At 42.0% G+C, this 230,686-nt stretch carries 146 protein-coding genes and 2 tRNA genes (2 of these 148 only partly in view); 65 read left to right on the top strand and 83 right to left on the bottom strand.

Annotated features, from left to right (window positions below):
- The 13 genes from Bovatus_RS18780 to prmC all read right to left on the bottom strand — a co-directional run.
- Positions 1 to 838 carry the 5' portion of a DUF1735 and LamG domain-containing protein gene (locus Bovatus_RS18780; protein ID WP_004299795.1) on the bottom strand. 305 nt of this gene lie to the left of the window's left edge, so only the first 838 of its 1,143 coding nucleotides appear in the window; it begins with the start codon at positions 836 to 838; the stop codon falls past the left edge of the window.
- Between the two features lie 32 nt (positions 839 to 870).
- Entirely contained in the window at positions 871 to 1,992 is a 1,122-nt protein-coding gene (locus Bovatus_RS18775) for a glycoside hydrolase family 18 (RefSeq protein ID WP_052587970.1), read from the bottom strand.
- A gap of 33 nt (positions 1,993 to 2,025) precedes the next feature.
- Positions 2,026 to 3,666, bottom strand: a complete 1,641-nt coding sequence (locus Bovatus_RS18770) for a SusD/RagB family nutrient-binding outer membrane lipoprotein (protein ID WP_004299793.1) — start codon at positions 3,664 to 3,666, stop codon at positions 2,026 to 2,028.
- A 15-nt stretch (positions 3,667 to 3,681) separates the two neighbouring features.
- Entirely contained in the window at positions 3,682 to 7,005 is a 3,324-nt protein-coding gene (locus Bovatus_RS18765) for a TonB-dependent receptor (protein ID WP_004299792.1), read from the bottom strand.
- A 161-nt stretch (positions 7,006 to 7,166) separates the two neighbouring features.
- On the bottom strand, positions 7,167 to 8,153 hold the full coding sequence (locus tag Bovatus_RS18760) for a FecR family protein (protein WP_052587969.1): 987 nt from the start codon (positions 8,151 to 8,153) through the stop codon (positions 7,167 to 7,169).
- A 56-nt stretch (positions 8,154 to 8,209) separates the two neighbouring features.
- A complete protein-coding gene (locus Bovatus_RS18755) occupies positions 8,210 to 8,764 on the bottom strand; it encodes an RNA polymerase sigma-70 factor (RefSeq protein WP_004299790.1) in 555 nt (184 codons plus the stop codon).
- A 275-nt stretch (positions 8,765 to 9,039) separates the two neighbouring features.
- Positions 9,040 to 9,123 (bottom strand) — tRNA-Leu (locus tag Bovatus_RS18750).
- A gap of 16 nt (positions 9,124 to 9,139) precedes the next feature.
- Positions 9,140 to 9,212, bottom strand: a tRNA-Gly gene (locus Bovatus_RS18745).
- A 93-nt stretch (positions 9,213 to 9,305) separates the two neighbouring features.
- On the bottom strand, positions 9,306 to 10,646 hold the full coding sequence (argH, locus tag Bovatus_RS18740) for an argininosuccinate lyase (protein ID WP_004305025.1): 1,341 nt from the start codon (positions 10,644 to 10,646) through the stop codon (positions 9,306 to 9,308).
- Positions 10,647 to 10,656: 10 nt separating this feature from the next.
- Positions 10,657 to 11,067 (bottom strand): SRPBCC family protein, encoded by a 411-nt coding sequence (locus Bovatus_RS18735; RefSeq protein ID WP_004299788.1) that lies wholly within the window; start codon positions 11,065 to 11,067, stop codon positions 10,657 to 10,659.
- A 95-nt stretch (positions 11,068 to 11,162) separates the two neighbouring features.
- Positions 11,163 to 11,801, bottom strand: a complete 639-nt coding sequence (gene pyrE / locus Bovatus_RS18730) for an orotate phosphoribosyltransferase (protein WP_004299787.1) — start codon at positions 11,799 to 11,801, stop codon at positions 11,163 to 11,165.
- Between the two features lie 78 nt (positions 11,802 to 11,879).
- A complete protein-coding gene (locus Bovatus_RS18725) occupies positions 11,880 to 12,362 on the bottom strand; it encodes a regulatory protein RecX (protein ID WP_004299786.1) in 483 nt (160 codons plus the stop codon).
- Positions 12,359 to 13,195 (bottom strand): peptide chain release factor N(5)-glutamine methyltransferase, encoded by an 837-nt coding sequence (gene prmC, locus Bovatus_RS18720; protein ID WP_004299785.1) that lies wholly within the window; start codon positions 13,193 to 13,195, stop codon positions 12,359 to 12,361. The genes Bovatus_RS18725 and prmC overlap by 4 nt, the downstream gene beginning before the upstream one ends.
- A gap of 36 nt (positions 13,196 to 13,231) precedes the next feature.
- On the opposite strand from prmC, the gene ribD reads away from it, so the two are divergent.
- The 8 genes from ribD (at position 13,232) to Bovatus_RS18680 (ending at position 21,754) form a co-directional block, all read left to right on the top strand.
- Positions 13,232 to 14,287 (top strand): bifunctional diaminohydroxyphosphoribosylaminopyrimidine deaminase/5-amino-6-(5-phosphoribosylamino)uracil reductase RibD, encoded by a 1,056-nt coding sequence (gene ribD, locus Bovatus_RS18715; RefSeq protein WP_004299784.1) that lies wholly within the window; start codon positions 13,232 to 13,234, stop codon positions 14,285 to 14,287.
- A 142-nt stretch (positions 14,288 to 14,429) separates the two neighbouring features.
- Complete coding sequence (locus Bovatus_RS18710) at positions 14,430 to 15,935, top strand: DUF6242 domain-containing protein (protein ID WP_004299783.1); 1,506 nt, start codon at positions 14,430 to 14,432, stop codon at positions 15,933 to 15,935.
- A gap of 27 nt (positions 15,936 to 15,962) precedes the next feature.
- The gene (locus Bovatus_RS18705) at positions 15,963 to 16,697 is read left to right on the top strand and encodes an isoprenyl transferase (RefSeq protein ID WP_004299782.1); all 735 of its coding nucleotides are present in this window, start codon (positions 15,963 to 15,965) and stop codon (positions 16,695 to 16,697) included.
- Positions 16,698 to 16,727: 30 nt separating this feature from the next.
- Entirely contained in the window at positions 16,728 to 19,382 is a 2,655-nt protein-coding gene (bamA, locus tag Bovatus_RS18700; RefSeq protein WP_004299781.1) for an outer membrane protein assembly factor BamA, read from the top strand.
- A 23-nt stretch (positions 19,383 to 19,405) separates the two neighbouring features.
- Entirely contained in the window at positions 19,406 to 19,921 is a 516-nt protein-coding gene (locus Bovatus_RS18695) for an OmpH/Skp family outer membrane protein (protein ID WP_004305030.1), read from the top strand.
- A 56-nt stretch (positions 19,922 to 19,977) separates the two neighbouring features.
- Positions 19,978 to 20,493 carry an OmpH/Skp family outer membrane protein gene (locus tag Bovatus_RS18690; RefSeq protein ID WP_004299779.1) on the top strand — a complete coding sequence of 172 codons (516 nt, stop codon included), beginning with the start codon at positions 19,978 to 19,980 and terminating at the stop codon, positions 20,491 to 20,493.
- Positions 20,494 to 20,601: 108 nt separating this feature from the next.
- Positions 20,602 to 21,444: a glutamate racemase gene (gene murI / locus Bovatus_RS18685; RefSeq protein ID WP_004299778.1), complete on the top strand. Its 843-nt coding sequence runs from the start codon at positions 20,602 to 20,604 to the stop codon at positions 21,442 to 21,444.
- A gap of 76 nt (positions 21,445 to 21,520) precedes the next feature.
- Positions 21,521 to 21,754 carry a DUF2007-related protein gene (locus Bovatus_RS18680; protein ID WP_004299777.1) on the top strand — a complete coding sequence of 78 codons (234 nt, stop codon included), beginning with the start codon at positions 21,521 to 21,523 and terminating at the stop codon, positions 21,752 to 21,754.
- Here Bovatus_RS18680 and Bovatus_RS18675 read toward each other — a convergent pair.
- Positions 21,723 to 22,871 (bottom strand): pyridoxal phosphate-dependent aminotransferase, encoded by a 1,149-nt coding sequence (locus tag Bovatus_RS18675; protein WP_004299776.1) that lies wholly within the window; start codon positions 22,869 to 22,871, stop codon positions 21,723 to 21,725. The genes Bovatus_RS18680 and Bovatus_RS18675 overlap by 32 nt on opposite strands.
- Positions 22,872 to 22,976: 105 nt before the next feature.
- Here Bovatus_RS18675 and proB point away from each other — a divergent pair, with 105 nt between their 5' ends.
- From proB to Bovatus_RS18650, 5 genes are all read left to right on the top strand, one after another.
- A complete protein-coding gene (gene proB / locus Bovatus_RS18670; RefSeq protein ID WP_004299775.1) occupies positions 22,977 to 24,059 on the top strand; it encodes a glutamate 5-kinase in 1,083 nt (360 codons plus the stop codon).
- 470 nt (positions 24,060 to 24,529) lie between these two features.
- A complete protein-coding gene (locus tag Bovatus_RS18665; protein WP_004299774.1) occupies positions 24,530 to 25,555 on the top strand; it encodes a hypothetical protein in 1,026 nt (341 codons plus the stop codon).
- A gap of 34 nt (positions 25,556 to 25,589) precedes the next feature.
- A complete protein-coding gene (locus tag Bovatus_RS18660; protein WP_004299773.1) occupies positions 25,590 to 26,636 on the top strand; it encodes a hypothetical protein in 1,047 nt (348 codons plus the stop codon).
- Positions 26,637 to 26,862: 226 nt separating this feature from the next.
- Positions 26,863 to 28,119, top strand: coding sequence for a glutamate-5-semialdehyde dehydrogenase (locus Bovatus_RS18655; RefSeq protein WP_004299772.1), 1,257 nt, complete (start codon positions 26,863 to 26,865; stop codon positions 28,117 to 28,119).
- Positions 28,120 to 28,190: 71 nt separating this feature from the next.
- A complete protein-coding gene (locus Bovatus_RS18650; protein ID WP_004299771.1) occupies positions 28,191 to 29,147 on the top strand; it encodes a Rossmann-fold NAD(P)-binding domain-containing protein in 957 nt (318 codons plus the stop codon).
- Positions 29,148 to 29,180: 33 nt separating this feature from the next.
- Here Bovatus_RS18650 and Bovatus_RS18645 read toward each other — a convergent pair whose 3' ends face one another.
- The 7 genes from Bovatus_RS18645 to rpmH all read right to left on the bottom strand — a co-directional run bounded on the left by Bovatus_RS18645 (position 29,181) and on the right by rpmH (position 34,788).
- Positions 29,181 to 29,573, bottom strand: a complete 393-nt coding sequence (locus tag Bovatus_RS18645) for a rhodanese-like domain-containing protein (protein ID WP_004299770.1) — start codon at positions 29,571 to 29,573, stop codon at positions 29,181 to 29,183.
- A gap of 14 nt (positions 29,574 to 29,587) precedes the next feature.
- Positions 29,588 to 30,289, bottom strand: a complete 702-nt coding sequence (locus Bovatus_RS18640; RefSeq protein WP_004299769.1) for a NigD1/NigD2 family lipoprotein — start codon at positions 30,287 to 30,289, stop codon at positions 29,588 to 29,590.
- A complete protein-coding gene (locus Bovatus_RS18635; protein WP_004299768.1) occupies positions 30,286 to 31,434 on the bottom strand; it encodes a 1-acyl-sn-glycerol-3-phosphate acyltransferase in 1,149 nt (382 codons plus the stop codon). The genes Bovatus_RS18640 and Bovatus_RS18635 overlap by 4 nt, the downstream gene beginning before the upstream one ends.
- A gap of 100 nt (positions 31,435 to 31,534) precedes the next feature.
- Positions 31,535 to 32,509, bottom strand: a complete 975-nt coding sequence (locus Bovatus_RS18630) for a D-alanine--D-alanine ligase (protein WP_004299767.1) — start codon at positions 32,507 to 32,509, stop codon at positions 31,535 to 31,537.
- Complete coding sequence (locus Bovatus_RS18625; protein WP_004299766.1) at positions 32,506 to 33,579, bottom strand: RluA family pseudouridine synthase; 1,074 nt, start codon at positions 33,577 to 33,579, stop codon at positions 32,506 to 32,508. Before Bovatus_RS18625 ends, Bovatus_RS18630 begins: the two co-directional genes overlap by 4 nt.
- A gap of 26 nt (positions 33,580 to 33,605) precedes the next feature.
- Positions 33,606 to 34,259 carry a PASTA domain-containing protein gene (locus Bovatus_RS18620; protein WP_008776429.1) on the bottom strand — a complete coding sequence of 218 codons (654 nt, stop codon included), beginning with the start codon at positions 34,257 to 34,259 and terminating at the stop codon, positions 33,606 to 33,608.
- Positions 34,260 to 34,629: 370 nt separating this feature from the next.
- Positions 34,630 to 34,788: a 50S ribosomal protein L34 gene (gene rpmH / locus Bovatus_RS18610; RefSeq protein ID WP_004299762.1), complete on the bottom strand. Its 159-nt coding sequence runs from the start codon at positions 34,786 to 34,788 to the stop codon at positions 34,630 to 34,632.
- A gap of 192 nt (positions 34,789 to 34,980) precedes the next feature.
- Here rpmH and efp point away from each other — a divergent pair, with 192 nt between their 5' ends.
- Entirely contained in the window at positions 34,981 to 35,547 is a 567-nt protein-coding gene (efp, locus tag Bovatus_RS18605) for an elongation factor P (protein WP_004299761.1), read from the top strand.
- Positions 35,548 to 35,617: 70 nt separating this feature from the next.
- Here efp and Bovatus_RS18600 read toward each other — a convergent pair whose 3' ends face one another.
- Positions 35,618 to 37,018 carry an alkaline phosphatase gene (locus Bovatus_RS18600; protein WP_004299760.1) on the bottom strand — a complete coding sequence of 467 codons (1,401 nt, stop codon included), beginning with the start codon at positions 37,016 to 37,018 and terminating at the stop codon, positions 35,618 to 35,620.
- 161 nt (positions 37,019 to 37,179) lie between these two features.
- Positions 37,180 to 38,775: a DUF6377 domain-containing protein gene (locus Bovatus_RS18595; protein ID WP_004305037.1), complete on the bottom strand. Its 1,596-nt coding sequence runs from the start codon at positions 38,773 to 38,775 to the stop codon at positions 37,180 to 37,182.
- A 244-nt stretch (positions 38,776 to 39,019) separates the two neighbouring features.
- Between Bovatus_RS18595 and Bovatus_RS18590 the strand changes: the two genes are divergently transcribed.
- From Bovatus_RS18590 to Bovatus_RS18560, 7 genes are all read left to right on the top strand, one after another.
- Positions 39,020 to 40,873, top strand: a complete 1,854-nt coding sequence (locus Bovatus_RS18590; RefSeq protein WP_004299758.1) for a glycoside hydrolase family 13 protein — start codon at positions 39,020 to 39,022, stop codon at positions 40,871 to 40,873.
- Between the two features lie 197 nt (positions 40,874 to 41,070).
- Positions 41,071 to 43,287, top strand: coding sequence for a glycoside hydrolase family 97 protein (locus Bovatus_RS18585; RefSeq protein ID WP_004299757.1), 2,217 nt, complete (start codon positions 41,071 to 41,073; stop codon positions 43,285 to 43,287).
- Between the two features lie 105 nt (positions 43,288 to 43,392).
- Positions 43,393 to 46,440, top strand: a complete 3,048-nt coding sequence (locus Bovatus_RS18580; RefSeq protein WP_004299756.1) for a SusC/RagA family TonB-linked outer membrane protein — start codon at positions 43,393 to 43,395, stop codon at positions 46,438 to 46,440.
- A 29-nt stretch (positions 46,441 to 46,469) separates the two neighbouring features.
- Positions 46,470 to 48,080 carry a starch-binding outer membrane lipoprotein SusD gene (susD, locus tag Bovatus_RS18575; protein ID WP_004299755.1) on the top strand — a complete coding sequence of 537 codons (1,611 nt, stop codon included), beginning with the start codon at positions 46,470 to 46,472 and terminating at the stop codon, positions 48,078 to 48,080.
- A 35-nt stretch (positions 48,081 to 48,115) separates the two neighbouring features.
- The gene (locus Bovatus_RS18570; protein WP_004299754.1) at positions 48,116 to 49,288 is read left to right on the top strand and encodes a SusF/SusE family outer membrane protein; all 1,173 of its coding nucleotides are present in this window, start codon (positions 48,116 to 48,118) and stop codon (positions 49,286 to 49,288) included.
- Positions 49,289 to 49,313: 25 nt separating this feature from the next.
- Positions 49,314 to 50,795 carry an Outer membrane protein SusF domain-containing protein gene (locus Bovatus_RS18565; RefSeq protein WP_004305043.1) on the top strand — a complete coding sequence of 494 codons (1,482 nt, stop codon included), beginning with the start codon at positions 49,314 to 49,316 and terminating at the stop codon, positions 50,793 to 50,795.
- Positions 50,796 to 50,958: 163 nt separating this feature from the next.
- Positions 50,959 to 53,235, top strand: a complete 2,277-nt coding sequence (locus tag Bovatus_RS18560; RefSeq protein ID WP_004299752.1) for an alpha-amylase family glycosyl hydrolase — start codon at positions 50,959 to 50,961, stop codon at positions 53,233 to 53,235.
- A gap of 165 nt (positions 53,236 to 53,400) precedes the next feature.
- Here Bovatus_RS18560 and Bovatus_RS18555 read toward each other — a convergent pair whose 3' ends face one another.
- The 8 genes from Bovatus_RS18555 to Bovatus_RS18520 form a co-directional block, all read right to left on the bottom strand.
- Complete coding sequence (locus tag Bovatus_RS18555) at positions 53,401 to 54,165, bottom strand: UDP-2,3-diacylglucosamine diphosphatase (protein WP_004299751.1); 765 nt, start codon at positions 54,163 to 54,165, stop codon at positions 53,401 to 53,403.
- Between the two features lie 72 nt (positions 54,166 to 54,237).
- Positions 54,238 to 54,549 carry an iron-sulfur cluster assembly protein gene (locus Bovatus_RS18550; protein WP_004299750.1) on the bottom strand — a complete coding sequence of 104 codons (312 nt, stop codon included), beginning with the start codon at positions 54,547 to 54,549 and terminating at the stop codon, positions 54,238 to 54,240.
- 161 nt (positions 54,550 to 54,710) lie between these two features.
- Positions 54,711 to 57,350, bottom strand: coding sequence for a glycoside hydrolase family 2 protein (locus Bovatus_RS18545; protein ID WP_052587968.1), 2,640 nt, complete (start codon positions 57,348 to 57,350; stop codon positions 54,711 to 54,713).
- A 165-nt stretch (positions 57,351 to 57,515) separates the two neighbouring features.
- Positions 57,516 to 59,555, bottom strand: coding sequence for a GLUG motif-containing protein (locus Bovatus_RS18540; protein WP_004299748.1), 2,040 nt, complete (start codon positions 59,553 to 59,555; stop codon positions 57,516 to 57,518).
- Between the two features lie 27 nt (positions 59,556 to 59,582).
- On the bottom strand, positions 59,583 to 61,778 hold the full coding sequence (locus tag Bovatus_RS18535; RefSeq protein ID WP_004322195.1) for a hypothetical protein: 2,196 nt from the start codon (positions 61,776 to 61,778) through the stop codon (positions 59,583 to 59,585).
- A gap of 47 nt (positions 61,779 to 61,825) precedes the next feature.
- On the bottom strand, positions 61,826 to 63,778 hold the full coding sequence (locus Bovatus_RS18530; RefSeq protein WP_004299746.1) for a DUF5006 domain-containing protein: 1,953 nt from the start codon (positions 63,776 to 63,778) through the stop codon (positions 61,826 to 61,828).
- Between the two features lie 29 nt (positions 63,779 to 63,807).
- Complete coding sequence (locus tag Bovatus_RS18525; RefSeq protein WP_004299745.1) at positions 63,808 to 65,595, bottom strand: RagB/SusD family nutrient uptake outer membrane protein; 1,788 nt, start codon at positions 65,593 to 65,595, stop codon at positions 63,808 to 63,810.
- A gap of 10 nt (positions 65,596 to 65,605) precedes the next feature.
- On the bottom strand, positions 65,606 to 68,932 hold the full coding sequence (locus tag Bovatus_RS18520; RefSeq protein WP_004299744.1) for a SusC/RagA family TonB-linked outer membrane protein: 3,327 nt from the start codon (positions 68,930 to 68,932) through the stop codon (positions 65,606 to 65,608).
- 257 nt (positions 68,933 to 69,189) lie between these two features.
- Here Bovatus_RS18520 and Bovatus_RS18510 point away from each other — a divergent pair, with 257 nt between their 5' ends.
- A complete protein-coding gene (locus Bovatus_RS18510) occupies positions 69,190 to 73,125 on the top strand; it encodes a hybrid sensor histidine kinase/response regulator transcription factor (protein WP_004299742.1) in 3,936 nt (1,311 codons plus the stop codon).
- Between the two features lie 33 nt (positions 73,126 to 73,158).
- On the opposite strand, the gene radC is transcribed toward Bovatus_RS18510, so the two are convergent.
- Positions 73,159 to 73,854, bottom strand: a complete 696-nt coding sequence (gene radC, locus Bovatus_RS18505; RefSeq protein ID WP_004299741.1) for a RadC family protein — start codon at positions 73,852 to 73,854, stop codon at positions 73,159 to 73,161.
- Positions 73,855 to 73,998: 144 nt separating this feature from the next.
- Here radC and Bovatus_RS18500 point away from each other — a divergent pair, with 144 nt between their 5' ends.
- Positions 73,999 to 76,014, top strand: coding sequence for a family 20 glycosylhydrolase (locus tag Bovatus_RS18500; RefSeq protein WP_004299740.1), 2,016 nt, complete (start codon positions 73,999 to 74,001; stop codon positions 76,012 to 76,014).
- Between the two features lie 146 nt (positions 76,015 to 76,160).
- Here Bovatus_RS18500 and Bovatus_RS18495 read toward each other — a convergent pair whose 3' ends face one another.
- The 3 genes from Bovatus_RS18495 to pta all read right to left on the bottom strand — a co-directional run bounded on the left by Bovatus_RS18495 (position 76,161) and on the right by pta (position 79,510).
- Entirely contained in the window at positions 76,161 to 77,150 is a 990-nt protein-coding gene (locus Bovatus_RS18495) for a glycosyltransferase family 2 protein (RefSeq protein WP_004299739.1), read from the bottom strand.
- Between the two features lie 101 nt (positions 77,151 to 77,251).
- A complete protein-coding gene (locus tag Bovatus_RS18490; RefSeq protein ID WP_004299738.1) occupies positions 77,252 to 78,451 on the bottom strand; it encodes an acetate kinase in 1,200 nt (399 codons plus the stop codon).
- A 39-nt stretch (positions 78,452 to 78,490) separates the two neighbouring features.
- Positions 78,491 to 79,510 carry a phosphate acetyltransferase gene (gene pta, locus Bovatus_RS18485; RefSeq protein ID WP_004299737.1) on the bottom strand — a complete coding sequence of 340 codons (1,020 nt, stop codon included), beginning with the start codon at positions 79,508 to 79,510 and terminating at the stop codon, positions 78,491 to 78,493.
- 196 nt (positions 79,511 to 79,706) lie between these two features.
- On the opposite strand from pta, the gene Bovatus_RS18480 reads away from it, so the two are divergent.
- From Bovatus_RS18480 to Bovatus_RS18465, 4 genes are read left to right on the top strand one after another with little or no spacing between them, the layout of a single operon-like run.
- A complete protein-coding gene (locus tag Bovatus_RS18480) occupies positions 79,707 to 80,150 on the top strand; it encodes a CidA/LrgA family protein (RefSeq protein WP_004299736.1) in 444 nt (147 codons plus the stop codon).
- Positions 80,147 to 80,842, top strand: coding sequence for an LrgB family protein (locus Bovatus_RS18475; protein WP_004299735.1), 696 nt, complete (start codon positions 80,147 to 80,149; stop codon positions 80,840 to 80,842). The genes Bovatus_RS18480 and Bovatus_RS18475 overlap by 4 nt, the downstream gene beginning before the upstream one ends.
- A gap of 56 nt (positions 80,843 to 80,898) precedes the next feature.
- Entirely contained in the window at positions 80,899 to 81,816 is a 918-nt protein-coding gene (locus tag Bovatus_RS18470) for a DUF2156 domain-containing protein (protein ID WP_004299734.1), read from the top strand.
- A 13-nt stretch (positions 81,817 to 81,829) separates the two neighbouring features.
- Positions 81,830 to 82,846 (top strand): GNAT family N-acetyltransferase, encoded by a 1,017-nt coding sequence (locus tag Bovatus_RS18465; RefSeq protein ID WP_004299733.1) that lies wholly within the window; start codon positions 81,830 to 81,832, stop codon positions 82,844 to 82,846.
- A gap of 91 nt (positions 82,847 to 82,937) precedes the next feature.
- Here the strand turns inward: Bovatus_RS18465 and Bovatus_RS18460 are convergent, their stop codons facing one another.
- The 5 genes from Bovatus_RS18460 to Bovatus_RS18440 all read right to left on the bottom strand — a co-directional run bounded on the left by Bovatus_RS18460 (position 82,938) and on the right by Bovatus_RS18440 (position 90,427).
- Positions 82,938 to 84,071, bottom strand: a complete 1,134-nt coding sequence (locus Bovatus_RS18460; protein ID WP_052587983.1) for a glycoside hydrolase family 88/105 protein — start codon at positions 84,069 to 84,071, stop codon at positions 82,938 to 82,940.
- A 4-nt stretch (positions 84,072 to 84,075) separates the two neighbouring features.
- Positions 84,076 to 85,371 carry an alpha-l-rhamnosidase gene (locus Bovatus_RS18455; RefSeq protein ID WP_004299731.1) on the bottom strand — a complete coding sequence of 432 codons (1,296 nt, stop codon included), beginning with the start codon at positions 85,369 to 85,371 and terminating at the stop codon, positions 84,076 to 84,078.
- 9 nt (positions 85,372 to 85,380) lie between these two features.
- Positions 85,381 to 86,421, bottom strand: a complete 1,041-nt coding sequence (locus tag Bovatus_RS18450) for a glycoside hydrolase family 43 protein (RefSeq protein WP_052587982.1) — start codon at positions 86,419 to 86,421, stop codon at positions 85,381 to 85,383.
- Positions 86,422 to 86,643: 222 nt separating this feature from the next.
- Positions 86,644 to 88,377 carry a BNR repeat-containing protein gene (locus Bovatus_RS18445; protein ID WP_004299729.1) on the bottom strand — a complete coding sequence of 578 codons (1,734 nt, stop codon included), beginning with the start codon at positions 88,375 to 88,377 and terminating at the stop codon, positions 86,644 to 86,646.
- A gap of 49 nt (positions 88,378 to 88,426) precedes the next feature.
- Positions 88,427 to 90,427: an exo-beta-galactosidase/exo-beta-(1,6)-glucuronidase gene (locus tag Bovatus_RS18440; RefSeq protein WP_004299728.1), complete on the bottom strand. Its 2,001-nt coding sequence runs from the start codon at positions 90,425 to 90,427 to the stop codon at positions 88,427 to 88,429.
- A gap of 206 nt (positions 90,428 to 90,633) precedes the next feature.
- On the opposite strand from Bovatus_RS18440, the gene Bovatus_RS18435 reads away from it, so the two are divergent.
- Both Bovatus_RS18435 and Bovatus_RS18430 read left to right on the top strand, forming a co-directional pair.
- Complete coding sequence (locus Bovatus_RS18435; protein WP_052587967.1) at positions 90,634 to 93,225, top strand: helix-turn-helix domain-containing protein; 2,592 nt, start codon at positions 90,634 to 90,636, stop codon at positions 93,223 to 93,225.
- 82 nt (positions 93,226 to 93,307) lie between these two features.
- Entirely contained in the window at positions 93,308 to 95,788 is a 2,481-nt protein-coding gene (locus Bovatus_RS18430) for a glycoside hydrolase family 31 protein (RefSeq protein ID WP_004299725.1), read from the top strand.
- A gap of 804 nt (positions 95,789 to 96,592) precedes the next feature.
- Here the strand turns inward: Bovatus_RS18430 and Bovatus_RS18425 are convergent.
- The 7 genes from Bovatus_RS18425 to folP form a co-directional block, all read right to left on the bottom strand.
- A complete protein-coding gene (locus Bovatus_RS18425) occupies positions 96,593 to 97,453 on the bottom strand; it encodes a TonB family protein (protein ID WP_004299723.1) in 861 nt (286 codons plus the stop codon).
- A gap of 208 nt (positions 97,454 to 97,661) precedes the next feature.
- Complete coding sequence (locus Bovatus_RS18420; RefSeq protein WP_004299722.1) at positions 97,662 to 99,608, bottom strand: glycoside hydrolase family 97 protein; 1,947 nt, start codon at positions 99,606 to 99,608, stop codon at positions 97,662 to 97,664.
- A 35-nt stretch (positions 99,609 to 99,643) separates the two neighbouring features.
- Positions 99,644 to 102,109, bottom strand: a complete 2,466-nt coding sequence (locus Bovatus_RS18415) for an alpha-L-arabinofuranosidase C-terminal domain-containing protein (RefSeq protein ID WP_004299721.1) — start codon at positions 102,107 to 102,109, stop codon at positions 99,644 to 99,646.
- Positions 102,110 to 102,429: 320 nt separating this feature from the next.
- Positions 102,430 to 103,407: a glycoside hydrolase family 43 protein gene (locus Bovatus_RS18410; protein WP_004299720.1), complete on the bottom strand. Its 978-nt coding sequence runs from the start codon at positions 103,405 to 103,407 to the stop codon at positions 102,430 to 102,432.
- A 45-nt stretch (positions 103,408 to 103,452) separates the two neighbouring features.
- Entirely contained in the window at positions 103,453 to 105,789 is a 2,337-nt protein-coding gene (locus tag Bovatus_RS18405) for a beta-galactosidase (protein ID WP_004299719.1), read from the bottom strand.
- Positions 105,790 to 105,994: 205 nt separating this feature from the next.
- Positions 105,995 to 106,759: a diadenylate cyclase CdaA gene (cdaA, locus tag Bovatus_RS18400; protein ID WP_004299718.1), complete on the bottom strand. Its 765-nt coding sequence runs from the start codon at positions 106,757 to 106,759 to the stop codon at positions 105,995 to 105,997.
- 11 nt (positions 106,760 to 106,770) lie between these two features.
- Positions 106,771 to 107,637, bottom strand: a complete 867-nt coding sequence (gene folP / locus Bovatus_RS18395) for a dihydropteroate synthase (protein WP_004299717.1) — start codon at positions 107,635 to 107,637, stop codon at positions 106,771 to 106,773.
- Between the two features lie 117 nt (positions 107,638 to 107,754).
- On the opposite strand from folP, the gene Bovatus_RS18390 reads away from it, so the two are divergent.
- The gene (locus Bovatus_RS18390) at positions 107,755 to 109,770 is read left to right on the top strand and encodes a tetratricopeptide repeat-containing sensor histidine kinase (RefSeq protein ID WP_004299716.1); all 2,016 of its coding nucleotides are present in this window, start codon (positions 107,755 to 107,757) and stop codon (positions 109,768 to 109,770) included.
- Between the two features lie 77 nt (positions 109,771 to 109,847).
- Positions 109,848 to 111,143, top strand: a complete 1,296-nt coding sequence (locus tag Bovatus_RS18385; RefSeq protein WP_004299715.1) for a UDP-N-acetylmuramoyl-tripeptide--D-alanyl-D-alanine ligase — start codon at positions 109,848 to 109,850, stop codon at positions 111,141 to 111,143.
- Between the two features lie 81 nt (positions 111,144 to 111,224).
- On the opposite strand, the gene Bovatus_RS18380 is transcribed toward Bovatus_RS18385, so the two are convergent.
- Positions 111,225 to 111,617, bottom strand: a complete 393-nt coding sequence (locus Bovatus_RS18380) for a VanZ family protein (RefSeq protein ID WP_004299714.1) — start codon at positions 111,615 to 111,617, stop codon at positions 111,225 to 111,227.
- A 103-nt stretch (positions 111,618 to 111,720) separates the two neighbouring features.
- Between Bovatus_RS18380 and Bovatus_RS18375 the strand changes: the two genes are divergently transcribed.
- Positions 111,721 to 113,091 carry a sodium-dependent transporter gene (locus Bovatus_RS18375; protein WP_004299713.1) on the top strand — a complete coding sequence of 457 codons (1,371 nt, stop codon included), beginning with the start codon at positions 111,721 to 111,723 and terminating at the stop codon, positions 113,089 to 113,091.
- A complete protein-coding gene (locus tag Bovatus_RS18370) occupies positions 113,091 to 114,008 on the top strand; it encodes a helix-hairpin-helix domain-containing protein (RefSeq protein ID WP_004299712.1) in 918 nt (305 codons plus the stop codon). Before Bovatus_RS18375 ends, Bovatus_RS18370 begins: the two co-directional genes overlap by 1 nt.
- A gap of 182 nt (positions 114,009 to 114,190) precedes the next feature.
- Here Bovatus_RS18370 and Bovatus_RS18365 read toward each other — a convergent pair whose 3' ends face one another.
- Genes Bovatus_RS18365 through Bovatus_RS18355 form a run of 3 tightly spaced genes read right to left on the bottom strand, consistent with a single transcriptional unit; the run spans position 114,191 to position 117,706 of the window.
- A complete protein-coding gene (locus Bovatus_RS18365) occupies positions 114,191 to 114,847 on the bottom strand; it encodes an ABC transporter ATP-binding protein (RefSeq protein ID WP_004322218.1) in 657 nt (218 codons plus the stop codon).
- 7 nt (positions 114,848 to 114,854) lie between these two features.
- Positions 114,855 to 115,589 (bottom strand): tRNA threonylcarbamoyladenosine dehydratase, encoded by a 735-nt coding sequence (locus Bovatus_RS18360; protein ID WP_032842925.1) that lies wholly within the window; start codon positions 115,587 to 115,589, stop codon positions 114,855 to 114,857.
- Positions 115,571 to 117,706 carry a cation:proton antiporter domain-containing protein gene (locus Bovatus_RS18355; protein ID WP_004299709.1) on the bottom strand — a complete coding sequence of 712 codons (2,136 nt, stop codon included), beginning with the start codon at positions 117,704 to 117,706 and terminating at the stop codon, positions 115,571 to 115,573. Before Bovatus_RS18355 ends, Bovatus_RS18360 begins: the two co-directional genes overlap by 19 nt.
- Before the next feature lie 252 nt (positions 117,707 to 117,958).
- Between Bovatus_RS18355 and Bovatus_RS18350 the strand changes: the two genes are divergently transcribed.
- From Bovatus_RS18350 to Bovatus_RS18255, 20 genes are all read left to right on the top strand, one after another.
- Complete coding sequence (locus tag Bovatus_RS18350) at positions 117,959 to 118,966, top strand: aspartate-semialdehyde dehydrogenase (RefSeq protein WP_004299708.1); 1,008 nt, start codon at positions 117,959 to 117,961, stop codon at positions 118,964 to 118,966.
- Positions 118,967 to 119,206: 240 nt separating this feature from the next.
- Complete coding sequence (locus Bovatus_RS18345) at positions 119,207 to 122,044, top strand: TonB-dependent receptor (RefSeq protein ID WP_004299707.1); 2,838 nt, start codon at positions 119,207 to 119,209, stop codon at positions 122,042 to 122,044.
- A gap of 4 nt (positions 122,045 to 122,048) precedes the next feature.
- Positions 122,049 to 123,281: a DUF4876 domain-containing protein gene (locus Bovatus_RS18340; RefSeq protein ID WP_004322223.1), complete on the top strand. Its 1,233-nt coding sequence runs from the start codon at positions 122,049 to 122,051 to the stop codon at positions 123,279 to 123,281.
- The gene (locus tag Bovatus_RS18335) at positions 123,274 to 124,785 is read left to right on the top strand and encodes a DUF6850 family outer membrane beta-barrel protein (protein ID WP_004299705.1); all 1,512 of its coding nucleotides are present in this window, start codon (positions 123,274 to 123,276) and stop codon (positions 124,783 to 124,785) included. The genes Bovatus_RS18340 and Bovatus_RS18335 overlap by 8 nt, the downstream gene beginning before the upstream one ends.
- A 35-nt stretch (positions 124,786 to 124,820) precedes the next feature.
- Positions 124,821 to 126,446 carry a fimbrillin family protein gene (locus Bovatus_RS18330; protein WP_004299704.1) on the top strand — a complete coding sequence of 542 codons (1,626 nt, stop codon included), beginning with the start codon at positions 124,821 to 124,823 and terminating at the stop codon, positions 126,444 to 126,446.
- Positions 126,447 to 126,648: 202 nt separating this feature from the next.
- Positions 126,649 to 127,236 carry a hypothetical protein gene (locus Bovatus_RS18325; protein WP_004299703.1) on the top strand — a complete coding sequence of 196 codons (588 nt, stop codon included), beginning with the start codon at positions 126,649 to 126,651 and terminating at the stop codon, positions 127,234 to 127,236.
- Positions 127,223 to 127,789 carry a PepSY-associated TM helix domain-containing protein gene (locus Bovatus_RS18320; RefSeq protein WP_004299702.1) on the top strand — a complete coding sequence of 189 codons (567 nt, stop codon included), beginning with the start codon at positions 127,223 to 127,225 and terminating at the stop codon, positions 127,787 to 127,789. The genes Bovatus_RS18325 and Bovatus_RS18320 overlap by 14 nt, the downstream gene beginning before the upstream one ends.
- Positions 127,790 to 127,811: 22 nt before the next feature.
- Positions 127,812 to 128,699, top strand: a complete 888-nt coding sequence (locus Bovatus_RS18315) for an ABC transporter ATP-binding protein (protein ID WP_004299701.1) — start codon at positions 127,812 to 127,814, stop codon at positions 128,697 to 128,699.
- Between the two features lie 70 nt (positions 128,700 to 128,769).
- Entirely contained in the window at positions 128,770 to 129,438 is a 669-nt protein-coding gene (locus Bovatus_RS18310; RefSeq protein ID WP_004299700.1) for a hypothetical protein, read from the top strand.
- Positions 129,439 to 129,478: 40 nt separating this feature from the next.
- Positions 129,479 to 130,513 (top strand): DUF4857 domain-containing protein, encoded by a 1,035-nt coding sequence (locus Bovatus_RS18305; RefSeq protein WP_004299699.1) that lies wholly within the window; start codon positions 129,479 to 129,481, stop codon positions 130,511 to 130,513.
- A 261-nt stretch (positions 130,514 to 130,774) separates the two neighbouring features.
- Entirely contained in the window at positions 130,775 to 132,049 is a 1,275-nt protein-coding gene (locus Bovatus_RS18300) for a hypothetical protein (RefSeq protein ID WP_004299697.1), read from the top strand.
- Between the two features lie 91 nt (positions 132,050 to 132,140).
- Positions 132,141 to 133,613, top strand: a complete 1,473-nt coding sequence (locus tag Bovatus_RS18295) for a sodium:solute symporter (protein WP_004299696.1) — start codon at positions 132,141 to 132,143, stop codon at positions 133,611 to 133,613.
- Positions 133,614 to 133,626: 13 nt separating this feature from the next.
- A complete protein-coding gene (locus Bovatus_RS18290; RefSeq protein ID WP_052587979.1) occupies positions 133,627 to 136,077 on the top strand; it encodes a DUF4922 domain-containing protein in 2,451 nt (816 codons plus the stop codon).
- Positions 136,078 to 136,089: 12 nt separating this feature from the next.
- On the top strand, positions 136,090 to 137,460 hold the full coding sequence (locus Bovatus_RS18285) for a SpoIID/LytB domain-containing protein (RefSeq protein WP_004299694.1): 1,371 nt from the start codon (positions 136,090 to 136,092) through the stop codon (positions 137,458 to 137,460).
- A 16-nt stretch (positions 137,461 to 137,476) separates the two neighbouring features.
- Positions 137,477 to 138,760, top strand: coding sequence for an MFS transporter (locus tag Bovatus_RS18280; RefSeq protein ID WP_004299693.1), 1,284 nt, complete (start codon positions 137,477 to 137,479; stop codon positions 138,758 to 138,760).
- Between the two features lie 38 nt (positions 138,761 to 138,798).
- Entirely contained in the window at positions 138,799 to 139,914 is a 1,116-nt protein-coding gene (locus Bovatus_RS18275) for an acyltransferase family protein (RefSeq protein ID WP_004299692.1), read from the top strand.
- Positions 139,911 to 140,762 (top strand): ATPase, encoded by an 852-nt coding sequence (locus Bovatus_RS18270; RefSeq protein ID WP_004299691.1) that lies wholly within the window; start codon positions 139,911 to 139,913, stop codon positions 140,760 to 140,762. The genes Bovatus_RS18275 and Bovatus_RS18270 overlap by 4 nt, the downstream gene beginning before the upstream one ends.
- A 31-nt stretch (positions 140,763 to 140,793) precedes the next feature.
- On the top strand, positions 140,794 to 141,609 hold the full coding sequence (murQ, locus tag Bovatus_RS18265; RefSeq protein WP_004299690.1) for an N-acetylmuramic acid 6-phosphate etherase: 816 nt from the start codon (positions 140,794 to 140,796) through the stop codon (positions 141,607 to 141,609).
- Positions 141,610 to 141,983: 374 nt separating this feature from the next.
- Entirely contained in the window at positions 141,984 to 143,915 is a 1,932-nt protein-coding gene (locus Bovatus_RS18260) for a sialate O-acetylesterase (RefSeq protein WP_004299688.1), read from the top strand.
- A 63-nt stretch (positions 143,916 to 143,978) separates the two neighbouring features.
- On the top strand, positions 143,979 to 146,516 hold the full coding sequence (locus tag Bovatus_RS18255; RefSeq protein WP_004322234.1) for a glycosyl hydrolase 115 family protein: 2,538 nt from the start codon (positions 143,979 to 143,981) through the stop codon (positions 146,514 to 146,516).
- A gap of 671 nt (positions 146,517 to 147,187) precedes the next feature.
- Here the strand turns inward: Bovatus_RS18255 and Bovatus_RS18250 are convergent.
- The 7 genes from Bovatus_RS18250 to Bovatus_RS18220 form a co-directional block, all read right to left on the bottom strand.
- Positions 147,188 to 147,607 (bottom strand): hypothetical protein, encoded by a 420-nt coding sequence (locus tag Bovatus_RS18250; protein ID WP_004299685.1) that lies wholly within the window; start codon positions 147,605 to 147,607, stop codon positions 147,188 to 147,190.
- 21 nt (positions 147,608 to 147,628) lie between these two features.
- Complete coding sequence (locus tag Bovatus_RS18245) at positions 147,629 to 149,632, bottom strand: glycan-binding surface protein (RefSeq protein ID WP_004299684.1); 2,004 nt, start codon at positions 149,630 to 149,632, stop codon at positions 147,629 to 147,631.
- A gap of 25 nt (positions 149,633 to 149,657) precedes the next feature.
- The gene (locus Bovatus_RS18240) at positions 149,658 to 151,013 is read right to left on the bottom strand and encodes a glycan-binding surface protein (RefSeq protein ID WP_004322236.1); all 1,356 of its coding nucleotides are present in this window, start codon (positions 151,011 to 151,013) and stop codon (positions 149,658 to 149,660) included.
- 10 nt (positions 151,014 to 151,023) lie between these two features.
- The gene (locus Bovatus_RS18235; protein WP_004299682.1) at positions 151,024 to 152,880 is read right to left on the bottom strand and encodes a RagB/SusD family nutrient uptake outer membrane protein; all 1,857 of its coding nucleotides are present in this window, start codon (positions 152,878 to 152,880) and stop codon (positions 151,024 to 151,026) included.
- A gap of 13 nt (positions 152,881 to 152,893) precedes the next feature.
- Complete coding sequence (locus Bovatus_RS18230) at positions 152,894 to 156,172, bottom strand: SusC/RagA family TonB-linked outer membrane protein (protein ID WP_004322237.1); 3,279 nt, start codon at positions 156,170 to 156,172, stop codon at positions 152,894 to 152,896.
- Between the two features lie 147 nt (positions 156,173 to 156,319).
- Positions 156,320 to 157,831 (bottom strand): glycoside hydrolase, encoded by a 1,512-nt coding sequence (locus tag Bovatus_RS18225; protein WP_004299680.1) that lies wholly within the window; start codon positions 157,829 to 157,831, stop codon positions 156,320 to 156,322.
- 179 nt (positions 157,832 to 158,010) lie between these two features.
- The gene (locus Bovatus_RS18220) at positions 158,011 to 161,976 is read right to left on the bottom strand and encodes a two-component regulator propeller domain-containing protein (RefSeq protein WP_004299679.1); all 3,966 of its coding nucleotides are present in this window, start codon (positions 161,974 to 161,976) and stop codon (positions 158,011 to 158,013) included.
- A gap of 218 nt (positions 161,977 to 162,194) precedes the next feature.
- Between Bovatus_RS18220 and Bovatus_RS18215 the strand changes: the two genes are divergently transcribed.
- The 3 genes from Bovatus_RS18215 (at position 162,195) to Bovatus_RS18205 (ending at position 169,486) form a co-directional block, all read left to right on the top strand.
- Positions 162,195 to 162,662 (top strand): hypothetical protein, encoded by a 468-nt coding sequence (locus Bovatus_RS18215; protein WP_004299678.1) that lies wholly within the window; start codon positions 162,195 to 162,197, stop codon positions 162,660 to 162,662.
- 210 nt (positions 162,663 to 162,872) lie between these two features.
- Positions 162,873 to 165,308 (top strand): glycoside hydrolase family 95 protein, encoded by a 2,436-nt coding sequence (locus Bovatus_RS18210; protein ID WP_004299676.1) that lies wholly within the window; start codon positions 162,873 to 162,875, stop codon positions 165,306 to 165,308.
- 158 nt (positions 165,309 to 165,466) lie between these two features.
- Positions 165,467 to 169,486, top strand: coding sequence for a hybrid sensor histidine kinase/response regulator transcription factor (locus tag Bovatus_RS18205; RefSeq protein WP_004299675.1), 4,020 nt, complete (start codon positions 165,467 to 165,469; stop codon positions 169,484 to 169,486).
- 21 nt (positions 169,487 to 169,507) lie between these two features.
- Here the strand turns inward: Bovatus_RS18205 and Bovatus_RS18200 are convergent, their stop codons facing one another.
- From Bovatus_RS18200 to Bovatus_RS18095, 22 genes are all read right to left on the bottom strand, one after another.
- Positions 169,508 to 170,896, bottom strand: a complete 1,389-nt coding sequence (locus tag Bovatus_RS18200) for a glycoside hydrolase family 43 protein (RefSeq protein ID WP_004299674.1) — start codon at positions 170,894 to 170,896, stop codon at positions 169,508 to 169,510.
- Between the two features lie 7 nt (positions 170,897 to 170,903).
- Positions 170,904 to 172,820: a sialate O-acetylesterase gene (locus tag Bovatus_RS18195; protein WP_004299673.1), complete on the bottom strand. Its 1,917-nt coding sequence runs from the start codon at positions 172,818 to 172,820 to the stop codon at positions 170,904 to 170,906.
- 26 nt (positions 172,821 to 172,846) lie between these two features.
- A complete protein-coding gene (locus tag Bovatus_RS18190) occupies positions 172,847 to 175,390 on the bottom strand; it encodes a glycosyl hydrolase 115 family protein (protein WP_004299672.1) in 2,544 nt (847 codons plus the stop codon).
- Positions 175,391 to 175,475: 85 nt separating this feature from the next.
- Positions 175,476 to 178,295, bottom strand: coding sequence for a glycoside hydrolase family 98 domain-containing protein (locus tag Bovatus_RS18185; RefSeq protein WP_052587966.1), 2,820 nt, complete (start codon positions 178,293 to 178,295; stop codon positions 175,476 to 175,478).
- A gap of 23 nt (positions 178,296 to 178,318) precedes the next feature.
- On the bottom strand, positions 178,319 to 179,962 hold the full coding sequence (locus tag Bovatus_RS18180; RefSeq protein ID WP_004299670.1) for a glycosyl hydrolase: 1,644 nt from the start codon (positions 179,960 to 179,962) through the stop codon (positions 178,319 to 178,321).
- A 33-nt stretch (positions 179,963 to 179,995) separates the two neighbouring features.
- Entirely contained in the window at positions 179,996 to 182,248 is a 2,253-nt protein-coding gene (locus tag Bovatus_RS18175) for an endo-1,4-beta-xylanase (protein ID WP_004299669.1), read from the bottom strand.
- Positions 182,249 to 182,280: 32 nt separating this feature from the next.
- The gene (locus Bovatus_RS18170; protein WP_004299668.1) at positions 182,281 to 183,315 is read right to left on the bottom strand and encodes a DUF5627 domain-containing protein; all 1,035 of its coding nucleotides are present in this window, start codon (positions 183,313 to 183,315) and stop codon (positions 182,281 to 182,283) included.
- Positions 183,316 to 183,346: 31 nt separating this feature from the next.
- A complete protein-coding gene (locus Bovatus_RS18165; protein WP_004299667.1) occupies positions 183,347 to 185,122 on the bottom strand; it encodes a RagB/SusD family nutrient uptake outer membrane protein in 1,776 nt (591 codons plus the stop codon).
- A 27-nt stretch (positions 185,123 to 185,149) separates the two neighbouring features.
- Positions 185,150 to 187,969 carry a SusC/RagA family TonB-linked outer membrane protein gene (locus tag Bovatus_RS18160; protein WP_004299666.1) on the bottom strand — a complete coding sequence of 940 codons (2,820 nt, stop codon included), beginning with the start codon at positions 187,967 to 187,969 and terminating at the stop codon, positions 185,150 to 185,152.
- Positions 187,970 to 188,001: 32 nt separating this feature from the next.
- Entirely contained in the window at positions 188,002 to 189,873 is a 1,872-nt protein-coding gene (locus Bovatus_RS18155; RefSeq protein ID WP_004299665.1) for a RagB/SusD family nutrient uptake outer membrane protein, read from the bottom strand.
- 16 nt (positions 189,874 to 189,889) lie between these two features.
- Entirely contained in the window at positions 189,890 to 193,042 is a 3,153-nt protein-coding gene (locus Bovatus_RS18150; protein WP_004299664.1) for a SusC/RagA family TonB-linked outer membrane protein, read from the bottom strand.
- 121 nt (positions 193,043 to 193,163) lie between these two features.
- Complete coding sequence (locus Bovatus_RS18145; RefSeq protein ID WP_052587978.1) at positions 193,164 to 194,897, bottom strand: glycoside hydrolase family 43 protein; 1,734 nt, start codon at positions 194,895 to 194,897, stop codon at positions 193,164 to 193,166.
- 216 nt (positions 194,898 to 195,113) lie between these two features.
- Positions 195,114 to 196,445 (bottom strand): glycoside hydrolase family 43 protein, encoded by a 1,332-nt coding sequence (locus Bovatus_RS18140; RefSeq protein ID WP_004299662.1) that lies wholly within the window; start codon positions 196,443 to 196,445, stop codon positions 195,114 to 195,116.
- Between the two features lie 19 nt (positions 196,446 to 196,464).
- A complete protein-coding gene (locus Bovatus_RS18135) occupies positions 196,465 to 198,441 on the bottom strand; it encodes a glycoside hydrolase family 97 protein (protein WP_052587976.1) in 1,977 nt (658 codons plus the stop codon).
- 20 nt (positions 198,442 to 198,461) lie between these two features.
- A complete protein-coding gene (locus Bovatus_RS18130) occupies positions 198,462 to 200,906 on the bottom strand; it encodes a glycoside hydrolase family 31 protein (protein WP_004299658.1) in 2,445 nt (814 codons plus the stop codon).
- A gap of 25 nt (positions 200,907 to 200,931) precedes the next feature.
- Entirely contained in the window at positions 200,932 to 202,659 is a 1,728-nt protein-coding gene (locus Bovatus_RS18125; RefSeq protein ID WP_004299656.1) for a glycoside hydrolase family 43 protein, read from the bottom strand.
- 432 nt (positions 202,660 to 203,091) lie between these two features.
- Complete coding sequence (gene xyl3A / locus Bovatus_RS18120) at positions 203,092 to 205,677, bottom strand: xylan 1,4-beta-xylosidase (protein ID WP_004299652.1); 2,586 nt, start codon at positions 205,675 to 205,677, stop codon at positions 203,092 to 203,094.
- Positions 205,678 to 205,773: 96 nt separating this feature from the next.
- A complete protein-coding gene (locus tag Bovatus_RS18115) occupies positions 205,774 to 207,372 on the bottom strand; it encodes a glycoside hydrolase family 43 protein (RefSeq protein WP_009039778.1) in 1,599 nt (532 codons plus the stop codon).
- A gap of 295 nt (positions 207,373 to 207,667) precedes the next feature.
- The gene (locus Bovatus_RS18110) at positions 207,668 to 208,684 is read right to left on the bottom strand and encodes a zinc-binding alcohol dehydrogenase family protein (protein ID WP_004299646.1); all 1,017 of its coding nucleotides are present in this window, start codon (positions 208,682 to 208,684) and stop codon (positions 207,668 to 207,670) included.
- A gap of 25 nt (positions 208,685 to 208,709) precedes the next feature.
- Positions 208,710 to 210,002 carry an L-fucose:H+ symporter permease gene (fucP, locus tag Bovatus_RS18105; RefSeq protein ID WP_004305136.1) on the bottom strand — a complete coding sequence of 431 codons (1,293 nt, stop codon included), beginning with the start codon at positions 210,000 to 210,002 and terminating at the stop codon, positions 208,710 to 208,712.
- Between the two features lie 38 nt (positions 210,003 to 210,040).
- Positions 210,041 to 210,964, bottom strand: coding sequence for an amidohydrolase family protein (locus tag Bovatus_RS18100; protein WP_004299638.1), 924 nt, complete (start codon positions 210,962 to 210,964; stop codon positions 210,041 to 210,043).
- Positions 210,965 to 210,979: 15 nt separating this feature from the next.
- On the bottom strand, positions 210,980 to 211,912 hold the full coding sequence (locus tag Bovatus_RS18095) for an aldo/keto reductase (protein WP_004299636.1): 933 nt from the start codon (positions 211,910 to 211,912) through the stop codon (positions 210,980 to 210,982).
- Positions 211,913 to 212,091: 179 nt separating this feature from the next.
- On the opposite strand from Bovatus_RS18095, the gene Bovatus_RS18090 reads away from it, so the two are divergent.
- Positions 212,092 to 213,126 (top strand): LacI family DNA-binding transcriptional regulator, encoded by a 1,035-nt coding sequence (locus Bovatus_RS18090; RefSeq protein WP_004299634.1) that lies wholly within the window; start codon positions 212,092 to 212,094, stop codon positions 213,124 to 213,126.
- Positions 213,127 to 213,477: 351 nt separating this feature from the next.
- Here the strand turns inward: Bovatus_RS18090 and Bovatus_RS18085 are convergent, their stop codons facing one another.
- The 3 genes from Bovatus_RS18085 to Bovatus_RS18075 all read right to left on the bottom strand — a co-directional run bounded on the left by Bovatus_RS18085 (position 213,478) and on the right by Bovatus_RS18075 (position 216,255).
- Complete coding sequence (locus tag Bovatus_RS18085; protein WP_004299631.1) at positions 213,478 to 214,092, bottom strand: FKBP-type peptidyl-prolyl cis-trans isomerase; 615 nt, start codon at positions 214,090 to 214,092, stop codon at positions 213,478 to 213,480.
- An 11-nt stretch (positions 214,093 to 214,103) separates the two neighbouring features.
- Positions 214,104 to 215,645 (bottom strand): glycine--tRNA ligase, encoded by a 1,542-nt coding sequence (locus Bovatus_RS18080; RefSeq protein WP_004299629.1) that lies wholly within the window; start codon positions 215,643 to 215,645, stop codon positions 214,104 to 214,106.
- A 103-nt stretch (positions 215,646 to 215,748) separates the two neighbouring features.
- A complete protein-coding gene (locus Bovatus_RS18075; protein ID WP_004299627.1) occupies positions 215,749 to 216,255 on the bottom strand; it encodes an HU family DNA-binding protein in 507 nt (168 codons plus the stop codon).
- Between the two features lie 232 nt (positions 216,256 to 216,487).
- On the opposite strand from Bovatus_RS18075, the gene Bovatus_RS18070 reads away from it, so the two are divergent.
- From Bovatus_RS18070 to Bovatus_RS18035, 8 genes are all read left to right on the top strand, one after another.
- Complete coding sequence (locus Bovatus_RS18070) at positions 216,488 to 217,633, top strand: AraC family transcriptional regulator (protein ID WP_004299626.1); 1,146 nt, start codon at positions 216,488 to 216,490, stop codon at positions 217,631 to 217,633.
- Between the two features lie 108 nt (positions 217,634 to 217,741).
- Positions 217,742 to 218,929, top strand: coding sequence for an alpha/beta hydrolase family protein (locus tag Bovatus_RS18065; RefSeq protein WP_004299624.1), 1,188 nt, complete (start codon positions 217,742 to 217,744; stop codon positions 218,927 to 218,929).
- A gap of 168 nt (positions 218,930 to 219,097) precedes the next feature.
- Positions 219,098 to 222,247, top strand: coding sequence for a SusC/RagA family TonB-linked outer membrane protein (locus Bovatus_RS18060; RefSeq protein ID WP_004299620.1), 3,150 nt, complete (start codon positions 219,098 to 219,100; stop codon positions 222,245 to 222,247).
- A gap of 12 nt (positions 222,248 to 222,259) precedes the next feature.
- Positions 222,260 to 223,894 (top strand): RagB/SusD family nutrient uptake outer membrane protein, encoded by a 1,635-nt coding sequence (locus tag Bovatus_RS18055; protein WP_004299618.1) that lies wholly within the window; start codon positions 222,260 to 222,262, stop codon positions 223,892 to 223,894.
- Between the two features lie 19 nt (positions 223,895 to 223,913).
- On the top strand, positions 223,914 to 225,611 hold the full coding sequence (locus tag Bovatus_RS18050) for a DUF5018 domain-containing protein (protein WP_008998011.1): 1,698 nt from the start codon (positions 223,914 to 223,916) through the stop codon (positions 225,609 to 225,611).
- A 41-nt stretch (positions 225,612 to 225,652) separates the two neighbouring features.
- Positions 225,653 to 227,221, top strand: a complete 1,569-nt coding sequence (locus tag Bovatus_RS18045) for a glycosyl hydrolase (protein WP_004299609.1) — start codon at positions 225,653 to 225,655, stop codon at positions 227,219 to 227,221.
- A gap of 23 nt (positions 227,222 to 227,244) precedes the next feature.
- Complete coding sequence (locus Bovatus_RS18040; protein WP_004299607.1) at positions 227,245 to 229,449, top strand: beta-glucosidase family protein; 2,205 nt, start codon at positions 227,245 to 227,247, stop codon at positions 229,447 to 229,449.
- Positions 229,450 to 229,455: 6 nt separating this feature from the next.
- Positions 229,456 to 230,686, top strand: partial view of a sugar MFS transporter gene (locus Bovatus_RS18035; protein WP_004299605.1) — the 5' portion only. The gene runs 86 nt beyond the window's last position; 1,231 of the gene's 1,317 nt are visible here — the first part of the coding sequence; its start codon is at positions 229,456 to 229,458; its stop codon lies beyond the right edge, outside the window.

Below are 230,686 nucleotides of genomic sequence, written 5' to 3'. Positions count from 1 at the left end.
CGTCAATACCCCAATCTGAACCAGCCCATTTCTCACCATTTACATAAATACCTGTTTTTCCTGTCGGTTGATCATAAGTCAACGCTACATGATACCAACGATTTGTTAACAACGGTTTCGTTACACGGTAGTTCTGTCCTCCGGCCACTTCCAAATAATCTTTAGGAGTAATTCCTCCTCCTGCATCACCGATACGGAGAATCATCACACCTTCGGTTCCCATAATCGTATTATTATCGAGGAAATAATCCACATTAATCAATGCTTCGTAAGTGAATGACGAGAAGAAAGTACCGACAGGGAACTTCACAGAAATATAGTGGTTACTGAAATTACCAGCTTTGGTAATTTTCAACGGTTTGGAGAAAAAGAAATATGCAATGTTTGTTCCGGAAAGAGTCGACACCGAAGACGAATGCACCCGCATAGGCAAAACATATGAGTTCCCGGCTTTCAAGGCTTCTAACCCGGAAAGTTCGACTTCTATATTATCCGCATACAATTTTCCACTCGAAATAGAAGATGTCGTACTGCTTAGCTTTACCTGCGAAACATCAAGCATCTCATAATTTGTGCCATACTTTGCATTGTATTCGTCTACTACACTTGGTTCGGCTACACTATATGATACGTCTACCTGAGAGGAAGTTGCTGACGAGAGTCTTGAAACCAGATCAAATGTCATTACATCCATTTCATCTTCCACCGAGAAATTATATTCCTTGCTTTCGAAATAAACCTTAGGCTCCAGCAGGTCATTCATGCTGTCGTTGCAAGCGCCCAACAATAACGCCATACTACCTACCATCAAATAATAGAATATATGTTTATTCATCATCTTTTTACTGTTTTAGAATTTTATAAGTCCACTTATTTCTGCGGTTTATTTTCCGCTTCGTTTTGTTTCGCTTTCCATTCATTGAAAACCCGCTGATTGATTTGAATAGCCTGACGCATCCATTTATAATTTGGCGTATTGTCATAATCATTATCGAAGCGATAAGCTCCTACTCCACCTTTATAACCTTCTTGCGGCATAGCAGCAGCCTGCTTCAGCAATTGACCTCCATTAGTGGCATACTTTTCAAAGTTCTCTGTGCAGATTATTTTTTTAGGATCAACGCCATAATCATCAAAACCGGGATTGGAACTACCATAACTTTGTATAATCCAATAATCGACATACTCATCCAATTCACGGGTAAGCCCATAAATATTTCCATCAATACAGATCATTTTATGTCCTTTACCTTCCGGATCGCTTTTCGGACCAATGTAATTGTTCATCTCTTTAACCAAATGAATCAAATGCTTATTCTGACTCAATGTGCCATCCATATCAAACACACCACTACCGATTTCCCAGTCTACATCATAACCGTCCCATTCGTTTGCATACAAAGAATCGCACAGAGCTTTGGCAAACTTCGCCAGACATGCATAATGGTTTTCACTTTCAAACTGACCTTCAAATCCCCAATATTTCCAACGGGCTTGTTTCTTCGCTGTTTCCAATTGAGCCGCCGACCAGCCTTCTTCCTCCGCTTGTTTTTCCACTTCGAGGTATACCGAATTTGGTGTCGCGCCCTTACCAAGATAAGAAAGCAGACTTACCTGCAACAGTTTCGTTCCTTTCACCTTTTGCACAAACTCTTTATCTGCCTTCTGCTCCGGAGTGATTTCATAACGTCCTGGAGCGCCACTCCACATAGAAACAAAATCCATACTATCGGGCATAGCAGAGAGATATCCTCTTCGATAAGCTCCAGCAGGCGCCCAATTGGAATACCATCCGAAAGCTACGGGACGATTGTAATTCCAAGCAGTCGCCTTATAGGCGCGCAGATTGGCATAATATGCCTCACTCTCCGCATTGTTCATTGTGGCATACCCGCCTATATGGTCTATCTCAATATTCTCCACATCCATGCAAGAAGTTACCATCATGCCTGTCAATGGAATAATATATAACAATTTTCTTAATGATTTCATATTCTTCATCTGTATTAAAATGATACATGTAGGTTATCTCTTACAATCCCACCACAAACGGGTAGAAGACTTATCTTCGCCACCTGCACCGTTATTGAACAACTTCAAGGCTGCTTCATAAATAGCCTTTCCCTCGTTAGTCTGAGAAAAACTGGTGGGATAAATCATACGGCGAATACCGCCCTCAAGAGTTGCGCCTTGCACTGCTCCTTTCAAAGTCTTAATGACATTCAACTTCGGATAACCGGTTCTTCTCCATTCCGTCCACGCTTCCTGTCCGTTAGGAAACAAAGCAATCCACTTCTGAATCATAATTTTTTCCAACTTCTGCTCAGTTGTCCCTTCAAACTTGACAGTAGTCTCACACGGAGCAGAAAGTGTTTGCCCATACTGATAATGGGAAAGAACATATGCCCGAGGTGACAAATTGGAATTCATATAATCGTCTACAGGATCAGTCACACCATTCTCCTGAAAAGACATATCAATGCCCTGTTTATACCATGAATCCGCACTGCCGAAACCTTCCCACACTAAAGCTGCTTCCGCACGCAAAAAATAAACTTCCGATGCACGCAGCCAATATGTAGGAGTTCCACTTTGAATATTGGGCTTTGAGCAAGATTTATAGATATCATTCTGCGCATTGGCATGCCCTGCCGGCACCGCTTGATATGTTTTTCCATCGAAAGCCTCAACACCATAAGAGGCATTACCATCCATCGGCAAAAAATAAACGCTTAAACGCGGGTCTTCATATCCCATCAGATAAGAAAAGATGGAAGAACCCATACGAGCTTCATTATAGTTGCCTGCCAGCCATTCAATGTTGTTGCGAAAAGTCATACCTGCCCCTTGACTCATTTGAGCCGCATCATCCTTAGCCGTCATCACGCCGATAGAATGATTTACTGCTTGAGTAGCATACTTTTTCGCCAGTTCCGCATCAGCGAAGCGGACACGCATAGCCAAACGAAGCATCAGCGAATTGCCATATTTCACCCATTTGGTAGCATCTCCGGCATATACCGCATCATAAGCGCCCATTACATTCACCCCATTTTCCGCCTTTTCTGTTAATTCTTCAATGGCTGCAGTCAATTCTTCAAACATCGCCGTATACACCTCTTTCTCCGAATCGAACGGAATGTTCATTGTAGCGTCCGCCGCATGAGAATAAGGCATCGGGCCGAAACTTTCAAGTGTCTTGTGCCAAGCGGAAATCTTCAGAATTTGAGCCAAAGCAAAGACTTCGGGCGTACCATTTTTCTCGGACGCTATTTTCAATTTCTTCCAAGGATCAAGAGCATTGGTATAAGACTGCGTATAGGTCGCTTTTATCCAATTGTCCAACAAATAATAAGTAGTATTGTTACTACCTGCGTTCCAACCGTTACTGTTGTTCTCGCCAAAAAATCCACTCCAATTATCGGCCGATAGATGATAAGCTATTTGATATTCATTGATAACATCTGTATCATCAGCCTGTGTGCCTACGGGAATCACTGTCCGTTGCATAGCTGTAATCAGCCCTCCGACTTCAAAACCATCCATCGCACCTTCTCCGTCGCTCATTTCAAATTGGTTGGTATTGATTTCTTCAAAATTGCATGAGGCAAATAGCGCCATTGCGCATATCACCGCTAATAGTTTAAAATGATTCATTTTTCTCATAATAAAGAAGGTGTATTATAATTTAAATTTAATACCGAAGCCAAAGCTACGAACACTCGGTTGCATAAAATAATCATTACCTTGTCCGTAAGTACTAGTGGAAGGAGTCAGTTCCGGATCGAACGGAGCTTCGCAATACAACATCCAAGGATTGTTGGCTATAAACGAAACCGTAACATCTTTCAACACGTTACCAAACCACTTATTAGGCATAGTATAGCTAAAGGTAAGTTCTTGCAAACGAATATTAGTGGCACTGTATACATAGTAACCGGAAGTTTCATAATTTCCCGTACCTGTCATCTGATAATAAGACTTCGCATCTACCAGACCTTGTCCCTTCAACAATACGCCTCCCGCTTCACGAGCCTCAGCCGAACGTTTGGATACACCGAAACGATCAAGCAATGCCTCTGTAGAAGAGGTCACCACGCCTCCAAAACGTCCGTTGATCTGGAATCCGAGCCCAAAGCCTTTGTATGTCAACATATTACTCCATCCCATATTGAAATCAGGAGAAGTTTTTCCCAAATAAACGGGTTCCCCCTTTTCCATTCCAAAGGTTCCGTCGCTCTTTACCTCAACATATCCCAAGTGGTCTTTCTTCAAGAAGGTGTTGGCATAAATATCGTGGATACTTCCGCCTTCTTTCAAGATGACACGACCACCATCCTTCAAAACCTCCGGAATATTAATCGGTTCATCCATCAAATCCGTATGATAGTTTTCAACCATCTCCTTAATCTCGTTTATATTACGAGAGAATGTCAATGTTGAAGAGATTCCTAATCCGAACTTAAACTGATCGGAATAGCTTAATGAAGCCTCCCAACCACGATTTTCCACATTACCGGCCTGCAAATAAATCTGCTTGTATCCGGTAAATTCCGGAAGATCACCCAAGAAAGTCTGATTGTATGTATTAGAATGATAGTAGGTTACCTCCGCACTTAATTTATTCCACAACTTCAGACTTAATCCAAATTCGTATGACTTTGTACGCTCTGCCTTGAAATCAGTAAACGGATAGATACCGGTAGGATCTAATGCACCACCCACAATAGGGGTAGTTACCGTACCCGGAGTCAGTCCCGAACGGGATACAGGCGCACCGACTTCCGTATACGAACCGCGAACTTTCAGGTAAGAGATAAATTCGGGCAATTTGACCATCTCGGAAATAATCCCGGATAGACCGATTGAGGGATAGAAGAAAGATTCTTCATCGGTATTCACCAAACGTGAATTCCAGTCATTACGTCCGGTCAGTGTCAAATAAAGCATACTCTTCCAACCAAGTTCCAAATTGGCAAAAACAGCATGATTACGTACACGACTATCACCACCCTTTTCTGAGATACGACCATTAGCCGGATCGATATTAGAAGCCGCAAATTTATTGGGCACTCCCAATAATGTCCCTTTGTATCCTCTCTCCAATGCCCAATAGTTAGAATAGTTCCAACCCGCATTGGCAGAAATACTGAAATCAGCTATATGTTTATTTACGTTCAACATAAAGTCGGCATATTCCTGACGGTCTTCATAGTTATTGTATCCATACAGTCCTTTCTTTCCTTCCGCAAATTTATCGTCGGATGAAGCGTAAATCTTGCGTTCAAACAATACATGTGTGTCATCCATTCTGAAACGGGCTGTCGCATTCAACCAATCGGTAATATTATAAGTCAACCCTACGTTAAACATATAACGACTCTTTTCATTCGTAGCTACATTGCGATAAGCAGTCCAGTAAGGGTTCTGTGAAGCATATACCGGATCTGCCACCGGCCAATACTGAACCGGAAGTTGGCGACTTTCATCGAAATGTTCGAATGACTTAATTCCATCAAAGTCTTCACCACGAGGGAACAAATAGGCGGCCATCACCGGATTCCAATATTGTCCTTGCGATACCATATTCTTGTCTTTCTGTTTCACATACGACGCACCTAAATCGAGTTGTAATTTATCATTAAGGAAAGTTGCCGTATTACGGATTGTGAAATTCAAACGTTCATATTCATTATTAGGCACAATACCTTTGGAATTGGTAGAAGAAACAGAAGCAAAAGTCTGATTCGATTTCGTACCGGTGGTCAACGTAACCGAATTAATAAAGTTTGTTCCGGTATTAAAGAAATCCTTCTTAGGATCATAACTTGTAGGAGTCAACAGTTTCTCACCCCAGCTTTCATACATATCTTTTTTGTTACCATACGTATTTTGAAACTCAGGAGTCATATAAGCTTTGCTGAACTCTGAAGAAGAAGAGAACTGCACTGAAAGTTTTCCTTCTTTTCCTTTTTTAGTGGTAATCAAAATTACACCGTTAGCGGCACTACTACCATACAACGCAGCAGCCGAAGGACCACTCAAAACAGAAAGACTTTCAATATCTTCGGGATTGAAGTCGGCGATTCCTTCTGTTCCGGCCTTACCTTCACCCATAATACCACTGTCGGTATTTCCCATATTGGTATTGAACAAAGGAATACCGTCCACCACATACAAAGCATTGTTATCACCTTCGATAGATTTTGCACCACGCATTACAACACGTGTCGCACCACCAACTCCACTAGCACTTTTGTTAATACTCACTCCGGCTATCTTACCGTTCAGCGAGTTTACGAAGTTAGCATCTTTTACCGTAGTCAGTGCATCTCCCTTGACTTGTTGTACATTGTAAGACAACGCCTTTTCTGCACGTTTGATACCCAATGCCGTTACAACAACTTCATCGAGCACTTCTGTATCCTGCTTCATTACAACCGGATAGAAATCTTTCTTGGAAACAGGAATTATCTGTGCAGCATATCCGATATAAGATACTTTGAGAATAGATTTCTCTGCTGCCTTGATCGTAAAGTTACCATCGAAATCGGTAATCGTACCTGTAGAACTACCATCCACAGATATATTTACTCCAATCAACGGTTCACCGCTCTCATCAGTAACCTTTCCTTTGATATTTTTAAGGATTTGTGCAACTACAGGCTTCTTTTCAGCTATTATAATGTAGTTACCTTGTATTTGGAATGAAAAGCCCGTCCCTTTTAAGATGGTATCAAGTGCGGTTTCGAGGGATGCGTTCTGCAAATTTAACTGGGCTATTACTTTTCCTGTCAATTCGGAATCACTATAATTTATAGACATTTTAGACTGTTTTTCCACAGTCTTTAAGGCATCAATGACAGTAATATTCTTTTGTTGGATAGTTATTTTACTATCATTTTGAGCCAAAGCGAAAGTCTGTATAAGAATAAGACTTAAAAAAGTGAGAAAGACCCGCTTATGAGCTATTTTTTCTGCTATTTTTTCGTAGATTTGTAGCATCTTTAGTATTAGTTAATTGGTTATTATTCTAGGATCATTCAGAATAGCGTCAATATTACGCTAATATTAAAAGAGATTGATTTCATATCCGGGAGGAACGGCCATTCCTTCCGGGTATTTTTTTGCATTACGTATTAAATTTAAAAGGTTCTACAATATATTTATTCTTTACTAGTTACATAACACTTATTTCCCTTGATAACATAGTTTACATTTCCAACAACTTGCGATATAATCTTCATAACTTCTTCCAAATTCGCCTGTTTGGAGAAGCGGAAACTATATGTATTCTTTTTCAAGCTATGAAGGCTATATACAAAAGCATAAGGAAATTTGCGTTCAAGACTTGTAAAAATATCCTCCAGATGCATATTACTAAAAACCAGTTCCCCACGTTGCCATGCCGTCACATCATCTATCTCAGGCATCCGCAGATTGTGCGCTTTCGTATGTTTGTCATACACCAACTGTTCATTAGGCTTTAAAATAATATTGGACAGCAAGTTATTGAATTCAACTTTCACACTACCTTCCAGCAAAGTAGCCATCAGTTCGCTATTTTCCGGATAAGCATTTACATTAAATTCAGTACCTAAAGCAGTAACTTGATAATCATTGGCCTTTACAATGAAAGGATGCTTCTTATCCGGTTTCACTTTAAAGTTGGCCTCACCAATCAAATATACACTTCTAGTCTCTCCTGTAAATTTTTCCGGATATAGTAGTATACTCTTCGAATTCAACATGACATATGTACCATCCGGTAATGTAAGTTCACGAATTTCCGCTGTCGGTATATAGCATTCAACTAAATCTTTTTCCGGCCGTTCCTTTTCCAACATCAAATAAATAGAAACAGATGAGACTGCTAACAATAAAATAGCTGCAGCTCTCCATATAAGCAACTGGTAATTTCTACGTGAAGTGATAGACTGCATTCCCAGATTCTGCCGCATTCGTTGTATTGATTGTTGCATGCCATCAGGCACTTTCTGTTCTCCTGCTTGTTTCCAAAGCTCACGAAGAGCCTCACTCTTTTCATCAACATGCTCCTCATCAGCCAACCACTGTTGCACTTTCTTATGCGTATCGGCTGAATAGTTATTATGGCCGAACAATTCTATGAGTTGTTGAATATAATCTTTCATGAATCTTTTTCTTTCTTTTTGGGCTTTATACACTAAATACAACTACTACATACATACTACTTAAAAATATCAGAGAAAAAAATAAAAAAGAGGAGTACCTTCTTTAATTCGATCAATGCCAAATAAACCTGATGCTCTATTGTTCGGATAGAAACATCGAGTTTATCAGCTATTTCTTTATGACTTAATCCCCTGAAACGACTTAGTTCGAATATCAACCGACGACGCTTCGGCATCTTCTCCAGTGTCAACTGAATAATTAAGAGCATCTCCTTATAATACACACTATTCAATATCTCTTCCTTTTCTGTCAATTCATAAAGAAAAGTTTTTTCTATAACCTCCGTCTGATATTCTTGCTCTACCTGTTGATGTTTAAAGATGTTCAGAACTATATTTCTAGTCATTATGAAAATGTAATTATCTAGTTCTTTATCATTATCCAGCCATAACTCCGGCTGCATCCAAAGCTTACAGAAAACATCTTGAGCCACATCTTCTGCATCACTTTCAGATTTAAGCAGCATTTGAGCAAAGTTCTTTACTTTCGGAAAATTCACAGTAAAAAACCTCTGAAACTTTAATTCAATCTGCTTGTCGTTATTTTCCATCTCTCTAGTATTTTTCAGCGTTAACGGTTAAATTAAATGTACCATGTATAAGGTTAAAGAAGCGGTAATATAATAATTCATTATAAACTTATAATCTGAAAGCAAAATAAAAGATTAATAACACAATAAAAAAATATTATTACTGTTTTTTGATTTTTTTTCAAGTAGCCATTACTACAAAGCTCCCTCAAACAAAACAAATGTATATTACACACCCATAAAAATAAAAAAGGCTTCATGAATCAATGATTCATAAAGCCTATAAAGAATACTCGTACTCGAAGCGGGACTTGAACCCGCACAGCCGCAATGGCCAAAGGATTTTAAGTCCTTCGTGTCTACCATTCCACCATTCGAGCATCCTTTCAAAGAAAGAGCGGAAAACGAGACTCGAACTCGCGACCCTAACCTTGGCAAGGTTATGCTCTACCAACTGAGCTATTTCCGCGTTTTTTCAACGGGTGCAAAGATAAGTAGTTTACTTGTTTCTGCCAAATCTTTTCGGAGGAAAGTTTAAAAAACTATCCTCCGAAAGTCTATTTTATCTTCCAAGCAGTGCTTTCTCCGCTTTCTCCATTCCACAAAAGTTGAATCCATCAATCACTTGCTGCATCAATGCGGAGATTTCTGCATTACAGAGGTTGCCGATACTACCTTCATGAGTATGGTGTACTTCTTTAGTATGCGAGAATTTACCTGCTTCAATATCCAAACCAACCTTCTTATATGCATCACGGAAAGGCATACCTTCACGTGCCAAACGATTTACCTCTTCCACGCTAAAAATAAGGAGGTATTTGTCATCATCAAGAATATGTTCATTTACCTTTATTTCATTCATGATATAGGTTGTCATCTGCAAACAGTCTTTCAGTTCCTGAAAAGCAGGAAGGAAAACTTCTTTGATAATCTGCAAATCACGGAAATAGCCAGAAGGCAAATTATTCGCAATCATCATGATCTGTTGGGGAAGCGATTGCAGTTTATTACATTTAGCACGTGTCAGTTCAAAGACATCGGGATTCTTCTTATGAGGCATAATGCTGGACCCCGTGGTACAGTCATCAGGCAACTTAACGAAACCGAAGTTTTGACTGTTAAACATACAGGCGTCAAAAGCTAATTTGGAAATCGTCCCGGCAATCGTAGCCAATGCAAAAGCAACATTGCGTTCCATCTTTCCACGCCCCATTTGAGCATATACAACATTGTAATTCATTGAATCAAAACCTAATAAGTCAGTCGTCATGGTACGGTTCAAAGGAAAAGACGAACCATATCCGGCTGCTGAACCTAATGGATTACGATTGCACATTTTAAATGCTGCCTGCAAAAACAGCATATCGTCCATAAGACTCTCGGCGTAGGCACCAAACCACAAGCCAAAAGAAGAAGGCATTGCAATCTGCAGGTGTGTATATCCCGGCATCAAAACGTTTTTATACCGTTCGCTCTGACGGATCAAGACATGAAATAGTTGTTCTACCGCTTCGGCAACCTCTTTTATTTGCGTACGGGTAAAAAGTTTCAAGTCCAACAGAACCTGATCATTTCTGGAACGACCACTATGTATTTTCTTTCCGATATCTCCCAAACGACGGGTCAACATCAATTCTACCTGTGAATGTACATCTTCCACCCCGTCTTCTATCACAAATTCGCCTTTTTCGGCCGAGGCATAAATACTCTTCAATTCCACCAGCAACTGGTCCAGTTCTTCTTTTGTCAACAACCCAATGCTTTCAAGCATCGTAATATGAGCCATAGAACCAAGCACATCATGCTTGGCCAAATAAAGATCCATCTCACGATCACGACCTACCGTGAAACGTTCGATATCCTTATTTACCTGTACGGACTTCTCCCAAAGTTTCTGTGCCATAAAAAAAAGTTTAATATCCAATAACTGCCAGCATATCAACCATCTTCTCCAAACCTTCCTGGAGAGGTTTCTGTACCATTGCTTTCATAAATGGATTAAGATCCATTCCGATAGTTACCTTCACTTTGCACTCTTCTTCTGCAGTTTCAACCAATTGAATCCACATATTAAAAGGAAGAGGAGAGTTAGTTGTTGCCAACTTTATACATTTACAAGGATCACGCTCTACAATTTGCAAAGTCAACTTTCCGATAGGAGAGACACTAAAACTCAACGTGTCCGAATCAAAACTCAAATCCTGCACCTTATCTTTTGGCAAACGGTCTTTGACTGCTTCCAGATTACTTAAATCTGAAAGTTTATTATATACGCGCTCCTGGCTGTAAGGTATTACCTTGACACTACTCTCAAAATTACTCATAATTTTCTATTAGTATAAAACAAAAAAAGAACAATCCGGCCAAATATTGCCCGAACAGTTCTTTTTACCAAATATGTTTGATCAAAAAATGAATCTTATTTTCCAGCATCCCAATGAGCAGGGTCTTTACGCCATTCGTTCAATGTCTGTATGTCTTCTTCTTCGATATAACCTGTACGAAGAGCAACATCAAGCACGGCTTCATAATTGGTCAACGTTACCAAAGTCACCTTCGCATTTTTGAACGCCTCTTCAGCTACCGGGAATCCGTATGTATACGCTGCAACCATACCGATCACTTCACAACCATCGCGACGAATTGCTTCAACAGCCTTCAAACTACTACCACCAGTAGAAATCAAGTCCTCTACGACTACGACTTTCATACCCGGACGAAGTTCACCTTCAATCAGGTTTTCTAATCCATGATCTTTGGGGGTAGAACGAACATACACGAACGGCAAATTCAATGCATCAGCCACCAAAGCTCCCTGCGGAATAGCGCCTGTAGCCACACCAGCAATCGCATCCACCTGTCCGAATCGTTCTAATATCAGACGTGTAATTTCAATCTTCACAAAATTACGAAGAGAAGGATAGGACAGAGTTTTACGGTTGTCACAGTAAAAGGGGGATTTCCATCCAGAAGCCCATGTAAAAGGGTTAGCGGGTTGAAGTTTAATAGCTTTAATCTTCAACAGTTTCTCCGCAAATAGTCTCTCTAAGTTTTTCATAACTAAACTAACTATTAATTATTTGCCGCAAAAGTACAGAAATTGAACGAGAATAAAAAGAAGAATCCGTTTATTTTTTCAGTCAATTTGTTCCTCTTCATCGGGAATGTCGATACAACGCTTAATATCTTTCAGTTCAAATCCACGACTCATGGCAAATCGCATCAGCTTTCCATTCAATTCATAATCGTCTGCCGCATGAATACTTTTCCGTTTGGAAGCCAGCAGGTCACGCAGAATAGAAAGGTATTCTTCTTCATCAATTTCATTCAGATAACGCCATGCCACATCAGAAGGGATCTTCTTCATGTAAAGCCCCTGGGCTATTTTCATTTTCCCCCACTTGGCAAAGCGGAACTTGTCATTCACAAAAGCCCTGCAGAAACGTTCATCATCAATGAACTTCTCTGATTCCAGTCGGTCAAGAATACGCGCAATGGTATCATAGGCAATTCCCCAACGTTGTAACTTCTCATTTATTTCTGCCCGGCAATGCTCGGCAGTGGAGCAGTAAGAGGCTACGCGATTTAAAGCCTCTTCATCAGTTAATTGTGCACTCATCGGTTAGCTGTAACTATTCTATCTTTTCCAAATATGTCTTTTATAACACGAACATCACGATATTGGTTCATTTCAAGTATGTGTGCTGTTTCCCGGCCATAAGCCTGGTTGATTTCAAAATAAAGTTTTCCGCCCGGCAATAGCAATTCACTTCCCAGACAGGCTATACGATTATAAAACCGTAAAGGATCCTCGTCAGGAACGAACAATGCCAACCCTGGTTCCCAATCAAGGACATTAGCGTCCATTTCATTCTTTTCCGTTTCAGTCACATAAGGCGGATTACTGACGATCACATCAAAAGACGGCACCTTTTCCCAGTCATCAGACAATACATCTCTTTGCAGAAATCTCACCCCGGCTTCCAAATCTTCATTGTTTTTACGGGCAATAGCCAACGCTTCTTCCGAAATATCCCATGCCTCTACGTCTACATCCGGAAGTTTTTTATCCAGAGAGATCGCAATGCATCCACTTCCTGTACCTATATCTAACAGATGACGGGCATTCGGATTCTCCTTTACTATTAGCTCTACGAGTTCTGCGGTCTCCGGTCGAGGGATTAACACGCCGGAAGCAACCTTAAAATTCCTTCCACTAAACTCTGCAAAACCGCGAATGTACTGTATCGGTTCATTTTTCTGTAAACGGAATATAATGTTTTCTAATTCACGCTGTTTGCATTCGGATAAAATTATATCTTTGCCCATGTAAATATCAAGCGCATCTAAGCCTAACATGTCGCAACAAATCAGCATTGAAAGAGCTTTTATCTCTTCCTGCGGATAGCTTTCCTGCAAAGACTGGCGAATGTAAGCGGTGATACGATTCATATTTTCACAATTTCGGAGTGCAAAAGTAAGAATAATATGGCGAAGAGCACCAAAATGGAAGAAGAAAAATACATGAGGCGTTGCATTGAGCTTGCAAAGAACGGGTTATGCAATGTGCCTCCAAACCCGACGGTAGGGGCTGTTATCGTATGTAACGGACGTATTATCGGCGAAGGTTATCACATTCGCTGCGGAGAGGCACATGCGGAAGTCAATGCAATCCGTTCTGTCAAAGATGAGTCTTTATTGAAACATTCTACGATTTATGTCAGTCTGGAACCTTGCTCCCACTACGGGAAAACACCTCCTTGTGCGGATCTGATTATAGAGAAACAGATTCCACGCATTGTTATCGGATGCCAGGACCCCTTTTCTGAAGTAGCCGGACGGGGGATTCAAAAACTACGGGATGCCGGACGAGAAGTTACAGTCGGCATATTAGAGGAAGAATGTCAATCACTGATTCGTCGTTTTATTACTTTCAATACACTTCATCGGCCTTATATTACATTAAAATGGGCAGAGTCAGCCGATCGGTTTATTGATATAGAACGTACAAGTGGAATGCCTTTGATACTCTCCTCTCCTCTCACTTCAATGCTAGTACATAAAAAAAGAGCGGAGGCGGATGCGATTATGGTAGGCAGGCGAACAGCTTTATTGGATAATCCGTCGCTAACGGTACGCAACTGGTATGGACATAATCCAATACGTGTCGTATTAGACCGCACATTATCTCTTCCGAATGATTTACAAATATTCGATGGGAATGTGCCAACATTAGTCTTTACTGAAAAGAAACAGCCAGCAAGAACCAACATCACATATATCTCCATCGACTTCAATCATAACCCACTGGAGCAGATTATGGAAGTACTGTATCAACGGAAAATACAATCCTTACTGGTAGAAGGAGGCAGTCAATTGCTGCAATCGTTCATTAATGACGAGCTATGGGATGAGGCGTATATCGAGAAGTGCCCCAGCAGACTACATTCCGGTGTTCAAGCACCCCAAATGAACGATAATTTTAGTTACTCGATAGAAGAACACTTCGAAAGACAATTTTGGCATTATGTTCATCGGATATAGCTAAGATAGTTCTATTCAGGGGGTTTTACGTCGATAAAAACAGTGTTATTATCTATAATTTTATATAAAACTTACCTGTAATGTTCATTATCGGAAAAAATGTTTCTATTTTTGCAACTTGTAAATAAACACAATCTTTCAAATGAAAATAAAGTTTTTATCATTCATTGCGAGTTTTTTCATGGTGTCATTTGTTATAACGTCATGTCTTGATGACGATAATAACATCGAATATAGCCCGGATGCAACTATCCATGCGTTTGCACTTGACACAGCAGGCCTTGGGAGTTATAAATTCACTATTGATCAATTATCACGTGAAATTTATAACGAGGACTCTCTTCCTGTTCATGCCGATACCATCATTGACAAGATTTTAATCAAAACATTAACTACGGCATCAGGCGTCGTAACAATGAAAGACAAAAGCGGTAACGATTCTGTCATAAACATCAATGATTCTATCGATCTTCGGGAGCCACTTACTATAAAGGTATGGTCGACAGAAGCCTTAGCGGGAATATCTCCTAATCAAACTAAGGAATATACTATTAAGGTAAATGTGCATCAGCATGATCCCGATTCGTTGAGATGGAATCACGTTGGTAAAATGCAGGATGAGATCATTGGAGAACAAAAAACGATTGAATTCAACAATAAAATCCTTACCTATTCCGTAGTAGAAGGAAAAAATTTGAAAGTATACCAAAACAGCAACTATTCAAATTGGACAGCGGCAGGGACCAATACTACGGGTGATCTTACCAGTACACTACCTAATTCTATACTTCCTTTGAATGGAATCATATTAGCGACCGCTAATAATAAGGTATATGAATCAACAGATGGTGTTGCTTGGACAATTTCTGATAAATTCTCCGGCAATGTAAAAACATTTATCTCAAAAATACCTGTAGATACTGATACTAAAATAACCTATATCAAAACTGAAGACGGAAAACAATATATCTATTCAATATTAGAATCAGAGCTAGGTGCAGCGGATTCAGAAAAAAAGATCGAAGAAGCGGACAAGGAATTCCCTGTGGACAATATTTCTTACACAACCTTTAGTAAAGGAAGTAGTTACTATCGTAATATCATCGTAGGAAAGCATGAACCTGCAATAGAGATCGATATTAATAATAAGAAAGTTCCTATTACTATTGCATGGGGATATGACGGTAATGTTTGGGCTAAGTTGGGAACAAAATCTACAACAGCTTACTGTCCGGCATTTGATAATCCAACCGTTATTTATTATAACGAACTTTTTTATGTGTTTGGAAACGAGTTCGAATCAATCTATGTTTCTCAAAACGAAGGAATAGCCTGGCAAAAAGCAAATAAAAAATTCTCCTTCCCCCATCAGGACTGGAATGAATCTGGTTTTACTCCGAGTATAGAAAAACCAGAATTCAGAGGAAGAAAGAACTATTCTATAGTGCAAGATACAGAGAATAAGTTTATTTATGTTTTATTCGGTAAAGAACAAAACATTACTTTCACTGAAGAAGTAGAAAAAGCTGAAGAAACTCGAGCTACCGAATCTAAAGTCAGGGGGCCTTACAGTCATGATTCAGAAGTTTGGCGTGCTCGTCTTAATCAGCTATGGTTTGATCTGAATCCGGAATATGCCGGTCAATAAAAAAACGTATACGTTTAAAATAAAAAGATGTCCTATATAGAACAAATAGACAAAACTCGGATACCACAACACGTGGCCATCATTATGGATGGGAACGGACGATGGGCAAAACAACGAGGGGAAGAACGTACTTACGGTCACCGTGCTGGCGCAGAAACGGTACAGAATATTACCGAAGATGCCGCCCGTTTGGGAATCAAGTACCTGACACTGTACACCTTTTCAACCGAGAACTGGAATCGGCCGCAAGATGAGATTGCGGCTCTGATGAATCTATTGCTAGAATCTATTGAAGAAGAGACATTGATGAAAAACAATATTCGCTTCAATGTAATCGGTGATTTCAAAAAGTTACCTGTTGAAGTCCAGAAAAGTTTGGCATCATGCATAGAACGTACATCCAAAAATAGTGGTATGTATATGGTATTAGCTCTTAGTTACTCATCCCGTTGGGAAATAACCGAAGCTGTACGGCAAATAGCAACACTGATAAAAGCAGGAGAAATGTCTCCCGAACAGATAACGGATGAATGTATCTCATCTCATCTGGATACTAAATTTATGCCCGATCCGGATCTACTGATCCGCACGGGAGGAGAAATCCGGCTAAGCAATTACCTCCTATGGCAATGCGCTTATTCGGAGCTTTATTTTTGTGACACCTTTTGGCCCGACTTCGATAAAGAAGAACTCTACAAGGCCATTTGGGAATATCAACAAAGGGAACGCCGATTCGGCAAAACCAGTGAACAGATCAGCTAATATAACTCGAAACATCAAATTATAACATAAATGCATTATCGTATTTCCTTTATATTCATAACGTTTGTCTGCCTGTGCTGCTTTGCGACAACAGGCATTGCGCAAAATGCTAACACTGATGAAGACTCGAAACCTGTCATCTTATACTCCGGAACACCCAAAAAGTATGAGATAGCAGATATTAAAGTCGAAGGCGTAAAGAATTATGAAGACTATGTATTGATTGGACTATCCGGACTATCGGTAGGACAGACAATTACTGTGCCGGGTGACGAAATTACTGGAGCAATCAAACGTTATTGGCGTCATGGCTTGTTCTCAAATGTACAAATCACAGCCGAGAAAATTGAAGGTGACAAAATCTGGTTAAAAATCAGTCTGACACAACGCCCACGTATCGCAGATGTACGCTATCATGGTGTGAAGAAGTCGGAACGTACCGATCTTGAAAGCAAGCTGGGAATGGTAAAAGGTATGCAGATTACTCCGAATACCGTAGACCGTGCCAAGACATTAATCAAACGTTACTTCGACGATAAGGGATTCAAAAATGCAGAAGTAATCATCTCGCAGAAAGACGATCCATCCAGCGAAAATCAGGTGATCGTCGACATTGATATCGACAAGAAAGAAAAAATCAAAGTACACGAAATCCAAATCGTTGGTAATCATGCGATCAAGACTTCCAAGCTGAAGAAAGTTATGAAGAAAACCAATGAGAAAGGTAAACTTCGTAACCTGTTCCGCACCAAGAAATTCGTGCCAGAGAACTTCGAGGCAGACAAGCAACTGATTATCGACAAATATAATGAGTTGGGATACCGTGATGCAATGATTGTAAAAGACAGCGTTTCACAGTATGACGAAAAGACTGTAAACGTTTATTTGAATATAGACGAGGGACAAAAATATTATCTGCGTAACGTTACATGGGTAGGTAACACTCTCTATCCGTCAGAACAGTTGAACTTCCTGCTCCGCATGAAGAAAGGTGACGTATACAACCAGAAGTTATTGAACGAACGTGTTTCTACAGATGATGACGCTATCGGTAACTTATACTACAACAACGGTTACCTGTTCTATAACCTTGACCCGGTAGAAGTAAATATCGTTGGCGACTCTATCGACCTCGAAATGAGAATCTATGAAGGCCGTCAGGCTACTATCAATAAGATCAAGATCAGTGGTAATGACCGTTTGTATGAAAACGTCGTTCGCCGTGAACTTCGTATTCGTCCGGGACAATTGTTCAGCAAAGAAGACTTGATGCGTTCTTTGCGTGAAATTCAGCAGATGGGACACTTTGACCCGGAAAAACTGCAACCAGATATTCAACCGGATCCGATGAACGGAACTGTTGACATAGGTTTGCCTTTGACTTCCAAAGCTAACGACCAGGTGGAATTCTCTGCAGGTTGGGGACAGACGGGTATTATCGGTAAGTTGAGCTTGAAGTTTACCAACTTCTCTGTAGCCAACTTGTTGCACCCGGGTGAAAACTACCGTGGTATACTTCCTCAAGGTGATGGTCAGACATTGACTATCAGCGGACAGACGAACGCTAAATACTACCAATCATACAGTATTTCATTCTTCGATCCATGGTTTGGCGGCAAACGTCCGAATTCATTCTCTGTATCGGCATTCTTTTCTGTACAGACAGATATCAGTAGCCGTTACTACAACTCCAGCTACTTCAACAACTACTACAACAGTATGTATAGTGGCTACGGTGGTTATGGTATGTACAACTATGGTAACTATAACAACTACGAAAACTATTATGACCCTGATAAGTCTATCAAGATGTGGGGACTTTCCGTAGGTTGGGGTAAACGTCTGAAATGGCCGGATGACTATTTCACTCTTTCTGCAGAATTAGCTTACCAACGTTATAACTTGAGCGACTGGCAATACTTCCCGGTCACCAACGGTAAATGTAATGACCTTAGCATTTCATTGACTTTGGCTCGTAACTCTATTGACAACCCAATCTTCCCTCGTTCGGGTTCAGATTTCTCACTGTCAGTTCAGTTCACACCGCCTTACTCGTTGATGGACGGTAAAGACTATAAGGGATATTACAGCAACCCTGAAACAGGTAGCATTACCCAGGACAACATGAATAAACTTCATAAATGGATAGAATACCACAAATGGAAATTCAAAGGCAAAACATATACTCCGCTGATGGATCCGGTTGCTCATCCTAAATGTCTGGTATTAATGACACGTACGGAATTCGGTCTGTTAGGTCACTATAACCAATACAAGAAATCTCCGTTCGGTACATTCGACGTAGGTGGTGACGGTATGACCGGTTATTCAACTTATGCAACTGAAAGTATCGCTTTGCGTGGTTACGAAAACAGCTCATTAACACCATACGGTTCTGAAGGTTATGCCTATGCACGTCTCGGTATCGAATTGAGATATCCGTTGATGCTGGAAACAAGTACTAACATTTATGTGTTAGGTTTCCTTGAAGCAGGTAACGCATGGCATGATATCAAGAAATTCAATCCATTCGAGTTGAAACGTTCTGCCGGTGTCGGTGTTCGTATCTTCCTTCCGATGATTGGTATGATGGGTATTGACTGGGGTTACGGTTTCGACAAAGTATTTGGTTCTAAACAATATGGAGGAAGCCAGTTCCACTTTATCTTAGGACAAGAATTCTAATGTATCATCAAAAACTAAACGTTATGAGAAAGTCTGTTCTATTAATCATGATGCTATTTGCTGTCAGCATGGCAGCAAATGCACAGAAATTTGCACTGATCGATACGGAATATATTATGAAGAATATTCCGGCAGCTCAAAGCGCTAACGAGCAAATGCAAGAAGCTACGAAGAAATACCAGAGTGAAGTAGAAGCTCTGGCTAAAGAAGCACAGAAGATGTTCCAGGATTACCAGGCAAAATCTTCCACTTTTTCTGCCGCACAAAAAACAAAGACAGAAGATGCAATCGTAGCGAAGGAAAAAGAAGCAGCCGAGCTGAAGCGTAACTACTTCGGTCCGGAAGGCGAATTAGCCAAGATGAGAGACAAGTTGATTACTCCGATTCAGGATGATATTTATGAAGCAGTGAAAGCTATATCACAGCAACATGGATATGATATGGTAATTGACAGAGCCTCTGCTACAGGTATAATATTTGCAAATCCACGCATAGATATTAGTGATGAAATCCTAAGAAAATTAGGATATTCAAATTAATTTCATACATTTGCAGCTGGAAATAACTAAAAATCATTCAAATAAATTATAGAACTATGCTAAAAAAAATTGCACTTGTAATGTTGCTTGCACTCCCAATGGGTGTATTTGCACAGAACCTGAAATTCGGCCACATTAATGCACAGGAAATCATCACTGTGATGCCGGAATTCACCAAAGCTCAAAATGATATTCAGACTTTAGAAAAACAACTTACTGCCGAACTACAGAGAACGCAGGAAGAATTCAACAAGAAATATCAGGAATTCCAACAAGCTATCGCTAAGGATTCTCTTCCTCCTAACATCGCTGAAAGAAGACAGAAAGAGTTGCAAGATATGATGCAGAGACAAGAGCAATTCCAACAGGATGCTCAACAACAAATGCAGAAAGCTCAAAATGATGCAATGGCTCCTATCTACCAGAAGTTGGACAATGCTATCAAAGCAGTAGGTGCTGCTGAAGGGGTGATCTATATCTTCGACCTGGCAAGAACTTCGATTCCTTATGTAAACGAATCACAGAGCATCAACTTGACTAGCAAGGTAAAAGCAAATCTTGGTATCAAATAAGAGCTGACCAAGAATAAAGAAATACCAAAAGGGAAAGAGAAAGAAGGATCATCTTCTTTCTCTTTCCCTTTTTTTGGTGTACATTTGCGTATATAAATCAAGTGTGTCATGAAGCAACATCTATCCCATACGCCCGGACCTATCGGAGTATTCGACTCCGGATACGGAGGTCTGACCATCTTAGACAAGATTAGAGAAGTATTACCGGAATATGATTATATCTATTTGGGAGATAATGCACGTGCCCCCTATGGGACACGTTCTTTCGAAGTCGTATACGAATTTACCCGGCAAGCCGTCAACAAACTGTTTGATATGGGATGTCATCTGGTTATATTAGCTTGCAATACTGCTTCCGCCAAAGCTTTGCGCAGCATTCAGATGAATGATTTACCCCAAATCGATCCTGCCCGCCGTGTGCTCGGAGTCATCCGCCCCACTGTAGAATGCATCGGAGAGATTAGCAAGAATCAGCATATCGGTGTACTGGCAACAGCAGGCACCATCAAATCCGAATCGTATCCATTAGAAATACATAAACTGTTTCCTGAAATTCAGGTTAGCGGGACAGCATGTCCGATGTGGGTATCCTTAGTTGAGAATAACGAATCACAAGACGAAGGAGCAGACTATTTTATCCGGAAGTACATCGACCAATTACTGTCAAAGGATCCTCAAATAGATACTGTCATCCTCGGATGTACCCATTTCCCCATACTCCTACCTAAAATCCGGCAATACATCCCGGATCATATCAGTGTAATTGCACAAGGAGAGTATGTTGCAGAAAGCCTGAAAGACTATCTGAAAAGACATCCCGAAATGGATGCCAAATGTACCAAGAATGGCAACTGCCAGTTTTACACGACCGAAGCGGAAGAAAAGTTTTCAGAATCGGCCTCTACTTTCCTGAAACAGCAGATTAGCGTAAAACATATCACACTCGAATAATTTTTAAGAAAATAAATAACCATTTCTCTCTCTTTTTTGTTATATTTGTAGATAACAACCCCTAATAAGTAAGATCATGAAAGAAGAAGATTATAGCAAGGCAATAGAAGTATTCTCCGGATCCCCCTGGGAAGCCGAGATCATTAAAGGGTTATTAGAAAGCAATAATATCCGTTGTGTAATCAAAGATGGAATTATGGGGACATTAGCACCCTATATCGCTCCTTCCGTATCCGTCCTCGTGACAGAGGAAGAATACGAAGCAGCCACCGAGCTAATCAGAAGCCGAGACGAGAAAGGTAGCGATTGATACGGTCCAGTCCTTCTTTGATATTCTCCAATGAGTTTGCATAGGAGAAGCGTACATATCCTTCACCTCCCGTACCAAAGTCCACCCCGGGAGTAATGCCGACATGCGCATGTTCGAGTACATCGAATGCAAAGCGATAAGAGTCGGTAGTAAATTTGCGTGCGTTGGCAAAAATGTAAAATGCTCCTTGAGGTTCTACTTTAATCTCAAACCCCATTTCCCGAAGACGAGTAATCATGTACCGGCGACGCTCATCATAAATCTGTTTCATCCGTTCCACATCCGAATCAGCCTGCCACAATGCAGCAATCCCAGCCTGTTGGGCAACGCTGGACGCACAAATAAATAGATTTTGCTGCAACTTCTGCAAAGAACGCATACAAGATTTAGGTGCAATCAAATAACCCAGCCGAAGACCTGTCATCGCAAAACGTTTAGAAAATCCGTTCAAGACAAAAGCCTGATCGGTATATTCAAGAATGCTGTGCGCACGTCCTTCATAGACAAGTCCATGATAAATCTCATCCGAAATAACAGGAACTCCCAGTGCCGCCACTTCCCTCAAGAATTTTTCATCCAGCAACATTCCGGTCGGATTCATCGGAGAATTGATAAAGATAGCCGCTGTATGTGGATTCACACATTTACGAATAGCTTCTATGTCGTATTGCAAATACTCCTTAGACAAAGGAACCAAAACGGGTTTAGCCTGGGTAGCCAATACAAAATTACGGTAACAAGCATATCCCGGATTGGAAAGAATCACTTCGCTATCCGTGTTGCAAAGCAACATCAACGCAAGAAGAATGGATGGAGAAGAGCCGGAAGTCACCACAATGCAATCCGGATCTACCGTCACTCCATATTCCCGTAGATAAAAAGCAGCAATTTCCCGCCGGAGTTCCGGGTCCCCCAAAGAATGTGTATAGTGAGTAAGATGACGATCATAAGCCGCTTTTGCTGCTTCCGACACACAAGACGGTACATCAAAATCGGGTTCACCAACCTCCAAATGAATAATATCAACACCTTGTTTCTGTAATTCGTTTGCCCTCTCCAACACATCCATTACGATGAAGGAGGTCATCTGTTCTACTTGTGGATTTGTATGTTTCATTGTTTATCTTTTCTCTATCTAGCTGCAAAGATAATTCTTTTTAGCCTGTTTAGGTAGCATATCGGCAAAAAGCTCTATATTTGTGCTTTCAAATCGTTAGTAAGGATGAAACAGGAATTTACACGAATCGCAGTAAAAGTAGGAAGCAATGTATTGACACGCCGCGACGGAACGCTGGACGTTACCCGTATGTCGGCACTTGTTGACCAGATAGCGGAATTACATAAGTCCGGGGTAGAAATCATTTTGATTTCTTCGGGAGCTGTTGCTTCCGGACGCAGTGAAGTGCATCCGCAGAAAAAACTCGATAGTGTAGATCAGCGCCAATTATTTTCTGCTGTGGGTCAGGCCAAACTAATCAACCGTTACTACGAACTTTTCCGTGAGCACAATATACCTGTCGGCCAGGTACTGACAACGAAGGAAAGTTTTGGAACTCGCCGCCATTATCTGAATCAGAAAAATTGCATGACGGTAATGCTTGAAAACAATGTCATTCCTATTGTCAACGAAAACGATACGATTTCCGTCAGTGAGCTGATGTTCACCGATAATGATGAATTGTCCGGACTCATCGCTTCGATGATGGATACGCAGGCACTCATTATCCTAAGTAATATTGATGGGATTTACAATGGTTCTCCTTCCGATCCAAACTCTTCTGTTATCCGGGAGATCGGTCACGGCAAAGACTTATCCAACTATATTCAGACAACTAAGTCCAGTTTCGGACGGGGGGGGATGTTGACGAAAACCAATATTGCCCGCAAAGTTGCTGATGAAGGAATTACAGTGATTATTGCCAACGGGAAGCGGGATAATATTCTGGTAGATTTATTACAGCATCCTGAAGAAACTCTTTGTACACGTTTTATACCATCAGACGAACCGGTATCCAGCGTCAAAAAGTGGATTGCCCATAGCGAAGGTTTTGCCAAAGGGGAAATTCACATAAATAAATGCGCTACAGAAGTTCTAAACTCTGAAAAAGCTGTCAGCATCCTCCCGATTGGAATCACTCATATTGAAGGTGAATTTGAGAAAGATGACATTGTACGTATCATGGACTTTCAAGGAAACCAGGTTGGCGTTGGAAAAGTGAACTGTGACTCCAAACAGGCACAAGAAGCGATTGGCAAGCATGGAAAGAAACCAGTAGTACATTATGACTATCTATACATTGAATAATTAATAATAAGAATTTCTGTTTTATCCGATTTTAGACTAAAATTAGCTTGTTTCTGTACGGTTTTCACCACAGAGTACACAGAGGTGAATCTTGTTCATGACTGCACGGTAATAAACTGTTTCATCCTATTCTAGCAAGGGGATATTCTCACTGCAATGAGAAAAAGTTCTCATTGTAATGAGTATTTCTTCTCATCCCTATGAGTATTTTTTCTCATAGGGATAAGTATAGTTGAGAATGTTTACGGAAGTTTTTTTGAATTATAATTGTATGAGTTTACCTCATTTCTGCACCCAAATGAAGCTCTTATTCAGGTAGAATATTAGCTTCTTTAGTGAAGATAAGCGCTTTTATTTTCAGTTATATAATGTATTATAGATAGACATCTGCAACATAAATACAGGGACTTTATTTGCAAAAAACTATTAATAGCAGTATATTTGCCCTCTAAACAAACAATATAATCCCCATGCTACTAAAACATTGGAACCTTATACTCATATTTTTAACATTCTCAATTATATCTTGTGAGAGCAGTAAGAATGAACCTGAAGTAAACAGTACACCGTCATTTCCTGTCGGCAGAGAGTTTAATGTCAGTTTAAATATAGCTCCTTTTCTTGAAGTAGCCGAACAACCTTTAAGCCGTTCCACCTCCACGGTGGCTGACGGAATATATGCAGTTAATGTTTTTTGGAAAGGAAAAGGCCTGACTTCTTTCCAGCCCTATGCTTCAGGCCTTTTCGATAATCCATATCGAGTAGAAATCGGGTTAATCGAAGGATATGTGTATCGCTTTGACTGCAGCTTCCTGGGATATAAAGACCGCCCATATTATACAATACAAAGTGACAGCATACTTTATGGACTTCCTTTTTCATCTACTCTGCAGAAAGAGGTGAACGGGTTAGTCAACAACGATTTAAAGATTTCAATCAATCCCCTGAATATCAATGGGGCATTTCACCAACATATTTACAAAGGAGAAATGCATATAAAATGCGATAGTACTAGTACTCACCCTACCGTCAAACGCTTTTTCGGCAGTGAGCAATTGGACTTTTCAAATCCCAATATGAATACCTCCGTTTCAATGACATTGAAACGTGCTTATTATTCTATACAATTCGTTACAGACGAACTTGCACCGGGTGACTCCATCAAAATTAAAGCAGCGGACGTTGCTCCATTTTATCTACTATATTCCAAAGATGGAACATCCCGGACGGAGGAACGAATTATCTCTATGTACGATATATCCGACTATTATACGGCCAAACTTAAGGAAGAAGAAACAATCGCTTTCACTATTTCCTACCGCCCGGCCAATGAAGAGAAATGGTATTCTCTATATACCAATCAAAGTATTAAAATGAAAAGAAACAAAAAGAACATAGTCAAAATAGTCAAGATAGATGAGCATATAGGGGATGCTACTATCTCTTTTGGTGAAGAAGCAGAAATGGAAGAATCAGAACAAGAAATAGGGAAATAATAATCATACTCAACAACTACTAAAAAAGATTCATATGAAAATCAAACATCTTATGATCGCAGGCTGTCTATTCACAGCTTTTACTCTACAATCATGTATTAAGGAGAAAGATCTGTATCAGGCACCTCCTACTACGTATTCCGAACTTAACTTACAACTGGACGGAGACTACCTCTCAACCGAACTGCCCATGGCACGCGCTACAACTCCAACCAAAATTAATGAAAGTGAAACATTAGTGGGAATCGCCATTACCATGACACCCAAAGAGGGACAGAATCCATCTTCAAAACCATACGCTTATGGTATTTTCCAGTTAGACAAGGCGAAAGATCCCAATAACCTAAAAATAAAAGTTATTGATGGATACACTTACCGCATCTCTTGCTCTATGATTGCAAATGCAAAGGACTCAATCATAAAAGACGAAAAAGGCTTCTTCGGAGCCCCTTTCGATTTGGAACGTAGCGGAAAAATCAAAGGGGAATGCCTGAACAAATTCCTGACTGCCGAACAAGCAGATGGAATCAAATTCTTATACAATATTGAAAACCCGAGAATACAAACGAGAAACGGATCACAAGACGCCTGCAACCGCCCGTTCATCGAACGTTATCATGGATTAAACGATAAAGTGGAAGTGACAGATGGCATGCAAAATCACATCATGCTCTATCGCCGTTTTTTCGGAGTAAAATTCAAACAAACAGGTTTAGAGAAAGGACGTCTTAGAATAAAACTTGAAGACGCACCAAGCATCTATTTGAATGCTAATGCAGATATTCATAAGACTGTTGAATCTGAATTAAAAATGGTCAGCATGAGAAATCTCACTGCCAATATACCTACTGGTGATAATCAACATTTAACAGAGAATGTAAAAGTGGAAGTATTTTGGGAAGAGACTCCAGGAGCAGAAGAAAAGACAATCATCAGTAGCAGTATCACATTCAAGAGAAACTATACCCATTCTATCGCACTAACCAATATCGAACATATAGGAACACCTAGTGACATAGGAATTGAAGTCGAATCAGGAGAAATGGGAGAAGATATTGAACAAGACATTCCATGGCAATGAGATAATGCCAAATAGGAGTTCGAATAACAAGCACTATACCAATATAGTGCATAAATGAAAAATACGAGATTCAGAATTGAGTCTCGTATTTTTTTAGTATTAATCTTGTAAAAAAACCAGTGAATAAGTAAAGAGCAACATTTATTTCTATTTTCAACAAGTTTTATTCACATCATTCACTATATTTGCATAGTTTATCTTTCCATTTAATGCAAAAAAGGAGCAAATGACTACAAATTTAAACGAGACCTTTGCCGCTGTACAAGTAGCAAGTCGGGAATTAGCCCTGCTGAATGATAATGTCATCAATCAGATTTTAAATGCAGTAGCTGACGCAGCAATTGCAGAAACACCTTTCATTCTTTCAGAGAACGAAAAAGACCTCGCACGGATGGACAAAAATGATCCGAAGTACGATCGGTTGAAACTAACGGAAGAACGTTTGAAAGGTATTGCCGCAGATACACGCAATGTAGCAACACTCCCCTCTCCTTTGGGTAAAGTGCTGAAAGAGAGTGTTCGTCCCAATGGAATGAAGTTGACGAAAGTCAGCGTTCCTTTCGGAGTCATAGGAATCATTTATGAAGCGCGCCCTAATGTTAGCTTTGATGTTTTCTCCCTTTGTCTGAAGAGCGGAAATGCCTGCATATTGAAAGGAGGAAGTGACGCCGATTGTTCCAACCGGGCCATCATCAGTGTGATTCACAAAGTATTGAAGAAGTTCAAAATCAATCCGCACATTGTAGAATTACTTCCGGCTGATAGAGAGGCTACGGCAGCGTTACTGAATGCTGTGGGCTACGTAGACTTGATTATCCCCAGAGGCAGCAGCAGTCTTATTCATTTCGTACGCGAGAATGCAAGGATTCCTGTCATTGAAACAGGAGCAGGTATCTGTCACACTTACTTCGATGAATTTGGGGATACAAACAAGGGAGCAGACATTATTCATAATGCAAAGACACGTAGAGTTAGCGTATGTAATGCATTGGACTGCACCATTATACATGAGAAGAGACTGGCCGACCTCCCTCTGATTTGCGAGAAACTAAAAGACAGCCATGTCATTATTTATGCTGATCCGCAAGCTTACCAGGCATTGGAAGGCCGCTATCCTGCCGAGCTCCTGGAACATGCAAAAGCAGAAAGCTTCGGCACGGAGTTTCTGGATTATAAAATGGCTGTCAAGACTGTAAAGAGCTTCGAAGATGCCTTAGGACATATTCAGGAAAACAGTTCTAAACATAGCGAGTGTATTGTTACCGAGAACGGGGAACGTGCAGCTTTATTCACCAGAATCGTGGACGCAGCTTGCGTATACACCAATGTGTCTACCGCTTTCACTGACGGGGCACAATTCGGATTAGGAGCCGAAATCGGAATCAGCACGCAAAAGCTACACGCACGCGGTCCGATGGGACTTGAGGAAATCACTTCTTACAAATGGGTCATTGAAGGAGATGGACAAACGAGAAGAAATTGAGACTATACCTATATGTTAAAAATCAAACAAGGTTTTGAGCGAAGCTAATTAAAAATTAAAAAATAAATGATATGAAGAAATTTACTTGTGTACAGGACATTGGCGATTTAAAATCAGCCCTTGCAGAAGCATTCGAAATTAAAAAAGAGCGCTTCAAATATGCAGAACTAGGACGAAACAAGACTTTAATGATGATCTTCTTCAACTCTAGTTTACGTACCCGCCTCAGCACACAGAAAGCTGCCATCAATTTGGGAATGAATGTAATGGTACTGGATATCAATCAAGGTGCATGGAAATTGGAAACTGAACGTGGCGTAATTATGGATGGTGATAAACCGGAACATATATTAGAAGCCATTCCGGTTATGGGATGCTATTGTGATATCATTGGAGTACGCTCTTTTGCCCGTTTTGAAGACCGTGACTTTGACTATCAGGAAACTATTATCAATCAATTCATCCAATACTCCGGACGTCCTGTCTTTTCGATGGAAGCGGCAACACGCCACCCATTGCAGAGCTTTGCCGACCTGATTACCATCGAGGAATACAAGAAAACAGTACGTCCCAAAGTAGTTATGACCTGGGCTCCTCATCCACGTCCATTGCCACAGGCTGTCCCTAATTCCTTTGCTGAATGGATGAATGCAACGGATTACGAATTTGTCATCACTCATCCCGAAGGTTATGAGCTTGATCCGCAATTTGTAGGTAATGCAAAAGTAGAATATGACCAGATGAAGGCCTTCGAAGGAGCCGACTTCATATATGCCAAGAACTGGGCTGCTTATTCTGGCGACAACTATGGACAGATATTAAGCAAAGATCGTGATTGGACTGTCAGCGACCGCCAAATGGCAGTTACCAACAATGCTTATTTCATGCATTGTCTTCCGGTTCGTAGAAATATGATTGTGACAGACGATGTCATTGAAAGTCCGCAATCTATTGTGATTCCGGAAGCTGCCAACCGTGAAATCTCGGCAACTGTCGTTCTGAAAAGGTTATTGGAAGGACTGAAATAACCCCCAAAAATAAAGTGCTGATAAATCAGCACTTTATTTCTCTATTTCTTTACCTGCTTCCTGCCAGGAATTAAATCCCTTATCAAGCTCAAAAACTTTATATCCCTTCTCGCTCAAAATTGCCGCAGCCTTCTTGCTTCGTTTTCCACTGCGACAATATACAGCCACCGGTTTGTCTTTTTGCAACAAAGAATCAGCCATTGAAGCAAAAGAGTCATCCATCACATTGATGTTGATCGTCTTCGTGATATGCCCCTCCGAATATTCCGCAAGTGTACGAACATCCAGACGTTGTATATCCTCATTCTGAATAAGAGAATCAAACTCCTCTACATTCATTGATTGAAAATCCCCTTTCTGCTGACAAGAGAAAAGGGAAGAGAGAAATAAAAATATTCCCACGATTAATTGATTCAATTTAAACATATACACTCCATTATTCAATTCTGTCCCGGAGTATAGTCAAACCCAGGATCACAGTACTTATCAGATTCTATCGGAGAACCATCCTTATCGTACGTATAATATTTAAACTTTACCTTTATCGTCCGACCCGGATTCTCTTCATCTATATATTGCGCCAAAGGAACAGAAATGTAAGCACGCCGATTATAGTATTCTCCATCACTGTTCGCATCATGGTATAACAACATATTCACAATGCCATTTGTTTTAAGTTCGGACACATCTTCCACTATACCGAAAACATGTCCCTTGCCCGTACTGACCTTGAGATTCAAAATCATATTCAGATAATCCCTTCCAAGCCAGATACTGACCATCTCTACCGGATCTAGCTTTATACCGTCCTTGTAAATCGGATCATCTTCCGGTTTAGGTACCGGCGTTATGAGCGATTGCAAAGAATATATAGTAGCAGTGTTCTCACCGGAAAGCACCTCATAGTTACTCATTACACGTCTGGAAGTGTTTGGAGAGATAGTAGAACCCGTACGGTCTTCCGAAACAGTCAAGACTTCTCCCTTATCAGGAATAAGCGTTTGTATGCGACCGTCTTCTCCGGCCTCTACAGTCACAAATTCCAGTTTCACCGAAGGATAATAATAGTCATCATCTCCACAGGCAGTCATCAGGAAAAGCAATCCCCACAACCAAACAACATGTAATTTTCTTCTTTTCATCGGCAAGCTGCTAAATAATTAACTAACGGATTGGAATACATTAATAACAACTTCTCACGCAAAAAGTCTTCATCCTTATTCGGAATCTTGATCTTTGCCAATTGTTGTTCAATATAGTTCATAAACTGCTGTTTCTCTTCTTCCGTGTAATTGGACACGAATTCCGTTGTGCCATTCAGCCAATCATACGCCACATAATTTCCCGGATATATCCGGTAATTACGATGGATGCGGCGATCAAGACAGGCAGAAATACGGGCAAACAAATCCGGTTTCGGCAACGAACGGTCCAAGCCTTGCAAGTCATCATTCAAACAAGGAGCAACCTGAAAATGTACCCTGCCTTTATATCCGAAAAGCCCTGTCTGCATATTAATCAAATCGTCTTGTGTCGTCTTTTTATATCCTTCGATGTCTCTCTTCAACTGAAACTCTTGCGCTTTCAGAAAATCACACGGATCATATTCGTATGAAATAGCAAGCGGAGCAATATTCATTTCCATCAGGCGGTCTATCAAATCGCCTTCACCTCCCATTGCCAACATTTTCAATACACTGTCTTGTGTACGGTCATTCGAATCTTTTGCACGTCCTTCACGCTGCGCAATCCAAATAGACTGATTCTTCTCTGAAATGGTGTAATGCATATAACGGGACATACGCGCTGAAGATTCCAACATTTGCCGCATGGTCAACGCCCGCTGTACAATAAATGATTTATTGACACGCACCAGTTTCTTAATCCAGGGATAAATAAGCAAATTGTCGCCAATCGCAATTTCTACCGTATCCATTCCCTGGTCAATCAACAAAATAGAGAGAAAGCCCGAATCAAGAATAATATCTCTATGATTCGATATATACGTATAAGCTTTACTTTTATCCGGTATGGCGGTATGATCCAGTGTCAGTCCGGCAGTATGATCTGCCGCTATCTTCCACAAAATGCCATAACAAAATGCCTCCTGAAAATCAAGCTTAGTCTTACAGGCACGCATTTTTTGCGCCAGAAGTTCAAATGGAACGTTCGGTATAGCACCGGTAGCAGCTTTCTGAAAAGCCGGATCGGCAATCAGTTCCTCAAAGATTTGAGGAAGTTCCTCATCATTGTAAGGACGAATTTCATTAAACTCTGTCAGATCCATAAGTCTCAAGTATTATGTGCTCAAGTATTAAGTAATAAGTATAAAGTATTAGACTGCGTACAAACCGCATGGTTAATACTTTATACTTGATACTTAATACTTAAAACTTGTTTTCAATAATATCAGTCATCACATCCTTTATATCCAGTCCGGCTGCACGCACTTGCTGGGGAATAAAACTGGTAGTAGTCATTCCCGGAGTAGTATTTACTTCGAGAAGATTCAGTTTTTCACCGGCAGTTATAATGTAATCTACACGGATAATGCCGGAACAACCTAATATATCATAGATAGCTGAAGTCAGCATCTGTACGCGTTTGGTCAATTCATCCGAGATACGCGCAGGAGTGATTTCATCTACCTGTCCATTATATTTAGCATCATAATCAAAGAACTCATTGTGCGTCACTACTTCCGTAGGTGGAAAGATGACCGACTTCTCTTTTGTCTTATAACAGCCGCAAGTCAGTTCCGTTCCGTCCATAAACGCTTCAACAATCACCTCTTCCGCTTCTCCGAAAGCTTTAACAATGGCCGGTTGTATTTGTTCTTTTGTCTTCACTTTCGTAACTCCGAAACTCGAACCTCCCAGACTAGGCTTGATAAAACAAGGCAGGCCAATCTTTTCCACTACTTCCTCGTCAGAAACCGATTGTCCTTGGCGCAACAACAATGATTCGGCAATGCGCACTCCAAAAGCCTTCAGATATTGATTGCAGGTAAACTTGTCATAAGTAATGGCAGCCGCCAACACTCCACAACAGGAATACGGAATACGCATCATATCAAAATAGCCTTGCAGCCTGCCATCCTCACCCGGCGTACCGTGGATGGTGATATAAGCAAAGTCGAACACAACCTTCTCCGTTCCGTTCGTAAAACTAAAGTCGTTTCTATCCACCGGCACTTTGTTTCCGTCCGGTAATTGTACTTCCCAGCGACGGCCTTCCATCTCCACGATATACAAATTATACTTTTCCTTATCAATAAAGGAATAAATACCCTGTGCGCTACGCAGGGAAACTACGATTTCAGAGGTATCTCCTCCTGCTACGATAGCGATGTTGCGTTTCATTCTAATTCTCTATTACTTATATAGCCTCTCCACTTCTCGATAAGCCGGGTCATGTCATCCGGAAGTTCGGAAGTAAAATACATCTCTTCACCTGTGACGGGATGCACAAACCCCAATGTCATAGCATGCAAAGCCTGTCGGGGACAAGTGTCAAAGCAATTATTTACAAACTGTTTGTATTTACTAAAATGGGTTCCTTTCAATATCTCATGACCGCCATAGCGTTCGTCATTGAACAGCACATGACCGATATGTTTCATGTGGACACGAATCTGATGAGTACGTCCTGTTTCAAGTATACATTCCACAAGGGTTACGTATCCCAGTCTTTCCAGTACGCGGTAGTGTGTAACGGCATGTTTGCCCACTGTCGGATCGGACATCACCGCCATTTGCATCCGGTCTCTCGGATTACGGGCAATATTACCGACAATCGTTCCTTCATCCTGTTCCATAACACCCCACACCAAAGCACGATATTTGCGTTTGGTAGTCTTATTAAAAAATTGAATTCCCAGATTTGTTTTGGCATCCGGTGTCTTGGCAATCACCAGTAAGCCTGAAGTATCTTTATCGATGCGATGAACAAGTCCCACGTGCGGGTCATTGGCATCATAATCCGGTATATCCTTCATGTGCCAGGCCAGCGCATTGACCAGCGTGCCGTGATAGTTTCCGTGTCCCGGATGCACGACCAATCCCGCCGGTTTATTCACAACCATCAGATAAGGGTCTTCATAAACGATAGTAAGGGGAATATTTTCAGGAATAATTTCATTTTCATAACGGGGACGGTCCATCATTACCGTAATGACATCCAGCGGTTTCACTTTGTAGCTACTCTTCACCGGTTTGCCATTAGCCATAACGAATCCGTCTTCGGCAGCCTTCTGAATACGGTTGCGCGAAGCATTGACAATACGTTCGAACAGATATTTGTCGACTCTGACCATCGCCTGTCCCTTGTCTACAACCACGCGGAAGTGTTCGTAAAGCTGGGATTCGTCACCGACAGGTTCTATATCATCCAAATCATTCTCCAGTTCATCCGGAAGTTCTTCCTCTATCATGCGAGTCCGTTTCTGTTATTTATCTATTAAAACCAACTATCATCTTGAGCAGGTGATGATTCCGACGTAACCGGTTTCTCCGTATCCACGGAAACATCAACCGAGTCCTCTTCTTCCGACATATCACCGGAGCCGTCTCCCACCATCAATGTCAAAGAAGCTCCCAAAGGAATCTTTTCTCCGGCAGCCAACTGACGTCCCTGATACTTCACGCCGTACACCCAGTCTTTCTCACCATTTACCAATTGAATCTGATTCAGTTTAAAACCGGCATTCAGTAACTTGGCCTGTGCCTGGCGGAGCGAGCTGTTGTCCGCCACATCGGGAATGGCACGTAAAGGGACATCCAGGGTATTGACTGTCAGGTATACTGTACGTCCTTCCTTCACTTTTTCACCGGCTCCCGGTTTCAGTTCAAGAATGATACCCGCTGCTTTATCTTTGACATATTTGGTATCAGAAATCACATATACCAAACCGTGATTCCGGAACATCTTCGTAGCTTCTTCCACTGTCATTCCCTTCACATCGGGAACTACCACGCTTTCACCATGATGTGTATGTATATCAAGCCATTTCAACACACCAAATATCATCACTACCATCACCACAATCATGGCGATAATATTCACCCAGAAATATTTATTGGTTTTAAAAGAAAAGAATTCTTTAATAGTCATACGCATTGCTGTTAATATGCGCCAAAGATACGACAAAATAGTTGAACTTTTAAAAAGTAGGCGATGAAAAATGTCCCTACCTATTATGCAAAGACGCTTATCATCGCCAGAATTGCTGCAACTATAATCCCCACTCCTATAGATTTCAACAACCTTATTATAATGATACGGGGTTTCATGTCCCGGATATACTCTACCATCGCGTATGTTCGTTTATGAGTTTTATTTAATCTCACAAAGAAAAGCAAAAAGTCATAAATAAGAGCAAACAATACCGCTTTTTAACATACTATCCCCTTGAAAAACAGAGAAACAAAAAAGGCGAAGATTAAATTCTCCGCCTTTTTTGTTTCCTGATGACAAGTGATTATCACTTTTGTCCGTTGTACTCATCAGAAACAGTCAGTTTCTTTCTGCCTTTCGCACGACGAGCAGCTAATACTCTACGACCATTAGCCGATGCCATTCTCTCACGGAAACCGTGTTTGTTCTTTCTCTTTCTGTTAGAGGGTTGAAATGTTCTTTTCATTACTGTATCTTGTTTTTATGTTATTATTCTACGTAATCGGGCTGCAAAAATAGGCACTTTTTTTAAATTAACCAAGAGATAACTCATTTTTGCTCAAAAGTTTTTGTGTTTTTTACCGATTTAGATTACTTTTGCAGTCGAATTCCTGCGAAAACAATTAAATAACAATAATATAATAAGAAAAATAGCAGTATGATTAATGCTCAAGACATCAAAAACGGAACTTGTATCCGTATGGACGGAAAGCTCTATTTCTGTGTAGAATTCCTGCATGTAAAACCAGGTAAAGGTAACACTTTTATGCGTACTAAACTGAAAGATGTAGTTAGCGGATACGTTCTCGAACGCCGTTTCAACATCGGTGAAAAGTTGGAAGATGTACGTGTAGAACGTCGTCCATACCAATTTTTGTATAAAGAAGGAGAAGATTATATCTTTATGAACCAGGAAACATTCGACCAACATCCTATCGCTCACGATCTGATTAATGGTGTTGACTTCCTGCTCGAAGGTTCAGTATTGGAAGTTGTTTCTGATGCTTCTACTGAAACTGTACTTTATGCAGACATGCCGATCAAGGTTCAGATGAAGGTGACTTATACAGAACCGGGCATGAAAGGTGATACAGCTACTAACACACTGAAACCTGCAACTGTGGAATCAGGTGCAACAGTACGTGTTCCTTTGTTCATCAGCGAGGGTGAAACAATCGAAATCGATACTCGTGACGGTTCTTACGTAGGACGTGTGAAAGCATAATTTGCAAAAACATATAAAAATAGCCGGGATTCCAAGGACTTCCGGCTATTTTTATATTCATACAGTTCTATTATTTATATCCTGCAGCTTTCGCAATTCTTTTAGGAATTTCTGTATTGTCAATCTTCTCACCAAACAGTTGAGAACCTGCACCAATAGCAAATACAGGAACATAACCGGCAGAGTGCCCGCCACTTACCCAACCTATCATAGCGATTTCATCCATCACTTCCTTTGCACGTGCAGCCATCGGTTCGCTCTTAGAGTACATACTTTCAGCAAATACGACTTTATTCTTCACGAATGATTTCTCAAATTCATCACGCAACGTCTTTTCCTGTTCCCAAGAAAGAGGGAATTGTTTCCAGAAGCCCATTTCTTCGCCGAGGAATGTTTTCATGTCCTCCCAAGTGACTTTATTGCCTTTTGATTTTCTCAATTCACTGATACGTTGTGAAAGTCCGTCAGCAGAATGTTTCTGATATTGCAATGCTTTCAGGTTCAACGCATATTTTCCCGTACCGAGCACGATACCACCTGTTTCATGGTCTGCGGTAATCACAATCAGCGTTTCTTTCGGATGTTTCTTATAGAATTCATAAGCTACTTTGATGGCATTATCCATGTCTTTCACTTCGTTGAACACAGTAGCGGCGTCATTAGCGTGGCATGCCCAGTCTATTTTACCTCCTTCTACCATCAGGAAAAAGCCTTTATTATTGCCTTTAGTAAGAAAGTCAATAGCACTTTCCGTAATTTGTGCTAATGTCAAATCATTCTCTTTGCGGTCAATAGCATAAGGCAGACAAGAAGGATTGGCTCCCTCTTCCTGAATCAAGATCATCTTTTCTGCTTTTGCAGCTTTTGCCTTATAGTCATTGTAACCACGTGCTACTGTATATCCTGCCTCTTCAAAAATAGGGAAAATGCTCGGAGCTTCTTTCTTGTCATAAGTGGTGGTAGGTTTCAAGAAACCACCGCCTGCATAAAAATCGAAATTGGCTTTCGGCAAATCAAGAGCAATTTCATAATTCATATTACGATCGGGTTGATGTGCATAAAATGCGGCAGGAGTAGCATGATCCACACTGACAGAAGTCGTTACGCCCACCTTTTTTCCTGCTTTCTTTGCTTTTTCTGCGACAGTCTGAATAGCATTTTTATCTTCTCCTACAGAAATAGCGCCATTATAAGTTTTCTTTCCTGTTGCCAATGCAGTACCTGCAGCTGCAGAGTCTGTTACTGAATTTTTAGCAGAGAAAGTGGTTGCTACGGTAGCAACCGGAAATTGAGTAAATAACAAAGGCTCGACTCCAATACGACCATTTTGAATTTCCGCCTGATACATCTCCGTACCATTTACTTGATTGACTCCCATTCCATCTCCGATGAAATAGAATACGTACTTTGCCTGCCCGTTGGCTACAACGGAGATAAGGACAAAGAACAGTGTGTAGACTAACTTTTTCATTTTCTAGTATATTTATTTTAGATTAGTTGTCTACAAAGGTAGAAAAAAAAGAGAGATGCACAGTGGATTATTGAACACTAAAAGTAGATATTTGCTTTATACACAAGCATTATTGGCTCGTATATTACGAAGTAATAACATATTGCTATCTGTGAATAACATTATAGGTTCATTACATTCTGCTCGAACATATCTTTATCTCCGGCAGCTTTATTACGCATCCGGCTACGATAATTATAGATAGTTGCCAAAGAATAACCGAGAAAATGAGCAATCTTGTTACTGTCTACTACTCCCAGACGGATAAGGGCAAAGATACGAAGTTCTGTTGTCAGAAGTTCATCGGATTTAGGATACACTCTTCCTTCTTCTACCAGCAAATTATTGAAAGCTGAAATAAAGTTCGGGAAAAGTTTCAGAAAAGACCTGTCGAACTCATTATAGAATTCATCCCGCTCATCCCGGATAAACTGTTCGGACTTGATAGCTTTAAACAAATCTTCGATACGCGATGCCATTGCCAATTTTGCCAATGAACGACGATAAGTTTCCAGTTTGTCGAGATAGTTGACACATCTGTCCAGATAGCGGGCGATATAGACTTCTTTTATTTTTCCGGTTTGCTCCAGTTCCGCGTTGACCGCAGACATTTGTTTGTTAGCCAGACTAAGATTCCGCCGCATAACAGACAACTTCTTCATCCAACGATATAGATAGAAAATAGCAATCAGAAGAAACAAAGACAACAAACTGACACTAATCAACATAGCGCGGGAAACGGCACGTTCTTTTTCTTCTTTTAATTTATACGCCTTGTCGATAATCGGAAAAAACTCCGTCACCTCAATAAACCGCAAACGGGCATTACACGCCACAGCATCTTCCATCGAGCAACTCAAGTATTTGTAGGCACGGTCAATATCTCCTGATTCATACATCAGATGCGCGAGTTTCTGCAATGAAGCATACTCCCTCACCGGAGTTTCCAGATCCGCAATGGCAGTCAGAATCAGATAGTAAACTTCTTTTTCGATATCTTTCTTCATACTATAAGCTTCGGAAAGAGTATAATAAATATATACTTTCTGACGTTCATCCTGAATTTCTTTCAAAGCATTGTTCAGCATATCCACAGCGACATCGGCTTTCCCGTTCATTATGCATTTTTCGGCTAAAACAATCGTTTTGTTTGCCTCTGGAGGCATCGCAGCAATAATGGAATCTCTATATAAATCGGTTTTCTTCAAATACTTTTCTTTTTCATTCTTATTGGTCGTATAATCTGCTAACCACCCGTAGCAGGCACGATACGTCTGATAATAAGATAACCGAGTCCACTCATTCAATTTTTTAGGATCAATCCTCTCCAACTGTTCAATGGCTTCTATATACATTCCCATTACTCCCATTACCGTAGCACGATTAATGATGATCTCATACTCCAATTCCGGGCGGTTCAACAATGGAAGGATTTCCATCTCACGGTTAATATAATATAAGGACGAGTCTGCCTGATAATGCAAATATGCACCAAAAAGAGAGGCATATAATTCATATTTTCGAACAGGATCAGTAGAATGGGCAAGTTCTAATTTCAAGTTATTAATCTCTTTCTCTTTCCGAATCTGGAAAGTCTCTTTCTTGCTTATAACTTCATCCAGCTTTTTAAGAGCAGCCGCATTATCCGTATGCATTGCACACAACGAAAAAGGAAAGAGCAAAAGAAGAAATAGCATATAAAGGGTTAGATTTTTCATAAGGTTCCTTTTTAAAGATGTTACAAATATAAGAAATATAGTAATGAAAACGAAAAATATGGGTATAACTATTTTCATTTTCACTTGTATTTTTCGGCATAAGGTATTAGAATATCCAACTAATTATCAGCAACATAGTCAGATAACAGGTTTATATTTCCATTCTAATCTCACAAAGGTGCACAGCATCCCCCTACATTTGCATCATCGGTTCTCCGAGCAAACAGTTAAAAATCTAGCTACCATGAAACGAAATTTGTTATTTGCTATTTTACTATTACTTCTATCGGGTTATCATCAAGCATTCGCCGCAACCAATATAAAGAAAGTGGCTCCTACCTTTTGGTGGGCAGGAATGAAGAATCCCGAACTACAAATACTTCTATACGGCGATGGCATATCATCCGCAGAGGTAAGTATTTCTTCTAATGACATCACCCTGCAGGACGTGGTGAAACAGGAAAATCCTAATTATCTGATCTTATATTTAGATCTTTCAAAAGCTATCCCTCAGCACTTCGACATTCTCCTGAAACAAGGTAAAAAACAGACTAAAATACCATACGAACTTAAACAGCGCAAAGAGAATGCTTCAGCAGTAGAAGGCTTCAACTCCAGTGATGTACTTTATCTCATTATGCCGGACCGCTTTGCCAACGGCAACCCCTCCAATGATATAATTCCCGGAATGTTGGAAGCAAACATAGACCGCAACGAACCTTTCGCCCGTCATGGCGGTGATTTAAAAGGAATAGAGAAACATTTGGATTATATTGCAGACCTCGGAGTTACGAGTATATGGCTTAACCCGATTCAGGAAAATGACATGAAGGAAGGCTCTTATCATGGATATGCCATCACCGATTACTATCAAGTAGACCGTCGCCTCGGAAGCAATGAAGAGTTTCGCAATCTCGTAAAAGAAGCCAATGCTAAAGGGCTAAAGGTAGTCATGGACATGATCTTCAACCATTGCGGTTCGAACAATTATCTATTCAAAGACATGCCTGCCAAAGATTGGTTCAACTTTGAGGGAAACTACATGCAGACCAGTTTCAAAACTGCCACCCAAATGGACCCTTATACTTCCGATTATGATAAAAAGCTGGCCATTGACGGTTGGTTCACACTGACTATGCCGGACTTCAACCAACGAAACCGTCACGTAGCCACTTACCTGATACAGAGTAGTATCTGGTGGATAGAATATGCGGGTATCAACGGAATCCGCCAGGATACACATCCTTACGCCGACTTTGAAATGATGGCGCATTGGTGCAAAGCGGTCAATGATGAATATCCTTCATTCAACATTGTCGGTGAGACATGGCTGGGCAGCAATGTACTGATCTCCTACTGGCAGAAAGACAGTAAACTTGCTTATCCGAAAAACAGTTATCTTCCTACTGTCATGGATTTCCCACTGATGGAAGAAATAAATAAAGCTTTCGACGAAGAAACCACCGAATGGAACGGAGGACTTTTCAGACTCTACGAATACCTCTCACAGGATATTGTCTACGCCGATCCAATGAGTCTGCTGACCTTCCTCGATAATCACGATACTTCCCGTTTCTACCGTTCGGAGGAAGATACCAAGAACCTGAACCGATATAAACAAGCCTTGACATTCTTACTGACTACCCGTGGAATTCCACAAATATATTATGGAACTGAAATCCTGATGGCAGCCGACAAAGCAAATGGAGACGGATTACTCCGATGTGACTTTCCGGGAGGTTGGCAGAATGACGCCAAAAACTGTTTTGAAGCAACCAACCGTACTCCGCAACAAAATGAAGCCTTCTCTTTTATGCAAAAACTGCTCCAATGGAGAAAAGGAAATGAAGTCATCGCCAAAGGCAAACTAAAACATTTCGCACCCAATAAAGGCATTTATGTTTATGAACGCAAATACGGTAACCAATCAGTCGTTGTCTTTCTGAATGGAAACGACCGGGAACAGACTATTGACTTACATCCTTATCAGGAAATACTCTCCACCTCGTCTGCTCATGATTTGCTCACAGACAAAAAGATTGAATTAAGAAATGAATTAACACTTCCAAGCCGTGGGATATACCTTTTAGCCTTCTAAGCAAGTTCACTACGACTTATATTTATCCAATGAAATCAGATAGATAAACAATTATAAAACAAGATACTAGCATTTATACAAACTTGTATTTTTATTCTAATCAAGCAAAAAAGTGAAGGTGGTTGCTACATTTGCAATATCCGAAACAAACAGGAATAGAAATATCGGTTAGCTTACAATTTAATACCATAAATAGAATGAAAAAGAAAAAGTTTTTTTCGATCATCGCATTCCTTTGCATCTCATTCATTGCGAATGCACAACAGAAACTGACCTCACCGGATGGCAATCTGGTTCTGACCTTTCAGGTTAACAAAGAAGGCGCACCAACCTACGACTTGACTTACAAAGGCAAGGTGGTAATTAAGCCGAGCACTCTCGGACTGGAATTGAAAAAAGAAGATAATACCAGAACCGACTTTGACTGGGTAGACCGCAGAGACCTCACCAAGCTCGATTCTAAATCCAATCTTTATAATGGCTTCAAGCTGAAAGATGCGCAAACGACTACCTTTGACGAAACCTGGCAACCAGTCTGGGGAGAAGAAAAGGAAATCCGCAATCAGTATAACGAACTGGCAGTCATTCTGTTTCAGCCAATGAACGACCGTTCCATCGTTGTTCGCTTCCGCCTGTTCAATGATGGTTTGGGATTCCGTTATGAATTTCCGCAACAGAAATCACTGAACTACTTCGTTATCAAGGAAGAACATTCCCAATTTGCCATGGCAGGCAACCATATCGCATACTGGATACCGGGCGATTACGACACTCAAGAGTACGACTACACCATCTCCCGTCTATCGGAAATCAGAGGTTTGATGCAACAGGCGATCACTCCAAATTCTTCTCAAACCCCATTTTCACCGACAGGTGTACAGACGGCACTGATGATGAAAACAGATGATGGTTTATACATCAATCTGCACGAAGCCGCTTTGATTGATTATTCTTGTATGCACCTCAATCTGGACGACAAAAACATGATATTCGAATCCTGGCTGACACCGGATGCAAAAGGGGATAAAGGTTACATGCAGACTCCGTGCAACTCTCCGTGGCGTACGATCATCGTCAGTGATGATGCACGTAACATTCTCGCCTCCCGCATCACCCTCAACCTGAACGAACCTTGTAAGATTGCAGACGCCGCCTCCTGGATTAAACCGGTGAAATATATAGGCGTATGGTGGGACATGATTACCGGAAAAGGTTCCTGGGCTTATACAGATGAACTGACCAGCGTGAAACTTGGCGTTACAGACTACTCCAAAACCAAACCGAACGGCAAACATTCTGCCAATACAGCTAACGTGAAACGTTACATCGACTTTGCCGCAGCCAACGGATTTGATGCAGTGCTGGTAGAAGGTTGGAATGAAGGATGGGAAGACTGGTTCGGCAACAGCAAAGACTATGTATTTGACTTCCTGACTGCATATCCTGATTTCGACGTACAGGAAATCCATCGTTATGCCGCAAGCAAAGGAATTAAAATGATGATGCACCATGAGACTTCTGCATCTGTTCGCAACTACGAACGTCACCTGGATAAAGCTTACCAATTCATGGTAGACAATGGATATAACTCGGTTAAAAGCGGTTATGTGGGTAATATCATTCCACGCGGAGAACATCATTACGGTCAATGGATGAATAATCATTACCTGTATGCCGTGAAAAAAGCCGCCGATTATAAAATCATGGTCAATGCACACGAAGCAACCCGTCCAACCGGTATCTGCCGTACATATCCCAATCTGATCGGTAATGAATCCGCACGTGGAACAGAATATGAATCATTTGGAGGAAATAAAGTATACCACACGACGATTCTGCCTTTCACACGCCTGGTCGGTGGTCCGATGGATTACACTCCCGGCATCTTCGAGACTCACTGTAACCAGATGAATCCGGCAAACAACTCCCAGGTACGTTCAACCATTGCACGCCAACTGGCATTGTATGTCACCATGTATAGCCCTTTGCAGATGGCTGCCGATATTCCGGAAAACTACGAACGCTTTATGGATGCTTTCCAGTTTATCAAAGACGTCGCTCTCGACTGGGACAAAACAATCTATCTGGAAGCAGAACCGGGAGAATACATCACAATTGCCCGCAAAGCAAAAGGAACGGACGACTGGTACATAGGCTGCACAGCCGGTGAAAACGGCCACGACTCCCAATTAACGTTCGATTTCCTGGAACCGGGAAAACAATACGTCGCTACCGTATACGCAGATGCCAAAGATGCCGACTGGAAAGATAACCCGCAGGCATACACCATCAAAAAAGGTATCTTGAATAATAAAAGCAAACTGAATCTGCACGCTGCCAATGGCGGTGGATACGCAATCAGTATCAAAGAGGTGAAAAACAAATCAGAGGTTAAGGGATTGAAAAGACTATAAATAAAGGATAGTCTTAAAAAAAGTGTTTTCAATAGGTATTTTTAAAGAAACTTTTAAGAGAGAGAAATAATATTACTATATTGTTAACTTTAATTTTTTAAATGCATGAAGCAAGTTAAATTTAGAATCGTTCAAACGATTCTCCCCTTGTTAATAGGGATGTTTTTATCATTGGGCGCTTATGCACAGCAAATCACAGTCAAAGGACATGTGAAAGATGCTATGGGCGAACCCGTGATTGGCGCCAATGTCATTGCCAAGGGTACCACAACGGGTACCATCACTGACTTTGACGGTAACTTCACATTGAATGTTCCTCAAAATTCTATTCTGTCCATTACATTCGTCGGTTACAAAGCAGCAGAAATTAAAGCAGCTCCTTCGGTAATGGTCACACTGGAAGATGACTCTCAAGTATTGGACGCCGTAGTCGTTGTAGGTTACGGAACAGTAAAGAAAAACGACTTGACGGGATCAGTTACTGCCATCAAGCCGGATAAAATCAGCAAAGGAGTAACCACCAGCGCACAGGATATGATAACAGGTAAAATAGCCGGTGTGAATGTAATTTCCAGCGGTACTCCGGGTGGAGGAGCTACGATTCGTATTCGCGGTGGTTCATCATTGAACGCCAAAAACGATCCGTTGATCGTTATCGACGGACTGGCAATGGATAATAGCGGTGTGCAAGGTTTGACTAATCCTTTGGCAATGGTAAATCCGAATGACATCGAAACTTTCACTGTTTTGAAAGATGCTTCGGCCACCGCCATCTATGGTTCACGTGCTTCTAATGGTGTGATTATCATCACTACAAAGAAAGGGAAAGCAGGCAGCAAACCACAGGTGAACTATGAAGGTAACGTTTCCGCCGGTATACTGCAAAAGACAATAGACGTAATGGATGCCAATGAATTCAAAGGATACGTATCCAAACTTTATGGTGAAGGAAATGCTCCAAGCCCCTTCGGTGAAGCAAACACTGACTGGCAGAAAGAAATTTTCCAGACAGCCGTTAGTACAGACCATAACGTGACTGTAAGCGGTGGTTTGAAAAATATGCCTTATCGTGTTTCTTTCGGTTACACCAATCAGAATGGGATCCTGATGACATCTAATTTCGAGCGTTATACCGCCTCCGTCAATCTGACACCCTCTTTCTTTAAAGATCACCTGAAGTTCAATATCAATGCTAAAATGATGTGGGCCAACCAACGTTATGCTGACGACGGGGCTATCGGCGCAGCTTTGACCATGGACCCGACCCAACCTGTATATGACTCTTCGGACATGTACAAAAACTTCGGTGGATTCTACCAACCGACCAGTGACGGTAGTTCATATAACGATCCGGAATGGCCGCTTACACTGGAAAGTAATTCAACCGCCAACCCTGTTTCCCTACTGAAACTAAAGAAACATACTTCCAGAAACACCAGTTTTATCAGCAATGTAGAAGTAGACTATAAATTCCACTTCCTCCCTGACCTGCATATCCATGCTAACGTAGGCGGTGACTACTCGGAAGGTAAGGAAAAGAATGTAAATTCACCTTATGCCCCGGGCTCTTATTACTATGGTTGGAACGGGACTGACTACGGCTACAAATATAACCTGTCGGTGAATGCCTATGCACAATATTCCAAAGAAATCGGGGATCATTATGTCGACGTAATACTGGGTGGTGAAGAGCAACATTTCCACTATACCGGATATAAAGTCGGACAAGGAACAAATCCGTTAACAGGCGAAGCCTACAATCCGAATCTGCGCTCACAAACAGCCTGGGGACATCACAGTACATTAGTTTCTTATTTTGCCCGCGTAAATTATACATTACTTAGCCGTTATTTGCTGACAGCCACTTTCCGCCAGGACGGTTCTTCCCGTTTCTCTAAAGACAACCGTTGGAGTAGCTTCCCTTCTGTTGCTTTGGGATGGAAACTGAAAGAAGAAAATTTCCTGAAAAACGTAGAAGTATTGTCAGATCTGAAACTCCGCCTCGGATGGGGTATCACGGGTCAGCAGAACTTAGGCGACGATTATGATTTCCCTTATATGGCACTGTACCGCGTCAACGCAGCCGGAGGTTATTATCCTTTCGGGGATACCTATTATGGCACTATGCGTCCTAAAGCTTATAACGAAGACCTGAAATGGGAAGAGACAACGACTTATAACGCAGGTTTCGACTTTGCTTTCCTGAACGGACGTATCTCCGGCTCGATGGATTACTATTACCGGAAAACCGACGATTTAATCAATACCGTAAAGATTGCGGCGGGGACTAACTTTAATACCCAACTGATCAGCAACATCGGTTCATTAAAAAATACGGGGCTTGAATTCACCATCAATGCCAAACCTATTGTAACCAAAGATTTTGTCTGGGACTTGGGATATAACATCACTTGGAACAAAAATGAAATCACTAAACTGACCGGAGGAGATGATTCTAATTACTATGTAGAAACCGGAGGTGTATCTACTGGTATTAGCGGTGCAACCTGCCAGGTACAGAAAGTAGGTTATCCGATGAACTCATTCTTCGTTTACCAACAAGTGTATGATAAGGATGGAAAACCGATTGAAAACATGTTCGTAGACCGTAACGGAGATGGTGTCATCAACGCTTCGGACAAATATATCTATAAAAAACCTGCCGCTGACGTATTGATGGGACTGACTTCCAAATTCACTTATAAAAATTGGGATTTAAGCTTTGCCCTCCGTGCCAGCCTGAATAACTATGTGTACAATGACGTACTGGCCAGTAAATCCAGTGTCGGTAAGGGAGGAATCTTTAATCATGGATACTATTCCAACCGCCCGACAGCTGCCGTGAATCTGGGATTTGAAGGAAAGGGAGACTATTATCTGTCCGATCGTTTCGTTGAGAATGCTTCATTCTTGCGTTGTGATAACATAACAGTAGGTTATAGCTTCAAAAATTTACTGAAGTCCCAGGCTTATAAAGGTATCAACGGCCGTATTTACGGTACTGTACAGAATCCCTTCGTTATCACCAAGTATACAGGACTCGATCCTGAATCGGTTATCAGTTCAGGAAATGATGCCGGAGTAGCAGGTATTGACAGGAACATTTATCCTCATCCGATCACTATCCTGTTCGGGCTAAGTCTTCAGTTCTAAGATTGTAATTTATTAAAAAGTAGACTATTATGAAGTTCAAATATATAAAATCAATAGTTTCAGCAGCGTTGTTCCTTAGCCTGACCACCGGAATTACCTCCTGTATCAATGACCTGGATATATCTCCAATCGATCCTCAGATGACTGCCACCTTCGACCAAGATATGTACTTTACCAAACTATACGCTTCACTGGGACTTACCGGACAAAAATTGAGCGAAGATCCGGATATCGCAGTAAAGGACGAAGGTCAATCCTGTTTCTATCGCGCTCTTTTCACTAACAATGAATATGGCACTGATGAGATGATATGGACCTGGCAAGAAAATGCCGGTATCCCCGAACTAACTTATATGCGTTGGAACTCCTCTCATCAGCAGACAGAAATATTATATAATCGTTTAGCATATAATATCACACTCTGCAATTTCTTCCTGGATCAGATCGCCGGAAAAGAGGATGCTACCTCCGTTCAGCAACGTGCCGAAGCCCGTTTTCTCCGTTCCTTATTTTACTATTATCTGATGGACACCTTCGGAAAAGCTCCTTTCACCGAACACTTCTCCAAAGAGAATCCTCCTCAAAAGACGGCCTCCGAACTGTTCGCTTATATTGAAAGCGAACTGGAAAGCATCGAAAATGATATGAGCGAACCGCGTCAAGCTCCTTTCGGACGTGCCGACAAAGCTGCTTGCTGGTTGCTGCGTGCCCGTTTGTATCTCAATGCCGAAGTATACACCGGACAACCGCGTTGGAATGATGCTATCACCTATGCCGGCAAAGTGCTCGATCCCTCCAATGGATACGGATTGTGTGGAAATTACGAACAACTTTTTATGGCAGACAATGATGAAAATCCCGATGCTAAAAAAGAAATCATCCTTTCTATCCGTCAGGATGGTGTACAAGCAAAGAGTTACGGAGGAAGTTACTTCCTGATTGCTGCAACGCAAAAGAGCGACATGCCGAATCGCGGAACAAATGACCCTTGGGAATGTATCCGTACACGCAAAGCACTGGTTGACAAGTTCTTCGCAAACAGTGAGGATATTCCTTTCACCGAATATACCGATAATAAATGGCAGAATGTGAGAGATGTGCAGGCTGCTGCAAAAGATGAACGCGCCTTGTTCTATACAACCGGTCGCAAAGCCGAACTGGAAAGTGTAGGTAAATTCACCGACGGACTTTCATTTATGAAATGGAGTAATCTGCGCTCGGACGGACAACCCGCTCACGATGCTAAAATTCCTGATACGGACATTCCGTTCTTCCGTTTGGCGGAAGCTTATCTGATTCGCGCGGAAGCCTATTTGAGAGCAGGCGGCGCAAATGCACAACAAAATGCCTGGTTGGATATCAAAGCCCTCAGAGACCGTGCCAAAGCAACAGAAATACCCTCTGCCAATAACCTGACATTAGATTATATTCTGGATGAACGTGCCCGCGAATTGTATCTGGAAGGATTCAGACGCACAGATTTGATCCGTTATGGCTATTTCACCTCAAGCACCTACCTCTGGGATTGGAAAGGCGGTTCCTTTGAAGGAAACGGTGTGAGTTCGATCTATAATCTCTATCCGATACCGAAAACAGAAACGCTGACGAATACAAATATGACTCAGAATCCGGGATATTGATAGAACCTTTATTCACGTTTTAAAGACTGAAAACAATGAAAAACCTATATAAACTATTTACATTGACAATGGGGCTACTAGCTCTGTCCGCCTGTGAAGCAGACCGTGACAGCAACCCTGTGTTGAACGAACCGGATACGTTCGTACTGAATGTGCCAGCTTTTGCTTCCAACAACGTGTACGACCTTAAAAACTCCGAATCATTGGAATTAACCTGTACACAACCGGATTACGGGATTCCGATGGCAACCACTTATTCAGTACAAATTTCACTGGAAGAAATTTTCGTTGACGCTCATGCAGAGACAAATACGGAAGCTAATTATACAACTTTGGGTACTACCCATTCTTCTGCCAAAATGGAAGTGAAAGCTTTAGAATTTGCATTGGCACTGGGAGACTTGTGGAGTGCATCCTCCGATGAAGAATTTCCGACCACTCCCATACCCGTTTATGTACGCCTGAAAGCGGAACTGACCAATAGTGGTCGTGGCATCGCTTTTTCGAATGTAATTGAACTTCCCAAAGTATTGGGATATAAAGCTGTACCGCCTCTCGAATTACCTTCCAGTATATTTATCAATGGCTCGATGGCAGGTAGTAATTGGAGCAACTGGGTGCCTTTGGCAGCAGTAAACGGAATGTCCAAGTTCTTCGGTTTATTCTATTTCGGAGGCACTGATATGTTCAAGTTCGGTACTAAAGAAGGAGAATACATCGGATTCAACGATCCACGTCTGACAATAGCCTCGGATGCATTCACCGGATCGGATGATGGATTTGGCGGACAAAATATCAGCGTTAATGTCACAGGCTGGTATACAGTGATCATGTCTGTAAGCATCAAAGGGACTGATTATGCCTTTACGCTGGATATTGCTCCGGGCGAAGTTTGTCTGATAGGCAATGCTATAGGAGATTGGACATTCGGCGATAAAGGCAAATTCCAAGCACCAACAACGGCAGATGCAGACTTTGTTTCACCGGTATGCACCGGAGGCGGAGAATTGCGTATGTCCGTCAAAGTTCCGGGAGAAGACTGGTGGCGTACGGAGTTCGCTATACCTAATGGAAAAATCGTGTTCCGTGAAAACAAAAGTGTGATTGACAGTTGGTCGGAAATAGGTCCTGAATATGCGATAAACGTTAAGGCAGGGCAGAAAATAAATCTGAACTTTGTTCAGAAAACAGGTTCCGTTACTCAATAATCGTTAACTTTAATAACTGAATATCATGAAAAGATTATCATATATGGCGTGTCTGTTGCTTGCTTCGGCAGCTTTCACCGCTTGCGATGAAGATTTTAAGGACTGGGCTGATCCCCAGTCCAATCCCCAGGAAGAAGCTATAACTGCAATGGTAGATATAACTCCGGTTGCCAGTATGAAACTTGAAGAACAGCCGGGCGATTCTGTGGTAATCGCCTCTGTTTCTTCGATTGCAGAAAACTTCTCACTCACAGCTTGTAATATAGAATTAGTTGCCGAAGGGCAGATATTAAATCTACCGTCAAAAGTAAAAGATGGGAATATAAAAGTCAGGTTGACAGAACTTGACCAAAAAGTGGCAAGTTTGTATAAGTCACAAAAATCTTTAGAGCGCGAAGTCACTTTAAAGCTGACACCGGTAGTCATGACAACCAACGGTGAAGCAACTTCACTGACTGAATACCCGGAAATGCAATCTGCCATCACTCCGGTCGCAACTCCGGCTGTGGATACGGAATACTATATAGTAGGTGATCTAAACAGCTGGCAGATGGACAAATCGACAGCCACAAAGCTCGAAGTAGACAAAGACAATCAGTATCTCTTTTCAGTAGTCGTCGAGTCGGAAGAGAAGTTTGATTTCAAGATTGTCCCGGGAAGTGCGATAGAAGCTCCGGATGCCTGGCAAAGAGCCTTGGGTGCTTCCAAAGTAATAGAAGATCCGGATCCGGGATTATTGGCTTTCAGGGATAAAGAAGGAGCCGACCCGGATAATCTCACCTGCGCCGGCGGAAAGAAAATGAAAATTACGATTAATGTAGAAGATTATACATACACAATCAAGGAGGATCTACCCGAGCACATGTACATCAATGGATCTCCGTACAGTCTTGGGTGGGATTGGGCAGTAGCTCCTGAAATGGTTCCTGTCACACAGACTCCCGGAATGTTCTGGAGTATACAATATTATACGGCGGGAGACCAAATCAAGTTTGCTCCGGTTAGAAAATGGGAAGGAGACTTTGGTTATGACGAAGAAATCTTATCTCCGGAAGCAATTGATTTCGCCGAATTAACATCCTCAGGAGGCAATATTGGCATTGGTAAATCCGGATGGTATCTGGTAATTGTCGCAGTGACTACAGAAGGAAAAACAATTTCATTCCGTTTGCCGGAAGTTTACCTGTTGGGAGGTGTGATTAACAATTCGTGGAATTGCGATGAAACGACCTTGTTCAGGATTCCGACCGATAAAACAAGCGACTTCATATCACCGGCAGCAACCGTTACAGGCATGGCACGTATTTCTACTACGGCTGTAGATGCCGGAGGCTGGTGGAAGAGCGAATTTACACTTGATCTGGCTAATGAAGGCGATGGTACTATCGTTTACCGTGAGAATAAGAACGTATCGGATAATCTAAGCGAACTTGGCTACGAATGTAATGTAAAAGCCGGTCAGAAAGTCCATATTAACTTTACGACAGGCAAAGGTAAAGTCGAATAACTATCAGACACTCTTAAACAGCACAACGAGTAGAATCAATTACGATCATATCTCAAGTCTCCCTCTTCGGGAAAGAGGAGATTTGAGATATGATCGAAATCTGACACACTCAAAGCTAAATATAGTACCACTACATTGGAAGAAGAATTCTAAAATAAGGCTTATGAAAGACTTTAAATATATTTGGCTCCTTTTATTGCTGATACTCAACAGCTTTGGAGCTTGTTCAGATGATGATCCGTTGATGCCGGGCGAGCGTCCTTCGTCCGGAACTGATCCTGCCCCGGAAGAACAAGTTCTCCACGACGGATTTAATTTTGATCCGGCTATTCCTAAAGCGGATGAACCACTGACTATCACCTTCAAAGCACCCGAAGGAAGTAACTTCTATGGTTACGCTGACGACTTGTACTTACACTCCGGAACAGGAGCAAACTGGACAGGTGCACCTACATGGGGAGATAATCAGAATAAATACAGACTGAAAAAGACAAAGGACAATGTGTGGAGTATCACCCTTTCCTCATCTATCCGCCATTTCTATTCTGTTGCTCCATCTACTCCCTTACAGACCATTAACCTGATTGTACGTGATGCGGAAGGTAGCCAACAAACCTACGATTACGCAACTTTAGTAGAAGATAGTCAAAACGGATTTATCTGGGAAGAACCGCAAAAAGCCCCTCTCCCCATATCCGGAGAAGAAAAAGAGGGTATTCATATCCATTCGGCCACTTCGATAATGCTTGTATTATATGATAAGGACAGTCAGGGCGGTCATAAAGATTGTGTATTTGTAACAGGTAATTTCAACAACTGGAAACTGGATAGTCGCTACATGATGAAATATGACGAAACAAACCATTGCTGGTGGATCACTCTGGAGGAATTGACTGCCGGTGAAACACAGTTCCAGTACTTTGTGTACAGTGCTTCGGATGGCGGTACTTACTTGTGCGATCCTTATTGTGAGCAAGCATTGGAAAAGGGAGTGGATACCAACTTTCCCACTGGCGCACAAGCACCTTACGTATCAGTCGTAAGCACAAACCCACAACCCTATCAATGGAGTGCCGGAGAATTTGAGATGAAGAATAAAGAAAATCCGGTTATCTATGAGCTCTTGTTGCGGGATTTTACTTCCAGTGGAAATCTGGCAGGAGCAATGGAAAAGCTGCCTTACTTAAAAGAACTGGGAATAGATGCTATCGAACTGATGCCTGTACAAGAATTTGCAGGTAATGACAGTTGGGGATACAACACCGGACTATACTTTGCACTGGATGCCTCGTATGGAACTCAAAATGAATATAAAGCTTTTATTGACGCCTGCCATCAGAATGGAATCGCCGTTATTTTCGATGTAGTCTACAACCATACGAACAATGATAATCCGTTTGCCCGTATGTACTGGGATACGTTTAATAACCGCCCTTCCACTAAGAATCCATGGCTGAACGCTGTAACACCGCATCAGAAGTATGTTTTTTCACCGGATGATTTCAATCACACTTCAGAACAAACAAAAGCTTTTGTCAAACGCAACCTGAAATATCTGTTAGATACTTACCACATCGACGGTTTCCGTTTCGATTTCACCAAAGGTTTCACACAGAAACAGACAACAGGTGATGATGATTTGGCGGCAACCGACCCTGCTCGTGTATCAGTACTGAAAGAATACTACGAAGCCGTAAAAGCTGTCAAAGAAGATGCAATGGTTACCATGGAACATTTCTGTGCAAATGAAGAAACAACTTTAGCCACAGAAGGAATTCATTTTTGGAGGAATATGAACCATTCTTATTGTCAGTCGGCTATGGGCTGGAAAGATAATAGTGATTTCTCCGGATTATATGACACCACCCGTCCGAATCAATTTGTGGGCTATATGGAAAGTCATGACGAAGAGCGGTGTGCCTATAAACAGATTGAATACGGAAATGGAGCCTTAAAAACCAACCTGTCCGAACGGCTCAAACAGTTATCATCCAACGCCGCATTCTTCTTTACGGTTCCAGGTCCGAAAATGCTTTGGCAATTCGGCGAAATGGGGTATGATATTTCAATAGACGAAAATGGACGTACCGGAAAGAAACCAGTCCTTTGGGAATATCAGACAGAGCGTAAAAGCTTGGTAGATATTTATACAAAACTAATCACTCTACGGACAACACACTCCGATTTATTCAACGCTTCTTCTCAATTTACCTGGAAAGTCAGTTATAATGATTGGGATAATGGACGTACACTGACATTGAAAGCTGTGAATGGGAAACAACTTCATGTGTATGCGAATTTCACCAATGCATCTATCGATTATACTATTCCTGAAGGTACATGGTATCTATATCTGGAAAATGGGAATCCCGTGGAGGGAGAAAAAAAGATCAGTGTTCCTGCACACGAGTTCCGCTTATACACCAACTTTGCCGAATAACGAGCGGGTGTTTTGAGCAGAAAGGAAGATTTAACTAATAAGCATTGAAGATTCTCTAACGACAAAGGCACAAAGATGGCAGGTTATTTTTCTGCTACTTCTTTGTGCCCTTGTTTTATATTTTGTTCCGTATTATGCCTGACCTTTTATTTTGTTGAAACATAATTAGACCTGTGTCTCTCCCTCGATATACTCTTCCAAAAAGAGATTCTCTCCGTCAAACACGGCATAAGAGAAGAAGTTAATCCAGTCTCCCAAAATCAACACACGGGAGGTGGCGCTCAACATCAAATCCAGTTCAATGTGACGATGTCCGTAAATAAAGAAGTTGATATTGGGATGGCTTTTCAAGTAGTCTTTGGTATATAGTACCAAGTGTTCCTTGTTTTCTCCCATATAATCCGGTTCCTTTCCGTCCGCCCGTTTTTGTCGGCTGTGCTTAGCCCATGTTAAACCCAATTCAACACTCCAGCGGGGATGAATAGCAGAAAACATCGTTTGCAAAGTTTTGCTGTGGAACATCGAACGAAGTAGCTTGAACTTCTTATCCGGATCACCCAAGCCGTCACCATGAGCAAGATAAAACTCCTTTCCGTAGATTTCAGTAGTCAATGGTTCGCGATGCATGATGACACCACACTCTTTGGTGAGATAGTCTCCACACCAGATGTCATGATTACCTATAAAAAAATGCACCTCTACACCCATATCTGTTAGTTCGGAGAGCTTCCCCAAGAAACGGGTGTACCCCTTAGGAACTACCAGCCGGAATTCATACCAGAAGTCGAACATATCTCCCAGTAGATAAATGGCGGAAGCCTTATGCTTTATACTATCGAGGAAGTTCACCAAACGCCGTTCTTGAGTACGCCCGTGCTCAATAGCACGAGAACCAAGATGTGCATCGGAAAGAAAATAAATGTTCTTCATTTAATTACCAGTTACGAGATCTAATAACGAATTACAACTTATAAAATCAGAGCACTGCCTGACATAGAACGATTAAAGAAAACCTAATTCCAATTTGGCTTCTTCACTCATCATGTCTTTATCCCATTCAGGTTCGAAGACCAGATTGATGGTGGCGGAATTCACTCCTTCTACTGACTCCACTTTTTGGCGAATATCCTCCATAATAAAATCAGCAGCCGGACAATTGGGAGCTGTCAGCGTCATATCGAGTGCCGCTTCTCCACTATCGGAGACGTCAATCTTATAAATCAGTCCAAGATCGTATACATTGACCGGAATCTCCGGATCGTACACTGTCTTTAGCATAGCTACAATCTTCTCTTCTATTTCAATTTTTTCCATACGTCCTTATTTATTATGTATCGCAAAGATAGAGATAAAAAATGAAACATAAAAAATTAGGCACGGAATGCGTATCCCGTGCCTAAAGAATATATCATTTACTCTCTATCTCCGGTTACTAAAAAACACACCGGAACAGTAAATTGTTGTAATGAGTAGTCTTAATCTACTTTCTCACCGAAATCTGTCTGTTGTTGCTCCACTTCTTTCAGTTTTAATTCATTCAGTTCACGACGGCGGCGTTCCAACTCCAGTTCAGCATCACTCTTCTTGTCCATGGAGAACGATTCGGATGGCTTAGGCAACGCTTCTTCTTTCTTATCAAATATCAATGGATACATTGGAGCGGAAGATGTTAGTTCCAGTTCACCGCTTACGGGCATCTGTGATCCCTCAAACAAAACACTGGCTCTTACCTTAATCTTTCCGGGAGTCGTGGTCGACTGGATCAATACGGGAGCACTGCCCCATTTCACCGGAGCAGGATTTGCCAATACATTAGCTCCGCCCAAAATACGTCCCTCTCCTTCTACAAAGAACTTGATATAATAATTATTCAAACGCTTTACATTTCCATTCTTATCTGTGATTTCTGCCACAACAGTAACAAAATCAGATCCATCAGCACGCAGTCCGATTCCTTCGTTGTCTACTCTCAAACGAATCTGTTCTGCACGGCGGGCGGGCATTACTTTATGTGTAGCCACCACCTTGCCATCCATCAGTCCCTCTGCCAGGAAATAGACGTCCGCATCATGCTTTTCACGAGTCATCTTCTTATCAACCATAAAGTCAAATATCCCGGGGAAAGTTATTACCGGAGAAGGCATTCCTTTTCGTGTCTTGTCTTTTTTATAGGTATAAGTTTGCCCATCTTTATTCACAGTCAAACGAACTTCATCGCAGTTGGAATACACCGTTACATCTCTGCTTGAGAACGGTGTCATCTCGTGAGCGATATAAACCATCGGTCCGCTTTCTGCCAAACTCTCGGAAACGACAGCCGGACGTTGCGCCTTAAACATATAATAGGAATACTTAGGCTGACGGAATACATCCATCAATCCACCATAGAACGGGTCCGGATGGTATCCCCGCTGATGATCGAACGAATGCCACAAGCATCCGCCCACATGGCAGGGAGACTCTTTATACAAACCATCATAGCAAATGTAATTATAATAAGGAGAAGCGTAATGAGCAGCCTGTATAAGCATAGGCTGTTCTCCCCAGTTACGGGCTGTGCGACTTGGAGAATTGTGCGAACTCCAATCATCGACATTATCTCCCCACTCGCGTGTAAAATATGTAATTTTAGGATCACGTTTTGAAAGATCCATCGGATGGGCAAACTGTACCGGAAAATATTGCGAGCCCTTGGCTTGCACATCACAACCGGAATAGCAGGACGGATAAGGATATTCCTCATCAACAATCCCTTTCACACGCCCGGCAAAATCTTCCGGATACCATGTTTCATTCAAGATCGGTTCCCACAGCCATACACAAGGATGGTTACGGTCACGACGAACCATATTACGTATATCATTATAAACCCGTTTGGCAAAAATGGGTTCGTTATTCCAGAATTGCCATCCCGGAGTATTCACGATAACAAACAGACCAAGTTCATCACAAGCATCCATAAAAGCAGGATCTTGCGGACAATGTGCATTACGGATTACTTCCAGCCCCAAATCTTTCAGTTTCTTGGCGTCACGCCAGTGAATACTATTGGCAACCGCATTTCCTACAACTGCAAAATCCTGATGCCGATTAGCTCCCATCAAAGGTTTACCATAAGGTTTTCCATTCAGCCAGAAGCCATCTTTTCCCTTAAATTCGATACTACGGATACCGACACGACGACGATAACCATCTACTACATTTCCATTCTTATCATAAATACGCACACACAGATTATACAGATAAGGTGATTCAGGAGTCCATAAATGCGGCTGCTTCACTTTCATCTTTCCATTATGACTTGTCGCAGTCCCTTTACGGATATTCAGTTTCACATCTGACGATGCCACTTCTTTTCCTGCACGGTCTACTAAAGAATAGGAAATTTTTCCTGCAAAGCCCTGTTTGTCTTCATTACGTATATGCGCTTTCAAGAGAATATCTGTCGATTGCTCCGATACACGATCGGTGGCAATAAACAGTCCGCCTCCTGCTATTTCGTTCTCGTAATTCGGATCCGTGATAAACACATAATTATGTGCAATCAGCCAGCAATCCCGATAAATACCTCCCAAGTAGGCATAATCTAACACATCTTGTGGTTTTCCAGGCGCATAGGTCGGATCGTCGCTATTATCAGCCCACACCGCAATCACATTGTCCTCTCCCCACTTCAATGCATCAGTCACATCTACCGATACGGGAAGATAGCCTCCAAAGTGCTCTGCCAATAATTTACCGTTTACATAAATCTTACTTTTACCCATAATGGCTTCAAAGTGGAGAAACAGTTTCTTTCCTTTCAATGCTTCGGATGGAGTAAAGTGTTTACGATACCATACTTCCCCCTGATAATTGATGCAACCACTAGCCTCAGTAGGAAGATACTCAATACCATTAGGTAAAGACACCACCTGCCAGGCTTTGTCGTTAAATTCTTTTGCTTCGGCACCCACCGCACTTCCTTTATAAAAACGCCAGGCAGGATTCATCGAGTACACATCACGCCCGGTATCCGGCAACCGGAAGAAACCGGCTGTTGAAAATTCCGGCTCATGGGCATAGCCCATAAAAAACAGAGATAAAAGCAGTAAGCTAACAAAGATTCGTCTCATATAAAGTTTTATTTTACGATGAATGTCATGTTGTATGTCGCAATCAACCCAAAGATGTCTTCGACACACAAAGATAGTATATTCCAGATACGAATCCCCCTATTTGTCCTCTTCATATACAAAACAAGGATAAATAAGGGGATTCAAACTAATACCTGTCAGTTATTATTCATCCGGTTGAATGAGTAAAGGTACTCTGGCACTGTCGGTTCCTGTATTTTCAACATACTTGTAACCAGAGCCAGCTATCGCTTGATTCATGGATGCAATTTTATCAATCAGGGCAGCAGCATCGCTTACCTTAGTTGAAGTTGGTAAGTTTCCACCCGGATTCGAAACTCCGTCGGACATAAAATAACATTCGTTTGCTGTCACTGATCCCGTTGATATTCCACAAATGGTAACAGAAGCAGTGCCAGAAAGCACAGAAGTTGAATAACATCCTGTCAAAGTTCCACCATTTTTCACCAAACCGCCAATATTTCCGGACGCTTTGGCCACTATTTCACTAGCAGCAAACGAAGCGGTTACAGGTCCTTCGTTTCCTCCCACCAGACCACCGGCATTCACAGCTGTAAATGCAGTAATAGTCATCAAAGAATAACAGCCAGTTATGGTTCCCTGAACATTCCAACCCACAAGTCCTCCGATGGCACCTTCACCATTACCTCTATATACAAAGGATACCTCCTTGTCAATCGAAGAACCTTGTATTTGTGCCTTAGACCACCATCCGTTCACACCTGCCAATCCACCAGCATTTACTTTACCACCGGCAACAGTCAGTACCACATTACCTTTTACCTTACAATCCTTTATCATTGACGCACCAGTCTGATTATGTCCGGTAATAGCCCCCAACTTAGCATCTGTTCCATTGACAGTCAACGCTCCTCCATCAATGACGCAATTCTGAATCGTTCCGGTATTTATTGCTGCAAATGCTCCAGCTGCGCCTGACACTTGTTTCACCGTTACATCTTTAAGGGTTAAATTTTTAATGATACCATTATTAGTTATAAACAAACCGGCATCGTTTCCTGTTGCTTCAATTGTAAGACCGGAAATAGTCTTGCCATTGCCGTCCAATATACCTTTAAACTCCGTAACCGGTACCCATGCCTCTTTAGTCGACATATCAAGATCAGCATCTAATGTAATTACCGTAGCAGCATTCGTCATAACAGTCGGTTCACTTGCCAAATTTATCAACCCGTCTTCTTTCTTGACTAAATACTTACCCGCTTCAGTCTCCTCATATCCCAAGTCTGCCACCAGCATAAATGATATACCATATCGCTTTCCAGCCACATATTTATATTCATCTCCTGCTACCACCGATTCGGCATTATAAAGTTCACTGATCTTTCCTTTTTTCTCTATTGTTTCCGTAGAGGAAGAATCTCCCACTTTTTCTATCGTAGCAGTAAAAGTTAATTCTGTATCCTTTGTCATGTCTGCTATCGGAAAGAAACTCAAATAACCGTATGCAACTTCATTCTTTGCCATTTCCAAACTTGTCATAGACAAAGTCAGACTATTACTTTTATCACCATACGTTTTCTCTTCTCCCGAAACTGTCAACGTTTTTGGGAAAATAGCAGCATCAGCCGAAACAACCACCTTTGTCACTTTATAGGCATCCGGTCTTCGATTGGTGAATTTAAACTGATAAAGAGCTGTCAAATGTTCAAACTTAAGATTGGTGACGGTAGTCCCATTCACCGTGCCTTTAGCAAGCATGTGCATCGTATTCTGCAGCTCTGCTTTTTGGGCACTTTGCGTAGCATCTCCCAACGTAAAAGTGAAAACATTCCCTGAAGTCGGAACATCTTTTTTCGGATAGATTCCCCAAACAGTAGCTCCCTCTTCAAAGTTACCATTCCCTGCAAATTCCACATTTCCAGACGGTTCACTCTCATCATAATTTATGGTTGTGAAATCATAGCCATTTGTTCCATTCCAAAGTGTAACCTTATCATCGGCATTCCACATAAAGGAACTACCGTCATCTTGTACGTTGGCACGTGTAGACGATTCTTTGTCCGTATTTTCATACCCCCGGATAGAAGCAACAGCCACATAAGTCTGTGATTCTCCCCGTTGCAGTTCATCCCCACCTTCAATGAAAACATCTTCTTTACAAGAGCTTAGGGTGGCTGCACTTAGCAGCCCGATCCCTAATAAAGAATAGATTTTATTCATGATTTATTTTTTTCTGTTATCAGTTATTTAAATATCACCACCATCTCCAAAATCTGATCCACCGAAGCCAGGTTCTTTCACAGCCCCCTGTAGAATCAACGGACAGTATATATTAGTTCCGGCATCCTCATTCACTTTAAAGCTAAAACCAAATTCTGGATCCTTGGCTTCTATTGCCAGATTCATCTGACGTTTCTTATCCTTGAGTTGAGTAGCTGTTACCTTACTAATTCCATTTACAGATCCGCTTCCTACAGAATTAGTCACCGTCTCGCCTACGAAATAACACTGGTTGATTCCTGTTGAATTCGAAGCGACGAAAGCTCCCAATTTATTACTTCCAGCATTATTAGTCACATTTATCTGCGTGGTCGAGTAGCAAGCCGTCACAGTAGCATCAGCATTATTAATGGTATTCTGTGCAATGAAACCGCCAGTATTATTATAGATAGTTCCACTAATTGAACCGGCTACATAACAGGCCAGAACCGTACCGTTACTATTAGCCCCTATAAGTCCTCCTACTTGTCCGGAACAAGAAACCTCAAGTTTGGCTAATGAGTAACAACCTTTGACTTTACCGGAGTTGTTCCAGCCAACAAGTCCGCCGACACAGGATGCACCACTAGAGTTACTAGGATGCTTGATTGTTACATCTGCACCGACATACGAATTTATAATAAGAGCCGTTCCATTAAAATGCTCACCAACCAAGCCACCATAATTAGAATTACCAGCACCACTCAAATTAAGGTTAATAGTTCCACTGATAACTTGACAACCTTCTATTCTTCCTTCGGAGTTTCGACCGATCAAACCACCAAAAACTACCGGTTTTATAACGGTTACAGTCACTCCCTTGACTGTACAATTCTGAATGACACTCGTTGAACTTTCGGCAGCCAATGCTCCTGCTCCCTCTGTGATATCAGCAGAGAAACTTACATTTTCCAAAGTCAAATTCCGGATAGTTCCCGTATTGGTAGCTATAAAACCTTTATTAGCTATTTGCAAATTGCGGATGGTAACACCATTACCTTCAAATACACCTCCAAACGCACTAATAGGTTCCCAAAGTTCATTACCCATATCAATCACTTTTATTCCATCCCCTGCCGGTTCATCGATATATTCTTTTTCTAAAGTAACAGTTGCCTTACGGTATTCATCCGCAATTTTATTCCATCCGAATAATCCAGTCTTATTATAGATATGAATATTTCCATCATCATCGATCATATAGCCCTCATCAGGAATTCTGAAACGATAATCTACCTCAAAATCCATTTTATAATGCTTGCCGGCTGCAAACTGATTGGCAGTAGCATCCATATCAAGTCCGATGTTATCCTCCAAATCTTTGACTTTTACTTTTTTCAGCAGGATAATATCCTGTTCCACTTCATTATTCAAAACGCTTACTGTAATATTCAGTTCGGTCGTACTTTTCATCAACCGGGTATCACCATAGGTTGTAGGTAATATATTCAAATACCCGTTTAATGTTTCATTCTGCGCCAATGCTTGTCCACTCATGTCAAGTGTCAGTTTGTTACGCATACCTGAAAGACTCTGTAGCACTCCGTCTTCGTCGATCTTCAACTCTGCGGGAAATACATCATCATCACTCTCCAGCGTAATATAGCGAATCTTCAGTTCCCGGTCCGACGTGTTTTTCAAACCAAACTGTATCAATGCAGTCAATGGTGAAAACGTTAATGCAGGAATCTTATTATCAGTCACATCCCCGGTGGCAACCATATAGGTAGTAGCTGCCAGTTCTGCTGTTTTTCCAGTCTGAGTAAATGTCTCCGGCATAGAAAAGGTAGCCAGGTCATTAAATGTTTTTGCTTCTTTCCGTGGAAATACCGCAATCAGCTTATGGCCATTTTCTACAGCAGCTTTTCCTGTGAATTCAGCAGATTTGTCAGGTTGGTTGTCATTATACCCCGGGGTGATAGAGAAATCATAGCCGGCTCCGAAGTTGCGATTCCATAATGTAACAGCATCTCCTTTATTCCATGTATACACTCCATTCTGCAAATTGCTGCGACCCAAAGGGGCGGACTGTTTAATAGAAGCTATAAATGAATAATCAGTCAGATTCTTGTCGGTTTCGTTCCCTTCACCGTTATTTTCATTCACTATCTTGTCCTCTTCGCAAGAGGTTAGTGCCATTGCGCCCAGCAGTGCAACGCTCAATAAGTGATAAACCTTTTTCATAACTATATAAAAGTTTGTTCGATTAAATATCTTTATTTCAACAACCATTAATACATTGGTTTGTTACGCGTTGGAGTACCACTTCCAAAATAGTCGTAGGTTGGCTTCTTATAGAAACGTATCCAGTCGATTTCCATACGTGGCGTATCATTGCTAGACTTACTTTCCTGATAAGAAATATGCTTAAAGTCGTTTGCCCAACTACCATCTTTAGCAGCCTGTTCTGCCGCAGCGTCACCAAGCGCCCATTCATTACATCCGGCAAATGTCAATAGTAAATGTAACCCTTCCGTATTGTATTTGTCCGTAAACGGCCAATGTGTAGACGAGTTCCATGAAGCCGTTCCATTAGCTATTCCGGTATAGCTGCCGTCAGTCCTCATGCGTACATTCTCTTTACCATTAATACCTAAAGCAATCTCGTTATTATCTCTCCATTCCATCCAATAGATATCGAATTCATCCATATCCGATATTATCAACTGTCCTGAGGACGGTTTATACTTATCACCGGATGAAGTGGATATATCATTCCAGTGGAAAGTCTGCCAAGCGCCATTCGGATTCGCATTGGTAGCCGGATTTTCCAGAAGATCAACCTCACCATAGGTAGACCATTGCACACCTCTGATATTTCCTTGGAACCAGACTGCCGAGTTGAAAGAGTGTTTCTTTCCACGCACACGGATTCTAACTTCCACACGAGTGCCCGGCAAAATGCGTACATTGCTGGATTCCCAAGAATCAGCACCCGTAGGCACACCATCAAACTTACTTGCATAGAGGGAGGAAACTCCAAAATCTCTTGTTCCCGTAATTTCCCCTGTCACACTGATTCCCGGATCATACGCACACCACATTTTCAAATATCCATCTTGAGTCATCGTTGCATATTTCTCATTTACAACCGCTTGTACTTTCTGTGTGTTAGCCACATTCTGTGCCGCCATAAAACGTGGAGGACGATTACCATACTGATTGGGGAGTCCGGTACCTTCTGTCAAAGCATCAATCGGATGGAACTCATAAGAATTCAGGAATGTCCATCCTTCAGCAGCTAACGCTTCATTCGGATGCGGATCACCCTCCTTTATCAATAGTGCTGACGCAGCTCTGACCTCATCCCATTTTTCTACAGCCTTTTTATTGCTGGCTGATACAAATATCTGATCCGGATCTGTATAAACCCATTGCTCATTGGTTAACTCGGTGCCCGGAGTCAAACCTGCATCCGTATCAGTAACCTTAATTTCCAACTCGTCCCCATATACCGGATGAATTTCAGAATCGGTAGCAAAAGACATAGACACAGAAGTGAAAGTATTCGGTCCTTTCTCTCCTTTCACCCATATAAGTTCAGATTCAGCTGTTTTATACCCGGCTTTCACCACCAATTCGCTCGGCAGATTCTCATATTTATCCGCATCTTCACCCGCATCAATATGAACGACTACATCTTCCTTAGCTGACGCTCCTACCGTAGCGACCAGAATAAATGAGCCATACTCTTTCACCGTATTGTCCGAATTGTTCTTCAATGACAAGATGGTGTAGTGTTTATCAGATACCACAATCGGACGTTCAGCCGCATTGATCTTGTATCCTCTGACATAAGCGGTGATAGTACCCGATATAGGATATTTAGCCAGATCGTTCTTTACCTTAAATTCGGTAAATCCCTGTTTCTCACCTTTCTTCATAAAAAGATGACCGGCAAAGCCTTCAAAGACATCAGATACAGGGACATCCTTTCCTTCTACATTCTTACCTGCAAAAGTCAGAACAACGTCTATATCTTCTTCGAGTGCCAACTGATTGTCTTGCTGATCTACCTTCACAGTAAAGGTCACATTATCTCCGATAGCAGCACTTTGAGTACTGATTTCGGCCACCAGATTCCGGGCTTCTCCGATAGAGATAACCGTCTCGGTGTCATTACAGCCTGTCATTACAAGGATAAACAGGCAAATTGGTAATAATCTATAGAAATATTTCTTCATAATCTATCCTATTATATCATTATTAATGATTACCATTTCGGGTTTTGTTTCAACTTTTTGTTCAATTCCAATTCTGAAGGAGGGATCGGTAACAGATAATCCCTATCTGCATGGAATTGATATCCGCTTGGCAGAGTCCCGGCCATCGGATCCGCCCATTTGTTATCATCAAGGGTCAGACGCTCTCTGATTCTTTTCTGATTATCCGGACTGTAAGATTTGAATAAAATAGATTCATCACCTACATAAGCACCTTTACCACGCTTTCCAACAATCAGTTTATCGGCTTTCCAACGCATGAGATCATCCAGCCGGAAACCTTGCAAAGCAAGTTCAGAACGGCGTTCACGACGGATTTCCTGTAAAACAGGAGTCAATGTATAACCGAAATCGGTGAAATTAGCATCCTTTGCCGGTGCCAGATATTTCACTCCTGCACGTTCACGAAGCGCTTTCAATGTCTTATTCGCTATATCATCGCTCCACATTTCCAGTTCAGCAGCAGCTTCTGCATAAGCCAAAAGACCTTCGGCATAACGAATAATAGGTAAAGCAGTCTCACCATTACCACTTACAAAGGTGGTATCTATTCCCAAACGGATGTGATAACCCGTCAAAGAACGTGTGTTTCCATCTCCTGCCAATTTAGGAGGACTAATAGTATTCTTCTTCTCATCCGTATATTCTTCCAGATGCATTGGGGTCGCAGTAGTGGCAGAAGCAAATTTGGCACCTTCATTCATCACCGTTTGAATCAATCTAGGGTCACGGCCTTCAAATGTTTCCTTAAAATCCTTAAATTTCTCATTTGTCGGATCAATAAATGTTCCATCGGCATTCAGATAATTATCCACCAGGCTTTGAGTAATTCCGGCAGCTCCTTCCGAGTCGACAACACCTGCCTTCAGATTACCGTTGACATCATGAAAGACTCCTTCATCACTCGAATATTTCCTCCACAATAGCACTTCGCCCATTCCTGACAAATCTTTGCTATTGAACAATGCCGCAAAAGCATCTCCCGGATTTTGCCCGGTTTTATACAGATCAATGCCACAACCGAACAGTTCATTTCCCCAGTTAATAACTTCACCCAAGAAATAATTTGATTCGTTAGTGGAAGATGCAAAATCATCGCTGCTGTGATACTTTTCCCAAGTTCCTTCATACAACGCCACATTCATTGCCAAAACCATGGCAGCTTCTTTATTGATACGAATTCCGGAATATTTACCGCGCGAATGCAACAGATTCTTCGCCTCAACCAAATCACTCAAAATAAATCGGGCTACCTCATTACGTGTCTTTGCGGGAATCTGTAATCCTGCGATTGTCGCATTCTCATCCCAAAAAGCATCCATTACCGGAATAGAACCGAATTTCTTCAATAAATCGAAATGCCAATAGGCACGTAAAAAGTAAGCCTCCCCTTTCAACGACAGTACATCTTCGTTTTCCTGTGCTTCGGGTACTTTATAATTATGGAAAAAATAGTTCACTTTACGCAGGTTCTGATAACCAGTCTGCCAATCGGAAGCTCCGCTAAACTGGTTATTCTGTCCATGCAAACGGGCATCATACTTTTCTGCAATAATATTGTCACTATTCTTTTCTTCACTGCGAACTCCCAAACCGAACTTACTAAAAGACGGCAACGTCATATATAGTCCGTTAATATAGTTTTCGACCTGTATAGCACCTGTCAGAAAATTACCGGCTTCCGGCTTGGTTATCGGTTCCCTATCCAGAAAATCAGAACAGGATGAAAATGGTAATATTGAAGCGGCTACAAAAGCCATTATATATATTCTTTTCATATCTTATGGTTTAAAAGGTAAATTCAATACCAAATACGTAGTTTTTATTCAACGGATATACCTTTCCGTTACCATTTTGCTTCATTGGGGAAGTCAATCCCGGAGCAGTTTCGTTACTACCCCCAGCCCATGTATTTACCTGATTCAAGGTTTCAGGATCGAATACGTCCGGCAAATTGTCAATCGTGAAGAGATTATCACAAGTGAAATACACTTTCAAGTTCTCCAATCCCATCTTCTTAACCAGTTTAGGCTGGAAGTTATAAGAAATCATCAAGTTTTTGAGTCGCATATAAGCTGCGTTCAATAAATAACGTGAAGTGTTGTAACCTACGTTCGCATTATATTCAGGACTGTCGGGTTTTGTCAGACGCGGCAGGTAAGCCCCCGGGTTGTACACATTATAATAATCCAAATGTTCTTTAAAGAAGTTGGAATCACCGCTAAACAGATAAGTACTTGCAGCCATCGGGAAATCACGTTTCATGACTCCCTGGAACAATGCGGAAACTTCAAAACCTTTATAACCGGCATGTAAGTTCAGACCGAAGGAGTAACGAGGAGTCGTATTACCGATAATTTTCAAATCACCGTGATCTTTCAATGTACCCGAACCCGGATCAATTTTACCATCACCGTTCGAATCGATATATTTCAAATCACCACGTTGCCAATCCTTATTCGGTTTGAAGAAAGACATGTCTACTCCTCTCAGATATTCATCCACTTCCTGGTTGGTGAGAAACAGATCATTTGCTTCATATCCCCAGATTTCACCTAAATCCATTCCCTGGTAATAACCTTTGTTACGAACCAGACCGGTGTGGTTGTTATAAATCAATCCTTCCGGATTATTGTATTTGGTTACCACTGCTTTGTAGTCAAAGATATTGAAACCGATTCCATAACTGAAACCATTCTTCAGCTGGTCAGACCAGTTAACCGACAATTCCCATCCACGGTTACGTAGCGTTGCATTATTTACTTTAGCACGTTGGTCAACAGCAATACCGCCAATATCAGGAATTGCTTCAGCCGGGCCAATCATGTCTTTGGTCGTACGTTGGTAAATATCCGCCGTAATCGTCAAACGATTGTTAAGCAAAGTCAGGTCGAAACCTAAGTTGGCATTATCCACTTTTTCCCATGTAATGTACGGGCTTACCATAGAAGGTGTTAAAGCGACTGTACCACGTACCGGAGTAGCCGAAGTGACACCGGAAAGCAACCATGCATTTGAATAGTCCGGTCTCAATGTCATGAAGTTCAGATAATCATATAGTCCGGCTCCATTCTGATTGCCTAAACGTCCGTAAGACAAACGCACTTTCAACTGTGAAACAGGCAAGCTCCATTGCTTGAAGTAGTCGGTACGGGCAATGTCATAACCGGCAGAGAAAGAAGGGAAAAATCCCCAACGATTGCCGGAAGCGAAACGTGACGAACCATCATAACGTCCGCTAAATTCCAGAAAATAGACATTCTGGTAGTTCCAGTTCAAACGGGTATAGAATCCCATGGTTGCCCAATGGTCACGCGCTTCACTATTATAGGCTTTTCCGTTTGCATTGTCAAAAGAGAATGTATCATCGCTCATCACTCCGTCTTTATACGCATACATGCTTGAGTTTTGCTGCACTTCCATCTGGAAACCGGCCATTGCCTTAAAGAAATGGTCACCCCATTGATTCGTATATGAAGACGACACACTGGGAGACAAATAATAGTTGAATTGATTTCCACGAGTCATTGATCCCCACAAAGAATTCGAATATTCGATACCGGGATAAGAATATCCCTGCCGGGGAGCGGTAACATTCTCTATGGTTCCGTCGGGCCGTGTGGTACGGGGCTGCTTCTGCAAGAATTCATCATTCTGCACATCAAAACGAACTTTCATCTCTCCGATAATGTCCCAGCCTTTCAGAGGCGTAACAGTAGCTGCAAAAGTCATGGCATCAGAAATGCGGTTCTGCGAATAGCCCACATTGTCCAGATACAAAGCTTCATTCCATGAAGGAAGATTATAAAGCCCGGAAATAGGAACTTCAGTCACCATATTAGGCTGCGAACGAGCTATCTGATGATAAAGAATAGACATATCGGGGAGCGGGCGGGAAATCAGATTCAACGTGATATTGTTATTGAAGTTAAACTTCAACCAGTCATTCGGCTTGATCTGAAATTTGGTATTCACGTTGTATTTATCCAGAGAGTCTTCTACACGATCCAGCAAACCACCCTGGTAAGTATAACCCAGACCGACATAATAAGTCACTTTGTCCGATCCACCGGAGATACTTAGATTGTGTGAATGACGCAAAGATTTGTTTTTATAGAAATAATCAAACCAGTCGGTATTGGCATACTGCGATTCACCGCCACGCCAACCGGTATTCTCCTGATTGGCGGTAATACCGAGCAGACCTTCACCATAGGGGTTCTGCAAAAACTGATTCATCAAATCAATAGTCTCCTGTGAGAAGTATGGAGACTCACCAATTGCCGAACGGTACGCATTTTTATAATTGGCAAACTCTACAGAGTTCATCATCTCGGGCATGTTGATAGGTGCACTCATACCCACAGAACCGCGATAAGTCACCCGGGCTTTATCCTGTTTACCGCTCTTGGTCGTTACTAACACCACACCATACGCAGCACGAGCACCATACACGGCTGCTGCAGAAGCATCTTTCAATACACTGATACTTTCTATATCGGCAGGATTTACATTCTGCAAGCTCTGTTCCACACCATCCACCAATACATAAGGCTCTCCACCATTAATAGAACCGATACCGCGAATATTAAATTTGATTTCTCCGCCAACTTCACCACCGGTACCGCTTTCAGAAGCATCCGAAGCAAAGTTCAAACCAGCCACATTACCTTGTAAGGCGCTGGTTACATCCGTCACAGGACGGGTAGCGATTGCATCCGCATTAACTGTTGCTACAGCCGCTGTAATAGTATTACGTTTCTGTGTTCCCATACCGACTACCACCACTTCATCTAAAGTTTTGGAGTCTTCCTTCATCACGAACCGATTTCCTGTTAGCTTAGTGATTTTCACTTCCAAAGGAGCATAGCCCACATAGCTGACAGTTATCGTTGTACCTACTTTACCGTTAATTTTAAAGTTTCCATCCAAATCGGTAATGGTACCATCAGTAGAACCTTTCACCATAACGGTTGCTCCGATTACGGACTCGCCACGTTCGTCTACCACCTTACCAGTGATAGTGCCCTGTTGAGCAAAGAGCTCCACAGGGAAGAACAGTAAAAGCATTGAAAAGAGACACACCAGTTGCATCCTAATCTGCATTTTCTTCATAACATTATATTAAAGTTAATACTAAAAGTTTTTTTGAGTTCCATTTGCCAATAGCCCACACTATCCGGCATTGAAATACACCACAAAAATAGATTGATTGGCAGAATGGCGAGTTCATAAAATCGCCAAAATGTTTCCAAAAACATCCATATTCCGTTTTTGAACGTCTTTGTGGCGGTTTTTGGAAATATTTCTTTTGTTTTAGCGGAATTAATCATACTTTTGTTTCACTAATCTCCCCTTAATAATCTTGACTGATGAAAAAAAGTATTTGGATAAAACACTTTTTCTGCTTACTGGCTTTTCTTATCGTAGGCACATTTCCAGCAATAAGTATAGGTAACCATTACGACTTTAAACTGATTGGTTCCCAAAACGGAATGCCGTCTATCATCAGCTGTATCTATACCGAACAAAAGGGATTCATCTGGATCGGTACTCCGACAGGACTAATCAGATTTGATGGAACGGAACTCAAAAAGTACACCGCACAACCTGATAATGAAAATTCCCTGCCTAACGACAGTATCCTGCAAATTATTGAAGATAATCAGCAGACAACCTGGATACTGACCACCACAGGAATCGCCCGTTATTCTCTTATTCACGACAACTTCTTTATCCCCAAACTAAATAATCAGCCCATCATTGCCAAATCGATCTGCAAAATAGCAGACGGGCTTCTGTTCGGAGGGATCAACAAGATATATAAATATTCTTATGCCACCAACACGATTTCTCTCATACGGGAATTCAAGACCGACGAGCCGTTCATTATACGATCCATACAAATGTGGAAACCCGATACCATATTGTGTCTAAGCTGGCAACAGGGAATACTGCAAATGAACCTCAAGAATTTCGAGATAACCCCATTTCCTTTCCAATACGGGAACGACAACGTAGGAATCATCATAGACTCCCAACAAAGAATATGGCTGTCAACCTACAACAATGGCGTCAAGTGTTTCTCCGCCCAGGGAAAATTGATAGCCAGCTATACCACTCAAAACTCCCGTTTGAGCAGTGACATCGTATTGTGCATGACCGAATTCAAACAAAAAATATGGATGGGAACAGACGGGGGAGGTATCAATATCCTCGATCCCACAACCGGCAATATTACCGTACTCGAACATATCTCCGGAGATAATCATTCCCTTCCCACAAATACAATACTCTGCCTGCATAGCGACTCTGCCGGAAATATATGGGCGGGAAGTAAACGTGAAGGGGTTATCAACATTCGTGAAGTATCCATGAGAACTTACACTAATGTTGTGTTAGGGCACAACAAAGGATTAAGTCAAAGTACGGTATTACAACTATATCAGGAACCGGCTTCCGAAGAACTCTGGATCGCTATGGACGGAGGAGGTATCAATAAATTCATTCCTTCTACAGAAACATTTGTGCACTATCCCGACACTTGGGGAGACAAGATGGTCTCCATCACCGGCTTCACACCCAACGAATTGTTAGTATCTGCCTTTTCCAAAGGTATCTTCATATTCGATAAAAAGACAGGAAAGAAGCGTCCTTTCGCTATTATGAGCCCTTCATTAGAGCATCACATCCGCTATAGCGGACAGCCAATCAACTTATACCGGGATACTCCCAATTCGATCTTAATATTAAGTTTGCCTCCTTACCGCTACCATACTTCCACCCGGCAACTCACTCCTGTCCCTTGTGCCAAAGAAGTGAAAATAAAAGGCTTGTTGAGTTCCATTGGATATGATTCCACTGCCATTTACCTGAACGATCCTTATAATATATATAGACTGGATCGTAAAAAAGACACAGTGGAGATATTTGCAAGTGCTCCACAGGGATTCTTCAATGCTGTATCCAGGGATGACAAGGGCGTATTCTGGATTGCAGGCACCCGTGGCCTGTACACCTATCACCCTGATACCCGCAAATTCGAAAGAATTCCTACCACCTTATTTAATGAAGTAAATACCGTGTTATGCGACAATAAAGGAAAAGTGTGGATAGGAGCTGAACAGAAACTCTTTATATGGCTCACCGATACCAAACGTTTTGTATGGTTCGGAGAAGCGGATGGAATTTCCCCCAATGAATACTTGGCCGAGCCCCGTCTCATTTCCCCCAAAGGCAACATCTATATGGGAGGTGTAAAAGGCTTACTATGTATCAATGCAGACACTCAAATAGAAAAGAGTAGTGACTCTCCGGAAATACGCCTTGCCGAACTGACCATAAACGGAGAGAACAGGATGTATCAGCTCAATCAAGACAAGATATCCATCCCCTGGAACAGTAAAAACATTAAGATCCGTGTCATGACTTATGGTGCGGACATTCTCCGGCTCAAAGTCTATCATTTCCAAATGGGAGACCTTAAAACCGAAGGCTACAACCCTGAATTGATGATCCCATCTCTTGCTCCGGGAAGTTATCCCATCATGGTGAGCTGTAACACACAGGAAGGAAATGAAACAACTCCCCAGTTTCTTTTCACATTAAACGTACTGCCACCCTGGTACAGAAGCTGGTGGTTCGTTTCTCTCTGCATCATTGCTTGCATAGGCATTGTGGTACAAATTGTTTTCGTTCTGCTTCGACGCAAAGAAAACAAGATGAAATGGATGATGAAAGAACACGAGCAGAATGTGTATGAAGAAAAAGTTCGTTTTCTGATTAATATCAGCCATGAACTGCGAACTCCGCTCACACTCATATATGCCCCGCTAAGCCGCATATTAAAGACACTTCCTTCTACAGATGCCATTTATCCACCGTTGAAGAATATACATAAACAGGCTCAACGGATGAAAGATCTTATCAACATGGTGCTGGACGTACGTAAGATGGAAGTAGGAGAAACCAAGTTGAAACTCCAAGCCTATCCATTTAACTCATGGATAAAGGAGATTGGTGCCGATTTTACGGACGAGGGAGCTGCCCAGGAAGTGCAAATAGATTATCAGCTCGACGACAGCATAAAAGAGGTGGTATTTGACAAGGGTATGTGTACAATCGTAGTCACAAACTTATTGACGAACGCACTGAAACACAGTCCTAAAAACACAACCGTCACTATCCGTACCAGCAAAAATGACTCATACGTCCGTGTTTCCGTTTTGGATCAGGGAGAAGGTATGCAAGAGGAAGACATGGAGAAAGTATTCATCCGTTTCTATCAAGGCAAGCAGGAAATTGGCGGTAGCGGAGTCGGACTTTCATACGCCAAGATGCTGGTGGAATTGCATAAAGGTAAAATCGGAGCCATGAACAACGAAGCGGGAGGAGCCACTTTCTTCTTCGACTTACCTTTGGGATTGGAGTCGGGCGAAGTCATCTGCCAGCCGAAACCTTACATCAATGAATTGATTACACCGGACGTAGATCATGAGATCAACGCTCCCGAGACACTCGACTTCTCTACGCAGAATTACACAGTGCTATTGGTAGACGACAATCATAACCTGACAGATTTCCTCTCCAAAGAATTGAAATCCTTATTCAAAGCAATTTATATAGCACATGATGGCCGGGAAGCTTTCGAAATAGCGCAAAAGCAAGTTCCGGATATTATAGTGAGCGATGTGATGATGCCGGTTATGAATGGATACGAACTGTGCAAAGCGGTAAAAGAGAATATCGGCATCAGTCATATTCTTGTGATTCTGCTCACGGCACGCAATGATGAACAGAGCCGACTGTATGGGTATAAAATCGGGGCGGACGCTTATCTGGGAAAACCTTTTGAGATAGACACTCTTGTTAAGATTATACAGAACCGGCTATACAACCGGGAGCAAACGAAAGAGCACTATCAACATATAGGCAACTTCCCTCAACCGCTGGAGAGTACTTTCAGCCAGGCGGATGAAACGTTCTTGTTAAAGTTTAACAAGCTCATTTCCGAGAATATCAGCAATCCGTCTTTAGATATTCCTTTTATCTGCAGAGAGATCGGAATGAGTAAAACATCTCTTTACAACAAGTTGAAGGCTATCACCGATATGGGGGCAAATGACTATATCAACAAATTCAGGTTGGAGCAAGCCATTACTCTGATAAAAACCACCGATCTGACATTTACTGAAATATCAGATCAGATAGGTTTCACTACTTTACGTTATTTCAGTACTGCATTCAAACAGTACACAGGCTTGACGCCCACGCAGTATAAAAATGAATGCAGGAGTGAGAATAAATAAGATATTCTCACTTAAATAAGGTAGTATTACTAATTAGAGTAGGCCCTCATCTGCAAAGCTGAAAAATCCGTCTTCACAAACGATGACGTGATCTATCAGACGGATATTCATCGTTTCCGCCGCTTTATGGATATGCTCTGTCAAACTCCTGTCCGGTTGGCTGGGATGAATATTTCCCGAAGGATGGTTATGCACCACCGCGATTTGTGTAGCTCTTTGCAGCAATGCTTCCCGGAGAATGGTGCGCACATCGGTATAAGTTCCGTCTATGCCACCAGTACTTATACGTACCTTATCAATTAGTTTGGTTGCCTGGTTCAATAGGAGCACCCAGAATTCTTCCTGTTCCAAGTCACACATGATCGGTTGGAAAATATCATAGATATCTTTTGAGCAAGTGATTCGAAGTCTCTCTTTGGTTTCTTGCAGCTTTCTTCGTTTGCCTAATTCCAAGGCTGCCATCACTGTAATGCTCTTTGCGGGTCCCATACCTTTGAAAGAGGAATAGTCACACACTTCCCATTTTGCCAATGAATTCAGATTGTTATCACAAGACAGGAGCAGGCGTCTCATCAATTCGACAGCACTTTCTTCCGTATTTCCGGAGCCAATCAATATAGCGAGTAGTTCGGCATCACTCAATGCGGCTGCTCCCTTCTCCATCATTTTTTCCCGTGGGCGGTCTTCCAGTGCCCACTGGTTGATGGATAGTTTGTGTTTACTTTCCATTATTAATCAAATTAAGTCACAAAGATACTCCTATATAACTGAAAAAATGAATTTTGGAAGCTATAAGTCTATTTTTAGAATCCCTTTACTTCCAAATATCGTAGTTTTGCGCTATCAAGATTAATATATAAACATCTAATAAATATGAAAAAGAGAATAAGCATCTTATCCATCTTACTACTATTAGGAATGACAGTATACGCTCAAACGGATATCCCGCAGGTGATTCCCTCCTTACAACATTGGAATGGGGCAAAAGGCAAACTGACACTACCGGAAACAGGAAAGATTATAATCGCTCCGGAAGCAGAAAGCCTGTTGAAAGAAACTGCGGAAATAATGGCAAAAGACTTAAAAGATATGTTCGGCTGGAATTATCAGGTAACCTCCGGAAAACCGAAAAATCATTCTATCTATCTGTCAGTGAAAAAATCGCCTTCATCATTGGGAGAAGAAAGCTATGAACTGGATATACGCAACCATGTAACCATCGAAGCCTCCACCGTAAAAGGAGTATTCTGGGGAACTCGCACACTGTTGCAAATGATCCATAACCAGCCTTTTGGACTCATGAAAGGAAAAGCATTGGATTATCCGCAGTATGCTCACCGCGGACTGATGATTGACGTAGCCAGGAAATTTTTCACAATGGACTATTTGCAGGATTACGTAAAAATTCTCTCGTTCTATAAAATGAATGAACTGCAAATACATCTGAATGATAATGGTTTCGTTGAGTTTTTCGATAATGACTGGAACAAAACATACGCCGCCTTCAGATTGGAAAGCGAGCGTTTTCCGGGACTCACATCCAAAGATGGTTCCTACACCAAAGAAGAATTCCGCAACTTCCAGCAAATGGCCGCACGATATGGAATCAATATCATCCCAGAAATTGATGTTCCGGCACACTCACTCGCTTTCACTCATTACAATCCGATACTGGCAGCCGACAAAAAAGAATATGGTATGGATCATCTCGACCTCTATAAAAAAGAGGTATATGATTTCCTTGATACTTTGTTTGACGAATATCTCTCGGGAGATCACCCGGTATTTGTCGGACCGGACGTACATATCGGCACTGATGAGTACAACCTCAAAGAAGCGGAACAATTCCGCTATTTCACTGAATACTATCTGAAGTATATCACCAAATATGGAAAAAATCCGCGATTATGGGGAAGTCTGAAACACATGAAAGGAAATACCCCCGTAAATCTGAAAGGAAAAACGGTCAATGCATGGAATTATAGCTGGCTAGACCTAGAAACCGCACTGCAGGAAGGAGCCAAAGCGATTAATACATGCGATGCATTTCTATATATCGTACCAGCCGTGAATTACTACCATAACTTTCTGGATCATCAATGGATATATGAGAGTTGGTCACCACGAATGATGCAAGAGGGAGAAATGATAGAGCAGTCTACTAATTTATTAGGAGCCATGTTTGCTGTATGGAACGACCGTGTCGGAAATGGAATCAGCCAACAGGATGTACATATACGCACCTTTCCTGCCATGCAGGTTATGAGCGAGAAACTTTGGAAAGGAGAAAACACAAGAAACATACCGTTTGAAACCTTCGAAACGTGGTGCAGGACAACACCGGAAGCACCGGGCGTAAATCTACAGGCCAGCATAGATGACAGAAAAGACCTAACGCTTTCCGGCCAGGAAATTATCCTGCAAGGTAACGACTCGGTTCTTACCTCTATACCCGAAATCGGTTATCCATATAGTGTGGAATTTGAAATCTACGCAGATCCAAAGCCCAATATCGATGCGGTCTTATTCAAAGGTCCCCATTCTGTTTTCACCGCGAACTGGCAAAATACGGGTAAATTCGCATTCTCGCGCGACGGCTATGAATTCATCTTCCATTCCTATCGTTTGCCTGTGGAAAAATGGACAAAGGTTCGTGTAGAGGGAGATGCCAAAGGGACCTCACTTTACATAAACGGAGAGCTACAAGAACGTTTGGAAGGACGAATCGGTGTAGTTTACAATCAGAAAAGCCTGCGTAAAGACAGCATTTGGTATCAGGAAACACTTATCTTCCCATTGAAACAGATAGGCGACAAATTGCTGGGGTTTAAGGGAAGAATAAGAAATGTGATTTGCACTCCACTAAATGAAAAAAGATATAGCCTATAAAAATTTCTTCGATTGCATCCATTACTTTTTTTCCATGAAAGTATAACTTGTCTGACACCCGGGTGTCAGACGTATTGAGACCCGGGTGTCAGACAACATTCCTTTTAAACAAAAACAGGAATGGTAATAGGCAAATAAAAAATGGATTACTTATAAAAATTCTTTTGGAAAGCCTCAAACTCATCCTTCCCTCTGATACAACGCTGCCACCATGCGCGCCAAAAGCCTGTACCATAGCCGATAAGCTGTATAAATGCGGCGGCAATGGAATAAACGCCAATAGACAGACTTTTATTCTGAATAGTAGAATCAATGCATACGAGTAATGCATAGAGAATGATAGGCGTGAAACTGAAGAGGCAGAAGGGGGTTCCTAATAATAGAAGCGCCACTCCCAATGTAAATACGGCTGGAAGCAAATGCACCAGTTTCAGAGAATCCGGATATTTCTTATAAAGATTAATACGGGCAATGCCGGAGTTATGCACCTGCTTGAAGAATTTTTTCAAGTCAGTCCGACGTTTATGATATACCCAGGCATCAGGAAAAAGACGACAAGTGTACCCATTCTTAAAGATACGGATACTGAAATCAATATCCTCCCCAAAACGCATCTTTGAAAAACCTCCCAAAGCCTCGTACACTGCCCGGCGAACTCCCATATTAAAACTACGGGGATAGAATTTGTCCATCTTCTTTTTTCCGCCACGGATACCTCCGGTCGTGAAGAAAGAGGTCATGGAATAGTTAATTGCCTTCTGAATATCAGTGAAAGAATCGTGTGCACGGTCGGGGCCACCAAAAGCATCGGCAGGAGAAGTGGTGAGCTCCTTCTCTACCGCATCGAAGTAGCCTTCGGGAAGGATGACATCAGAATCCAATATAATAAGGTATTCGCCTTCGCTACGTTCTGCTCCGTAATTACGGGTTTGTCCCGGACCGGAATTGGGTTTAGAGAAATATTTTATATTCAACCGATCTGCATACCGGTCTACTACTCCTTTACAGGGAATGGAAGAACCATCTTCAACAACAACAACCTCAAAACCCTTAAAGTATTGTACAGTAAGACTTTGCAATAATTCATCCACTTCATCGGGACGATTATAAACGGGAATTATGACGGAGTAACGCATATCAAAAACGGGATATAACTATTTGATATGCAAAGTAAGACAAAAAAAAGATGGACTCGAAATCGAGTCCATCTTTTTTTTGTATATCAGCAATAAAATTATTACTTATTCAGGATATCCATTGTATCCGATGCGATCAACAGTTCTTCATCTGTTGGGATCACTACTACTTTCACTTTAGAAGCAGGAGTAGAAATGATTGCTTCTTCACCGCGAACCTTAGCATTTACTTCGTTATCAAGTTCGATACCCATGAATTCCATATCCTTACAAACTTCACGACGACATTCCATCTGGTTCTCACCTACACCACCGGTAAACAGGATAATATCTACACCGCCCAATGCAGCAGCATAAGCGCCGATATATTTCTTAATACGGTAATAGTACATCTTTTCAGCAAGGATAGCTTTCTCATTGCCAGCTGCACAAGCAGCCAAGAGTTCACGCATATCGCTTGATACACCCGAAACACCCAGTACACCACTCTTCTTATTCAACAGATTGGAAACACCGGTTGTGTTCAAGCCTTCTTTTTCCATGATAAATGTTACTGCACCGGCATCTATATCACCGCTACGAGTACCCATCATCAAGCCTTCCAATGGAGTCAAGCCCATAGTAGTATCCATACATTTACCATCTTTGATAGCAGCGATAGAACCACCGTTACCAATGTGGCAAGTGATAATTTTCTGTCCAACCGGATTTACACCCAGGAATTCACATACACGTTTTGACACATAACGATGAGAAGTTCCGTGGAAGCCATAACGACGCACACCATACTTTTCATACAGTTCGTGAGGAATAGCATACATGTAAGCATAATCCGGCATTGTCTGATGGAAAGCCGTATCGAATACACCTACCTGCGGAATGTTAGGAAGAATAGCAGAAACTGCATTTACCCCTTTCAAGTTAGCAGGATTGTGAAGCGGAGCCAAGTCATTGCAAGCAGCGAAAGCTTCCAACACTTCCTTGTTCAGCAATACAGATTCGCTGAAACGCTCGCCTCCGTGTACCATACGGTGACCTACTGCATTAATCTCATCCAAAGATTTAATAGCGCCGTATTCAGGATTAATCAGCGTGTTCAGGATAAACTCTACTCCTACTGTATGTTCAGGAATATCTTTCTCCAATATTTTCTTTTCACCATTCGGCAAAGTAAGTTTCAAGAATGATCCTTTCAGACCGATTTTTTCGATACCACCTTGTGCAATCACCTCTTTGGTGGTCATATCGAACAATTTATATTTAATAGATGAACTTCCGCAGTTCAATACCAGAATCTTCATGTCGTTGTCGATTTATACTTAATACTTTATATCTAATACTTATTTTTTCGCTTTTGCTGCAATGGCCTGATTAGCTGTGATAGCAATCATGCGATATACATCTTCGATAGAACAACCACGAGACAAGTCGTTTACCGGACAGGCAATACCCTGAAGAATCGGACCAACAGCGTCAGCATGTCCCAGACGTTGAACTAATTTAGAAGAAATATTACCAACTTCCAAACTTGGAACGATCAGCACATTTGCTTCTCCGGCTACTGGAGAACCCGGCGCTTTGCTAGCACCCACTTCCGGTACAAGAGCAGCGTCAGCCTGCATTTCACCATCCAAATCAAGAGTAGGAGCCATCTCTTTTGCAATCTTAGTAGCTTCTACCACTTTATCCACTACTTCGTGTTTAGCGGAACCCTTGGTTGAAAAGCTCAACAGAGCTACTTTCGGATTTTCAATACCGGCAACGGCTTTCGCAGTCTGCGCAGTACAAATTGCTATCTGTGCCAGCTGATTAGCATCCGGAACCGGAGTTACAGCAACATCACCCATTACCAGAATGCCATTCTTTCCGTATTCAGGAGCATGAGTCAAAAGCAACATAGCACCAGACACGCAAGTGATTCCCGGCGCGGTCTTGATAATCTGCAAAGCAGGACGCAATACGTTACCAGTAGTGTTACGGGCACCAGCCAACTGACCGTCAGCATCACCGCTCTTAATCATTAAACAACCATAGAACAAAGGATCGCTCGTCAATTTGCGGGCTTCTTCGATAGTCATCCCCTTCTTTTTACGAAGTTCACACAACAACTGTGCATATTCTTCGTGTTTCGGAGAAGTTTCAGGATCAATGATAGTAGCTTTACCGATGTTTCCCAATCCCCATTTTGTAGCAAGTTCATTAATTTCATCCGGTTTACCCAGTAAAATTAGATCGGCTACTTCATCTGTCAAAATCATATTGGCAGCTTTCAATGTGCGTTCTTCAGTTCCTTCCGGAAGAACAATACGTTGGCGATTTGCTTTCGCACGCGCCACGATTTGGTTGATTAAATTGAGCATAGATATATTGAATGTTATTATAAAACCTCATTACAATTTGTAATTTGCGGTGCAAAAGTACTCAATTTTGCAATATCCACATTACAATTTCGCCTATTTTTCTCTTCCAAGTCTAAAATATTGTAATATTTAACACTGTACTCCTATTTTTCATACCTTTGCAGCGTTTTCAAACAAAATCAATAGGTTATTAGTTATGATACGTCAGTGCGCCATTTTATTTGGCTGTTTGGCTTTGGGTGAATTAATAGTTTATCTTACGGGTATCAAGCTCCCCTCCAGCATCATCGGTATGCTGCTGCTCACCCTCTTTTTAAAATTAGGTTGGATTAAGTTACACTGGGTACAGGGATTGTCCGACTTTCTGGTTGCTAACTTGGGATTCTTTTTCGTTCCACCCGGTGTGGCTCTTATGTTGTACTTTGATGTTATTGCGGCAGAATTCTGGCCAATTGTGATAGCTACCATTGTCAGTACCGCACTTGTACTTGTTGTAACGGGATGGGTACATCAGATCGTCCGCAAGTTCAGGCTGGCGCGTCAGATCAAACTGGCACGCAAACTTCATCTGTCAGATTTCCATCTGCCGGAGAAACTACACCTTAAAGATAAAATCAACTTAACGAATAAAGACAAATGAGCTTCTTAGAAAATAATTTCTTCCTGCTGGCCATTACCTTCGGGATTTTCTTCTTTGCCAAACTGCTTCAGAAGAAAACAGGACTGGTATTATTAAATCCTATATTGCTGACCATCGCACTATTAATCATCTTCCTTAAAATGACCAATATCTCTTATGAGACATATAATAAAGGAGGACATCTGATCGAATTCTGGCTACGCCCGGCCGTTGTGGCTTTAGGCGTACCTTTATATCTTCAACTGGAAATGATAAAAAAGCAGTTATTGCCTATTCTACTGTCTCAACTGGCAGGCTGCATCGTCGGAGTCATTTCAGTAGTACTGATTGCGAAATTCATGGGAGCCTCACAAGAGGTAATCCTGTCACTGGCTCCGAAATCGGTTACGACCCCGATTGCGATGGAAGTAACCAAAGCTATCGGCGGTATTCCGTCACTAACGGCGGCAGTTGTTGTAGCAGTAGGTTTATTAGGGGCTATCTGTGGCTTTAAGACAATGAAAATCATGCGCGTAGGCAGTCCGATCGCCCAAGGGCTTTCAATGGGAACAGCCGCTCATGCCGTCGGAACCTCCACTGCAATGGATATCAGCAGCAAATATGGAGCATACGCCAGCCTGGGACTGACGCTAAATGGAATATTCACTGCACTGCTAACACCTACTATCCTTCGATTATTAGGTATTTTGTAAAAACAAAATCTCTTGATTTTCCGTTATATAAAGAGTTAAACGCAAAAAGCAATCTTATGATTCCATTTAAAGATGTCACGTTAGCAGACAGAGACACAATCACCTCATTCACGATGAAAAGTGATCGCCGCAATTGCGATCTTTCATTCTCCAATCTTTGTAGTTGGAGGTTCTTATATGATACCCAATTTGCAGTGGTCGACAACTTCCTGGTGTTCAAGTTCTGGGCGGGAGATCAACTCGCTTATATGATGCCCGTAGGTACGGGAGATTTGAAAGCAATATTGGGGGAACTGATAGAGGATGCCCGCAAAGAGAACCAGCATTTCTGTATGTTGGGAGTGTGCAGTAATATGCGTGCTGATCTCGAAGCTATCCTTCCGGGACAGTTCACATTTACAGAAGACCGCGACTATGCGGATTATATCTATTTGAGAAGTGATCTTTCAACACTGAAGGGTAAGAAATTCCAAGCGAAAAGAAATCATATCAACCGGTTCCGCAACACTTATCCGGATTATGAATATACACCGATCACTCCGGACCGCATTCAGGAATGTCTGGATCTGGAAGCAGAATGGTGTAAAGTGAATCACTGCGACCAGCAGGAAGGGACGGGCAATGAACGTCGTGCTCTGATTTATGCCCTCCACAACTTCGAAGCACTCGGACTGACGGGTGGAATTCTTCATGTGAACGGTAAAATCGTAGCATTTACATTCGGTATGCCTATCAATCATGAAACGTTCGGCGTGCATGTAGAAAAAGCGGATACCAGCATTGAAGGCGCGTATGCTATGATTAATTATGAATTTGCCAACCGGATTCCCGAACAATATATCTATATCAACCGGGAAGAGGATTTAGGTCTCGAAGGTTTGCGCAAAGCCAAATTGTCTTACCAACCGGTGACGATTCTGGAAAAATACATGGCTTGTCTCAAAGAGCATCCCATGAATATGGTTAAATGGTAAACTCTTTATAAATATGATGATAAAGGAGCAAGTAAAAGCATTGTGGAAAGTCTGTTTTGACGATAGTGAAGAATTCGTCGAGATGTACTTCAGACTACGCTATAAGACAGAGGTGAACGTTGCCATCAAAAGTGGTGATGAGGTAATCTCTGCCCTTCAAATGCTTCCTTATCCGATGACTTTTGGTGGAGAGACTGTACAAACCTCCTATATTTCAGGAGCCTGTACGCATCCCGATTTTCGAAGCAAAGGAGTCATGCGCGAGCTTTTATCACAGTCTTTCGCCCGGATGTTACGGAATGGAGTACACTTCAGCACATTGATACCGGCAGAACCTTGGTTGTTTGATTATTATGCCCGTATGGGATATGCTTCGGTATTCAAGTATTCAACTAAAGAGATCGTTTTGCCCGAGTTTATTCCTTCTAAAGAGATAGCGGTCAGTGTTGTTTCAGAATTTCAGGAGGAGGTCTATTCCTATTTGAATAAGAAGCTTTCCGAACGGGCTTGCTGTATTCAGCACACACCGGAAGACTTTCAGGTTATTATGACCGATCTTGCCATTAGTGGAGGTTATTTATTTGTAGCCAGACAGGAAAACGAAATCAAAGGAATAACCATTATATATAAAGGAGACAAACATATCATTATCAATGAACTTTGCGCTGATGATAAGGATGTGGAATATAGTTTATTGTATGCGATCAGGAAGCACACCGGATGCAAGCGCATGGTTCAACTACTGCCTCCTGAAGATAAACAGCCTCAACATCTGCTAGGTATGGCACGTATCATCAATGCCAAAGAAGTGCTGCAAATCTATGCCGCGGCTTTTCCTGAAGATGAAATGCAGCTGGAATTATCGGACAAACAATTGTCTGTAAACAACGGCTATTATTACCTGTGCAAAGGAAAGTGTATGTATAATACCGAGCGACTGCCCGGTGCACATATACAAATGAATATTAGCGAATTAACCAATAGAATACTTCAGCCGTTAAAGCCATATATGAGCTTGATGATGAATTAAATTTTAGGCACGGATTACACGGATTACGCTGTTGACTTATATTAAGGCATGCCTCTAAGAGCTGTGAAACCCGTGTAATCCGTGCCTGTATTTATTTATTCAAATAACGAACCCGTTCACAGGCTGCCAATAGAAACGCACCTACTCCAAAATTCGAAGTTGAGTTTGCGTCTACCACCTGACCGGGTATCGCTTTCTCACCAATCGGTTGCACATAACCAATCTTGCCATCAGGCTGCAAAGCAACTGTTGAGAGATATTTCCATGCTTTTTCAACCACCGGCTGATATTCTGCAGCATCCAGAAAACCGTTATTGATTCCCCATTGTAAACCATAGGTAAAGAAAGCCGTTCCACTGGTTTCCGGTCCCGGTGCATGCAATGGATCGAGCATACTGCGTGTCCAGTAACCTTCCGGCTGTTGACAAGCAGCAACCGACTTAGCCAGGGTACGGAAACGATCTATATATTCCGGACGATACTTATCTGTTTCAGGAAGTTCTTTCAAGACTTTTGCCAATCCGGCCAATACCCAGCCGTCTCCACGTGCCCAAAAATCCTTTTTGCCGTTCACACTTTTGTGTTTAGGATACACGTATTTTCCATCCCGGTAATAAAGTCCGGCCTCTTCATCATACATAATACTATCAGCATAGGCGAGGTATTCATGCAGTTTCTCCAAATAGAGCGGATTCTTAGTAATGTTATACATCTTTGTCATGACCGGCATGACCATATATAAGCCATCTGCCCACCACCAATAATCATGATTGGGGGTACTCATCTGATATTCCATCACTTCGCGGGCACGGGCTATTTTCTGTGTATCCGGTTCCAGATTATAGAGATCGGCATACGTCTGGAAACAAATCTGATAGTCACCGAAAAGCACATAATCATCACTTTCACCGTAACTGTACTTCCAGTTTTCCTTATGATCTGATTTTGCCCCTTTCCATTCATTATGTTCCGCCCAGGCTTTCGAATATTCCAAATACTCCGGCTGCTTAGTCAAAAAATAAGCTTCCATATTTCCGGTGTGATAGGCGGCATTATCCCAAAAAGAACGTCCGTGTTCCGGATGATTCGTCTGCCAATAATTATTCACTTTATGAATGGTGTTTATCACTTCTTCAGCAGAAGCATCCTTCTTATCCGTACAACTTGCACAGATTGCACCGCCTAGAAAGAGTGCAGAAAAAAGAGTTGCATATAGTTTCTTCATATCTTTATTTATTTGTATCCATATTCGTTTCCAATACATATATCATTTGAGGCTCAATTTCCGCTGTGCGTTCACCGTCTCCCTGACGGGTGTGTTGTACAAAGAGATGCAGTTTCCGCTGCTTTTTCCAAAGTTCCGTATCATGAGAGGGTTCCCAGGCATCCACCGAAAAATCCGTCAGATCCGTTATCGTCCACTTACTGGTACCCACATCAGTCGCATGTGCCATCGACACACGGCTTCCCCGTTCTTCGTCACGGAAAATATAAAAGACTTCTCCACCTTCTACCACAATACGCGGACGGGCAATAGGGATCATTTTCGTACCTCCACCTTTCAAGGTAAAAGGTGTCTGGCGATCGGTTATCTGCCGTTGATGCCACATCTTCCCATCATTCCAGACGATGCGGTATTGAGGAACATCACTATTGGGTTCCCGCCAATAAGTAGCTATATACGGATTTCCTCCCGCATCGGCACTCATACTCGTCTGATTAATCAACTCACAGTTTTGAGGTAAACGACAGGCATACTCCGCATTGGACAATTTGATCGGGAGTTCATATCGTTCTCCACTCGTCTTATACCAAGTTACCCCATTATCAAAAGAACGGGCATAACAAATATCATGGTTTGTTTCCACATGCCAAGTCTCGCGCCATACCCATGAAAGATGAATCGTCCCTTTCTCATCAACATATAACTGCCAATAGGCATTCCGTTTATTTTCCCCGTCGATCAGTATATCCTGCACACGAGTCCATTTATGTTCTTTCAGCGAATAACGGTTCATTACCAGATTTCCACGACCCGAAGAACCGGAGCGGTAAACAAACAATAAATCTCCTCCGGATAAAGGATAGAACTCCGGATAGGTGACATTTCCTTCGTCAACTCCGGTCATGGGCATTTTATCCCCCAGTTCCAGAGAACCGGGAGCAATGCTCCGGCAATAATTCAATGGATGTCCGTGATGGTCAAAAGATACGTGTATATACCCTTCTCCATCTATCATCATACTAATTATATTATGAGCATCCTTCACATTTCCCTGATATTGGGTGCGATGTAATGTCCATTGTTCCGAATCCAGTTTCCGCTTTCCAAGTACCAGATAGCCATCGTTATCGTAATAACTGATATATTGTTCATCACCGTGTGTAACCAGCGAATTATTCCGAAAGACCGTCGTATTGACCGAAGTACAGCTATACCCCTTTCCCACTTCAACCAAATGCTGGGAACAGGCAATAACGGGAACGAGCATTATTCCGCAAAGTAGTAGCAGTATCCGTTTCATATTTATTTTTTATTTGTCAAAGATAGAAAGGTTCCATTTTTCATGCCAAGGGATAGTTATTTTCCCATCTTTTACCAACACAGGCAGCCATACATAACGGGAATCTTCCAAATCCTTCTTCTTCCAACGGTCGAACATGGCAATATATGCATCCTTCTTTCCGACAACAGGCTGGACATAAGTACTCTGGGCATAAAACGTTTTATCCGCATCCGGTCCCGTACAAGGGTTTCCGATTGTCTTCCATGTTCCCATAATAGAATCGGCTACTGCGATCTCGGCTATATTAGGATCCCAGCCAGTACAACCGGAGCTTAACATATAATATTTACCATTATATTTAAATACTGCCGGAGCCTCTCTCGATTCTTTTACGAAATTGCGTGTAAAACGTCCGCTCGGTTTCAGATAATCATCAGTCAGAAGGCTGATATACATCGTTTCATTATTTTCTGAAGAATAAAACTGATAAGCACGTCCGTCATCATCCACAAAAACAGTCTGATCGCGGCTCATCGCATTGTTCGGACGAAAACTTCCCTGATAAACGAACGGACCGACAGGAGAATCGGAAACTGCCACTCCGGCACAAGCCTTACTGTAATCAGCACTTTCCACATGGGCCCACATTACAAATTTGCCCGTTTTCTTATTATAAACCACTTTCGGACGTTCCAATACTTTGGAGGGATGCAGGTCATGATTCGGATCGTCTTTAACTGCCGGAAGTACAATACCCTCAAATTTCCAATTCAGCAAGTCTTTAGAAGAGTAACAACCTACTCCGGTCACATCCGTACGATAACACTCCCACGTAGCCCAGTCAGGCAAAATGGTTTTCCCTTTCTTGTATTCACCATACCAATAGTAAGTGCCGTTATGATATAGAAGTCCACCACCATGGGCATTGATCGGATTCCCATCCGTATCTTTCCAAACTTCACCGGGGATAAACTCCGTATACTTCTGTGCATGCACTGATACAGGCAGTAATGATATACAAACCACCCCTAATAATATAAACTTAATTATTCCACAATGTCTATTCATATTCATGATATTAAATAAGATTTCTTGTCTACAAAGATAGATGATACATAAAATATAAAGGTCTACTTATATGTCAAAAAAGGGCTAAAAACAATCATTCTCTATTAAATGTATGATATTATGGAGAATTTGTACTTCGAACTTAGTCCTCATTTATTATATAATACGATATAAACGAGGATTCCACTTATTAGCCCACTCCATAAAAGAGTTCGCTCGCTTTCAATCAAAGTCAATTCTCTGATCGAGCAAGTCATTTATATATACACATAAAACACCTTTCTTATATTCCATCCTCAAACGAACCTCCCCATATTTCTGCGGAGTATACCACTTGCCACCGGTTCCACGAGCCTGTGTTTTCCAACAATCCGATGTTCCCAATACATTTGTGCTGGTATATACCTTCCCTTTATATCTGATTTCAGGTTTCATCGTTTCTCCGTTTAGATAATATTCCAGATCACCGAGTTGCAACAAGCAACCTTGATAATTATCTGCGCCAAGAGTAATCGTCTGTTCCAGCACAAAAGGCTTTTCAGGATTAAATCGTATTTCTTTGCCGGATGCCGCTATCATCTTCTTCTTTTTTCTATCGGGGAATCCTTTGAAGTCGCAGGCTATTCCTGTAGAATAGCCTTGTGGATGTTGTAAACTGACAATCCAATCATAATAGTTGCCATACATCCAAGTCAGCCGCAATGGGGTACCCTCTGAAGCCGGTATCATATAAGGACGGACATTATTCAGTTGCGAGTCTTTTGTGACTGCCTCCTTAGAAATAACCTCTCCATCTTCACTCATGATAAATCTTACAATCTCATACACCTTACCATATTTTCCCTCTACCGGTAATGAGCAATATACCTCATTAACATTCGACGGATCGATAGCCATACCGGCACTATAACACTTTTCTAAATTCGGCGTCTGATGAAAATGTCCACCGGCATTAATAAGAAAAGTCTTTTTCCACTCGTGTCCGTTCCATTTTGCATAGTAATAATCATGAGATTCTTTATTATCGCTGATACGTACCATTGCTATCACCGGATTTCCGTTCCTGTCCGAAGCTATTTGCCATACCCAGTCACGTTCAGAAGGATTATCCACTACCGTAGACGGGTATTGTTTCGCATAATCACCTGTCTTGTTCACCTTAAATGTGCCGTCGGCAATAGTAGAAAGTACGGTTCCCCTGACATCAGTCAACTGCAATGTTTTGATATCGATATAATTAAAATAAAGGAAGTTGGGAAGTTCATTATCCGGATGTCCCGTGGTGTAAGTCAAATAAATCTTATCTTTCCCGTTAGACATGTATTTCGCATACGGACGGACGCCGGTAGATTGTACGATTTGATACGGTCCCCATACTACATCCACCTCATCTTTGTCGTCCGGTAACGAAAGCTTGGCAATAGTCGGATGCCAACCGATTCCACGCCAGCATAAATAAATATGTTCAGGATCATCCGACAGAATAAACGGAGAAGGATAAGTCGTATTATTTTTTGTTTCAATCCTCTTTTCTTCACCTAAAGTAGTAATATCCCCCGGGATTCGGGAGACTCTGTAATAAAAACAAGGTTCATCCGTATGTCTTGAATAGAAAATCATAATTCTTTCATCGGGCAATACAAGAAAAGTGGGATTGTTATGATCGTCCGGCTGAAAATACGAACGGATCAATACTTCTTCCTGTTCCTTCTTTTGAAAGTCATACTGCATCGCCTTTATATTACCATGAATATCGATGTAACCGATATATGTCTTATTTATAGTTCCCTCCTTGTTTTCATAATGCAAGGCTCTCGGATCGGCAAACCAACACCAAGCTCCTTCAGCTGCAACTTGATACCCACCGCCAGTAGGATTATTTTCTGCAGTTTGGGCATTCAAATGAAAGCTACATAGATATAAAACGACAAAAATCCAAACAATCTTCTCTTTCATGATAGCAATATGTTTCTTAATTAAATATCAGTTACTTGAATGGGATTCATTACTCAAACGAAATAGTTTTTATTTCACCGTTTGATAAACAAACCGTCACCTGTTTCTTATCCTCTGACACATGGACAGATTTCACCGGTGTCAGCTCTTTTGAAGTAAAACCTCTTTTCTCATTCTTCTTCCATAATTGAAGTGTCACATATATTTTTTCACCGGATAACTGATCGGAAACCATATTTAATGCACATTTCTCACTTACAGGATGCACTCCCTCCGGATATACCGTATATGTTTTCTCCCAACCTGTCAATGGTATCATTGCCAATTCATATTTTCCGTTAGAGAGTACCGGAATATTCTGTTTACCCACCTTACAACATGTTTCCTTTATATCGGAATCCAGACGAGGCAGGGAATAATGTCCCAAACAAATCTCCGCCGGTTCTGAAACAGTCACCTTATCTATCCGCAGAATTCCATCCGGTAGAGGAATATCCGCCAACTGATACTTCACAGTGCTATCCGTTTCGAGCACAGCGTCACGACGATAAATTCCATTTTCGAAACTTTTGAACGTATACAACCGCAACACTTCCCATTCCCCTTTTTTATTCCTTGTTCCATAATTCATGGAAATCTCCCCATTCTTCCCATCTGCCATCCAGGGGAACTCTGTATGGTAAGCCAGTTTATTATAATTTTCGGTACTGCGGAATTTCTGCCAATCTTTTGCCACAGTCTCATGACACCATGAACGCATTTCAGATCCGCCACAATTCGGGTAATTGGTTATCAATAGATTAGTTCCCTGCTGGAACTTATTATACACTTCCCCTTTTTTCAGTTCTTTCTCCCAAGGACCGTTATTTTCTGTAGCCGACCAATAGTTAGAGTTTTCCGGCAACAACAAACTAAGAAAAGCTTTTCCGCACCAATAAACACTACCCCGGCAACTATAAATCTGAACAGCAGGAGCAAAAGGTCCGTAGAAACCCATTGTCGGAACACCATCTTCCAGAAATTCCGGACGTTCTAAAAATTGCAACAACGTAGAAGAAGCTATCCTTCTCATCCATCCATAATTCACATTACCACTTTTGTCATATTCATACAAAGACAAAGGAGCAGTAACGGCAAAACGATAACAAATACTCCGTCCCCACATATTCATCCTGCCATCACGGCTGAACAGAAATGGATAATTATCAACCATGTCATGCTGATTTTCCATAAACTGCCTTGCATATTGAGGGTATTGTTTCTTCCCGAACATTTCCGCCCAAATAGGTCCGTAAGTCTGATAAGCCCACGCACTATAATAGTCATAAGCCGGAGCGTCATTGTACCAGCCTTCGCCCCGATAGCGTGCGAGAAGTTTTTGCAGGTTCGACTCCAGGTAGCTTTCATTCACGGCATATCCCTGATCTTTCAGAAAACTCAAGATAAAGACATTGAAAAACATCCAGTTGGAACCAATAGTCGGTCCCTCTCCATAACTCAACATGGTAGCAGCCAGTGAATCTTTCTGTTTCTTAGTGAGAGGATTCCATAACACTTCCTGTGCAGCTTTCATCGAGATTGCCAAAGAGCCCAGTTCCAACAATGTCTGACTGGGACCTCCCGTACGATGCGGAATATAGCTCCTACTTTCAGGGTTAGAGATATTTATCAGTTGATAACGATAATAGTCTGCCACTTTTATCCCGTTCATCTCCAGTTCTGGATTATCTTTCAAAAGAGGAGCAGCTACAAATAGAGTCCGTGCCAGACCTTCCAGCTTTGCTACTGGAATTTCTCCCGTATTTCTCGGATATGTTTTATCCAGCTGTTTCGGAAAATACATTTGATCGTCTAATGTATGTATATAGTTAAATGCACCTTTTAATAAATACTCGCCTGCCTGTATCCAGTGCTGACGAGTCATTCCCGTATAAGGGCTTTTCTGATAATCCGGCTGCCAGACGGTGAATATGTTTTCCTGCGCAAAGACCACAGAGAGTTTTAATGATAAAATAGCAAACAATAAAAATAATGCAAATCTTGCTTTCATGGTAATGATATGTTTATAATGTCAGATTCATCGCAAAAGTAAAGCTTTATATACAAACATTCGTCTGAATATCATTCATAAAAGCCCAAAATTAAGTCAAAATGCCACTTTTTATCAGCTGAATGATAAATAACTGCCTTTAACAGATAGAAAAGTCGTGCTTCATAAGCCGACTTTTTTTATCTTTGTAATCTTGAAACATAGCCATGACTACCAATAGTTTGAGAAACATACGGATTCTGCTCTGCTTATTTTTCTGTTTCAGGATGGCACCGTTCATATATGCCGGTGAATTCCTGTTCACCACCATCAATGCGTCGCAAGGATTGAGTGATAACCAAATACGTTATATCCTCCAGTTGCCCGACGGAAGAATGGTATTCACCACCAGCGGTAATGTAAATCTATACGACGGTGTACATTTCAGCTATCTTCACCGCACCACGGAATACGTATATCCATTAAACCAATATAACGGGCATTACCGCATTTACCAGAGTGGGGATTCTCTGTTATGGATTAAAGATACTCACAAACTGATGTGCATTGACCTGTACAGAGAGGAATACATTCCTGATTTAGATGCTTACTTTAAGAACAGAGAGATACAAGCCCCCGTAGAAGACCTTTTTGTAGACGATTCAGGACACATCTGGCTACTCATAGCTAACGAATTACTGGAATTAAACAACAAGACCCGTATAACCTTGCCCGGCAAGTATTCCGGAAAATTGCAGGACCTGAATGCCGACAGTACCTCCCTATATTTATTCTATGACACAGGCGAAGTGTCCTGTTACCACATAGCCGACCAAAAAACCGTATACAACATAGCCGCTTATCCTGCATCCGAACAGGCTGAATATCAAAATACTTCTCTCGTCGTCAAAAGTGCAGACGGCTTCTATCAACTACGCAACGGGCGTAAAGGCGGTTTATTCTATTTCAATAGCCACGAGCGCACATGGAAAAAACTCTTCGAACAGAACTATACTCTCAACACCCTTATCATTACCCCTAATGGTGAGAAAGCCTATATCAGTTGCGTTCACGGGTTTTGGATGATTGACCTCCACACAGGAACACAAAAATACATCCCCCTATTGGAAACCGGAAACGGACAGATTGTCTCTACCGAAATCAGCACTGTCTTTCAAGACCGACAAGGAGGGTTATGGCTCGGAACTTTCAATCGGGGTTTATTATATCATCACCCGTCCATGCATAAACTGACTCATATAGGTCGCAATGCATTTCCCGTCTCCCCGGAAGAAGAAATCAATATTGAATCTTTCGCCGAAGATAAAGATGGAAATATCTATCTGAAAGCTCATTCCCGAATTTATCGACTGACAGCTAATGAACAAAAATCCTATGTATTAAAGTCAGCAGCTATCCCGTCTGTCTCTCCTGAAATACTGAATCGGTTGAACCCCAACAAGAACCATCATTTCAGAAATAAAGTATACAATACATTATATACCGACACACGCGGCTGGACATGGGCAGGAACTCCTGACGGGCTGGAACTTTTTACCAGCGAAAACGACTCTATCCCACGTATCTTCTATCGTGAAAACGGATTGAGCAATAACTTTATCCAGGGCATTATTGAGGACAAATATCGAGATATCTGGGTAACGACCAGTAACGGTGTCACACGCATCCACATAAATCCGGAGAATAAGAACATCAGTTTCACCCGGTTCAATCAGTTGGACGGTGCTTTGGACGGCGAATACATAAAAGATGCCGTATTCAGTTCTTCCGACGGCACTCTCTATTTGGGTGGTATTGATGGCTTTAGCATATTCCATCCCGACAAGGACTCCATTCATCCGATGCTTCCTGATCCGCCGGTTTTCACAGCCTTACGCTTGTATGGAGAAAAAGTGAATACAGGAAAAGAATATGGCAACCGCATCATCCTGTCCAAGGCTGCTCCTTATACAACCGAAATCGAACTGGACTATAACCAAAACTTCCTGACTTTCGAATTTTCAGCATTGAATTATATCAATCATGAACGCACATACTACCGTTATCAACTGGAAGGTATCGACCCGCAATGGATGAGTACATTTGCAGGAAGACAGGGAAATGCGACTGTAGGGAAAGGTCTTCTTCAAGCTGTTTACACCAATTTACCACCGGGAGATTATACATTCAAAGTCATGGCCTCGGACAATCCTCTTCAGTGGAACGGCAAAGTGACAGCTATAAAATTAACCATCCATGCACCGTGGTGGAAAACAACCACGGCTTATATCCTGTATGCAGTCATTTTATTACTGATTGCTTTCACCGGTATCCGATTGTATATCTATTGGAGCAGAAAGGAAATGGAACGCAAGCATAAAGAAGAGATTCTATTACTCCGTATCCGCAACCTGATCGAACAAAATAATTCTCTAACCTGTGGCATAGAAGAAACGTCTCCCGACCATCAGCAACAGGATACGGAAGAGTCCGCATTTCTGGCACAAGCCATCAAACTGGTGGAACAGAATCTGCACGTCAATGGCTATTCGGTGGAGCAACTAAGCCGCGACCTCTGTATGGAGCGAACGGGATTATACCGCAAACTGGTGACTATGCTCGATCAGTCTCCCAGCCTCTTTATCCGTAACATTCGTCTGCAACGGGCAGCACAACTGATAACAGAGGGCAAGCTAAGTATTACAGAAATTGCGGAACACACAGGTTTTAGCAGTTCCAGTTATTTAAGCAAATGTTTTCAGGAAATGTATGGATGCCGCCCGTCAGAATATGCCGAAAAAGCGAAGAAATCAACGTGATTACTGTTTGTTTCAACCTGATTGTTGTCCGTTTTGCTTGCCTCTGCCCTACTTTTGCTGCATCATAAAGTACTTAAAAACCATGAAAATGAATCTTATTAGAAAAGCCGGTTTCTTGCTTGTATGTGCAACAATGGTTGCAGCAGGCAATGGTACAGCACAAAATGTACAGCGTACCTCACAAGGTATCAAGTGTGCCACACAGGGGATGGATGTCAACGTAGAGTTTTATTCACCCTCCATTGTCAGGGTTTATAAGACGCCCAGTCAGAAATCTTGCAATAAAGAAAGTCTGGTCATTGTCAAAATGCCCGAGTCGACTCCTGTTTCTTTCGGTGAAAAGGGGAAAAATGTGACATTAAGCAGCCGTCTTATCCAAGTGGAAGTGAACCCGGAGACTGGTGGTATCCATTTTTTCGATTCGTCCGGGCAACGTCTGTTGACGGACAAGGATTACGGAACACAATTCACTCCTTTCAATGATGCAGGTGTTCCGTCTTTCAATGTCCGCCAGGCCTTTTTGCTGGATAAAGACGAAGTAATCTACGGTTTGGGACAGCAGCAGACGGGTAAAGTGAACCAACGCAATCAGAAACTGTTTCTCCGCAATCAAAATATGAGTATCTGCATTCCATTCATTCATTCCGTCAAGGGATATGCCCTTTATTGGGATAATTACTCTCCTACTACTTTCCTCGACAATCCGCAAGAGATGTCGTTCGACTCGGAAGTAGGCGATTGCGCTGATTATTATTTCATTTACGGCGGCAATGCGGACGGTGTAATAGCCGGAGTGCGCGAGCTGACCGGTCAGGCCCCGCTCTATCCGCTCTGGACACTGGGATTCTGGCAATGCCGCGAACGCTATAAAAGTCCGGACGAACTCTGCGAAGTAGTAGATAAGTACCGTGAACTGAAAGTACCTTTGGACGGTATCATCCAAGACTGGCAATATTGGGGATGCAACGAAAACTGGAACTCGATGAAATTCCAAAACCCACGCTATATCAACAAAATGGGTGATCCGGAATACATGAAATTCCTCCCGAACGGAGAAGACAGAAATGCTAATTATGGAACGCCACGCATCAAAAGTCCGAAAGAAATGATCGACTATGTACATAAACAGAATGCACATATCATGATTTCAGTATGGGCCTCGTTCGGTCCGTGGACAGAGATGTACCAGAAAATGGATAGCCTGAAAGCATTGCTTCACTTCGAGACATGGCCTCCCAAAGCCGGAGTAAAACCTTACGACCCGTTCAATCCGACAGCACGCGATATGTATTGGGCAGAAATGAAAAAGAACATCTTCGATCTCGGTATGGATGGTTGGTGGCTCGACTCTACCGAGCCGGATCATCTGGAAATCAAGGACAAAGATTTCGACACCCCCACTTATCTAGGTTCATTCCGCAGAGTGCACAACGCTTTCCCTTTGATGTCCAACAAGGGTGTATACGAACATCAACGTGCTACCACTTCCGACAAGCGAGTATTCCTGCTCACACGTTCGTCTTTCCTAGGACAGCAACGTTATGCGTCACATTCATGGAGCGGCGATGTAGTCTCTACCTGGGAAGTGATGAAGAAACAACTGGCGGCAGGACTAAATTACTCACTATGCGGCATACCATACTGGAATACCGACCTAGGCGGCTTCTTCGCATGGAAATATAACAATAATGTACACAATATCGCTTATCATGAATTGCACGTGCGCTGGTATCAGTGGGGAGCATTCCAGCCGATCATGCGTTCGCACAATTCCAGTCCGGTAGCTGTGGAAATATACCAGTTCGGCAAGAAAGGAGACTGGGCTTATGACGCACTCGAAAAATATACTCACCTGCGCTATCGCCTTTTGCCCTATCTCTACAGCACTTCATGGGAAGTTACCAACAAAGCGGGCAGCATCATCCGACCACTCATGATGGATTTTCCTAAAGATAAGAAAGTACTTGAGATGGATACAGAGTATATGTTTGGCCGTAATTTCCTTGTCCGCCCCGTAACTGATTCGCTTTATACATGGCAGGACGACAAACAGAACGGCTATCAGAAGAATATGAATAAGATAGGAAAGACAGATGTTTATCTACCCGCAGGTGCCCAATGGGTTGATTTCTGGACCGGAAAAAGCCTGAAAGGCGGACAAACCATCCAGCGTGAAGTGCCTATCGATATCATGCCAGTCTATGTCCGTGCAGGTTCTATCCTACCCTGGGGACCGGCTGTACAATATTCCACCGAAAAGAAATGGGATAATCTGACACTTCGCATTTATCCGGGCGCCGACGCTGAATTTACTCTTTACGAAGATGAGTTCGACAACTACAATTACGAAAAGGGAGCATACACTACCATTGCCATGAAATGGAATGATAAAGACCGTACCCTGACGATTAACGACCGGCAAGGTAACTACAAAGGAATGCTGAAAAATCGTAAATTCAACATTATCATTGTAGAACCGGGAAAAGGTTGTGGTGACGGTGATGCTACGACATTCGATCAATCTGTTTCTTATAGGGGAAAGAGAGTAGACTTAAAATTATAAAGTTTCAACTTTATTCCCACCATCTCACACTGGGGAAATAAACAGTAACCAATCGGTAAATTTCCCTCTAACACCTGTTTTTCAATTTTACAAGTACAGCCTTCACCCTTCACAATGCCCTATTCATCGGCATTAGCGGGTGAAGACTGCTCTTTCATCCGCCTTTCACCCTCCGTTTTCTTAACCCTGTATAATTCTTCTCCACCTGTTACTTCTAAAAACATATCTAACCTGTTTCCCACTCATTACTAACTAACTTCTTTTTCATTAATAACAAACTTTCTTTTGATTACTGGTAAACTTCTTATTACCAGTATGTAAACTTGTTTTTCATTAAATGCAATCTATAATTGCAAGTTGCGTTTATAAAAACAAAAGCTTTGATTATATAAATGCAAGTTTCATTTATATAATCAAAGCTTGCATTTATAGTTTTCTTATGATGCAAAGAAAGTTTGGTTCCTATACAAAGGAAGTTTATCCCTTATAGAAAAGAAGTTTTCCTATAATAGTCTGGAAGCTATCTGCTAACACTTCTTCTGCCAACTATAGATAAAAGATTTAGCAGACTAGACAATCTGTGAAAACCAGGGTAGAAAGGTGAAAGGAAAGTGAAAGCCTGCCCTTCACCCGCTAATGCCGATGAATAGGGCATTGTGAAAGGTGAAGGGTATTTTCTTGAATTTCCATAAGATCCCGCAACGATTCAAAACGGAACTTTCCGGGAACTATCGTTTCAAATAAGTCTTCTAAAACGAATGTACTCTTCCTTCAACAATGGCAAATCTATACAGAGAGAAATTATCAATCAGCCATTATCTTCACATCAGGCGACGGAACACGGAACCAATACTCCACCCATCGTTTTTCTTTATCGGGCATTGAGAAGGATAACTTAATCAGATTGTCGTGGAGACGTTCAACACTAATTTCATTCTCTGTTCCCGGAACGAAAACAGGATCGGACGATTTTCCCAATATCTCGACATACACGCTGTCTGAAGGCAAACGATACTCTCCCTGGGAAAATATAATGGCATTCGATTTCGCATCCCTGCCACGTGTCATGATGTTTATAAATGTTTTATCGGCAGAAATTACTTTTAAGACCGGTAATAATGCAATCCGAAAATCATGTGCACCGGGCTGCACAAGACAGCTTTGCCATACTCCCTCCAGACTCTTATTAGTGACTTCCTGACCGCTAGGGACAGTAAGTTCAGGAATATTCATATTCGGAGTATTGCCATTTTGCTTTTTCGACAGGCTGAACATTACAGGAATAGTGAAACGCACTTTGACAGCCTTGCCATCCGCCATTCCGGGTGACCATTTAGGCATTGTTTTCACCACGCGCAAAGCCTCTTCATCCAACAGGGGATCAACTCCTCTCACTACCTTTCCCTGTCCCGGTGTTCCATCTTCCATCACTACGAACTGGATAATCACCCGACCGGAAACTCCTTTCTTCTGGGCTTCGACAGGGTATTTTACGTTAGTTGCCAAGTATTTCATCATGGCTTGCATGCCTCCCGGAAACTTCGGCATCTCATCGGGAATTAAATAAACTCCCTCACTATCTATTCTGGGGACTGACTCTTTCTGTGCAAACAATGGCAAACACAGAAACAACGCTATGAAAAGACTTACTAGTTTGGTATGCATGGTTTTCCGTTTTAAGGTTGAACAATAAACGAAGATAACATCTTTACGCTAAAAGACCAACAAAAAAATCGTTTATTTTCCTCATACACAGCAGTTATTTATTGCACAATAAATACTGTTGCCACCAAGCCACAAGTAAATAACAAATAAAAATGTGAATTCGGGATAAGGGTATTTATCCCGAATTCACATCCAAAAGAAATATCATCTAGTTGTTCACCAATACAACACCTCCCTGTGGAAGGATTTCCAGTTGCACTTTTCCGCTTTCTTTTACTTTCAACGTCACAAGTTGAGGTTCTCCTTTTTTATCATCCTTATACAGAGAAACGGTTTTTCCGGCAAACATATCTAAATCCAGTTTCAACTTTACGATTTCTTTCCCGGCATTCACAGCAGCCAGATACCAGGTGTCACCGTGGCGACGTGCCAAGACTACATATTTTCCCGGATATCCGTCAATGAAACGTGTTTCATCCCACGTGGTAGGAACCGTTTTCATATAGTCCACACAAACAGGGGAAACATCTTTTAGGTTGTTGGGAGCAAGCGCAAAATTCTGTACCGGATTCTGGAATAATATGGTAGTGGCTAATTGAAATATATCAGTAGTACGGCGGGTAGTTCCTCCGTCATTGTTGCGATTCAGCCGTTTGTTCAGGAAACAACCACCGAATTCCATGCAACCCACCACGTTGCGGATAAACGGATGCAGACAGGCATTGAAAGCCTCTTCATCACAGAAGTGCTGGCCGAAAACCATATTTTCGGAGGCCAGTACAGCCTCGCTGCCTACATAGTTCGGGTACATACGTTCCCATCCGCGAGGGATGGTGCAACCGTGGAAGATTACCATCAGACCGTGGTCGTCAGCATCACTCAAAATATCTTCATACAGGCGCATCGTTTCCTGCTTGTCGCCACCAAAGAAATCAACTTTGATTCCTTTCACTCCAAGACTTTGCAACCATTTCATTTCACGTTTGCGGATAATAGCATTGTCCATGTGATTCACCGGCCCCTGCTCAATATCATTCCAATAGCCGGAAGAGCTATACCATAAGAAGAGTTCAACTCCTTTGCTTCGTGCGTATTCTATCAAAGATTTCATGCGGTCACGGCCGATGTTCATATCCCACCAGTTATCGATCAAGGCATACTCATACCCCATTGCAGCTGCAAAATCAATATAGCGCACCTGATCGTCATAGTTAATACTACCATCCTGCCAGAGAATCCAGCTCCATGTGCCGCGTCCGAAACGGTAGTCATGCTTCGTTTCATAAAGAGGACGTACGACATCCCAGATAACGGTTGTTTCCACAATCGGTTTCAAGGTTTCGCCAACAGTTATGGTACGCCAGGGAGTAGCACCGGGAAGGGCAAACGCCGGAGCAGAAGTTCCGTTACCGTTATTTTCTGCTGCCATCGGGAAAGCAACCGTATACAGATTACCTTCGCTTACATCGCTCAAACGAGAACCGCAATAACGACTGTCTACACCTGTTTCGCTGACTAATACCCAACCATCGTCACCGATACGGAACAGACAAGGGAACGTGTAGCCATGCCCGTACTGCGAACGGTCACTCATGGGAGCATCTGCCTTGTACTCTTCCTCATAACTGGGTTTGGTACGCTTCCAACCTATCATAGCATCGCTTTGCGGACATAAGAAAGTAGTTGTTTGTTGCGGAAAGCGAAAGCCGGTTTCTTCGGCAGTTACCGTTACACTTCCTTTTCCATCCTGACGCGGAAGAGTATAACGGAAAGCTACATCGTGATTGCTGACACGAAAGACTACATCTATTTTCTGCCCTTTCGGATTCTCAAAATTACAAATCAGTTCGTTTGCCTGATAATGCACCTTGGAGGTTTTAATACGATCCTGATGATAGACAGTGTCAATCGGAGTAACAGCGTGTCCTGTCAGTTTCATTCCTTTTGCAAAGTCACCGATATTCGTATTCATACCCAAAGGAGATTTCTCCAACATTGGCTTTCCATTGTAGGTAATCGAATAACTTGGCTTTTCGGCTGGAGAAGCAGATACAACCAATTGCAGTTTTTCATCCGGCCCTTTCACTACCACTTCCTGTGCTATCAGAGAAGTCAGACAGCAACTAGCCAGCAGGGTACTTATTATCTTCTTCATATTATTTATGTTGTTATTATCTTCACTTTTTTCTGTTATTTCTCATTTGCCTTCTTTATGCGGATCACCGTAAAAGAATAGGCAGGTAATTGATAGTCAAACTTTTCTGCTACTTCCATCGTGTCTTCAACAGGTAGCGGGGTATCGGTCGGTTTGCCGGTCAGTACGGTTCTTTTTGCAGAAGACTGTATAGCACCGATTCCGGAAAGGTCGACATTCGTATTCACCTCTACGGGAAGTAAATTGACCAGCTTCACAATCACGTCGCCACTTGCCGAGTCACGGACAATAGAAGAAGCAATGCGTTTCCGTACTTGATCGTCTCTATTATCAAGAGTGATCTTTGACGGCAAATATTCGTTTCCGGCATTCTGTCCGTAGAGTTTCTGAACATAGTAGCCGGTGGTAGGTTTCACTTCCCGGTTATTGAAGTAAATCAAATCCGGATTCCACTGGGTATGTCCTTCTTTAGCGAGAAGAGGGGCATAGGAAGTCATGTGTACAACATCTCCATTACGTTCCAAGGCTGCAAGATAAAGAGCTTCTGTCAGTGCTGTTTCGATATTCGCCTTTCGTCCCGGTATGTGAGTTGCATATTCGCCCAAGTATACTTTTGTCTTTTTCGAACGATCGTATTTGTCGTAGAAATCCTGGTTGTTCAGGAACCATCCCGGAGTCTGGTAATAATGTTCGTCGACCATCGGAATACCCAGTTTGTCCGCCAGTTTCCATCCTTCCACGTAGTCTGTACCCTCATTGAATGGTCCCACTGTACCGACAACAATCATTTCAGGATATTTTTCTTTGATGGCATTGAAGATCATCGTGAAGCGTTCTTCGAAGATATCAGTGATAAGATCTTCATTTCCGATACCGATGTATTTCAGATTGAATGGTTTCGGATGCCCGGCTTCGGCACGTACCTTTCCCCATTTGGTCTTCTTAGCGTCACCGTTTGCCCATTCTATCAGATCAAGAATATCCTGAATATAAGCTCCCATTTCGCTCATCGGGATACCACCTTGTTGTCCTCCTCTCAAGTCGCCGTGACAGGCAGAGTTCTGGCAAGGAACACCGGCCGCCAGCACTGGAAGCGGTTCCGCGCCAATATCTTCGCAAAACCGGAAATATTCAAAATAACCCAATCCCATGCTTTGATGGTATCCCCAAAGATTACGCTGTGCTTTTCTTGCTTCCAACGGACCTACTGTATTTTTCCATTGATAAATGTTTTTCAAGCCATCACCATGAGCCACACAGCCACCGGGGAAACGGATGAAACGGGGATGAATATCAGCCAACACTTGAGCCAGATCTTTGCGAAGCCCGTTCTTACGTCCTTTAAATGTATTCTGCGGGAATAGGGAAATCATGTCCAGATTCAATTCACCAACAGATTGAGGGATGATTTCGAGATGAGTGTCCGCAGTAGCTTTAGCAGTTATCACCGCTTTATATGTTTTCCATTGACGGGAAGACACTGTTAGAGAAGTTTCTCCACACACATTTCCTTTTCCATCTACCAGACGAACTTGCAATTTATTTGATTTACCCTGCGGAACACGGGCGAAGATGGAAAAATCATATTTCTCTCCGGTGTTCAGTGCGATTCCATCAAAACCTGTATTTTCTAATGCAGCTCCCGGTTGTTCTACATTCAGCACGGCATAATGTGGGTTATTGATATGAATAGGGTCGGTAGTATCAATAGTGAAAGTCGTTTTCTCTCCTTTCAGTGCCCAGGAATGAGTGCTGTTCCAGTTCTTATCTCCTTCCCTGTCCGAAGGGTCGTACTCGAAGTCGCGGTTTTGGATAAGTTCTGCATAGAGTCCTCCGTCTGCCGAATAATTGATGTCTTCAAAAAAAGCGCCCAGCAATACATCACTAATGGCTTTTGCGCCTTCCGGTTGTACAGTGACCGTTGCTTTTACAGGCTTCAAACCGGCAAAACGTTCTCCATCCTGTACCGGACGTTCTCCATGTAATGAGTTCCGATATTGATTCCAGCCATAATTTTTATCCAATCCATCCACCAAGGTCCAAACTACCCGGTTGATATTTCCTTTCTGCTCTTCTCCGGCAACAATAGCTTTCACTCTCACTCCGTCAAAATCCGGCGTAGTACGGGGATATTTCTGACTGGTCCAGTTGATTAAATCCTTGGAAGTAGCTTGGCCGTATCCATCATGGTCATTCAGTTTCCAGGTACAAATCCATTCGCCATCGGACGATTGTTTCAAATAAGGATCGAGCATTTTCTTCTGTGATCCCCAGCGGCTATAATCGCACCGGAGATATCCGTAGTTCCGGCCAATTTCAAACCAGTTTTCTTTATCTGTACTCCAGGCAAAACGGAGTCCGCTGCGTCCGTCGTCTCCGGAAGTTGCAAAAGAAAACAGATAAACCGAATCGGGTGTACTCGTCATTTCTTTGATTGCAGCTAAAGTGAGCTGCTGGAACGACAAAAACAAGACAACTAAAAAGAGGAATAATTTTCTCATGGTATATATTGCATTAAGATTATCAATCGCAAAGTTAAGATTTTCATCATTCTAACAAGCGTGTTTCATATAATAATTGGTAATTATACACTTAAAAATATATAAGAAACAAGTAAACAAGGGTAAAATATACACTTTTCCCCATACCGTATACTGTTTTCCTGGATTACAACTAGTTGAATCCATCTTATCAGAATAACTCAAAAGAAAACAAAAGGATGGGAATACTCACTGGGAAGCGAAGATTACCCGCCTGAAAAACAATTGGTTTAACAAATCAGGGACAGGTGTTTTTCTCCTGTCCCACGAGATATTTTAGTTCAGAAACCTTCGGGTTTGCCATAGGCCTTGAAGAGGCGTTTCAACTCTTTTGGGGTAATCGGTATGACAGTGCCATGGCGCGGATGGAAATCCATACTGATAGCATGGTCAATCACTTTGAAATGTTCCAGATCGGAACTTTCGGTAAACTGGTATTTACCTTTCGTATATACATCATACATCAAAATATACTTATCGGAACCAACCAGCGGGAAAATACCCGAACCTTCTACCGGATCCTTCGTCTGCTGTTTATAGTCATCCGATTCTGTCCATTGGCCGGAGGTTAGAGAGGAGGTAGTGGCCTTTTTAATTCCATTTCCATTCCCTTCCGTTTTGTAGAACAAATGATAGAGTCCATCTTTGTAAATAATGTCGCCGTCAATACATGATTTTTTGTTTTCCGGAAGAAACAGTGGCTTCGGTTCTCCTTCTATATCGGTAAAATCTTTGTTGGCATAAGCATAATAAATGATATCGGGACCATTGCCATGTTGCATGGACCAGTAAACCATGTACTTTCCTGCTTCCCTATCATAAATAGTTTGTGGAGCCCACACACGTTTCAGATCCTCCTGATTGGGATATTTTTTCTGGATATTCACGATATTGGAAGTCCAGTGTACAAGGTCTTTTGATTTCAATAATATCATGGCACGGTTAGAACTCCATCCATTGCCGGACACCATATCTGTCACCACCATATAAAATGTCTTCCCATCTTCACAGCGCAAGATATGGGGATCACGTACTCCACCTGTTGAACTAATCACACGGGAATCAAGTACCGGCTGATCTCCATTCAAGGCTTTATAATTATATCCATCGAGGCTAACAGCCATCCGGACGGCTTCTTCACTCATGCGATTGCCGGTGAAGTAAACAAACAGGTAAGCAGATTGCTGGCAATACCCAGTCAACACTCCCACAAATAGGAATGCGAAAAGAATTATATTTTTCTTCATATTCATCATCATTTCAATGCTTTTTCATCCATTGTTTTATTCTTGTTCATTCACTGTTTAGTAGTTGAAATCAGCAGGTTTCACATATACACGATATTCCTTAATCATACCCGGATACCCTTTTTCGGCACGAGGCAGATAGCGGAAACCGGTCACATTTTCCACTTTGCTCAAGTCAATTACCAATTGATGAGGATAAGGAACATTGTCCACTGTCATCCAGAAAGTGGATTCCTGCAAGTCGAATATCTTGTCGGCTGTACGGTTGCCACTACGCGTTTCTTCACTATCGGCATAACGAATCTTCCAATGTTCGCGGGATACCGGTTTACCATCAGCTCCCAGGACATCAAACTCTGCTATCGCTGCGATGTTATCATTTGCTTGTGGAGAAAGTGCTTCCAGACAGAAATAACGTCCTTTCACCGGAGTGGCAAATCGCACTTCCTGCCAGCCGTTACCCGGAGTGAAAGCTCCTTCATGGCCCACTTTCTCACCCGTCAGTTTCAGTTTTTCTCCATCCTTGCGGTGTGTTTCGGGAGCTTTTTCACGAAGCACATCGAGAATTGGTTTCTTCAAACCTTTGATGGAAGCCCGGGTAGGACCTTTCAAATCCAGAACGAGGATTTCATTCTCTCCTTCTTTCAGCCAGCACCCCGGCATAAAGAGAGTCTGCTGCGGACCGATTTCCCAGAAACGCCCCATTGCATGACCGTTCACCCAGACCATACCTTTTCCCCATGTACTCATATCCAGGAAAGTATCTCCTACTTTATCCAGTGTAAAGGTGCTCTTATAATAGGCAGGCATAGTCGGTAATATCTTTGTATCGCTATATTTCTTATCTTTTATAAAGGAATAATCTACCGGGAAGTTATATACAGTCCAGTTTTTCAATTCCTTAGTCTGGTTACCCGAAATAAGTTCCACTTTTTCAGTGATTCCTTTGCGGTCGTGGATGGATTTGTCAAAGTTAACACGTCCCATTGCTTCCACAAGAATATCCAGTTGTATGCCTTTTTTCAGCGCGGGCAGGGTCGTTGTAAATTCTCCCTTACGACGGTCCAAGCGTGCCAGCAGTTTACCGTCGGCATATATCTGCGCCCAGTCGTGCACTTCCGTAATTTTCAAAGTGGTGCCTGCAAGAGTCGTTTCGGGCAATGTGGTACGATACAGAATCGTTCCCCATCCCTGGTTGAATTGTTCCATCGGTTGAATATCCACCGTTTGTTTTGCCTCCGGCAGATTTGAGAAAAGCGGAGCCACTTTATGGAAGTGAAACTCGGGGATTTCAATAACAGGCAGAGCTGCGGGCACTGCGGGCAACGTCTCACCTGCCGGAAGATAGTTTTTCAACAAATCACGAAGCAAGAAAAACTTTTCGGTGGTCCATCCGGCTTCACTGATCGGAGCGTCATAATCATACGAACTGCACATAGCGGAATAAGCCGGGTTGTTTGCACCTCCCCAATGACCGAAAGTCGTTCCTCCGTGAGTCATATAGAGACTGAAAGAGATATTCCGGTCGAGCATATCCTTGATGCCCTGTACCATGTCTTTCGCAGGACGTGTTTCATGTTTCCGTCCCCAATGGTCAAACCATCCGCTCCAGAACTCACTACACATCAATGGAGTTTCGGGACGAAGCTCTTTCAGTTTCTTAAACTGCTGGTCGATATTAGCCCCAGTTCCGAAATTCACAGTCCAAATCAAATCGTCGAGTGCATTATTGGTAAAGTTACTGCTCCAGTCGCATTGAAACAGAGGCACATCAGTAAAACCCGATTCACGAACCAAATCACGTACGGCAGATACGTATGGTTTATCTGTTCCGTAAGAGCCATACTCGTTCTCCACCTGAACCATGATAATATTTCCTCCTTTATTCACTTGCAACGGAGCCAGTTGCTTACCGACCTCTTTCATAAAAATACCTACCCGTTCCATATAATAAGGATCAAGCGTGCGCAAGGCTACGTCTTTTTTCTTTAACAGCCACCAGGGAAGTCCCCCCATCTCCCACTCCGCACATACATACGGACCAGGACGGACAATGACATACATACCGTGTTTCTGTGCCGCACGGCAGAAAGCTGCAATATCATTCTGACCGGAAAAATCAAACTTTCCTTCTTCCTGTTCATGGATATTCCAGAAAATATAAATACAAATAGTATTCATGCCTAATGCCTTGCACATCTCAATGCGATGTTCCCAATAAGCTTGCGGGATGCGGGTGTAATGCAACTCGGCAGCCTTCACCACAAACGGTTTTCCATCCAGCAAGAATGTGTTCTTGCCTGCCTCAAACTTCCGTGCAGTAGTTTGCGCCTGTGCAGTACTAAAGAAAATAACTGTAAAAAGTACCAGTAAAGCAATCAATCTGTTTTTCATGGTTTATTCAAAAATAGAATTTTAATAGTATACGGCAAAGGTAGGCGATTCACCTAAAAAGGAGGGCATAATTATCATTCAAAAAGGGTTGGAAATAAAGCAAAATAGCGCCAAATAGCAGATAAAACAACAATGGTCGGAAGATGAGAGGCATTTTACCATGCTCATCTTCCGACCATTTGTCCGGTATGTGATTACAATAAAATCAGTTTTCTTTTGTCAATAGACTTTCCAGTTCTTCCGCATTCAGGCGGAGGTAGAATTGTCCGCGATAGGCTACGGAAATACCGCCTGTTTCTTCCGAAACAATAATAGCATGAGCATCCGACTGTTGAGAGATTCCCATTGCTGCGCGATGTCGCAAGCCAAGTTCTTTCGGTATATTCAAATCATGGGATACAGGAAGAATACATCCTGCCGCCTTGATACGTTTTTTACTGATTACCATTGCGCCATCGTGTAACGGACTATTCTTGAAGAATATATTTTCGATTAAACGTTGGTTGATCGCCGCATCAATCAGTTCGCCCGTACGGACAACTTCGTCTAAAGGAACGTTATGCTCAATGACAATCAATGCGCCGACTTTTTGCTTCCCCATATTCAAACAAGCCATTACCACCGGCATGATATCGTCATGCTTCAACGACTCTTTTTTCGAACCGTTAAAAAGACGGGCCAGTGCGCTGACATGTCGGTGAGATCCCAAAGTCAAGAGGAAACGGCGTATCTCATCCTGAAAAAGAACAATCAACGCGATCACACCCACATTCATCAATGTGTCGAAAATAGAGCCCAACAGTTTCATCTCCAGCACTTGCGTCACCACCAGCCAGATCAGGATAAAAACCAGAATTCCGGTGAACACCTTGATAGAACCGGAAGCTTTCATCAGTTTGTAGGTATAGTACAAAACAAAAGCTACCAGCAGAATATCGATAAAATCTTTTATGCCAAACTCAAAAAACATGCGCCCTCCTCTTATTTGTCATATCCACTCTCTATTTTTAATTTCTCTGTGATCCGGACGGCTTCCACCGCTTCACGCACATCATGCACCCGCAGGATATGCGCTCCTTTCATTAACGCAACAGTGTCCAATACGGTTGTCCCGTTCAATGAATCTTGCGGGGTTCCTCCCAACAATTTATAAATCATTGATTTCCGTGAAACTCCCACTAAAACAGGAAGTTCGAAGATATGAAACTCTTCCAGATGTGCCAATAGTTCATAATTATGTTCCAGTGTCTTTCCGAATCCGAATCCCGGATCGAGAATGATATCTTTCACTCCCAAGTCGCGAAGTTGCTGCACTTTACGGGCGAAATACAGGAAAACATCTTTTATCAGATTATCATAAGACGGTTCTTTCTGCATATTTTGGGGAGTTCCCTGCATGTGCATCATTATATAAGGTACTCCCAAGTCGGCTACTGTCTGAAACATCCGGTGATCCATTTCACCGGCAGCTATGTCATTAATAATAGCCACTCCATATTCTTTCACACATTCTTCCGCCACATCAGCCCGGAAAGTATCAACGGAAATAATGGCTTCGGGATGATTACGGTTCAGAATCTCCAAACCGGTGCGCAGTCTTCGCATCTCTTCTTCAGCAGAAATATGTTCGGCATTCAGCCGTGAAGAATAGGCTCCTATATCAATTATTGAAGCACCTTCATCAAGTATCTGCCGGGCCCGGGCAGCAATGTCTTCTTCAGTCTGCATCCGGCTGCCGGAATAAAAAGAATCGGGAGTAACATTTAAAATTCCCATCACCTGCGGAGTAGCAAGATCGAGCAACCGCCCTTTTACATTTATATAAATAGGAGATATAGGTTTCATCATTGACAACATTCCTTTTAGATCGCCTACAAATGTAGATAAAAAAAGCAAGTATTCGTACTAAAAAGAAGAAATAAACGTATATTTGCAAACTATAGAAGAACCCGAAAAATTCATACCATGAGCCGATTAACCCTATTTCGCGTAGGATTTCTTTTCCTCATTTTGTTCTTTACCACTACTGCTAAAGCTCAAAAAGAGGCTGAAACCTTCAATGTTGACTCTACTCTCTATGAATATTATCAACGTTGTCAAGAATGCTTATTAGAGCCTGTTGTACTTAATATGTCCGACACTTTATTCCGAATGGCCGGCGAACGGCAGGACGAACGAATGCAGGCAGTAGCCATAGCCACTCAACTGGATTATTATTATTTCCAGGGAACCAATGAAGACAGCGTAATCCACTATACCAACAAAGTAAAAGAATTCGCCAAGGCCACTCATCAGCCTAAATACTATTACTTCGCATGGGCGAACAGATTAATCACCTATTACCTAAAAACAAGCAGAACAAACATAGCACTTTATGAAGTGCAAAACATGTTAAAAGAAGCTCAAGAAGAGGATGATAAGACCGGCCTCTCCCGTTGCTATAACATCATGTCGCAAATCTACACCATCAAAAGATTCGATTCAATGGCGTTCGAGTGGCGATTGAAAGAAATCGAACTGACTGAAAAATACAAGATCGAAAACTACAACATCTCCCAGACCTATGCCCAGATAGCCAACTATTACATCAACCAGAAAAAGCAAAAAGAAGCATTAGCTGCTGTGGAAAAAGCCATTGCGACTGCCAATTCCTCTACGCAACAAATATCTGCCAAGTTGGAATTTGTAAACTACTACAGCAAGTTCGGCGACTTTCAAGCTGCCGAAAAATTACTGAAGGAGTGTCAGGCGGCATTTGAACAGGACAAAAGACTGGAGTCTATCAAAAAGAGACTGTATAATATAGAATGTTTATACTACCAGCAGACCAAACAATATCAGAAAGCGCTGGAAGCCGCAAAGATGCAGGAAAAAGAAGAACGTCGTTTAAGCGAAAGCATACTTAGCAGCATCCATTACCGCACACAGGGAGAAATCTACCAAAAGATGGGAAATATGAACCTGGCGGTCAAATATCTGCAAATGTACATCAACACGGATGACTCTTTGAAAATAGCCAATGAACAAGTGTCCAGCAGCGAATTCGCCACCTTATTAAATGTAGAAAAGCTCAATGCCGAAAAGAAAGAACTCATGCTTCAAGCACAAGAGAAGGAGTTGCATAATAAAACAACCTTGATTATTTCATTGATTATTTTATTAGGTATCTTATTCATATTCCTTTATAGAGAAAATTTCCTGAAACGCAAACTGAAAGTTTCGGAAGCCGAACTCAAAACAAAGAATGAGGAACTTACGGTGTCGAGGGAAGAATTACGTAAAGCCAAAGACATAGCGGAAGCGAGCAGCCGGATGAAGACAACGTTCATCCAGAGCATGACCCATGAAATCCGTACACCGCTCAACTCTATTGTAGGCTTCTCGCAGGTGTTAAGCGATCACTACAGCAATAGTCCGGAAACACAGGAGTTTGTCAATATTATCAAGAGCAACAGTAACGACTTGCTCCGACTGGTCACTGACGTGCTCGCTCTGTCGGAACTGGATCAATATGAGCAACTGCCCACAGATGATGAAACAGATATGAATACGATCTGTCAACTTGCCTCTGAAGTGGCCAAAGACAACAGGCAAAAGGATGTGGAAGTTCTGTTCGAACCTGCAAAAGAAAACCTGCTCATACGCAGTAATTCGGAACGCATATCACAGGTGTTGAACAACCTGGCACATAATGCCGCCAAATTTACAACTCATGGCAGTATCCGCATAGCTTATTCCGTACTGGAAGCTGAAAAGAAAATTGAAATCAGTGTCACCGATACAGGAACTGGTATTCCGAAAGATCAGCAGGAGGCGGTATTTGAGCGTTTCTACAAAATGAATTCTTTCACACAAGGCACCGGTCTCGGACTGCCGATATGCCGGAGCATTGCCGAGAAGTTAGGAGGCAGCCTCCGGATCGACTCTTCCTATACGGACGGATGCCGGATGATACTGACTCTTCCTTTGGTATATGCCTAAGTAAAAATCTGTCCGAACTCCCATCAAATCCGAAAGAATAGCCTATCTTTGCAGCGTTTTAAATAAAAGATCAGGTTATGAAACTTTCTGCTCTTTACCAGATTTTTCTGGATTGCCAATCAGTAACTACTGATAGCCGGAACTGCCCGGACGGTTCTTTGTTTATCGCCTTGAAAGGTGAGTCATTCAACGGTAATGCATTCGCAAAACTAGCGCTAGACTCTGGATGCGCATTTGCCATTATTGATGAAGCCGAATATGCCGTAGAAGGTGATAAACGATATATACTTGTAGACAACTGCTTGCAGACAATGCAGCAACTTGCCAACTATCATCGCCGCCAACTCGGAACGCGTGTGATCGGTATTACGGGCACTAATGGGAAAACGACCACCAAAGAATTAATTTCCAGTGTTCTCTGCCAAGCCCATAACGTGCTTTATACTTTAGGTAATCTCAACAACCACATCGGTGTACCGACCACCCTATTGCGTTTGAAACCGGAGCATGACCTTGCTGTCATAGAGATGGGTGCCAATCATCCGGGAGAAATCAAGTTTCTTTGTGAAATAGCCGAACCGGATTATGGTATTATCACCAATGTAGGTAAAGCTCACTTGGAAGGATTCGGTTCTTTCGAAGGGGTGATTAAGACTAAAGGAGAGTTATATGATTTCCTCCGTAAGAAAGATGCCATCACCTTTATTCATCACGATAACGCTTATTTGATGAATATCGCGCAGGGATTGAACCTGATTTCTTATGGAACTGAAGATGATCTCTATGTCAACGGACAGATTACTGACAATTCGCCTTATCTCGCTTTCGAATGGAAAGCCGGTAAGGACGGTGAACGCCATCAGGTTCGCACACAGTTGATCGGAGAATATAATTTCCCGAATGCCCTGGCTGCCATCACTATCGGACGTTTCTTCGGAGTGGAAGCGAAGAAGATTGATGAGGCTCTGGCAAGCTATACGCCACAGAACAATCGCTCCCAACTTAAAAAGACAGAAGATAACACGCTTATCATCGACGCATATAATGCAAATCCAACCAGCATGATGGCTGCTTTGCAAAACTTCCGGAACATGACAGTCCCCCACAAGATGCTCATATTAGGAGATATGCGCGAACTGGGTGCTGAAAGCCCGGCCGAACATCAGAAAATCGTTGACTACATAAAAGAAAGTGGTTTTGAGAAAGTATGGCTCGTAGGAGAACTGTTTGCCGCAAGCGAACATTCTTTCAAAACGTACGCCAATGCGCAGGAAGTTATAAAGGACCTGCAAGCTGACAAACCCAAAGGGTATACCATTCTTATCAAAGGCTCTAACGGAATCAAACTTAGCTCAACGGTAGAGTATTTGTAAACGGAAAAATAAACTAGTGAACAGTAAATGATAAACGGTGAATATTGGATGCAACCATTATTCACCGTTTCTATTTTTCATTCACTGCTTATTCATCATTCTGGGGCGTACGACATAATAGGCTATTAAACTAGCCAGAATCGCTCCCGTAGTATTAGCTGCAAAGTCCAACCAGTCTCCACCCCGGTAAGTAGTGCAATATTCCTGCAGTAATTCCACACAACCACTAAAAAGTATAGGGCAAAGGAATGCGCCTACCCATGCATGCCACATCGGAGCATTGTCTCTGCGATGTGCACGCAAAAATTCCAGCCACAGCATTCCCGACATACCAAAATACATACAAACATGAACCAGTTTGTCGAGGTTGGGAATTTCATCTAAATCCGTCTTAGGCGGTTTAAAGAACGACAGATAAATCACTGTCAGAATGATAAAAAGCGAGATCGGATATTTCTTAATATAAGATAGCATATCTAAATAATATTACAATTTTCGTGCAAATATAAGTATCATTTTCTATATTTGCGCTCTAAAACGTATATTTTATAACGATTTGTAAGATAAAACAAGATTTATGGCAAAAAATGATAGAGCAAACTTCGGCAGTAAATTAGGAGTCATACTCGCTTCTGCCGGCTCTGCAGTCGGATTGGGTAATATATGGAGGTTTCCCTATGAAACAGGAAACCATGGAGGCGCTGCTTTTATATTGATCTATTTAGGCTGCATTCTTCTTCTGGGATTGCCTATTATGATTGCCGAGTTCCTGATAGGACGCCGTTCAAGAGCTAACACAGCTAGAGCGTATCAGAAATTAGCACCTGGAACACATTGGCGTTGGGTAGGACGCATGGGGGTATTGGCAGGCTTCCTGATACTTAGTTATTATGCTGTAGTAGCAGGATGGACACTCGAATATATTTTTGAAGCTGCTACTAATGGCTTTGCCGGAAAAACCTCCGGAGAGTTCATATCCTCTTTTCAACAATTCTCCAGCAGCCCATGGAGACCGGTTGTATGGTTGGTGGCATTCTTGTTGATTACTCATTTCATCATTGTGAAAGGGGTAGAAAAAGGAATCGAAAAGTCCTCCAAGATCATGATGCCTACCTTGTTTATCATTATCCTCATACTGGTTGTTTGTTCGGTCACTCTGCCGGGAGCCGGTGCAGGTATCGAATTCCTGCTCAAGCCCGACTTTAGCAAAGTGGACGGAAATGTATTTTTGAGTGCCATGGGACAGGCGTTCTTCTCATTGAGTTTGGGAATGGGATGCCTTTGCACGTACGCCTCCTATTTCAGCAAAGAAACCAACCTGACTAAAACAGCTTTCAGCGTAGGAATCATTGATACCTTTGTGGCGATACTAGCCGGATTTATCATCTTCCCGGCAGCTTTTTCCGTAGGCATACAACCTGATTCTGGTCCGAGTCTGATCTTTATCACCCTGCCTAATGTATTCCAACAGGCATTTAGCGGAGTTCCCATACTGGCATATATATTCTCTGTCATGTTCTACGCGTTGTTGGCAATGGCTGCTTTAACTTCTACTATTTCCTTGCACGAAGTAGTAACCGCTTATTTACATGAGGAGTTCAACCTCTCCCGTGGAAAAGCAGCAAGGTTAGTCACCGGCGGTTGTGTCTTCCTCGGAATATTCTGTTCATTATCACTGGGAGTCATGAAAGGATTTACCGTTTTCGGACTGGGCATGTTCGACCTCTTCGACTTTGTTACAGCTAAAATCATGTTACCACTAGGCGGATTGTGCATCTCCCTCTTTACCGGATGGTATCTGGACAAGAAGATTGTATGGTCGGAGATTACCAATGACGGTTCATTAAAGGTACCGGTATACAAACTCATTATCTTTATATTAAAATATATGGCACCAATCGCCATCTCACTGATATTTATCAATGAACTGGGATTAATCAAGCTATAATGTGGAAAGACTTCCTTTATTATACTAAAACTGAACGACAAGGCATTATCGTCCTTGTCGTTCTTATTTTAGGAGTATATGCCGCCCCTAAACTCTTCTCCTTTTTCACACACGCTGAAGATACCGACTGCAGAGAGAACGAGAAGTTCGATAAGGAATACAACGACTTTATTTCCTCCCTCCGGGAAACCCAACCTCACCAAAAGTCCGGTCATTCTTTTCAATCATCCCCTCAAAGGGAAATCAAACTTGCGGTGTTCGATCCGAACATCGCAGACTCTACTACTTTTCTTTCGCTTGGGTTACCATCCTGGATGATAAAGAATATCCTGCACTATCGCTATAAACAAGGTAAATTCCGCCACCCGGAAGATTTCCGAAAGATATATGGACTCACGGAAGAACAATACCAGACTCTTCGTCCTTATATACAAATTACAGAAGATTTCAGTTCGACAAATAAAGACACGGTACGATTGTTAACCACACCAAGCATACAACGGGACACCCTTGTGAAATATCTCCCGGGAACTATCATCAGCCTCAACTCCGCAGATACCACCGAACTGAAGAAGATTCCGGGAATCGGAAGCAGCATTGCCCGGATGATTGTGAATTACCGCGAACGGCTGGGAGGCTTTTTCCGAATAGAGCAGTTACAGGAGATTCATCTAAAGGCAGAGAAACTCCGTCCGTGGTTTTCCATTGACACCCATCAGACACGCCGCATCAATGTAAATAAAACCGGTATGGAACGAATGATGCATCATCCATACATAAACTACTACCAAGCAAAGGTTATCATAGAATATCGGAAAAAGAAAGGATTCTTAAAAAGTCTGAAGCAATTATCTCTCTATGAGGAGTTCACTCCTATTGATCTTGAACGGCTAGAGCCCTACATTTGTTATAATTAATAAAAAAAAGATGCATTCCTATCACACCAGACAAGAATGCATCACACACAAACAAAACAAACACTCTACTATCATCTTCACAGACTTCCGTAGAGAAGCGACTATAAATATATAGCTAAAAGATAGAACACTTGCAAGGCTCTACCTTTTTGGTATACATTTTTAGAAATTAGGTTCTCTAATTAATCTTTTTTAATCATACCATCCACTATATGAACGGTCCGGTCCGTAATTTTGGCAAGCCCCTCGTCATGCGTCACAATGACAAAAGTCTGCCCCAGCCGGTCTCTCAAATCGAAGAATAGTTGATGTAAATCTTCTTTATTATGTGTATCCAGACTACCGGATGGTTCGTCTGCCAGAATAACTGCCGGATCGTTGATTAAAGCCCTCGCTACCGCTACCCGTTGTTTCTCGCCTCCCGACAATTCATTCGGTTTATGAGAAGCCCTGTCAACCAGTCCCATAAAATCCAGAATCTTCATAGCGCGTTCGTGCGCCTCCTTCGAAGATACCCCGGCGATTAAAGCGGGAATCATCACATTTTCCAATGCCGTGAACTCCGGCAGTAGTTGGTGAAACTGGAAAACAAAACCAATATTCTTATTACGAAATGCAGATAGTTCTTTCTCCTTCATCCGACTCACCACTGTTCCGTCAATCTGTACCACACCTGCGTCCGGTTCATCTAAAGTGCCCATTATCTGCAATAACGTAGTTTTACCCGCACCGCTCGGGCCTACAATACTAATAATTTCTCCTTTGTTGATTTCCAGATCAATGCCTTTCAACACCTGTAATGAGCCGAAACTCTTCGTAATCCCTTCTAGTTTTATCATAATAGCCTTATAATCGTTTAATGACATATTCAGCCAGATAACACCCAAACACGGCCGGCATATAACTAACTGTTCCACATGTCGATTTCTTATTCTGTTCATCCTCCGTCAGCAATACCGCTTTCGGATCGGCTTGCTCCGTACTGAATACCACCGGAAGTTTCCGTTTCATTCCCATCTTCTGCAAACGCTTTCGCACAGCCTTACTCAAACCGCAATGATACGTCTCCCAAAGATCGGCAAAACGAACCTGAGTAATGTCACTCTTCGCCCCTGCTCCCATACTGGAAACTATCTTTATACGACGTTTCATCGCTTCATAAATCAGAAAGCATTTCGGACTGATCGTATCAATAGCATCTACTATAAAATCATATTTATCGGCATCCAGCAGTTCCGGTATATTTTCATCCTTCAGGTAAACAGGAAGGACAGTCAGCTCAATCGCCGGATTTATATCTTTATAACGGGCTGCCAACACTTCCGCTTTCGTCCTCCCCAGCGTGGAATGCATGGCCGGCAACTGACGATTCATATTAGTAGGCTGCACTGTATCGGCATCTACAATCGTCATCCGCCCGACACCTGCACGGCAAATCATCTCGGCGGCATAAGCACCTACTCCACCCAGTCCCACGACCAATACGTGCGCGTTCCGGATGCGTTCCATCTTTTCCTCTCCTAACAGGAGTTCCGTTCTCTGTTGCCAGTCGTATCTTTCCATTAGTTTTTCTTTAACCATTTATAGAACCATTTGCCGACCTTCTCATAATGTTGAGACTCATTATGTCCACGAGGATCGGAGAATGACACAATTTCCTGCGGTTCGCCAAACTGGTCGGGATACAGGATTATCAAACTATTATTAGAGAAATATTTTCCTAATTGTGCCGGGAGACGTTCAAAAGAGGGATCATAAGAGATAGATCCGCGACGGGCAGAGATAACTACCAATAAATGGTCATAATTCACCTGCCCTGTCAACAGCAAGAGATCCTCCCACTCCTCCAATATGGAGAATTCCGTCGGAGTACCTGCATGTCGCTTTTTCACAAGTTGCTGAACACGCATCAATGTACGCTCATTGGCAAAAAAATGCACCCGACAGCCCAGGATACTTCCCATACGGCAGAAGTGTTCCACCCATTTAGAGAATCCCGATTCATATTCAGCCTTTGGCGGAACGGCAATATTGATTCGACGCAGGGTATTAACAGGCATCAGGAATTTGGCAATCATCACTTCACGATGCGTACCTTTCAACAGACTTTCGGCCAGATGTCCGAAGAAAGAGTCGACAATATTTGCTTTCCGGTGCAGACCGATCACAATATCCGTAGCTTCATACTCCTTGATTGTATGGATAATCCCCGAAGCAATATTCAAGTCATAGCGACTCACCATCGTAACAGGCACATCAGCGGCAGCGGCAATCATAGCCGCCTTCTCCAGATTACGTTTACCCTGCTGCTCTTTCTTCTCCGAACTATTATTGTCATTGATAACGTTCAATGCCACCAATGCATTTTTCTGCTTAGCATCCTTTATTACTAAAGCCAGATTAATCAAATCTTCAATCGTCTCCGGGTTAGCCACCGGAATCAAGATTTGTTCCGTATTTACTTTCTTAGCTTCTTCTTCCGCCTGCACATTTTCATCCAGAGCAAAACGACGTGCCGAACGTTCGGTTACCAAAGAACTGATGACACAAGTGAAAAGTATCATCACTACCGTACCGTTCAATACATCATCATTCAGCAACCGTTCTCCATTCTCCATAATGATTTCATGACCGATCAACACTGCTGCCAGTGTAGCTGCGGCCTGCGCATTACTTAAACCGAATATCATGCTCCGTTCATTCGACTGCATCCGATAGATCTTTTGTGTGATCCAGGCAGCCAGCCATTTACTAAAGGTTGCCACCACTGTCATCACAATAGCCACTTTCAATGCTTCACCTCCGGTAAACAGGCTTCTTACATCAATAATCATTCCGACACCAATCAGAAAATAGGGAATAAACAGTGCATTTCCCACAAATTCCAACCGGTTCATCAAAGGAGATACATGAGGAATCAGGCGATTCAATACCAAGCCCGCCAGGAAAGCTCCTAAGATTCCTTCCATTCCTACAAATTCCATCAATCCTCCTCCGAGGAAAACCATCGCCAGCACAAACACAAACTGCATCACGCTGTCATCGTACTTCCGGAAGAACCAGCGTCCGATACGGGGGAAAAAGAATACAATCAGGAATCCGAGGAAAGCCACTTTTGCCACAAGAAATACCCAGAACCAGCCATCGACAGTCCCCTTAAACATGCCTCCTATGACGGCAAGAATAATCAAAGCAAGGGTGACGGTGACAGCAGTACCACCAATGGTGATATTGACACTGCGCAAACGAGACAATCCGTAACGGCTAATAATAGGATAAGCAATTAAGGTATGGGAAGCATACATACTTGCCAACAGCACCGCCGTGAGAAAACCATATCCCAGCATACTCATACTACTCCATATTCCCAACGCCATAGGAATCAGAAAAGTGAGCCAGCCGAACACGAAACTTTTCGTCCGGTTCTTCTTAAAGTCCTCCATATCCATCTCAAGACCGGCAAGGAACATGATGTAATAGAGTCCTACTTTACCAAACAGTTCAAAACTACTGTCGCGGTCGAGCACATGAAAACCGTGTTCGCCAATCAGCACACCCGCCAGAATCATGCCTATAATATGAGGTATATGGAGACGCCCCAAAATCATCGGAGCAAAAAGAATGATAATTAGTACCAAAAAGAACACCCAGGTCGGATCAGAAATCGGCAGCGTTAAATTGAGATCAAACAGGTTCATAGGCTGTGTTTTTTAGGAATTTTCTGCAAAGGAACAAAAAAGTTTGCAGAATCCAATGAATGTCTAATGGTCATTTCACTCCAATAACCACGTCCAACTATACGGAAGCATGAGTAATCCGCCGAAAAACTGAAATATTTCTCTCAAAATCGATGTTTATATGCTAAATTGTTATAATTTTGCAGCCAAATCTTTTCTATTCGACAGGATAAGGAGAGAAATTCAATATTCACAATTTAACAAAAGAAAAAGATGAAAGTAGCTATTGTTGGCGTAAGCGGAGCCGTAGGACAAGAGTTCCTGCGCGTGCTCGATGAGAGAAACTTCCCGATGGACGAGTTAGTTTTGTTCGGTTCTAAACGTAGTGCCGGAACAACATATACTTTCCGCGGTAAACAGATCGAGGTGAAACTCTTACAACACAACGATGACTTTAAAGGGGTAGACATTGCTTTCACTTCTGCCGGTGCAGGAACATCTAAGGAGTTCGAGAAAACAATTACCAAGTATGGTGCTGTGATGATCGACAACTCCAGCGCTTTCCGTATGGATGCCGATGTGCCTTTGGTGGTGCCTGAAGTAAATGCAGAGGATGCATTGGAACGTCCGCGCGGCGTTATCGCCAACCCTAATTGTACGACTATCCAGATGGTAGTTGCACTGAAAGCCATCGAAAAGCTTTCTCATATAAAAACCGTGCACGTGTCTACCTATCAGGCAGCAAGTGGTGCGGGTGCCGCTGCCATGGACGAATTGTACGAACAATATCGTCAGGTATTGGCAAACGAACCTGTGACTGTAGAGAAGTTTGCCTATCAGTTGGCTTTCAACCTGATTCCGCAGATCGACGTGTTTACAGAAAACGGTTATACGAAAGAAGAGATGAAGATGTATAATGAAACACGCAAGATCATGCATTCTGACGTAAAAGTTAGCGCAACTTGCGTACGTGTTCCTGCATTACGTGCTCACTCTGAAAGTATTTGGGTAGAAACTGAACGTCCGATTTCCGTAGAAGAGGCTCGTGAAGCATTCGCTAACGGTGAAGGTCTGGTTCTGCAGGACAATCCTGCCGAAAAAGAATACCCGATGCCGCTGTTCCTGGCAGGTAAAGATCCGGTATACGTAGGCCGTATCCGCAAAGACCTGACAAACGAAAACGGATTGACTTTCTGGATTGTAGGTGACCAGATCAAGAAAGGCGCTGCACTGAATGCTGTGCAGATTGCCGAATATCTGATTAAAGTAAAAAATATCTAATACAATAGACTGGATATAATATCCGGTCAATGATAGATAAGCCAAATAAATCAACCGGTTTGCAATGTGATAGTAATCGCAATGCAAGCCGGTTTTTTATTCTCCAAGCTGCAATTAGAGGGAAAATACCTATTCGTAGGTAACGAGTCACTAGTTATAGGTATCAGGATTTGCCAAAATAACTATTTATAGCGATTGATACAAACTCGTTTTTTATCGAATTTTGCGCAAAACTTATCTATGAAGTATTGTCTTTTTAATATAGCATTCTGGGGGCTACTATTTTTCAATTTATTTGAGGCCGCAGCTAATTCAAACATCTATACAATCTCGGGACGTGTGACCGAGGCAAAAACGAATTCTCCCCTGCCTGGTACTTCTATTCTCATTAAAGGTACCTATTTGTGGGCCGTATCCAATCAGAAAGGAGAATTTACGATACAAGGAGTACAGGAAGGGAAATATAATCTGGAGGTTTCTTTTTTGGGTTATGTACCGGCAACAATTCCCGTAAATGTGCGCAGCAATATCAATAACCTTCCTATCATACTCAAAGAAAATACACTTGCACTGGATGATGTAGTCGTTACTGCACAAGCACCTAAAAATGAATTAAACACGACGCTCACCATCGGAAATCATGCATTGGAGCATCTACAGGTATCCAACGTGAGCGATATCTCCGCTCTCCTTCCGGGAGGAAAGACTAAAGTGCCGGATCTTACCGCCAATAATATCTTCTCATTACGCGACGGAGGGTCAACAGCCGGCAATGCCGCATTTGGAACAGCCGTAGAAGTGGATGGAGTTCGTATTGGAAACAATGGTTCGTTTGGCAATATGAGCGGAGTGGATACCCGGAATATCACTGTTGCAGATATTGAATCGGTGGAAGTCATCACCGGAGTGCCTTCGGCAGAATATGGAGACTTGAATAGTGGTATGGTCAAGATTCACACCCGGAAAGGGAAAACACCCTGGAACATATTGCTGTCTATCAATCCTCGCACCGAACAGGTTTCATTTGCTAAAGGATTGGATTTAGGAAACGATAAAGGAGTCATCAACATAAACGGTGAGTGGACCAAGGCTACTCAAAAGTTGGTATCTCCCTATTCTTCTTATACAAGAAGAGGATTCTCTGCCGGATATAGCAACACGTTCCGCAACGTATTAAGATTCGACATCGGTGTTACAGGCAATATCGGAGGAATGAATACCAAAGATGATCCTGATGCCTATTCGGGAGAATACAACAAAGTGAGAGATAACGTATTCCGGACAAACACTTCACTGGCCTGGCTGCTCAACAAATCGTGGATAACCAACCTTAAGTTCGACGCATCAATATACTACAATGATAACAACTCCCACGCGCATACGTTCTACTCCTATGCATCGGAGCAACCGGCTGTCCATGCCACGGAGGAAGGATATTTTATGGCAAACAAACTGCCATATACTTACTTTGCCGACCAAATCATCGACTCCAAAGAACTGGATTATGCCGCATCGTTAAAATATGAATGGAACAGACGGTTTAAGACTGTAAACAGCAACCTGAAAGCGGGTGTTCAATGGAAAGCAACAGGCAATGTGGGTGAAGGAGAATATTACAAAGACCCGTCATTGGCTCCGAACGGTTATCGTCCCCGTCCTTACACTACTTATCCATATATGCATAATGTTTCGCTTTATGCAGAAGAAAGTCTGTCATTTCCTGTGGGAAATACCATGCTTAGACTGATGGCAGGGGTGCGTTGGGAACATTTGTTTATCAAGGGAACGAAATATAAAAATCTGAATACTCTATCTCCGCGTTTCAATGCCAGATGGCAGTTGAACGAATATATCGCTATCCGTGGCGGCTGGGGAATTACCGAAAAGCTGCCCTCTTTCTACACCTTGTATCCCAAACAGGAATATCGGGACATACAGACCTTCGGCTTTTCCTATAATAAGATTGAATCATCTTATATATATTATAGTCAGCCCTACACGTTATTGCACAATGAAAACCTACGCTGGCAACGGAATCAGAACGCAGAAATCGGTCTGGACGTCAACATTGCCCGTACCAGAATTTCATTAGTCGGTTATTTCAACCGTACCAAGCTGCCGTATAAATACGCAAGTACTTATACTCCGTTCTCCTATGATGTGCTCCAATTGCCGGATGGATTCACTATGCCGACTAACCCGCAAATCAATGTAGATAACCAGACAGGGATGGTTTACATACGCGACAATGCATCCAGTTACTGGACTCCTATGGATGTCAAAGTGACCGACCAGACTTTTGTAAAGTCAACTTCTCCCGACAATGGAATGGACGTGATTCGTCGCGGAGCGGAAATGATTGTTGATTTCCCGGAAATTACTCCGATTCGCACGCAATTCCGGGTAGATGCCGCTTATACTTATACGAAATACATCGACAACTCTTTATCGTATTATTATCAGAATGGATGGTCGCACACCAGTCTTGCCAATCGTTCTTACCAATATGTAGGTATCTACGCCAACGGCGACAACTTATCGACTACTGCCAACGGCAAGCGTACCCACTCGCTGGATGCCAATATCACAGCCATCACCCGTATTCCGAAAGCCAGACTGATTATCTCGTGCCGACTGGAAGCTTCGCTTGTGAAGCGTTCGCAGAACATCTCCGAGTATCAAGGAAAAGAATATGCTTTCAATGTGAGCGAAAGCAGTAATACCCAAACCGGGGGAAGTATCTATGACGGTAACTCTTATACCGCTATCTGGCCGGTAGCATACCTCGACCTGAATAATGAGATGCATCCTTTCACATCAGCGGAAGCCGCGAATCCGGAATTCTCCTACCTGATACGCAAATCGGGCAATGCCTATACATTTGCAGCAGACGGATATGATCCTTATTTTTCTGCCAATATCAATATCACCAAAGAGATTGGAGACTATGTATCTCTTTCTCTCAATGCGATTAATTTCACCAACTCACGGCCTTATGTAAAATCTCATGCAACGGGTGTAAGCGCTCTCTTCACCCCGGATTTCTATTATGGACTTACTTGCCGTATCAAATTCTAACTATATGAAACAATTCATCTACATATTATTACTAACAGTGACTGGCATCTTTGCGGGATGCACAGATATCGATAAAGAGAATCCGTATGACAACCAGTTGCACAGCCTGCAGGTTACTGCCGTATATCCGGACGGATACACGGATCATCTCCGGGAAGGAGTGACCGTAAAGATTGAAGATGTCGACCGTGGAAATTCTTACAAGGCTAAAACCGACAAGAATGGAGTGGCGCAATTCTCTTTGACCAAAGGTATATACCGCGTACAAGTCAGCGACAAAGGCGGAAAGGATATTTTCAACGGATTAGCTGATAATGTCAAACTAACCAGCGGAGACATATCTCTTAATCTCCCACTCATTCATTCCAAGGCCGGGACGATCATTATTAAAGAGATTTACTGCGGAGGATGCACAAAGTTACCGCTGGAAGGAAATTATCAATCCGACAAGTACATTATCCTGCATAATAACGACTCGGAAGTGCAATATCTGGATAGTTTATGCTTCGGAGCACTCGACCCTTACAATTCACAAGCCACTAATGTATGGGTGACACAGGATGAAGCAACCGGAGCAACTATCTTCAAGGACTTTGCTCCCATCGTTCAGTGTATCTGGCAATTTGGCGGTACCGGTAAAACGTTCCCGCTTCAGCCGGGAGAAGATGCAGTGATTGCCATCAACGGAGCGGTTGACCATGCGGCACAATATCCGCAATCTGTCAACCTGAACAAACCCGGATATTTTGTATGCTATAATAATGTTTATTTTCCGAACACACAGTATCATCCGGCTCCGGGCGACCAGATCACACCGGATCATTACCTGAACGTAGTGTTGAAGACTGGTCAGGCGAACGCCTATTCATTCTCGATATTTTCTCCTGCCGCGGTTATTTTTAAAGCCAAGGATACCACGATACAGGACTTCGTTCTAAAAGAGGGAAGCGTCATACAAAAACCGGGAAGCACTACGGATCAGGTGATAGCGATACCACTTGACTGGGTGATTGATGGCACGGAAGTATATTATGGCGGTTCTTCCAACAATAAAAAGCGTATTTCTCCATCCATCGATGCGGGATATGTCACTCAAAGTGCCACATACAACGGACGCAGTTTATACCGTCATGTGGATGAAGAAGCGACACAGGAAGCGGGTTACGAAGTACTGGTAGATACAAACAACTCTTCTACCGATTTTTATGAACGGGAAAAACAATCTTTGCATGAGTGAGATGAAGAAAATATATATAACAGGCCTTTGGATCCTATGTCTGACATCCGGAGTTTCGGCGCAGACTTATGACATCATCGAACGGCGTAACTCCTGGAATGCCGGGACAAATGTCACAGGTATCATGATGGACAGTATTTCTGCTTCCTATGCCGAACTGTACGGAAAGAATAACCACGGTGATTTCCACAACTATTACGAAGCAAAAGAAGCATGGAGTGCCGGAGCGGTAGCAAAGTCCATCACTCATCTGAAAGGCTATTCACTGACGGGTTCATTCTCATTCGATCATACTTCAGGCAAGGATATGAGCGGTTCGATGTTTATCCACCCAGGATTTTATCCCGTAGACCTCCTGGAGTTCACACCCGGACGTAAAGACTTGCAAACTTACACTTTCATGGGTGGTATTGCAACTGATATTTCACCCAACTGGCGATTAGGAGGAAAGATAGACTTTGCCGCTTCCAACTATTCCAAACGAAAGGACTTGCGGCATACCAATTACCGACTGGATTTGAAAATAGCCCCCAGCGTCATGTATCATTCGGGAGATATGGCGATCGGCTTTTCCTATATTCTCGGTAAAAACAGTGAATCAGTGAAAGCAGAAGTCATCGGTACAGCCGAAAACTCTTACAATGCTTTTCTGGATAAAGGACTTATGTATGGAGCTTACGAGGCATGGGACGGGAGTGGAATCCATCTTAGTGAATCGGGTGTCAACGGTTTCCCCATCAAAGAATTGTCGAACGGGGGAGCCTTGCAACTTCAATGGAAAGGATTTTACGGAGATGCTGAATACACGTATTCTTCAGGTTCTGCCGGTGAAAGAGATGCTATCTGGTTTAAATTTCCAACCCACCGAATTACCTCCCATTTGAGTTATCATTTCAAACAGGAAAAGAAAGAGCATTTTCTGCGACTGAACTTGCAATGGTCACATCTGGTCAACAACGAAAATGTGATAACCAAAGAAACTGTGAACGGGATAACGACCACTCACGTACACGGTTCCAATCGTATTTTTGAGCAGGATGTTTTCTCCGTCCATCCCGAATATGAATTGATTAGTCCCCGCACGGAACTTCGCCTGGGAACGAATATATCAACATTCAGACGACTGACCACACAGATGTATCCTTATGTGGTTTCGGAAAAGATGATTTGTAGCCAGACTTATATCTCCAGCGTATTTCATCTGGGGAAACTCGACCTGAAAGCGGCTGCATCCTTTGCCATAGGAAACTTTACCGAGAAAAACAGGACTACGGCAACAGATACGGAACCGGGTGATCCGCCTTATCGGCTGACTGATTATTACAATCTGAAAAATGAATATGCAACCGCCCCACAAGCGACATTTCATCTCGGATTGCGCTATCATTTCAACTATGGAATTTATGCGGAAGTACAGGGTAGTTATACGCACGGTTTCAACCTGCAATATATAGATGGTTCGAACCGTTGGAACGAGACTATCAAATTAGGATATACTTTTTGAGAACAATGAATATAAATAAACTAAATTATTAAGCAATGAAAAAGAGTTTGACATTTATCTTCGCAGCAGCGCTTTTGGTCTCTTGTCAGCAGGAAGAGAACGAAGCTACGACTCCTGCAAACAGTCGCATTACTATCTCTCCCATTATTACACGTGCTACGGAAGTTAACTTTGAAACCGGAGATAAAATCGGTGTTACAATCACCCAAAACGGTGACTTCGTATATGCAGAGAATAAACAGATGACATACAATGACGGAGTATTTGCAGGCGATTTACTCTGGTACCCGGAAGGAAATGACAAATCGCAAATAGTAGCCTATTATCCCTATAAAGAGAGTAATACTCCGGCTTCATTTACTGTTGAAACCGATCAGACTAGTGGATATGGAGCGTCAGATTTTATGGCAGCAAAGAAATCGGATGTACTTCCGACTACCAACGTTATAAGCATGAACTTCAAACACATGTTTACTAAATTAGTGATTAATGTAACAAAGGAAGTAGAAGCTAACATCTCGTCTATCGCATTGAAAGGTTCCATCCCGACTGCAACTCTTGATTTGAGTGCTCTCACAGTGACTGCTGATGCAAACGCCTCCGCAACAAGCATTGTTGCACAAGCCGTTAAAGCGAATGAGACATACCGCGCCATTATCGTTCCCCAAACAGTAGCCTTGACGCTTGAAGTAGCAACATCTGACGGCAAGACCTTGTCACAGAAGCTCACATCTACCACTTTGGCACAAGGAGGACAATACAGTGTGAACATTCGCGTGTTACCTGACGATATAGAAGTCAAACTTAGTGGTGACATTGAAAACTGGACAGATGAGGGTGAAATTGGAGCTGATAATGAGATTCCTTTCGAGGAACATCTCGATCAGAACTATTTCCTGTATGATAATGTAAAATATAAGACTGTAACTCTCTCAAACGGTACGACATGGATGGCTGAACCGCTTATTTATTTACCGAAAGGGTATACTCCTTCAAGTGATCCAACTGCTGATAGCCATGTTTGGTATCCGTATGAAATCACAGCCGACGGTGCAACCGTAGCTACAACAAAAGAAAGTGCCATAAAAGAATTAGGTTATCTATATGATTTCCAGGCTGCACTGGGTGGTAAAGAAATTACTGATAGTAATCTGACCTCCTTTGAAGGAGCACAAGGAATCTGCCCGAAAGGATGGCACATACCGACACGTCTGGAGTACTTTAATCTGGTAGGAAAAACAACGAATGATGCCGACGGCAAGGTACCGGCTGATGGTGATAAAGCTCTTTTTTATGATACAGCTTATGATGGAGCCAAAATATCATCACTGATGGATGCAGGATTCAATTACCAATTCTCCGGTGTTCGTATGGCAACAAGTCTTACAGGCGCCGGCAGCTACCAAAAAACTGCAATAGCAGATGACGCCAAGATTCAAGCTGCGTGGCATGGAAAACCGGCAATGAATTATCTCATGACTTCGACCGCCTACAAGCCCATATACAATAGTACCAGCGGCCTACTAACCAATATACAGTTCTTTGGATTAATGAGTACAATCAATGCAACCAAGTATCCGGAAGGCAGATTATCATTATCTTATGTTAGCATTAAAGCCGGTATGCAAGTTCGTTGCATAAGGGATCAAGCCGGCAACTAAAAGACTAATATTTGTTTCATGCCTTGAAACCTTTAGTTTCTCGGTGAGAAACCAACAGTTTCAAGGTTTGAAACTACCAGTTTCACACTGGGAAACTAAAAGTTTCAAGTAAGGCTACCCCCCTCGCCCGTAAGGCGAACTACGATAAGCTATAAACAAACGAAAAACAGATTACAAACTATATAAAAACGAAGCAATAACAATGAAAACAAAAAAGCTAACAATCGCAATTGCCATCGTGGCAATGACTTTTATCGGAACTTCATGTGGTAACAAACAACAGAAAAGCGCATCAGAAGCGACTACAGAACAGTCTGCATCTTCCGCCTTGGAAATTGATTCTCTTCTTGCCAATGCCGAAAGCCTTGCAGGACAAGAAGTGACCATTGAAGGCGTCTGCACACATACCTGCAAACATGGCGCAAAGAAAATCTTCCTGATGGGTAGCGACGATACCCAAGTGATCCGTGTAGAAGCGGGCACTTTGGGAGCATTCGATCCTAAATGCGTGAACTCCATCGTTCGTGTTACCGGAACACTGAAAGAACAACGCATTGACGAAGCCTACCTCCAGAACTGGGAAGCACAACTCAAAGCACAAGCTGCCGAAAAACACGGAACCGGTGAAGCCGGATGCGATTCTGAAAAGAAAGCACGCGGCGAAACAGCCAACAGTCCCGAAGCCCGCATCGCAGACTTCCGCGCAAAAATAGCCGACCGCAAAGCAGAAACAGGAAAAGAGTATTTATCTTTCTATTTTATGGAAGCCAACTCGTATGGAGTGGAGTAGTACTGTTCGTAAATGGAGCCGGCTCATACACCGTGACCTGTCATTTTTCTTTTCCGGAATGGTATTGATATATGCCATTTCCGGAATTGTAATGAATCACCGTGATACGATTAATCCGAACTTCTCCATCACGCGGAAAGAATATAAAATAGCGGAAAAGCTACCGGACAAAGCAGGAATGAGTAAAGAGAAAGTACTTACTCTACTGGAACCTTTGGGAGAAACCGGCAACTATACCAAATTTTACTTCCCGAAAACGGACGTAATGAAAGTCTTCCTGAAAGGCGGCTCCAATCTCCTGGTAAACGTGAAGACAGGAGAAGCGGTATATGAATCCGTCACCCGCCGCCCGCTTATCGGAGCAATGTCCCGTTTACATTACAACCCGGGACAATGGTGGACTTACTTTGCTGATATTTTCGCCATCGCTCTTATTATCATTACTCTCTCCGGCATCATCATGCTGAAAGGAAATAAGGGTATTATCGGCAGAGGAGGAATTGAAGTCATTGTCGGAATCTTGATTCCCATTCTTTTCCTTTTCTTCTTTTGAATAGAATAACAGATAAAATCAAATGGAACATATTATCGAATGTAACAATCTGACGCACTATTACGGCAAACGGTTGATTTACGAAAATCTTAGTTTCACAGTACCCAAAGGACGCATCCTGGGACTGTTGGGAAAGAACGGTACGGGCAAGACCACCACTATCAATATCTTGAGCGGTTACCTGAAACCCCGTTCGGGAGAATGTCGCATCTTCGGACAGGAGATACAGACAATGGCACCGGCTCTGCGTCGCAATATCGGACTGCTCATCGAAGGTCATGTGCAATATCAATTCATGACCATCACCGAGATAGAGAAATTCTACGCAGCTTTCTACCCCGGTCAATGGAAAAAGGAAGCGTACTATGAACTGATGAATAAGTTGAAAGTCGCTCCCGGACAACGTATCTCACGTATGTCATGCGGACAGCGCTCACAAGTTGCCCTCGGACTTATCCTTGCACAAAACCCGGAACTTCTAGTATTGGACGACTTCTCACTCGGACTCGATCCCGGTTACCGCCGCTTGTTTGTCGACTATCTCCGTGACTATGCCCGCTCGGAAGGGAAAACCGTCTTCCTGACCTCACATATCATTCAGGATATGGAACGACTCGTTGATGACTGTATTATCATGGACTACGGAAAGATACTGATTCAGAAACCAATCGTCGAATTACTGGAAAAAGGACGTCGCTACACTTTCACTATTCCCGAAGGTTATGAACTTCCTGCGTCTGATGATTTCTATCATCCTTCTGTCATGCGAAACCAGTTGGAGACCTTCTCCTTCCTGCAACCGACAGAGACAGAAGCAAAACTGAAATCAATGTCAGTGCCTTACACTAATTTTCATAGTGAACAGGTAAATTTGGAGGATGCATTTATCGGCCTGACAGGCAAATACTGATTAAATTAAGAATAAAAATTGGCTACTCGTAACCCACAAATCATAATTCATAAATCATAAATCCTCAAAAATGTACGCTATATTTTATAAAGAATGGATAAAGACACGGTGGTATTTTCTGCTTGCCGTGCTCGCCACACTCGGTTTTACAGGCTATTGTATGCTTCGCATCAACCGGGTGGTAGAAATGAAAGGGGCTGCTCATGTATGGGAAGTCATGCTGCAACGCGATGTTATCTTCATTGATATGTTGCAATATATCCCCCTGATTGCCGGAATCCTGATGGCAATCGTGCAGTTTGTCCCCGAGATGCAACGCAAATGTTTGAAACTGACTCTCCATCTGCCTTATCCGGAACTAAAAATGACGGGCAATATGTTACTCTCCGGACTCATATTGATTCTTGTCTGTTTTGCTTCTAATTTCCTGTTGATGGAAGTATACCTGAACGGAATACTTGCCCATGAACTGAAGAACCACATATTGCTCACCGCTTTAACGTGGTATCTTGCCGGGATTTCCGGCTACCTGCTCGTCGCATGGATCTGCCTTGAACCGGCATGGAAACGTCGTATTCTGAATCTCATTATCGCTGTATTGTTACTCCGGATCTTCTTTCTGTCGCCCACACCGGAAGCATACAACAAGTTCCTCCCTTATTTAGTGGTTTATACTTTGTTGACAGCTTCTTTCTCGTGGCTTTCTATCGTACGATTTAAGGCCGGAAAGCAGGACTAAACAATTAAAAATTAAAGATTAAAAATTAAAAGATTGAGAAATGAGACGTTTCAGTACCATACTATTATATGTAACCATCGCTTTCCTGCTTCTTTGGCAGTTGCCTTGGTGTTACAATTTCTTTGTCGTAAAGCCGGAGAAGACTCCCTTTACCCTATATAGTTTCGTCATTGGCGATTTCGCACAGATGGGACAGGAAGAGGGAAAGGGAAGCGTGCGTCGCGACTTGGCAGGTAATATTTATTCGGAAGCAGCTTTCGACAGTATCCTGCCTATGTTTTATTTTCGTCAGTTGATGTCCGATGAGCGTTTTCCGGATACCATTAAAGGGATAGCAGTAACTCCTAAAATGGTACAGACGGAGAATTTCAACTTCCGCAGTGTACCTTCGGATATCAATGCGCCTTCCATCGGACTTCATCCTCTGATGGAATCCATGTCAGGACGTGTGGACTTAAAAATGCCGGATGACGTATTTCGTATCACCTCCAAAGGGATCGAATTCATCGACATGGCCTCCAACAGCGTAAAGGAAGACAAGAGTCTTCAGTTTACCGAAGCTATGACTAAAAAGGAGTTTCGTTTCCCGGCAACGGAGATTGTAGGAAATCCGACGGTGAAAAAGGAGTATGACGAAGGTTATCTTCTATTGGATGCCGACCGCCGTCTGTTTCATCTGAAACAGGTGAAAGGGCGTCCGTATGTCCGTGCCATCACCTTGCCTGAAGGACTGACGTTAAAGCATCTGTATCTGACCGAGTTCAGAAACAAAAAGACGCTTGCTTTTATGACCGATGTCAACAACGCCTTCTATGTGTTGCAGAATCGGACGTATGAAATCGTAAAAACAGGAATCCCGGTATTCAATCCCGAAACGGATGCACTAACCATTATCGGTAATATGTTCGATTGGACGGTACGTGTGACTACTCCGACCTCTGATAATTATTACGCATTGAATGCCGACGATTATTCATTGATTAAAAAATTAGAGAACGCATCGTCTACTCATTCCATGCCCGGTATTACTTTCACATCTTATACTGATAAATATGTAATGCCACGTTTCGAATAGTATTCCCATATTGAATGTAACAGTTGTAAGGGACTATCAAAAGTCAATCTATTAAATATGACTTAGGGTAGTCCCTTACTGTTTTCTTCCCATGCGTGTATAGGAAACAAAAAGAATTACAATCTTTTCTTCTGTAAGTATGGGCTTTTTCCGGCAAGAAAGTTTATCTTTGCCGACTCATTCAAATATTCAGACCGCAATTGCTTCTGCATTATACACAAACAAATACGGTAAAACGAAAAAACTCAAATTAAAAACCGTATGAAAGTTTACAAAGCATTTACTTTCCTAAGTATCTTCATCATATTGTTCTATAATTGTTCGCTCCCTACTGATGACGAAGAAAAAGGAGATTCAGAGGGAGAGGATACAGTTATCTCCGAACTTCCCTGGGAAGGAGAGATGGACAAATTCACCATCAATTCTAAAGAAGGAATCCATCTGAATGATCCATACGAAGACGCCGGAACAGCTTATGTCACCATTCCTTCCACCTCTGTAAAAAATACCCGTTGGGAATTTGGAGTTCACCTCACCTTTAATCCTTCCGCTAACAATTATGCACGATTTTATCTGACTTCTTCCTCAAACATTCTTTCCGAGAATTTAAACGGTTATTATATTCAGATAGGAGGAGCCAAAGATAATGTAACTCTTTATCGTCAAAACGGAGACCAATCTAAACTACTGGCTTCGGGAAGAGAGTTGATGAAAGGAGACTCTTCACCGAAACTATATATAAAAGTAGAACGTGACAATAATGGTTACTGGACTTTTTGGACACGACGTGAATCCGAGAATGAATACGTAAAAGAAAAACAAATAAAAGATACCGATATACAAACTTCCCGCTACTGCGGTATATACTGCATTTACACCAAAACCCGCTGTAAAGGATTTACATTTCATCACATACAGCTATCTAATAACGTAGAAACGGACACTACACCTGATGAAACACCCGATCATCCCGGAACAGACATTCCAGATAATCCGAACACCCCCGAATTACCGAAAGATGTGAGAGGTATGCTTCTTTTCAATGAAATCATGTATAATAATGCCACTGATGGTGCAGAATATATAGAAATCTACAATCCGACTGAACAGGCTATCATTTTACCGGTACTTTATCTATATAAGATGTATAAAGACGGGGCAATATACAATACTACCATCCTTCAAAATGAAAGTCCTTCTACTCCCCTAACCATTCCTGCCAAAGCATATCTTTGCTTCACGAAATACTTCAACAGAGTCGTTCAGAAACATAAAGTCGGTGGAGAAAATATAATAATTATACCGAACTTCCCGGCACTGAACAATAATGGCGGGTATCTGGCACTTTCAAGTAGTAAAGAGACTGCACCAGGACATACTTTTGACACTTGTTGTTTTAGAGATGAAATGCACACCATTGATAAAATAACCGGCGTTTCGCTTGAAAAGAAATCTCCGGAGTTGTCCTCGCTCAACAAAAACTGGCGTTCCTCCAAACATGCCACCGGAGGCACACCCGGAATAAAAAATATGTAAGAGTATGTATATCTATGATAAATTCCCTACATTTGTAGGCAAAGTAAACAAGTTCCGGATATTCATCCTCAAACGAATTTAAACAGCAGATATGAGTCCAGCCGTTATATCTATTACTACTGTGGCATACTTTATCATCCTGTTCACTATCTCTTATATAGCAGGACGCAAAGCCGACAATGAAGGATTCTTCGTAGGAAACCGTAAATCAGCCTGGTATATCGTTGCCTTTGCCATGATCGGTTCCACCATTTCCGGAGTCACCTTCGTTTCCGTTCCGGGTATGGTACAGGCAAGTAGCTTTTCTTACCTGCAGATGGTGCTGGGATTCATAGTAGGACAAATTATCATTGCATTTGTACTTGTTCCCCTCTTTTATCGCATGAATCTGGTTTCCATTTATGAATATCTGGAGAACAGGTTCGGAAGCTCTTCCTACAAGACGGGAGCCTGGTTCTTTTTTATTTCAAAGATGCTAGGGGCAGCCGTCCGGCTCTTTCTCGTATGCCTGACATTGCAGTTTCTTATCTTCGATCCTTTCCATCTTCCATTCCTGTTGAACGTAATTCTTACTGTATTTATCGTATGGCTTTACACTTTCCGCGGTGGAGTGAAATCATTGATATGGACGGATGTTCTAAAAACATTCTGCCTGGTAGTGTCGGTTGTACTTTGCATCTATTATATTGCTTCCAGCCTGCATCTGAATTTCAGCGGTCTGGTTAGTACGATTTCAGATAGTGACTTTTCCAAGACATTCTTTTTTGACGATGTCAACGACAAACGATATTTCTTCAAACAATTCCTGGCAGGTGTATTCACCGTTATTGCCATGAACGGGCTCGACCAGGATATGATGCAGCGCAATCTTAGCTGCAAGAACTTCCGGGACTCGCAGAAAAATATGATTACCAGTGGAATCTCACAGTTCTTTGTCATTCTGCTTTTTCTGATGCTGGGAGTACTGCTATATACGTTTACAGCACAGCAAGGCATTGAGAATCCGGGAAAAAGCGACGAGTTGTTTCCGATGATCGCTACCGGAAATTATTTTCCCGGCATAGTCGGAATATTATTCATTATCGGACTGATAGCCTCCGCCTATTCTGCGGCGGGTTCTGCCTTGACGGCACTGACCACCTCTTTTACTGTAGATATTTTACATGCACAAAGAAAAGGAGATGCGGCACTTAGCCAAATACGCAAACATGTACATATCGGTATGGCAGTTGTGATGGGAGCAGTCATTTTTGTATTCAATTTGCTGAACAACACCAGTGTGATTGATGCGATTTACACATTGGCCAGTTATACGTATGGTCCTATCTTAGGGTTGTTCGCTTTCGGCATCTTCACCAAGAAACAAGTTTATGATAAATATATTCCGTTGGTAGCTATCGCTTCTCCTATTCTTTGCTATATCCTGCAACGAAATTCGGAAGCATGGTTCAACGGTTACCAAATTAGTTACGAGCTGCTATTATTTAACGCTGCATTTACTTTCATCGGACTTTGCTTCCTCATTCGAAAGAAATCAACGATGGACAATACGACAGTTCTTTAATATTAAGATGAAGATGAAGAAGAAAATTAATTGCTTCATACCTTTCGGCACCCCGGAAGATACCATGCAGACAGTAAAGGAACTACAAGTGTCAGAGCTAGTAAATAAGATCTATTTATTAGGTTCGGAGCCCGGTAAGAAAGCTCTTCCGGGTTGTGAATATCTCTCTGTTAAAGGGTTCTATTCCACAGACACAATGAAAACAATTGCAGCCAATGCCAATACGGAATATACTCTGTTCTACTTGAAACAAACTCCATTAAAACTGGGACTGTATGCTTTGGAACGCATGGTGCAAATCATGGAGAACGATAAAAAGAATGGAATAGTTTATGCCGACCACTATCAGCTGATTAACGGAGAACTTAAACAAGCACCTGTCATTGACTACCAATTAGGAAGCGTCCGGGATGATTTCGATTTCGGTTCCATGCTTCTATTCAGTTCTTCTGCCTTCACTAAAATAGCAGATGCTTTGCGTGAAGAGTACAAATACGCAGGACTATATGCTATGCGTCTATTCATCTCTTACAAATATTCAATTGTGCACATCAATGAATATCTATACATCGAAATTGAAACAGATACCAGAAAAAGCGGAGAGAAACAATTCGACTATGTAAACCCCAAAAATCGGGAAGTACAAATTGAAATGGAAGCTGCCTGCACCGAATACCTGAAATGTATTGATGCTTATTTCATGCCTACTTCTTCACGGCCTGTAAATCTTCACAGCGAAAACTTTGAATTCGAGGCATCTGTCATCATCCCTGTACGCAATCGTGCTCATACAATCCGCGATGCTGTCAATTCGGCTTTAAACCAACGGACCACTTTCTCTTTTAACATTATTGTTATCGACAATCATTCCACCGATGGAACGACGGAAATTCTCCAAGAACTAAGTAGCGATAAAAGATTGATCCATATCATCCCCCAAGAAAATGATTTAGGTATAGGAGGGTGCTGGAACAAGGGTATATGTCACGAAAAATGCGGAAAGTTCGCTATACAGTTAGATAGCGACGATTTATATAAAGATGAATCCACTTTACAGAAAATCGTAGACACCTTTTATAAGGAAAGCTGCGCAATGGTCATAGGTACCTATCTAATGACCGACTTCCAACTGAACGAAATCCCCCCCGGTATCATTGACCACAAAGAGTGGACACCGGAAAATGGAAAGAACAACGCTCTACGTATCAATGGTTTGGGTGCTCCACGAGCTTTCTACACTCCTATTCTTCGTGATATCAAATTGCCGAATACCAGCTATGGTGAAGATTACGCCATAGGATTACGAATCTCACGGGAGTATAAGATCGGACGTATCTATGATGTAATATACCTCTGTCGCCGTTGGGAAGGTAACTCTGACGCCGCATTAAGCACAGAAAAAGTCAATCGGAACAACTTCTACAAAGACCGAATCCGCACATGGGAAATTAAGGGCAGAATCCAGATGCATACTATCGATGAAGAGTTTCAAGAACTTGTAGAGGAAATGATAGAAAACCAAAAAGAAAACTGGGAACTTGCGAAAAGGAACTATGAAGCGTTGGAAGAAAATCTGGAAAAGAAAAAAGTCTTGAAACTGAAGGAAGAAGATAGAGAGATGAAAGTTAGAATTTTCCCGAATCCTCAACGCATCCTCTCGACCATGGCAAAAACAGATAGTCGTTCTATCCAGGAAAGGCCTTGTTTCTTATGCGGGAAAAACCGCCCCGCAGAGCAAACATATCTACCATTCGGACATTATGAGGTATGCCTCAACCCCTACCCCATTTTTCAGCGTCACTTGACAATAATCGACAAGGAACACACTCCACAAAGCATGAAAGGACGTTTTGAAGATATGCTTCACTTAGCTGAAAACCTGGACGAGTTCTATATACTCTATAACGGACCGGAGTGCGGTGCTTCCGCCCCTGACCACATGCATTTCCAGGCAGCAGGAAAAGAAGAAGAACTGACTAACCCTTTTGCGCTGAATTTCTTGAAGAGTATATTAGAAAATAAAAACGGCGTAACAACTTATGTAGACAATGTATTCACAACTTGCATAGGTATGACATCAGGTCTGAAAGTTGACTTAATGCAACAATTTGAAAAGGTCTACCAAAATCTTTCCGTCATTTATTCGGATAAGGAACCTTTAATCAACATGATAACCTGGTATGGTCTCGATAAAATAAGCCATTTCGGAGGTGACGAAATAGAAGTATGGAATTGCATCATTTTCCTACGCTCAAAACATCGTCCCGATTGCTATTATACCCCAAATGAAAAAGGGCTATTAATAAGTCCGGCTGTTGCAGAAATGGGTGGCATATTCCCGATTGTCAGAGAAGAAGACATGGATAAATTAAACGCCAAAAAACTCACAGAGATTTACAAGGAGATAAGTTTATCTCCCCAACAGTTAAATACTCTATGCGATCAATTATTCAAGAAGAAATAGTAATAAAATAGCATGCAAGTCCCTCTAATAAGTGTTGGTATCCTTTCCGGGAAAGAGATTGAATTCTCTTTCCCTATAAAATTTATCTCTTCCGACGAAACAGAAAGCTCCGGTATGCAAAAGGCTATTTACCGGGATGGGAAGATTCATTGGCAAGGGAAAGAATATAATGAATTATCTTTCACTCCCCAACAAGGTGCACCTGCTTTCTTTGAACTGAAAGATGTGACCATCGGAATCAACTTCCATTGGGAACGCAAAGAAGTCCAGAAATTCAAAGGGGAGTTAAAGATCATCGTCGAAGGGGAACAACTTACTGCTATCAATATTATTTCCATCGAAGAATATCTCATCAGTGTGATTTCATCAGAAATGAGTGCTACTGCTTCTTTAGAACTACTAAAGGCACATGCTGTTATTTCCCGAAGTTGGCTGTTGAATAAGTGGAAGACAGAGAGTAGAAAACAGGAAATGAAGAACGAGAAAACAGGAAAGTCTATACAGAAGGATAGCGCAACCTGTTCTCCATCTTTCGTTTCGGATTCTCAATTTATCAAATGGTATGACCACGAAGCGCACAAAAACTTTGACGTATGCGCAGACGATCACTGCCAACGGTATCAAGGAATCACACGTGCCTCAACACCACAAGCTATCGAAGCAGTCACTGCTACCCGGGGCGAAGTATTGATGTATGCAGGAACGATTTGTGATGCCCGTTTCTCTAAATGTTGCGGCGGGGCTTTTGAAGAGTTCCAGAATTGTTGGGAAAACGTAAAGCACCCCTATCTCATCGGTCAACGGGATTGTAAGATCGAAGACCAACTACCCGATTTGACAATAGAGACGGAGGCTGATAAATGGATTCGTACTTCTCCTGTCGCATTCTGCCACACGCAGGACAAAAAGATCCTAAGCCAGGTTTTAAACAACTATGACCAGGAAACGACAGACTTCTATCGTTGGAAAGTCTGCTACTCCCAACAAGAACTTTCAACCCTGATTCATCAACGTTCGGGGATTGATTTCGGGCAAATTCTGGACTTAATTCCTATAGAACGGGGAACGTCGGGACGCCTTGTCCGATTGAAGATTGTAGGAACCTTGCGGACACTTATTATCGGAAAAGAGCTGGAAATACGTCGTACCCTATCTACTTCCCATCTTTATAGTTCTGCCTTCGTAATAGACAAGGAATATAAAGAAAAGGGACATAAAAAAGATAAAAATCCTTCACGATTCATCCTTACCGGAGCCGGATGGGGACATGGAGTAGGACTTTGTCAGATTGGTGCTGCCGTAATGGGAGAGCAAGGTTATAAGTATGAAGAAATACTGTCTCACTATTACCCCGGCAGTACGCTCGAAAAACAATATCAATGAAAAAAAGAACAATGCCATGACAACACCCACTATAAAAAGAAATCCCTGGAGCTGGATACCAACCCTCTACTTCGCAGAAGGGCTGCCCTATGTAGCGGTAATGACGATTGCTGTTATCATGTACAAGCGTTTGGGATTATCCAATACGGAAATAGCCTTATACACTTCCTGGCTCTATCTTCCCTGGACTATCAAACCTCTATGGAGTCCATTCGTCGATCTGGTGAAAACAAAACGGGCTTGGATTATTGCCATGCAAGGGTTCATCGCCGCCGGATTTGCAGGGATAGCCTTCTTTATCCCAACTGCACATTATGTACAGTTGACTCTTGCTTTTTTCTGGTTGCTAGCCTTCAGCTCCGCTACACATGACATCGCTGCAGATGGTTTCTACATGCTCGGACTCAATAATAAGGAACAATCTTTCTTTGTCGGTATCCGGAATACCTTCTATCGGCTTGCCAACATTTTCGGGCAGGGAATTCTTGTCATGCTGGCAGGATGGTTGGAAACATCACAAAACAATATTCCCTTGGCATGGAGTATTACATTCTACCTTCTTGCAGGATTGTTTCTTGCTCTTACTATCTATCATCGTCTGATTCTCCCCCATCCTGATTCGGACATTAAACGTCCCGGACTCACACCGGGTAAATTGTTGGGAGATTTTCTTCTGACCTTTGTCACCTTCTTCAAGAAAAAGAACCTGGGTCTCATGTTCTTTTTCCTTCTCACTTACCGGTTGGGAGAATCACAGTTAGCCAAAATAGCTTCTCCTTTCCTGCTCGATGCTACCGATAAAGGTGGGCTAGCTTTATCTACCGCAACTGTCGGAATGATCTATGGAACTATAGGCGTCATAGCTTTATTAGTTGGCGGAATCATCAGTGGTTTCCTCGTTTCCCGCGACGGATTCAGAAAATGGATATTACCTATGGCGTTAGCTATCAACCTTCCTGATCTATTATATGTATGGATGGCTGCCGCCACTCCGGATAATCCTATATTTATAGCCATTTGCGTAGCTATCGAACAACTGGGCTATGGTTTCGGCTTTACCGCTTATATGCTATATCTGATTTATATTGCGGAAGGCGAACACAAAACGGCGCACTATGCTATCGGAACCGGGTTTATGGCACTTGGTATGATGCTTCCGGGGATGCCTGCAGGATGGATACAGGAGCATCTTGGATACACCAACTTCTTTATTTGGGTTTGTATTTGTACCCTACCCGGTATCGTCGCCTCATTAATGATCCGCAACCGACTGGAAGATTCTTTCGGAAAGAAACAATAAACTTACTTATTAACTTAACACATTAAAAAGTGACAGTCATGAATACAACAAGTAACAAACGCCTTTTGGCACTCGATGTAATGCGAGGCATTACTATCGCAGGAATGATTCTGGTTAATAATCCGGGCTCTTGGGGACATGCATACGCTCCCCTAAAACATGCCCAATGGAACGGTCTTACCCCCACAGACCTAGTTTTCCCTTTCTTCATGTTTATCATGGGAATCTCCACCTACATCTCACTTAAAAAGTATAACTTTACATTCAGTACTCCGGCTGCCCTGAAAATAATCAAAAGAACCATTGTTATTTTCCTTATCGGAATAGCCCTCAACTGGTTTGCCTTACTGTGTTACACCCACAATCCTCTCCCATTTGAGCAAATTCGCATCTTGGGAGTCATGCAGCGTCTTGCGCTCTGCTATGGTGCTTCAGCACTTATTGCCTTGCTATTGAAACACAAGTATATACCTTATCTGATTGTGGTATTATTAGTAGGTTATTTCATTATTCTCATTACCGGTAATGGTTTTGCCTACAACGAAACGAATATTCTTTCCATCGTCGACCGCAGCATCTTGGGAGACGCTCATATGTATCAAGACAACCACATTGACCCGGAAGGACTTCTTAGCACTATTCCTTCTATCGCACACGTATTGATCGGATTTTGCGTCGGCAAACTACTCATGGAAGTAAAAGATATACATGAAAAATTGGAACGGCTTTTCCTTATCGGTACTATCCTGACTTTTGCAGGTTTCCTATTTAGCTATGGTTGCCCATTCAACAAAAAGATATGGTCGCCCACCTTTGTGCTGGTCACTTGCGGATTAGGCTCCAGCCTATTAGCTTTACTCGTCTGGATTATCGATATCAAAGGATGTAAAAAATGGAGCCGTTTCTTTGAATCTTTCGGAGTGAATCCTCTCTTTATTTATGTAATGGCAGGTGTCATCGCCGTTTTGGTAGGCGCTATCACCGTCACTTATCAGGGAGAAAGTGTCCCCATCCAACAAGTCGTCTACAGATGTGCCCTCCAACCTGTTTTCGGGGATGAAGGAGGTTCTCTTGCCTATGCTATCCTCTTTGTCTTACTTAACTGGTCAATAGGCTATATATTATACAAAAAGAAAATATACATTAAGATATGATACTCATTGCAGATAGTGGTTCTACCAAAACCGACTGGTGCATCGTTTTCAACGACACCCCAATCAAACGAATTGGAACGAAAGGAATCAATCCCTTCTTCCAATCAGAAGAAGAGATTCAACAAGAGCTGACACATTCCCTTTTGCCACAACTACCGGAAGGAACGATCAACTCCGTCTTTTTTTATGGTGCAGGATGCACTCCCGAAAGAGCTCCCGTTCTCCGACGGGCCATTGCCGACAGCCTGCCCGTGATCGGAAATATCAAAACTAACTCGGATATGCTTGCCGCTGCCCGCGGACTATGCGGACATGAAGCTGGGATTGCCTGCATCCTCGGCACAGGTTCCAATTCTTGTTTCTACAACGGCGAAGAGATTGTCAACAACATCTCCCCTTTAGGCTTTATCTTGGGCGACGAGGGAAGTGGAGCTGTCCTTGGCAAATTACTGGTAGGAGACATCCTGAAGAACCAGCTTCCACCCGCCATCAAAGAAGCTTTCTTAAAACAGTTCGACCTGACGGCTCCCGAAATCATCGACCGGGTGTATCGCCAACCCTTCCCGAATCGTTTTCTGGCAAGTCTCTCCCCCTTTATAGCGCAACATCTGGAAGAGCCGGGGATACGACAATTAGTGCTTGATAGTTTTATTGCTTTCTTCCGAAGAAATGTAATGCAATATGATTACACGCAGTACCCTGTACATTTTATCGGATCAGTGGCTCACTGCTACAGGGAGATATTACAAGAAGCTGCACAAGAGACAGGAATCAGAATCGGAAAGATTCTGCAAAGTCCGATGGAGGGGCTAATTTTATATCATACCGCTTCATCTCAATCCTTGTAATTTGTATTTTTAGTCAATTGCCATTATCAATATGCAGATAACCGAACAACCGTCGCTCTACGACAATCTGGAAAAGAAATCCGTACGGGAAATATTAGAAGACATTAACCGGGAAGACCAGAAGGTAGCGTTAGCCGTACAAAAAGCCATTCCACAAATCGAACAGCTCGTCAACCAAATTGTACCCCGCATGAAACAGGGTGGACGTATCTTTTACATGGGTGCAGGTACCAGTGGGCGCTTGGGAGTGCTGGACGCTTCCGAAATCCCTCCTACTTTCGGAATGCCCCCTACCTGGATTATCGGATTGATAGCCGGTGGGGATACGGCCCTGCGCAATCCGGTAGAAGGTGCCGAGGACGATATGAGCCGAGGATGGGAAGAGCTTACGAAATATCATATCAATCAAAAAGATACAGTGATTGGCATTGCCGCTTCGGGCACTACTCCTTATGTAATCGGTGCCTTACGGGAGGCCCGCAAGCATGGCATCCTGACAGGTTGCATCACCAGCAATCCGAATTCTCCGATGGCGGCAGAAGCAGATGTCGCCATCGAAATGATTGTCGGTCCGGAATATGTCACAGGAAGTTCGAGAATGAAATCAGGCACCGGACAGAAAATGATTCTGAACATGATTAGCACGTCGGTGATGATTCAACTCGGACGGGTAAAAGGAAATAAGATGGTAAACATGCAACTTAGTAATCATAAACTGGTAGAAAGAGGAACCAGGATGATTATGGAGGAACTGGGATTAGATCATGATCATGCACAAAAATTGTTGCTGTTACACGGTTCTGTAAAACAAGCGATCGACGCTTACCGATATTCTCAAGATCATTAAAATCTCTACTTACTCTTGTTTAATCAAGAGTTTATTATACGCATCATATACCAATCTTATTAATACGGAATATGACACATTAACCATTATTATTCATCCGACAGTCTCATAGATACAATACAAAAAGATTTTGAAACAAAATCAAAAACATTTATTGAACAAACCGGTTTGTTCACACTTCTTCATTTTATCCCCAAAGAAAAAAACTTCAAGAAATAGTAGATTGGTATCAACAGAATAAATAATTGAAACATACCCAAAGCCCGTTCTTATCAATACCAACTATCTTTGCATCGTGTCACAGTACAGACGAAAAATAAACCATTCCTGGAATTTGAGACACAAAGAAGATAATCTCGCTAAATATAATATTTATGAAGAAGAACATTTGCATCATTTTGAGCCTGCTGTTATATACAATAGGAATGCAGGCAGAAGTAAGACTTCCCGGAATCTTTTCCGACAAGATGGTTTTACAACGTGACACCCCTATCCCATTATGGGGTTTTGCAGATCCTAAAGAAACTGTTGTTATTGAATTCAACGGAAAGCAATACAAAACCCGGGCTTCCCAAACAGGAGAATGGGCGGTCAACCTGCAGAAGCACAAGGCCGGAGGTCCCTACGAATTGAGAGTCAACCAGAAAATAATACAAGATGTATACGTAGGCGACGTGTATCTATGCAGCGGACAATCGAATATGGAACTTACCGTAAAGCGTGTCATGGATAAATACAGGGATGAAATCATGTCGTATGAAAACAATCTGATCCGTTATACCAAAACGTCGTACGCTTACAACTTTATCGAGCCTCAACAAGATAGCAATAATGAATGGAAAATCTGTACCCGGGAGAATACGTTGGACTTCGCAGCCCTCTGTTATTTCTTTGCAAAAGAAATGCAGGCAGAAAAAGGAGTTGCAATTGGCATTATCAATAGTAGCTGGGGAGGGACAAACATAGCATCATGGTCTACCCGCCAGTCACTCGAGAAATATGCCAGATTCCGGGAAAAGCTCCAGTCCCCACAGTACTTCCATCCTGATTATCCGGATTCTGTGAAGAACGCCCAAAAAGAACAAGTGAATCAATGGCATCGACAGCAATCGGCAAATGACCTTGGGAACAAAGAAAAATGGACAAGTGACGGTTTCGACGCTTCAGATTGGAAAAAAGTGGATGTATTCAACTCCAATTGGGGAGGTAGCTGGAACACTCCTCTTAATGGAGTCCATTACTTCCGCCAGCGAATTAACATACCCGAATCATTAGCCGGACAACAAGCTGTTTTACGCGTGGGAACACTAAAAGACTCGGATGCTACCTATATAAACGGTATCTGTGTAGGAAGAACAAGTTATCAATATCCTCCGCGTATTTACCAAGTCCCGACAGACTTACTCCGTGCCGGTGAAAACGAGATTGTCATCCGCCTTGTCAGCAGTGCCGGACGTCCGGAATTTGTAAAAGGGAAGCCTTACCAATTGGAAATAGCCGGTCAGACAATTCCGCTGACCGCTATGTGGCAGCATAAAATAGGCTGTACAATGAAGCGTATTCCTTCCACTATCGGATTCCAAAATGAACCCACCGGACTATATAATAGTATGATTCATCCGCTACGCAACTACGGAATACGAGGCATAATCTGGTATCAGGGAGAGTCGGATACGGGTCCTGAAGGTAGCAAACATTATGAAAGACATCTGATTGATCTTGTAAACGACTGGCGTACCCAATGGAACAATAAAAACCTGCCTTTCGTCATTGTGCAACTTGCGAATTACCAACAAAGAAGCAAAGTGCCTGTAGAAAGTGGCAACGCACAAGTACGTGAAGCACAACGCAAGGCAAGTCTCCAGTTAAAGAATGTCGGACTGGCCACTGCCATTGATCTAGGTGAAAGTAATGATATTCATCCACTTAACAAAAAAGACTTGGCACACCGTTGTGTGCTTCAAATGAATAAACTTTCTTTCGGTGAGAAGAATATCGTAGCGGAAGGGCCTATGGCTGAAGCTGCCGAATTAAAAGAAAACGGTCGGATCGTTATCTCTTTCAGGCAAGGAACAGGCTCTTTAAAGCAAGCTAAATCATTAGAAGGCATTGCCATTGCTGCCAATGATGGAAAATATAAATTTGTAGAGGCCTATACCGAAGGGGATAAAGTAATTGCTTTATGGAACGGAAAAGGAATACCGGCAAGCATCCGCTATGCATGGGAAAACAATCCACCCTCTTCCATCTATAATACAGAAGGACTTCCTGCATCCAGTTTCCAATTAGCAATTATCAACAAATAGAATATCCGGTTACTGTGAAACATAAGATCAATGATTAACAACAAATTACTAAATATTGAAACCATGAAAAAGTTATTTCTATTCTTCTACCTCTCTGTTGTGAGTATAGCGGCATTTGCCGCTGAACAATTTGTAATATTCACACCGGCCGGTAATCATTTTCCGTTGGTTGCCAACGGAGTTCCTTGTCCGATATACATAGATTCTTCCGAAGACAAAGGGGTAATGATTGCTGCCGGCAATCTTCAACAAGACATACTGCAAGTATGCGGAAAAAAGCCCGAACTCTTAACAAGCACAAGTTCGAAACGGTGTATCATTGCAGGTACTTATGGCACTCCTTTTATAAAGAAGCTGATGTCAGCAGGCAAAATAGACAAAAAGGAATTGGATGGAAAAAATGAAAAATACATCCTGCAAGTCATCGCCAATCCTTGCGAGGGAATAGATGAAGCGGTAGTTATCATCGGCAGCGACAGACGCGGCACTATTTATGGTATCTACGAGCTTTCTGAACAGATGGGAGTATCTCCCTGGTATTGGTGGGCAGATGTTCCCGTCATGAAACAAGCAAATGTATATATTAAACCCGGACAATACTCGGACGGAGAGCCGGCCGTAACCTATCGCGGTATCTTTCTGAATGATGAAGCGCCGTGTCTTACCCGATGGGTAAAACACACATACGGCACCAACTACGGCGACCATCGTTTTTATGCACGGGTGTGTGAACTGATACTACGCCTGAAAGGTAATTTCCTTTGGCCGGCCATGTGGAGCTGGGCTTTCTATGCTGACGACCCGCAGAATAGTAAAACAGCAAGTGAAATGGGAGTCATTATCGGCACGTCCCACCACGAACCGATGGCACGCAACCATCAGGAATGGTCACGCAAGCGCAAAGAATATGGTGCATGGGATTATACAACTAACCAAAAAGTGATCGATCAGTTTTTCCGTGAAGGCATCGAACGGATGCAGGGTACAGAAGATATCGTAACCATCGGTATGCGCGGAGACGGTGACGCAGCCATGAGTAAAAGCACCAATGTGAAACTTCTGGAGAATGTAGTCAAGAATCAGCGCAAGATTATTGAAGAAGTCACCAAACGTCCGGCCAAAGAGACTCCGCAAGTATGGGCGTTGTATAAAGAAGTATTGGATTATTACGATAAAGGTATGCGTGTGCCCGATGATGTTATCATGCTATTGTGTGATGATAATTGGGGCAATGTATGCCGCCTGCCAAATGCCAAAGAACGCAAGCATCCGGGCGGTTGGGGCATGTATTACCATGTAGACTACGTAGGTGCTCCGAGAAACTCTAAATGGCTGAACGTAACCCCTATACAAAATATGTGGGAGCAACTTCAACTCACATACGATTATGGAGTAGAAAAGCTGTGGATACTGAATGTAGGCGATTTGAAACCAATGGAATATCCGATCACGCTCTTCATGGATATGGCATGGAATCCCAAGCAATTCAACGTCTCCAACTTGCTGGATCATCCCCGTCGTTTCTGCGCACAGCAGTTTGGCGAAGACCAGGCGGATGAAGCCATGCGAATCTTAAACCTGTACAGCAAATACAACGGCCGCGTGACGGGAGAAATGCTCGACCGGAATACTTATAACCTGGAGACCGGCGAATGGAAACAAGTATCTGATGAATATCTGAAACTGGAAGCGGAAGCTTTGAGACAATACATATCACTGAAACCGGAATATAAAGATGCTTACAAGCAATTAATCCTCTTCCCCGTTCAAGCCATGGCAAACCTGTACGAAATGTATTATGCACAAGCCATGAACCATAAATTGTATAAAGAAAACAATCCGCAAGCTAACGAATGGGCAGATAAAGTGGAACAGGCTTTTGCACGGGATAAAGCGTTGAGTGACGATTATAACAACATTATGTCCGGCGGCAAATGGAAGAATATGATGATTCAGAAACATATCGGTTATACCTCATGGAATGATAACTTCCCCGCTGATACACTGCCTAAAATCTACCGAATCGAAAATCCGGAAAAGGCTGTCGGCGGATACGTATTCACCGGACAAGACGGATATATAGCCATAGAAGCCGAACATTACTACAGCGCTAAAGCAGCGCCTGATACGGAATGGACAGTGATTCCCTATATGGGGCGTACCCTTAGTGGCATGGCTCTGATGCCTTACACACAACCAACTGACGGAGCTTCTATCTCCTACAAGATAAAGTTGCCTAAAGGAATTGACAAGGTGACTGTCCATGTGATAGTAAAATCAACTCTTGCTTTCCACGATCGCAAAGGACATGAGTATAGTATCGGATTTGAAGGAGGAAAGGATCAGACGATCAATTTCAATCATAACTTAAACGAGCTTCCTGAAAATGTATACAGCATATACTATCCGACAGTCGCACGACGCATCGTTGAGAAAAAAGCAAAACTGAATGTACCGAATACATCAGACGGTATGCAAACAATCACTTTCAAACCTCTTGATCCGGGTATCGTGCTGGAAAAGTTAGTCGTAGACTACGGAGGCTATAAGAAATCTTATCTGTTTATGAACGAATCGAAAAGTAAGAGAGAAAGTAGATAAAAAAGCTCAATCCAATCAATGCAAAGATGAGTTAATAACTACATCACTGATTGTATTTACATATAAATTTTGCAGTTCTTATTGTCAGCCGTCATTCCTATTCATTAGATAAATGATTTTCAACCCTTTAGATGCTGACAATAAGCCCTGACAATAGGCTGACAATAACATTTTATAAGTTTTATTGTCAGCCTATTATTTTATGATTTTGCTCTCCCATATCTCCTATCCTTCCAGCTTTACTTACCTTTCAAGAAAAGCCGCCATTAAACATCCGTCATACAACCAGCATACTTATATCATTCAATAACTATTGTTCGATCAGGATACCGGTATACTTAATTCTTCACGGCCGTGGTAGCTTCTTCCCACAGCCGTGACGAGTTCCTACCACGGCCGTGGGAAGATCTTGTCACGGCCGTGGGAAATTAATGATACCGGTACTTTAATGGAACAATACCGGTATCCCAACGCAACTATACCTGCTTCTCTTCTTATACCTCCCTACTTAATCAGCTTGCAAACAAGCTACTTGACAAGAAAACAAAGCTGATAATAAAAAGAACACCAATCGCGATGTATTACCTGAACACAAGATAGATTATACACAAAACAGCCCTCGCGCGGAGAATAACTCCGTAGCGAGGGCTGTTTTTTCAACAAATAAATACTTAATCTATTTCATCTGTCAGCACAAACTTGACAATCTTGGTTATACCTACCTTTGATTTAGCTATGTAAATCGCCTGCACCTTATCTATATGTTCAAGTTCACAAACGGCTTTCGTTTTTCCGGCATCTATCCCCCCTATACAAGTGCTCTTTTCAAGCCCTTCATAAAGTACATAGATTTCCACACGAGAGTCTGTAGCCTCTATCTCTAAAACAATATGATTATAAACGGAAAGATCCACATTTTTTGTGTTTTTCCAGCCGTACTGTCCGTAAGCATGGTCATAAGTAATCGTCTGTGTTTCGCTGTCTCCTCTGGAGAAATACCCATACGTCCGAGGGAAAAGTTGAATAGGCTCTTCTTTTGCGTTCGCCGCTATTGCGGCGAACAGACAAAAAACTAATAAAAGATTTCTCATTATTATCTCACAATTAAATGATTATTCAAAAGCCACAGGTGTAAGTGGAACCAAACGCATGTTGGCAAGCCCCATTTCAAAATTAACGATATTTACGCAAGCCCACTGAGGATCCGGTGTGTTATTCCCATTATTGCGCATAAAATTACCATTGGCAAAAGTAAACAGGGAAATACACGGACTCCAAATTCCGGTTGTAGAGTTTCGTTTCATAGCATACTCTGCCAACCAAGTTTCTAAAGTATAGGTTTCTTTCACTTCTGTACTCAAAACAAAGTCTGTGAGTTTATAAGTAAATGTATGCCATTCTCCGTCAAAATCAAAGGGATTACCGACTGTCCATGGAGCAATATTCATGATACGATTAGAATTCAGAGTTCCACCATCTTTATCCATACGCCATGCTAACATTCCACTATTCCAAGGATTTGGCATATAAACATCTACTTGCATTGCAACATTCTTAATTAAAGTTGAATTTGAAATTTCGGTATTCGTTGCCAATATTTTTTTGATATGCTCATATGTCGAAAACCTCAAATAAGCCCCATGGTTACCGGTACTTGTACTTACCGGAATAGAAGCATTTTTGAAGTAAATAAAGTAATCGGGATTCACCGGATTCATATCATTTGCCGGACGGTTTTCCGGATTATACAGTGCTGATTTATTCTGCGTCAAATTCCCCGACGAAACTCCCAGTTTCAACTCTTCATCCGTGAACTCCTGCAAGAACACTCCCTGTTTGTAGAACATGACAATTCCTTTCACTTCAACATCAGCACCTTCGCTCTCTATACGAATATATCCTGCCTTATCTCCCACACCTTCCGGCACAAGTACATCCATGGAAGTCGCATCCGATGAGGCACTCTGAACGAAGCCTTCCTTTTCACCTGTGGAAGAAGGGAAAAAGACTTTCGCCTTATCGTACAGATTGACACCTGTAAGCCGGATCACATTACCGGGTTTAGGCATCGTATATGAAATTTCCGTCACACTAGGGACAAAACCTAAAAGAGTAAATTCCCGGCTAACACCAATTTCATCATACGCATTGACAACAGTCAGTTCTCCGTCGCCCACTGTAAAATCTTCCGTATCTACCGGTACAGTGAAAGTGATACGATTGCTTTCTATCGTTGTCGGCTCTATTTCCTGGTTGTTAAAAGACAGTTTTTGAAAAGTGGCAAAGTATTTTCCTTCAATGACCACCACCGAGTTGCGCCCGGCTTCCGTAATGGCATTACCATTTGCATCTGTAATTCGGTTGATTTCTACCTGCTTGCCCGCAATAACACAATCCAGCGTGCGATCATCATAAGCCGTCACAAGGCGCATTTTATTCCGGCTGTCCGGATTCTCGACAGCATTCCCGAAAGGCAAAGTTTCCGGAATAGTCACAATCAGGAAGGCATCGTTCTTTTCTTCGGCAGGAATACCGGTCAAATCAACAGAAGTACCATTAATATACAGTTCATTGGCTGTTTTCAGTCCGTTACCCTCAATACGTATCTTACCACCTATCGGCAGTTCTTGCACGGCTTCCCACGTTCTTCCTTCATTTTCAGTCAGCGAAAAACCGGTCACAGTAATTTGCCTGCCAAAGAATTGAAAATCTTCGGCCGTACAAGTAGCGGCTCCCGCCTTATTCACTACCCGGATCAAGTTGAGGTTCATCTCTTTAATCTCTCCCTCATCTACAGGAATGTCCGGAATAACAAGCTCTATCGCATTGTCTTCTGCATGAAAAGCAGAAATGAGCCCACCATTGATATAGACGGCAATCGTCTGCGCCATGTTAGTACCCTCAATACGCAAAGGGGTACCAATCCGAATTTTACTTTCTGCTCCAGGAATAATCCATTCTTCAATGTCTTCATCCCAAACACATACTTTTACAATGGTAGGAGGCAGCAAATTATCTACCGTTTCATTGTCATCGCTGCAAGAAAATAATCCCATTACAAAGGTTATTATCAGGCAAGCAATTATTCCCGATTGTATAGATTTAAAAGTTTTCATATCTAATCTGTTTCATGTTTATATTTTATTCTTCCGGAGTCACATAGGGAACCAAACGCAAGTTAGTGATGAACATACGGAAATCCGCTCCCTCTTTCATTGTCAATCCGGCCGACAGGACATCGAAGTTGAGGATAGTGAACAGTGAGTGCACACCGCTCGCACTCCAAGCATCAATCGCCTCGCCCAAGTTGGCATACTTGGTATGTATCTCGAAAGTAAGCGTCTTCCAGCTGCCGTTAAATGCGTATGGCTTATTGTTAGTCCACGAAGCCACATTCCACGCACTTTCACCATTACCCTTTCCTCCATTCTTGTTCATGCGCCAGCCTACCACGCCGGTGCTCCAATCATGATTCATATAGATGTCCGCCTGCAAAGCCGCCTTGCGAGCATCCGTTTCTCTGGCCCATTCTCCGTCACTGTTGTCTATCAGATACTGTAATTGCATTCCGGTATTGAAACGGAAATAACCGAAAGGCGAATTATTATCGCTCACCACCGGAAGAGTGGCCGGAGCAGTTTCGGGTATACTGAAGATATAGGCTCTGGCACCTGCGGGTACTTGCGGCGCATCTGCCGCGTTGATTGAGTAATAGGCGCATTTCTGTGGAGAGATGACACTTCCGGACACACCATAGTTCAAAGCTGTGGTTCCTTCATGATCGTGCACAAACATTGCTTTGTCGTAAAACATATAATTGGGAGTGTAATAGTTCTCACCCAATTCTGCCATCTCCACCCGGAGGGAACCACTCCGTTCGCCCACTCCATCAGGCACCTTGACAGTTATCCGCGTTCCATCTTCGGACACTACCATATCTCCGGTGCCATCGATATAGGGAACCTGCACTTCATTGCCGTCATTGCCTGGAAAGTAAACGGCTGATGCACCATTGAGGTACTTCCCTATAAGGGTGATGTGATCGCCCGGATGGGGCAACGTGTATGACACGTCTGTAATGCCGGGCATCTTGTTCACATCTTTAAAGATGAAACGGTATACTCCTTCACCGTGGGAAGTCACCACCCTAAGGGTATTTTTCACTGATTCATCTTCTATCTCATGTGCCATCGGAACACTGGAGGGTACTTTAAACGTGAGATGGGAGTCACTCATGTAAGTAGAGTTGTATTCCGTCACCTGCAAACCGTTGCAATAAATAGCTTGCAAACCACTAAAGCCACTACCGTCCACCCGAATCCAGGTTCCGGTATAAACAGAGGTTATCTGTCTGGCTTCTTCAGCAAGCATATTGCTCCACACACTGTATATGCGGACATCATCGTCGTCGTCAGAACAAGAAAATACGCTAAACAACGAGAACAGCAATAAAGTGCTCAAACACAAATTCGTTAATATCTTATCTGTTATCTTCATAGTAGTCATCTTATTTGTTAAAATCATAAGCAACAGGTGCTGTATTTAATAACGGGTCACGGGTACTTTCCACTTCCGGATAAGAAAATGCCCATACATTATCATCAGAGGTATTCGAATGTACGTAATCTCCTTCCGCCAACGGAGTATGAGTAGCTCGTACCGCCAGTTTGGCTCCGTCGGACTGGCGGGGACTGTCAGAACTGAATGCCGCCTGAAGAGTGTTCTTGTTTATCGTATAATAGTAAGCATACCATCTGTTGCTGTCCCATTCGTCACTGCGTACCTGTTCTCCTTCATCACCTTCGGTCATAATAACCAACTCGTTATTGATAAAATCGGTCACCCACTTTGTGTCGTAAAGCGAACGGCGTACCAGCGTAGGCCACCAAAGGCCTTCCATAAAGAACTCTACACGAAACTCTCTCAACAAATCATTACGGGTGAGATAGTTGGTGTCATAGTAGGTCAGTTCGCCACTCTCTATCTCCATCTTGTAGCCGCGTTTCCGGACATCGTCATAATATTTCAAGGCATCCCGGTCGGTCAGCTCATCACTGGTGCCCATGCAAGCCTCCACATACAACAAGTACACTTCTGCAAGGCGCAACATCGGTGTGCAGAAACCGGAGTTCCCGGCAATAGCGATATTATTCGTGTCTTCAGCACTACCCACTACCTGTTTCTTGAAGGCAACTTTTCTGTTCGTTTCTAATCCGGCAGCTTTCTGTCCGCCTTTATATCCGGCAGCCCAACCACCATCCACCAAATGTGTACCGATATAGTCATAGAACTCTCCCGGACAAAGCACATTACCACGCAGACGGGAACGTCCGCCGGAATTAATCAGCATACGCAGGCAGTCGTAAGATACATAAGAGGAGTTATAGGCACTCAAACCGTTCAGCAATTCTGTGTAAGAGCACAAACCGCTTCCGTTGCTGTTACCCATTCCGTAGGAGTCGACACCTTGCAGCGGTTGCAAAGCAAACAATACCTCTTTGCAATTATTGTTCTGTACCCGGAAAATTTCTTCATATTCTTCCATCAATCCATATCTGTTCTGAGCAAGAATCACTTCTCCGGCAGCCTCCTTGGCCAAATCATAAAGAATGTCAGCCAAGTCGTGAGAACCGCTGGCTTCATAATAATCCATAGTAGCCTGTGTACAGTGTCCGCCACGCGCATACGCTGCCAGCGTTACATAATAGCGTGCCAGTAGTCCCAAAGCCGAATAGCGAGTCACACGACCGTCCGCGTCGGCAAGCGGCAACCACTCCGCAGCGTACTCCAAGTCGCGGATACCGTAGCGAATCACATCCTCGAAGCGTGTGGGAGCCATATTGAAAGCTTCCGTATGAGCAATTGGATTCTCCATAATGGGCACATCGTGCCAGTAAGAAGCCAAATAGTAATAAGCCGCCGCCCGCATGAAACGTGCTTCTCCCTCGCAAGCATTCGCTTGTGCTTCACTGAAATGTTGGCGTCCCTGTGGTGCATAATCGTTAATGATGTAGTCTGCCTGCGTAACAACAATGTAAAGTGAATTCCACGCATCGGCAAGTCCGGGTGTATTGGGTTTGTCGGTAAAGAGGCAATAAGGAGCATAACCTGTCTCGTTGTTGTTGTCACCATAGATATTGTTTCCGCGTGCATCTCCCATCGCAAACAGACGGGTACTGTGAAAACCAAACCAAGGTTTCATATAAAGATAAGCTGTTGCCAAACGCAGCTCGTCATAAGTAGTAAAGGATTTGTCCATTTCTTTTTGGTTGGTGGCACTTACTTGCAAGAAGTCATTGCAGGAAGTGAGGCTTGCCATCGCGACCATTCCACAAACCACTGATAATATAATATTCTTTTTCATGGAAGTTTTCTATTTAAAAGGTTAAATCAATACCAAATGTATAAATACGGGGAGAAGGACAACGTCCCGTATCCACTCCGTACATCAGCATACTCTGACCGGAATAAGAATATTGCGCCTGTGTAGAGCCAATCTCCGGATCGTAACCGTCATAGCCTGTGAATGTATATACATTTTTAATATTCGCATAAATGCGCGCATTCTCTATCTTCAGTTTTTTCAACCAATTCTTCGGTAACGTATATCCCAAAGCAATATTCTGTATACGCAAGAAAGAAGCATCCTCCACATAACGGCTACTGATGCGGTCGTTATCATTGGCATCATTAACAGACATACGGCACAAACCGTTAGAGCCGGGCAATATATACATATTCCAGACATCGGTATTATCCGAATTTCCATCAAGGTATCCCAAACGGGCATGGTTGGCAACGGACGCGTGTACATTACCACTCGAATTGGGGTTAGTAATACGACGGGACAAATAGTTCATCGCTTTGTTTCCATACGAACCATATAAGAATATAGTCAAATCGAAATTCTTATAATTAAAGGTATTATTAATGCCATAGGTAAATTTAGGCAACGGACTTCCCAAGAATGTCTGATCTTTTTCGTCAATCACTCCGTCATTATTCAGATCCTCAAAAATATAATCGCCAATATAAATTTGTTTGATAAGGCTACCTTTATCCGTACCCGAGTTAACCACCTGTTCACCTACCCGCAATACTGGAGTAGCAATCTTTACCGTGCTAGTTCCATCACCATTATCTATCAAATAATCGGAAGCGCTATTGATGCGGCCGATTGCCTTATAGCCATAGAACTGGCTGACAGGCTTTCCGACTGCAGTGCGGGTAATCACTTCCGTCTGACCACTATTTTGATAAGTCTTGTCGATAAAGGCATTCTCTGTATTCATACTTGCTACCTTGTTACGGTTCAAACTGAATGTAACATTTGTACGCCACTGAAAATCCCTATTGGATATATTTACCGTGTTCAATGTAAATTCAAAACCTTTATTCTCCATGGAGCCTATATTCGCCCATTGAGCTGTTGCAGCACCATTGCCCGTAGTTCCCATATATCCCGGATAATCTTGTTGCAACAAGAGGTTTCTTGTCTTTTTGATATATGCATCCAGAATAAACTCGACACGGTTATTAAAAAAGTTCAGGTCGATACCTGCATTCCAGGAACGGGTACTCTCCCATGTCAAATCGGGATTAGCAATATTGGCGGTCTGTAAACTCGTCCCCCAGATAGACTGCACATACGTTCCCATCCGTTGGTAAGCAAATGCACTGACATTGGAATTACCGACTTCACCATAACTCAAACGCAACTTGAAGTTATTAACCACATCTTTCAGCGGACGCCAGAATGACTCTTCGGAAAGACGCCATGCCACAGCTACTGATGGGAATGTCCCCCACTGATTTCCTTTGGCAAAACGGGATGTCCCGTCGCGCCGTACCGTAGCCGTTAACTGGTAACGGTTGTCGTAACTATAAAACAGACGACTGAAATAAGAGAGGTACGTTGTCTTGCTTGCCCTTCCACTATTGGTGGCATACGCAGCATCACCTGCATCCAAGTCTGTCAGCAGATTATCACCATGTGTACGTTTTCCCTGAAGATAATCTGAACTTCTGGAAGTCATCTCATGTCCTAACATCAAACTCGTCTTGTGCTTACGTTTGAACGTCTTCTCCATCGTCACTACATTCTTCCATCCCCAGTAAAGCCCGTAGTTTTTGGAGTGTTCATTAGTAGGATAAGGATTCTTTGAGTATCCCAATTCATATTGGGGAAGGAAATATTGATAATTATCGATATTGCCGTCTGCCGTAAAATCAGTACGGTAAGTCAGCCATTTCCATGGATTGATTTTCATGAAAAGATTGGCACGAGCACCTCCCTTTTCATTATTACGCTGTGTTAACGCTGCCAACGCCACCGGATTACTGTAATTGCTTAAATTCTGCTGGTCGTCCTCTTCCGGTCCGGAAAAGTTACCATTCTTATCACGTACGGGAACATCCGGTGCCTGATAAAGTGCATTGGGAATGATAGACCAGCTAGCCATGCCTGTACCTTGCTTGGTATAAGAAACATTCACCGTACCTCCGAAACGAACCTTAGGAGTAACCTGTATCTCTGTTCCCATACGGAAGGTGTAACGCTCAAAATCCGAACCGATGCAAATACCATCCTGCCCCAAATATCCGCCGGACAGATTATAGCTGACCGTTTTTGTACCGCCACGAATTGACAGGTTATAGTTCTGCAACAGAGCATTGCGGAATATCTCATCCTGCCAGTTAGTACCGTCACCTAAAGTTTCAGGATGACTAAACGCATCTTTCACCCTGCTGGCATTTATAAGAGCATATAGTTCATTATAATGACGGGCATAGTCACGCAAATTCATCATGTCGATTGTTTTCGGTATTTCCTGATTTCCCACAGAGGCTTGGAAGTTAATTCGAGGCTTGCCTGTTACACCAGCTTTCATCGTAATCAATATGACCCCATTAGCCGCCTGTGCACCATAAATGGCAGTAGCCGAAGCATCTTTCAAGATCTCAATGCTTTCAATATCAGCTGGATTAATACCTGCCATAGCATTACTTGTATTCGAGCCTGTTTCACCGGAGATAATAACTCCGTCTACTACATAAATAGGTTCATTGGTACTGTTTAATGAATTCACACCACGAATCTGAATAGATGTACCTCCACCCGGAACACCGGAATTCTGCGTCATCTGCAATCCTGCCGCACGTCCTTGCAACGCCTGGTCAATGGTAGAAGCCATTGATTCTTCTATGGACTTGGCATTGATGGAAACGACCGATCCTGTCAAGTCCGAACGTTTCATAGAGCCGTATCCTACAGCTACCACCTCGTCCAACATATTCTCATCATTCTCCATCGTGATATCCAGCTTACCGCCTTTCGTCACTTTCCGTTGAATGGTCTTCATTCCGATATATGAGAATACAAGGGTAGAACCTGATGCTATATTTAGTGTATAAATACCATTCACATCAGTAGTAGCACCTTTACTAGTACCTTTCACTTGAATACTAACACCTATCAAAGGTTCTCCGGCATCATCAACCACTTTACCGGTAACAGTAATGTCTCCTTCAGAGACAGCATGTGGAAGAGGAGAAAATGCACCTCCGGTCGCATAAACAGGAGTGACTGCAAAAACCATAATAACCGAACATAATCCGGCTAGCAGCACACATCTTGAAAAATAATTGTTCTTCATATATATTACATTTATAAAATATTGCTTTATAATTTCACACCCATATTTAGCAAATGTCCGACACAAAAGTATGAACTTACATTCTACTACACTATTTGAAATGTAACATCAAGTTGCACATACGTTTATTCGCTTTTTAAATACGTTTCAATTTGTTTTGAATTTGAAATAAACAGTGGTAACACTCATTTTTGGTAATACTAATTCGACAAATGGATCAGTGTTTTTCAGCTCCTGATACCAACTTTCTTTTTGAGTATCAGTCTGTATTACTTTCCTTATGGAGGATACCTCCTTACTGCCAATATTCTCCAACCTGACCGTTTTCTCCTCCTGTTCGGAGTAATTGACTAAAACGACAGCTATCTGATATTCATCAGGGTCTTGAAAAGCAACTACCTCCACCTCTTTTAGTTCATAATCCACTCCGATCCGCCGCCAACCCGGTTTGACGTACTTTGTAAAGTGCTTAAGCCCATAGAACTCACTCCTTACCACATAGCCTTTTTCCGTCGTCCAGCGGGAACTACTCCAAGGCCACTCGACAGCGATGCAACCGTCACCCCCCTTTTTTAATTCATCAGCATCTGCATATCCCCATAATAGTGCCCAGTGCAAATAAACAGTGGCATTTGCATAACGGAAGGAGTTTGATATAAAATGTGCAATATTCACAGCATCTTCGGGAACAGCAGGATGATAAGAACAGTTCTCCGTCATCATAATTGATTTGTTGCCAACTTGCCGGACTATGTTTTGAAATTCAGTTTTAAAAGCATGGGCGGAAGAATAACGGTCGTTATCTTTATAATCGGAAGTCTTACCACCATGATAACAATGGAAAGCAGCAGCATCCAATAGGTCAGGATTCAAGTCTCTGTAATAGTTACTAAAAGTACCATAGCCAATTCCAAGCACTTCCGGGCCGATTAACTTGGGACGCTTAGACACCTCTTTGAATGCTTCATAAGTGGCGTCCAATGCTTTCCCGTAATTCGCTTTTTGGGAGTCGTCGATACCGTAGCCTAAGCGGATTTTGGTTCCTGCACTGTTATCCCCATCCGGCTCATTCATCATGCTCAAGTAATCCGGTGACATATCTGCTTCCTGATAAGCTTTTAATGTCATGCGACACCATTCACCAAATTCTTTATACATGTACTTCCCTTCATTATTTCTTTTAAGTGTCGCTCCCTTTTCTTTCGGCCTATCTATCAAATCGGGTGCTACCAGCCAATTAGACATCATTACAGAGAAATTGCTACGCCCCAGTCTTTGAGTTGCTGCATCCATTATCTCTTTTTGCTGTTTAAGAATATCGGGATTCTCACCCGATATCTTCTTTTCGTACCAGTTTCCTATACGAATCATGGAAATCTCCAAATCTTTGAAAATCAGATCAAACAATTCTTTTTTATTGGGGTGTTGACAATACCAATTCTCATAATTGGCTATCCCGCCGCCAATCCCTTCCACTGTCTGATATTGATCGGAAGAATTTAATTGAATAACCGTTGCATTATCAGTATGATCCCCATCTTGGATCGTACCAGATTCCGTATTTTCCTCTGACGATGAACTCTCTTCCGAGCATCCAGATAAACCGATTACCAATAAAGTAATCCATAAAAGCCTGTTCATACAACTTTGTGTTTTCATGCATTCATTATTAAAATATAGGAAAAGGAGTCAAGAGTAAAATACAAGATTGTACTTTTGCATCTGTCGATTCTTTAGATCGCCCTCAACCAGCACAAAATTACAATCTTGTATTTCAAAACGTTTGGTAAAATGTAACGTAAAGTTAGTTATATGTATAACGCAGTTTTAAATTTGTATCATTCGCCTTTATTTCTGATAGACGCAGCATATTCCGAAGGAGATACTCCATAGAACTTCTTAAAAACAGTCGCAAAATTAGCCTGACTATCAAAGCCTACCGCATCCGCTATTTCTGAAATATTCAGCTTCCCTTCCTGAAGTAGTGCTGCCGCTTTCTTCATCCGTAGATTCCGGATAAAGACAGATGTTGAAACTCCTGTAATATCTTTCATTTTACGATGAAGCTGTACACGACTCAATCCGACTTCCCTGGCAAGCATTTCTACATTGAATTCCGAATCATCCAGAAACTTATTCATCACATTCATAACCCGTTCCATCAATCGTTCATCTCCGGATTTATTTTCAGCAATTTCAATCTTTCCCACCTGATCCCTGACACCAGAGAACTTTCCTTTCAATAACAATCTTGTCTCAATCAGATTCTTGATATGTACTCTCAACTCTTCAACGACAAACGGTTTTCCTAAATATGCATCCGCACCTTTACTTAATCCTTCAATACGGTCTTTATATTCCGCTTTTGAAGTCAATAGGATAAACGGTATATGACTCACATTCGGATTGTTGCGAATCGTTTTCAAAAGTGAGATACCATCCATTTCAGGCATCACGACATCAGAAATTATAAGATCCGGTTGTTGTTTCAGAATGGTTTGCAAACCCTCTTTCCCGTTACGGCAAATGTATACCTTGTATTGCGAGCTCAATTCCGCCTCCAGGAAACGAAGAATCTCGTCGTCGTCATCTACGATCACAATCCTATAATTCGCTTTATGGTTTCTTGTCTTAGCCGTTTCTTCTTCACTTTCTTGAGAAAGCCCCAAGACAGAAGGGACTCTTGAGGTAGTTTTGTTTTCCGCATCCACCCATTCGGATTTCTTCAAATGATCTTTCCCATAAGGAATATGAATAATGAAACGACTTCCTTGTGCATCTTGCCGATTACAAGCATTGATAGTGCCGTGATGCAATTTAACTATCATCCGGCACAGATTCAGTCCTATACCAAAACCGATACTTCCATTGAAACCATTGGAAGGCGCCTGATAAAAACGTTCGAATATCTTTTCCAGTTTATTGGCGTCAATGCCGGATCCGCTGTCAATCACTTCAATCTCAATAAAATGCTGCAAATCTCCAACAGTAAGTTCATTCACCTTCTCGCGCAGGCTGATTTTTATTTCACCTCCATCCGGCGTATATTTAAAAGCATTCGACAGCAGGTTTACCAATACTTTATCAAAATTATTAGGATCAATCCACGCCGGAAGCTCCTCCTGTTCATAATCAAAACACAAGTTTATGTTCCTTTTCTCCGCCTGATAAGTAAATAAAGAGATTAATTCTTTGATATAATCCACCATGTCCGTTTCAACGCAATGAATATTCAATTGCCCTTTTTCAATTTTACGCATATCAAGCAACTGATTCATCAGATTAATAATACGATTCGCATTCTTCTGCATCAGACGCAGCATCTTCATCGTATCGGCATCATAGTCTCTCTTTAACAAATTCTCCAACGGACTCACAATCAAAGTCATTGGAGAGCGAATCTCATGCGAGAGATTGATAAAAAGTTTGATTCTCTCTTCATTCATTTCTTTCTGGTGCCGGCGACGAACACTCAAATAAATCTGGAATGCAACAGCAAGCAATATCAACGCATAGCAGACATAAGCCAGAGACGAACGCCACCACGGTGCCGCAATATCAATCCGTATCACCTTCACAGGGGTATACTGCCCGTTCTCACAGGCGCGTATTTCAAATGTATACTTACCGGAATTTAAATGATTGTATGTAATCTGATTGATTCCCAATTGAGTAGAGGTCCAGTTCTTTTCATACTCTCTGATACGATATTCATAGAAAATATTTCCAGAATTACGATAATCCAATGTGGAAAACTCAAGCGTAAACGTGTTGTCTTCATAAGCCAGGCTGATTTTGTCGGCACGTGTTACAAAAGTGTCCAAAATGGGTTTTCCACCGGATTTACTTTTAGCGGTCACTGCTTCTCCTCCCAAATAAAGATTGGATAATATCACAGTCGACTTCCCTTTTTGCGCAGTGACGCTATCCGGATGAAAAGTCGTTATTCCCTTCACACCTCCCAAATAGATAAGGCCATTCATTGACTGGTAGCTGGCACCAATAGTATACTCATTATCCACCAATCCACGTTCGGAATAATAGGAAGCAATCTTATTCTCTGCGACTTTTATCAGGTTAATGCCTTTCAGGGTACTACACCAGATATTCCCCCTCTCATCTTCTGCCAACCCATATACAAAATTATTAGAAAGTCCGTCTTCTTCATCATAGTAATGAAATTCTTTTGTTCCGGGATGATAACACATAAGTCCCTTATTCGTTCCCGCCCAAATATTTCCACGTACGTCTTCCAATAATGAGTAAGTGATGAAATTACCCAACGATTGACTCAATACAGGGGTAAATTTTTCCGTTACAGGATCGAAATAATCCACTCCATTACAGTGGCCTATCCACAATCTTTCCCGGGAATCAAGAAGTAGAGTATAAATCCAATTGTTCCTTAACCCACCGGAGGAACTTTGATATTCCGTGACTGTTTGAGTGGGCAGGTGATATCGTATGAATCCGGAACCGAATAAAGAAAGATATAGGTTCCCTTTATCATCACCTGTGATCTTCTTTATATCCTTCAATTTAATTTCCGGTAACATAAAACGTACGTTCCCTTTGGCATCCTGCATATAAAGCCCGGAATAATAGCCTCCAAACCACAAATTACCACTATAATCCTTATAGATGGATGAAACCGTTTTACCTGAAAACAAATGATCGGTTATATTTCCTTCCGAAGTAATTTTAAACACTCCTTCGCCTTCCACACCGCTAACGATATGTCCATCATCATCTTTATACAAGGCAGTTATCACACCAGCCTGCGGATATTCACGGGTAGGAACACTCCAAAAATGGAAAGGTGTAGATTCTTTAGACACCATAACCATTCCTCTATGATAACATCCTATCCATAAGTTTTGGTTATGATCTTCATAAATAGCACGTATTTTAGCATTATCGACATCAATAAAAGGGAGAGTGATCACCTCGGAACGGAGTTCTTTCAAATCGGGTTGAATAACCTTCAGCCCTTTGCCAAAGGTTGCCAAATAACGTGTCCCTTTTTGACTTACGAGTATGGAACGTGCCGGCAGCCACGATTCATTATGTTCTATTTTGGTAAAGCGGTCATTCTCTCTATCATAATAATAAGCAGTAGTACCCGTGGAAAGGAGAAAATTTCCCGAATGGTCCTCGGCCATTCCGGAAATTGTAGAACCGCCATCTAAAACTGCCCGTGTGTATATCTTACTCGTTCGTGTAGAAGGATCATATCGAAGTAAACCGGTACCGTTTACTCCAATCCAGATGCTCCCATGACGGTCTTCATATATGACTCCATAATGAGCATGTTCGGATACATCAGGAATATCTGTCATTTGCTCACCTGTTCCTGTATCTTTCCGAATACGGAATATTCCTCTTCCGGAAGATCCAACCCATATTTCGCCCGAACGCAATTGAGTGATACACATGATATGAAAAGATGAGCTTTCTTCAAACTTAATTGTCCGAAATGCATTTTCTTCCGGAACATAATATTGTAATCCGCCAATACCTCCCACCCATAACGTGCCTTCATTATCGAGCATCAAGGCTTTTACAGAGTTATCGGATAACGAGGTGCTATCCTTGGGATTATTATAATAATGAGTAAATTGTATGCCATTGAATTTATTAAGGCCATAATCTGTCCCGATCCAGATAAACCCATCTTTATCCTGGCAAATGGAAGTAATCAGATCGCAAGTTAATTGTTTGGAATCATAGAACAATGTATTCTCGGCGACCACCTGTACAATTCCCCCAAAAAATACAATCATCAACAGTAATAGTCTTTTCATAGCAAACAGTCCTTTCTTTATGCAAAGAAAGTAATTCTTTTCAAAATCGGACTATTTAATTCGTTTCATTTGTTTTTAAATTTAGTCCCCTTTGCACCAAAAGAAGAATGAAACATATACAAAAACTATTGAAACACAGATTTTTTATCTCTCCGAAAAGATATCCTAACTTTGCCAATAGAAAATAAATCAGCTATTAACCTCTAAAAGAAAATAACATGAAAAAGTATTTAGTAGCAGCATTAGTTGCATGTCTGGGAATCTTAAGTGTCAATGCACAAGTAGACAAGACTATCGAAGTCAGTCAATGCGAAGCCAATAATAAACTGACAGTAGAAGGGCAGACCTTAATTTCCACCAGTTATGGAAACTTGGTATTTCCTGAAAATGATTACACTAATTACACCGGAATAAACTTTGAAGCGACCAACTTCGAAAAATTAGATGAAAATGCCACAAATGCCATCTGTTCATTAAAAATAGAATATACCCAAGATGGTGAAACGGTAAAAGTTTCTATGGGATTTTATACCCAAGGCAAGAAGAAGGTGCAATTCAGTGCTTTTAAAGATGAAAAAGCCGGTAAAATTGCAATTGATCCAAGTTCTATTACCAAAGTTTCCATTGGGATGGGAAAAAACAAAAAAGTAGATATCAATAATATAGTTTTAGTTGCTAAAAAGTAACATAGATCAGTATATCTGCTAGTTGCTTAAATAATAACTGCCGGTGCTTGTAAAAAGAAGCCGGCAGTTATTATTTTATCCTGTGGAACATACACCATATATATTAGTAACATTAATATGGAAAGAAGTTACTTCCAAGGTAGATTTCAGAAACAGTTTTTTGCCTTTTGTATTGGGAAATGAGCTACCTTTGCTACAAATCCATATAATATGAACAGAAACACTTTTTTTGTATTATTCCTATTAATAAGCAACCTTGTTTCAGGACAGGACCTGAAACTGTGGTATAGTCAACCTGCACAAAATTGGTCGGAAGCTCTCCCTATTGGTAACTCCCGTCTTGGAGCCATGGTATATGGCGGAATCGAACGCGAAGAATTACAACTCAACGAAGAAACATTTTGGGCAGGTTCTCCATACAATAATAATAACCCGAATGCCGTACATGTGCTACCGGTTGTACGCAAACTGATTTTTGAAGGGAGAAACAAGGAAGCGCAAAGACTCATTGACGCCAACTTCTTAACCCAGCAACACGGAATGAGCTATCTGACATTAGGTAGTCTTTACCTGGAATTTCCGGAACACCAAAACGGATCCGGCTTTTACCGCGATCTGAATCTGGAGAATGCAACGACAACTACCCGTTATCAAGTGGATGACGTCACTTATACCCGCACCACTTTTGCTTCATTTACTGATAATGTCATTATTATGCATATCAAAGCAAGTAAAGCAAACGCACTGAACTTTACTATTGCATATAACTGCCCTCTAGTACATAAGGTGAATGTTCAGAACGATCAGCTGACCGTCACCTGTCAAGGGAAAGAGCAGGAAGGTTTGAAAGCCGCACTACGGGCAGAATGTCAAATCCAGGTAAAAACGAATGGCACTCTCCGCCCGGCAGGAAATACGCTCCAAATAAATGAAGGAACAGAAGCCACCCTTTATATATCGGCAGCAACCAACTACGTAAACTACCAGGATGTCAGCGCCGATGAATCCCACCGAACCAGCGAATATCTGAAAAGAGCAATGCAAATACCTTACGAAAAAGCTCTCAAAAACCATATCGCTTATTATAAAAAACAATTTGACCGTGTACGCCTTACATTACCGGCAGGCAAAGCTTCCCAACTGGAGACTCCCAAACGAATTGAAAACTTCGGAAATGGGGAAGACATGGCAATGGCAGCTCTACTTTTCCATTATGGACGTTATCTGCTGATTTCTTCTTCGCAACCGGGTGGGCAACCGGCTAATCTGCAAGGTATATGGAATAACAGTACTCATGCACCCTGGGATAGCAAATACACCATCAATATCAATACAGAAATGAACTATTGGCCGGCAGAAGTCACTAATTTAAGTGAAACACATAGTCCGTTATTCTCTATGTTGAAAGATTTATCCGTCACAGGAGCAGAAACAGCCCGAACCATGTATGATTGTCGGGGATGGGTGGCACATCATAACACTGACTTATGGAGAATCTGTGGTGTAGTCGATTTTGCAGCAGCCGGCATGTGGCCTAGCGGCGGCGCATGGTTAGCTCAACATATCTGGCAACATTACCTCTTTACAGGAAATAAAGAGTTCCTGAAAGAGTATTATCCCATCCTGAAAGGAACAGCGCAGTTCTACATGGATTTCTTGGTAGAACATCCAGTGTATAAATGGTTGGTAGTGTCGCCTTCTGTGTCGCCGGAACACGGTCCCATCACGGCCGGTTGCACAATGGACAATCAGATTGCCTTTGATGCACTGCATAATACCTTATTGGCTTCATACATCGCAGGTGAAGCCCCCTCTTTCCAAGACTCCCTCAAACAAACACTAGAGAAGTTGCCACCTATGCAAATAGGAAAGCATAACCAACTACAAGAATGGCTTGAAGATATTGACAATCCCAAGGACGAGCACCGTCATATTTCACATTTGTACGGGCTATATCCGAGTAATCAAATTTCTCCATACTCAAATCCCGAGTTATTCCAGGCAGCAAGAAACACATTGCTTCAACGCGGTGATAAGGCTACCGGTTGGAGTATCGGCTGGAAAGTCAATTTCTGGGCACGTATGCTGGATGGAAACCATGCCTTCCAAATCATTAAAAATATGATTCAACTATTGCCCAACGATCACTTGGCTAAAGAATATCCGAACGGGCGTACCTATCCCAATATGCTGGATGCCCATCCGCCTTTCCAGATTGACGGTAATTTCGGTTATACAGCCGGAGTAGCGGAAATGTTGCTCCAAAGTCATGACGGTGCCGTACATTTATTGCCGGCATTGCCTGATGCATGGGAAGAAGGGAGTGTGAAGGGGCTGGTGGCACGTGGAAACTTTACTGTCGATATGGACTGGAAAAACAATGTGTTAAATAAAGCGATCATCCGATCGAATATAGGCAGTACGCTCCGCATCCGGTCTTATGTCCCACTAAAAGGGAAAGGCTTAAAACAAGTAAACGGGAAAGAGTGCTCAAATAGATTATTCGCCACCACTCCTATCAAGCAACCTCTTGTAGCCAAAGGAGTAAGTGCGCAGTCTCCCAAACTGCAGAAGGTTTACGAATATGACATCGAAACAAAGGCGGGTAAAACCTATATTGTAAATACAATCGAAGGAAAACAATAATACAGAAGAAGGGATAAATCTTTTCTCATGTTACATTATTTACAAACGATGTTACAACATCCGATTGTACTCCCGGAGCCTAATGAAAATATTCATTTTTTATTAGGTTATATTTAGGTTTTTAGTTTTCTTTGTACAACAAACAACGATCTATAACTATGAAAAATGTATTCACTTTTCTATTATTATTGTTTTCTTTGTTATGCAACGGGCAATCTCCTAAGTTATTCACTACTGACAAAGAACTCTCCAGTAGTCTGATTAATCAAATATATCAAGACCGGAACGGTTTCATTTGGATTGCAACAGAAGATGGTCTGAACCGTTATGACGGTGCTAAATTTACCATATACAAACATGAGCCCAATAATGAACATTCGTTAGCCCACAATTTTGTTCGTACTGTTTTTGAGGACAGCAAAGGTCATTTGTTTATCGGTACATATATGGGAATTCAAATGTATGATCCGGCCACAGACAATTTTACCCCACTTGCAATAAGGGAAGACAATGGAGAAATATTTGAAAGTAATATTGTTTCCTTTATCGAAAGGAGAAATGGAGAAATATGGGTATCCGGAAATATGTTGTGCAGGTTGAATATCAAAGATTACCTGTTGACTGTTCAAAAAATTGATATCCCCATGACATCAACAGGATTTATGATTGAAGACAAGAAACAGAATGTCTGGATAGCAAAAGACGAAGAAGGAGTATATCGTCTTGATTCTAATAACCAACTTACTTTATATTTATCTAAAGACAACGGATATGTCAAAAGTATATGTGAAGATTCACGTGGGAATATTTATGTAGGAAGTATGAGAAAAGGACTATTCGTCTATAACAAAAGACAAGACTCCTTTATACCTATTGATTTTAAAGAAAAGAGAGAACTTCCTATCTGTTTCCTCTATTCCGGACCGCAAAATGAATTATATATCGGAACTGATGGTAAAGGTATGAGTGTCTACAATAACCAAACTCATGAAATCTCCGAATACAATTTTGACAACAACTATTTTGATTCAAAAAATTCAAAAATACATTCTATCCTAAAAGACAATTCCGGTAACTTATGGTTGGCTGTTTATCAGAAAGGAGTCATGCAGATACCTGCCCGAACAAACAGTTTCAAGTATATAGGACATAAATCCATGGATAAAAACATGATCGGTTCCAGTTGTATAACCTCATTCTGCAAAGACAACAACGGTATGTTATGGGTTGGAACAGACAATGACGGAATTTATGCCCTGACAGAAAAGTTAGAACCGGCTAAACATTTCTCGCATACTAATCACCCTAATTCTGTGCCTTCAACAGTTATAAAACTATATGAAGATTCCGAGTACAACATTTGGGTCGGCTCCTTTATAAACGGTATGGGAAAGCTGAACAAACAGACAGGATTATGCGATTACCAGTACAAACTGGTAGATAAGAACAACAACTATATACAACGTGTATATGATTTCGCAGAAGATAAAAACAAGCGTCTTTGGATTGCGACAATGGGATTCGGTTTGTTCTACTATGACCTGAAAACGAAAGAATTTACATCCATACAATCTCGGACATCTCTAATCAACGAATGGATAGGTTGTCTGCACTATTCCGATGATAATAAACTGTATGTCGGAACTTATGACGGCATCAACTGTATAGACCTTGACAGTCCTGATTTTCAAAGTCATAAGATACTCTCACAAAATGTTATTTATTCAATCTTTGAAGATGACGAAGGAGTTGTCTGGTTGGGCAGTTCCGAAGGATTATCCGGTTGGAATAAAAATACGAAAGAACTAACCACTTATACTACTGCAGACGGATTGCCCAGTAATACAATATATGCCATACAAGGAGATGGAAAAGATTTTCTTTGGATAAGCACCAATGCCGGAATTTCCCAATTCCAAAAGAAAAACAACAAATTTATCAATTATTATGTCAGCGACGGATTACAGGGAAATGAGTTCTACAAGAATGCCTCCTTCAAAGATAAACAAGGTATTATCTGGTTTGGCGGAATGAATGGTATCACCTATTTCAATCCGCAAGACATTATCAATCCGGCAAAAACATGGAATATCCGGATTACCGACTTTTTCCTGCATAACAATCCGGTTAGAAAAGGAATGAAATCCGGTATTCACAATATTATCAACTGCCCTGTATTCAACGCAAAAGAGTTTTATCTATCCCATAAAGACAATGTGTTCAGTATCGAGTTTGCCACTCTGGAATTAAATGCCCCCGAACACATCAACTACCTTTATTCTATCAACGATGAAAAATGGATTAGTTTGCCCAAAGGTGTAAACCGTATCTCATTCAGCAATCTGAAACCCGGTACCTATAACTTTAAAATCAGAGCAAAAGACAACACTGTGTATTCAAATATAAAAGAAATTACCATCTTTATATCTCCTGCATGGTATGCTTCATGGTGGGCCAAAGTTATCTACTCCTTATTATTACTGACCATTATATTTATCATTATTCTTCAGATCAGACATCGGTACAGAATGCATCAGGAAATGCTGCAACATATCCATACCGAACAAATCAATGAAGCAAAATTGCAGTTCTTTATCAACATCTCTCACGAGATACGCACTCCGATGTCTCTAATCATCAGTCCTCTACAGAAACTGATTAAGAATGAGGAGAACAATGAACGCCTGAAAATATATCATATTATCTACAGAAATGCGGAACGTATTCTGAATCTTGTCAATCAACTAATGGATATTCGGAAAATTGATAAAGGACAAATGTTCCTGATGTTCCGGGAGACCAATATTATTCCTTTTATAGAAGATTTATGTACAACTTTCGGTCAACAGGCAAATACAAAAAATATCCAGCTACAACTTCACAGTACGCTCCGGGAACTGAATGTATGGGTAGACACAGGTAATTTTGATAAGATTATCCTGAATATTCTGTCTAATGCCTTCAAGTTTACTCCTGAAAAAGGAAACATAGATATTACCATCCGTACTGGAGAAGATAATACACTGCCCGATCCCTTGAAACAATATGCCGAAATAATTATCGCGGATACCGGAACAGGCATCGATGAACAGGAAAAAGAACATATCTTCGAACGTTTCTATCAGATCCGTAACAGCCAACAGAATCCGAAAGGCGGAACAGGAATAGGATTACATCTTACTCGTTCATTAGTGGAATTACATCATGGAATTATCTATGTAGAAAATAATAAAGAACAACCGGGTTGCCGTTTTATTATCCGATTACCGTTGGGTAACAAGCATCTACGACCTGAAGAAGTTGACAACAATGAGCAAAAGGTAACAGTAGCCGTACCAACTGTTCCTGTCATCTCTCCCATTATAGAAAATAAGGAAGAAAAGAAAGTCAGGGTAAAAACTAAATATCGCGTATTAATTGTAGAAGACGACGAAGAAATCCGAAATTATATAGCGAAGGAGTTTGGGGACAAATTTCATATCATGGAAAGCCGTAATGGTAAAGAAGCATTAGAGCAAATATTTAAAAAGGCTCCGGACTTAGTCATTAGTGACATCATGATGCCCGAAATGGACGGACTCACCTTATGCCGGAAGATCAAGCAGAATGTAAACCTCAACCATATCCCAGTCATTTTGCTTACTGCAAAAACGAGGGAAGAAGACAACCTTGAAGGTCTGAATACAGGAGCCGACGCCTATATCATGAAGCCATTCAATATCGAAATTCTGCAAAAGACGGTAGAAAATCTGATTAATACACGGCAGCAGTTACGCAAAGTATTTACAGGCCAGCAAAATCTGGAAAACAAGGTTCAGAAACTGGAAGTGAAATCACCCGATGAGAAATTGATGGAACGTATTATGAAAGTGATCAATGAAAACATCAGTAACCCTAACTTGACAATAGAGACAATCACCACCGAGGTAGGTATTAGCCGCGTACATCTTCACAGGAAACTCAAAGAGCTCACCAACCAGACAACCCGTGACTTTATACGTAATATACGTTTAAAAGAAGCCGCTCGTTTATTGTCCGAAAAACAGCATACCATATCCGAGATAGCCATGTTAACAGGATTCACTGATCCTAATAATTTCTCGACAACATTCAAAGAATTGTATGGAATGCCGCCTTCAATGTATATGAAAGAGCAGTTGAGTAAAAAAGAAGAGTAACCCAACTGCTCTCTAGCATGTTTATCTGTTAAACTTGTACCAATCAAAGTTAAACAGTTTGCAGCCTTTACGTCCTTTGAATACAAAATAAATATCTTGTATTCCTGTGACCGGTTTTACAATATCAGTCTGCAATGTTTTCCAGCATTCCCAACCTCCCGTTGAAGGAATAGTCAGTTCCGCAATTAATGGTCCGCTTATACTGTCTGTACGTACTTCAAGTGTTCCGCCACGAAGGGCACTGGCAACGGTAGCAGTGAACCGTTTGGGGGATTTATTGCCGAAATCCACTTCACGTACCTTTATATAATCTCCATTATGAATTTCAGATATATATATACCGGTTTTCACATTTGGTTCGGACTTCACACCTTCAGAAAAAGCGATTGTTTCAGCTTCCACCCTTTCGTAAGGATTGAGCGTACCTACCGGTGACACCCCTTCCCGGGTAGCATTAATAATCGGGAAAGTGCCGTCAGCGTTATACTTAAATTGCTCCACCGCCGCACTTCGCCCGAAGCCTCCACCACCCGGCAGCTTACCCGTATGATAGAAGAAATAAGAATTGCCTTTATAGTCTATCACTCCACAATGGTTAGTAAACGAGCCCGTATCTTGTAAAGGCATGATTTCTCCCATATACTTCCACGGCCCAAGAGGTCCGTCACTCATGGAATAGGCAATATGTTCGGGTACACCTCCGGCAGCATAAAGAAGATAATATTTTCCTTCCCGTTTATGAAGCCATGGACCTTCTGTATAAGTATCTTTATACTTAACATCTTTGACACGTTTTTCCGGATTGGGTGCACCAAAGCTCTCAACAGTCTGTTCCAGTTTGCCCACTTCACCTTTCAAGGAAATCATGTCGTCATTCAGTTCTGCATAATAGATATTCGGATTTCCCCAATACAGATAAGCACGACCGTCATCATCAATGAAGACCGTAGGATCAATATAGTCCCAGCTTCCGTCATGAAGCGGTTTGCCGATGGCATCTTTAAAAGGACCGACAGGCGTATCACCGACTGCCACACCGATTGCCATCGTATTGGAAAGTTTGGAATGCAGGCAGACATACCAATAAAACTTACCATTACGCTCTACACATTGTGCTGCCCAGGCACGGTCGTCCGCCCAGTCGAATGATTCGATGGCAAGAGGAGAGCCGTGATCGGTCCAGTTCACCATATCTTTGGTAGAATATACACGCCATTCCTGCATCCAGAAAAAATCCGCTTTGTCTTCATCGTGTCCCGTATACACATACAAGGTGCCGTCGTGTACCATAGGAGCCGGGTCTGTAGTAAAGCAAGTTTGCACAATCGGGTTTTGCGCTGACAGTCCTCCTTCGGTCATAACCGAAACGAGCAACAATGTAGCTGCGATAAATGTAGATTTCATTTTCATGCTATTTTCAGTGTTTAAATAAATGTGGTACAAATTCTTTCAGGCAACGTCTCCACGTAAGCCATTCATGCGCTGTGCCTTGCGATTCGTAATAATCAACCTCGATACCCAGTTTCCGGAGTGAATCCACCATCTTCTTTGTTCCCATTTGTTCCTCCGTGCCACAGCCGAGAAAGAAATAATTCACTTTCTTATTGAACTTGTCCGCATCCGCAAACACTCCGTTAAAACAAGTCTTCATATCCAGACCGAAAATCGCCCCGCTGAAACTTCCGATATAAGAAAACTTATCGAGATGAGGCAGAACCGTATTGAAAGTCTGATGTCCTCCCCACGAGAGTCCTGCCATAGCACGGTGTTCGCGGTCGGTTTTCGTACGGAATGTCCGGTCTATCATAGGAATCAGGTCTTTCAGAATAACGTCATAAAAGGTGGCGCCATACAAAGCCCGCTCCTCGTTCACATCTTTTCCCGGACGCGGCCGGAACGGAGCTTCCACATCACCGCTATCCATCACCACGAGCATCGGCACACACTGACCGGATGCAATCAGGTTGTCCATAATATGATTCATCTTTCCCTGCGTGCTCCAGCCGGTTTCATCTTCACCCATGCCATGTTGCAGATACAATACCGGATAGCGCTTCTTCGGATGAGTTTCATACTCTGCCGGCGTATATACCATACACCGACGGAACTCTCTCTGCGTTTCGGAGTAATACGTACAGGAACGAACCTGCCCGTGAGGTACCTGTTGAGGACGATAATAATCCCCCTCCTCACCTTCAGGGATTTCGATGCCACTTGCCATACGGCAACAACCGAAGAACGTATAACTGGAAGGATCTGTTACCGACACCCCGTCTGCAATCAGGAAATAATAATGGAATCCTACAGGCAGAGGGTTGGTCGTTGCCGTCCAGAGTCCTCCGGCATCTTTCCACATATCATACTTCTTTCCGCAACAATCCACTTGTAGCCTGTTAGCCTGCGGAGCATAGAAACGAAAATGAGCACGCCCCTCTTTATCCACCCGGGGATAGTCATATCCCGGAATATTAGTGGATACCGGTTCGGTAGTAATCCCGGAGTTTAGTTCCTTCTCCAACAAAAGGAGTCGTTTCTCGGCATACCGCACTCCCAATTTCCTGTATCCTTCTGCCGTGAAATGCAAATTATCTTCTGCGGCAGGACAGCCCGAAGAAGGAATCACGTATGCGGTCGGAATCACTTGCGGCAGCGTATTGATTATCTCATTCATGCTTGCACATCTGCCATTCTGGTCGGCATGCACCACTTCTCCCGCCAACAAGGGAACATCTTTTGCCTGAAGATTCAAATCCCTCAACAGATTCTCATAGACTCTCTTTACTTTTTGAGGCCACTCTTTATCACCGGTATTAGACTCGCCCTGATGCAAGAGGATACCTTTAATCACACCCGCTTTCTGTGCTTCTACAGCCAATTCCTTTAGTCTACGGTAAGGATTATTACCATACGCTTTCACTGTATTTTTCAGCCATTCCGGTTGAGAGGCAATATGCTCTTCGCAATTCTCCTCATCAAACAGCTCAATCCTGCAACCACCAACAGCTACATTGACGACACCTACCTTAATATTATCAGGCAACCTTTCCACTAACGTACGTCCGAAATAATCGGCCGGTGTTAACCCTGTATGGCAACGTACCAACGGAGGAACAGCCTTATACCACTGTCCTTTGACACGTCCCAAAGACGGACAATCAACAGCCGCCATCATCAGAAAGCGTTCATTGACATTGCACGTATCCTGCGCTTCAATCTTTGCATTTCCTTCCATATTGGATTGTCCCAGACAAAGATAAATATGGAAATTAGGGTCTTGTGCAAAGGCAAATATGCCTGCACATAATAAACAACTTAAGACAATAATCTTCTTCATTTGCGTATCTATATCATAAATATTAATTAATGCGTAACCTTGCGATAAGGACTTTCCTGAAGATTCAATCGACTGACTTCATCACTACCACAATCAATTATAATTTTATGCAATACAATAGCAGGGCTTAACGGACGAATAATTAATGCATGTATTCCTTCTTTCAGATTAACATTGGAAAAATCTACCACCGACTCTATCAACCGCGCAGCACCGGCGGGATACATCTTCGTATAACAATTAGCCCAAGTCATCTCTGAATTGTAATTTACTATTTGTTCTTTACCACCATCCAAACTGATAGCATAACTATGTCCTCCTTTTATAAAAGGCAAAGTACTATCCAAGATTAATCTTACACGTATATTTTTCATCTCTGAATTAAGCTTCATGCGATATGTCAATGAAGCTCCTGTTACAGGTTGTGTATAGGGCATCAACGACAAACCAGAAAGAGTACGTCCCAAGTCAGGAATAACTGTCCACTCCGTCTTATTCCCTTGTGTACATTCTGCAAAACGTTCCGCTTCCATTACTACCACCCCACCTTTCTCCTTATACTCATATCCTCCCGGCTTATATGCAGAGACATCCACTCTTATGATTTCGGGCATTATATTTCCTCCTTTAGGCTCATCCCAGCTTGTATAACCGATGTGCGTCTGATCCATTAAATGATTCCATTTTCCACCAGCTATATTGTTATTATAGTCATAGCAAAGTTCCGCATCATACCTGAAACAATACTCCACTCTATCTGCCCATTCATTGGCACGTGGATCACCCTCAGATGCTAACTTATGATTCATAGCAACCGCATAATACATCTCATAAAGGTTTGCCATGGCCTGAACAGGAAAAAGAATGAGTTCTTTATATGTATCCTTCAATTCTTCCGGTAAAGTCATAAACTGACGATAGGCATGCGCCTCCAAAGCAAGAAATTCATCTGTTACAGCCTTAAATTCTCCACTGGAAAGATTATAAGTTTGGCTATCCAACATTTCTGCAGTTACGCGAGCAGCATATTTACAATACAGATTTAAGATGCGAGCGGCTTCTACTGCATAGTTATCCCCAAACTGTTGTTTACAGAAACTACAAGTATATTCCTGTAAATTATCAGCCGTAAGGTGTCCAGGATTCCATGCCATATTCAAGAAAAAATCAACAGGAAATTCATTCGGTTTCAAGTCACCCACATTTAGAATCCACATTTTATCCACACCATAAGAATAAGTCAAATATAATTGTTCCCACATATGCTGGATCTGTGTCATATTCAGCCATTGATAGGCACGTGGTGCTCCATGTAAATCTACATGATAATACATACCATATCCACCAGGATGCCGTTTATCCTTTAAATCTGGTAAACGACGTACATTCCCCCAATTATCATCACAAAGCAAAATCATGACATCATCAGGTATTTTCATTCCCTTATCATAATATTCCAGTACTTCACTATAAAGTGCCCACAATTGTGGAGTCTTACAAGCAGGTTTACCTGTTACATCTGCTATTATTTTACGCTGTCCTTTTACGATATCCTCCAATAGATGCGTATCTGTATCGGGTCCCATCGGAGCATCACCGTCACCACGCATAGCGATAGTAATTACTTCTTCCTTTCCATTCATTCGCTTGATACCCTCACGGAAAAAACGTTCTACTCCCTCTTTATTCCTCTGATAGTTCCACTCACCATACAACTTACGATTACGGGCATATTCCTGGTGATTACGTGCCATCGGTTCGTGATGGGAAGTCCCGATTATAATCCCCATTTCATCAGCCAAAGGACTATTCATCGGATCATCTGCATAAAATGCTGCACTCCACATGGCCGGCCATAGAAAATTAGCTTTCAAACGGAGGAGAAGTTCGTAGACATGCACATACATCTTACTGTTAAATCCTCCGAACTTTTCAGTTGTCCAACCTCCCATACAAGGCCATTCATCATTAATGAAAATGCCACGGTATTTTACAGCCGGTTCACCATCAGTATAAACACCTTCTTTAATATAAATAGCCTGATGCTTTACCGGCGGAACATCAAGCCACCAGTACCAAGGAGAAATCCCTATTTGTTTTGACAATTCATAAATACCATAAATCGTTCCACGCTTATCACTTCCAGCAATCAGCAGCACATCTCCCTGTAAACCTTCCAAAGGAGCATGAAGAGTGGTGATTATATATTTTTCATTCTTACCTCTCAATTCTTTACCATCCAGTTTTCCTGTTTTTACTAATTGACGTATAAGTGGGCTTTTGTCAAACGAACCTATGATAATACGCACTTCTTTTCCCGCAATATTCGATAATTCGGGTTTTACAGTAGTCACTTTTTCAAAATCCGTTTGTAAATTACGCACCGCTAACAGCACCCCACGATGTTCTGCATCATCACACCAAATAGAGAACGATCTGTTTTGTGGTGTAACCAAAGGTAACTTGGCATCCGCTGATATAAAAGTGACAAATGGTTCCGCAGCATTCAAAACAGATACACATAAGAATAGAAATATAATTATTATCCGACTCAAAAACATGTTCTTCATTATTTTCTAGTTACATACTGTCCTAAAAACAATTATCCGCAAGATACTACTTGTAAAATGCGGATAATCGAATTTAAGAGAATTCTTATTTTCTTTCGATAACAATGTTGTCGAGATACAAGTCACCGGCACCTGATGAATTGGCTTTCAATTCAAACGTATTTGCCCCTTTTCGTAAGGAAACCGACATTAAGGCTGTATTCCATACAGTATTGTCATTATCAGTTTGTGCAAACTCCGGAGTACCTACTTTGGTATTGTTTATATACATATCTACGGTATTGACTGTAGCCGACGGAGCACGGTAGCGAATACGGATTGTATATACACCATCTTCCAGTGCAGTAACAGCATCACGTACGGCAGCTGCAGAACTAGCACCAAAATTTATATATCCCTGTGCTGTGTAGTTACGTATCGGCTCCGAATCTCCTTTTGTCACTCTCTTAGTCACATTCTTAAAATCAAAGCATTCAGCCTCATACTGATAAGCGCCCTGATAAATTTGTGGAGAAGCGGGAACCTGGATAGATGCTGCAGTAGATACAGTTAAACGATCGGTGGCTTTTCCTGAACAATTGACCGTCAAATCCAATGGTCCGTTATGAGTGACAGTCAGCGTATATACATCTTCTTTCCAATTCTCAGAAACTTGTGCAGTACCATTGGCTCTGGAAGATACAGAATGAGTTGGTTTGGATGTACATCCATATATCTTGATGACCTCCGTTTTGCTCGAACCACTAGGGTCATAGTTATTCATGTAGAAGGTGAGCTTATTGGCATATTCTTTTATAACACTTACAGTATATTTGGAGTAAGCCAATTCCATCTTGTCACATGTATTGTATTTAAACGGAATTGCAGCATTCCGTATTCCGGCAAGTCCGTTATAAACCACCCAACCATTTTCTATACGTCCAGCATAAAGTTCTCCTGTATACTCTTGTGGAAACCAACGGTTAAACTTTCCAACTTTAGTATTTACATCGCTCCAAGATCCTTCGAAAGTTGATTGGTTGATCTTATACTGGAATGAATTAGCTACATCGTCACACAATTCGAACGCAACAGGAATCGTAGGATAACGGCCCGTTTTCTTAAAGTAACAATGATTATCCCAAAGATTACCATCATCATCGCGAAGGTAAAGCCCTTCATGCAAATTCTTCGGGCTGCTGTATTTAGCATTATCATCACCGGAATAGACATCTTGAAGAATCACCACTTTCGTGCGGTCAATAACTTCTTTCCGGGAAGGAATACGAATTGTTTTATCAATAATCTTACGGAACATATCTATATTGATATTGACAAATTGCGGAAAACATTCCCAATTACGGCTCTGATAACCATCACCTACACTGACTGCATTCGTCTCCTTAAAACATTGCTGCCATATAAGTTCAGGTCCGTCAATAACAGTCTGACCTGTCAGCATCACATGCTCTATAATAGGCAGCGCACCGGCAGCCGGCGGGAAATCCTTATCGCCATTCTGTCCTTTCTCCTCTGTCCAGCCGCATTGGTCGAAACGGATGCCGTACTGACCTGCAAAACCGGAGAGCCACGTGCCTAAGCAAATTCCTTCGACATTGAAGAAGCCACTTTGCGTGGTGTATTTCTCACACATAATGAAATTTTCAGAGTACAATTTGGCAGTTTGGGCAAAATCAGAATTACGCTTCACAAGAGCAATAGGATTGATATTAGCCGACCAAGTATTACCACAGAAACTAACTACCAAATATCCTCCATATTTATGAGTAAGTTTCAAAAGTTGATTCCAGTGAGCCACTCGTTGTAACCACGATACAGAGAACTGGTCATCATACCCCCAAAACTGCTCACAATAATTGAAACCAAGAAAGTTGGGATATTCTCTGAAAAACTCATCATATACCCGAACCTTATCGTCACTTTCAAATTGACTATATAAGCTGACATCCTTAAAATGACTAAAACCGCCGCTTGACGGCTGCACCATCGCCCACACATTATTTTCAGCACACGTCCTCAACCACGACTTTGCTATCTCATAACCATACTCGCTTACATTATAGATCCCAGTAGCCTCATCATGGCTTACAGACAACGAGATATTAAAAATGGTAAACGGACGAATATCAGCAGGGATAAGATCTATGATTTTCTGAGGATCGGCATAATTCCATGAATCAATATGAACAAACCATGCCGGTTGTTCAGGAGAAATAGGACGGCGTAACGCCCCCGTTACCGGAGGAATTTCGGGATTGTCTCCTTTAAAAAGATTCAGTTCGATGACAGGTGTCCGGTCGGTAAAAGTGAAACTGACAGATTCGTCACCAATAGTACTCACTTGTTTAAACTGACTGGTAAGTTTGCCGCTCACCGCCTTGTCAAGGGTACGAGACTTAGTTCCATATTTTACAGTCCAATAGCCGTCAGTGTTAATATCCACTATAGGTGCAACTGTATTGTTTTCATCTAACACCTTGACTTTTTCATCATTCTCAAACGTTAGCCAGACATCATCAAGAGTCCAATAATATTCATCATGTTCTACTTTGGCACCTACTTTTGGAGAATAAACTACATCCTCTCCTCCGCCTTCCAATGCTGCTATCTGAGCATACATACTGAAGCTTGTACCATCCGACAACTCAATCGTATAACTCGCGCCATTATTCACCGGATTGTATGTCTTTACAGCCAGGTCCTGTTGTTTGGCCTCAATAAGCTTACGTAATGCCTTGACATTAGTATTAATATTCTCGACAGCCGTACCGGGTTTCGGTACGGAAGGAGCGTCAGGATCAATGACATCGTCATCTTTACAGGAACCAAGAATACATGCACAGCATACTATTCCGAGAAAAAGTAGGTATGATAGCTTACTTTTCGTATTTAACAAATTCATCATATTCCAACTAGTTATTATTATCATTAAAATGTCAATCTGACTGAAGTTATACTGTTAGCAGATAACAACACCGTTATACCTTCAGCAGATTCCATCAAACCAGTATCGATCACTTCCATATTTTTTGTTTCGTTCGTTTCAACGGCACTTGCTTTTTTTATTCCTGCTAATGGTATTTCCAGCCATTGAGAAGCACCATTCAGATTCAATAATACGATGGTCACTTCACCGGTCTTTTCATCCCAATAAGCAGTAGCACAGACTTCTTCATTATTTGTAACTACCTTAATACGAGTTGTTTCTGTTGCATATTGAGCATAATGAGCCATAATATAACCATTCTTTGTGATTTCTCCTTCACTCGTCGGACTCCGTTTGTCCGTATCGCCCATCAAACCATAAAAGCGCTTCAAATACCAATATATATAAGCACTGCAATACCCCTCCATACACATGTGAATCTCTTTACCAAGATGATTGAGACTGTATTGCCATTTCAGGAATTCCCATTTCGAAGAATCATCAGAATTCTCACCGTCATTAAAAAGATGTTCTGTCATCCACCATGTCTTTCCTTGAATACGTGAATACACACCACAGATGTAATCGTGGCGGTTCTTAACATATCCGCTACTCAAATCTGTAAATCCTTGATAGAGATGTCCGGCTAGAATATCCGTTTGAGCAAATGCTTCGGCGTTGTTGATAATAGGATCAGTATATTCAGGCTGCATACCACAAGCTTCCGGTGACATCAGCTTCACTCCTGTTTCCCGTATCCTTGCTCCGTATTGTTTTACAAAATCCACTACTTCAGAAGGAGTCCAGTACGTAAATTCCATATCCGGTTCGTTCTGGACGGAAATCGCATAGAGGTTCACCCCTTTTTCCTTCATAAATGTAACATAACGGATAAGATGGTTTGCATACGCTTCATAGTTTTCTTTTTTAAGGTGTTTCATTTCCTTTCCATTCACCGTGATTTTATCTGCAAGCGCATCTGTACAATCCCATGGACATGCAAAGATAATTGCTCCGTTAGCTTGTGCTGCCTTTGCTGCTTCTACATCTGCACTCCAATCTGATTCGTTGGGATAAATCATCAAGCGAAGGATAGAATATCCCAATCCGCCGGCACCATACATTTTATCTAATTGTGATGCAGAAATAAGATTGTCACCACACCAGATCTTCGGATTGTACATACCGCCAAATCCTACAACCGGCTGATATTTCACCGAAGGATCAACAGTTAGTGTAACCGACTTGAATGGCGGTTCTTGTTCTACCAGCAAATCAACAGTTGTTTCATTAGTTTTATCGAATAAGTGAATGGTTTGTGTACGCTTTTTCATCGTACTGTTCGCACCACAAGATACACGAACCTTCGTGTACTGTTTTTCCCCAGTATTACTGCCACCTGATGTAGGAGTGACGCTTTTTACAATATCCCCTTCACCAAGAGTTATCTCCCAAGAAGTCTTCGCCCATTCCACCACAACATCCGTCTGACTTTCCCCAGTACTCACAGTAATGGATTTTTTAAGAAAGAGCGCATACGCGCCCTTTCCTTCATCCATTTCTTTTTTTTCATCTTCCCCTCCCGAACAAGCCCCCAAGAGGATATTCGCAAGAAAGAGACAAAATAATAATGTAATATTCTTCATATATAAATAGTCCTTTTAATCCAGAGGAGAGGATTATTTCAATCCGTCCACTATACCTTCATACATTTCATTACGGTTATAGTCCGATGTCCAAGGACACAGTTTATAACCAGTATTGGTCTCTGTAATACCCGATATAGAGATTCCGTATTGCTTGTCTGCAGGAATAAGTCTTCGATACTCCTGCATGATAAAAGCCATATAAGAAGCAGCGGCAGCTCTATCTTCTTCTGTTAATTTATTAATCGCAATAAAGTTGCCATCCAGTTCTTCAACCATCATGCTAAGATCGGATACCCGTATCAGTTTACCAGTCTTACCTAATTTATCAAACAGATTGGTGATCATCGTTTTATTGCCTTCCTGGAAAACAACATCTTTGGAATAAATTGCATTGAGAAGAATATTGTACCCGTCAATTTTGGTAACGTTGTCTGCTTCCCAAGCATCAACTAAAGATATGAGTTCATCAGCCATATTCCCCATTTCATCATATTGACCAAATGTGTTGCTGACAAAAAGCTCAAGATCTACATTGGCATTCTTCACTGTATCACGGGCAATCTTCACGGCGGTACGTGCATAGTCTACTTCACCCAAATATTCACCCCAGTTAAATGTATTATCATTAACAGTCTTATCCAAAGGATTACCAATTATATTCCAAGCTTTTACACTCTTCGTTTCATTCACACCTGCATACACCATACCACCAATCCATTTTTCCATTTCTTTAGTGAAGATTTCCTTTTTCTCTTCTGGAGTCTTTTCGATATGTTGCGGCTTGGCTTCCCATACAAAAATCAGATTATCGATGTATGCTGTCCAGTTGCCAGAACTGGAACCGATCGCAAATGTTATTTCATTGAGGTCTTTCATTGCATTGGGTATCTCAATTGTAGTAGCTGGAACCGCTTCACCCAAAGCAGTGTAAGTACCTTCCTTCACAAAGGTCACAAATACACCATCACGTTTCCAAGTATCATTCTCTGCGTAACCGTAAGCAGCTGCATTTTGATGAAGATTTAATAACTGACCATTAATTTTCACGTACATTCCATAACCATACATCCCTTTTAAAAGGCGCATATCCATTGACATACCGGTATAATCTCCAAGGGTCTTGCCTTCAGCTAACTTAACTGTAAATTCCGGGAAGTAATGCGAAGCCTGATCTATGTAAAGTACATGACCAGTCTCTCTTTCTGGATCTTCTACTACAGTAGCTGTACCGCTATTGGGAGCACCAGCTCCAGCAACCATAGGATACACTGTATTCAGATTATCCCCTTCAAAATTGATAACCGTAGTACCTTTTCCGGATACTTCATAGTCCATAGAAATATTATCTATATAAAATTGTGCACTAGTGGATGCAGAACCTATCGCTAAATCAAATTCTGTCAGACTTCCAAAACTTTCGGGTACTACCAATCCGGGAGCAGTAGCATCTTTCAGATTAATTGTTCCTTCACGTTTCCATTTATCACCTCCGTCACAGAAATCATTTCCATTTTTTCCTACATTAAACTCCGTTCCATTGATCAAGACTCGTAAACCTTGTCCCCAAATCCCATCAGTTCCTACAAAACGCAAATCTATATTCAATCTAACGTAATCTCCGAGTTTTCTTCCTGCAGGCAAAACTACGTGAAATTTAGGATAGGAATAAGCAGCTTTCACATCATTTGTTCCCACATGTAAAACATGACCGCTTTCACCGGCAGGGTCTTCCTCAACTATAGCCGAGCTATTACCTGTCATCGGATAAGTCGTACCAATAGCATCATTTTCGAAATTAAATAATTTCGTTGTTCCTTTCTGAACTTCTACCGGAATATCTATCGGCTCGATAAGCTTATTATAATATGCGGCACGCTGTCCTTGGTTTGAACAAAGTACCCCTCCATAAAGAGTCACGCCAGCCTCCGCTGCTACATCGGCAGCCGTTTGCATGCCACCAAAATTGTAAGTACCGTCCTCCTTTAGTGTATTTAACGGATCGTAAGAACCGTTCATATCCACTGCATCAAAATTGGTAAACACTGTACTGAATGCAATTTCTTTCTTTACAAATTCGCTTCCCGGTACATTTACAGCTAACTGAAAAGGTGTGCCACTACGGTCAATATACGACTTCAGCAGGTCAAATTGAGCTAAATATTCGTTGATAGCTGCATTCTGTGGTTTCTCTACTTGAAGCTGGCAATTATATTCGTCTGTACACGACATTATCGACGCAGCGATCAGTGTAAAAGCAATTATCTTGTTATTGATGTATTTCATATACTCTTGATTTTAACGTTCATATCAAAACATCATTTTCTCACTACTTCGAGTGACTTACCACCATACACATTACGTGTACGTAACACCAAAGTGTCTTTTGTTGCAAGCTGAATGTTATTGTCTGTCAAATTGACTGTATAGTCAAGATAAATGGCATTCCTGTCTTTTCCGCCAAGACTATTTTTCTCACCTTTGCTGACAAACTTGCCACTACCGCTTACCACTACATTCTGCGAACCAGAGTGTACAGTGCACGAACCATCTTCTGCAAATGACAAACGAACAGTATAGCTAATATCCTTACCACTTTCATCCTTGGTTTTCAATGTCAAAAGATTGTCTTTCATACTTTTAGTAGAAATATTCACAACTTCATCATTTTCCACAAACTGTTCATGGCGAATAATATCTTTTGATGTACCTGCTACAGTAGCATGATCAATACCACGACGCAAGTACTCTCCGTGCCAAGGATTCACATACTTCACTGCATACAAGACAAAATTCTGCGGCAATATGCTCCAATCACCGGCATTAGTTAACACCGGATTTTCAACAACCGGCTTCCCTTGCAAAATAGAGTCCGCCCCCTGAACATTAGTCATCAACAAAGGAATGACATAATTCTCACTGATCGATTTTTCATCAGCAAAAAAATCATCCGTCAACTGCACTTCTACTCCCGCCATTATTTGCCCTTTAGGAATCGCAATTCGATCGGAAGCCAACGTGTAATAAGAAGCCGGCATAGGGACAAGAGGCTGATCTGTATCTTTAAAATAAAGATTGTCACACAAGGACTCATCCACTTTAAAGTTTATCACCACATTGTTTCTATTAGTATATCCTCCACCCCAAGCAGCTTTTATTACCATCTTATGCTGATTGTCAAGAGTGTTATCCACAAATTCACTCTCACCAAGCTCTATGGTACGAAGTCCGTATTGGTTGGCAAAATATACTGTCTGGTAATCGAAATCAGGAAATTCATTGTCACTACTTTCGCATGACGTCCAAGTAAGGATCAATAAAACCAGTCCGATATATGCTAAGTTCTTTTTCATAACGTACTTTTAATTAAATATAATTCTATAATTATTTCCACCCTCTATTTTGTACAAGGTTGCTGAACTTGAGTATTTCAGAATTTGGAATCGGGCAATAATACATGTAATCTTCATAATTACGTTCTTCGACAACGAATTCATTAAAAGAATGTCCATCTCTGTCCCAGTCGATACCACGTACCGGCTCGTTCAAGTTTTCTTTCCAACGACGTATATCCCAGAAACGGAAACCTTCAAAACAGAGTTCCAGACGACGTTCATTACGAATAAGATTAGCCATTTTGTCTCTATCGCCCGCACATTGTTCCAGATAAGGATCAGAAGTACCGCCTATACCGGCACGCTTACGAATAGCCTTGATTACATCATAAGCCGAATAACCATTTCCATTATCTCCTTTAGGTCCCCACGCTTCATTAGCCGCTTCAGCATAAGCCAAATACATCTCTGTATAACGAATACGTGGAATATAATGCTGCTGATTCGTAACCGATCCGAGCGCACGATTTACATCCATACGCAGTCTTTTCTTCATATAATAACCGGTACGTGTAGATCTCTGCTCTTTCACATCTATACCGTCATCAGTGCCCGATTTACGCCCTGTATATATAGGTACATCGCCTACTCCAGCTATACTTCCGTTATAGATAATATATTTTGCCAAACGAGGATCACGTCCATTATAAGGATTATTCTTATCATAGTTACTGTTAACAATGTCCGAGATAGGATACCCATTAGCCATAGGGAACGCATCAACAAGGTTTTGTGACGGATTCATATTGCCACTACCATTCAAAGAAGGCGGAAAGTTATTTGCCTCCTGTGAATTGGCAGCCTCACTATTACTAACATTTTCACGCCAAATAATCTCTTTAGGATTAATGCCTTTTTGCAAGTTCTCTACTACCTCTTTTGAATAATATTCCACTCCTTTATCATCCAATCCGCCCAATCCTCCATTGTAGTTGAGTACAGCGGCAGCCGCATTAGCAGCATCGGCCCATGAAGCAGGATTAGAGGCATCCTGAAAAGCCGGACTAGCAGCCAAAAGAGCTGTACGAACACGATAAGCACGTGCAATCAGACCATTGAATAACTGACGGGACTTCTCTCCCATTACAGTATTATATTTACCTTTATCCTGAGTAATACTCTGAAAATCGGCAGGTACCTCATTCACATCATTATACTCCCAAGGAAGTAATTCTTCGGCTTTTTCCAAGTCACTATATATCTGCTGTACACAATCAGCAAACGAAGCACGAGGTAAATTAAGGTCCGAGTTTATAGTAAGATACTCTGTCAAACGAGGTACACCGAGCAATTCTCCGTTTTCTCCAAATCCAGCATGTGCACGAAGCAAATAGTATAAAAACATACCGCGAAGTCCATAAGCTTCCCCCTTGGTACGACGAGCAAACAATTGTGCTTTCTCTGCATCATCCGACCACCTTACCTTATCCACATTTTCCAGGAAAAGATTGATATACTGGATAGAACTGAACGAATTGGTCCATTGATTGATAGGCGTCCATAACCGGGAAGTCCAACCACCGGTAGCCATCGTGAGAAATGCATTGTTCTTCTGATTAATGACAGCATCATCTGTTGCATATTCACTATTATCATAGTATCCCGGAACGCAACGGTACACATTCACCAGGAAGCCTTGTGCATATTGAGCATCGTCGTACATCTGTTCCACATCCTTGAAGTTCTCGATGGCCGGCTCGAAAAGGTCATCGCAACTATTCAGCATCAAGGCAGCAGCTACCAAAAATATTATTTTCTTTTTCATATTATGTACTATCTTTTTTAGTTAGATTTAGAATGCGGCCTTAAAGCCTAGATAGAAATTCCGGTATTGGGGAGCCCCCAAACTCATCTCCATATACTCACGTTCTTTTGCTATTGTAAGTAAGTTGCTTCCACCACAATACAAGCTAAGTCCACGTATGAAAGTTCCGTTGAAAGTATCTGTAGGAAAATCATAAGTAAGCTGCACATTACTCAAACGGAAAACATTATTCTTGTACATCCAGAAAGTAGAATTACGGAAGTTATTATCACCATTGCTGGTAGAAAGACGAGGATAAGTAGCTGTTCCTTTCGTTTCTTCAGTCCAACGTCCCATAACGACTTCTGAGAACTTGCTCGTACCTCTGTTCCAGTAATAAGAATTATTTTTAAAAGCCACCGCACCGGTTTGTCCCGATCCCATTGCAAAAAGAGTAAAGTTCTTGTATTTCAATGTCAAATTCAAACCAAAAGTAAATGGTGATGTAGACCACCCGCCTGCACCCAGATCAATCTGATCATCACTATTGATTACACCATCACCATTGATATCCTTATACTTCAGGTCACCGGGACGAACTGTGCCGAATGTCTGCTTGGCATGTTTCTCGATATCAGCCTGATCTTGAAAGAAACCTTCGCAAACATATCCATAAGTTGCATCAAGTGCACGCCCCTGGCGCAACAAATAAGACTCATTCGCCACTTCATCACGAATAGAAGCTTTTGAAGAAAATACCATTCCATTAAACCCGAGAGTCACGTCGAAATCACCTATCTTTTTATTTGCACTTAGTGAAAAATCAAAACCAGTACGTTTGTCTTCATTATAATTGATCCAAGGTAAAAATGAAAGATCTGTACCTAAATCGAAAAACGAAGGATAAATAGTAGAAGCACCTTGAGTAAGAAGTCCACTAGTCTTCTGAGTAAAATAGTTCGCATTAATTCTCAACAGTCTATTGAATAAAGTGGCGTCTATACCTGCACGAACTTCCTCACGAGTGATAAAGTCAAGATTCGGATTGTCACCTCGTTTTGAACCGGTCGTATTACCACCCACCGTTCCATCATACCATTGAAACCAACCGCCTTTGTCAGAAAAATAGCCCTTATACATATAGTAATCAGAAATATCAAGATCCTGATGCAACTTGGCATAAGAAGCCGTAATCTTCAGATCGTCCACAAAGCCTACACTTTCCATAAACTTCTCTTTACTAAGTCTCCATCCCAAAGTGACCGATGGAGAAAAAGCGTTGCGATTTCCTTCCGGCAGCTTGGCTGAATGTACCAAAGCACCACTAAAGTCTGCATAATATTTATGATCGTAATTATAAGAAGCACGCAATCCCAGATTTACGTTGCTGGTACGATGATAATCACTACTCTCATGACCTTCATCAGCTGAACTTTGTGTCTGATATCCCCATCCCAACAAGGTCGCAGATACATTATGGAATGTCTTAAATGTACGGTTATAATCAAACTGTGCACTGAAAGTCATGGTCTGGTCGTAAGTCGATTTACCTACATATTCGTTAGTTGATTTTGTATCATCATTGAATTTGGTAAGTCCGATAATCATATCCTTACCATTCACATTAGACCATTTAGGCTCATAAATAGCATACTTTTCAGCATAAGCTTCTGAATAATAAGAAGTGTAATCTACGCTATAAGCAGTTTTGAAAGATAAACCCTTTAACAAGCCTCCAAGATCCGCCATCACCGCCACATCAAACATAAATCTACGTGCTTTTTCCTTCGTATATCCAGCAGCAAGCAATTCGGAAAACGGGTTTGTCGTGTCTGCCGAAGTACCTCCTAACAGATACTTACCGTCTATAAGATGATTGCTGTTAGTTATATATTCCTGTATATATGCAACATTAGGATCCATCATATCAATGGGTAATAATGGTGCAAACCAGTTGGGGCGCAATGTAGAAGCCGCTCCCCAAAAGTCACCACGGCCTTGATAACTATTGTCAAAGATAATAGCAGCATTAGTAGTTGCTTTAAGCCATGAAGCCAGTGCCATATCCACATTACCACGTACATTAAAACTCATATCATAAGCTTTCTTTGACTCACCGTATTTCAACAGGCTATTAGCATAATTCATACCGAAGTTCAAGTAATAATGAGTCTTTTCATTACCTCCATACACTTCACCCGTAACATCAGAATTAGTATAGAACTTTCTTAAATAATCTGAACTATAAAAGTCTATGTCCGGATAACGATAAGGATTAGTACCCATTGCTGTGTTATAAATAGTACCGGCATCATACCTTTCTGCTATACCGTCATTACGACAAGCTTCATTGTACATGGTCATATAACAATCTGCATCCAAGTACTTAGGATAAGCCTTCGGGACATTCACCCCTACATTGGCACGAACATCGATATGCATGGGTGAATCTTTGCCTCGCTTGGTAGTGATAAGAATTACTCCTTTCGCGGCACGGCTACCATAGAGTACCACAGCTGCCGCATCTTTCAGCATAGATATACTTTCCACTTCCGAAGCCTTTACACTTGATGCACTACGAGGCACACCGTCTACCAGTACCAACGGTCCTTGTCCCCAAAGGGATGATCCATTGTAACCACCGACAAAACTTTCAAGGCCCACAAGGCTATTATTGTTAGCAGTCTTCTTTGTCAGCTCTGACGTGTTGACAGTAGAAATGGCATGAGTCAAATCTTCCTGAGCAACTTTGCCGAAAGCCACATTCACTAAGCTGTCCTTGCTTTCCTCCTGTGCCTGCACACCTGTCATGCTAAGCAATGACATGGCAAAAACAGTACAGCCGATATATATAAACTTTCTATTCATATTTCGCGTCATTATTAATTAATACGTCATGATTACCATCCCGGATTCTGGCCAAAGCCTTCATACAAGTAAACATCTGCTTTGGGTAATGGCAGCCAATAGTGTCTGTCGGTATACTTTCTCTCCACCAGTACCACTTCTTTCAAATTCATGATTTCATTCTCCTCCGGATGCTCTTTGTTATAGCTTGCGGTAGGTACACGGTCAAACTCAATCTTTGTCTTCAAGGTATAAGGACTCTTATCAAGAAGCATCCAACGACGGAGATCCATAAAGCGAAAGCCCTCAAAAGCAAGTTCTACGGCACGCTCGCGGCGAATCTCACCAAGAAAGTCTGTCGTATTTCCAGTAAATCGATCAAGTACGTGAGCCACACCGGCACGATCACGAATCTCATTGATAGCATCCTCAGCCGTCATATAGAAGCTAGAAGCTTTACTTTGCGGAGAGCCATAACCTACAGCCGTTGCCTCCGAGTACATCAGATAAACATCCGCTAAACGCATCAAACTTAAAACAGCGTAGTGAGCACCTCTGACGTTAGCATTATTCACTATTTTTAGACAGAGCTTACTATTCATATAACCTGTAAAACACCCTTTCTGTGGATCTTTCTCTTCACTGTCCGCTCCATTCGTATACAACTGGCAATATTGTCCGTTTCCAGTTTCTCCACACCATTCACCGTCAAATATGATGTCTTTATAAAAACGCGGATCACGATTTTTCCAAGGATACTTAGGATCATATCCTGATTCTGCATCGGCTTTTGTCATATCTTTGATCGGATAGCCATTAGCCATACCAAAATAATTTACATAATTAGCAGTCGGATAACATTTAATACCAGCATTGATATGAGAACGCGGACGAAAATCCGTATTCATGTTATAGTTCCAACGACCATCATACTGCACTAAATTTTCGCGGAAGATAGCTTCTTTCACCCCGTTAAGCTTACCGCCGGAATTGTATACGACAAACAGGTCGTTATAATTTTCCATATCTGCTAATTCATAGCGTTTAGTATCCTCAACAATCTTCAAAGCTTCGCCAAAAGCTTCAGCTGCACGCTTACAACGTCCCGCATCATACTCTTTGTCACCTCCGGAAGCCCAGTTCATTAGCGGACTACCCGCCCAAAGCAATGTCTTCCCTTTATAGGCCAAAGCCATAATTTTATTAATACGAGTATCATTCAAACCAAGAGTAGCTCTACCAGCTGTGGTTTGGTCCCAGTCAACGGGAAGCAAAGGAATAGCATGGTCAAAATCAGCCACACATTTTTCAGCACACTCTTGCCAGGTAAGTCTGGATAATGCAGGAGCAACATCCGGCGGTAATACTTGGTCAACATAAGGCATTCCACCCCACCATTCCATCAACATAAAATGAAACCATCCACGGAAAAAATAAAGTTGTCCTTCAATAAGATTACGTTCTTCTTCTGTAGCACTTACCAAATTACCAAGATTAGCTATACCAATGTTAGCCTTACGGATACCATACCAGCAAAGTTTCCACAAATTACCCTTATCACTGCGTTCCTGTGAATTAGCCTTTCCACCACGTATAGAAGAAGGATAAGAATAATAACAGGTAGTCCATCCCCAGAAATCACCATAGTCAATATTACGGGCAAAGAGGCGAAGCTCCTGTGGCTCCCAATAATCTTCCTCACCAAAATTAAAACTAGTATGATACTCACTGTTTGATACAACAGGTATACAGTTATAGAGTTCCTCGGTAAATCCCTGGAAATTCTTGAAATTCTTATATGGATCATTTTCTTCAATGTCACTATATGGAGATTTGTCCAAATAGTCAGTACAAGAAGTAGCTCCCAACATACCGGCCAAAGTGATGACCGACGTAAGGAATATTTTATTAATATACTTATTCATAGTCTTTACTTAGTATTTATAAAGTAATGTCGATACCAAGATTGAAACGGCGCATTGTCGGATAAGCACCATCAGAAGAACTATATCCGGTATTAGATTCGCGATCATCCGGCATTTTAGTCCACATATAAAGATTATCACCGTTCAGATATATACGGCAGTTTTTGATCCCCATCTTCTTCAACCAGTTTGATTTTTGGAAAGTATAGGACAATTCAACGTTTTTCAAACGCAAATAAGAACCATCGTACCAATATCTAGTGCCTGATGCTGCTTGATCAATAGTGGTCCCCCAACGCGGTGCGGGCAGAGTAGCACTCCCATCGGGAGTCCAATAATCACCTTCAGCATAAGCTACATGGGCAGTGCTACGGAACGTCGGGAAATTGACTTCACGAGTCACATTGTTTACTCCATAGAACTGTGCAAAAATGCTAAATCCCTTCCATTCAGCTCCAATTGAAGCATTGTAAGTATTCTGAGGCATCGTAGAATACTGATAGGGAGCACGGTCATCAGCATCAATTACACCGTCGCCATTAAAATCGACAATGTTATAATCCCCAGGGAGTTTTGCATCATTACCCGTTGTCCAAACCGGACTTCCAATCACGTCATCCCATGTAGCAAGATTACCATGATCAATATAAGAATATACCTGATTAATGGCGTGTCCCGCCCCTTTCTGGTAATCAGGTTTCAAAGGTGCATCATCACGGAATTTTACTTTGTTGACAGCATGAGTCATGCTAGTATTGAGCCAAGCACGAATACCATTATTAAAAGTATGGTTCAATCTCAACTCCAACTCATAACCATGACTGCTCACTTTACCGAGATTAGCATAAGGAGCATCAGTTCCAAAATAAGAAGCTATCGCTCTATCGCTTCCCTTCACCAAAATATCAGTACGAGTGTCATTGAATATATCCACCGAACCGGCAACCGCCCCTCCTAAAAAAGCATAATCAATACCTAAATTTCTCTTTTCTACAGTTTCCCATGAGATATTAGGATTCCCCAGTCGACTGATTGTGTAGTAAGTATAAGGAGTATTAGCAGGCTTAATATTACCCATCAGTGTATTACCTCCATAATCCAACTGATTTTTATATAAGAAACGACCATCTGTAAATCTTTGCCAAGGCTGAACCACCGCATCATCTCCCACTCTACCCCAAGAAGCTCGTAACTTCAACATATCGAGAAATTTCAGATTGTTCTTAACAATTTTTTCCTCGCTAATCATCCATCCTAATGAAAAAGAAGGGAAAAAAGCAAAACGGTAATCAGGACCGAACTTCTCAGAACCATTATAGGCACCATTAGTTTCAAAGAAGTAGCGCATAGCATAATTATAAGTTAAACGAAACACCCAATCTTCACGATAAATAGGGAACACACTGCCCGACGCTTCTTTCAAACGACTGAAAAGAGCAAGAGCAGTCACTTCATGTTTACCGAAATTTCGTGTATAATCCATTTGCATGGAATAATAAAGCTTACGATAAGTAGCACCAGTATTCACGCTACCAGCCTGATGTTCCCAATAGATAGGATTGATAATAGCATCCAAACCGGTACCAAGCTCCGGTTGTTCCAAAATAATTTCTCCAGTATCAGGTCTAACCCACATACGCTGAGAATTATGATACATATCATTGACACCACGCTTATTTTCAACGAATGTATAGTCCATTGAGAAATTAGCTTTGAATTTCAGCCCTTTGGTAAGCATATGCAAATCTTGCTCAAGGATAAAATCTGAAGTCATCTTTGTAGTCGTACGTTTCTCCGACCCTGCTACAGCCAGTTTGTATACGGAGTTAGGCACATCGGCATCACGAGGTTGATACCATCCCCACATACCGTTAGAATAAATCGGACGCATGGCATCAGGAGCACTTTTATAGGCTGCTGCCCAAAAAGTTGCATCTTGGTCATTATAGTCCCATGGTACGGTACGCTGAGCATTCGATCCAAATAGATTGGTAGAAAACTTTGTAGTTTTAGTCAATTGGAAATCCAAATTACTACGCACATTAATACGATTATAGCCAAAACCATAATCATAGCCACGACGGTTATCATATACTTTAAACAAGTCACCCTCACTTACAAAATCAGCCGCTGCAAAATAACTGACAATTTTTGTACCTCCGGAAACATTGACACTGGTATTGTAAGACATGGCTGTACTATTAAACAGTGCTTTTTCCCAATCAGTATTAGGATAACGATCCCATTCTTCCGCATTGGCAGGATGACGATACTTATCAATAATGGAAGTCGGAGTATAGTCATTCCAGCCATTAGGATTAAGACAAGCCTCGCGTTCAATAGAGTTATTCAACAGATAAAAAGTATCGTATGCATCATACTTCTCCGGTAGTTTGGATGCCACCTTTGCTGTTACATTAGCTTTGATTTGCACACTAGCTTTTCCTTCCTTACCACGTTTGGTAGTTATAAGAATTACACCATTGGCACCCTTCACACCATAAACAGCCGTAGCAGAGGCGTCTTTTAGCACTGAAATATTCTCTACAGACGAGATATCTACCGAACTCATCTCACGTTCAATACCATCCACCAATATTAAAGGTTCACTATTATTCCACGAGCTCTGTGTACGAATGATAATCTGAGGATCTTCTGCACCAGGCATACCAGAAGAAGCAGAAGTAATAACTCCCGGCAAAGACCCTGTCAATGCTGAACCAAGACTAGTTACACCACCGGCACGTTCCAGTGTCTTGCCACTTGTCTGCGTGATAGCACCTACCACTGACGCTTTCTTCTGTTGTCCGTAACCTACAACTACTACTTCTTCCAGTTGTTTGGTATCATCTTCCAACGTCACTTTTATCATCCCTTTGGAAGATACTTTCACTTCCTGTGGTTTCATTCCTACATACGAAACAATAAGGACGGACTTCTCACTGGGCACAGTCAACACAAAATTGCCATCTATATCTGAGATCGTACCTACTGAATTATTACCTTTTAAAGTTACCGAGGCTCCAATGATTGTCTCACCATTACTGTCAAGAACCGTTCCCCTCACCGTTATCCCTTTCTGTGCTGATGCTGTTACAAAACTAAACAACATAAGGAGAAACAGGTAAGGAATTTTTTGAATTTTCTTCGTTACATTTTTCATTACCATTAGTTTAAGATGTTAATTAACTACATTGTTTTCTAATCATCATTCTTTTTTTTAATTGCATTAGCTATCATTATAAATATCACTCATAGTTACTAGTATTAGATTTATATAAAAAAAATAATTATTTGCAAGTAGCGTATAATCCAATTGTAGTACCGGTAAATCCACCAGCCGTTGTAGTAGAGAGATAACTAGGATCTACATCTTTACAAAGCAGTTTCCAGCTTTTTTCACCATCAATAGAATAATAGAAATCGTAACCAATTCCTTGAGATACTAATTTCAAATATACCTCATTTGTATCTGCGTCTATTTCATCTGAAGCCAATGTCTGCTCCTTTTCACCGATTTGTTTCAGAGAAATATTTTTATTCTCACCCACTTTATTCAAGCAGAAGAAATATTGATGCGTCTCATTTTTAAACAACAGCATTCCGGCTGTTTCCTTATCGTTAGAAGGATTGAACAACATACGGGTAGCACATTCAAATTTATGATGTTGTAACCGACGACAGACAAATGCCGGAGTTTTCTTTTCCGTAGCGCTAATATCTGCACACTTCAAGGTCAAATATCCGGGTGTTTCCGTCAATGAATATAAATCGGAAGCAGAAGCTCTTAAAGTCATCCATGGCATATCAAGTACAGGAGAATCAAAGTTCTCTATTAACTCGAAATTACCATAAGTAACTGTCGTATCGCGTTTCGCACCTTCACGTTTTACAATCATAGGTACTAAATCATCGCCTTGTGTCATGTACGGGAATCCGTCTTCACTCCATTTCACCGGCATCATAAATGTTTCACGTCCCAAATTCTCAAACTGATTATTAATAGGGCGACAAGCCAGAAAAACAGCCCACCAATCTCCCTCTTTTGCTTGAATCAAGTCTGCATGACCAGCACAGGTTACCGAATTAGGACGGTCAGAATTCAAATGTCTTTGCGTCAGAATCGGATTGTTTTTCCATGGAAGAAACTTACCCATCGGAGAATCACCACGGAAAATCACTTCCGAATGCCAGTTTCCCGTTCCACCTTCGGCGGACATCAAGAAGTACTTTCCATTTATCTTATATAAATGAGGACCTTCTATCCAAATTGGCTTGTCTGCCGGTTGGGCTCCTTTGTTTACAAGAACTTTACGGGGACCGATCGTCTTATCTGTTTTCACATCAAACTCTTGTATGCGTATAGTACGGTGTCCGCTATATTCAGGTTTATTATCCGGAGCCTCATCATTATTAACAATATATGCCTTACCATCTTCATCAAAAAAGAAAGAAGGATCAATACCTCCGACCTCCGGCAACATGACGGGTTCCGACCATTCACCAAACGGGTCTTGCGTCTTAACAAAGAAATTTCCGGCTCCGACATTGGTTGTTACCATATAATATGTCTTGTTATACGGATTATAAGAAATAGCCGGAGCAAAAATACCGCCACTCACTTTCTGTCCTTCCATATTCACTAATTGCGAAGCACGGTTCAACACATGCCCTATCTGTTTCCAATTCACCAAGTCTTTGCTGTGAAAAATAGGAATACCGGGGAAATAAGTGAATGTAGATGTTACTAGGAAATAATCACCTTCTCCATTTGTACAAACACTAGGATCAGAATACCATCCCGGCAAAATAGGATTATAGAAATAGTCTTCACCTGACAGAGGATTGGAAATATAAAAATCATCATTTCCCTTATAAGAAAAATAATCAAAGAGAGCCACAGATTTTCCAATAGCCGGTAATTGTTGTTCTTTCTTTGAGTTACATGATATCATTGTTATCCCCAACATAAATATGGAGAGCCAGACGATTGACATTAATTGTATTACCTGTGTATTCTTCATAATACTTCTTATTTTCTTTATAATCAAATATGAATTACTGATCTTTTCTGCAAAGATATGCCAGTTCATAAAACTACAAACATAATTATGTTACGGGCTTCTTTTCCTAAATAACATCTTCATTTTCAATGTTACATCTATCTTTTCCCTTGTAGCACACCCAAACAATTACACTGATTATAAACACATTACAATCTTATTTTTTTTGAATAAAAGCTATTCAAATTCCCAATAATCCAGATTGAAAAGTTTGTTTCCTTTCTCTCCTTTAAAGTAGAAATAAAGATCATGTACACCCTTTGCATTCTTTATCCGACATGACATCTGTTTATATATATCCAGTCCTCCTGTCGGTGATATACTGACACTACCTATTACCGGACCTTCAATGCTATCCAGACGAATTTCTATCATTCCGCCTTTTTCAACACAAGCTGCGCTTACACTGAATTTCTTTGCTCCCTTCTTGCCAAAGTCGACACCACGCACACACAGATATTCATTATCATCAATATCGGTTATATACAAACCACCATTCTTATGATTTTCAGCTTTAAGACCATATCCCCAAGCCATCGTTTCAGCTTCCACTCTACGGTAAGGATTAAAGTTTTCAATCTGTTCCAGTTTCGTCTCCTGCCAATAAGGAACTTCCTGAATAGTTCCATCCGGATTATAATGCATTTTTGCAACAGATACCGAACGACGTTCTTTATGGTCGAAAGTCTCCAGATGAAGCAAATCATAATTTAGGCCGAACACATAAGAACTGCCTTTATAATCAATAATTCCGGGATGATTTCCTCTGGTTCTTTCCGTTGGACGCATAATATATCCTTTTGTACTCCATGGTCCGGTAGCTTTGTCGCTCATAGCATAGCCAATCCCTTCCGGACAACAAGTAGAAGCAAAAGCCATATAATAATGACCGTTACGTTTATATACCCACGGACCTTCCTGATAATGTTCCGGTTTATCAGCCAATTTGACTATTTCCCCCGAATATGAAATCATATCTTCATTCAGTTTCACATAATAAACATTCGGATTGCCCCAATACATATACGCTTGTCCGTCATCATCAATAAATACGGTAGGGTCAATATCATCCCAATGCTCTTTTTGCCAAACTAATGGTTTATTCAAAGGGTCTTTAAAAGGACCGTAAGGAGAGTCGGATACCAATACGCCAATACCATTACCGTGAATCGGGCAATACATGTAAAACTTGCCATTACGTTCGATGACCTGTTCTGCCCAGGCACCATTATCACGTTTCACCCAATCAAAACTCTTCAGAGAAGCGACCGCTCCGTGATCGGTCCAATTCACCATATCAGTGGAGGTATAAAGCAACCAGTCCAACATTTTGAATCCTTCGGCATCATCCTCATCATGGGTTGTATAAAGGAAAACGGTATCGTTATATACCATCGGAGCCGGATCGGCAGTATATTTTGTTTGTATAATAGGATTTTGTGCAGTTCCTGAAGTAGCGGCAGTGATTGCCAACAAAAACGACACGCCTAAAAATTTAAAGTTTCTCATATTCTTTTATTTAAAATGGTTATTTGGTTATTAATACTCCACCATTGCAAGGAATAGCCAATTGTAATTCTTGTTTCTTCCCTATTTCTATTTGTTTCACACCACCCTGCAATACCTTATCATCACTAAATAGTCTCACCTTTTCTCCATTGGAGAACATCGGCAAATTAACTTTAAGTTTCAGTGTTTCCTTCTGCGCATTTACTCCGGCAATATACCATTTGTCTCCATGACGACGGGCAAGAATAACGTATTTACCAGGATAACCGTCAATGAAACGTACCTCATCCCAAGTCGTTGGAACCTCTTTCATAAAATCAATTGCCCACGACGGAGCATCGGTCAGGTTATTCGGTGCCAGAGCAAAATGCTGTACCGGACTCTGAAATAGAACCGCCGTAGCCAGTGCGTAGACATCTGATGTCACCCGCCGGCTTCCCCGTGGAGCATTATCCGCATTATAATATTTGTTCAATGCACTACCTCCAAAATCCATGCTACCCACAGTGTTACGGATAAACGGATGCAGGGTGGCATTAAAAGCCTCATTATCACAGCTGCCTTGAGAGAAATGAAGATTTTCACTAGCCAATACAGCCTCACTCGATGCGAAGTTAGGATACATACGTTCCCAGCCACGAGGCAAAGTACATCCATGGAAAATAACTAAAAGACCGTACTCGTTTGCATCTGACAAGATATCCTCATACAACTGCATAGTCATTTGCTTGTCACCTCCGAAAAAGTCAACTTTTATTCCACGGATACCAATGCTTTGCATCCATTTCATCTCCTTACGTCTGGCTATCGCATTATCCATAATACCTCTCGGAGTTTGCGGAGCATCATTCCAATACCCATTCGAATTATACCACAAATAAAGAGCCACCCCTTTGTCCTTCCCATATTTAACCAATTCTTCAATTTTATCACGTCCTATTTGCTTATCCCACAAAGCATCCACCAACACGGACTGATAGCCCATTGCTGCCGAGAAATCAATATACCGGAGTTGCTCTTTATAATTAGTACTTCCATCCATACCGATAATCCAGCTCCATGAACCCCTGCCATACGTATACTCTCCTTTTGCCTGATAAAGCGGTTTTACAACATCAAAAGGAACGGTTGTCTCCACTATTGGAGCCAAAGTCTTGCCCACAGTAATAGTACGCCAAGGCGTCTCGCCCGGCAACGCTATCCCCGGAGAAACCGTACCATTCCCATTTGCTTCACCTTCTTGCGGAAATCCAATGGTATACACCCCTTCTTTGTGTCCCAACAAACGGCTCGCACAATATCCACCATTTACTCCCGTTTCGGAAACAAGTGTCCAACCATTATCTCCATTACGGAATAAACAGGGAAATGTGTATCCTTCTCCCCAGCCATTTTTCCCTGCGACATCATCTGCCGTATAAGACGTCTCATAACTTGGAGAAGTACGGGCAAATCCCCCCATCGGTTTACTTTGCGGACAAAGGAAAGTGGTGGTTCCGTCAGGAAATACAAATCCTGTGACTTCTTGCTTTACCACGCAACTTAGTGTCTCACCTTGCGGATACATCTTATATTTAAAAGCAACATCGTTATTACTTATGCGGAATATAACATCATAAATTGTTTTCCCTTGTTGTGTAAACGAAAATACAGCTTCATTTGCCACATAATGTACCTTGCTCTTTTTAATAGAAGCCAACTCGTATGTTTCATCTATTTTATTGGTTGAAACATTCTTTTCCAGCGACATCCCCGATGAAAAATCTCCAATATTTGCAATAATCCCCAATGGAGATGGCTTCAAAAAAAGAACATTGTCATAACTAACAGAATAAGAAGGTCTTCCATCCATATCTGCGACTGTTACTACCAACTTTCCATCAGGACTTGTTATCTGTTTATTTTCTGCACTTGCAACGCTACTACCCAATAGCATAGCCATCACTATAAAAAACTTCATCATATTTCTACTTTTTAGATTCTTTTCTACTGACATAATCACACTTTCTATTACAATCAAAACTTTACAGAAATCGCTTTCCCATTATAATCGATGTTTTTTTGAGTCCCATCCTGAAGAGTTACAGTAAACTTACGGTTCTTCAACATTCCCTCATACGCACCTTTTCTTGCCCCTATCGTCAATTTACGAGATGCATTATTCCAAGAGATTGGAATTTCCGTATAAGCTCCTTTTTCATAATTGTAATTATCAAATTCATCTTCATATAAAATGAAGTTTCCATTCGCACCCGCATACACCTTCAATTCAAGATGATCCCACGGTTTTTCAGTTGCATACTGAACTTGTGGACCGACAGGAATAATACTACCCGCTTTTACATACAATGGAATAACATCCAGTGTAGTCTCTTTGGTAATTTCCTTTCCGCCTTCATGTTTCTCGTTCGTCCAGAAGTCATACCATAGCGTTCCTGCCGGTAAGTATATGTTAGTAGATTTCGTTTCCATGAAATCCACAGCAGCGTCAGTTTTTGTTTTTTTCGCTCCATCTCTGTTCCATCCTTCTTCTTCGGAGACTTTTACCACAGCTTCCGGTGTATATTGTGCATGAGCAATCGGAGCCACAAGGATCGATTTTCCAAACATATATTCGTCATTGATATCCCACACCTTTCTGTCATCTACAAAATCCATCATCAAAGCGCGCATAAAACTCGATTGACGATTGCTCACCTCCCAAGAAGTAGAATAAATATAAGGCAACAGAGAGTAACGTAAACCTATCATCTTCTCGATAGCATCATATACAGGTTCGCCCTTCTTTCCGAACTTATAGATTTCCCTATAAACATCCGTCCCGTGCGAACGCATCATCGGATTGAACGTCCCAAACTGCAACCAACGCACATAAAGCTCCTGATACAATGGATTTTTTGAAGCACTATCATCATTCCAGCTTTTATTATAATGTCCTGCAAAAAAGCCACCAATATCACTATTCCAGTGAGGCATACCACACAAAGAAAAGTTTAATCCGGCAGGAATCTGATTTCTAAAACTCTCCCATGTGGAAGCGACATCACCACTCCATACATTTGCACCATAACGTTGCTGCCCCAAGAATCCCGAACGGGTTAAAATAAACACCCGTTTGTCCGAAGTCACTGCACGCTGATGGTCGTAAACCCCTCCGACAGTCATCAACGGATAAGCATTGCGCACCCTACGGAACGAGCCCAGATAGGTTTTGGTATCCATATCCTCCGGCTTCCAATCCAAATGATCGGGTTCGGTAGAATCCATCCACCAGGCATCCATTCCCAACTTAAAAATTCCATCATTCAGATATTTCCAATAAATGTCACGCGCTTCGGGATTGTAAGCATCATACACTCTTACACCGGAAGGATATTCCATATTGGGGGGCCATGACTCCAACCCCGATTGCGGCCAGGTAGTGAAATTAAACAACATACCTTTTTTGTCCAATTCTCTATAAGGTTTGGTCATCGGTCCGAATGACGACCAGATAGATATAGCCATGTGTGCGTTCATCGCATGGACATCCTCCATCATCTTTTGAGGATTATTGAAAGTCGGATTCTGAAAATCCATCGCATTCCACAAATAGTTATGCCCCCAATATTGCCAATCCTGAATAATGCCATCCAAAGGAATACCCAATTCACGATATTTACGAACAACGTCTACCACTTCCTCCTGGCTTTTATATCTTTCTTTACTTTGCCAGTAACCATAAGTCCATAAAGGAAACATCGGTGCTTGCCCGGTCAAGCTGCGTACTTGTGCTATTACACCATCGGCATCCTTCCCATACATGAAATAATAGTCTACACAATCACCTACTTCAGAACGAAAAGATGTTTCAACTTCGTTGTCCGTAAAAAGAGTCGGCGAATAGTTATCCCAAAACACACCATATCCTTTGGTGGACTGGAAGAATGGCGACACATCTTCAACATTTCCCTGTATCAGATTTTTGGTCATGTTCCGCTGAATCATCTTTCCATTTTGCAATTGTCCCAAACCATAAATAGCTTCCTCCTTATCTAATATAAAAGGTTGATAAACCTGATAAGTTTTTGTCCCGGCATCATCGAAATCGATAAACTGCATACCGGATTTCTCTGCCAATAATGATTTGCCATCCTTTGAGAAATAAGAAACAATTCCCGTCCCGGTGTCCACACTGACACTTAGTTCACTGGTATTCAATACAATCTTATTATCTTGTATATCAGCTTTGAAACTCACCTTTTCAGGTTTGGCAATTACAGAAAGACTCTGTTTTTCATAGGCAACACCTTCCGGTGACTTTATTACTCTCGCCACAGCAGGCGCAAAGAATTGTACTTCTATATCCACTGCATTTACAGTGGTTTTGATACCGGACGATGTTTTCTGATAGTTCTGTGCGAATAAGATATTTGTGCTGAAGCATAAACATATACCCCAAAATAGATGATGTATTTTCATAATTATAGAATGATAAGGTTTCTAATTAATAACCAACAGATGTTGCATACAGCCCAATCATTGCTCCTGTAAAGCCACCAGCCTCATTAGTAGAAAGAATATCACCGGAAACGGTTCCTCCTAAATTTATGAAACCCTTGCCATCAATCGAATAATTAAAACGATAATCATCTCCATTGGCTGTTACTTGCAGTGTCACAGGTTTCTCTGTTTCTATCTTCACCTCACCCAGGACACTCGCTTGTCCTTTTTCGGTTCTTTGCAGTATCAGGTAATAGTCTTTTCCCTTTTTAGTGATACCGAAAACATAGTGATATCTTTCATTCTGATAACATGTTATACCGGCAAAATCTTTCTCATTTTTCGGTTTGTACTCCATGGTTGCTGCCGCTGTAAATTGATTATGCTGCTGACGGTAGAACAAGGTAGAAGTAGGTTTCACTTCATTGATATTTGAGGTAAAAGGGACGATCCGCAATCCTTTATCGGTCATATCAACGAATTCTTCACGAGGACCTCTAAGACCAATCCATCTAAAGTCTAATGTCTTATCGGAGAAATCATCCTTAAAGACAAAGTTGCCACTAGGCAAATAACCGTTTTTTCCTGTTTGGTTCTCTACTCCCGAAGGCATCTTCAATGTAGGTTTCATAGGGATAAGCCCATTCTCGAAAACGGGAAATGTTCCGCTCCAGTCCACCGGAAGAATAAAAGTTTCGCGTCCGGTATTCACTCTGTTCTTCTCATTGGGGCGTATTCCTAAAAATACACCATAATATTTTCCGTCGGGTCCCTCCACTAAGTCTGCATGACCAGCCCAGTCTACTTTATCCGCCCGGTTTGCAGGAAAATAACGTTGAGTTAAAATAGGATTATTATTTGCCGGAAGATAAGGTCCTTTCGGATGATCACTTACAAAAATGACTTCGCTATGCCAGCCTCCGGTTCCTCCTTCCGCACACATTAAATAATAACGTCCATCTTTCTTATAGATATGAGGAGCTTCAATCCATATCGGTTTTTCTTCTATATTGACGCCACCGTTTACGATGATCCGGTCCGTTCCCGGAACCACTTTATCATTCTCCACATCATAATCCCATATTTTTATGACACGGTGTCCCGAGTAACGCTCGTTTGCTTTAGCAGGAGCATCATTATGTACCACGTATGCCTTGCCATTATCATCAAAGAAAAGAGAAGGATCAATGCCTTCAAATTGAAGTTTGATCGGATCACTCCAGCCATTCTCCGGATTCTTTGTCTTTACCACCATATTTCCAAAGCCACCGGAAAATTGAGTGGTTATCATATAAAACGTATCATTATTGGGATTATATCTTATAGCAGGAGCATATACACCTGCACTAATACCGCAATCTTCAACCTTTAATTGTGACGTTCTGTCCAGCACATGACCGATTTGTTTCCAGTTGACCAAATCATTAGAATGGAAAATAGGTACCCCGGGAAACATAGCAAAAGATGAGCACACCAAATAATAATCATTACCTTTCCGCGTTATACTCGGATCGGGATAGCAACCCTGCAAAATAGGATTATAGAACTCACCCGGCTTTAAAGGATTGTTTTGATAAATAGCATCCTCCCCCTGATAAATAAATTGCGTAAAGACAGGAGCATTTTTCGTTATTTTACCCTTGCCACTCACCTCCATATTAAAAAACAACATAATAAATACGACAAGCCCCACGGATTGCCAGCCCGACAAAATCAATTTTAATGTTCTCATATTATCACTTTTTATTTTCTATAATTTCCTGTTCCATAGTAGTGTTTGCAAATGTATCGATTCGGTTTTATCATATATGTACAATCATGATACAGGCATCTATATACAGGTTACATTTATCACAGACATGTAACATGATTCTTTTCTGATGTAACAAAAAGCCCCAAAACAGAAAAATGGTAAGATAAATGACTACATTACCTATTATTTCAACACTTTTATCCCCCATCATGTAAAAGACTGAATATCAAGCATTAGCAAATATTCATTTTCCTTTAAAAGAAAGCCCCCGTTGGTTTAAAAGAAACGGGGGCTTGGTTTAAAAGAAACGACCCGTTCCTTTTAAAGGAACAAGGTCGTTCTTTCTTTATTCATTCAATAAATAAATCCGGATTGTCTATCTGTAAAAATAAACAAAATTCCAAAGAGGTATTACTGTACGTTCATTACAATCGTTTTCAACTTATTTCTATCAGAAGTTCCTCCATACAGTAATTCATAAGTACCTTCCAACGGACACATCGTATTCGACTCTACATCAAACCATTCAAAGTTCTCACCGGTAAGAGGAATAGCTACTGATTCAGTTTTCCCTGCCGGAATATGAACGCGTTTGAAAGCACGCAAGGTATAACGGGGACCTTCCTTATCACCCGGACGTCTCAAATAAACCTGAACCACCTCTTCTCCATCACGTTGTCCGACATTACTTACCGGAATAGTCAATACTACATTTTCACCTTTGGCGATTGTATTCTTGCTCAATTTAGCTTCTCCATAAGTAAAGTCAGTATAACTCAACCCGTGACCGAATGGGAAAAGTGGTTGCTGTTGCATATATCGATAGGTACGCCCCTTCATGGAATAGTCTTCAAAGTCCGGCAATTGATTCACATCCTTATAGAAAGTGACCGGCAGGCGTCCACCGGGATTATACTCTCCCCAAAGAGCATCAACGATAGCTGTACCACCCGCCTGTCCCGGATACCATGCCTGCAGAATCGCTTCACAAGTAGTCGTTTCGGGCACTAGTCCGATAGCTGAACCGGAATAATTGATAAAGACAACCTTTTTACCAGCCTTCTTCAAAGCTTTCAACAAATCACGTTGAACGTCCGGAAGTTCAATATCCGTACGGTCACCACCCTTAAATCCGGGAACTTCTACCGGCATTTCCTCACCTTCCAGACTTGGAGAAATTCCACCAGCAAAAAGAATCACATCAGCATCCATTACTCTCTTCACTGTGAGGTTCAAGTCGATCCCGACCTCTTTGCCCAAATCAAAATCAAGTGTAGCCCTTTCATTCCGTTGTTTGAATAAAATCTCGATATGATACTCTTTTCCAGCTTTCGCCTGTAACGTATAGAGGTTCGTCGGATTCTTAACATATATTTTCCGAGCCACTTGCTCACCATTTATAATAAAAGTCACTTCACCGTCCAATTGAAAACGGAAAGCAACATCACCCGACTGCGAAGGACGAAAGACAGATTCATAACGAGCCGAGAAATTAGTAATTTCCACACCAGGCGCAAACGTAGTAGCCCCTGTTGTCGCAAAATGGAATGGTGTGGAAATCTGATCGGTAGCAACCACTTCCCCTTCACGATCACGATTATTCCAATATTCTGCCAAGAAACCGGGTTTACCATTTATGCTACATTCATCAAACAGGCTTTGGAGTGTCTTTCCATCCACACGGTCACAACCCGGTTCGTATATGATTTGTCCTTCCGGTAGTTTGGCACGGACAGCTTCCAATAAGGTAACCGTATGTGCCGGAATACCGTTATAATTTCCCCACTGCATCACGGAGTCATTGGCATTAGGTCCCATAACAGCTACTTTCAGATGGGTATTCAGAGGCAAGATGTTGTTTTTATTCTGCAAGAGCACCAATGATTCACGGGCCATACGCAAAGCCAATGCCTGATGTTCCTTACTATTCAACACAGAGGTTGGAATTTCCGACCAAGCCGATTGTTCGTCCATTTCTCCCAGTTCAAAACGTGCCGTCAACAAACGTTTCAATGAAATATCAATTTCTTTTTCGTCAATCAAACCGGCTTTTACAGCATCCGCCAGTGAAGCATATTCACTTCCACATTCAAGGTCTGTGCCTGCCCGCACAGCACCAGCCGAAGCGTGTTCCTTGTCCGGGTGAGTCCCATGCGTTCCCGGTCTATAGAAATCAGAAATCGCTCCACAGTCAGAGACTACAATGCCTTCGTATCCCCATTCATCCCGCAATATTTGCATCAACAGGCGATTGCTGCCACAACAAGGCTCTCCCTCAAAACGATTGTAGGCACACATCACTTCCTTTACATGCGCTTTCTGTACCAAATCTTTAAAAGCAGGCAGATAGGTTTCCCATAAATCCCGGGGATCTATATTCTCCGCATCAAAACTATGCCGGTTCCACTCCGGACCTGAATGAACGGCAAAGTGCTTGGCACATGCGTGCAGCTTATCATACCTGGCATCTTCCGGTCCTTGCAAGCCACGGACTACAGCCATTCCCATTTGTCCTGTCAGATAAGGGTCTTCACCGTATGTTTCCTGACCGCGTCCCCAACGAGGGTCACGGAATATATTGACATTCGGTGTCCAGAATGTTAATCCCTGATAGCGTTTCAGCACGCCGCTGTCACCGAAAATACGCGATTTTACGCGAGCCTCATCGGAAGTGGCATTGAACACTTCATATAATAATGAATCATTAAAAGAAGCTCCCATACCGATAGACTGGGGAAAAACAGTAGCCAATCCGGCACGTCCCACACCGTGCAACGCCTCATTCCACCACTCATATTCTTTAATTCCCAGTCGAGGGATAGCAGGTGATGCATTTTGCATTAATGATACTTTTTCTTCCAAAGTCAACCGAGGCAACAAATCCTCCGTCCGTTGTTCCGCCGCTAAAGAAGTGTCCTGGTAAGGCAGCAATTGCTTACATGCCGAAAACGATAACACCAAACAAACACCCATAATCGGTATCCAACCTCTTTTCATAATATTATACTTATTAGTTATGATTAATTTGGAAACAAAAATAGCCTATTTTCTAATAAAACAATGTTTCATTGGTTACAAATACATATTTGTTTGTTACATTGACGCATCACAGAACGAATAATCAAAGGAGTCCACATCTACATAACCGCCCACGGAACGTGTAGCATAGTTAAATATAGCAAACTTACTGCCCATGAACATACGGGTGTAGTCAAATTTCATCTTAATAGGCAGACCGACAGGTATCCATGCTTTCCCATCAAGACTATAAGAAAAACGAGCCTCATCCCGTCCATTGGTAAAGTCACCTTCCACACGCAAGTAGACAAGCTCTTTGTTAAGAGGTATACGGGCTTGTTCGGTCATATCCACACGGCTAATGGCACGCTTCGTTTTCTCAAATACACTTTTCTGTTCACTCATCACAAGAGACAGTTTATTTCCGTTCTTTTCAATCGTAAGCACACCGCTGTCACCATTAAAAGCCGATAATCCTGCACGGTCACCATCTTTCATACCCCCCAGAGAGAGACTGACAGTGCCCATGCATTTCGGTCCTACCATACGTTGAGTCAACGTATTGGGAGCAACAAACAGGTTATCTACCACACGGGAGGTTTTCAAACGCAGAAATCCGGGACGGTCGGTAAGACTCCATGCCTGATCGACGGGGTTATGATTCCACTGCCAATAGAGGGAAAGCCCGGAAGCGGAAAAATCATCCGAACCGCAGATACCATCCATTGACATATACGATAAAGTGGTATCATTCGGAATGTGCCCGTCCTTGTCTCCCAGCATAGGCCAACCATCTTCCGTCCATGTACAAGGCATGAGACACGGCACACGCCCTACGCCACCACGATCCTGAAAAATGAGCCCGTACCATTCACCGTTTTTCCCGTCTACGATGCATCCCTGACCAACACCGCCATGCCCGTCAAACTCCGTTTCAAGAATGACACGTTTTTCGTAAGGTCCGGTAATCTTATCGGCACGATAGCATACTTCACGACGCAGACGGCCGGGAATACTCCAATCCATAGAAATCATCAGCAAGTAATATTTCCCATTATGCTTGATGACGGAACTACCTTCCAACAGACCTTGTTCGTCAGCATCCCGTTCAAATATTTGCTGATTGATGCCACCGGGAAGTACATCGGTCAAATCGGGTTTCAACTCCGTAAGCTGTCCCGTACTGTGAAAGAGATACACCCGCCCGTCATCATCAAACAGAAGCGAACCGTCATGGAAATGCGGGGGACGCGAAAGAAGTTTCCAGGGACCGGCCGGATCTGTCGCAGTATAGACAAACCCACGTCCGGGCGCACCATTGGCTGTAAACCATACATAGAATTTACCGTCATGATAGCGGATAGATGATGCCCATTGTCCTTGCCCGTAAGCAGTGCCTTCGAGCAGATCATAACGGGGACCATCGTCAATGCGAGGAAATACGTAGCTGATAGTTTCCCAATGTTTCATGTCCGGCGAACGCATGATTGGCGCCCCCGGCATCAGGTGCATAGTAGTGGAAACCATGTAAAAGTAATCACCTGCGCGACATACTGACATATCGGGCACGTCAGCATAAAGAATAGGATTACGGTATTGTGCTCCGGCTGATAGCGGGAAGAACAATGTAAAAAGAGTACACAGTAAAATAGTGTTGATTTTTGTTTTCAGCATAATCATCGTTTTTTTATTAACTGGCTACATTATCTATTATTTGAAAGCTAATTATTTAAAATGTTCCTTGTTATCTTCCACATCACAAAAATAGAAAATGCAAACAGATATATTGCCCAAAGTATGCTACATGATTTCTTTGTGATGCTACATATCGGATAAAGGATGTTACATCTATATTTACTCATGTTACATCACCCTATCTCCCAAAGAGAGGAGACTGTATTCAGCCTCCTCTCACTTATTACATACCCGAACAACAGGTATCAACAACTATTCTTATTACAAGAACTTATCAGAACTCAACCAGTATGCGGAACACCTTTCCCGGATTAGCCGTCCATTCCTGCATAGCTTCCAAAGCTCCTTCCGGTTTGGCAATCTTCGAAATCAGTTCTTCTACCGGACAGTTGCCTTCTTTCATATAATTAATAACCGCACAGAAATCTGCCGGCAACGCATTTCTGGAACCACGGATATCCAGTTCTTTCTGAACGAAATATTTTGTTTGGAAAGCTACTTCGCTCTTGGCATAACCGATGCAAACCACACGCCCTGTAAAACCGACTTCATCCACCGCCATCACATAAGTGACCGGACTGCCGACAGCTTCAATCACCACATCGGCACCGAAGCCCTCTGTTATCTGTTGCATCCGTTCGTGTACATTTTCTGTCTTGGAGTTAATCACATAAGAAGCACCTACCTTTTTCGCCAGTTCCAGTTTCTCGTCATCCAAGTCGACAGCAATGACCGTTGCCCCTCTCAAAGCAGCACGTACAATGGCACCGATACCAATCATACCGCAGCCAATAACCATCACATATTCATTATCGATCACCTGCGCACGAGATACCGCATGGAATCCGACACTCATCGGCTCAATCAACGCACAATCGCGAGGAGAGATATTACCAGCCGGAATAATCTTCGTCCAAGGTAAAACTGCATATTCGCACATCACTCCATTGCGTTGCACTCCTAACGTTTCATTATGCTCACAGGCATTGACACGACCATTACGACAGGAAGCACATTTACCACAATTGGTATATGGATTCAATGTCACGTTCATCCCTTTTTCAAAGCCGGCCGGAACATTCGGACCGATTTCCTCAATCACTGCTCCTACCTCATGTCCCGGGATTACCGGTAACTTCACCATTGGGTTACGTCCTAAAAAGGTATTCAGGTCGGAGCCACAGAAACCCACATACTTGATTCTTACTAATACTTCACCGACACCAACGGTCGGTTTTTCCAGTTCAACCACCTTCATTTCGGAGGGATTGACAATTTGAACTGCTTTCATTGGATATGTTTGATAAATAAATTTATTAATCGATTACTTTATAACCTTTCCAGCCGTAATATGCACAGAAGACAAAACAAATCATCGGTACACAATAGGCCATATAATAGATATGCTCATTGGCATGCATGAAATAAGCCGTCAACTGTGGCAGGCAGGCATTGCCGACAATAGCCATTACCAGAAATGCCGAACCGCTCTTTGTCTGATTCCCCAGTCCTTTTAGCGCCAATGAGAACTGCGTGGGATACATTATAGACATAAAAAAAGAGATAGCCAACATTGCGTATAACCCGATCATACCTCCCCATATCATCACTGCCCCGCACAAAAGAATATTCATCAAGGCGTAAACCAGTAGCATATCCTGTGGACGGAATTTCACCATCAATCCGGTACCGATCCAACGCCCCAAAAGAAATGCAAGCATATACAATCCGAAGAAGGTAGTCGCTGTATCTTCCGGCAATCCGGCATAAGTGCAACAGTAAACCAGGAACAGACTGTTTATCGCCGTCTGTCCGCCGTTATAGAAGAATTGCGCAATCACTCCCCACCGCAAGTGTGAGTGCTTCAATACACCGAAGTCTATCAGTTTTTCTTTCTGGCTACCCTCTTTCGTTTTACCCGAAGAAGTCATTTTATCGGAAGAAGCCGTTTCTCCTTCGTCCCCAATCTTCGGCAATTTTGAAAAGATGAAGACAACAGCTATGGCAATCAACAGTATAGCCAATATCAGATAAGGGAGTTTCATGGCATCCGTTTCCAATTGGATATAGGCCTGCCAGCCTCCCGGATAATCTACAGGAAGGGTCTCTCGCGTGTAATGAGTTCCGCTAAGGATGAGCTTACTCAAAAACATGGCAGCGATAAAAGCTCCGAGTCCATTGAAAGACTGCGCTAGGTTCAATCGGCGGGGAGCTGTTTCGGGGGCTCCTAAAACCGTCACATACGGATTGGCAGCCGTCTCCAGAAAGCACATTCCCGTAGCGATAATAAAGAAGATACAGAGGTAAGCCCAATATTCTTTTAAAATGGCGGCAGGAAAGAAAAGCAGGCCTCCGATTGCTGCTAATACCAGTCCGAAAATAATTCCCGCCTTATAGCTGTAACGTTTCATAAACATCGCTATGGGGATGGGGAAAATAAAATAAGCCAACCAGTAGGCAGTCTCGGTAAAGGAGGCTTCAAAGGTATTCAGTTCACATGTCTTCATCAATTGCCGGATCATTGTGGGAAGCAGATTGCTGCTTATCGCCCACAGAAAGAAAAGGCAGAAAACCAACGCTAAAGGTATTGTATATGTATTCTTTTTCATGGTATAAATCTAGTTTTACGATAAGGATGTTTTCTCTATCATTCGGACATGTTCTTGATGTAAGGAAGTACGGGGAGATCCGTGAATCCATAGAAGTTCCGGGCATTTTCTCCCAAAAAGAGTCTTTTGTCCTCTTCCGTCAACTCGGAAGACTTCACCACAAAATCGTATGACATCTTGTAGGTGATTGCTGTAATGGTGCGCGGATAGTCCGATCCCCACATCAGTTTCTCCATGCCAACTAAATCCGCCGCTTCCCGAATGGCTTTCACTGCTCCTTTGAAAGGATAAAATTCATCATTGAAAAGCCAGGTGATTCCTCCAGATTCAATCATCACATTGGGATGACGTGCCAGGCGGATTTGTTCTTTCCAGTCCGGACGTGTCACCATTCCGAAGTGTCCGACAGCTATTTTTAGGCGGGGACATTCCTGAATAATCTCTTCCATTTCGGGAACCTGTGTTGCTCCGTCAGCCAAGTCGATGGAGAGCATGACATTCCGTTCTTCCATAGAATGAAACATCTGCATCATTTCCTCATTATTCAGCATTACCCGTCCCTCTTTTAACAACAAGCGTTGGGCAGGTATTTTTATAGCCTTAAAACCTTTGGCTATAAGCTCTTTCGCCTGCTCCAAAAATCCAGGTTTACGGAACTCACACATTCCGCAAACAAAGAAACGGTTGGGATAATGGGAAACGACTTCCGACAAATAATCATTCTGAATACCGTCAATAAACTCTTGGGTAATAACAGCCGCAGCCACTTGCGCATAGTCCATATTCGAAAGAAAAACTTCCGCGCTATTCACTCCGTCTATCATAAAGGGCGGAACCATTTGCCGGATTTCTCCCATAAATTCCGAACGGCCATTTTCCAAAGTCCGGATAGGCAATCCGTCCACAACAGTATCCTGCCGTAACCACAGATGGGCGTGCGCATCAATAATTGTATAGTCCATACGAATGACGCTGTTTTATGAGTTTGCCCAACTTACACGTTTCTGCTCTCCGATAATCTCCTGCACTTCCCGAACGAGTTCCCAGTCAATAGGTTCTTCGATGAAAGCGATGTTCTTTTTCACATTCTCCGGATTAGTTGTACTAAATAAAGTCGTTGCTATACGAGGATTGCTGACGGAGAATTGCATAGCCAGTTTCTCAATCGGATAATTCTTAGCTTTGCAATGTTCCATTGCTTTACGGCAAGCCTCTACCAAGGGTTTGGGAGCCGGATGCCAGGCAGGAACACCACGTTCACTCAACAGTCCCATTGAAAGCGGAGAAGCATTAATCACGCCGATTTCTTTGGATTCGAAGTAGTCCAGGAAGTCTGCTAATTTATCATCACACAGGCAATAATGGCAGAAGCTAAGCACAGATTCAATCGTACCGCTTGGTGAATGGTCGATTACCCATTTCAAGTTTTCGAGTTGCAAGTCGGTAATTCCAACGTGTCCTACCACTCCCTTTTCACGCAACTCAACCAAAGCAGGTAGAGTTTCATTAACTACCTGGTTCAAATCGGCAAACTCCACATCGTGTACATTTATCAGATCGATAAAATCTATATTCAGACGCTCCATGCTCTCATACACACTTTCGGTAGCACGCTTTGCAGAGTAATCCCACAGGTTCACTCCATCTTTTCCATAACGTCCCACTTTGGTAGAAAGGTAATAACGGTTACGAGGAAGATCTTTAAGTGCCTTTCCTAAAACAGTTTCCGCTTTATAATGTCCGTAATAAGGAGACACATCGATAAAGTTCATTCCTGCCTCAACAGCGGTAAACACAGCCTGAATGCCTTCTTTTTCTTTCAAATCATGGAAAACTCCTCCTAAAGAAGAAGCTCCAAAACTAAGAGATGATACTTTCATCCCTGTCTTTCCGATTTCATGGTATTGCATACTTTTAGGTTTTAAATCATTTTGTATGCGACAAAAATAGGTCAGTAATAGTTTCAGTGCAGCAGAGAGCGGTCGAAAAACCAACGTAACGGTTTACGTAAAAAATATTGCTTCAAATGCTTTTAATTTTCCGGGAATGTGCTTTCTTTGTAAAAAGAATCTAAGTTGCAGTCTTTCAAATGGAAAACCGGAAACATACTTCACTCAAAGATCTCGCCCAAGCATTGGGGGTATCAATTCCTACTGTATCCAGGGCACTAAAAGATAGTCCGGAAATCAGCCGTGAACTTTGCGCCAAAGCAAAGGCACTGGCTAAAGAGATGAACTATCGTCCCAATCCTTTTGCCATGAGCCTGCGGAAAAATGCGCCACGTATCATCGGAGTGATCGTTCCGGATATTGTCACTCATTTCTTTGCATCAATTCTGAATGGAATAGAGAATATGGCTATTGCCAACGGATATTTCGTGATTATCACGACCTCGCATGAATCTTACGAGCATGAAAAAAGAAATATTGAGAATCTGGTCAATATGCGCGTGGAAGGTATCATCGCCTGTCTGTCTCAAGAAACAACCGATTTCTCCCACATCTCCGCCTTGAAAGACATTAATATGCCACTTATCCTGTTCGACCGTGTTTGCCTGACCGACCAATTTTCATCGGTGATAGCAGATGGGGTCCAATCCGCACAGATAGCTACACAGCATCTTCTGGATAATGGAAGTAAGCGGGTAGCTTTTATCGGAGGAGCCAATCATCTGGATATTGTAAAGAGAAGAAAACATGGCTATCTGGAAGCCTTGCGTGAAAATCGTATTCCGATCGAAAAAGAGTTGGTAGTCTGCCGGAAGATTGATTATGAGGAAGGCAAGATTGCCACAGAAACTTTACTGTCACTTCCACAGCCTCCGGATGCTATTCTTGCCATGAATGACACATTGGCTTTCGCAGCAATGGAAGTTATCAAAAATCACGGCCTCCGGATTCCGAATGATGTGGCAATCATCGGGTATACAGACGAGCAGCATGCTAATTATGTGGAACCGAAATTATCAGCAGTATCACATCAGACCTATAAAATGGGAGAAACTGCCTGCCAACTACTTATCGATCAGATAAAAGGAGATAAGACTATCAAGCAGGTGACGATTCCAACACATTTGCAGATTAGGGAGAGTAGTATAAAAAATCAAAAATGTAATCTTCTGTAATATAAGCAAGAAGGAACAAAACATAAGGAGTAGTCAAACGACATCATGACAATGAGGATTATGGATTGATGATGAAAATGAAAAGAATGCAAATCAAGCTATTGTATGGGATAAATGGAACAATCCTATAGGATATGACTTACCTGCAGATAAGAATTTCCATGGTATTACTCCTGGTAGAAATACAATATATGAAATACTTCAGTTTTAGAAATAATTCATAGAATAAAAATCATATCTAAACCAATGCTATATTAATAATAAGCTCCCTTATTCTATCCTTTGCCATAGATGAAATAGGATTAGAATAAGGGAACTTTATTTTAATAAATTCCAAATGATAATAAGTGATTATTTTTCGCACTTTAACATTTGAATATCAAATACTAAAGTTGAATAACCTAAAATAGTAATCGAAGAACCTTTTGGAGTATAATCACTACTACCATAACCATATTTCCATGGAACATACACTTCCAAACGTTCACCAATTTTTCTTCGTTGCAATACCTCTGACAAACCAGTCACAAGCCCATTAATTGTTAAGTTCGCAGTTCTTGAAAAATCAATGCTAGGATTCGCTTCAGTAAAAGAGCCATCAAACGCTTCCCCTATAAAGTTATCTTGTTTATCAACATAACCACCAGTATTACCCCAAATGATATAAGAACCTTTATAATATACAGTAACCTCATCTGTTGCCCGCGGGATAATATTTTGAATCACCCCATCTCCCACAGGAGTTTTCTTTTTAAAATAGATAGGAACTCCAGGATATGCAATCATATGAATAGAATCCAACTGACCACGTGTAGCGGTATTTGCATGAGCATTGGCTATTGAATCTATAAAAGCTTCATTACGTGCCTGCCAGTTATCATATTTGCCCGTCTCTTCCGTTTCACTGCAAGCAGTGAATGCAAGAGCCAGCAATACTAAGGAGAATAAATAGATCTTTTTACTCATTCGTTAAAGGTTTATTGTAAAGTTTTCAATAGAGAAGTGATGCTTACTCTGTCTGCGATGATGTTATTCAGTTCAGAGATAGCCACACGCTCTTGTTGCATGGTATCGCGGTTACGCAATGTCACGCAGTTATCTTCTAATGTTTGATGATCGACTGTCACACAGTACGGAGTACCAATAGCATCCTGACGGCGATAACGCTTACCGATACTATCCTTTTCGTCATATTGGCAGTGGAAGTGGAACTTCAGGCTGTCAATAACCTCACGGGCTTTTTCAGGCAGACCGTCTTTCTTTACCAACGGCATAACTGCCAGTTTCACCGGAGCCAAAGCAGCAGGCAATTTCAGAACCACACGGCTTTCACCATTCTCCAATTGCTCTTCGCAATAAGATGCGCTCATGATACTAAGGAACATACGGTCAACACCGATAGAAGTTTCGATTACGTACGGAGTATAAGACTCATTCAGTTCCGGATCGAAATATTTGATGCTCTTGCCGGAGAACTTCTCATGTTGAGACAAGTCGAAGTTAGTGCGAGAGTGAATACCTTCCACTTCTTTGAATCCGAACGGCATCAGGAATTCGATATCAGTAGCGGCATTTGCGTAATGAGCCAGTTTATCGTGATCGTGATAACGATAGCTTGCATCGCCGAATCCAAGAGCTTTATGCCATTTCAAACGGATTTCTTTCCATTTCTTGAACCAGTCAAGTTCAGTTCCCGGTTTTACAAAGAACTGCATTTCCATCTGTTCGAACTCACGCATACGGAAGATGAACTGACGGGCAACGATTTCGTTACGGAAAGCCTTACCAATCTGTGCGATACCGAAAGGAACTTTCATACGACCCGTCTTCTGTACATTGAGGTAGTTTACAAAAATACCTTGTGCAGTTTCCGGACGAAGATAAATCTTCATGGCTCCTTCGGAAGTAGAACCCATTTCAGTAGAGAACATCAGATTAAACTGACGAACTTCTGTCCAGTTCTTTGTACCGGAGATCGGGCATACGATTTCTTCATCAATAATGATCTGACGCAATTCTTCCAGATTACCGTCGTTCAGAGCCTTAGCAAAGCGAGTGTGAAGTGCGTCACGTTTTGCCTGATGCTCCAATACACGTCCGTTGGTAGAACGGAATTGAGCCTCATCAAAAGATTCGCCGAATCTCTTGGCAGCTTTCGCTACTTCTTTATTGATTTTATCGTCATACTTAGCCAGCTGATCTTCGATCAACACGTCAGCACGATAACGTTTCTTAGAGTCTTTATTGTCAATCAAAGGGTCATTGAATGCGTCTACGTGTCCGGAAGCCTTCCAGATAGTAGGATGCATAAAGATGGCAGAGTCGATACCGACAATGTTCTCGTGCAACAGCACCATGCTGTCCCACCAGTATTTCTTGATGTTATTTTTCAATTCAACGCCCATCTGACCGTAGTCATACACAGCGCCTAGTCCGTCGTAGATATCGCTCGAAGGGAATACGAAACCATACTCTTTGCAATGCGATACAAGCTTCTTAAAAACGTCTTCTTGTGCCATTTTCTTTTCTATATCTATTAATTTGAATTTGCTTTTTTCGTAAAAAGTGCCACAAAGATAGGGATTTATCTCATAAATAAGACAGGGAGGGTATTAATTTATCTTATTCCTGAACTTCTTCATCGATTTCCGGTGCCACCATACGGTCATATTCTTCCCGCTCCTGCTCCCGGTCCGCTTTCTTCATTTCTTTGGTCAGCATCTCTTCGGGCATATACAGATTAAAAGGAATACGCATGCATTTCATTTTTTTCACTTCCCGGCTAAATTCAGGACAAGCCACGAAATAGACACGTGAAACGGACACCTTTCCCGGAGTTACCTGTTCGGGGCGTTCAAATCCCGGACTGGTCAGTGACGTATGGAATGTGCCAAGTCCTTCGATAGTAACCGGCTGTCCGATAGACAACAGACTACGGATAGCATCAACCATTTCCGTCAATATACCATCTATCTGCCCGCGATGAAATCCACTCCGTTTTTCCATGTACTCGGCAAATTCTCTATTCCGAATCGGATCTATCAGTTTTTTGGGTACACCATACCATAATTCTTTTCTTTCTCCCGATGTTAAATCGGCTTTTTTTCTCACTACATAAGGCACTGCCATCGTTTATACTCCTTTCTTTTTTCGTTTATACTCGCGTTCTATCTGACACCCGGGTGTCAACACCATTGAGACCCGGGTGTCAAGCATACCAACACCCGGGTGTCAGTGCTCATGAGACCCGGGTGTCAGATAAGTGTTGGCTGCAACAAAATTAAGTCTTTATTGCGAGAGAACAAAAGAATTCTTCTATATTTGTGCATCCCTACATTATACTAAAGAAAAACATAGAACTATGATTAAGATTCTTCTATTGATAGACTATTCAAGCGAATTTGACAGGAAACTGCTACGGGGACTTGTCCAATACTCCAAAGAAAACGGACCCTGGCTCTTTTACCGGCTGCCTTCTTATTATAGCGCAATGCATGGTGAACAAGGCATTTTAAGATGGGCGAAAGAATGGAAAGCCGACGCCATTATCGGGCAATGGAACAACGACACGATCGATTTGCAGAAGGAGCTGAATATTCCGGTAGTACTACAAAACTATCATCACCGGAGCGTCACTTACTCTAATCTGACAGGTGATTATAAAGGTACGGGAAGAATGGCAGCCCAGTTTTTTGCCAAACGGATGTTTCGCAATTTTGCTTATTTCGGTGTTAAAGGAGTTGTTTGGTCTGACGAACGCTGCGAAGGTTATCGGCAGGAGGTAAAACGTATCGGAGGCGAATTTTTCAGTTTCGAATCGGATAAGCAGGAAGACGAGATAAGAATGGAAGTAAGCCAATGGTTGCAGCAACTCCCAAAGCCAGTCGCTCTATTTTGTTGTGATGATGCGCACGCCCTGTTCATTTCTGAAACTTGCAAAATGACGAATATTCCTATTCCGGAAGAAATTGCTTTATTAGGCGTGGACAATGACGAACTGATGTGTAATATTTCCGACCCTCCCATTTCATCCATAGAGCTCGAAGTAGAAAGAGGAGGCTATTCTATCGGCAGACTTATTCATCAACAAATAAAGAAGGAACATGAAGGCACTTTCAATATTGTTATCAACCCCATCCGCATCGAACTACGCCAATCGACGGAGAAACACAATATTAAAGACCCTTACATTCTCGAAGTAGTGAAATATATAGATTCACATTACAGCTCCGATTTGACCATAGAGTCTCTGCTTGCAAACATTCCGTTATCGCGCAGAAACTTTGAGGTGAAATTCAAAAACGCACTGAATACCTCTATATACCAATATATTCTGAATTGCCGGTGTAATCATCTTGCAGATCTACTGCTCACAACCGACCGTCCATTGGCCGATTTAGCAATGGAAGTAGGCTTTACAGACTATAATAACATTGCCCGGATTTTCAAAAAATTCAAAGGATGTTCACCTATTGAATACCGGCAGAAAAAGACTAGACAAAGATAAAATAAACGCTTTCTGAAGACTGTTTTTCGTTTTGACATTAAGATCATTCATGAGAATGACCTACCTTTGTTTTCATACCTTTCGAAATACATTTTAGATATTAATACTATGCAAAGACATACCATAAGAGGAAAAACAAGAACGATTATCTATCCTATTATTATTTATTGGGGGATCACCTCAATAATGGGGTGCAAAAGATTAGAGATTAACCAGACAAAAAGAAACTGGGAGAAGCTATCTGCCTACTTTACCCCACCACCACTGTATCAGGAGAAATTTGGAACTTACCGCAACCCTCTTTTATTTTACAATGGAGATACAGTCAAAAACGCAGACGACTGGCTAAAACGAAGAAAAGAAATAAAAGACAAATGGTTGAACCTGATCGGTCATTGGCCGGCTATCATCACCAATCAAAAACTGGAGATTATAAAAACCACAGAACGCGAAGATTTCAAACAACATTTAGTGCGTTTTTATTGGACTCCTCTGGAACAGACTTACGGCTATTTACTGGAACCAAATAAGAAAGGGAAACATCCTGCCGTTATCACAGTATTCTACGAACCGGAAACAGCTATCGGATGGGGAGGAAAAGCTAATAGAGATTTCGCCTACCAATTAACCAAAAGAGGATTTGTTACTCTCTCATTAGGAACTAAACAGACCACCAAAGATAAGACTTACTCTCTCTATTACCCGACTATTAACAACTCCACTATGCAACCTCTTTCAGTACTTGCTTATGCGGCAGCCAATGCCTGGGAAGTATTAGCCAGAGTCGAAAGTGTCGACTCTACCCGAATTGGTATCATGGGACACTCCTACGGTGCTAAATGGGCTATGTTTGCTTCTTGTTTATATGAAAAGTTTGCCTGCACCGCCTGGAGTGATCCGGGTATCGTCTTTGATGAAACCAAAGATAATTATATCAATTATTGGGAACCTTGGTACTTGGGGTATTATCCCCCACCCTGGAAAAAGATCTGGAGCAACAACGGCAATAACTCTTCAACAAGTGTCTATGCCAGACTATGTAAAGAGGGGCATGATTTACATGAACTCCATTCTTTATTGGCTCCTCGCCCATTTCTCGTATCAGGAGGTTATTCTGATAATGTAGACAGATGGATTCCATTAAATCACTCTGTCGCAGTCAACCGGCTTTTGGGTTATCATCATCGAGTGGCAATGACGAACAGGCCCAAACATGATCCTACTCCCGAATCAAACGAAACTATATATAAGTTCTTCGAATGGTTCTTAAAAAGAAAAACGCCAAAAGAAGATTAACAATGCATTATTCTTCGTTTTTTGAAGATAGTTTTTCGTTTTTGCCACCGCACATGTCTTTGAAACAGAATACTTTTGTATCATTAACTAGTTAACCGGTCTAAAGAGACTATTGTTAGAAATTAAAATTTCAAATCGACGATCTAATATTTAAAAACTTATCATGCAATGAAGAAAATCAGATGGAATCCAAGGTTAGTAACCTCGTTGTTTATTACTCTTTTAATGTGCACTCTCGATTGTCTTGCACAAGAAGTAATAAAAGGGTTTGTGAAAGATGGTAATGATGAACCATTACCTGGCGTATCTGTAGCTGTCAAGGGTGCAACGAATGTCGGTACCATTACAAATGTTGACGGCAAATATAGCATTAATGCCCATAAGAATGACGTATTGGTATTCTCCTATATCGGAATGGTCAGCCAGGAAGTCAAAGTAGGTAATAAGACGAATATCAATATCACTCTTAAAGAAGATGTTTCCTCGCTGGATGAAATCGTAGTGGTAGGCTATGGAACTCAAAAGCGCGGTAGTCTGACCGCCGCCATATCTACTGTCTCCGATAAAGAAATCCTTAAAGCCCCAACCATGGGAATCAGTAATATCATCGGTGCACGTGTTGCCGGTATTTCCGCCGTACAAGCCAGTGGACAACCCGGTGCGGATAATGCCTCCTTGTCCATACGCGGGCAAAGTGGTATTATCTATGTTATTGACGGCATCAGAAGAAGCGCAAGTGACTTCAACGGACTCGATCCGAATGAAATAGAATCTGTGTCTGTATTAAAGGATGCATCAGCCGTAGCCGTTTATGGTCTGGACGCAAATGGAGCATTCATTGTCACAACCAAAAAGGGACAAACAGATAAAGTCACCATTAGCTATACAGGTACTGTGGGCATCAGCCAGAATGCAGAAGAACAAGAATGGCTCGACGGACCGGGATATGCTTATTGGTACAATAAAGCCCGTCTTCTACAAGGTGATACGGAAGTGTTTACTGTCGACATGGTGCGCAAAATGCGCGAGGGTGTCGACGGATGGGGAAATACCAATTGGTACGATAAAGTATATGGAACCGGTGTTCGCCAACATCATAATATTTCAGCATCAGGAGGAAGTGAAAAGATTCGTTTCTTCACATCTATCGGTTATCTGGAGGAAAAAGGAAATATAGATAAGTTCAAATACCGTCGAATGAATCTTCGTTCTAATATCGATGCACAGTTGGCTAAAGGACTTAGTCTGTCATTAGGTGTTTCGGGGCGTATAGAAAAACGGGATGCTCCCAAATTTTCTGCCGATCCGGATGATTGGATGAATATTCCCCAACAGGTATGCTATGCTTTGCCATACGTACAGGACACTTATGAATATAATGGGAAAATATACGATGTTTCAACCCCGACTTCCGGTTCTCCGGTAGCTCCTATCGCATCCATATACGATTCAGGATATAACAGGTCCAACCAATCATATATGCAGTCTAATTTCAGTCTGAAATACGACACACCTTGGCTTAAAGGATTAAGTTTAAAATTCCAGGGAGCGTACGACTTAGTTCATGGGATGACTAAACAGTTGACCAAGCCGAATGAAGTCATGATTATGGATTTACCTAATGCAGCCACTACCACACTCACCTACCATAAGGACTACAGTGTTTTGAAAGATACACCTATATTATCCGAATCGGCATCACGCGCCCAAGAGTTCACTACGCAAACCAGTATCACGTATGATAACAAATTTGGAGATCACTCGATCGGAGTATTATTGCTGGCCGAAACACGGGAACGTAATAGCAACAATCTCGGTGTAACGGGAACCGGATTAGATTTCATTCAGTTGGATGAGTTGAACCAAATCACAGGATTCACCAAAGAGGGGAAAGAGCAACCTGCTATACCTTCGGGTAGCAGCAGCCAGACACGTGTAGCCGGTTTTGTAGGTCGTTTGAACTACAATTACGCTGACAAATATTATTTGGAGGCTTCACTACGCCACGATGGTAGTTATCTGTTTGGTGGTATGAACAAACGCTGGGTCACCCTGCCCGGTCTCTCTCTTGCCTGGAGAATCAATAATGAAAAATGGTTTCATGCTACTTGGGTAGACAATCTGAAATTAAGAGCAGGTATTGGAAAAACTGCAACCAGCGGTATCCAGCCTTTCCAATGGAGAAATACGATGAGCACATCCCCCAATTCTGTAGTAATAGGCGGAGCCAGTCAAACAGCTATCTATCCGTCCGTATTGGGAAATCCCAATTTGACATGGGCGCAATGCCTCAACTATAATATCGGAATAGATGTAACTTTATGGAATGGATTATTAGGAATGGAACTGGATGCTTTTTATAAATATGAATATGACAAATTATCTTCTGTAACCGGTTCGCACACTCCTTCTATGGGAGGCTATTATTTTTCAACTGCCAACGTTAATAAAGCAGATTATAAGGGTTTTGATGTCACCTTTACACATCAGAACAGAATCGGAAGTTTCAGCTATGGAGCCAAATTAATCTGGTCATACGCATACGGAAGGTGGCTCAAATATGCAGGTGACTCTGAAAACACACCGGAATACAGACGACTGACCGGAAAGCAAATCGGTTCGAAAATGGGATTCATTGCCCAAGGATTGTTCCAGAGTGAGGAAGAGATAGCCAACTCCGCTACCATGCCCGACCGACCGGCTTATCCCGGATATATCAAGTATATGGATAGAAATGGAGACGGTATTATAACCGTCAATCAAGATCAGGGGTATGTAGGTAAAAGCTCAAGACCGACCCACACAGGTTCTTTCAATTTATTTGGTAACTGGAAAGGATTCGATTTTGATATTTTGGCATCATGGGGGCTTGGCAGCGATGTTGCATTAACCGGAGTATATACGGCAACCGGTTCATCCGGAATCCAAAGCGCTACGGCCTTCACGCGTCCATTCTATCAGAATGGCAATGCACCAGTCTATCTGGTGGCAAACTCCTGGACACCCGAAAATACAAATGCAGAGTTCCCTTGTCTGGAAATCAATCCGAGAAGTTTGAATAACGGGCTGGCCTCCACATTCTGGTATCGTAACGGAAACTATTTGAGAATAAAAACAGCGCAAATAGGATACAATTTCCCTAAAAAATGGTTGAGTCCATTGGGAGTGGAAGCTCTTCGCCTCTATGTTGAGGGATACAACCTTCTGACTTTCAGCGCTGTGTCCAAGTACAACATCGACCCGGAATCTCCAGCTGTAAACAATGGATATTATCCGCAACAAAGGACTTATACACTTGGAGCTAAAATCACATTCTAAAATATACGCTATATGAAAAAGTTATGTATTAATATATCACTCTTCTTTATGTTGCTGACTTTAAGTTCGTGCAACGACTGGCTGGATGAAGTAAAACAAACGACTACCGTTAGTGATGAAATCATCTGGCAAGATGAAACCCAGGTTGACAAATATGTGAATAGTTTCTATCCCCTCCTGCATGATTACGGTCAATTTGGGGAGGCCCAATTCTACGGAAGTTTTACAGAAAGTCTGACTGACGCATTTAAGTATGGTTCATATACGCTGGGACACAGAGCCGGCCATCCTAATCTTTATGTACTAACACCGGATGCTATCTCTCCGGATAACTGTCTATACAGTATCTGGCTACGTTCAACAGCATACAAACAGATCCGAGAAACAAACCAATTTCTATCTCTACAAAGAAAATATTCCGAATTTTCAGCAGACAGAAATAAGCTTTGGGAAGCTCAAGTACGCTTTTTCCGTGCATTTGTATATTTCCAGTTAGCCAAAAGACATGGAGGTGTCATCTTGTATGACGATCTGCCGGTATCAACTAATAAAGCCCGCAGCAGTGCTGAAGAAACCTGGCAATTCATAGCCGACGATCTTGATTTTGCAGCCAATAATTTACCCAAGGAATGGGATGCGGCAAATAAAGGGCGTATCACCAAAGGAGCAGCCTATGCTCTGAAATCGAGAGCAATGTTATATGCCAAACGTTGGCAGGATGCCTATGATGCTGCTAATAATGTAATTGCACTCAAACTATATGGTCTGACGGACAAATATGAAGATGCATGGAAAGGGAATAATAAAGAAGCGATTCTGGAGTTTGATTATGATGCTGCCAACGGGCCTAATCATCTTTTCGACCGATATTATGTACCACAATGTGATGGTTATGACAATGGTTCAACAGGAACTCCTACCCAGGAAATGGTAGAATGTTATGAAAGCAAAAATGGAGAAAAGATAGACTGGACACCCTGGCATGGCATTACTGATGAAACTCCTCCATACGACCAACTGGAACCTCGCTTCGCCGCAACTGTAATCTATAGAGGATGTACCTGGAAAGGGAAAAAGATGGATTGCAGCCTTGACGGAAAGAATGGTGTGTTTATGCCTTACCGGGAACAGGGTACTTCATACGGCAAAACCACAACCGGTTATTTTTTAAGGAAATTGTTAGACGAAACGCTGACAGACGTCAAAAATGGGAAAAGTGCCCAACCGTGGGTTGAAATTCGCTATGCCGAAGTTTTATTGAACAAAGCAGAAGCAGCTTATCGACTCAATAAGATCGGGGAAGCCCAAAGTGCAATGAATGAGGTACGCGCCAGAGTAAAAGTGAATTTACCGGGTAAATCCTCTACAGGCGAGGCTTGGTTCAAAGATTACAGAAATGAAAGAAAGGTTGAACTAGCCTATGAAGGTCATTTATTCTGGGATATGCGTCGTTGGGAATTAGCCCATATTGAATACAACAACTATCGCACACATGGCTTCAAAATCATTGGCGCTACCAATACATACGAATATGTTGATTGCGACGGGCAGGACCGCAAGTTTATAAAGAAATTATATGTCCTTCCTGTACCGTCTGAAGAATTGAAGAATAACTCATTGATTGAGCAATATGATGAATGGAAATAACAATAAAACTCTTAGAACAATGAAAAACAAAATTATATCAATCATCCAGGCATTAGTTCTTCTATGGGGAGTAACTAGTTGTCACAGTCCTGAAGAGTTGGGTTCTGACATTCAACGCGAAGGTATCAACAGCATCACTGCATCGTTTCCGAACGATGACAGCAGCGAAAATAGTTTCAAAGGTGAGATAGATTATACCAATCATTCAATCACATTTGTTTTCCCATACAATTATCCCAAATTGTCGGATAATGTATTGCCGACCTCTGCACTAAAACGGGTAAGATTGAGTGCCAGTTTAGCGAATAATGTCAGTGTAACTCCACCATTACTTTATATGGATCTTACCCAAGACAACTATATCACAGTGAAAGATCAGACCTCCGGGACTAGTACCGAATTCAAAGTAATAGGTGAAATCCGTAAGAGCAACGAATGTAGTATCACCAAATTCGATATTCCTGCCATAGGGCTATTGGGAGTCATTAATGAAAACGAAAAAACAATTTCATTAGTAACCATAGATAATGTAGGGGAGCAGATAGCTAACATTGATATCTCACATGGAGCAACATGCAGTCCCAATCCCGAAACAGAAGCACTAGACTATGAACAAGAACAGACTATCGTCGTCACAGCACAGAATGGTATAGATAAAGCAACATATACGGTAAAAAAAGATATTCCGCAAAAAACTGTTGCAGGTATTCGCCAAGGAAGCGGTAAGCTACTATGGTCTAAAAGACTATCTGAAATAAGCGGTATTCTGCTACCGGGTAAAGTGACCGGACTTGCAGTAGTCGACAAATATGTTGTCATCAACGAACGTGCCAATGATCGTGCCATTTACTTAAATAGCCAGACCGGAGAAATAGCAGGTTCTATGGATATCAGCCAATTTGCCGGTGATAATTCAAACTTCCATGCAACAGCAGATCGGGGAAATAATATTTTATTCTGCAGCTATACTCCATCAGGAGGTACTTTCACCGTATGGAAAGCTAATGGAGTGAATGAGAAACCACAGAAATATATTGAATATAAAACTGGCACTAATATAAGATTTGGTTGGAAGATCTCTATCCAGGGAGATTTGGATGCCAATGCCCTTATCACAACTCCGGTATTCCAAAAAGATAGTAAAGTACAATTCGCCCGCTGGCGTGTCATAAATGGTACTTTACAATCACAAAGTCCGGAATTTGTCATTATGAGTTCCTCTCTACTGACTTCAAACTGGATTAAATGGGCGGATGTGATTTATGCTGATGACACCGACACTCAAAGTGACTATTTCTTGGCCAGCCATGTCACAGACACTTCTGCCAAACGCTATTTCTACTGGTTTAAAGGAACAGACAATAGCATAAAAGCGGCAAATACAGGTGCTCCGGGTAACACAATTATCAATGCCGTAGACTATGCCGTGTTCAACAAAGTACCTTATGTCATTTACAATCATGTAAATAGTTTCAACTATGCCGTAACTGGTTCTGATGCTGTCCGTATGTATGACCTTAGCAGCGGTTCATTCGATAACCAGATAGTAGTATGTCCGGACAAGATATATGGAGGTCTCGAGAATTCCGGTCAAAACACCGAAGGAACCGGAGATGTCGTATTTAAAGTTGCCAAAAATGGTTATTATCTATACGTTTATCTCGTATTCTCTAATGGAGGCATCGCCTGCTACCAATATGACTGTATTGATATGTAATACAAACAACCAGTAATCAACCTTATAATATACCACTAAATATGAAATTAAAAAATTTATGGTTAATAGCAGTTGCAATACTCATATACGCTTGCAATGCAGAAGAAACGAGATCATGGGAAGTTACTTTTGATCCAAATAAGCCCAAAGATCCAAATGAACAAAGCATTATTAATGTGGCGGCAGGCAAATTCTATAAAATGAATGTTGTAGCCAACAGTGCCTATGCTGATAAAGCCCCTCTCGATCCCTGGACATCCGGCACCAAACTGACGGATGAGGAGACCGGTACCCTCTCGACTAAAAACAGAGGAGTCGGTTGGGATGCACAAACTGTAGAAGTAATAATTGATTTGGGATCATTACGCAATATCACAGAAGTATCAGTACATGCTATTTCCGATCCGACATCACAAATTGTATTCCCTACTCAAATAGAAGTATCAACCAGCAAGGACAAAAGCCAATGGGAAAAAGCAGCCTCACCAATTACCTATTCCGACAGCAACGGAAAGTCGGACGCTTGGGGAAAAACAGACTTTAGTAATGTAGCATGCAGATATGTGAAAGCGACTCTCAAATCTTCAGCTTCCACCAGTACGATGATGCTCATCGACGAAATCAAGGTAATGGGAGAATTTCATAATGACATGAAGTACGTCCCCGAAAAAGGGTGTTATCATGGAGCATTCCCACCATTATACGGATTCGATCCGGAAGACCGCGAAGGAAGTACTGACCAGTGTGCCGTTGCCTTATTTGAAAAATTGGTGGGAAAGCAACTATCTATGATCTTATGGTATCAGAATATGGAACCGGGACGAAATTTCAGCGAAATGCAAACAGTACGTGAGAAATACTGGGGAAAAAACTATCAGGGCAAATACCGATTCTTCCTTTACGGATGGCTGCCCGTCATTCCCACCCAACAAATGGCAAATGGCGAACTCGACGATTTTCACAAATCATACTTCGCCGAAGTAGCTGCCCAAAAAGTACGTGACATGGGACCTATCTGGTTCAGACCAGCCAACGAAATGAATGGAAGCTGGACTCCGTATTACGGAGATCCCACAAACTATGTCAAGGCTTGGAGACGTATGTATAACATTGCAGAACAGTTGGGTGTCACTGCCTACAATGTCTTCGTATGGTCACCCAACAGTGTAAGCATGCCAGGTACAGAAGCAAACGCAATGAAAAACTATTATCCAGGAGATATGTATGTAGATTGGCTGGGAGTAAGCTGTTATCCACCATCGCTTAGTGCTACTTATCCGGAAGAAAGAAGATATCCGCTCACACTGATGCAAGGAATCAAGCAGGTATCGGCAGACAAGCCTATCATGATTAGTGAAGGAGGATACTCCAGCACATGCGACCACCAGAGATGGGTAAGAGAATGGTTTAAGCTGAAGGATGAAGAGCCACGTGTCAAGGCCGTCGTATGGGAGAATCACGAAAATGCAGAGAATGGTGACCGCCGTCTGCAAAGTGACCCTCTGGCACTTGAACTGTACAAGGAACTCGTCCAGGATCCTTACTGGCTTGATCTGATCCCGGATGCTGTGTACAGTGAAATTGAAACAAGAAAGAATAATTCAAAATAATCAAAGACAACAAGTATTCTAGTATGAAAAGACTGACTCCATATAGCTGGCTGATTCTGATTATATTCTCCTCCTGCCTGACTGGTAATAAAGTAGCAAGTACTGATAAACAGATAGAAAGTTTATTATCACAAATGACTTTGGAAGAGAAAATTGGAATGTTGCACAGTAACACGATGTTTTCAAGTACCGGTGTTCCAAGGCTTGGCATCCCCGACCTGCACTACTCCGACGGACCTCACGGAGTAAGATTTGAGGGAGTAGCCAATGGGTGGGAATCCGCCCGATGGGATAACGACGCATGTAGCTATCTACCTGCATTAAGCGCCTTAGCATCTACTTGGAACCGTGATCTGGCACAGCTATATGGAGAAGTTCTTGGAGCTGAATGTAAAGCACGCGGTAAGCATGTGAGCCTGGCTCCGGGAGTCAACATTCACCGTTCCTTACTCAATGGACGTAATTGGGAATATTTCAGCGAGGATCCTTTCTTCTCCGGTGAACTGGCTGTTCCATATATACAAGGAGTACAGTCACAGGGAGTAGCCTCTTGTGTGAAGCATTTTGCTCTGAATAGCCAGGCATACAACCAGTACAAAGTGAGTGTAGAAGTAGACGAACGCACCTTACACGAAATTTATCTTCCGGCTTTTGAAGCTGCCATACAACGAGGTGGAGCCATGGCAGCCATGGCGGCATATAACAAGGTTCGAGGGTTGTGGTGTACGGAAAGTCCTTATCTTCTTGATACTTTACTTCGTGATGAACTAGGATTTGACGGATTAGTCGTATCAGACTGGAATGCAGTCCATAACACAGAGCGAACAGCTCTGTGTGGTATGGATGTCGAAATGGGAACAAGCATCAAAGAAAATGGGAAATATGCTTTCAATAAATATTATTTAGCCGATCCTTTATTGAAGAAAGTACGTAATGGAGAGATTCCGGAAGAAGCTGTCAACAAAAAAGTACGTAATATTCTGAAATTGATGATTCGACTTGATTTAATAGGACAAGCTCCTTATGACACCACAGGCATGGCAGCCAAACTTGCAATACCTGCCCATACTAAGGCTGCCAGAGAAATAGCGGAGGAATCATTGGTATTATTGAAGAATTCCAAAGATATGCTACCACTAGACCCTGCACAATACAAGAATGTCGCAGTGATTGGCGCAAATGCGACCGAAGTATTTGCAGCAGGAGGTGGCAGTACAAAACTTAAAGCTAAATATGAAGTTACTCCTTTGGAAGGGCTACAAAATCTTTTAGATGGAAAGGCCCGGATCGAATATGCACCCGGTTATCAATTGAGTAAAAAGGCGTATAAGGTTGGCCATTGGTTCACGAACGAATTTGATAAATCCGATGAAGAGCTATATAAGAAAGCAATCAATACAGCTGCCCAAGCAGAATTGGTAATCTATATAGGTGGAACCTCCCACGAACATGGTTCTGACTGTGAAGGGTATGACAAGCCGAATTTAAAGCTTCCCTACCAACAGGACAGATTATTAAAAGGTATCCTGGAGGTTAATCCCAACACTGTAGTGGTACTAATCTCCGGTGGCCCCGTCGAGATAGGAGAATGGTATAATGATGCTACGGCATTACTGCACGGCAGTTTTCTAGGGATGGAAGGAGGAAATGCACTAGCACGTACATTGTTTGGAGAAGTCAATCCTTCGGGAAAACTGACTACTACCTGGTGTAAGCGTCTGGAAGATATGCCTGATCACGTATTTGGAGAATATCCGGGTATAAACGACACCGTCCGTTTCAAGGAAGGGCTTATGGTCGGCTACCGCTACTTCGATACTTACCGTGTAGTCCCCCTATTTGAATTCGGTTATGGATTATCCTATACCACTTTTACTTATTCAAACATAAAGATGAAACCTGTATGGAAAGACTCAGACACAGAGTTTGCCGTATCATTCACCGTTACTAACACAGGAAAACGATATGGCCAGGAAATTGCACAGTTATATTTGCATCAAAACAAATGTTCTGTAGAACGCCCGTTTAAAGAATTAAAAGGGTTCACTAAGGTTGGCTTAAAACCGGGTGAATCCAAACAAGTCACTATCAAGTTACCGCGCCGCGCCTTACAATACTACGATACCGAAAGCAAACGCTGGAAAGACGAACCGGGTATGTTTACTGTATTAATAGGCGCATCGTCACGGGACATCAAATTACAGAAAGATTTCGAACTGAAAAAATAAAAACACATGGGAAACAATAACCTTATAAGCAGCAAAAAGACATACTACATATCAATTGCAATTCTGGCAGGGATGTTCTTTATCTTCGGATTTGTGTCGTGGGTCAATGCCATACTGATTCCATACTTCCGCATATCCTGTGAACTGACACATTTCGAATCCTATTTTGTCGCCTTTGCATTTTATATCGCCTACTTTGTAATGGCTATCCCCTCGGGAGTACTTCTCAAGAAAGTGGGATTCAAGCGAGGTATTATGTATGGTTTTATGCTTACCGCCTTAGGAGCTTTCTTATTTGTTCCGGCAGCATTAGCCCGTCAGTTCGAGATATTCCTGGCCGGTCTGTTTTCCATCGGTACCGGATTAGCCATATTGCAAACTGCTGCTAATCCTTATGTCACTATTATCGGTCCTATTGATAGTGCCGCCAGACGAATCAGTATTATGGGAATATGCAATAAATTCGCAGGTATCGTCTCACCACTCATATTTGCTGCATTGATATTAAATGTTACCGACAAGGAGCTTTTTGCCACTATAGAATCGGGGACTTTAGACATAGTCACAAAGAACGCTATGCTTGACGAATTAATACAACGCGTCATTGTGCCTTATGCTGTTCTAGGCGTTATTTTACTGTTTACCGGTATCGGTATCCGTTACTCCATTCTGCCTGAAATCAACACAGACGAAGAAAACAGCACGGAAGATACAGGTAGCCACCATCACACCAGAAAAAGTATTTTCGACTTTCCTTACCTTATCTTGGGAGCAGTGGCTATATTTCTTCATGTAGGAACACAAGTTATCGCAATTGATACAATCATTAATTATGCCAATTCGATGGGTATGGACCTGCTCGAAGCTAAAACATTTCCCTCATATACATTGGCCTGTACTATGATTGGTTATCTGCTGGGGATCCTGTTAATACCCAAATATGTTTCACAAAAAAATGCACTTATAGGTTGTACCATCATCGGATTACTCCTTTCATTCGGAGTTGTATTTGCAGATTTTGAAGTAACTCTGTTCGGTCATCATGCCAATGCCTCCATTTTCTTTCTGAACGCATTGGGTTTCCCGAATGCTTTAATCTACGCAGGTATCTGGCCACTTTCCATTCATGGACTAGGGAAATTCACCAAAACCGGTTCCTCTCTTCTTATCATGGGATTATGTGGCAATGCCATTCTGCCTCTGATATATGGTCATCTGGCAGATATGTATAGTCTGC

Source organism: Bacteroides ovatus, assembly GCF_001314995.1.
GTDB classification, from domain to species: Bacteria; Bacteroidota; Bacteroidia; order Bacteroidales; family Bacteroidaceae; genus Bacteroides; species Bacteroides ovatus.
Note: the sequence above shows the minus strand (reverse complement) of the source record. Positions and strands in the feature narration are given on the sequence as shown.

Excerpts from the sequence above, each read along its gene's own strand:
- Bovatus_RS18410 (WP_004299720.1), bottom strand. The coding sequence starts at position 103,407 with ATGATGATGAATATGAAGAAAAATATAATTCTTTTCGCATTCCTATTT.
- Bovatus_RS18040 (WP_004299607.1), top strand. The coding sequence starts at position 227,245 with ATGAAAAGACTGACTCCATATAGCTGGCTGATTCTGATTATATTCTCC.
- Bovatus_RS18330 (WP_004299704.1), top strand. The coding sequence starts at position 124,821 with ATGAAAAAGAGTTTGACATTTATCTTCGCAGCAGCGCTTTTGGTCTCT.
- Bovatus_RS18405 (WP_004299719.1), bottom strand. The coding sequence starts at position 105,789 with ATGAAAAACAGATTGATTGCTTTACTGGTACTTTTTACAGTTATTTTC.
- Bovatus_RS18440 (WP_004299728.1), bottom strand. The coding sequence starts at position 90,427 with ATGAAAGCAAGATTTGCATTATTTTTATTGTTTGCTATTTTATCATTA.
- Bovatus_RS18200 (WP_004299674.1), bottom strand. The coding sequence starts at position 170,896 with ATGAAAATGAAATCTACATTTATCGCAGCTACATTGTTGCTCGTTTCG.
- Bovatus_RS18130 (WP_004299658.1), bottom strand. The coding sequence starts at position 200,906 with ATGAAAATACATCATCTATTTTGGGGTATATGTTTATGCTTCAGCACA.
- Bovatus_RS18335 (WP_004299705.1), top strand. The coding sequence starts at position 123,274 with ATGAGTGAGATGAAGAAAATATATATAACAGGCCTTTGGATCCTATGT.
- Bovatus_RS18220 (WP_004299679.1), bottom strand. The coding sequence starts at position 161,976 with ATGAAAAGACTATTACTGTTGATGATTGTATTTTTTGGGGGAATTGTA.
- radC (WP_004299741.1), bottom strand. The coding sequence starts at position 73,854 with ATGGAAAGTAAACACAAACTATCCATCAACCAGTGGGCACTGGAAGAC.
- Bovatus_RS18435 (WP_052587967.1), top strand. The coding sequence starts at position 90,634 with ATGACTACCAATAGTTTGAGAAACATACGGATTCTGCTCTGCTTATTT.
- Bovatus_RS18170 (WP_004299668.1), bottom strand. The coding sequence starts at position 183,315 with ATGAAAAAGAACTTAGCATATATCGGACTGGTTTTATTGATCCTTACT.
- Bovatus_RS18090 (WP_004299634.1), top strand. The coding sequence starts at position 212,092 with ATGGAAAACCGGAAACATACTTCACTCAAAGATCTCGCCCAAGCATTG.
- Bovatus_RS18210 (WP_004299676.1), top strand. The coding sequence starts at position 162,873 with ATGAACAGAAACACTTTTTTTGTATTATTCCTATTAATAAGCAACCTT.
- Bovatus_RS18155 (WP_004299665.1), bottom strand. The coding sequence starts at position 189,873 with ATGAATAAGTATATTAATAAAATATTCCTTACGTCGGTCATCACTTTG.
- Bovatus_RS18350 (WP_004299708.1), top strand. The coding sequence starts at position 117,959 with ATGAAAGTAGCTATTGTTGGCGTAAGCGGAGCCGTAGGACAAGAGTTC.
- Bovatus_RS18230 (WP_004322237.1), bottom strand. The coding sequence starts at position 156,172 with ATGAAGAACAATTATTTTTCAAGATGTGTGCTGCTAGCCGGATTATGT.
- Bovatus_RS18235 (WP_004299682.1), bottom strand. The coding sequence starts at position 152,880 with ATGAAAAAGAATATTATATTATCAGTGGTTTGTGGAATGGTCGCGATG.
- Bovatus_RS18100 (WP_004299638.1), bottom strand. The coding sequence starts at position 210,964 with ATGGACTATACAATTATTGATGCGCACGCCCATCTGTGGTTACGGCAG.
- Bovatus_RS18240 (WP_004322236.1), bottom strand. The coding sequence starts at position 151,013 with ATGAAGATAACAGATAAGATATTAACGAATTTGTGTTTGAGCACTTTA.
- Bovatus_RS18665 (WP_004299774.1), top strand. The coding sequence starts at position 24,530 with ATGCTACTAAAACATTGGAACCTTATACTCATATTTTTAACATTCTCA.
- Bovatus_RS18535 (WP_004322195.1), bottom strand. The coding sequence starts at position 61,778 with ATGAAAAAGGTTTATCACTTATTGAGCGTTGCACTGCTGGGCGCAATG.
- Bovatus_RS18290 (WP_052587979.1), top strand. The coding sequence starts at position 133,627 with ATGAAGAAGAAAATTAATTGCTTCATACCTTTCGGCACCCCGGAAGAT.
- Bovatus_RS18280 (WP_004299693.1), top strand. The coding sequence starts at position 137,477 with ATGACAACACCCACTATAAAAAGAAATCCCTGGAGCTGGATACCAACC.
- Bovatus_RS18555 (WP_004299751.1), bottom strand. The coding sequence starts at position 54,165 with ATGAAGAACATTTATTTTCTTTCCGATGCACATCTTGGTTCTCGTGCT.
- Bovatus_RS18175 (WP_004299669.1), bottom strand. The coding sequence starts at position 182,248 with ATGAAATACATCAATAACAAGATAATTGCTTTTACACTGATCGCTGCG.
- Bovatus_RS18620 (WP_008776429.1), bottom strand. The coding sequence starts at position 34,259 with ATGACTATTAAAGAATTCTTTTCTTTTAAAACCAATAAATATTTCTGG.
- Bovatus_RS18185 (WP_052587966.1), bottom strand. The coding sequence starts at position 178,295 with ATGATGAATTTGTTAAATACGAAAAGTAAGCTATCATACCTACTTTTT.
- Bovatus_RS18630 (WP_004299767.1), bottom strand. The coding sequence starts at position 32,509 with ATGAAACGCAACATCGCTATCGTAGCAGGAGGAGATACCTCTGAAATC.
- Bovatus_RS18125 (WP_004299656.1), bottom strand. The coding sequence starts at position 202,659 with ATGAGAACATTAAAATTGATTTTGTCGGGCTGGCAATCCGTGGGGCTT.
- Bovatus_RS18460 (WP_052587983.1), bottom strand. The coding sequence starts at position 84,071 with ATGAAGAAACTATATGCAACTCTTTTTTCTGCACTCTTTCTAGGCGGT.
- Bovatus_RS18320 (WP_004299702.1), top strand. The coding sequence starts at position 127,223 with ATGGAGTGGAGTAGTACTGTTCGTAAATGGAGCCGGCTCATACACCGT.
- Bovatus_RS18150 (WP_004299664.1), bottom strand. The coding sequence starts at position 193,042 with ATGGTAATGAAAAATGTAACGAAGAAAATTCAAAAAATTCCTTACCTG.
- Bovatus_RS18300 (WP_004299697.1), top strand. The coding sequence starts at position 130,775 with ATGAAAGTTTACAAAGCATTTACTTTCCTAAGTATCTTCATCATATTG.
- susD (WP_004299755.1), top strand. The coding sequence starts at position 46,470 with ATGAAGTTCAAATATATAAAATCAATAGTTTCAGCAGCGTTGTTCCTT.
- Bovatus_RS18065 (WP_004299624.1), top strand. The coding sequence starts at position 217,742 with ATGCAAAGACATACCATAAGAGGAAAAACAAGAACGATTATCTATCCT.
- Bovatus_RS18640 (WP_004299769.1), bottom strand. The coding sequence starts at position 30,289 with ATGAAAAGAAGAAAATTACATGTTGTTTGGTTGTGGGGATTGCTTTTC.
- Bovatus_RS18545 (WP_052587968.1), bottom strand. The coding sequence starts at position 57,350 with ATGAGACGAATCTTTGTTAGCTTACTGCTTTTATCTCTGTTTTTTATG.
- Bovatus_RS18635 (WP_004299768.1), bottom strand. The coding sequence starts at position 31,434 with ATGGATCTGACAGAGTTTAATGAAATTCGTCCTTACAATGATGAGGAA.
- Bovatus_RS18160 (WP_004299666.1), bottom strand. The coding sequence starts at position 187,969 with ATGAATAGAAAGTTTATATATATCGGCTGTACTGTTTTTGCCATGTCA.
- Bovatus_RS18600 (WP_004299760.1), bottom strand. The coding sequence starts at position 37,018 with ATGAAAAAGTTAGTCTACACACTGTTCTTTGTCCTTATCTCCGTTGTA.
- Bovatus_RS18190 (WP_004299672.1), bottom strand. The coding sequence starts at position 175,390 with ATGAAGAACATGTTTTTGAGTCGGATAATAATTATATTTCTATTCTTA.
- Bovatus_RS18415 (WP_004299721.1), bottom strand. The coding sequence starts at position 102,109 with ATGAGAAAATTATTCCTCTTTTTAGTTGTCTTGTTTTTGTCGTTCCAG.
- Bovatus_RS18445 (WP_004299729.1), bottom strand. The coding sequence starts at position 88,377 with ATGAAAGAGAAGATTGTTTGGATTTTTGTCGTTTTATATCTATGTAGC.
- Bovatus_RS18050 (WP_008998011.1), top strand. The coding sequence starts at position 223,914 with ATGAAAAACAAAATTATATCAATCATCCAGGCATTAGTTCTTCTATGG.
- Bovatus_RS18385 (WP_004299715.1), top strand. The coding sequence starts at position 109,848 with ATGAAACTTTCTGCTCTTTACCAGATTTTTCTGGATTGCCAATCAGTA.
- Bovatus_RS18420 (WP_004299722.1), bottom strand. The coding sequence starts at position 99,608 with ATGAAGAAGATAATAAGTACCCTGCTGGCTAGTTGCTGTCTGACTTCT.
- Bovatus_RS18360 (WP_032842925.1), bottom strand. The coding sequence starts at position 115,589 with ATGGTTAAAGAAAAACTAATGGAAAGATACGACTGGCAACAGAGAACG.
- Bovatus_RS18735 (WP_004299788.1), bottom strand. The coding sequence starts at position 11,067 with ATGAGTAATTTTGAGAGTAGTGTCAAGGTAATACCTTACAGCCAGGAG.
- efp (WP_004299761.1), top strand. The coding sequence starts at position 34,981 with ATGATTAATGCTCAAGACATCAAAAACGGAACTTGTATCCGTATGGAC.
- Bovatus_RS18760 (WP_052587969.1), bottom strand. The coding sequence starts at position 8,153 with ATGAAAGATTATATTCAACAACTCATAGAATTGTTCGGCCATAATAAC.
- Bovatus_RS18060 (WP_004299620.1), top strand. The coding sequence starts at position 219,098 with ATGAAGAAAATCAGATGGAATCCAAGGTTAGTAACCTCGTTGTTTATT.
- Bovatus_RS18215 (WP_004299678.1), top strand. The coding sequence starts at position 162,195 with ATGAAAAAGTATTTAGTAGCAGCATTAGTTGCATGTCTGGGAATCTTA.
- Bovatus_RS18550 (WP_004299750.1), bottom strand. The coding sequence starts at position 54,549 with ATGGAAAAAATTGAAATAGAAGAGAAGATTGTAGCTATGCTAAAGACA.
- Bovatus_RS18695 (WP_004305030.1), top strand. The coding sequence starts at position 19,406 with ATGAGAAAGTCTGTTCTATTAATCATGATGCTATTTGCTGTCAGCATG.
- folP (WP_004299717.1), bottom strand. The coding sequence starts at position 107,637 with ATGATGAAACCTATATCTCCTATTTATATAAATGTAAAAGGGCGGTTG.
- Bovatus_RS18625 (WP_004299766.1), bottom strand. The coding sequence starts at position 33,579 with ATGATAGAGGAAGAACTTCCGGATGAACTGGAGAATGATTTGGATGAT.
- rpmH (WP_004299762.1), bottom strand. The coding sequence starts at position 34,788 with ATGAAAAGAACATTTCAACCCTCTAACAGAAAGAGAAAGAACAAACAC.
- murQ (WP_004299690.1), top strand. The coding sequence starts at position 140,794 with ATGCAGATAACCGAACAACCGTCGCTCTACGACAATCTGGAAAAGAAA.
- Bovatus_RS18365 (WP_004322218.1), bottom strand. The coding sequence starts at position 114,847 with ATGATAAAACTAGAAGGGATTACGAAGAGTTTCGGCTCATTACAGGTG.
- Bovatus_RS18500 (WP_004299740.1), top strand. The coding sequence starts at position 73,999 with ATGAAAAAGAGAATAAGCATCTTATCCATCTTACTACTATTAGGAATG.
- Bovatus_RS18340 (WP_004322223.1), top strand. The coding sequence starts at position 122,049 with ATGAAACAATTCATCTACATATTATTACTAACAGTGACTGGCATCTTT.
- argH (WP_004305025.1), bottom strand. The coding sequence starts at position 10,646 with ATGGCACAGAAACTTTGGGAGAAGTCCGTACAGGTAAATAAGGATATC.
- prmC (WP_004299785.1), bottom strand. The coding sequence starts at position 13,195 with ATGAATCGTATCACCGCTTACATTCGCCAGTCTTTGCAGGAAAGCTAT.
- Bovatus_RS18580 (WP_004299756.1), top strand. The coding sequence starts at position 43,393 with ATGAAGCAAGTTAAATTTAGAATCGTTCAAACGATTCTCCCCTTGTTA.
- Bovatus_RS18070 (WP_004299626.1), top strand. The coding sequence starts at position 216,488 with ATGATTAAGATTCTTCTATTGATAGACTATTCAAGCGAATTTGACAGG.
- Bovatus_RS18305 (WP_004299699.1), top strand. The coding sequence starts at position 129,479 with ATGAGACGTTTCAGTACCATACTATTATATGTAACCATCGCTTTCCTG.
- Bovatus_RS18530 (WP_004299746.1), bottom strand. The coding sequence starts at position 63,778 with ATGAAGAAATATTTCTATAGATTATTACCAATTTGCCTGTTTATCCTT.
- Bovatus_RS18660 (WP_004299773.1), top strand. The coding sequence starts at position 25,590 with ATGAAAATCAAACATCTTATGATCGCAGGCTGTCTATTCACAGCTTTT.
- Bovatus_RS18775 (WP_052587970.1), bottom strand. The coding sequence starts at position 1,992 with ATGAAATCATTAAGAAAATTGTTATATATTATTCCATTGACAGGCATG.
- Bovatus_RS18495 (WP_004299739.1), bottom strand. The coding sequence starts at position 77,150 with ATGCGTTACTCCGTCATAATTCCCGTTTATAATCGTCCCGATGAAGTG.
- proB (WP_004299775.1), top strand. The coding sequence starts at position 22,977 with ATGAAACAGGAATTTACACGAATCGCAGTAAAAGTAGGAAGCAATGTA.
- Bovatus_RS18455 (WP_004299731.1), bottom strand. The coding sequence starts at position 85,371 with ATGAAACGGATACTGCTACTACTTTGCGGAATAATGCTCGTTCCCGTT.
- Bovatus_RS18570 (WP_004299754.1), top strand. The coding sequence starts at position 48,116 with ATGAAAAACCTATATAAACTATTTACATTGACAATGGGGCTACTAGCT.
- Bovatus_RS18595 (WP_004305037.1), bottom strand. The coding sequence starts at position 38,775 with ATGAAAAATCTAACCCTTTATATGCTATTTCTTCTTTTGCTCTTTCCT.
- Bovatus_RS18180 (WP_004299670.1), bottom strand. The coding sequence starts at position 179,962 with ATGAAGAATATTACATTATTATTTTGTCTCTTTCTTGCGAATATCCTC.
- Bovatus_RS18295 (WP_004299696.1), top strand. The coding sequence starts at position 132,141 with ATGAGTCCAGCCGTTATATCTATTACTACTGTGGCATACTTTATCATC.
- Bovatus_RS18675 (WP_004299776.1), bottom strand. The coding sequence starts at position 22,871 with ATGAAACATACAAATCCACAAGTAGAACAGATGACCTCCTTCATCGTA.
- Bovatus_RS18645 (WP_004299770.1), bottom strand. The coding sequence starts at position 29,573 with ATGTTTAAATTGAATCAATTAATCGTGGGAATATTTTTATTTCTCTCT.
- Bovatus_RS18770 (WP_004299793.1), bottom strand. The coding sequence starts at position 3,666 with ATGAGAAAAATGAATCATTTTAAACTATTAGCGGTGATATGCGCAATG.
- Bovatus_RS18690 (WP_004299779.1), top strand. The coding sequence starts at position 19,978 with ATGCTAAAAAAAATTGCACTTGTAATGTTGCTTGCACTCCCAATGGGT.
- Bovatus_RS18560 (WP_004299752.1), top strand. The coding sequence starts at position 50,959 with ATGAAAGACTTTAAATATATTTGGCTCCTTTTATTGCTGATACTCAAC.
- Bovatus_RS18490 (WP_004299738.1), bottom strand. The coding sequence starts at position 78,451 with ATGAAGATTCTGGTATTGAACTGCGGAAGTTCATCTATTAAATATAAA.
- Bovatus_RS18085 (WP_004299631.1), bottom strand. The coding sequence starts at position 214,092 with ATGAGTAAAAAGATCTATTTATTCTCCTTAGTATTGCTGGCTCTTGCA.
- Bovatus_RS18510 (WP_004299742.1), top strand. The coding sequence starts at position 69,190 with ATGAAAAAAAGTATTTGGATAAAACACTTTTTCTGCTTACTGGCTTTT.
- Bovatus_RS18110 (WP_004299646.1), bottom strand. The coding sequence starts at position 208,684 with ATGAAAGCAGTTCAAATTGTCAATCCCTCCGAAATGAAGGTGGTTGAA.
- Bovatus_RS18375 (WP_004299713.1), top strand. The coding sequence starts at position 111,721 with ATGGCAAAAAATGATAGAGCAAACTTCGGCAGTAAATTAGGAGTCATA.
- Bovatus_RS18270 (WP_004299691.1), top strand. The coding sequence starts at position 139,911 with ATGATACTCATTGCAGATAGTGGTTCTACCAAAACCGACTGGTGCATC.
- Bovatus_RS18315 (WP_004299701.1), top strand. The coding sequence starts at position 127,812 with ATGGAACATATTATCGAATGTAACAATCTGACGCACTATTACGGCAAA.
- Bovatus_RS18310 (WP_004299700.1), top strand. The coding sequence starts at position 128,770 with ATGTACGCTATATTTTATAAAGAATGGATAAAGACACGGTGGTATTTT.
- xyl3A (WP_004299652.1), bottom strand. The coding sequence starts at position 205,677 with ATGAAAAGAGGTTGGATACCGATTATGGGTGTTTGTTTGGTGTTATCG.
- Bovatus_RS18140 (WP_004299662.1), bottom strand. The coding sequence starts at position 196,445 with ATGAGAAACTTTAAATTTTTAGGCGTGTCGTTTTTGTTGGCAATCACT.
- cdaA (WP_004299718.1), bottom strand. The coding sequence starts at position 106,759 with ATGTTTTTTGAGTTTGGCATAAAAGATTTTATCGATATTCTGCTGGTA.
- ribD (WP_004299784.1), top strand. The coding sequence starts at position 13,232 with ATGGCGAAGAGCACCAAAATGGAAGAAGAAAAATACATGAGGCGTTGC.
- Bovatus_RS18260 (WP_004299688.1), top strand. The coding sequence starts at position 141,984 with ATGAAGAAGAACATTTGCATCATTTTGAGCCTGCTGTTATATACAATA.
- Bovatus_RS18380 (WP_004299714.1), bottom strand. The coding sequence starts at position 111,617 with ATGCTATCTTATATTAAGAAATATCCGATCTCGCTTTTTATCATTCTG.
- Bovatus_RS18325 (WP_004299703.1), top strand. The coding sequence starts at position 126,649 with ATGAAAACAAAAAAGCTAACAATCGCAATTGCCATCGTGGCAATGACT.
- bamA (WP_004299781.1), top strand. The coding sequence starts at position 16,728 with ATGCATTATCGTATTTCCTTTATATTCATAACGTTTGTCTGCCTGTGC.
- Bovatus_RS18145 (WP_052587978.1), bottom strand. The coding sequence starts at position 194,897 with ATGAAGAATACACAGGTAATACAATTAATGTCAATCGTCTGGCTCTCC.
- Bovatus_RS18275 (WP_004299692.1), top strand. The coding sequence starts at position 138,799 with ATGAATACAACAAGTAACAAACGCCTTTTGGCACTCGATGTAATGCGA.
- Bovatus_RS18710 (WP_004299783.1), top strand. The coding sequence starts at position 14,430 with ATGAAAATAAAGTTTTTATCATTCATTGCGAGTTTTTTCATGGTGTCA.
- Bovatus_RS18650 (WP_004299771.1), top strand. The coding sequence starts at position 28,191 with ATGAAGAAATTTACTTGTGTACAGGACATTGGCGATTTAAAATCAGCC.
- fucP (WP_004305136.1), bottom strand. The coding sequence starts at position 210,002 with ATGAAAAAGAATACATATACAATACCTTTAGCGTTGGTTTTCTGCCTT.
- Bovatus_RS18520 (WP_004299744.1), bottom strand. The coding sequence starts at position 68,932 with ATGAAGAAAATGCAGATTAGGATGCAACTGGTGTGTCTCTTTTCAATG.
- Bovatus_RS18755 (WP_004299790.1), bottom strand. The coding sequence starts at position 8,764 with ATGGAAAATAACGACAAGCAGATTGAATTAAAGTTTCAGAGGTTTTTT.
- Bovatus_RS18045 (WP_004299609.1), top strand. The coding sequence starts at position 225,653 with ATGAAATTAAAAAATTTATGGTTAATAGCAGTTGCAATACTCATATAC.
- Bovatus_RS18255 (WP_004322234.1), top strand. The coding sequence starts at position 143,979 with ATGAAAAAGTTATTTCTATTCTTCTACCTCTCTGTTGTGAGTATAGCG.
- Bovatus_RS18195 (WP_004299673.1), bottom strand. The coding sequence starts at position 172,820 with ATGAAGAAGATTATTGTCTTAAGTTGTTTATTATGTGCAGGCATATTT.
- Bovatus_RS18765 (WP_004299792.1), bottom strand. The coding sequence starts at position 7,005 with ATGCTACAAATCTACGAAAAAATAGCAGAAAAAATAGCTCATAAGCGG.
- Bovatus_RS18095 (WP_004299636.1), bottom strand. The coding sequence starts at position 211,912 with ATGCAATACCATGAAATCGGAAAGACAGGGATGAAAGTATCATCTCTT.
- Bovatus_RS18355 (WP_004299709.1), bottom strand. The coding sequence starts at position 117,706 with ATGAACCTGTTTGATCTCAATTTAACGCTGCCGATTTCTGATCCGACC.
- Bovatus_RS18540 (WP_004299748.1), bottom strand. The coding sequence starts at position 59,555 with ATGAATAAAATCTATTCTTTATTAGGGATCGGGCTGCTAAGTGCAGCC.
- Bovatus_RS18080 (WP_004299629.1), bottom strand. The coding sequence starts at position 215,645 with ATGGCACAAGAAGACGTTTTTAAGAAGCTTGTATCGCATTGCAAAGAG.
- Bovatus_RS18465 (WP_004299733.1), top strand. The coding sequence starts at position 81,830 with ATGATGATAAAGGAGCAAGTAAAAGCATTGTGGAAAGTCTGTTTTGAC.
- Bovatus_RS18525 (WP_004299745.1), bottom strand. The coding sequence starts at position 65,595 with ATGAAAAGAATATATATAATGGCTTTTGTAGCCGCTTCAATATTACCA.
- Bovatus_RS18680 (WP_004299777.1), top strand. The coding sequence starts at position 21,521 with ATGAAAGAAGAAGATTATAGCAAGGCAATAGAAGTATTCTCCGGATCC.
- Bovatus_RS18115 (WP_009039778.1), bottom strand. The coding sequence starts at position 207,372 with ATGCTGAAAACAAAAATCAACACTATTTTACTGTGTACTCTTTTTACA.
- Bovatus_RS18590 (WP_004299758.1), top strand. The coding sequence starts at position 39,020 with ATGAAACGAAATTTGTTATTTGCTATTTTACTATTACTTCTATCGGGT.
- pyrE (WP_004299787.1), bottom strand. The coding sequence starts at position 11,801 with ATGAAAAACTTAGAGAGACTATTTGCGGAGAAACTGTTGAAGATTAAA.
- Bovatus_RS18135 (WP_052587976.1), bottom strand. The coding sequence starts at position 198,441 with ATGTCAGTAGAAAAGAATCTAAAAAGTAGAAATATGATGAAGTTTTTT.
- Bovatus_RS18250 (WP_004299685.1), bottom strand. The coding sequence starts at position 147,607 with ATGAGAAATCTTTTATTAGTTTTTTGTCTGTTCGCCGCAATAGCGGCG.
- Bovatus_RS18370 (WP_004299712.1), top strand. The coding sequence starts at position 113,091 with ATGTGGAAAGACTTCCTTTATTATACTAAAACTGAACGACAAGGCATT.
- Bovatus_RS18480 (WP_004299736.1), top strand. The coding sequence starts at position 79,707 with ATGATACGTCAGTGCGCCATTTTATTTGGCTGTTTGGCTTTGGGTGAA.
- Bovatus_RS18225 (WP_004299680.1), bottom strand. The coding sequence starts at position 157,831 with ATGAAAACACAAAGTTGTATGAACAGGCTTTTATGGATTACTTTATTG.
- Bovatus_RS18470 (WP_004299734.1), top strand. The coding sequence starts at position 80,899 with ATGATTCCATTTAAAGATGTCACGTTAGCAGACAGAGACACAATCACC.
- Bovatus_RS18245 (WP_004299684.1), bottom strand. The coding sequence starts at position 149,632 with ATGAAAACTTTTAAATCTATACAATCGGGAATAATTGCTTGCCTGATA.
- pta (WP_004299737.1), bottom strand. The coding sequence starts at position 79,510 with ATGCTCAATTTAATCAACCAAATCGTGGCGCGTGCGAAAGCAAATCGC.
- Bovatus_RS18565 (WP_004305043.1), top strand. The coding sequence starts at position 49,314 with ATGAAAAGATTATCATATATGGCGTGTCTGTTGCTTGCTTCGGCAGCT.
- murI (WP_004299778.1), top strand. The coding sequence starts at position 20,602 with ATGAAGCAACATCTATCCCATACGCCCGGACCTATCGGAGTATTCGAC.
- Bovatus_RS18705 (WP_004299782.1), top strand. The coding sequence starts at position 15,963 with ATGTCCTATATAGAACAAATAGACAAAACTCGGATACCACAACACGTG.
- Bovatus_RS18475 (WP_004299735.1), top strand. The coding sequence starts at position 80,147 with ATGAGCTTCTTAGAAAATAATTTCTTCCTGCTGGCCATTACCTTCGGG.
- Bovatus_RS18285 (WP_004299694.1), top strand. The coding sequence starts at position 136,090 with ATGCAAGTCCCTCTAATAAGTGTTGGTATCCTTTCCGGGAAAGAGATT.
- Bovatus_RS18345 (WP_004299707.1), top strand. The coding sequence starts at position 119,207 with ATGAAGTATTGTCTTTTTAATATAGCATTCTGGGGGCTACTATTTTTC.
- Bovatus_RS18450 (WP_052587982.1), bottom strand. The coding sequence starts at position 86,421 with ATGAATAGACATTGTGGAATAATTAAGTTTATATTATTAGGGGTGGTT.
- Bovatus_RS18055 (WP_004299618.1), top strand. The coding sequence starts at position 222,260 with ATGAAAAAGTTATGTATTAATATATCACTCTTCTTTATGTTGCTGACT.
- Bovatus_RS18430 (WP_004299725.1), top strand. The coding sequence starts at position 93,308 with ATGAAAATGAATCTTATTAGAAAAGCCGGTTTCTTGCTTGTATGTGCA.
- Bovatus_RS18075 (WP_004299627.1), bottom strand. The coding sequence starts at position 216,255 with ATGGCAGTGCCTTATGTAGTGAGAAAAAAAGCCGATTTAACATCGGGA.
- Bovatus_RS18725 (WP_004299786.1), bottom strand. The coding sequence starts at position 12,362 with ATGAGTGCACAATTAACTGATGAAGAGGCTTTAAATCGCGTAGCCTCT.
- Bovatus_RS18655 (WP_004299772.1), top strand. The coding sequence starts at position 26,863 with ATGACTACAAATTTAAACGAGACCTTTGCCGCTGTACAAGTAGCAAGT.
- Bovatus_RS18205 (WP_004299675.1), top strand. The coding sequence starts at position 165,467 with ATGAAAAATGTATTCACTTTTCTATTATTATTGTTTTCTTTGTTATGC.
- Bovatus_RS18425 (WP_004299723.1), bottom strand. The coding sequence starts at position 97,453 with ATGCATACCAAACTAGTAAGTCTTTTCATAGCGTTGTTTCTGTGTTTG.
- Bovatus_RS18165 (WP_004299667.1), bottom strand. The coding sequence starts at position 185,122 with ATGAAAAAGAAAATAATATTTTTGGTAGCTGCTGCCTTGATGCTGAAT.
- Bovatus_RS18390 (WP_004299716.1), top strand. The coding sequence starts at position 107,755 with ATGAGCCGATTAACCCTATTTCGCGTAGGATTTCTTTTCCTCATTTTG.
- Bovatus_RS18585 (WP_004299757.1), top strand. The coding sequence starts at position 41,071 with ATGAAAAAGAAAAAGTTTTTTTCGATCATCGCATTCCTTTGCATCTCA.